We start from the raw sequence: 230,686 nt of genomic DNA, 5'->3' as shown, positions 1-230,686 counted from the left end.
GCGGCTGCCAATCGGGTCGAACCCAGTGAGCTCTTCAGTGCTGGTGTTCCAGTCGCTGGTGCCCTCCGCGCGGATATCCTCCAGCTGGACATAGAACTGATCCGGCAACGTTGTCATGCCTTGCAAGCCGTAAACGTCACGCAGGCCCACCGTCCCTTCGCCATCTATATTTTCGCCGCGCAGGAAGCTGGTGCCATCCCGAAGCTGAAAATCCCCTGCTGAAAAGGCAGATAACGTGTCGAGTTGGTTCCAGTCGCCACGGGAAAGAATGAATGTGCCCACATCGACTGTGCCGGTTGCGGTGATGTCACCCGGGATGACGACAGTGCCCGAGCCTAAGTTGATGACCACCCCCGCGCTGAGCACCAGTGTCCCGTTTCGCCCGTTGATGGCGCCATTCAGGTCAATGTTGTTGTCAGCCAGCAGGGTCAGGCGGTTGGTACTTGTCCAGTCGATTTCTGCATTGATGGTGATATTGCCCGGGTCTTCGCCCGGCGGCACCTCACCTTGCGGGTTCACGATGGGGTCGGGCGGAGGTGTGCCGCCAATCACAGGCGATGTATCCAGCACGACGTTGTTTGTCGTCAGCGCAGCTTCGATGCTGAGTTCATCTGCGCCGGGGTTGATCGTGATATTTGTCGGGTCCAGAAGAAGGGTGCCCGTGGCCCCGTTGGGCGCGCGCGTGTCGGACAATCCGGCAAACTGCAAGGTGCGTGCGCTGGACACTTCGACAAAGCCGCCATCGCCACTGTTTGCGCCACCGCGCGCTGACAGGGTGCTTTCGGTCTCGGTCAGGATATCGGACCACAGGACAATCCGCCCGCCATCGCCGTTCATCAGCGCATCGGCGCTGATCAAGGTGCCGCTATCAGCTTGCAGCGTCTGCGCGCGGGGTACGTCACCCGCCCCGGCAAAATCACCGCCAACGCGGATCAGCCCGCCGCCTTCAGTGCCGCTGGCGTCAAGCGTCGCCCCCTCAAGGCTGATATCGGCCCCGGTAATCAGGATTTCGCCGCCGGTATTGCGGGGGCGCGCCGTGGGGCGAGGGGAGGTATCGACGGCGGTCACGATTTTGGTGCGGGTGGACACTCGGCCAGAGACATTGACCTGCCCACCGGACCCGCCACCCAGCACGATTGCGCCGCCAACCTGACGGACTGACGTTGCCTCTGCAACGCCGGACAGGTTGATGGCGTTTCGCGCTGCATCGCGGGCAGTGGCTGCGCGCATCTCAATAATCCCGCCCTCGGCCGAGACTGTGCCCGCGTTTTCAATCAGTGCTTCGCCCTCGGCGCTGTCCGCGTCGGTCGGGACAGCAACCTGCAAGAAGCCATCCCCGGACAAGTCAAGCGTCGCGCGCTCACCAGAGCCAAAGCCGACACGGCCCATGGGCACTGCGATCACGCCGGAATTCTTGACGTGCCCGCCCAGCAGGGTCGCATAGCCGCCGCGCCCCACTGTAATTGTGCCAGCGTTCTCTACCGTCGCTGACTGGCCATTGCCGCTGTAGCGCAGGTTGCCATTCATGAAATCATCGTTGGTGATATCAAGGGTCGAGGCGACAAAGCCGCCGCCCGCCTGCACAGTGCCACCCGGGCCAATCAGGATGCCGTTGGGGTTGACGATATGCACGCTGCCATTCGCGGTCAGACGCCCATGAATATCGGTCGTTGTGTTGCCCGTGACCCGGTTCAGGACCGCGCTGGATGTTGATGGCTGGTTAAAGCGCAATTCAGCGCCTGCGCCCACATCAAAGCTGTTCCAGTCGATCACCGCCCTGTCGCTGCCTTGATCTACGGTCATCTGGTTGGCGCTGGGCGTGGAAATCTGGGCGTTGCCCGACACGACATTGCCGCCAACAGGCAAGTCCTGCGCAAAAAGTGCCAGCGGTGAGACACAGCAGACCAGCGCCGTCAAAAGCCGCGTTTTGCGTTCAGAAACGGAGGTTGCCCGAGATACTGATCCTGTCTTCGTCGTCGCCATTGTCACGGCTCCCCCTACCAAATTCGATACGCACACTATCTGCCCGGAATGGTGACTCTCCTTGCAGCAAAAAATCTACTCCAACCCCGAAAGACGAGGCATTGGTTGTCTCCTCCTCAACAGCCGTAGGGTTTGCCAGACTGACATACCCCGCACCCGCAAAGGCATAGGGGGCAATCGCCAGCCCGCGCCCTGCGACGTCAGTCCGGGTCACATAGGCCAGTTCAGTCCGCAGGACTGCGCCGCTGTCACCGCGCAAAGCACCCGCGTCGAATGTTGACAAATCACCGGCACCTACTGGTCCGAACTGTTCGGCGGCGACAAGCGTATCGCCAAATGATGCCTGGCCGCGCCCGGCGACTGACAGCGAAAAGCTGTCGCCAAGCGAGCGTTCATGCCGGAACGACGCAGTGAGTTTGCTAAAGGCGGGGCTGGCCCCTTCGCGCGACAAGGGCGTGCCTTCGCCGTCGCTCGCGCCAAAGGCATCAAGCCCGCGCGAGAACATGATGCCGCCCTCGGAGACAGCCGCATCACTGTTGCGATAGCTGCCGTTGGCCGCGATCCGCACCACATTGATTTCGTCTCTGTAGATTGGCGATGTGTCGCCGCCGGCCCGGATATTCTGGCGGTCGATCTGGTGATCAAAGGCAATCTGTCCCGACAGGTTCTTTTGCCGCGACCGGATGAACGGATAGGCGACGCGCAGCGATTCCCGGTCAAAGGATGAATCCGTATCTGCGATATCGCTTTCGGGGTTCGTCACGCTGCGGGTGACTTCAAGATTGACGGTCAACCCTGATGTCCCCACCGGAAACAGGGTGCCCAGCGCGCCCACGCGGTAGCGTGGTTCGTCGGTAAAAGCGTTCTCGGCCGATGTTGAGAAACGACCATAGAATGTCTCGCCCTGATTGAGCAGTGAATTGAGCTCAACCCCGAAATTATAGGTAGGTTTGCCCAGCGCAGCGCTGGCAAAATTGTCGATACCCACAAAGCTTGTCACGGGGCGGAACTGGGCATCCAGCGCGAGGATGGTGCCGCCCTGACGCTGACCGGCCGCCAGCGCAGAGCTAAGCGCGACACCTGATACATCGCCCGCCAACAGCAGCTGACGTTCCAGTTCGGGCAAGGTGATGCCGGGACGGTCCACCAACGGGGTAACGAGCGTATCAAGACGGGCGCGCACCGCTGGCGGCACAGCGGCTGCATCAACCGTTTCAACGAAGCCATTCACAACCTCGACCCGCAGGACACCGCCATCGCGCAGTGTTTGCTGGGGCAGCACAACACGGGTCAGAACAAAGCCTGCATTGGCATAGGCCTCTTCAAGCGCTGCCGTAGCCTCGAACAATTCAGAGACCGGCACGCGGCCACGGGTCAGCCGGGTTTCAAACGCGGTATTTGCCTCCGCAAGGGAGGAAATCGCACCAACGATCATCACACCCGACAAGGTGATCCCGATGGTTTCTGCGCCCTCGGGTGCCTGTGTGCCCGGTGTGCCGTCAAAGACAATCGCCCCGGATAGCGTCTGCAACGCAGGTTGAAAGCTTTCGGGGGTGACTTCGCTTGCGGTCTGGGCTGTGGCGTGGCCCGCGCCCAAAAGGATGAAAGCAATTGCAGCAGTGCGGGGCAGGGAACGGCTGGCAAATGTATTCATCTTTAAAACCTACAAATCGTTAAAGGAAAAAAGTCGCTGATACGGCTCCAAGTCTAGCGGCAAACAATCGCAGGGCAAGTATGGTTGACCTGACCTCAACTCAGCGCCTGAAACTCGACCCGACGGTTTTCATCCGCGCGCGGATTGTCCGCATTGGCAGGAAACCGTTCGCCCATGCCCAGCGTGCTCAACCGGGAGGGAGAGATCGCGCAACTGCTCACCAGATAGCGGCTGACTTCTTCAGCGCGCAGACGTGACAGCCGTTCGTTATAAGCGTCAGAGCCCGCCGCATCGGTATGTCCGACGATCTGGAAAACGGCGATGTCGCTGTTCTTCATCACATTGCACATGCGGTCCAACGTAGGGCGCTGGCTGGCGTCAATGGCGGCGGAATCATAGGCAAACTTGATATCCAGATTGACCTGTAGCGCGGGGTCAAGCCGTGCGAAAACCACCGTTTCTTCGCCCGCCGGGGTGGCGAGTTCCGGGGCAGACTGTGCTGTGACGGTGCTGCCGCTGGCCAAGGGGGTCAGCGGGGCGAGGTCATCATTGGCAACAGGTGTTTCAGGGGTCGGCAGGTCAGCCTGATCCGGTGCCTGCACATTATCAACGGTGACAAGCGTCAGACTGCGGGTCTTCAATGTGCCCTCACTTTCGGCTTCCCGGAACGCGTCGCGCTGCGCTTCGAACAATGAAAGCAATTCGTCATCGTTCAATTCCTGAGCGTGGGACAGTCCCGCGAAGGATGCAAAGGCTATGGCCGCAAGAGCAAAAATCCGCATGTAAATCACCAATTGAAAAAGGTTAGTATAAAGTAAGATTGTAAGCTAACTTGGGCATTATTGCAACGCATAGCACACACGTTGGATTGATATGCAAAGGTTTGATTTGTACCCGCATCATTGCTGCCCGGACCATATGGGCAGCCCGGAATGACCACGCCCAATCTTGAAAATTCACTTCATATTCAGGGCTCCGGCATGACGCATGTCGGCCATGTCCGCGAACGCAACGAAGACGCGATTTTGCTGGACCCGACCGGAGAGTTGTGGGCCGTTGCGGACGGAATGGGCGGTTATGGTCACGGCGATGTGGCGGCGTCTATCGTCATCGACAACCTGACCCTGATTGAGGACGCGGATCAGCCAGAGGCGCGACTGGAGCAACAAATCACAGCCGCAAACGCCGAAATCTATGACCGCGCCCGACGTGCTGGTCAGACCATGGGAACGACCATCGTTGCGTCGATGATCTTGGGCGATGTCGCTCATCTGGCTTGGGTCGGCGACAGTCGGATTTATCTGCTGCGCGATGGCAGGCTGAGCCAGCTTTCCAAGGATCATTCCGTTGTGCAGGAAATGATCGACGGCGGCCTTATTTCCAAGGAAGACGCGCGCCACCACCCAGACCGCAATATCGTTACGCGGGCCTTGGGGGTAGGGCCAACGGTTGATGTATCATTTGCCACTTTGCCGATGCGCGACGGCGACCGCATTTTGCTGTGCAGTGACGGGCTTACCGCCTGTCTGACCGACGCCGACATTGCGCAGATTATGGAAAAGCAGGCCGATCTGGACGAGATCGCGTCTGAACTGGTGCAACGCACGTTGGATCTCGGTGCGCCAGATAATGTGTCTTTGATTATCGTATCGGCGGCAAAGGGATAAGCCATGCGTGGGCCAAATCTTGTCGGGCCGATCATTATCGCAATTGGATTGGTGATCTCGGGGCTGGGGTTTGCAGTTGTTGGCGCGCTTTTGCAGGTCGAGGATGGAGGCGCACTGGTCCGGCTGAACCGCGCCGAAGTGGAACTGCGCGCCGCCCGCGCAGACCAGGCCGAAGCCGAAGCCGCCCTTGCCCAAGCCAAAGCAGAGGTCACGGCGTTGCGTGCGGCCCTTGCCGCCGCCCCGACAGAGCCTGCCAGCACGGTCATTCGCAGCGGCCCGTCAGATGTGGACGAGATTTTCGAACATGATGATACGGTCGCCATGACCGAAGAAATGATCCTGACAACGAGCCGCTTCAACGGCGGGATCACGCAGCCGCGCAACCGCGTGATGCGCGAGGTTCTGGGCCAGCCGCGCGCGCAGTACGGGACCGATTGCCAAAGCGTGACAAACCCCAGCCTCAAGGCGTTGATGGAAACGCGCCAGATCGGCCCGATACGGGTCACGATGATCAAGCCCGCCCTGGACTCGCTTGAACGGATCATGCGCAAGCTGCAAGACCAAGAGCCGGATATCTATGCCTCTATCGGGACCGCTGGCGCGCTCTGCGTGCGTCTGATCCGCGGGTCGCGGTCGTCGATTTCGAACCACAGTTGGGGCACGGCGATTGACCTGAAACTGCAAGGGCGGCTTGACGGGTTTGGTGACGGCAGCACCCAGTTTGGCCTGCTTCTGATTGCCGAATTGTTCAACGAAGAAGGCTGGTTCTGGGGGGCGACCTATTCGCGCGAAGACTCGATGCATTTTGAAGTTGGCGTGGAAACACTGCAAAAATGGGCCAGCGAAGGGCTGCTGTAATGGCTGGTCGGTTTGCACATCATGCAAAGGATTTTGAACGGTTCATCGCCGGCATCACGCAGGCCGAGACCCGAGATCTGCCGCGCCTTGCGGATGAATTGGGGGTGCGGTTGCGGCGCTTTGCCCAAGCCTGCGAAATGCAGGGGGTATCCTCTGTTCAATCGCGCCCCGCGCGTCTGGCGCTGGGCACGCTGGCCGATCATGCGGTGCGCACACAGCGCAGCGTTGATCTGGGGGTCTGGTCGGCGCTTGCACGCCAGGCCCTGTTCGACGGGCGCAATGTGACCGCGCAGGATATCCGCGACTTCCGGCAAATTGCGCATGAACAGGGACCGGACTTTGCCGATCTGGCAGCGTTTCTTGATTATTGTCTTGCGCAATTGTCGGGTGCCAAGCCCGTGAAGGCTGTGCGCAGCAAAAGCGGGCTTGCCCTGATCGGCGCACTCGTGATTGCGGTTTTTGGGCTGGCCGCCTACGCCAGTTATCTTGAAAGCAGGTTCCATCAACAGGTGCTGGGCGCTTACACCGAATTTGAAAGCAAGCTCAGGCTGTCAGGACTGACACAATCGTCGGATATTGTGACCGCGCTGAATGCGCTGGCCGGGGATTTGACGCATGTGAAAGACGCGGCAGCGCAGGCGCCTATGCGAGGCATGATCACCTTGCCCTTTGCCGATGCTGTTGCTGCATCAACCGATCACTATCATGAGGCCGTGGCGCAAACCGCAGCCCCGCTTCTTGCAGAGGCCATCAGCCTGTCGCTGGCCACCGAAGGGCAGGGTTTGGCGTTGTATGACAGCCTGCGCGCCTACGGGATCATCAGCGGCCAGACGGCGTGGGAACCTGAATTTCTGGCCGGTTGGGTTGCCGCCCGCGAGGGCACATTTGATCTGGATGGCTTTGCGGATCATGTTGTTCTGCTGCCGGGTCCGGTCACGGATCTGGCGCCGCTTGATCCGCTGATCCTGGATCAGGCGCGGGGCTTTGCCGCCCAAACCAACGAAGCAGAGCGTGCGTGGCTCGAAATGTTGCGCGCGCCCGACATGGTTGCGCTGCCCTCGTGGGACGCCGGCGAAGCCGTGCCCCTGCTGGATCAGGTTGCCCTGCGCAAATCGGGCGATCCGCTGATGGTGCCGGGGCTATACACGCTGCAAGGATGGCAGCAGGCCAGCGACATCGCCGCAGGCGTGGCGGTGCAGAAAACACGGGCACTGGCGCAGCCGCTGTTTGGCCAGCCGTTGCCGCAACAGAATGACACCCCTGATCTGGTCATGGCGCGGATGCAGAAAGAAACCATTGTCTTCTGGCAGGACTGGCTGGCCGATCTGCGCGTGCGCCCCTTCGACAATCCACAAACCGCCATCATCGTGTCCGGGACATTGGCGCAGGAATGGTCGCCGTTGCCGCAACTGCTGGAACAGACATGGGAACAGGTGGGCGGCAATGACAGGTCGCGGCCACGGCCCTTGCAGACAGAAATCGGGCGGGTTTTCGGCCCCGCCATCCAATATGTCGAACAAGGGCGCATGACCGAGATTGCGGCGCTTTTTGCTACCGCAAATGTGGCGCTGACCACCCGCGATATTGACGCCGCACGGGGCGAAACCGCGATGGCGAGCGTTGCAAACAGGGCGCGGTCGATCCAGTCATTGCGCGCGGCCCCCGCAGTTGTGGCGCGGCTGGTCGAGGATACGCTGGCCCAGATCAGTGCAGGCAGTGGCGCGCAAGACAACCCGCTGACCCGTGGCTGGACCAAAGTGTTTGGACAATGCGTGCGTGGCCTGACCGGGCGCTACCCTTTTGGCGATGGTGGCGACCTGCCTGCGGCGAACCTGCGCCAGTTGTTCGGGCCAACCGGCGCGATCCCGCTTTATTTCAAACAGTTCGCCGCACCCAACCTTGATATGGAAACCAGCCCGTGGCGCTGGAAAACCGAAGCACGCTTTGCCGGGCTGGACCCTGAAACCGCGGCGTTTTTTGAAACTGCGATGCTGGTTGATGCAGGGTTGTTTTCCGGCGACAGCTTGCAGGCGGATATGACCGTGGGCGCGTTGGCAGAACGCGGGCAGGCCACGCTGTCGCTTGGGGGGCAGTCGGTGCCGGTGCGTGCCAATGCAGCCGCCGCGCGCCTTGTGTGGCCCGGACCCGCCCCCGCCGATGGCATTGGTCTGCGATTTCAGGGCGGCGCGGCCAGCGAGATGCTGACGCGCCCCGGCTTCTGGGGGATGCTGCGCCTGCTTGATGATCTGCGGCTGCGCCCCCGCGACGACGGACAACGCTTTTTGATCGACATGCGCGACGACACGGGTCGGCTGTTTGTCGAAATGGACTTCGAGCGCGCCGCAAACCCCGTTTCGGTCCGCCACCTGATGCGAGATTTCGAATGCCCCGAACGGTTGTGATACCCTTACCTGACGCAGCGATTTTTCTGGGCTATAAGGGTCATGATTTTTTGACCCGAGCGCGCTGAGCATATTTTCAAAAGGCGAATTGACCCATGACCACAGGACGCGAAATAACGATCAAGACCCCGCTTGGCGAAGATGTTTTGCTGTTTTCCCAGATGACGGGCCACGACCAGATCAGCAGCTGTTTCGATTTTGATCTTGAAATGGTCAGCGAGGATATCGACATCGCAGCCCCCGACCTTCTTGGGCAGGCGATCGAGATCAAGATCGGGTCAGAAGACGAAGAGCCGGTCTTTCTGCACGGACTTGTCGATGAATTGCGGCTGTCGGAAATCAATGGGCAATGGGTGCGCTATCATGCGCGGCTGCGTCCGTGGCTCTGGTTCTTGTCAAAATCCACGGATAACCGCATTTTCCAGAACATGAGCGTGGTCGAGATCATCGAAGAGATCTTTGGTGAGTATCCTGCCGCGAAATATGAAATACGGTTGCAGGGTTCCTATCAGCCCATTCCCTATTGCGTGCAATACGGGGAAAGCGATCTCGATTTTCTGATGCGCTGGATGGAGCATGAGGGCATCTTTACCTTCTTCGAGTTCGCCGAAGGCATGCACACACTTGTGCTTGTGGATACGCTGAGCGGGCTCGCGACGGTGCCCGGCAATGAAGAGGTGCCCTTTGCCCCTGATTTGCCGCCAACTTTTGACAACCGCGATTTCATCACCCGCTGGGCATGGCAGGCGGCCGTGACCACCGGCGAATTCACGCATACGGATTATGACTTTACCAAACCCGCTGCCGATCTGGTCGCCAAGTCTGCAAACTCCGGCGAACATGATCTGGGCGATCTTGAAAGGTATCATTATCCGGGAAAATATACCGAGCTTGACCGCGGCGATGCGCTTGCGGCTGTGCGCATGGAAGAGCTCAAATCACCGGTGGGGCGCGCGACTGCCCGCGCCACTGTGCGCGGCTTGCACAGTGGTGTGCTTTTCACGCTGACGGAATTCCCGCGCGAAGCAGAGAATGCCGAATACGCCGTATTGCGCACGCAATACCGGATGTGGGATGGCCAGTATACTGCCCAGACCCAAGAGATCGAGGAGGGGTTCGAGGTTGATTTGTACCTCTCGCCCACGACCGAAGAATACCGCCCACCCCGCGTCACCCCGAAACCGGTGATGCGCGGCCCGCAAACTGCCGTGGTTGTCGGCCCCAGCGGAGAAGAGATTTTCACCGATGAATATGCCCGTGTGAAAGTCCAGTTTCATTGGGACAGACAGGGTGCGTCGGATGAGAATTCGTCCTGTTTTGTGCGGGTCAGTTCGGTTTGGGCAGGCTCGGGCTATGGCTTCATCCAGATCCCGCGTATCGGACAAGAGGTGATTGTCGATTTCCTCGAAGGCGACCCCGACCAGCCGATCATTACCGGCCGGGTCTACAACGCGGCCCAAATGCCCCCCTACGGCCTGCCGGGCAATGCCACGCAATCGGGCTGGAAATCTGACAGCTCGCTTGGTGGCGGCGGGTTCAACGAACTGCGGTTTGAAGATAAGGCAGGATCGGAAGAGGTCTATTTTCAAGCCCAAAAGGACCACAACGAGTTGGTCAAGAATGATGAAGGGCGGGTTATCGGGCACGACTTCAAAGAGGAAATCGGCAACGATTCATACCAGTCCGTGGGCAATGATGCAGAACAGCATATCGGCCATGACCGCACCGAGACGGTCGCCAATGACAAGGCGACAGCGATTGGCGCAAACCGGCAGGTCCAGATCGGGGAAAACGATGCCGAGCAGGTGGGCGCAAACCGGTCGCTGCATGTGGGCGGCAACGAAGAGATCACGATCGACGGGGATTCTGACGAAAAGATCTGGAAAGGACACAGCCAATATGTGCTGATTGATCAAAAGGTCACAGTAGGCGGTCTGCGCAGCGACAAGGTCGGCGGTGTGGAAAGCCGCGCCGTAGGCGGCTGGCAGTCTACGACCGTTGCCGGCTACCGCGCAGTCACTGTGGGTGGCTACCAAAAACATGCGGTTTCGGGCAATGACACCACCCAGATCAATGGGTCGCAGACCTTGCAGCTTAAGGGAAATCAGGAAGAAAAGATCGGCGGTGATCAAAGTTTCTGGGTCGAGGGCGAAGGCACCTATATGGTCACGGGCAAGTGTTTCCACAGTGCCGAAGAAGATGCCGCATTCCGGTCAAACAAGAACCTGCTGCTTGAAGCCGCCGACAGTAAAATTACGATCAAATGCGGCAACGCGATGATTGTGCTGCAAAAAGACGGGACGATCGGGATCGAAGGCAAGGACATCAGCCTTGACGCATCAGGCAAGATCAACATCAAGGCCGGTGGGGAGATCTCTCTGAAAGGCAGCAAGATCAACCAGAACTAAGCGTCCGTAGTGCGGCGGCAAGTGGCATCGGTGTTTTGCCTTTTTGCCAGATCAGCGCTTCGGTGAACGGCGCGCCGGGTGGTTCGGTTGGCAGTGGCAGTGCGTCAAAGGTTGCCTGTGCATCCGATCCGTCCGCGATGGCATGCGCCAGCACATGGGCAGCTGCGTCCGCCCAATTGACGTTTGTATCATCGGTCACCGCCATGATCGGGAACACACGCCCGGCCTTGTCCTTGCTGGGCATGATCGCGGCGACCATCGGCGCACCGCCAAGTGCCCAGCGCAGGCGCAAACCGTCAGTGGGCAAGGTCATTTGACCGATATTCTGCGTGAGCCAGCGATCCAACGCCTGCCGTTGCGGTGACGTCAGCCCACGCGCAATGAAATCACCATGCGACGGCAGTTTGCCGAACAGACCCTTTTCCATGGCTCTAGAATCCTTCGGGACAACTGAAGCCCGAAAAGATCGTCAGGTCGAAAGGATTTATCACGCTGCTGGCTTGCAACAGGAAGCTGGCGCTATAGCCACCGGCAGCCAGCCGCAGGTTGAACACTTCCGGTAGTGCTGTGGGCGATAGTTGCCCCGCATCAATCAGGCGCAGAATCGCCCAACTTCCGGTTTGGGTGCTGATCGCCTCTGCCCCGCCATCCAGCGGCACAAACGACAGGTTGATCATATTGGTTCCGTTCGGACCCGGCCATGACATGCGCGTGGCAGCGGCGCTGGCATTAAAATAGCTCAGGCTGTTGCCATCGACGTTCAGGGTCACGCGGGATGCATTGGGGCTCAGGTCCTGGGGCGTCAGGTTGAACCCGATCACAGGGCCAACGCCACCTGCAAACAAAGCATCCCGAATGGCGCGTGCATTTTCAAAGGGGGCCAGCGCGTCGGGTGGCAGTCCGAAATCAGCACGCCACTGCCAAGGCCGCGTGTCGGTGTCCACATAGTCGGCAAGGCTGTCGTTGATGAAAGTATCTACCAGCTTGCCCGGGCCGAACAGCCGGTCAAAATCCAGTGTATTCACATCAATGCGGCTGGATTTATCAAACGGATAACGGCCCTTGGTGGCGGCATTGCAAAATGGCAGCACATCGGCGCGCCAGCGCGCGTTCAATTGCGCCACAATCGCGTCGCGGGTCACAACGTCAGTATCGTCGGCGATGCCCGCGACCCAGTCATCAATCGGGTCTGGCAGCACGCGCGCCTCGTTCGCGACGGCCCCTGTCAATATCGGCAACCCGCCCGAGGCAAGCAGCGCCGCCGCCGGGTTTGGACTGGCGATAATGATCTGCAATTCGTTGGACAGGGCCACAAGGGCTGCATTGGTGTCGGTCAGCAAGGGCGGTTCGCCGTCCACTTCCATCACGGCCGCGCGGAGCGGTTTGAAATGCAGCGCGACAGGTTCACCGATCAGCGCCGCTTCGGCGGCGGCACCGCCCAAGCGCTGGCTTAGTCCGGATTTCTTGCCAATTCGGGTCAGCGTCGCGGCCTTTTTGCGGGCGACCGCCAGAAAACCCAAAGCAGCCGCATCCTGTGCGACCTCTGCATCGGTGGGCCTTGTCAGGTCGGTTTCCTGCACAACCGCCGTTAACAGGCGTTGCAACGATGAATCCGCCGACGACAGGTCTTTGATGTTGTTGCTGGCCTGTTGCAGATCGTTGATCGGGGTGATCCGCAAATCACGCAGCAGGCTGTCCCATTTGTCGATGAAGTCGTCATAGTAGAGCTTGGTGATGTCCGCCTCGATACTGCTTTCGGAGGCATCCGCACTTTCCGCACAGCCACCGGCAAACACCGTGCGATCTACCGCAGCTTGGGCTGCAACAGCGGGCACGCGGGGGGCTACGACTTCGTGGAACCCTTTGTAGGTAAAGGCACCGGGCACGCCGACGCGCAGGGATTTTTCCGACAGGCGCGTGAATGTCTGCGCACCGTTGGGGCCCATGTAGGTTGCTGGCGCCCATTCGGGCAGGTTGGCGACCTCTGGGTCGCTCATCAGTGCACGATAGGCGCGCAGGCTTATCGGTATCGTGCAGACGCTTTCCAGTGCGGCAGTGATCAAGGCCGGATCAGCGGCAAACCGATCTTGCGATGTGGCCATATGGGCGATGGCGGCGGCCTGATGGTCAATCGCGGCCTGATCGGGGAACGGGTCAATCGGGGCATAGGTCGGCAATTGTTCGCCCCACCAATTTTCAACGAACTGCTGATCAAAGGGCGCGTGCCCGGTCATCATCTGATAGGTTTTCAACGCGCCCAGCAGATATTCGGGGTCGCGGATGCGTCGCCACATCGTCGCCTCAAGCAGGGCGACCATGCGTGGGCTCAGTATATGATCAAGGCTGCGATCATAGGCAATCTGACGCGCGCGGAGCCGCTCGGCGCTGGCTGTGGGGCCGATGGCGGCCAGAAAGCCAGCGGGCGCCGCGCCGCCCGCGCGGGCGACTTCGTCAATGGCGTCAAGCGCCAGGGGCAAATCAAGCGGGTCGGTTGGTGCCTGTCGTGATGCGATGTTGGACAAGCGCGCATTGAGGCCGCTCAGGTCGTCCTCGTAAGATGCAAGCGCGCGGGCCTGCTGCACATAGGACCCGATGAACAGGCCGCTGGCGACCAACGCGATCACAGTTGCCGCCACAAGCGACCCGCGCCAGATCCAGCGGCGGCGGTCCTCTGCTTTAGGGTCAAAGGTGCCCAGTCCAGCCTCTGGAAAGATCAGGTCGGTCATCAGGTTGCGCAAAAAGAATGACCGCTTTTCGCCATAGCCGCGCGTTGCTGTGGTCGCACGCGGCAGGCCAAAGTTCGCGGCCATGCTGTTGACCAGCGCATCGACGGGGGACCCTTCCTGCGTGGCAGATGTGAAGTAGAAGCCGCGCATACGCGGCGCATCTTCATAGCGGCTTTCGCCAAAGATCGTTTCGATCAATTGCTTGAGCGGGCCGGTCAGCGCATCCAGTTGCGCCGGAAAGCGGAAGGCGGCTGCGCGGTCCTCAACAGGGATATCATCGGCGACACGGTTGGTTGTGCGCCGTGACAATCCGTGCAGCAAGGCTTTCATCTCGCGGCCAACCATATCGGTATCAACACGCGCACCCACAGGCAGGGTTGCCCCCCAGACCTGTTCACGTTCGCTGTTGGACATATCGTGAAAGAAGGGCTCAAATCCGGCAATCAGGTCGGCCTTGGTGATCAGCAGATAGACGGGCAGGTCAATGCCCAACTCATCGCGCAATTCTTGCAGGCGCTTGCGGATCTGGCGGCCGTGCTCGCGCAGGGTCGCTTCGCCCGCGGTCAACTCCTGCACCGACAGGGTGAGGATAACGCCGTTCAGCGCACGTCTGCCGCGGTGTTTCTTGAGCAGACGCAGAAAGCCGAACCATTCGGTGGAATCCACATCAGGGTCACTTTGCTGTTCGACATAGCGGCCAGCCGTGTCGATCAACACCACATCATCGGTAAAGAACCAGTCGCAATTGCGGGTCCCTCCAACGCCTTTGATGTCGTCGGACAGATCAATCGGGAAGTTCAGACCCGACTGCTTGAGCGCGGTTGTCTTGCCTGTTCCCGGTGGTCCCACAATCACGTACCACGGCATATCGCGCAGGAATTTACGCCCCCCCAGCTTGGATTTCTTCATCTGGTCAAGGATGCCAAGGAATTTATCCTGCACCTCTGCCACGTTTTCCTCGCCCGGCGTCAGGCTTGCCTCGGCAGGGGTGGCCAGTTCGCTGACGAACATCCGGTTGGCGCGCGCGGCCCTGATCTGGCGCATCAGCATCATGACAAGCCAGAACACCAGAATAAGGCCGATACCGATAACCCGCGCAATTTCAGACCCCAGCGGGGTCGCGGTACCGAACTGGAACAGCGGCCCGTAAAACCAGATCAGAACGCAGAGCAGGGTGATTCCTATCAGGGTCCAAAGGAACCGCGAAAACAAAAAGCCGAAGATGGATTTCAAAATCCGCATAGGTCAGACTCTCTTGGCAATGATCAATTCAACCCGGCGATTGCGCGCGCGCCCTTCGCGGGTGCCATTGTCGGCGATTGGCTCAGCGGCGGCCTTGCCCGATGATGTGACGATACCCGTCGGCACACCAGCAGCGACCAGCAAATCAGCAACGGCTTTCGCGCGTGCCTCGCTCAGCCCCTGGTTGGACGCAAATGGGTTGGAGCGTTGCACCGGGATGCTGTCTGTATGGCCGACCACGCTGACGCCACCGATGACGTCGCCATTTTCCAAAATGACCCGTGCCAATGCATTGATCAGGTCCCGATATTCATCATTGATGTCGGCCTTGGCCGACCTGAAAACTTCGGGGTCGGTTGCCTGAATGGCGATGACCACCAGCGATACATCCTCGCGTCCGGTCAGCGCATCCAGCGCATCGGGCGGGGCGGCCTCTGCAAAGAGCGGCAGCAGGTCAAGCGACACGGTTGGTAATTCGATTTCTTCCACTGGGGCGGTATCGCGTACTGGGCGGAAAATCTCGGCCCTTGTGGGGGGCGGCAGCACATCGGCAAGTGCATAAAGCTGTTCGGACTTGCCCGACAAACGCATCGACAGGCCCACATAGACCATCAACATGACGGCCACGGCGATCAGGCCCATGGCCCAGTATGGCACGGCAAAAGCCTGCTTTTCCTGCGGCGCGGCAACACCTTGCCAATTCGGTGACAGGGGCGCGGCGTCGGCTTGCGGATCGCGCAATTGGCGGGCCAATTGGCCACGCAACTGGGCTAGTGCCCCATCGCCAGCGCTGCCAGTGACACGGTGCATACCCCGAAAGCCGAACGACAGGCAGATGAACACCAGTTCCAGCATATCCTTGTCGCGGTCAGGGTAACGCAGCAATTCATCGGTGCGGGCAAAGAACCTCTCTCCCGCGTCAACATCACCATAAAGCGTGGCGACAAGTGGCTGGCGTGGCCATGATGAATGGCCACCCCACGGTGTATTCAACACGATATCATCCAGCAGCGCCGCCACAAACCACGCCGCCTGATCCGCCCGCGACAAGGGAATACCCGACGACACTGCGCTGTCACGCGCGTAATTGAGGTTATCAAGCAAACGTGCGCGCAGGGTTTCGGGATTTTCGACCGCTTGGGCGGATTGCAACTGCGGGGCCAGCCCCAGCAGGATCGAAAACGCAGAGACCAACGGGTTGTCGCTGGTTTGCCCGGCGCGCATTCGCGCGCTTGCGTCCACCGCCACATGGGCCACTTCAGGCGGCGGCTTGGGCCGCGCTTTGGCCGGGCGGATGCGGGTCCGTTCGGGGTCTGTTTCCAGACCGAAGGGGTCGTCCTTTGTCATCGTTTCACCGCGTAGCAGTCAATCAGCGGGGCCTTGTCCAGCTTGCCGGCAACGCCGATCACAAAGCCGGGCGCATCGGCCAGCTTGGCCCAATGTTCGGAATTACGGTCCAGTTCAAGGCACAGCCTTTCGCCATCATAGGGGATTTCGCGGGGCTGCGAATGGAGCGGCTTGAGCGGAATCCCTGTCAGCTTGGATTTCCAGAGCGCATCGAATTCATCCGCGGCCCCCACAGTGGCCTGTTCGACAAAGATCTTGCGCAGCATCGCCTCTGACATCTCGCCACCGATACGCAGCACAATCCGGCTGTTGTTGATAATATCGGTGTTGTCGATGCGGACGGTCCAGACATTTTCGTCATGCCGGGCCACTTTCAGCGGGTGGTTCTTCACTTCGACATGGCGCAGCGACAGGATGAGCGACCGCAGTGTGTCAGTCAGAGCGGCAAAACCTGCCTGCGGGTCATTATGTTCGTAAACCGGCAATTCTGACATGCTGCGCGATGAACTGCCAAAGGTGGCCATGCGACCAGCAAGACCGGCAAGCTCCATGAATAGCTCGGACGGGTGAAACAGGTCTTGCGCCATCATATGCGCGATGCGCGGGCGGGCGGTGTTGGCCAACTCAAGGATCAGCAGATTTTCAACCGATGCCCCTGCGCCCCCCATGACAATCCCGCCATGGGCCTGCGCGATACGGTCCAGCCCAGTCAGCACCTCTTGCAGGAAACCTGCGTACCAAGGGCAAGCGGATGTGACCAACGAAGGGGCAAGGAAGTCAGCGTCAATCGCAACAGAGCCGTCAGCCAGCAGGCCATTGATACGGGCGACAGGCAGAACGGTGTAGCCGTCTGTGGCCTCGCCGGGCAGGAACAGGCGCGGGGCAAGGCGGGCGACTTCGATTTCTGCGGCGTCCGCGCCGCCCTTGATGGTGTCGCGGATCGTGTCGATCTGCCCGTGGTAACGCCCCCCCGCTAGTCCGCCGCTTTGCGGATCAATCGTTGCTGTACCGGGCTTGAGCGCAGGCACTCCAAAGCTGACAAGTCCCGATTTGGTGCCAGCGGTCACTGTGACCGCCTGCAAGCCTGTCGTCATATCGGGCATCGCAAAAGGGGTGCCGTCAGGGAAAATGCCACGGGCATAGGTCATCCCGACCTGCCCCGCCTGAATGGCGGCATCATCAAGTGTCAGGTCACGGAACCCGAAATTCTGATGCGGGGCTGCCTGCATCGCCCCTCGCACGAGGCTTTCGGTGTGGCGATCCTGCTGCTGCATATGCTGCGGACGCAGGAACAGCCCTTCGGACCAGACAACTTTGTTTGCATCACTCATGAATTGCGGACTTTCTTAGGAAACGGCGATGCCAGAAGAGGACACGGTGATTGTCAGGGGCACATCGCCCGTGGCTGGCAAAGGAATTGTGGTGCGAAAGGTCTTGCCGCTTGGGTCACGGAAACCGGCCACGATACCAAGCGCCGCAGCCCCCATTTCAATGGGGAAATCCGTGGCAGCAGCACCGGCAGGCGGCAAAACGATCTGTTCTGTACGGATCAGGTCGCCGCCAAGGGCAGTCTGTGGGTCCTGCAATGACAGCACATCAGCGGCACTGAATGCATCGGTGCCGCGCAGCTGAAACATGCTGACGATCAGTGGCCTGTCAGACCCGTCAGGCGCCGGATTGGCCCCCGCCACCATCGACGCTTGCACGTTCACCCGTCCGGGTCCCGGTTCTCCGCCACAGGCGGCCAGCGTCAGCGCGCTCCCGCCTGTGATTATCATTGTGCGTCGTGTCAGGCTCATCTCTTGTTCTCCTCACTACCTTCATATGCATCGCGGAAATTTTCGCCGACTTCGCCCAGAAAACGGGCTTCGGCCGCGCTGGCGATATCGCGATATCGTTCTTCATAAGCTTGCCACAGTTGGGCGCTTTTGCCGCCTGCCAGCAGCGATTGCAGCATCCCGCTGTCGGCGATTTCGGCCTCGATCGTCTTGGGGTCGAACTGGTCGATCATCCGGCGCAGCGCCGATTGCAGGGCCGACCATGTGCGCATCTGATGGTCCATCAGATCGCGGTAAGCCCCGGTGATGGCTTCGTCTGATGACAGATAACCGGGCCGGTCCTCTCCAATCAGCGTTTCAACGGCGTCATCAGTTGTCGCCATGAATTTGAGCGGGTTCATGTTGGCGCTGGAGACCAGCGTTTGCGCCACCCTGACCTGTTGCTTGGCCGACGCGCGGGCACGCAGCAGGTGCATTACCCCTTCGACCAGCAACCGGTACTGTCTGCCCATGGCTTCCATGTCGGCCAAAGGGTCTGTTGTCGGATGGCGGTCGGGATCAACCCCCAAACCGTTCAGGAACGCCGCCCGCAAAGCCGCATCACTGGCCGCAGGCAGTGGTGTTGGGGGCGTCTCGGTAACAGGTTCGGCAACTGGGTCTGCCTGAGGCTTTTCAAAGATCGGTGCGGCCGTTTCAAAGGCAGGCTTTGGCGGTTCCTTGCGCTCTTCTTTTGGTTCACTGATGGGTGCGTTGATCGGGGTGCCGAAATAGCCACCGCCACCGGATGGTGGCTCTGGCGTGATGTCAACGTCTGGCTTTGCATTGAACGCCTCGAACGGATCATCCATGCCAAAGGGCTTAGGCGATTTGCGCTCCTCTTGCTTAGGCTGATGGGCGGGAGCATCGGTGTCAAACGGGTCAAATGGCTTGGGCAACGTATCGGGGCGCTTGGTCGGCTCGCGCGGGGCGTCGGCAGGGGCCCAGACAAAGCCGCTGTCGCCGATAGCGCCTTCGGTGGCGGGCTTGGTCGATGGCGCAGCGGCCGCTTGGACCATATCGACCCGAAAGACGAAATCGCCCATCTTCAGGCGCATTCCATCTTCCAACGTCACGCTTTCGCCAGTGCCAAGGGCGGTTTCTGACCCGTCAACGAATGTACCTGCCCTGCTGGCGTCGGTCAGGATGACCTGTCCGCCCTGTTCGGCAATGATGCAATGTTTGCGGCTCAGGAACTGGTCGGGGTCATCAAGCTCCCAGTCGGCGGTATCACCGCGCCCGATAACCAATGTGCCGCCTGCAAAGGCGTGTGTCATCCGCCGTTGCGGATAGGGAGAGTGTTCCAGAACAATCGTGGCAAGGGTCATGCGTGCACCTCTTGTCCTGTGAATTGGGTCAGAACGACGTCATCTGCGTCGCGTCCGCGTTTGGGCTGCATCCACGCGGTTGTGCCAAGGCGGCAATCGCCCAGCCGGGCAGGCGTAATGTCTGCCGCAGCCAGGACCAGCCGCACATCAAAGGCGATGTCATGGCCTGCCGCAAACAGGATGGCATGGCGCAGGGCGGCGCGCTTTTCGGGATCGTCCAGAAAGGCAAGGAATTGCCTGAGGCTAAGCGGCCCCAACCGCAGTTCGGCCTTGTTCTGGCGGCTGAAGGTGCGTGGCCCAATAACCGCGCTGCCGCCCAGTGTGGCATAGGCACCGCCAAGGCCGGTCTGCGCTGCGGCAGGAATATCGATCCAGTGGCCGATGAATTCCTCAAGATGGACAGGGGCGTCGATCACGTCGGACAGATAGCTGGTCAAACGCTCGGGGCTGTTGACGCGCTGGGCAAGGGTAGACGCATGGCGCAGCTTGGCAGGGTCATGGGCGGGGTTATCGGTGCCGGGCAGCCCCAAACCAGCCAGCGAGCGCAGGATCGCCATGGTCGGCCCGCCACCGGACTGGCTAACGTGGACTTCGGCCCGCGCGTCGGCCCATGCCCGCCAGTAAAGCGCGATCATCCGGTGCTGCAGCGTATTGGCCAGATCAACAAAAGCTGTGTCAGAAGTGACGCCCCCTGCGTTTCCGGCAAACCAGCGGTTTGACAGGCGGGTCATGACCCAGCGGGTCAGATACAGCGGCATCGGACCTTCGGGGCCAAGCAAGCCAAGCACATTCACATCAACGCGGGTTTTGTCATCGTCAACCGCCATGGATGCCACATCGGATGTGGCAAAGGACAAGCGGATGTGCTGCCCAAGTCGCGCAGGCTCTTTGTCAGGGCCACCGGCGCGGCCAAAGCGCCGCCCGTCCACTTCCTCGATCCGCCGGAGAAGTTGGAAGAAGTCACTGCGTCCGGCCTCGGTCGCCAGTTTGGTCAGATCATCGCGCGATTGCCGAGCGTGAGCGGCCATAACACTTCCTCCTGTGATCCAACGAGACGGGTTTTCGTGCGCACCACAGCGTTGATCGTGGCGTGACGGCGGAACAGTTGCGCAAGCAGGCCTGACAAAAGCAGACGACTGTGCCCTGCCAGCACAGATTCGTCGATATCCAGCGTGATTTGTGTGCCATGCCCAAAACATATCGGGCCAGTGATCGGCAGGCGTTCTGTAACAGGGGCGGCTGTGACGGTTTGCAGGGATTGCGCATGGCGGGCCAACGCCGGGTCGCCCCTGTCTGCATAAAGCGTCAGCATCGCGCGCAGTGGTGTGGCGTCGGCGGCCTCTTCGGCAAGGGACACATGGTTCAGTGCCAATTGGCTGATCCAGCGCCATGCCAGTTCGTCGCGGCGGGCTTCACTTTTGCCGGTCATCGGCAGGACCGCTTGAAGGCTGCCGCGCGGTCGTTTGATCGCCTGCAACAGACTGATGGCACTCACCGGTGCCCCTGAATCCAGTGTCAGCGTTGGCGTATCATCCAGAATGGGCAGGTCGCGGTTGGTACAAAGCGCGCGGATATCCAAGCGGCGCACGGGGGTACGTTTGCCTTTGGCCGCGTCATAGCTGAGCGAGATATAAAGGTCATCGCCGGAATAGCTGGTCCGCATCTGGCTGCGCCTGATTTCATCCTCGCCGGGGCGGCGACTGCGGCGTTCGGTGCTGTAGGACAGCGGGTTCGAATGGCTGCCGTCTGCGGCAAAAATGGCGGGGATGCGGGCCTGTGGGCCATCGGTTTCAACATCTTCAACGCGGATCAGGCGAAAGACCTCGTAATCCAGAGGTCGGGTCCGGTCAGGATGCACCACATGCGATGCGCGGTTACTGTGAAGCTCAACGATATTGCATTCACGCTCGAACAGATTGACGATCGGAGTCACAAACAGGCTGATATCATTACCGGTCACATCTGCGATATCGGGCTGTGCCCTGTCCAGCAGGATCACCACCTCGACCGTGTCACCAGCAGTGGGCACGACCTTGCTTAGCCCTTGCAGGCGGACATAGTGAAACCGTTCCGGCATCAGGAAATATTCGCGCAGCAATCCATAACCCTGAAAGGCGGGGCGGACCTGCGGCAGCAGCGTTTCATTGCGGCCAATCCCCACCATCGACACATCATCAATGGGGACAAAGGGGGCGTCGCCACTGCGCGCCACAACATGCTTGCCATGCCCGTGGATGGCATCAAACAGCAGGCCACCGCGCGTCTTGGGGCCGAGGAAAAGATCAAGCCTGTCAATCGTCAGGGTGTTCAGCGGGGTCGTACTGGCACTTTTCAGCGTCAGGCGAATACCCGCAGCGGGGCGCTGAAATTGGGAGGTATCGACGCCAGCCGAACGCAATGCGCCAATATCCTGCAAATATTCAGCGTCGGAAACCTGAATGGGCCATAAGTGCACGTCCTGGGCCGTGGTATAGGTGCAGCGGGTGGTCATACCATCGCGCAGGCCCGAAATCATGCGGGTGCCGCGTCCCACGTTGTAGCCTGTGACCATCCCTTCGACCTGATCGCCGGGGGTAAGCTGCACCAGTGACATGGCAGGGGCGGGTGCCACCAGATCAGGGTACAGCCCGTCCAGCAGGTTATGCACATGGCGGCTGCTTTCGGCATCAACTTTCAGGCGGGTGCGGGCGGCCAGATAGGCGACGCCTTCGAGCAAGCGCTCAACATAAGGGTCAGGACAGGGGACAGAGTCCAGCGACAGGTTACGCGCCACATTGGGATGCAGCGCGGCAAACTCGGTGGCCATGTCGCGGACATGTTCCAGTTCATCTTCGAAATAATTGAGGAAAGTCCGGTCCATCAATCATCCTCGAACATGGTGGCAGCGACCCCATTGTCCAGATCAATGGTCGTGGACAGTTTCAGACGTTCTGGGGTCGGTGACAGCATCAGAACCGCATCAACCGTGATTTTCATGCCGGTCTTGTCGCTCAGGTCGATCCCCACCTTGATCGTGTTGGGCTTCAGGCGCGGCTCGAACACTGTCAAAACCTGTTTCAGGTCGCGGGCCAGTTCGTTCTTGTCAAAATCAGAGCCGCTGCGACCGGAAAAGGACGGAACACCATAGTTGATGACACTGCGGCGGACGTGCGGAAAATCAGCGAGCAGTTCCTCGGGCGTTTCCGTGGTCGCGGCCTCGTGATCTGTCATCATGGTATCGGCGGCCATTCGTTCAATATTGAAAAGGGTTTCGATGTCGCGGCGGACGGCCTCGCGCAGGACATCGCGCGTGACCATGATGCCGCTTTCCTGCAAGGCATGGTGGCGGCGCAAATTCGTTGTCAGCAGATAAATCTGCCGCTTGGTGTCGTCGGTCAGTGACGGGTCAGCTTCGACCGCGCGGGTGCCGTCAGCGACAAGGCTGTCCAGCTTTTCGTGCGACCCCAGCACCTTGATCAGCTCACGGCGCAGGCTGTCGATTTCGGCCTCGAGACCGGGCATGTCATTTATCAACCGGTCCCAGAGCGAGGGCTGGATCGCCTCACTCCGGGCCTGTCTTACGGTGCCCGGTCCCGAGAATTGACTCATCGCACTGGCCTCTTAGACCCCGGCAGCGATATCGTAGGTGATCTCGTGCTCGTCACCGGCAGAGTGGTCGTCCGCCTGAACAGTGTATTTGTAGGTGACGTTCTCGAACACCAGCCCCAGAACCTCTTCGATCATCTGGCCGCCTTCACCGTCGCCTGTTCCCAGAACCTCGAATTTGGAAATCGTGACATTTTCCATTGTGATGATGAGGTAATCCAGATGCGCATCGCCACTGTCCTTGCGGACTGACAGCACCATGTCGGGGAAGGATTTCCCCTGCATACAGGCCAGCGCAAGATAGGCAGACGCCGCATCGGTAAACTTGCGCAGAAAAATCGCATCGACTTGCGCCCGAGAGCGTGACCGGCCCCTGCCGACCTGGGCTGCGGACCCTTGTTCAATGTTCCACTTGATATCGTGGATGTCGATTTCATCTTCGTGCTCGGCACGTTGGGATTCACCAGCGATATCTCCGATTTTCAAATATCCGGTCAGCATGTCTCTTATCCTTTATTGTCAAAATGTGTTGGCGAGGGCCCCTGTTCAGGAGCCCTTGACCGATGGTAATTCCGAAACCAGACGCAATGATGCGTTGATCCCTTCAAGCTGGTAGTGCGGGCGCAGGAAAAAGCGCGCGTTGTAATAGCCGGGGCGACCTTCGACACTATCGACCTGTACTTCTGCCGCTGCCAAGGGACGTTTGGCTTTGGCTTTGTCATCCGCCATGGCCGTGTTTGCCAGTACATAGCGGTTGATCCATTCCGACAGCCAGACCTGCATGTCGGCCTTTTCCTTGAACGTGCCCACCTTGTCGCGTGCGATCGCCTTGAGGTAATGCGCAAAGCGGCTGACGGGGAACAGATAGGGCAGGTTGGCCGACAGTCGTTCATTCGCCTGCGCGTCGGGGTCCACCAGACGACCGGCGCGGGTTTCGTCGTCTTGCAGGCTGTGCGCGCCGATGAATGCGGCGGTATCTGTGTTCTTGCGGTGCAGGATCGGCATCATGCCCAACTTGGCCAATTCGGCCTCGCGACGGTCATCAATGGCAATCTCTGTCGGGCATTTCATGGCCACCGATCCATCGTCGGTGGGGAATGTATGCACCGGCAGGTTCATGACTGTGCCGCCGGATTCTACGCCACGAATTTGTGTGCCCCAACCATAAAGTTTGTGGCTGCGGTTGATATTCACGCCCATCGCAAAGGCGGCGTTCATCCAGACGTAATTGTCATGCTTTGCGTCGATCTTTTCCTCGAAATCAAATCCCTTTACCGGCACTGTTTCAGCACCGTAAGGCAAGCGGCCCAGAACGCGGGGCATGGTCAGACCGATATAACGGGCATCTTCGCTTTCGCGCAGCGATTGCCAGCTTGCGTAGTCGGGTGACGATACGATCTGTTCAAGGTCTTGCGGGTTGGGCAATTCCTGCCAGCTATCCATACGGAAGAGTTGCGGGGCTGCGGCCGCAATGAATGGTGCATGAGCAGACGCACAAATGCCCGACAGGTTGCGCAGCATCGCCACGTCCTTGGGTTTGTGCGAAAACTCGTAGGCACCAACGATGCAGCCAAAAGGTTCACCGCCAAACATGGAATATTCGTCGCTGTAGACCTTTTTGAACATGTCGGCCTGATCCCACATCTGACCTTCAAAATCCTCCAGGTGGTCGGCCAACTCGTCCTTGGACACGTTGATGACACGGATTTTCAGTTTCTGGTCGGTCTCTGTGTTGTTGATCAGATAATGCAGGCCGCGCCATGTGCCTTCCATTTCGCGGACCTCGGGGGCATGAATGATTTCATTGACCTGTTCGGTCAGGATGGAATCGATGCCCGCAATCAGGGATTTGATCGACTTGACCGCGTTGCCGGAAATCGTGGCAGAGCCGGATTTTTCCTTGGCGGCCACAGCAAGGTTCTGCACCAATGCCTGTAACTTGTCGGTTTCGGCTTCCTTGACGCGGAAGTCCTTTTCAAGAAGCGACGAGAATTCGCCAAGATCAAGCGTTTCGGTTTCTTTACCGGCTTCCTGGGCTTCAGTATCGGCCATTATGCGCCCTCCCCTTCTTCTTTGTTGGCGGCCATTGCGGCCTCGGCGGCCTGTGCCAGCAGTGGTTCGTTCGACAAAAGCTGCGCGATGCGCTTTTCAGCATCGACCTTACCATCCATGTAGCTCAGCAATTCTTCCAGTTGCTGGCGCATCCCCAGCAATTCATTCAGCGCGGGCACCTGTGCGGCGACCTTGTCAGGGGTGAAATCCGACATGGATTTGAAGCTGAGATCGACGAACAGTTCTTCGTCCTTCTCTTCGCCTTCCGCAGACGGCAGGGTGTTGGGCACGCGGGCTTTGACGCGGGGAGAGATGGCTTCCATGAATTTGGGAAAGCGGCCTGCATCGGTTTCGACAAACTTGCGCTCGCCCAGTGGCTTTTGTGCCTCGGCCGTTTCAGATGCGCCCGCAAGGTCCGCCATGACACCCATCACAAAGGGCAATTCGATCGTGGTCGGACTGCCGTAATGTTCCACGTCGTAGGCGATTTGCACCCGCGGGGCGCGATTACGTTCAATAACCTTTTGTTTGCTGTCTGCCATTGTCAGACCTTTCTTGCTTAAAAATTACTTTCGCTTCTCTTCGGCAACGCCAGCGACGTTGCGAAATTCCTTGATGCCACTGGGGGCGATCTCGTTCATCAATTCCATGAAATCCATATGCACCATGCGCTGCATACGGCGGGCCAGATGCGGCAGTGGACTTGATGGTTCAGTGCGTTCGTAAAATGAGATGATCTCCGCCAGATAATGTTCAACGTCATGTCGGGACTGCACCGTTCCGGGGGCGCTGGAGGGCGCTGGCGCAGAAGTTGTCGTAACGTTAGGTTGGTCAGGTGGTGCTTGTGAAGTCAGGTTTTCATCCATTTTCACCATTCCTTGTTCCATCATCGCCGTCGCCCGATCCAGAAACTGGGTAAGTTCGGGAAAGGTGATGCCGGTGCCATTGCCCAACCCGGCCAGCGTGGAAAAAGAGGATTGCAGCTTGTTCAGCGCGGCACTTGCGGCAGCAACATCGGCTTGAAGCGCGGCCGCAGTGTCGGGGTCTTCTGTCGCCATTGCGCGACACGCGGCCGTCACCCTGTTTTGATTGGCCTCGTGCGCGGCACGCATATTGGCCATTTCGGCGTCACTCAGGCCAGAGGGCGCCTCATTCGCGGCCTCAAAATCCGAGCGGGACGCATCGCACAGGTTTTGCCCTGTGATGATACCAAGACCGGGTAAACGCATAATTGCGTTCATCTCCAGATCGCCCAGCAAGCCGTTATCATCATTTTCCAACTGCTTGAGCGCATTGATCCGGCGCAAGGCCGCATCTTTGGGATCGTCACGTTCGCGCAATTCCGGATGCAGGCTATCCCAGAAATCCGTCAGGCTTTGGGTCAGAAAATCCAGCCCCGTAGCCAACCCGGCCAAGCCGTCCTGATTTGTCATCGCGCGCACAACGATCACCAAAAGGCGCAGGTCACGTCCCTTACCGGCAAGTTCGGTGGCAGCTTCAAAAAGCTCGGCCCAATCCACATCGGCGTCAGACGGCGGGCCGCCATCACGGTCGATCCGGACATTGCGCGCCGCAGGTTGTTGCATGCGCTCGATGGCGTGAAATGCGGGCTCATTGCGCAGGTCGCTGCCTGAAGGTGCGGCCGGCTCGATCTCTTGCAGAAAAGGTGAGAGATCCATGCGTAATAATTTCCCCAAAAAATTGATGGTTAAGCGACTGTTACAGATGAAGGTGATTCGGACAAATTTTTCTCATTATGGGCGGGCGTCAATGATGAATGAGGCAACACCCAGTAGCCGCTCTGGATGGTTCGCAAGTGTTTGTTCAAGTGCCTGCGCGGTTGATGCGACGCTTTCCTGTGTTGGCCTCCGCCCATCCCACAGTGGTTCGGTGGACAGGATCGCGATCACTTCGCTTTTCCCGTAATCGCCATTCTTGATCCGTACCGCCAGCAGATCGGGGTTGGCGATAAAGTCGTCAATATCGTGCAAGACCCGAATGCGGTGCAGCCCGTTTTCAGCCGGGGCAAGCTGGTCAATCCGCGTTTGCCCGTTCTTGGCGTTGGGGATTACATGAAAGACCGACCCGTCGGCGCTGACGGCCATGACCCACAGGGCGGCTTGCCCGAACTGTGCGGGGATCATGACATCGACAACGGGGTTTTCATCCGTCGTAAAAACACCTGACAGGCGCCGTTCGCCCGTTTCGCCATCAGCGACAGACAGGCTGACGATATTCGTCGGCGCCTGCACAAGCGCCTGTCTGATCATGCAAAGTTCGGGGTTAAGCAGTTGCGTGTTCAGCGTGATTGGCCGTTCGCCTACGAAAGGCTGCAAGGCGGTGCGGATCACGTCGTTGCTGGCGGCATCTGCAAGGTTGCCCGCAATGGTAATAGGGTCCGACACGGCAAAATTTCCGTCAGTTGCGCCACTGACAGACAGAGGGCCGCACCCCGTTGTTGTGTCCAGCGCCGCAAGTAGCGTTTTCTCTGACAATCGGAGCGGCCCCGCAGCAATATCACTTGTAACCCGCCATCCGGCTTGCGTGGCAAAGGCAGTCAGGTCGGCAATTACGGCGGTTTTGGTCGGCACATCAACGGCGAGGCCGCCCACTTGTGCTGACTGATCGGCGATCGCAACACTGCCGGTTTTCAAGCGGGCGGCAAGGCCAATGAGTGTGGCGACGTTTGTTGGCCATGCGTCGGACGGTTGGCCGGTGGCAAGGGTGATGTCGCCGGTTGGCGGCGCGCCCAATGACGCGGAAACCGCGTCTCGAAACTGGCTGGCGATAACTTCATTGGGGGCGTGTGCGGTCAGGGTGGGCGGCCCATCCTGTGCAAAGCTCAGGTCAAGCTGATAGGGCGCAGCGACGGGCAATGGCGGCGTCATGAAACGGTCAAAAAATCCGCCAAACCATCCTGCGGCTCCGGCCAGAACGACCAACCCAAAAAGTGCAGGAACCAGCCGTCTCTTGGGCTTGGATGCTTTTTCCTGCTTTTCCGAAGGTCGCAGGATTCTGTCCAACTCGCCCGCAAGTGCCTTTGCGTTCGCGGGGCGCACCGCAGCGTCCGGCGCAGTAAGCCTGTCGATGATGTCTTTCAGCGGTGCGGGCACGCCGTCTGTGTCCAGCGGGGACTGTTTGCGCCGAATAATCTCTCCCGGTGTGGCCCCCAGAAACGGCGTTTCGCCGCGCCACGCCGCCAAAAGCGTGGCACCAAGGGCGTAGAGGTCGGACTTTTCGTCGACTTGCCCATCCAACTGTTCGGGGGCGGAATATTCATACTTGCCCGCAAAATCCGACCCGACAATTGTGCGGGCGCCGGTTGCAGTATCCTTGGCGATGCCAAAGTCGATGATTGTCGCCTCGGCAGGGTCGCCATCGCGCAGGATGATGTTGTCAGGGGACAGGTCGCGGTGAATGATGCCTTGGGCGTGTGTGGCGACCAACCCTTCGGCCACGCGATGCGCGATGATCAGCAGTTCGCGCGGATCCATGCGGCGGCGGGCCATCACGTCTGACAGGGGCGGCCCTTCAACGTAGTCCATGACCAGAAACACATGGTCGCCGTCTGACATGGAGCATTCAGTGTAGCGGACCACGGCGGGATGCTGGATCGCGCGCATCTCCTCTTCGCGCTTCATCAGTTCGATGTAGTCGGCGTTGCCAGAAAACTGGCGGTTCAGCGCCTTGACCGCAACCAACCTGCCGGTAATCTTGTTGCGGGCGCGATAAACTTCGCCCGTGCCGCCACGCCCCAGAATCTTGTCAATCTCGTAGGTATTGTTCAACACCTGACCGACTTCGAAAATATCGCCGGGTAACGGGCTAGTCATCGTGTGCGTTCCATCAATCAGCGCAGATCAAAAAAATAGCTTTTCGTTTGAAACGAGGATAGGCTAACTTCCTCAAGGGCACGAGTATTTTTTGCCTGCGCCCAGCTTTTGATATTTTATTTGTTATGGAGGGCGTTGAAATTGGCCCAAAGCGGAACAAGCGAAACCGTCAAGCGCAAAGAACTTGTCGGAAAACTTAACCCATTGTGCTTAAAAGCATTTTCAGCAAGTGCAAGTGCCGCGAAATCACGCGGAAACCCCTATGTCGAGCTGGTCCATTTCGTGCAGGCTCTGGCCGGGACCGAACGATCTGATTTTGATATTCTATTGCAGGCCGCCGACGTTGACCGCGGCAAACTGGACGCCGACATCACCCGCGCATTGGACGCGCTCCCGCGCGGCGCAAGTTCGGTAGAGGAGTTTTCCGATCATCTGTTTCATGCTATCCGCGACGCTTGGAACATGGGTCAGCTGGATTATGGCGACGAAACTGTCCGCTCTGCCTATCTGCTGTTGGCGATGCTCAAAACGGGTGTTTTGGAGTCACTTTTGTATCGGATTTCGCTGGAGTTCGACAAGCTTGACGGCCCCGCCATGGCCGAACAGTTGGACGATCTTCTGGCAGACTCTGTCGAAGGCCAGACGACCGCCCCATCCGAAAAGAAAGCTGCCCCCGGCGGCCAGTCCGCGCTTGAACTTTACGCCACCGATCTGACGGCAGAGGCCAAAGCAGGCAAAATAGACCCGGTGATCGGGCGGGACCCAGAAATTCGCCAGATCGTCGATATCCTGATGCGCCGCCGCCAGAACAATCCCATCCTGACCGGTGAAGCAGGGGTTGGTAAAACCGCCGTTGTCGAAGGGTTCGCCCTGCGTCTGGAACGCGGCGATGTGCCCCCGCAACTTGCGGGCGTTGCCCTGTGGATGCTGGACGTGACCCTGATGCAGGCGGGCGCGTCGATGAAAGGCGAGTTTGAAAAGCGCCTGAAGTCGGTCATTGACGAGGTCCAAAGCTCGCCCACCCCGATAATCCTGTTCGTGGACGAGGCGCACACCCTGATTGGGGCGGGCGGCAGTGCGGGCACCGGCGATGCGGCCAATATCCTCAAACCCGCCCTTGCGCGTGGCGAATTGCGTGTCGTCGCGGCGACGACATGGGATGAATATAAACAACATATCGAAAAAGACCCGGCCCTCACCCGCCGCTTTCAGGTGGTCAAGGTCGAGGAGCCCAGCGTCGAAAGTGCCACCCGCATGTGCCGCGGCATCGCTGGCGTGCTGGAAAAGCACCATCAGGTCGAAATTCTGGACGAGGCAATTGCCGCATCCGTTGAGTTGTCGCATCGCTATATCCCGTCGCGGCAACTGCCCGACAAGGCGATCAGCCTGCTGGATACGGCTTGCGCGCGCGTTGCCATTTCCCAACATGCAACCCCCGGCGCTGTCGAGGATTTGCAGCGCCGCATCACCGCACTTGAGCTTGAGCAGGTGATCGCGGACCGCGAGGCCGGTATCGGCATTGACACGACAGAGCGGATGGAAGGTGTGACGGCTGCTTTGGCGGAAACACGGGCCGAACTGGACAGGGAAAACGCCCGCTGGGATGCAGAAAAGGCGCTTGTCGCGGAAATCATCGACCTGCGCGCGCAATTGCGCGAAACGGGCGCGCCATTGGAAGGTGAGGACGACGCCGAGGAACCCGCCGATCCGGTCAGCAAGGCCGAAACCATGGATGCCCTGCGCGCCAAGATGGCCGAACTGACTGCGGCGCAAGGCGAAAACCCTTTGATCCTGCCGTCGGTTGATATGGCGGCTGTGACATCCGTCATTCAGGATTGGACAGGTATTCCAGCGGGTCGGATGATGGCCAGCCAAGCAGAACGTGCCCTGCAACTGGTCGACACCATCCGCAGCCGCGTGACAGGTCAGGACCACGCCGCCGAAATGATCGCCGCACGCATCCAGACGTCTTATGCGGGCCTATCGGCACCCGAAAAACCCATGGGTGTTTTCATGCTGTGCGGTCCGTCCGGTGTGGGCAAAACCGAAACGGCGCTGGCATTGGCTGATATGCTTTATGGTGGCGAACAGAACCTTATTTCGATCAATATGAGCGAATATCAGGAAGCGCACACCGTCTCGACCCTCAAAGGTGCGCCACCGGGCTATGTCGGTTATGGCAAGGGGGGTGTCCTGACCGAGGCCGTCCGCCGCAGACCCTATTCTGTGGTCCTGCTCGACGAAGTCGAAAAAGCGCACCCCGACGTGCACGAGATATTCTTTCAGGTCTTTGATAAAGGCATGATGGACGACAGCGAAGGGCGGCGGATCGACTTCAAGAACACGCTGATCTTGCTGACGTCGAACGTGGGCTCGGACGAAATCATGCAGATGACCGACGGGGGCAAGCACAAGGCAGACCTTGATGCGTTGAACGAGGCGCTGCGCCCGCCCTTGCTGAACGTCTTTCCGCCCGCGCTGTTGGGGCGTCTGGTCACGATCCCCTATTATCCGCTATCGGACGAAATGATCGAGGTGATCGCGGGCCACAAGCTGAAATCCATCGCCAAGCGGCTGGAAAAACAGCATGACGCCGCGCTGGTGATCGGTGATGGCACGCTTGACTTGATCAAGGCGCGCTGCACCGAGATCGAAAGCGGGGGCCGCATGATCGACGCGATCCTGACCAACACACTTTTGCCCGAACTCAGCAGGCAATTACTGGATCGCACGCTGGATGGCACGGTTTTGACCAAGGTCGAAGTCACCGGCGACAATGATGGCTTTCATTACCACTTCAGCTAGGGGGCACTGTGCAGGTTTTCAATCAAACCCGCTTTGTGCATCAGCACACCACCGGCATGGACATCAAAGGCCATGAATACCTGTCGCTGGTGGTGCGTGGGACCTTTGATTTTCCTGATGACAGCCGGTCTGTTCCGCAGCCCAGCGCTGAACAGTTGCCACTGGTCATGGCGGATGAGGCGACAGGCGAACCCGGCTTTTCTGCAACGATGTGGGAAACCGATTTCGCCTTTCGCAAGCCCCATACCGAAGTCATCGCGCAAGGGGCCGCCTATGCGCCCGGTGGCAAACCGGCAGAGCGGGTGCGCGTGGGCATCAAGGTGGATGATTGGGTTAAACAGTTTGACGTTGTGGGCTACCGTGAGTGGCGCAACGCGGGCCCTGCCATTCTGGCGACCAGACCGGTGCCCTTTACGAAACAGACGTTCAGTTATGACACGGCCTTTGGCGGGCCCGACAGGCTCGACCCCGACGAGCCGAAACCATATGTCTATATGCCCAATCCTGTCGGGCGTGGCTTTGCCACTGTGCGTAATCAGGACCGCATCAACGGGCTGGCCCTGCCCAATACCGAAGAAGTGGGCGCAGAAATTCGGTCGCCCTATGATGACTACAAACCTATGGCGCTGGGCCCTGTTGCGCGCGGCCACCCCGACCGTTTGCCGTTTGGCGGGACCTATGACGACAACTGGGTCGATAATATCTTTCCCTTTTTGCCGCCCGACTTTGATGAGAGGTATTACCAATCCGCCCCGCAGGACCAGTGGATCAAACCACTGCGTTCCGGCGCGCAGGTAATCATCGTTGGCATGACCCCCGCCGGACGCGAGGTCTTTGGTCTGCCGGATGTTGACCTGCCAATCACGATTTTTCGGGGGCGGGACAAATGCCTACAACAGGTGGCCAAGGCCGACACGCTGATTTTTGACACCGAGGCGCGGACCCTGTCACTGGTCTGGCGTGTCGACGTCCGCATCAAAAAGCATATCACCGAGTTCAGCGCAGCATGGGTTGGTGCACCCACAAACGCCATGCAGCGGGCCTATGATGAAAAGCGGGAGTATATCCGTGCCGTTGCGACGGCTGTGCCGGGTGGTGAAGAGCCATGACCAATGATCTGAACCTTGTTGCCGCAGGGATGGTCACGGCTGTGGGTCTTGATTGGCTTTCCACCTGTGCGGCCTTGCGGGGCCGTTTGGACGGATTTGAGGAAACCGTTTTTCTGGGCCCCAAGCAGGTGCCGCTTGTCGGGGCGCCGGTGCATCTGCCCCGGCCATGGCAGGGCGAAAAGCGGTTGATCCATCTTGCGGCGGGGGCCATCCATGATTTGCTGTCGCAGGCCGGGGCACAAAGCGCCGATGCAGAACTTGTCATATGTCTGGCCGAACAAGACCGACCCGGCGCGATCCATGTGGACGTCAACAGGTTGCTGCGCCTGCTACAAGAACACACGGGCTTCCGCCCAGTTTCAGACGCGATTGTCCTGCGCGAAGGGCGCACAGCAGGCGGCATAGCCCTTGGCCATGCGCAAAACATCGTCCAATCGACTGGCCGACCTGTGATCATACTGGGGGTCGATAGCTATCTGAACGCCCGGACCATCACGCACTACACTGCCGAAAACCGGCTCTTGTGTGACAAGGTGTCAGACGGTTTCATCCCCGGCGAAGGGGCCGCCGCCGTGCTGCTGTCCGCTGACGGTCACGGGGTCCGCCTATCGGGGGTCGGACTGGGGCAGGAACCCGCGGCGCTTTTGAATGTGGATGCAGAGGGCTATCCGAACGCGCCGTTCCGGTGTGATGGCATGGCCAGCGCCTATCGCTCAGCGCTTGGTGCGGCTGGCAGTTCACTGGACCAGACCGGACTGAAGATGAGCGATCACATCGGTGAAAGCTATTGGTTCAACCAGTCGGCCCTTGCGATGCAGCGTGTGCAACGCATCCGCAGCCCGGTGCAGCCGATCTGGGGCTTGGGCAGCCTTTTGGGCAATGTCGGGGCAAGTGCAATGCCCGCATTGCTGGGCTGGGCGCTGGCGGCCAAGCAGCGCGGCTACGCGCCACCAAAACCCATCATTATCGAAACATCGCGCGATGACGGCCATTGCGCAGCCGTCGTGTTGGAGGCCGCATGACAGTCTTTGCCAACAATCGCGAGGTTTCCGCCGAAAAGCAGGGCAACAAGTTGATTGCGGCCTTCCCCGACACCTGCTTCACCCCGCCAGAGGCCCCGCCGACCCCCACTGGCGTCCCCGTGCCCTATCCCAATTTCGGGCAAGACAGTGACCTCACGTCCGGCACCGGATCGGTCCTGATCAAAGGTGGTGCGGTCAGTCAGGAAAACAGCAGCAAATATAGCAAATGCACAGGCGACGAAGCGGGTGCTGCGCAGAAAAAAGGGATCATCACCTCAAAGAACACCGGCAAAATCTATGCGCAGGCATGGTCGTCGGATGTGAAGGCAGAGGGCAAGGGCGTTGCGCGTTTTGGCGATGTCGCAACCTCGAACCATGCATCGAACATTGGCGATGTTATCACCGTCCCTTTCATCGGTCAGCCCGGTGTTCCTTCGGTCTATGCTGAATGGGAGTGTCTGGTCGGCAGTTTTAGCGACATTCAATCAAAATGTAATGAAGCGGGCGGGCAAGCGCACCACATCATTCCAGATGAATATATTCGAAAGGGTACAAGGGATAACCCGGGGGAATGGCTTGCAGACGGGGGCGAAGAACAGGCCAAACGCGATCACCTGCCATCCATTGACGATGCTTGCGCAATCTGTGTTGGTGGCGACGGCTACGGCAAGGCCAGCGGCGACAGGAAAAGCGATACAGGCAAAGCCATTGCCGCAAAAGGAACCGCCACCGGGATGACATGGGCCAGAGGTCACGGCCGTATGCACCTGTCTTTTGACCGGACTTTTGGCAACAAGCCCCGCCCCATAAGCGATGCGGTCGAGATCGCAAAACAATCGCTTGCCGACGCCGCGGCCTACGACCAATCTCTTGTCGATAGCGATTGTGCGAAACAGGGAATGGAATGCGTTGAGACGCAATACAAAGACGCCTGTGAACATAAACCGGAAATCAAGGTTGAGTCCAAAACCAATAAATCGGCTGAACGGTTTGCAAATATGGAGGTACGCCTTGGCCTGCCACCCTCTGCAACCTAGGATCAAAAGGATAGATACTTGATATGTTTGCTGTTCCCACAGGTGAGAATTCTGCCGTTGCGGTCGATGATAGTGATCCAGATGCTTGGGTGATTAGCTATATCACCTTTGATCCTCTTTCGGTCGAAAAGCTGTCTGTCGAGAATTTGGGCAACGTGCTGTGCGCAACCGTCAATGTGCAAAGTCAGGCGGTCTGGATATTGGGCGACTATATTCAAGCGGTGTCGCGTGATCTGGGCCAGGGCTTTGGGGTCCCGTTTCCGCAAGAGAATGTTGTGCCGTTCAATCTGCAATTGGTCGGCGACTACTTCTACCTTTGCTGTGGTAAAGCGACCGTCTGGGTGTTCGACAGAACCGTCAATCAATGGATTGAACGGCTCGCCCACGGTCCGGAGCCTGTCATTCCAGAGCGTGGCCCGACCGAAACCGCAGGTGATTATGTCGAACGTACCTATCCGATCATGGACCGATACGCGCGCGAAAATCCCGATGCCTACGCCGCCTTCGCCTGTGGTGATGCACACTATGTTATTGGTGCACTGGGCCGTATCGTTCGCTTTCGAGGGGATGAGGTTAATGAGCTCTGGCTTGATAGTGGCGCCCGTCTGATCCACGGTTTTGAAGAAAACAATCAGGCGGTCATCTGTGCGGACAGACCCAGAGCCGAGATCTACAAAGGGACCTTCGAAGACGGTTTTGAGCTGCTTTATGCAAACGACGAGACCGCCCTGCATCTGACCGCCCAGCACAAAGGCAAGCGATATATCGGGGCGGGCCAGGACGAAAAATACGAGGGCCCGGCGCTGTTTGAATTGAAAGGTGATGAATTGGTAGTGGTGGAAACCGGTTGCGCGCGCGAGCCTGTGAACCTTATCCAGCTTGTCAGCGAAGGCGACGTTTTATGGGCAATCGATTCTGCCGGCTTTTTCCGATTGAAAGATGGTGGGTGGACATTGACGGAACTCAGCGCGCTTTAGGGTCCTGACCCTAAGGTGAGGGCAGCGCGGATTTTGCGGCCAAATAGTGCCGCACCTTTTCCAGATCGAGGCTCGCAATCCTCATCCCTTCGGCGCCCGGCTGCAACATCCGAACGACGAACAACTCGCCAGGTTCGCGGTAGTCTGCCAGCCGCTCTTCGGCAATGCGCAGGCCGTCTGCGCCCGCGATGCGCAGCCCGTCCAGATGCGCCTCAAGCCGTTCGACGGTACGCGCCAGCCGTTCTTCGTCCATTTCGGGGTTGTCTTCGGGGTCCAGCAATGCGCGATCATAGAGCGTCCACAGGAATGCGGCCTGTTCGGCATGCTGACGCACGATATTTTCCAGAACGGGGGCTGCCATGGCCTAGTTCAGGTTGACGGAGCCACCACGAATCCGGTTCGCAGCAGAGGCGTGATTGACCAGATAGGTGCCGCGGATCGTGATGTGTCCGTCTTTCTCCATGATGATTGACGCCTTGCCGACACGCAGTTCAATCCGCTCCTGCGCGTTGATCTTGACGCTTTCACCATCGCGAATGACTGTCGGGGCGTCGTTTGCGGGTGCGGGGTCAATGATGCGCCCGATGATCAATGGCCTGTCCGACTGACCATCCTCAAATAAAAGCGCGACCTCGCAGCCGGCGACAGACGCATCAAGTGTCACAAGCGAGCGGGCAACAATCGCCTCTGGCTGCGGGTTCCCCGCAAAGACAACCAGTGGTTTGCCGTCCTGCATCCCCAGAAAGACCCCGATCACTACGCCGTCTTTTGTATCACTCACAATCATGGCAATCCTCATGTTTCGGGCAACGCAATCCGTCGCAATGATAGTCGGTTTTACGCTGGCTTCAAAGCTTTAGGTGACGTGGTTGGGGCGGTGTATCCGGACTTGACAGATGGATATGCGCGGCCTGCATGTCGGATTTGAAGGATTTCAAGTTGGAAATCCCGGATAAGACGGGCTAAGAAAGCCACCCCGAGGAGGTCACGGGTCACTAACATCCTTGCGGATGACGCACGCTATGACGATCAAACAGACGCTGGCAGTATTTATCGGCCGTTTCCAGCCATTTCACCTTGGACATCTGGACGTGACTGAACGCACGCTTGAGGGCGCCGACCGGATCTTGCTGCTTGTTGACAACTCTTACCGTCGGCGTAGCTGGAAAAATCCTTTTACCTATGCCGAACGCCGCGCCCTTATCCGTGCGGGCACAGGGCATCTGGGCAAGCCGGTCGCCACCCTGCCTTTTGTGGACACGCTTTACAATGATCGCGCGTGGATAACGAATGTGCGCACCACCGTCACGACCCCCATGCGCCGTGAAGGGCTGGACCGTACCAAGCTCGAAAAGGTCAAATCAGGCTGCGATGCCGCTGCCGCCCCCTGGGTGCCGATCACAGAAGTCACACCCGATAGATTGTCCGAGGATCACTTTGACATCATCCACGCAATGGTCTCCGAAGTGCCCTTTGCCTATTCGTCCATCCTGATGGCGCAAGGCTAAGACGCCCAAAACGTGCGTATCGTTGTATTTCTGATCTGCGGGAGGTCCGCAGATCGCAAACCATCCAAATCCGGGTAGGAACAGGACAATGACCTACCAGAACCGCAGCGCAGACGCGCAGTTCCCGAACCCTGTCGCGACCCACAATCTGATCTACGATACAGACAGCTAAAAAATTTCCCACTACAGCCAATACCCCGAAGGCACCCAATATGTGTCGTCCTATATCGAGCCGCGCCGCGCGTGGGACGAGATTGACGAGGTGGTGTTCTTTGGCCTGCAAATCGAACTGGCGAAACTGCAAGGGACGGTCGTGACCCAAGACATGCTGGATGGGGCAGCCCCGTTCTTGAAAGCCCATGGGACAGATACACTTGGTGCTTTGATCTATGCCCGCAATTAATAAGGGCTGATATGGCCGGTTATTCCATCCCCGCGACCGAACACGCCACCATGACTGCGGCAGGTGTGGACCGCGAGTTGCACCAGATGCGTCGATTCCTGAGGGCAAACACCGTGGGGATCATCGCCTGCGTAAGCGACAGTTTTGACCTGATGCGGGCTGTCCGGGATTATTGGGGCGGCGCCCTGCGCGATGCAGTGCTGGCCCGCGACGGTGTGCGGGTCGTCCGCCCCGATAGCGGTGACCCAGTGCAGATCGTGCCCGACGTGATCGAGGCGCTGATGGCGGCGTTCGGCTATAGAACAACCGCCCAAGGATACAGATTGCTGCATGATAAGGTGCAGGTCATCCAGGGCGACGGGGTCGACAAGGACTCGATTCTGCGGATCATGGACGCGATGATGCAAAGGGGTCTTGCCATCGGGAACATCGCCTTTGGGATGGGCGGCAGGCTGTTGCAGAAACCGGACCGTGACAGATTTGGCTATGCGATGAAGGGCTCGGCGATCTACCGCAACGGGGCGTTGCACGATGTTTTCAAGGACCCCAAAACGGCCGGTGGGGCCAAGACATCGCGAAAAGGCAAACAAGGGGTGATGCGCAGCGATAGTGGCCGTTTTGTTGCGCGGCCTGCCGCAAATATCCCTGCCGGGGCAGACGCGCTTAGACCGGTATTTCGCAATGGTGAAATCCTGAACCCGCACAGTTTCGACGCAGTCCGCGGACGGGCGTGGCCGTTGAAAGCTGAAACGTAAGGCTGGTAATGAGATGCGGTACCCGACGGGCGCCGCATCTTCGCAGGAGCTGGACTGTAGTCACGCCACAAAGGATTTACACAAGGACCGCGATCCCGCATAAAACCAGCGTGGTCCCGTGGCTCAACTGGATAGAGCAGCCCCCTCCTAAGGGGCAGGTTGCAGGTTCGAATCCTGCCGGGGTCGCCAAACCTGCCAATAAATACAAATACTTACGGACAATCGCAAAGTACTTTGTGCAAGATTATGCAGGATTTTGCGGCTTTTGCCTGCGAACAGGCAAAGAACATCGCTACAAAACGTCTACAGCCCGATCAGCCGTACAAGAATTTTTGGAGTCCCCATAAACAGAAAAATCCCGGCTCGGCGGCAACCGAAACCGGGATCAAATCTATAGCAAAAGCCTCTAGCTTTCTTAGAGACCTTACTCGAAAGAGCGGTGCAAAATCAACTGACAATCCAGTTGGCAGGACGCTACCGGGTGGTGCGTTATGAGCGTCCGGCTAGTTCATGAAGGCCTTCCTTCAGATATCACACCCTACCGACTGAAACTGCTTCTGCGGCAAGCAAGGATCGCGCTTGGCCTTTCCAAAGGTGCTGTCGAATACCTCGTATTTGCGATTGAGAACTGCCAGCCGTCCGACTTCCAGAACGGCAGAATATGCGCCATCTGGCATTCACTGGAACGGCTCGCAACGCTCTTCAGACTATCGAAGCGCCAGATAAATAGGATCGAGGCTGAACTTGTTGACGCGGGTCTGATTAAGCGCACCTATCCGGAACGGAAGAACCGCTCTGGTGATCGCGTTGACGGTGTGATCAAGAGAGCGGCCGGAATCAACCTCGCCCCTCTCATTGAGAAAGCAGAGTACGTCCGATCCCTTGTGGGTCGTCAAATGCAAGCTGACGAAGATCACAAACAGCTGCGCGAGCACATTCAAGATCTCCTCCGCCAGATCAGAGAGCTAGAGAACGGTGAAGCCAACGACGCGGCGACAAGCATTTTGCCACGTCGTCGGCCTGGAGAACTAAATGACATCAAAGAAATGCGACTGGTTGCCGATGCGCTGGCGGCGGTACTTGCTGATTTTTCTGCGAAGGTCAGTCAGCCAGAGATGACCGACGGGTCAGACGAAAATGACCGACTCATTACGAAGAAAGAAAAGAAAAATAAAACCCGTACGGCACCGCAGACGCGTGGTGGCGAACAGCTTAATACCAGTCCTGCTCACGCACGACTCTTGGCCACTTCAGAGTTGCGTGGGTACATCGACTTGTATGCACTGAACGGACCACCAGACTGGCAATCGATCAATCGAGCGACGCATGATCGCGCTTACAAATTGGGTATCTCACGTCGAATCTGGGAAGAAATGTGCGTCCGCATTGGCGAGAATAAAACAGCACTCTGCTTAATCATCGCTGACCGGAATTCTCAAAGAGATGACGCGTTTGGTGTTGAAAACGCAGCTGCGTCTTTCGCGCAGATGAGCCGAAAAGTGGAGAGAGACCTGGCCGTTCTCAATAGCCTCATGGGTGAACTGACGGACGCCCTGATCCGGTCACGGGGGAATTTATGAACTGCCTTCGATTGTCCCAAGAGGAGGGAGAGCAAGGTTACGCATGTAGCTACGCGACATGCACCTCGGAAGGGAATGGGCGAGCCCTTTCCCCTTCACCCCAAACCCACGCGCAGAGCGCGTCAAGTGGCCGCCATGAGTAAGCGAGAACCCAAACCACGCTTGGTTCGCAAACTGGTTCTACGCGTGCGCTGCTCAGAGGCAGAACACGCCAACTGGATGCACAAAGCCCGCGATCAAGAACGATCGCTTTCCGACTATGCCCGTCATGTTCTTTCCGTTGAGCCGATGCAGCGTCGGGCGAGACCACCGGTGGTCGATCCTGAGTTGCTGGCAGCGGTCGGGCGCGCGGGCAACAATCTCAACCAAATCGCACGAGCCATGCACACAGACCGCAAGGCTGGGCGGCGCATCGATTTGATCGCCCTCTACACATTGTTGATGGCCTTGGACCGCGAACTTGCCGAGATTGTGGCGGTGCATTCCAGATGATGGTTCGCTTCTTTACGCATGGCGACGGCTCTGGCCGGGCGGCGGTCGAGTATCTCCTGGCCAAGGAGGTCGCGGCTTACACCGGGGACCGTAAGCGCATCGCTGGTCAGACCGTGCGACGAGATGTACCCCCTGAAATACTGGCGGGCGATCCCGATCTGACCTGTCACCTTATCGACAGCAATACCCGCAAATGGCGGTACACATCCGGCGTCGTGGCGTTCCATGCAGATGACGATCCCTCAGAGGAACTACAGGCGGCGGTGATAGCAGATTTCGAACGGGCTGCCTTTGCTGGCCTTGAGGCGGACCAAGTGAATACCCTCTGGGTCCGCCATCAGCACATGGGCAACGTTGAGTTGCATTTCCTGATTCCGCGAGTCGAGCTCTATGGCAACCGTTCATTCAACGCTGCACCACCAGGATCGGAACGGTTTTTCAACATCTTTCGCGATTACTGGAACGCCCGCGAAGGCTGGGTCAGCCCCGAAGAGCCGGAAAGAAAACGGATGATCAAACCCGTTTTCGATCTAGACGACCGGAAGAGCATCAAGGAGACCATTCAGACTTTCATGCTCCAGAAGATCGAGGCTGGCGAAGTCCGAAATCACGCAGATATTCGCGCCGTTCTGAGCGAACTGGATGGCCTCGAATTCAAACCTTTGACCGAGAAACAGCTTGAGAAGCGCCGTAGGGCCGATGCCGAAGAAGCGAAAGGCGGCAAGCAGCGCCGCCGCGACACCCGGATCACCATGCGTATTGCCGGAACCTCGGACAGCCAAAACACCTTTCGACTGGAGGATAGAATTTTCCATGAAACCTGGAACGCAGATGAATACTTTGCTGCAAAACCTGCAAGCGAAGGTGGAGACGCAAAGCCACGCCACCGAAGAGCAGACCCAGCAGATGTTGAACGACTTCGAACAGCGTTTGTCACGAGCGTTGAACGCCGCGCTGCGAAAAATCGAGACCGATATGCGCGACCTCGAAAAACTAAGCAGCTCGGTAAACAACCGGACGGCCCATCAGATCGAAGATCAGGCCAGCACCATTCGGGAAGCGACATGTGCGCTGGAAGAGACTCGGAAGGAATGGCGCACGGTGACTTGGAAGACAATGCTGCCAACATATCTAGTCGGGGTCTTTCTGACCTTTTGGGTGCTCTTGATGGCGGTGCAACTGACCTTTCCGGAGAGACCATCAGCGATAGAAGCACAGGGGCTGGCGACATTCGGTCTCGAAGGGACGCGCGTGACTCGTGGCCTTGGCGGCTTGGGCCGGGTGGTGAACCTGCCGCGCGGCGTCGAACTCGCCGATTGTCCCATACCCAATCTGAGCGGCGGCGAAGTCTGCATCGAAACCCCAGCAACGAGGTAAACTATGTCACATCATCAATTGACGCCCTTCGAGACAGCATTGTTGCGCGCTGTCGAAGATCTGAACAAAACCTTCGAGACTGGCTTGAAGAGCGCGGGCGGTTTGCCGAACGAATTGGCGAATTTACAGAGCGAATTCGAACGGTTCGCGACCGTATTGGAGAAGCGTTTGCAAAGCTTGGAAAAGCAACAGAGCGCGCTTCATCAACTCTTGAAAGCTGGCTGAGGAAGCAGTCACAGAAGCTCACTGCTATAGAGGGAAAGAGTGACCAATCAAAGATCGATAGATCGTATTCGGCGGGACCGAAAATTTGATGGCTGTGGTTGCATCGGGCAGTCAAATAGATGACTGCCCAACACGACATTATTTACGTTTGATCGTCTCAACCACATGCGTAGACTTCTTCGTCTGCGCTTTCTTAACGGTAGTGAAGCGACCAGTTCTGGCACTGCGGCCAACTTTGTAGGTTTTCTTAGCCATGATGATATCCTCGTAGGCATGAAGTTATGATTGGCGGGCGGCAAACCGCCCGCCTGTTTCTCAAGTTTGTGTCAGCCTACTCTGGTACCAGAATGGGCCACGCACGCAGCCCGAACGCTTTCGCGTATAGCCGGGTGCCGGATTTCGGACATGTCCGCCAAGGGCGGAAAACATACCGATATCCGGGCGGTGGAGTGAATGAACGTTTCGTCATCTCACCGTCCTTCGTCGGGGCGTATATTGCCTTTTGACCCGAGATCCGCTAAACGCAGCCCTGCTAGGAGACTGATTTGGGCTTTCGGGCGGCTCTGCATCGTCAAGCCCCGGTTAGCACGATACAGAATTCGTTTGGAGGCTCGGGGTGCAACCTGAGCCTTCTTTCGTTAGAGCCTTCCCTTCTTCTTAAGGTAGCGTAGTCGATGGCCCGCCGCCTCGAACGACACACCATGACGTTCTATCAGCGACTGTTCATCGTCGAGGTGGTCACAAAAGCCATCTGGCATCAGCAGCTCTGCGGCAAACTGATTGGCTTGAGGCTCAGCAAGCTGATAGGTCGGCACGCTTTCGCCAAGTGCTTTGCGCGTATGTGGTACGTTGGTATGCATTGCAAAGTGCCCGAGTTCGTGAGCCGCAGTGAAACGACCGCGCCCCTCCCCTCGACATGCAGCCTCGTAAACATCCTCTCGCAACTGGATGAATTCACCTTTCGGGCAAGTTAAACCCTCAGCCCCATCCATTTCAGCGTACGTTCCAACTTCAAATCTTACCATGTTTAGCTTTTGGTCCAAAACAAGCTCGATTAGCTCAATCACTGGAAAATATGCATGATCCGAGAAGCCGAAGCGGTTGCGAATACTCGTCGCAACCCCTCGGATGTTGTCCCAACTTCGGGAGGGGACGATATAGTCTTGGCTTTGACTCATTTGGAACTCTCCTTGCGACCAAGGACAGCCAAGATCTCATGCAGCTCGTCTTCCGACAATGTGTCCATCCTACGGGCCATCAGGCCTGCAGTGTCGCGCTGCAAAGTAGTATTTGCTTCAAGGGTGAATGCCTTACGCGACCGGTCTGCCGCACTACGAAGGATTTCCGCAGCTTCACCCACAAGGCGATAGGTTTGGATAACAAGTTCTTCGAACCCCGATGGGGGCGACTTCTTTCCTGTTTCGACCGCAGAAACAAACGCGGACGACTTCTCAAGACGCTTGGCCATATCCAACAGGCGTTCGTCTTCATCTATTCTGAGTTTTCGTAATGCCTTCCCAATTGCAGTTGTTGTCATGGTCGGTCTCCCATTGTGTTTATAGAGGATTAACACACATGGATTGAAATATCAACCTGGTTGGTTAATTTTCTGACCCTTTAGGGTTTTCGACATGCAGCTTGTTTGGATCGAGCGGCTTTTGTGATGACGGTCTTAGACCTCCATCACAAAAGCCGGGTCAAAACGAACTTCTTCGCCAGGATATCCCCGCTGATTTGTGATGAACCGGATCGGACCGAGGTCGCCTTCTACCGTCAGGTTATTGCCTTCATGACTGTGTCCCCAGACCCAAGTGTGGATGTCGAAGCCTCGGAGTTCGTTCCACAGATCACAGGCAAAACCGTTGTTCATCGCGCGCTTGTCCTCCCCGCCAATTGTACGCCACGGGGCGATCAGTTCGCGCACTGGCAGGTGGTGGGTCATGACAACAGTGGGGCCGTCGTGCGGCTTGCTGAGCGCGCCCAAGATCGCGGCTTTGTCCTGTGCATGGCGCTCCAACATACCGTCGATGGTGAAGCGGGTCTTGGGTGCCGTGCGGATGGAGCGGTAGTCTTGCATGTAGGCAGATACCATTGTTCGTGCCAGATATTCGAATGGCGGATAGAGCGCCAAATCTGTCCAAAGGGTCGCGCCGATGATGCGCACGCCTGCTATCTCTGTCGCTGCGCCATGGAGCACGCGGATATCGAGACCTTGACCGTTGAGCGCCTCAAGTTGGCGGTTTTCGTCGGCCAAGAGTTCGGACCAGATCGAGCCATAGAGTTCATGGTTGCCCCAGATCAAGATGACCGGGCAGCCGTACTTACGCGCTGCCTGCGCCGGGATGTCGAGATGGCGGCCCATCGTGTGTGTGTCGCCAGCGATCAGAACCCCATCCACTTGCGCGGACAGGTCGGGCAGCTCGAAGCCGCCCCAGAATTCGTCGTGCAGGTCACTCCAGACCAGAAAACGGGCCATCAGTTTTACTTTCTCATGATCTCAGGGAAACGACCGGGATCGATCCACTGCTTGCCGTCTTTGGGTGCGCCCCAAGGGTTGCCATACTCTTTTTGTGCAGGCGGCTCCTCACTGGTGAGATCACGCGCGTTTAGAGGCGTTTTGCAACGCTGCGGACCCGCACAATGCTGCGTTGGCTCGCTTCATGTTCGAAACGGCCGCTCGTATCGATCAGGCGATCAGCGTTAGGCCCGTCATCGACGTAAATGCTGCAGAACGAAGGATTCGACTGAAGTCGCAGAAAGGCCACAAGGAGGTTTGGGTAGCCATAACCAAAGAGATGATGGCAGAGATTGAAGCCCTTCCATCAAAGCGAACAAGAAATCCTCGGACTGGCAAGCTGCTAGAGGAACGTCTTTTTGGGTACGGAACCGCGACAGGATATCGGAAACGCTGGATAACAATCTGTAAGAAAGCGGAAATCCCGTATTTGTCAGCGCACGCGGCAGGTCGCCACGGTTTTTTCACCGAGTTGGTGGTTCGCCAAAAGGTTGATCCAGTCACCGCAGCCAAGGCTGGTAGGTGGTCCGACCCGACACTTCCACTTAGCACCTATGCCCATTCTGAGACCGATGAAGAGGAAATTCGACGTCGATTTCGGACAAAACCCAAGCAGAAGCGGAAGTCAAAAGCTTCTAAGAAATTGAAAAAGAAAGGAAAAGACAATGTTAAATAGCCCCCTCCTAAGGGGCAGGTTGCAGGTTCGAATCCTGCCGGGGTCACCATCTCAAAAATTGTAAGACTTTGAACTCATATTATTTAATGGAGAGCAGTGGGTCTTTCACCCCCATTAGGTCGATTTGGATTCTTTCTTTTTAGGCCACAAGCAGTCTTGCTTAACACGTGACCGGCCCATACCAGACTTTCAGTGCCAGTCTCTGATGCTGCGCTGCGGCCCGTCAGAGCAGCCGTTCGCTACGATAGCGAACTCATCCCTAGTCGACCTCTCCTCCTCCTCGGCATAGGCATCATGCAGTGAGGGCGCGACGGCTGCGAGTTTCAGCCGCTGCTTGACCACGCTGGCCGAGACGAAGAAGGCCGCAGCGATCTCCTCCTCGGTCCGGCCCTTCTCGCGTATCGCTCGGAAGGCGCGGAACTGGTCGAGCGGATGCAGCGGCGCGCGCTGGACGTTCTCGGCGAGGCTGTCCTCCTCGGCCAGTTCCTCGATCGACACGCCCGCCTTGACGTGGCGCACGTTCGACTGGCTGAGCATCAGCTTGTTGAAGGGAATGTCGCGCGAGGCGCTGAGGGTGATCTTCTGTTGTTTGGTCATCGGGATATCTCCGCGACAGGCCAGCCGGGAGCCTCTCTCCCGACCTCCAAACCCGTCACGGAAAACCCGGCCCACCTCTTACTCTAAGGATCGATTGCGAGCAGGTTTTCAGTCAACAAGAGCGAAGATCGCCCACCCTCGGCGTGCCTCGCCATTGGAATTGGCGATTGACTCCTCAGGTGTCGAAGTAACATCCTCAAGGAAGCATATACGAAGATGTTACGTTGGGCTTAAAGGGTACTTGGACAAGCATTGGGCGGATATCGCCACTGAGAGCATCTATTAGAGTTTGGGTTCATGAAGAGAATTGGATTGGCCGCATTGGTAGCGACGGCAATGACCACCTGTCAGGTATCTGCCCAAGATGCGAAGGTCGAATTCGAAATTACATTTTTGGCAAATAACTTTTCAGCAATTCGGCTTCCAAAGTTGATGGAGATAAAGGCCGGCGATATCCTTTCCTCGCAAGGTTATAACTTGCTCAATAGCCTTGAGAACTGCATGTCTGACTGGAGTTCGCGATACACGCGCAGTGATGCAGCATTTTCACTCACTTCCAAGAACATTGCGAGGAGTGGCGAGATTGAAGCGGAAGTATCGTCTTTTTTTGAATTGAGCGGTCAAGTGAGCGTCTCTATGAATTCGAAAATTGGAGACGATGGAACTTTGGATGTTGAAGCCGACAACGTCCGAATTGAGCGCTTCTTCGCTGAAGATATCATTGATACCGCTGATACTCGTTGCCAGAGCTATGTAGACCTTTATTCGAATGGATACGCATCTGGTAATTACACCACAGTTGAGAGGGCAATCTTCCTTGGAGGGGACATGACACACTCGTATGTCCTGTCGCTTTCGGGCAGTGGCTCCGGAAGTATCGGATCAGACAAGCTGGCAAGTTTTTTCGAGCGCGTTCCATTGTTGAGCGGTCTGAAAGATATCTTCAGTATGCAGGCCGAGCTGAGCGTTGGTGGGGAATCTGTTGAGTCTGAAACAACGCGATTTGGGTATGGTGACAGCAACTCAATTTTTGCAGTCGGCTTCCTTCCAGTATCGATTCAAGAAACAAGCGCGACGGATCTTATTTCTCGAATCAACGAATTACCTAATGGTAGTGCTTCACTGATCGATGCTTCGCGCGATGCTGAAAGTGCCAACTCGTTCCTGCAAGAGTATCCTGAATTTGATGTGAGCAACGCAGAATCGATTCTGGTAAGGATGTTTTCTGGAGATGGATTGACCTTTTATGATAAATTCAGGGATGGCAATCCTGTTGCGGCTTCGCAGTTCGCAGAGTTATTTTCTCGGATACTTGAGATAAATCGCGCTGCCGGCCGAGAATTTTGAGCTGCTAGCCATTCAGCCTTTCGCATCTCATAGTGGAAGGTCCTTGCATTTGATTTGGAAGAAGGCGGTGAAGCGAGGTGACACCGCCTTATGAGGGCCTATACCGCTCGCTCCAACAAAGCCTTCGCCTTCCCCTCCATCACCAACCGCGCATCCTGCTGCGGCTTGGACCGGGCCACCGCCGTGATCCCCTGCACAAAATCAAACACGCTCCCGGGCGGACGGCTTTCCTCGGCCAGGACCGTCTCGACGATGCGCCCCGTCTCCGCCTTCGAGAACCCGCGCTTGCGCAGGAAGTCCTGGCGGTCCTCGTCCGTCCGTGCGACGATCTTCTCCCGTGCCGCGCGGATGCCGTCGATGAAGGGCGTGGGAGAGGACTCCGCGAAGCGGGCGAGCGCCGGGGCGGCCTCGTGCGCGAAGCGGGAGGCGGCGTATTTGGAATGCCAGATCGTTATCTCCTGGAAATCCTCGACGCCCCAAAGATTACGGTTCTGGCAGACCGCGCGGAGGTAGAAGCTGGCGATGCCGAGCGTCTTGGCCCCGACCTCGGAATTCCAGCAATAGCACCCCCGGAAATAGAGGTCGGGCGAGCCGTCGGGCAGCAGCCCCGCCTCAATCGGGTTGTGGTGCGTGGAATAGCAACCACGACACAACAAACCTCTCCGGTACATTCAAGAACGGCCCAGACCAGCCATTGGCCACCACCCGACCTTGCTACGGTGCGGCCCGTCAGGCCGAACATCCGCCGCGAGAGCAAAAACGGGATGCGGTGGAACCCACAGCTTGCGGACAGAGCACCATTTCATTGCAATTGCGCCCATATATGTAGCCAGCATTTCACACCAATGCCGCGTTTCACTCTGGTTTACGCCGATCCCGCATATTGGCCTTCAGCTCTGCCTCCCACGTCTCCAGGTTATCCTGAATCAATTGAGAATATGCGCTGTTCTCACTGTGCGGATCATCACTTTGGATAAAGGCTTGTGCTGTTTCCAGCATTGTCTTGCGATCGTGTGCTTCGAATACGCTGATAAGCTGCTCGGCATCCTCACGCGGATGGCCAATCGCTTCAAAGGCGGATCGCGCAGCGCGGATCGAACTGTCATAGGTCTCTCGAATAATGTCACGGCACCCGGCGGTCCAAAGGTCGTAGACATGCCAGCGATCAATTGCACGGGCAATGACATGCACCGACGGGTGATGTTCGTGCATATATCGGGCAAGCTGGGTGGCGGCCTCTTTGTTGTCGATGGCAATCACCAGGATTTTTGCTTCGTCGATCCCCGCTGCATGCAGCAGGTCAGGGCGGGTGGCATCGCCGAAATAGGCGATTAGTCCGAACCGTCGCAACATCTCGAGCTGTTCGTTGCTATAATCGATCACTGTCGTCTCGTAGTCAGCGGCCCGCAGGGCGCGGTTCACGATGCCGCCAAAACGACCATGCCCTGCAATAATGATCTTGGCGTCAGAGGTGATCTCATCGGCATCCTGCGCCTGCTGGCGCGAGTAGCGTGGTGCAATGATCTTGTCGTAACAAATGAACAAGGCGGGGGTCAGCAGCATGGAAAGCGCGACGACAAGCAGCAAAAGATCAGCGACCGGCGCGGGCACAACGGCGTTGGCCACTGTAAACGACACCAGCACAAAGCCGAACTCTCCGGCTTGGGCCAGCCCAAGGGAAAACAGCCATTTGTCACCTTTGCTAAGCTTGAAGACATGGCCCAGCACGAACAGCACCGCGGCCTTCAGCACAATCAATCCAAGTGTCAACGCGACGATCAGCGCGAGGTTTTCACCAAGCAGGGCAAAGTCGATGCTGGCGCCGACCGTGATAAAGAATACGCCCAGAAAGATGCCTTTGAAGGGTGCGATATCGCTTTCCAGCTCGTGCCGGTACTCGCTGTTGGCCATCACGACACCCGCCAGAAATGTCCCCAATGCCGGAGACAATCCGACCATGGTCATCAAGAGTGCAATGCCCACTACCATCATCAGCGCGGTGCTGACGAACAGCTCTCGCAGGCGTGCGCCAGCCACATAGCGAAAGACGGGACCAGTCAGATAGCGCCCGGCCATAATCACAAGCCCTACAGCTGCAAGCGTGACCAAGGCGGTTTGCCAGCCGGACAATCCTTCGACAAGGTTCAGGTTCAAACCGGCTTCACCGTGACCAGCCCCGTGATCATCGCCGTGATGCAGAACCTCTGTCAGTTCGGGCAACGCCAATAGCGGGATGAGGGCCAACATGGGGATGACCGCAATGTCCTGGAACAGCAAAACCGAGAAGCTTGCCTGACCACCATCGCTGCGCATCAGCCCCTTTTCATTCAGCGTCTGTGTAACGATTGCCGTTGACGATAGGGCAAAGATCAGCCCAATGGCCAGCGCCACAGTCCACGGTTGGCCAAACATCATTGCCACGGCCATGACGCCAATGCATGTGACCCCGACCTGCAATCCCCCCATCACAAAGATCCGCGCACGCATGTCCCAAAGAACTTTCGGCTGCATTTCCAACCCGATCAGGAACAGCATCATCACCACGCCAAATTCGGTGAAATGCTGCAGCCCCACCACATCAACGCCGGCCCAGTGCAGCACGGGACCAATGGCGATGCCAGCGATCAGGTAGCCAAGAACGGACCCGAGCCCAAAGCGCGACGCCAGCGGAACGGCTATCATTCCGGCAAGAAACAAAGTGAACGTGATAAACAGAAATTCTGCAGTCATCGAATGATCCTTGGAGCAAGAGTGGGCAGCGGTCTATTGGGCATGTGCGAGGTGCTTTTTGGGCGAACACCCGAATTTGCGGGAGTAGTCGCGACTGAAATGCGTGGAGCTTTCGTAGCCAACTTCAAAACCCACCGCCGACACAGAGGGCACGCCGCGTGCCAGCAGCGCCCTGGCTTCAATCATCCGCAGGTCTTTCTGGTATTGGAGAGGGGTAGTGCCCGTCACCGATTTGAAGTGCTCATGGAACGAAGACTGGCTCATCCCGGCCACTTGGGCAAGTTCGCCGACGACCAATGGCTCTCTGAATTTGGCCCTGATCTTCTGAATGGATTTCGCGATGCGGCTCGCGTGGCTGTCGACTGAAAGCAAATTTCGCAACATGCCACCGATCGGTGACATCAGAAGGCGAAAGTGGATTTCCTTGAGGATCATCGGTCCCAGCACCCGAGCATCCAGCGGAGCGTCCATCAGTTCAAGATAGCGCACGATCGGTCCTATCCATGCCGGATCGGGTACGCTGGCTGACAGGGACTGTGCGCGATGATCGTCGGACACAGCTTCGCCAACCTGTTCATAGAGCTGGCGCAGGATGCCCAGATTCAGGGACACGATCAGCGCCCGGTATGGTTCTGCGGGGCTTGCCATGGTGATCCTAGAGGTAACGGGCAAATCATGGCTGACCAGCAAGGCATCGCCCTTTCCAAGGGAAATGAACCGTTCACCGACCTTCATTTCTTTCTTTCCCTGTAGGATCAGGCAGATCACCGGATTATAGATAACGGCCTCAAACGCGCTGACCTCAATGCGTTGGAATATGCGCGCAGATGGCAAGACCCTGCATGAATTTTCAATGTCCAGTGCGGCGAGGCGCGCTGACAAGTGCTGTAATTTTTCGAAAGACATCGTGCGCTCCTTGGCTAATGCCTAACAATACCTGATTCAAAAATCACGCATTATGCTCTGCGTTTGGAGGAATTGGCAGATGTAATGTAGAATTTGGCAAGACGCGATGCGGCACGGCTCCTAACTTCCAGTCAACTACGCTATCGAAGGGAACATTCCATGCCGGAAACATCAAAAACATTCGCCCTGAACACGGACACCACCATTCCGGCGGTCGGTTTTGGCACGTACCTGATCTCGAACGAGGATGCCGAAACTGCAATCAGTTCCGCGATTGCGGCGGGCTACCGCCACATCGACACTGCGTCCGGCTATCGCAACGAAGAAACAGTCGGAGCCGGGATCAGGACTGGGCTGCAAGCAGAAGGGCTTTTCCGCGCGGACCTGTTCGTGACAGCCAAGCTGTGGCCCGGAAATCCGGCTTGGGGAGATGCGCCCAAGACCGGGGCGCAAACCATTGCAGAATGCGACGCAAGCCTTGCGCGGCTGGGATTGGAGTATGTGGACCTCTATCTGATCCACGCCCCTTACGGTGGTGACATGCGCCTTGAACAGTGGCGCGCCCTGTTAGAGCTGCAAGCCAGTGGAAAGGCCCGTGCTGTGGGGGTAAGCAATTTCAACCAAACCCATCTTGGTGAGATCGCGGCCGCTGGCCTGCCGATGCCCGATGCCAACCAGATCGAATTGCATCCATGGTCGCAGAAACCGGACCTGCTTGCGCATATGGTCAGTCATGGCATCGCACCGATTGCCTACAGCAGTCTTGTTCCCCTTTCCACGTGGCGCACAGAGCCAGGACAAGACAGCGCCAAGACCGACGAGATGAAGGCAGACGGAGAAGCGTTCAAGGCGATGGCCGCAAAATATGGCGTATCGGAAGCGCAGCTTCTGCTTCGGTGGGGTGTGCAGAATGGCTATGCCGTGCTGCCCAAAAGCCTGAACCCGGACCGGATGCGCCAGAATATTGATCTGTTCTCCTTTGTGATCGACGACGCCGACATGGCGAAAATGGCGACAATGGATCGCGGCGATGGCGTGGCGTGGGCCTCTGGCGACCCCAGCAAGTAGCGGTAGTGTCGCAAAGTTCCTACGTGCCTAAGAAAGCGCTGCTGCTGGACACACTTATCCAGCGAGAGCCGCGAGCTGCGCGAAGCCAGACTGCTCGGAATGGCCAAACTGACCCTTTCGGATCGTATGTGCGACCTTGATCCAGGCAAGGGTGGATGCTGCTGAATTGAACGATTTGAAGGTCTGCATCGGCTGGGTGAGCTTCCTTAAAAATCGATGATCCTGTTCAATAATGTTGTTGAGATATTTCGTGCGCCGGACAGTGATCAACCAATACCAGCCGTACACGACAAGCAGGCAATTCATGTTGAACAGACCGGCCGTGTTCGATCCGCTTTATTCGATAACGACCTTGTCCGGCCAGCCGTTTCTGCCGATGGCTTTTATGAAAAACGCAGTCGCCGCAGTTTCATCGCGACGCTCAGACAGCACGAACGGCCGGTTGGTGATTTCTGGCGATGTGCGACTTCAGCAATTGCACCTGCGTATTTCTCGACCCACCGATTGACGGTCGCATGATCCAAATCCACCCCGCGTTCCGCCATGATCTCTTCGAGGTTGCGGTATGAAACGGGAAAGCGAACGTAGAAATACACGGCGTAAAGGATCACAGATTTCGGGTATCGCGCGCCTTTGAAACTGATCAACTCTTCAATCCTGATGTTCGCCCCGGGAAGGTGAAGGGTCTGGCTGGACACGTCCGGCAATGCAACAGAAATCCGAAACTTTGCGACACTACCTTCAAGGCCGGTGGAGCAGGAGCCACCACCTCATCCGGTATGGGCCGATGCCGCGGTTGTGACGGACGGTCGCTATAGACTATTGTTAAAAAGCTACGCCCCGCTTGGCCCTTTTCCAACGCGCGGGTGGGCGCGTGTCCCGTCTGACAATCCGATACACAGCAGGATTTCGTCTGTGCGGGGGGCGTCGGGCACACAGATCGTCATCGTGTCGATGTGATCGAAGGACCACGCCTCGTCTTTGTGGCCCAACGGCAGATCAATGCTGGCACCCAAGGCGCCGACTTTGTGGTTAGATGGCATCAGGGATGCTCCACCTCCAACAGCTGCACGCACGGGTTTGCCCAAGGCCGGATGCAGCACGGCTGCGCCATGTTCCATCGCGCCGGAGGCTCCGACAAGGGCTGCCTTCCCATAGCAAAGGGCCCGCCCCTCCAACATGATCACAAGCTCTTGCGTCAGAGATTTGCCAAGCTGCGCGCTGATGTCGAAAAGCGCCGTTAGGTCAGTTTGAGCATTGCCTGCAAAGGGGTTTTTGACGACCGCCATCGCAGCAACCCGCGTGATCGGATCACAGGCTACGCCCATCTCATCTGCGGTGATGATTTCCTTTGTGAAAACCGTTTTTCGAACGTCCATGGCTATGCTTCCTTTGCGATGCCCGCGTGGGGCAGGTTTTTGATGTATTGGAATCCGAAGCCGAGTGGGACTACGGCGGCAAACAGGATGATGGCGAGCCACATGGGTCCCTCGGCATGTCCTGTTGCATCGAGAATGGCGCCCGCTGCGGGTGGGGTGACCAACATGATCGCGTAGTAAATGGTAAAGAAGATACCCATACCGAACGCGCGGACTTGAGGTCGCATCGCCTGGCCCGCCATGGCCATGATCACCCCGGCCGGGGCCATGCCGATCAGACCAAAAAGCACGCTTGCACCAAAGCCAGCACCGGGCACGCTGAGCAACAAGAGCGCGGTAATCGCCCCGCCCATGCAGACCGTCAAAACAACGGTCCGTCCGCCGAAACGGTCGACGACCTGTCCGCAGATAGCACCTGATACGATCATGATCCAACTCCCGATGCTGATGATACCAGCGGCCGCGATTGCGGACTGGCCCAAACCTTCCAGAACCTTTGGCCCGAAGGACAGATAGGTGACGTAGGCCGCGTTGAAGACACCCCAAGCGGTGGCGGCACAGAGCACCAGTTGCCATTCCTGCCGTGTCATGGTCGCTCGCGGTCCGCCTTCAGCATGTGGTAGATCATGTGGCGCCCTGTAGAAGACAAACACCCCAAGGGCTGCAATCAGACAATAGACCGACGCGACCTGAAACGGGACCTGCCAGCCAAACTCTTGGGCGAGCCATGCGTGACCTATCTGGCCCATGGCGATACCGAAAGGCCAACTCATCACAAGGATGCTCATAGCGGTCGCGATTTCGCGGCCATCAAACCAGTCTGCGACCATCTTCGTCAGATAGAGCGTACAGAACAGAAACCCGCCCCCGGCAAGGATGCGACCCAGCCCGAGGCCCCAGCTTTCGCTCGCCAAGGAGGACCAGGCTCCACCCAAAGCCAGAGCGCCCAATCCAAAGACTACCATCATGCGATCAGACACGTAGCGCCCCCAATAGCCTGCGGGCAAGGCCAGAACCAGACCGGGGGCCATGAACAGCCCGATCATCAGACCGATGCCCACATAGTCGAGCCCGAAAGCGACGATGAGATCGTCGCCAACGGAGGCCACTGTCTGAAACTGAAACCCAAGCCCGATGCGGGCCAGAAACAGCAGGGCAAGGATGCGCCAGCGCATTATGCCCACCCGAGCCCGCGCAGGGCGTGGACGTCATTCCAGATCTTGGTCATGTGGCTAATCCTGTCACCGTCGAACTGTATGACATAAGCGTAGTCCGACACCACAGATTTCCCTGTCGGTGGCACCGGTCCGCCTTCGCCCGTCTGCGTGCCGTGAAATTCGGCCGTCGCGACAACGGTGCCGCGCGCCTCGTCGGTCGCAAAGGCGGTCAGCTTGTAACGGCCATCCGGCACTGGCGTGAAAAGCCCCTTCATCCAGTCCGCATAGGCGGCAAGGGTTGTCGTCTCCGCCAGAGCATCCGCCTGACAGGAAAAGGTTGCCCCCTCGTGGCAAAAGGCCTTGCAGGCGTCCCATCCTTGACCCGTTTCGCAAGCTTCGAAAAATGCAGTCGCCGTTTCTTGATGTGTCATCGGTCCAGTCTCCCTGTTGATCCAATGGACCCACCCTAGGCCAGTGTCTGTAACGCCGTGTATCGTGCAGATGCATTAAAATCGGGCGTCTGCGTGCAGTATTCAAACTACAGCATTTGCATGCTTGCTTATTGAACCCGTTCTGAACACACTTCACCCAAGTCTTTATATTCGGAGAATTCTCGGGTGTCAGAGTGGGTCGATCTCAGCCAAAGGGAAGTGCAGATCGCGCAGGCCTATGCAGGTGGTCAGACCTATCAGACGATCGCAAAAACCTTGTGCATCGCGCCCAGCACGGTCCGCACACACCTTGCAACCATCTATCGCAAACTGGGCGTGTCCTCAAAACTGGAACTGGCAACCCGACTGGAGGGCGAAGCACCAGTGCCTCGCAGCCCGTCGGAACTGGCGACGGTTGTGTCTGAATTGGCCCTAAGCCTAGAGGAAGCCATCAGCCGTGAAAAAGCGCTGAGCGAGGTGCTTCGGATCATTAGCACTGCACAGGGTGACTTGAACGCAGTGATGAAGCAGATTTTGGCCTACGCGCTGGACCTTTGCGATGCAGAATTCGGCATCATGTTCGAATGCAGGGACTCTCGTAGATTTCATGCGGCCTTTGCCCTTGGGATTCCACCGATTTTCAAAACCTGGTTCGATGACCAGGGCTGGTTCAAAGCGAGCGCGCAAACAGGTCTTGGCCGCATGGACGCGCAGCGCGAGATCATCAACATCTTCGATGTCAGATCCGAGGACCTAAACCTGAGCGACGACCCTTTGCGCGTCGCAACAGTCGATCTTGGCGGCGCGCGGTCCTTTGTGGCGATCCCGATGCTTGCGGCAGAGACACTGGTGGGGGCCTTTGTGCTCTACCGACAAACCGTGCGGCCCTTTTCCGATGATACCACGCGGCTGGCTCAAATTTTCGCCGCGCAAAGCGTGATCGCGCTGGAGAACGCACGTATGATCAAAGCGATGCAACAGGCCAACCCATGACAGCAGTGCCCCATAGGTGACGCGGCTTGCGGCTTACGAAACCCAAACCGCCCACGATTACGCACGTGGCGAAAGCTATCAGCAGATCGCGGATCGACTGTGTATTACACCGTCCACGTGCGAACTCATCTTGCGGCGATCTACCGGAAACTGGGCATGTCCTCGAAATTTGACTTGCGCGACGCGCTTGGCCCGGCCGGTTCCGCCAAGGCCGATCCGAACGATGCGCTCCCAGTGCGACCAGAGCGACCTTCCATTGCCGTTCTGGCCTTCGAGAACTTGTCGGGCGATCCGGAACAGGAGTATTTCTTGGACGGGATCAGCGATGACAACATCACAGCCCTGTCGCGGTCTCCCTGGCTGTTCATAATCGCGCGCAACACGACCTTTACCTACAAAGGTTCGCGCGTTGATGTCCGGCGCATGGCAAAAGAGCTTCCTTGTTTGATAGTTCGGTTTGCACCTCCATCAAAACGGACAACCATCATCTCCTTCAAGAGATGCACCCTCCCCATTTCAGCTTGCTGAGAAGGGGGCGGTGCCAGATCACATCAAGACTAATTCAGATTAGATGTGTCGCTTCGGTCGTGTGCGATGTGCATCGTCGATAACAAAGGCCAGATTTACCTTGAGCCAGATCTGCCGTGGGCGTCCTAGCCACACAGCGCCGATTTCCGCCGTTATGCTTCCAATTTTCCAAGTGTCGCAACTCTCGGTTCTTATGTCTCGAACCCACCAACCAACATATCTTGCCCACTCCCGGTGATTTCACGTCGTCGCAGGGCAAACTACTGATTTTTCCTGAAATCCACGCTGAAGGCGCAGAATGAATGGGTCCTGACACTAGAAAGCGGAGCATTGCTGGGTCTGCAAAGAAAACCTCTGGACCAAAAAAATGCCACCCGCTTTGTGTTTTGCAGAGATGCTTGCCCAATGTGCCAATTGCTCGCTACCAATCAAATTTTTTGACAATTTATTGGACTGCCAAGCCTTTTTCTGGTGATTTGATCCTTAGTTCTAAAGTCAGGGGGAGCAGGTTTGCGCTACGCACTACAGAATCTCAGTTTTCTATTTTGTCTTATAATGCCGCTTAACCAGGCTTATGCCCAGACAACCATTGATGTCGCGGTTTCATATCGTGAACGCATTGCGCTTCCACCCCTTGCTGAACTTCATTTGGAGTTGCTTGATGTTTCACGCACTGACACAGCTGCAAAGCCGCTGTCATCTCTGCGACGTCGGATTACCGGCGTACCTATGCAAGTTGAACTGCATTATGATGCAGATCTCATTGCGCCGGAAGGCGTCTATGCTCTGGCTGCATCAATCTGGTCTGGCGATTCCCCTATTTTTCGGAGCACCGAAAGATATGATCCTTTCTCGCATTCAGAGGACGCGACATTGGAGATGATGCTGTCTGCTGTTGACGAAGCTGCCACCGTGCCCCCCACGCTACAGCACATCTCAGGGGTAGAATGGGCGATCACCGAAATCTTAGGTGAGCCGTGGTCAAACGACGATCCGGCGACACTGATCATTGATGATGAAAGTAACTTTGAACTCTTCGGTGGCTGTAATCGCTTCATCGGGCAATTGTTGCAGATTGATGGTGAAATTTCATTCCCTGCGAATTTTGCCGGTACTATGATGGCTTGCCCTGATGAGACTGAGAGGCTTGAAAGAAGCGTTCTGGACGCGTTGCCACGTGCGGCCAGTTATGTGCGGTACCGGACAGGTCTTGTGTTGATGGATGCCAGCGGCATTGCGCTTATGCATTTCACGGTTCGGCCTGAATAGCGACAGGTTTTCAGGCATAAGACAGTTGCGAAAGCGGTCACTTACGGCAGCCCTTTTGAACACCCGAACTGAAATCCGATGTTGCAATGCGATCTCAGTCTTGTGGTTTCGCTGTCCGTCCATCCTTCGGGATCTGTCACTTGGATCCATGGACCAATGTAGTCCTGTGCGTAATAGGCGTGCCCGTGCCCTGGCGGTGATCCAAATGACAGGGCCATATCCAGCGCCAGTTGAAAGTGTGACACGACGGGCATGAAGATGAAATGCTCAGACATGTCTTCCGCTGGCGGATCACGCATCCAAGGTGGTGCGCGCCAGACTGAGGCAGGGTCGTAGAAGACAACCGGATCGCTGGAGTACTGGAGAAAGACGATCCGCATATCGCCCCACTCGGCTGCCGCTTCGGAGGCGTCCGCAGTATGCGAAGCATAGCGTATCAGTGATCCGTCGCCGATCTTGGGCAAGACCCAGGGACTGCCAGTGGAACGTTGGTTCTGGACATAGTTCCAGAAGTCAGAGGGAAATGGCGGGCCCGCCCAGAAGGCGCCGTCAATTGGATCGTCCAACAAACGGAAAAGATTCGTCGCATGCATTGAGGACCAAGCGCCCAGGCTGAGGCCATGTACGTAAAGACGGGGTCGTGCATCCTCGGGCAGCGTCTTCCAGTACCCATGCACCACATCCTGCAAGGCTGTGGCCTGTTCGAGGCCTGTATTGGTTTCAAGAACCAGCGCCAAAGGTGATTGAAGATATGAATACTGTGCTGCAACAGTCGCGATGTCGCCATTATGCATGTATTCAACCGGATCGTGCGAGCCAGGGTCCATCCAACCCGTGCCCGTGGGGCTCGTGATAATCAGAACGCTTCTTTCAAAGGCACCTTGCCGCTTGAGTTCTTCAAGCGCTAGTTCTGCCCTTTGAATCGGAGTATCCCCGTTCGCTCGTCCGACATAGACACGGATTGGCTCCAGCGCTTGTCGTCCTGTAAATGCAGAAATTGCAGCTGCATCCGGCCCCGACATGATGAAATCGCGCCCTGGTGTGCCAATACCTGACCAATCGATCAGCGATGCACTGCTACCGGTTTTCCCGGCATCGGTTGGCGGTGGCGGCGCGTCGTCAAACAAGGCTTGTGCTGTCTCATAACTGGTATCAAGTCCTGCAATCACACCATCAAGAATTCCATCCCGCGTGACGACGACCAAAAGGACAGCAACCACCAAGAATCCTACCACATTTGCCCGTCGTGGCGGCATCACCCGATAAAGTCGTGCGCGCACAAGGCGGAAAAACGACGCCACGATCCGCCCGATGGCAAAAGCTAGAGCAAACACCAGCGTCGCAATGACAAGGATCCTGACTAGGTTCAGGGCAGCGGCCGGAGACATGCCCATCTTTTCGCGCAAGTCATTTTGCCATGTCAGGCTCGAGTTCAACACCCACACGAAGAAGACGACAATCAAGGCGGTCGCAATGAAGGTTATGCTCCGGTCTAGACGCCTCGGCAGGCCCGGCATGTCCAGGGCCCGCCAAAAAAGCGCCACCACCTGCCCCAATAGATAGCCAAGAGCAGTGACCAGTCCGCCCAGAATACCTTGTACGTCTGGATCGCGGGGAATGAGTGATGGCGTGAGCGATGCCGCAAAAAACAGGACGCCGATTAGAAAACACGGAATTGAGAAGGGACCGATCATTCTCGCAAAAATACTCATGCTACAGATGTCCCCCTAAGGCTAGTCCGATTTCACCACAATATTGGTCTAGTGTTTTGCAATTGAACACATTTAGCAACTGATTTCGGCGCAATGCGCAATGCTGGCACTACTAAGTCCCCCCGCGTTCGACAAAGCCGAATGGCGCCAAGAGGAACACCGGAACATCAATAGACAGTCCAGCGAAATACCAGCACAATCTAGGTGACAAAATCAGGGACTGAACATGCGCTTTCTATCGATCTACCTAAAGCGTTTCCCGAAAAGCTGTGGATCAGGTTTTTCGCGAAACGCTGTAGCCCAATGTTTTCTTGTTCTCACACTGCTGGTTACATGTGCCGTTATCAGTCCCTCAGTGCTGCGTGCGCAGGAGCAACAACTCGAAAACGCCCAAATACCATTTCTTACGCTTCGCAATCGAACGGGGTCTTCAATCCCCGAGCGCTATTTCGGTGATAGACGCAGTGATCTAAAGGCGGGACAGTGCGAAGTCCGCAGTCTTGATTTGTCAGCACTTGGGTCGCTTGCAGACTCTGCGCCAGGTTTCATCAGGGAAGAATTCCTGCGCGTCGAGCAGGTTACAGAAGTGAGCCAAGACGCTTTACTGGAGGCCTTAGTTCATAACCTTGGGTCACAACAACCTGTGCTCTATGTGCATGGCTTCAATATCAGTTTCGAGAAGGGGTGCCGCCGCGCGCTTTTGCTTCGGGAAAATGCTGATCTGAACGGTCAGCTTTTATGGTTTAGTTGGCCATCCGACGGGGCAGTGACCAACTATACCCGTGATGAGTCCGATCTATACTGGAGCGTGCCGGATCTGGCAGAGGTTATCCTGAGTTTATATGGTCTTTTCGGCACTGACCAAGTCAATGTTGTAGGCCATAGCCTTGGCGCGCGAGGCGTTGTGCTCGCTCTTTACGAGGTGGCAAATAGGTACCCAGATATCCGGCTGGGAGAAATTGTCTTGTTGGCACCCGACATGGATTTTGAGATTTTCGCCAGAATTCTCGCGCGTATCCGACCGATTGCGCGCGGTATTACTGTCTATGTGACCGAAGGCGACCGGGCGCTGGCACTTTCAGAACAACTGCACGGGTATCCAAGGTTGGGCGAAGCAGGCAACGATGTATCCATCCTCAATGGTGTCGAGGTTGTCGACCTCAGCGGCCTTCCAATTTGGGATCTGACCGGCCATCTTTATCACATTTACAGCCCAGCATTGGGAGATGACCTGAACCAGTTGTTGAAGAAAGGTGCAGCTGCCGCGCTGCGTCCTAATCTTGTTTCTGCCGGGGCAAACCTTTGGATGCTTCGGGCACCGGAAGAGGAAAACGCCGAGTAAGCCGCTAAAGCTGGCTTTCGATAGGCAGTAGGCCCGTCACGGTCGCGATAAAGGAAGGCCAAAAGCCCGCCAGAGGTTCCCACGTAAAGACCTCTTGCTGCTGTGTGCCGTCATAGCGCCATGTAGCTGCCCCGTTTGGACTAATCTCATAACGAAAAGCAAAGTCCTTGGCGATTTCATCGACCCGCTCTCGAATGCTCAAGGCCAGATCGGGGCTATCTATAACCATGCCGACTTCGGCGTTTTGACGTATGGATCTGGGATCAAAGTTTGGCGAACCGACAAAAAGATACCGGTCATCTACGATCACCAGCTTTGTGTGCATTGTAAGCGACGCATTGGCAGAACCTGTCAGGATCGCGGCATCCGCACGCGCTTCGATGAATTCAACGCCAGCCGCCGCTAACTGGTCGCGGTACCGCGCATAAGCGCCATGAACATAGGCGTGATTGGTTGAAGCAAGCGAATTTGTCGCAATGCGCACCCTGACTCCCCGATCGACCAGGTGTTCGAAGAATGATGCTCCGTATTCCTCGGGCACGAAGTATGGCGTCATTACAAGAACGTCGTGCTGTGCCAGATTGATCGTTTGCAGAAGGGCGTTGCCGACTGTAAAAGGGCCGACCGCTGGAGGTGTGCGGAGTTTGGCCGGATCATCAACCACGACCCGCGCATAGCCGGCAAACAAAGGCGCGCGCCCTTCCCTAAGGTCAGAGAGATAGCGAGACGCGATTGCGCGTTGGTAAATCTCGGCTTCGTCAGTGTCAGCCCTTTCCCGAAAAGACTGTAGTGCTCGGGCAACGGGCAAATCGTTTGACGATGCGAATGACGAAAGTGGCACCGTCCAAGGATCGTTCCAATACAAATCAAACGCAGAAGATAGTTCGCGCACGGGTTGCCCGGCGACGAAAAGATCGAAATCTGCGAATTCGTGATCTATCCCGATCTGAAAATACTCATCTGCAATGTTCCGACCGCCAATAATTGCCAATGACCCGTCGGTGATGAATGCCTTGTTATGCATCCGTCGGTTCACTCGTCGGAAATCAAGCAAGAAATTGACAGCCGTGATGCTGTTCCGGGACAGGGGATTAAAAACACGGATTTCGACATTGGGGTGGGTATCAAGCGTTGCAATCTGGTCGTCAGTGGCGCTGGTAAACACGTCATCATAAAGCAGCCGCACACGCACACCACGTTCAGCCGCCTCATAGAGTTTGAGCCAAATCAATGTGCCAGCAATGTCTGGTTTGATCAGGAAGGTCTTGATATCTATGGACTGTTCGGCGGATTCAATCATGCCTAGTCGCGCACCAAGCGCGTCGTTTCCATCCGCCAACGGCGCCAGAACGACCTGTCCTTGACCACCACCGGACAGACGCTTGGCTGTTAAAGCAGCTCTGGTGCCTTCGGGCGAGATTGCCACTGTGTCTTCGCGCTGCACGTCAAAGGGCACATAGGTGCATCCAATGAGAGAAATCGCAAATGCCGCATGCAGGATTGCGCGTAATATCCTCAATGGATCAACAGTTTCAAAATAGCGAGCGCCAAGCCTGCTGAGCCTGCAAATAGGCCACCCAGTACCGCTGGCATGATCCGCCCATCGATGACCCAGCCAACCCGTGACCCAAGAATGACAAGCAGCGCAACACAAAGGCTTTGTGAAAGCACTATAGCGCTTTGCGCACTCAACCATCCGAGGGCGGCAGCAAGAAACAAGAGCGTCGGAACATTCGCCACGGCCAGCGTAGGACTGCTATGATGCCAGGCGGCTCGCCACGCCAACCGCGTTACGCGCTCTTTGGTTTGAAGCGCATGCGACATGAGTTCCGCAAATGCTTTTGCCAGAGTGATTGCCAAAACAGATCCAAAAAGCACTGCTGCGGTTTTCATTGGTGCATCTGGATGATCACCCGCAGCCAGCAGGATGCTGAGAACCATGATCGCGCCATATATGATGCCAAATGCCGCCTTATCCAAGCGCTGCAATCCGGAATCGGCCTGCAAAGTTTCGTCAGCCATAAGCGCCACTCACAAAGAAAGACTCTTTCCTTATCACTGTGTATTCTCTCTTGCCCAAAATATCCTCCTTGGAATTTACAGCGGTATCAATTCGTCTGGGGCGTTTTGATGTGCACATCGCGCTGTGGAAACGGGATCGAAATACCTGCTTCGTCGAAAGCTTCCTTCATCTGGTGCGTCAATTCCCAGTAGACGGTCCAATAATCGACAGTTCTGGTCCAAGGACGACAAATCAAGTTCACAGAGCTATTGCCCAGTTCATGAACCTGAATGACGGGTTCAGGATCATCCAGAACCAAGGGATGACCTTGCAACACGGTCTCCATAACTCGTTTGGCCTCGGGAATTGAATCCTGATACGAAATGCCAAAGACCAGATCTACCCGTCGCTTATAACTCGCGGTGACGTTGGTAATCACATTTCCCCAGACATTCTTGTTTGGAATTACAATGAGTTTGTTGTCCGGGGTCGCCACAGTTGTTGCGACGATGCTTACCGATTTTACTGTTCCGCCCACACCACCAACCAAGACGTAGTCATCTTCGTCGAAGGGGCGGTTTATCATGATCATAAGGCCGCTGGCGAGATTCCCCAGCGTGTCTTGAAAAGCAAAGGCCAATATGAATGACGCCCCGCCAATCATTGCAAAAAGCGGCGTCACGTTCAAACCAACTGCAGCCAGAACCAAAAGCAGTCCGATCGCCACGACGATCCAATAGACGACACCAACCAAGAATGCCTCAAGAAGCTTAGACATATTTGGAATGCGTCTGAACCAGCGCCGCGCAAGACCCTGAACAGCACGTGAAACGAACAATAATGCCAGAAACGCAAGAACAACGATGCCGAAGTTCAAGGCGATCGCGATTCCACCATCTGCCTCTGTCAGCCAATTCAGGAGGGCTAAAGCAATAGCCTTCGGATTGGCAAGTATGGTTTCGTTAAACAAAACAGAGTCGCGATACGCCCGGAACTCTGCAATCTGTTCTGGTTGGCCGCCTTTGCTTTCCAGTGCGTTCACGACCATCGTAAATCGTTCAAACAAGCCAGCACGCCGCGCGACCAAATCTCCAATTTCCTGATAGGTTTCATCTGTGGCGGCGTCTGGTTCACGAATAACGGCGACTTGGCGGTCGGCAATTTCGGCAGTCGTAGCACGTACAATGCCAAGCCAAGCAACCGCGAGCGGTTCAAGTTCCACTTTTGTAAGAGGGATTAGCTGATGCGCAAATTCATCCGTAGGAACGTCGGGATTGAGAAGCTCTGGCGCCGGTAGGATGTCCTGCGTGCTTGGTTCGGTTGTTTGTGCACTGGCCGCGCTGCCGAACCAAACGACAATCGCAAAAAGCAGGGCGTACAGGCCGAACTGGCCTGCACGCATTATGGCAACATTCGATAGGCTGCCATTTCTTACGGTTGCCGCTGCCATCACTTCTGCGACATCAAGAACTCCGCAACAGCTTGGTAAGCTGGAAGAGAAGTCGGGTCGATCAGCCCATTCGGAGCCTGCGGGAATGATGACAAACGTACGAGAACCATCTCAGCAGTTGGATCGACATAGATTGTCTGCCCATGCACACCGCGGGCGGCATATGCACCATGATCATTGTGGAAGACCCACCACTGGCTGGTGTAGCTACCGGCGCCAAATGTCGGGAAGCCGGTCCCAAACTTTGACCGATCGCCACCTGCACTGATGTTTTGCGCGACCTCGGCAGGGAACAGGCGTTCGCCATTCAGCTCACCCTCGTTGAGCATCAATTGCCCTAACCGCCCCAGATCCCTCAATCCAGCCGAGATACCGCCACCAGCGAATGGTACGCCATTGCCATCGACCAATTGATAAGCGTCCTGTTCGACACCCATCCGACGCCACAGTCGCTCGGATGCGAGCTCGGTCACCGATTTCCCCGCCACGCGGCTGATGATCCAACCGAGCATGTCAGAATTGATCGTCTTGTAGTGGAACTCGTCCCCGTGATTGCCTTCAGGCTCGACCTGCTGCAGGTATTCCCAGTACCCATTCGGCCCTTCGTAGTCCGCAGGCTTGGGCAGCGGGCTTGCCGCGGCAGAGTAGACCCAGATATCAGCGTTGGGATCAGAGTAGTTCTCGGAGTATTTCACGCCTGTCGTCATATCCATGACCTGACGGACAGTCGCCGAAGCAAAGGCACTGTCGCCGATCTCCGGAATGACTTCGCTGACCAAAGCAGTGTCATCAAGTGCGCCTTCAACAACCATGATTTCGGCAAGAAGACCGGTGAAGGACTTAGTCATCGACATGATGGCGTGCTTGCCGTCTTCCTCCAGGCAGCCAAAGTAGCGTTCATAGACAACCTCACCTTTATGCATGATCAGCATGCCGTCGGTGTAGTTGGCATAAAGGGACTCTTCCCAAGTCATCTCGGTGTCGCTGTTCTGGGGCATGAATGTAAGAGCGTCGATCTGCGCGCGCATCTCGGCAAAGTCAGAAGGCGACGGATAGGTCAGCGGGACTGGCGCACCAATACCGCGACTGATTTCTTCAGAGGGCAGAAGCTCGCGCAGGTGACAAACTGACCAACGCAGCCTTGGAAAGCTGAAGTAGACGCTGTCAGGTTGGGTGATTAACTTGTCGGCTGGTGGCGGAAACCCCTGCATCCAGCCCATCACGTTGGGATCCGATTCCTGTGCGGTGAGCGGAACAGATTGCGAAACTGCACCCGTTGGCGACATTGCTGCCATTATTACCCCCGCTGTCAGGCCGATAAATTTAGTAGTTGAATACGGCATTTACAAATACTCCTGTCTATCTTGGTGCGCAGTTACCGGCAACATTTTTGCTGCCTTCGCCGAGGAAAGAGGCTGAAACCACAACGCGTTAAGGAATTATAACGACTCAAAATGCGGCAATATTCAAGAAAAAATATCGTCCGCCAAATGCGCATCCGTTACACCAACGACGACGCTGCCTGGTGTTGTCAAGTTAACTCGCCGGGTTTGGAAGTTGGCTCGCCGGTGCTTGATCATGCGACATCTGCTGCGGATTTCCACACCTCGAATGCTTCGATCCGATAGTGGCGTGTTGTGAGAGAGGAACGACGGCGGGCTGGTACGGAGTAGCAATTGCGGATTGCGGACTGCATGGAGACGAAGCGCTGCAATCTTCGCAAAGTTGATCCTTGCCATGCTCATCGGAAACCCGAGAATTCAGAAGCGGCGCCCTGACGCGCCGCTTGGCGACGTTTGCCTGCTCAGACCCAGCCCTCTTTGCGGGCCAGCGCCGCGCGGTAGACACCGCCGATGGCCATCAAGGCCCAGACGATCCGCGCCCTGCGTTTCCGCGCTCTTTACGGGCACGAACGGCATCGTCGGTCACGCCGCCGCTTCACAGATCGCTTCGGCATCAGCCATGTCATTCTTCTGGCGTTTGACGAAGGGCTTCACATATGCAGGCGGGATCAGGCGAACCTCATGGCCCAGTTTGCCTATTTCGCGACCCCAGTAATGAGTGCCGCCGCAAGCTTCCATTGCCACAACGCAGAGCAGCAGTTCCTCGAAAAAAGCCGGCACCTGCGCTCGTCGCAGCTTCTTGCGCAAAAAACCCGACCTTGGCACAAAGATGCCGTCGGGGGGCGGTCACATCATCAATGTCGATTGTCGGTGTAGGTGGTCACTGGGCGATGCAGTCGACAACAAGCCAACCGAGATTTTCGCCAACCCAAGAATTGGTCTGCTCACATTCATGAAACATGCAGCATTTGAAAGACTTGATTATCAATTTGCGGCGCCATGATGATATTTTACCCCCGCCGCGGTCAGTCACTCTGCAGACCTATGGCTGGATCAGGATACTGCCCAATACCTGCACGCCATTTACAGTTGGCCGGATAATAAGGACTTCGCCTGAACGCGTGCCCTGCCCTGTAAGTGCCGAGATATTGACCTGATGGGTAACAAGCATCAAACGATCGTCCGTTTCGGCGATGAGTGCGTTGGTCTCTGCCGTTTGCTGATCTTGGGTCGAGAAATCCGCAAAGAAGGAATTGAGAGAGGGCGCTGCCGTTACAGGGCCGATCTCAAGTAGCTCTGCGGTCTCGCGTGTTCGGCACCATTGGCTGGTGAAAACGACATCAAAGCTGATACCCTTTTCACGCAATGCCGCACCGATCGCCGTCGCTTGCGCGCGACCGCGTTCATCCAGATTGCGCTGCGTATCACAATCGTCAATCGTGAATTCAGGCGGATCGCCGATACCCGGAGCGAGCGCATGTCGCATGATGGCAATCGCTCCGGGTTCCGAAAAAGCATCCCAATCGTTGGCCTGTCCGACGTCGGGCATGAGAAGCAGAAGGATTGTTAAAAATCTCATATTTTGGAAGTATGGCAGACGGCGCTCGCGTCAAGCCAAGGCGATCCGCTGGGCGTTTCTTGTGGTCTGGCACCCTGATACTGCGGCGCAGCGCGGCAACCAATTTTGGCGCCGGTTGGGCTAAGACGCAGAAATGATGCAATCAACATCAAAAGTAACCATTTCGCGGTTGGACATTTGCTGCAAGCTGCTATCTCACCCTTATGACTGATCTTTCGACATATCCGCTGGACGACCTCGACCTGAACGAAGCTGCGCGACCCAAGGCGCCGCCTGTGCCGGAGGCAACGGATTTGCACCGCCGGCAGGGTCGGCAATTGGCTGCGATACATCGCCATTATTTGATGGAGATGGGCCAGATTGGTGCAGTTCTGGCCCGGATCGAAGCGGGAGACTCACCCCCCGAGAACCTGAAACGCATCGTGCTTTCGCTCGACATGGCTGAGAACCTGCAGGCGTTCGGCTCGCTTTGCGGGCGCGAATGTCAGGTGCTCAAGTTTCACCACGACATCGAAGGCGCCGACATGTTTCCCAGAGTCGAGGCAGCTGGTGGTGGCAAGTTCCGCGAAATCGTGGCCAAGCTGAAGGCCGAGCATGAGGTTGTGCATGAGTTGATTATCCGCCTTGGCAACGCGGCCGATGCGTTGACCAGCGATCCCTCAGAGGAAAATTTCGCGCAGGCTGCGGCCACCTTCCGCAAGATGGAAGAAATCGTGCGCTCCCATTTCGGCTATGAGGAAACCGAACTAGCCGAAGCCATCGGTTATTATCTTGGTGGGATCTGACGACCGCTTGGGATATGGATACCCGCAAAACTTGGGGGGCAAATCATGACAACCAAAGAAATTATCACAGCCTACTACGATGCGTTCAATCGTGGCGATACAGACGCTATGTGCGCCTTGTTGGCCAGCGATGTGGCACATCATGTCAATGAAGGCAGCGTGCGTCACGGGATTGATGCGTTTCGCGAATTCAGCGCGCATATGACCGCCTGTTACAAGGAAACCCTGACCGACATTGTCATTTTCGTCGAAGGCGACAGGGCGGCTGCGGAATTTACGGTGAACGGGGCCTATCTGGCAGATGATGATGGCCTTCCCCCTGCCAATGGTCAGACATACAAGTTGCCGGGGGGCGCATTCTTTGCGCTCAAAGACGGAAAGATCACCCGCGTCACCACTTATTATAACCTGTCCGACTGGATTGCTCAGGTCGCAGGATGATCCGGGTCGTCGCATTGCAGGGTGCCGCCATTGCCCCGGTTGTACCGGAACTGGCGGCGCTGCGGATCACGGTTTTTCGCGCCTTTCCATATTTGTATGATGGCGATCTGGATTATGAAATGTCCTATTTGCAGTCCTATGTGGACAGTCCCGCTGCGATTGTGGCCGCAGCCTATGATGGTGACCGCCTGATCGGTGCCTCCACTGGCCTGCCGATGACGGATCACGAAGAAGCTTTTGGCCTGCCATTCCGACAGCGCGGCTATGCGCTGGACACAATTTTCTATTGTGCAGAAAGCCTGTTGTTGCCGCAGTATCGCGGGCAGGGGATCGGCCACAAGTTCTTTGATCTACGCGAAGCGCAGGCGCGCGGCCTTGGTGCAAAACACGTCTGTTTTTGTGCGGTAGAGCGGCCAGCTGACCACCCCGCCCGCCCTGCCGAATATCGTCCTTTGGACGGGTTCTGGAAAAAACGCGGCTATGCCCCGCTGGCCGAGGTCAAGGCGACCTTTGACTGGAAGGACGTGGGGGACGATGAAGAGACAGCGCACACATTGCAATTCTGGATGCGAGACCTATGAAAATTGCCGCCGCCACCTATCCGATTGACTGGCATGACAGTTGGCAAAGCTACGTGGATAAATTGTCGCATTGGGTCGAAACGGCCGAGGCAGACCTACTTGTTTTCCCCGAATATGGCGGGATGGAACTGGCGTCCTTCGCCGGGGCAGCGGTTGCAGGTGATTTGCAGGCGTCGATCGCGGCAGTCAGTGAACGAGTGTCAGAGGCGGACGCGCTACATGCCGCTTTGGCATCAACACATGGCTGCCATATTCTGGCGGCATCCGCCCCCGTGGTGACCGCTGACGGCGTGGTGAACCGCGCCCGTCTTTTTGCGCCGGAAGGGGTGATGGGGTATCAGGACAAGCAGATCATGACCCGGTTTGAGCGTGAAATCTGGGATATAAGTTCGGGCGGCGCCTTGCAGCTTTTTGAGACAGCGCTTGGCCGGATTGCCGTGCTCATCTGTTATGACGCCGAATTTCCGCTTTTGGCGCAGGCCGTCATCGCCGCCGGGGCAGAGATTATTCTGGTGCCATCCTGTACTGACAGCGCGCATGGATTTGCGCGTGTCCGCATCGGGGCCATGGCCCGCGCACTTGAGGGGCAGTGCATCACCGTGCAGTCCCCGACAACAGGCAATGTGGACTGGTCGCCTGCGGTGGATGAAAATGTCGGGGCGGCAGGTATCTTTGGCCCGCCGGATCACGGATTTCCGGCAACCGGGATTATGGCTGAAGCGACGCTCGACCGGCCGGGCTGGACCCGCGCTGAAGTGGACCTTGCAGCGATCCATGCCGTGCGGCGCGACGGGCAGGTTCTTAATCTGGCGCATTGGCCAGAACAGTTGACCCGATCACAGGTGCAAACAGTCAAGATCAGTTGAATTTTTCCGCTTCCACCATCGGTGCGAAAATGCCAGTGGCAGGTCGCCATAGTCAGGGTCAAAGCTTACCTGATCCCAATGTTCGCAAAAGGCCGCTCAGATGAATGGGTTCTGACGCTTGAACCCGATGATGCGCCAGTTGTTATGGTGACGAAATTTTGGCGACGGTTCCCACTGGCATTCTCTCGGCTTCAGTTGGTAGACTTGATGAAGAATTTGAAAAGATCACCGCCGCAATCGACATGCTTATCCAAGGTTTTTGACGGATCCGAACTGGCATGATTGTCGCAACATTCCCAAACAGGTGACAAAAGCGGGTTTCTGTTTGGTGCGCGCGCGGATGGGTTTTGTTTGCCAGCGTGGCGTCACATAGAGGGGCCAGTCGAAAAAGCATGGCCCCGGCGCATGCCATTCTGGAATACATCAGTTGTTAAGTTCCGGGTCAAAGCCATCAGAACATGTAATTTCTGACTGGCAGAACAGCATGATTTTTCCAGCATGTTGTCACCCGCGGTTCATATTTCACCACTATGGACATTTCTTATCGTCATCGTCTTAATGCCGATCATCACAACTCTCTGGAACGGAATATTTTTATGGAAACTAGATTAATCCCGACAACAATGCTGATCGCGGCGCTATCAGCAACTTCGGCATCGGCTGATACGCTACGCCTTTTGACATGGGGTGGATATGCGCCCGAAGAAGTTATCGCGATGTTTGAGGCCGAAACCGGCCACACCGTCGAAGTCACAACCTCGAACAACGAAGAAATGATCGCCAAATTGCGTGCGACGAACGGTGGTGGCTTTGATCTGGCCCAGCCCAGCCAGGACAGGATCACCAGCGCGCAGGAAGAATTCGGCATCTACAAGCCGATTGACATGACTCGCATCGACGCTGCGCAATTTATCCCGTCAATGTTGACCGCCACTGCCGCCAACACGACCTTTGACGGCGAAGTTTACGGCCTGCCACACGTCTGGGGCACAAGCGGCCTGGTGGTCAATACCGCCCAAGCAGGTGACGTTACCGATTACACCGACCTTTGCGATGCCTCCGTCGCGGGCAAGGTGTCTTACCGCCTGAAGCGCCCGACGCTGATCGGATTTGGGTATGCGATGGGTCTTGATCCGTTTGCAGCCTACAGCGACACGGATGCATATCAGGCGATCCTCGATCAGGTCGAAGCCAAGTTGACCGAGTGCAAGGCCAACGTCAAAACCTATTGGGATGGTGGCGACGAGATCAAAAGCCTGCTGCGTTCGGGCGAAGTTGTTGCTTCCATGGCGTGGGACACAGGCGGCTGGCAGCTGAATGCTGATGATCCTGATATCACCTTCGTTGCACCCGCATCAGGTGCGCTTGGTTGGATCGACACATTCGTTCTGCCTGCCCGCGGACGTGCGGATGACGCGGCCTACGATTGGATCAACTTTGCTATGCGGCCGGATATCGCGGCGATGATCACCAACACCGCCGGCAACTTCACAGCAGCTGTGGGTGGCGATGCAGGTGTCAGTGCTGATCTGAAAGCCCGCTATCAGGCGAGTTTTGATCAGGCTGCCATCGACAATATCAAATGGTATCCACCCGTGCCCGCAGGTCTGGAAGCACTGGAAGGTGCAACGCTGGACCGGATCAACGCGGCCAACTAAAGTAACTATGACACGAAAGGAGGGCGCAATAAGTGCCCTCCTTTTTATTGATAAAGAGCCAATTGAATGACTGCGACCGCTGATCTTGAATGCAAGATGCTGACCAAAGATTTCAAGAATTTCCGCGCGGTCGATCACGTCAGTTTTGATGTGCCGCAGGGGTCATTCTTTTCGATCCTAGGCCCCTCTGGCTGTGGAAAGACCACGTTGTTGCGGATGATTGCGGGGTTTCAGTTTCCCACCAGCGGCGATCTTCTGATCAAGGGCAAATCGATGATAGGCGTGGGCCCAAACAAGCGCCCAGTGTCAATGGTTTTTCAGCATCTCGCCCTGTTTCCCATGATGAATATCGGTGAGAACGTGGGCTTTGGCCTGCGCCAGCGTGGCGTCCCAAAGTCAGAGATTGCCGCGCGTGTGGCCCGTGTGCTGGCCCGTGTCGGCCTACCCGGTATCGAAGAACGCCGTGTTGATCAACTTTCCGGCGGCCAGAAACAACGCGTTGCCATTGCACGCTGTATGGTGCTTGAGCCGGACGTGCTGTTGTTGGATGAACCGCTTGGCGCACTGGATCTGAAACTGCGCGAGCATATGAAGATCGAGCTCAAAGCGCTTCAGGCGGAATTCAATACAACCTTTGTCTATATCACCCATGACCAGTCCGAAGCATTGGTGATGAGCGACAATATTGCAGTCATGAACAAGGGCCGTTTTGACCAGATTGGCACGGCAAAGGAACTGTATTTCGAACCTGCAAACGCTTTTGTTGCTGGCTTTGTCGGTGACGCAAACCGGTACGAGGGCAAGGTGACAGCTGTAAACGGCTCTGTTGTTTCAGTTGTTACGGATGGCGGTATCAGCCTGCATGCGCGGGCCGCGTCGGAGCGACCCGAAGTAGGCACGCTCACGCAGATCTTTGTCCGCCCGGAAGCAATACAACTTTCTCTGACCAAGCCAGACGTTGCTGATGGCCTCAATACCAGCGAACGTATCGTTGATAGTGTGCTGTTCAACGGTGCCAACAGCCTTGCCATTTTGCGTAATGTGACATCTGGCGAAACGATGAATGTGGCCCTGCCACAGACCGGCGCATTCCTTGGATTGCAAAAGGGTGATACGGTTTTTGCCCATTGGAACCCCGATCAGGCCCGCAGTTTCCCGGTGGAGCCATAAAAATGGCGTCAGACAAATCCAAACTGGGTTTTTACCTGCTTCTGGCACCGCTGTTGCTATGGCTGGTAATGCTCATCATCTTGCCGCATGTCGGTCTGTTTGCTGTGTCGATCAGCGAAAAGGTGGGCATCCGGGAGTATGAAACAGGTTTCGGCAATTACGCGGTGTTCTTTAATGAACCGCTTTACTGGCGGACGTTTGCGCGGACAGCCTTTATGTCGATCCTGACGACGGTTCTGACCTTGCTGCTGGGATTTCCGATTGCCTATTACATCGCGAAATTGACGCGGGGCCGGACGAAAACGACCCTTTTTCTGATGTGTATGATCCCGTTTTGGGTGTCGGAACTGGTGCGCACCTATGGCTGGATGATCTTGCTGCGTGAAACAGGTGTTCTGTCGAACGCGCTCCAATATGCGGGTGTGATCAACGGCCCTGTCGAGTTCTTGTATAACGACGCGGCAATCATGGTGGGCCTTGTCTATACCTCCATCCTGTTCATGATTGTCCCTTTGGTCACAACCCTCGACAGTCTTGACGATAGCATGATTGAAGCGGGTTATGATTTGGGCGGAAACGGCCTGACGATTCTGCGTGAGATTGTAATCCCCCACGCCATGCCCGGCATCGTTTCAGGCTGCATCGTGGTCTTTATGCTGTCGCTGGGCAACTATCTGACCCCGATCCTGTTGGGCGGCAAGGATAGTCTCTGGTTTACGGGCATGATCTACAGCCAGTTTATCACCCGATTTAACTGGGAGCTTGGGTCCGCTTTCGGCTTTCTGCTGCTCGGCCTGTCCTCGGCTGTGGTCTATCTGGGGCTGAAGTTCTCCGGGCAGTCGCTGTCAAGCACGATGGGGCGCTAGGATGATTCCGACAATTCCACAAGCGCGGCTGATAAAATGGTCCTACAGGGCCTATGTGACGCTGTTCTTCGTGTATCTTGCACTGCCGCTGAGCGTGGTTTGCCTGTTTGCCTTTCACAACAGCGTCTTTCCTGCCCTGCCGTGGGAAGGCTTTACCACGGCGTGGTTTTTCGGCACTGATGCCCCTTTCATCGGGGTGTTTCACGAACGATCGATCCTGCGCGCCATTGGCACATCGGCCTTTGTGGCTGCATGGGTTGCGGGACTGTCCGTGGCAGTGGGGACCTGTAATGCGTTCCTGTTCGTGCGGCATGATTTTCGGGGCAAGGGGTTTCTTTATATCCTGATGCTCTTGCCGCTGATCATCCCCGGCGTGATTTTGGGTATATCAATTCTTGTTTTTGCCAGTTCGGTTGCCAACACGCTCGAAGATGCCACCGATCTGTGGTTTGACGGTCTGCGGCCGGGCTTGATCCTTGTGATACTTGGTCAGTTTTCCTTTATCACGACATTCACGACGCTGGTCATATCGGCGCGGTTGCAGAAATTCGATCTGAGCCTTGAGGAAGCGGCATTAAATCTTGGTGCCACGAAATGGGGCGCAGTGCGTCAGATCACCCTGCCCTTCCTGATGCCTGCGATTGTCGGCGCGGGTGTCGTGGCGATACTGATGAGCTTTGAGAATTTCAACACAACCCTAATGCTGGTGGGATCAGATTCGCCTCTGACCATCACGATGTTTGATAAACTCAAACAAGGCTCGACACCGGTGTTGAACGCGGTGTCGCTATTGCTGATCATCATCTCGGCCTTGCTGGGACTGCTTTCGCTGTTGTTTCAACGCTCAAAAGGCTGAAGCCTTACGAAGACATCTGCAAGATATGGACGTAAGAGCCATCGATTCATCCTAAAACCGATCAAATAAATGTCGGGACTGAAGACCAAAGGAATGACCAGAGATATAGCTAGAATTTGGTGATGGCCCCTGAGGGGCGGCATATCATGGCGGTGTTCAAGACGCCGTCAATTCTCATAGAGAAAGGGATATGCCACATGACGAAGGCTATCATCACGACTCTGCCTAAACCACATGGATTTTCACCTGATCCTTTGACAGACATTCTGCGCGCTGGGGCGCGTGAGCTGATCCAGCAAGCGGTTGAAGCAGAACTTTCAGTGTTACTGGAAACACATTCTGGGGACCGAACCGAGGATGGTCGGGCTCGGCTGGTGCGCCACAGTCACCTGCCTGAAGGCGATGTAATCACCGGGATCGGTGCGGTGCCGGTTAAGGTGCCGCGCGTGCGGGATCGGGCTGATAGCGCTGAGAAAATCCGCTTCACGTCAACGATCCTGTCGCCCTATCCGCGCAAAGCCAAATCCATCCAAGAACTGCTGTCCTGGCTGTTTCTCAAAGGTATTCCCACCGGCGACTTTCACGAAGCATTACCGCACTTTTGGGCCCAATGCAGCGTGGCTGTCCTTGACCACGATATCGCGGCTCAAAGCTGATTGGTGGGACGAGTATGACCGCTGGCAGCGCTGTGACCCCAGCACGCGCCGGTTCGTCTACATCTGGGCCAATGGTGTCTACTTCCGCCCCCAAATAGCTGATGAAAAACAATGCGTTATGGTGCTGATAGGTGCTGATGAGTGGGGTCGCAAGGAGATCATAGACCTTTCTGATGGCTATCGCGAAAGTATGTATGCGGTGTGTGGCACCCACCTTTTGATAGCCGAGCGAATTTGAGGTTCACGGCGTGAACAATGGCAAGGAGTGAGTTTCTCAGAGGTCTGGTTGTACGGATATCACGTACGAGTGGACGGCGGTGGCCGGATGAGGTGAAGGAGCGGAGTGTTGCGGAGATTCCGGAGCCGGGCGCGACGGTGAACGGTGTCGCACGCAAGTACGGACTGCTGCCACATCTTGTGCGGCGTGCCGCTCGAGGTGCCGTCGCCCACATCCTCGACTGGTGGCATATCTTGATGCGGGTCGAGCATATCAAGATTGCCGTGCGAGGGATTATGCAAGCGAACGAATTTGCAGGGTTGCAACAACCTTTGGGCGACTAGCGGAAACGCTATGCTGGTACCTTTGGCATGGCAAGGTCATGACAGCGGCGCCAATCCTCAAGGTTCTTGAGATCGACTGCGATCGTTTGCGCCCTGAAACCAGAGGCGTGCGAGAAGCGGTCAGACGGGTCAAAGTGCGTACTCCTGCCTTTCCAACAACTTCGACGCGCTCGTAAACGACGGTCGCCGATGTCGAAACGGACTCGCAGTCGCGTCATCCAGCGCAGAAGGCTGCGTCGACGACATCGGCAACATGCGATGGTCTCCGCAAGTCGCGCATCGTGTCGCTGTCACAAGGGCCGCAGTTCTTGACGGCAGACTTTCCGTCTCGCACCTCGCCGCTTGACTACCAAGCTTGACCCACTCCCGATCAATGAACCAGCAACCTCAGGACCGCTAGAGTGACAACACCCAGCCACGGAAAGGCCGAATTAACCTCATTTAATAAGCAAGTCGGAAGTAATCGATTTCGATATTGTCTTCCATTCCGCCAAGGCAAAGTCCCATGTTCATGTTGGATGTTCCGCTAATCTCACCACCGGCTATGAGTGACGCGCCTTGAACACCGTCTGCGTTGGCGGCAAAATAAATGTCGCCTTTCGCCATAAGCTGGGACCCATAGATTTGAAGGTCGGCAGGAAAGCGCATTCCACCGACTGTGATCAGTTGCGCACCTCCGCCGTCACCACAATTGTCATTCCGACCGACCCTCAGACCGGCAGGGGCGTTGATAGAGTCTGCTGATGTGGACTTAGAAATTACGCGGGAATCCTCAAGAACGCTGCCAGCCGTGAACTTGATCTCGCAAGGTGAGATAACGACCACTTCCCGCAGGGGCTCAGTTGCATCAATTGTGAGGGTGTTTCCGGCCTGGCAGTCGATCTTGTGAACCCGACCACGGCCAGTGTCAGACTCCAAGGCATATATTTCAGCCGTTGTGATCGTACGCACCCGAGATGAGATTACCGTAGGATTGGTGATGTAATCAGGCAATTCCTCGGTATCTGCAGGGTAATCCGTCGCTTCGGGGTTTTCGTAACGGTAGATCATATTGTCAATCCGAGACAAGATCCGGATGTTCATCGTCGCCGCGCGAAGCGCCGCTTCCAAACCTTCGTTTGTTTCAAAACCTGACTTCGGCAGATCCAAAGCGTCCAGATCAGGCATCGAAACGATCGTACCAGCCTCGAACGTGTTATTGCTGTTCAGTGAAACCAGTGTGTTTGAATGGATGCAAAAGCCTTGTGTGAACGAGTTATTTGATTGGATATCGACCATCCCTTGCGCGATGAAACCTTCTCTGAGGCAGCCGGGCCGATAGGTCGTATAGATCGCATCTGTGCTCACATCAAAAGATGAATAGCCAACGAGCTTGAACAGATAGGTGGCGACCGGGTTTTGGTTCTCTGAGAGAAAACTAGTACGCACCCTTACGGCAGTAGTCGAGTCATCGTCGACCGTGAAACTTCCGCTGGCACTGTCGTATGAACCAAATTTTATGTTTTCGATCCGCAGAGCTTTGCCGTATTTCTCGGTTGGCAAAGTCTTGTTCACCAAATCAATCGCAAGTTGCTTGGATGAAACTGGATCCATGTTGCTACGGTTATACAACGCCGCGTGCGCGGCTTGGTCCGCCGCGATTTGCAGATGCGTCCGTGCGGCGTATACACTGCTGACATCCAACCCGATTGCGCCGACTGCGGCAAAACCAACAAACATTACGAGCCCAAATGCGCTCACGCTGCCGCTCTCATCACGGTGAAAACGGCTCAGTGGTGCGCGTATCTTTGCAAGAGTATCAAAACCCATTTTATTGCTCCAAGAAATGCTGTGCGGTAATCACCACGTCAATACTGTTGATACCCGGAATGCTTCCTACCACCATCAGATCGGTTGTGGGCATTGTTGCAGTACTCGTTACGATCCCGTTGGCAGCGGTCGTCGTTACAGTTGCGTTTTCCGAAATTGGCTGGAGTGAAGCACTGATGAAACTACGGGTAGTGTCCTCATCATCCAACTGACCTACAGAAAACGCCCGATTGCCATCCTGAATAACCCTAAGAGCCTGTGCCTTGCCCAAATAAATTGATGACACATCAGCCACCAGGATCAGGATGAACATAAACAACGGAAACCAGAAAAGTGACTCAATTGAAGCTGAGCCGCTTTCTTCGTCTTTAAATTTGTTCACTGACAAAATGTTTTTCTGTATCAAGATCATTTCCGCCATTTAGCTCAGGTTGGCCTCCAGAAGGCTATGAATCTGAGGCAGGAATGTGGCCGATTATGGCTATTAATCAGGTTTCCCTTCAAACTTTCTGGAAAATTCACTCAATGTGAACGGTAGATGAACGGTATCTAAACAGGGCATGAACACGGTGACGCAGCATAGCAATGCAGGGAGCGTGAGAACCAGTGAATCGCAATAGCATGATCGCTGATTCGGCCGGGATTTAAGCTGGCCCACTGTCTGACGTCAGCGCTTATGGGACCAAATAGGTTCATCGGTGTGTCACTTTGACGGGCCTGAGTGTGCTGGTTCCTTGATCCGGGCGTAGGCGGTGTCGATGCAGACACAGAAGATCAGCGACAAACGCCACCGGTTTCCTTTCTCCCCAGATCATCGCTCATGTTGTTTAGGTTTACGTCCGATCTAAACTGAGCTTGCGCGAAGCTGAGGAGTTGATGCTCGAACGTGGCGTGGGCGTTTCGTACGAGTCGATCCGACGCTGCAACGTCAAGTTCGGACCCCTGATCGCCCACATTCTACGGCGAAGGCAGCCGCGCCTCGGCGTTGTCTGGCATCTGGACAAGGTCGTCGTAAAGATCGCGGGCCGGTCATACTGGTTCTGGCGTGCGGTCCGTGCTTTCAAATGATCGGCCACTTCGGCCAGTATGCCTGCCCCACAGATTAAGCGTCGCGTGATCAGCTTTTGGATGGTGCGCGCCTTTGAAACTGGCCAATTTCACGACCATGATAATGCGTTATGGAAGCATGGCACCTGCACCAAGAAACAACCGACCGCAACTGGGCCCAAAGAATTTGCGGCACTACCCGGATTGCAGCGAATGGCCAAGACGGGAGAACTGATAGCCAGACAGACCTTCGTCCAACCCAACCATCGCCTTCATCAGACGCTTTCCTGTACCATGCGCGAATTGCGTCTCATGCTCAGTCAGGAATGCGTATGCCTCTTGCTTACCCTCCTTCTTCTGGATGAACGCCACTTTTTTATGTTTGGCCCCAGCCGGATTTCACAAGATGCGTAGGCGGATTATTAGCCTGACGTAAGCGGTGACTCAGCCGTTGTAGCCCCATGGCCCGCCGCGACCACGACCTTGGGAATTGAACATTCGACCGGCAGCACCCGAGGATGGTCCGCCCCGTGACGCCATTTGGCGCAGTGCGGCCACGCGGTTCTCGGTCGCGGGATGGGTCGCAAAGAGATTATCGCGTTTGTACGCGTGCAGGGGGTTGATAATAAACATATGCGCCGTCGCCGGGTTGCGTTCGGCGGCGTCATTGTCAATCCGGGCAGCACCTACCGCAATCTTTTCCAGTGCCGAAGCCAGCCAAACCGGCTGGCCGCAAATCTCGGCTCCCGCCTTATCGGCGGCATATTCCCGCGTTCGGCTGATCGCCATCTGCACCAAGGCCGCCGCCATCGGCGCAAGAAACATCATCAGGAGTGTGCCGATAAACCCGAGCCGTTCCCGAGAGCCGCCAAAGAAAAGCGCGAAGTTGGCCAGCATTGAAATGGCACCGGCGAAGGTTGCCGTGACGGTCATGATCGCGGTGTCATGGTTTCGGATGTGAGCTAATTCATGGGCGATCACACCGGCCAGTTCCTCGCGCGTCAGGTTGCGCATCAGGCCTGTTGTAACGGCCACCGCCGCGTTCGCCGGGTTGCGGCCAGTGGCAAAGGCATTGGGTTGTGGCGTGTCGATCAGGTAAACTTTGGGCGTGGGCAGATTTGCGTTTCTCGCAAGCTCTGCGGTCAACGCATGAAGGCCCATCCGGTCGCCGCGTATCACCGGCTGTGCGTTGTGCATACGCAGGATCATGCGGTCCGAATTCCACCAGGTAAAGGCGTTCATTGCCGCAGCGACGACAAGCGCAATCACCGCACCGCCGGACCCGCCGATCAGGTACCCTACGCCCATGAAAAGCGCGGTCATCGCTGCCATTAGCATTGCTGTCTTCACATAACCCATATTGCCCATCCAAGCGTCGAACTGAGGTTGAGAGTGAAATATGGGGAGGGTTACAACCTGTGCAAGTGTGGACGCCCAGCGCGTTGCCAAATCAGGCCGCGAAATCGGCGTAACCTCGATGGCTGGAACGGGCCGCAAGCCGCTATTTACCCTGTCGTTTTGAAGAGCGCGGCAATTCCGCCATACATGCCATTATGATGGCGCTTGTGCACAATCAAACCAGCCGTAATCATGGCCGATTCTGTAAATCGCACCTTCTATCAAAACGGGTGTTCCAAGGTTTTCATTGTAATTTTGGGGTGCCACCGGACCAAGCACATAATTTTTGGTCAACCAGCGTGCGTCTGATCCTTGCAACCGTGATTCCATGACCATCTGTTCCCCTCAATTGTTTACGTCGTCTTTACCAAGATCGACCAAGATAGGGCCCGGGGGATACAGGAACATAGCATGCACAAGAATCCCAGACGGAACCAAACACAAAGACTTCGTCAGCTTATCGAAAGCCTGCCGATTTCTTTGACGCGAGATCATTCAGACCCAGACGAAAGAATGATTGGCTGGCAGGTGGATCGCCAAACTGCCATCCGCGAACCCGACAACCATTGCGCGAAACTTCTTGCCGTTATGGGGGAATTGAAACGTGATGGTAAAAATGCTTTTCGTGAGCGGACCGATGGCGCACTTCGTGCGCGGGCCAGATTGAGCACCGCCATAGAAGACCTGTATTACGGTCAAGACGATGCCGAAGGCGCATGGCGCTTTGAACGGCTGAAAACCGGGATTTTGTTGTATTTTGCGCAGACGGACGACCATGCAGATTACATCGCGCAACATCAACCCCCAGAGGAGGCGGCAACAGGGCAAAATGATGCCTTGAAAGAGCTTGATGAACTGGAAAGGCAAGCAGATCAAATCCTGCGGACCTTGGCACTTGGGCAGTTCAGCAATGATTTGCATGATATTTTCTTGCTGTCTGCGGCCGGGGAACTGAACCATGAAACGCCACTTCATCGGCTTGTTGCAGAACAGACCGACTTGCCGCACGTGATACGGATGGCCTTGATGACACCTGCGGAACAACGCGACATCGCGCAACGCGATGCGATTGCGCATGTTGAACAATTGCTCCGCACGGCCCATGAGGAACGGGAAGCTGCGGCGAACGTCATCGCCGCATTGCAGGACGCTTCCCGCACTTTATCGGATGAAATCTCTCGGCTTGGAGGCGCAATACAAACAGCAACAAAAAAAGAACGCGTGCGCCTGGAACGGCACACAAGACAAGCGCGGTTGGCATGGGTCGACACCCAAAAACAGATTGCCAGCCTGACAGAGCGGCTTGCTGATCGGAATAATTGGCACGAAGAAAACCTGCCCGTGTTACGCGAGAAACTGAACGTCCTTTGTGCCGAACGACCTGATCTTGCCGCATCACGCGAATTCGACCGCGTGAACGGTCTTCGGCGCGCCATGTAGGGTCTTTGTTGTGATGCGTTGGTCCGAGCCGAACGCCAGACCTCCGAAAAGGCCCGCAATGCACTCCGACAGGGCGCGCAAATTTAAAAAGGCCTTGTCCGGCGTTTGGGTCACATGGTCCTTTATTTTCATCCCATTTTGACACGCCTTGCGATGACATGAACTGCCGGGCGTTGCCTGCGGGTTTGCCTACAGCGTTTCGCGAAAAACCTGATCCACTGCTTTTCGGCAAACGCCGTGTAACGTTCATATGTTGTGGCCGTTTCGCCTTTATCCGATGCCTCAGGTCAAAGGCGAAACGCTTTACGGCTCCGCCCGTTCGCGCCTGAAAATGTCCGCCGGACATTTTTGTTGTTCCGGCACAAACTCCCGCTGATCCGCTGCCCGACATCCGGTATGAAACATACAGTTGCTAGCTGATGCCTCAGGTCATAGCCGAAATACTGCAACCTGAATTTTTCACAACATAACCTATTTTCGCTCGTAGCTACTCTTGAAAAAGATCAGCCTACACTGCTCTGCAACCCGCGCGATCTGGACCAAATAAAAGACCAGCCAAGCGCCGACCCCCGTAACAAGCGTGGCGTTCCCTGATTTGTAGATTCTCTTCATTGCCTTGAACGATGGAAACAGCCGATCAAGGTGCGGGATGATGATGTTTTTCTTTTCCTGCCGCTTTTGCAGGATACCCGCCCCGGTCATGCGCCGCGCTTTGCGGATCACTTCGCCAAGGTTCTGCCGCGCCGGATGGTTGATGCGCGCATCTTCGGCGTAGACAAGCTTTGCCCCACCGGATGTTGCGCGTTTCGTGAAATCAATGTCGCCGCCCGAAAAGCGGGTTTCATCAAACAGGCCGAATCTGTCGAAAACATCGCGTCGCACGAAAAGATTGGCCGTTGCTGCGCCGCCTTTGCGCGCAAAATTCTGTTGTTGCAGGTTAAATATGCTGTCGTAGGTTTCGACAATGTTCGGCGCAGACCCTTGCCAGATGAACCGGACACCCCCCGCGACAAGGTCAACATCGGGGTTATTGTCAAATTCCTTGACCCCTTCTGAAAGCCAACTGTGATCGGGGATGCAGTCCGCGTCCGTAAAGGCCAGTATGTCCCCTTTCGATACCGCGACCGCAGCATTGCGTGCCGCATATGACCCCGGAGTAGCAACGTGGATCACCACAACATTTGACGGGCAGACCAGACCCGATGGGGTATCGGGCTTCTTGTTGTTGTTGGCAACGATGATTTCAAAATCGCCAACCGGAAAATCCTGTTTTTCCAATGCTGACAGGCAATGGGCGAGCCTGTCCCAATCTGCATAGGTGGGGATAATGACACTGACCCGCAGATGTTGCATTCTTTATCCCCAATCACCCAAAGCACGCGGCAGTCAAACCCGCTTTGTCAAAAACCGCAACGCCGCATATTGCATCAAGAGCCGGCGTCGGATCGGTCGGTTTGAAGCCTTCATGACCGCCTCCCATGCCTGATCATGATTGCCAGACCTGATCGCGTGCTTGACGTAGCGAGAATAGACAAAATGCGCAATCTGGGGATCTTGCCGCAGAACGTCCGCGTTGCGCTTTGCGATGTTTTCAAAAGCGGCCGCACGTTCTGCACTTTTTGTCCGCTTTGTCACACTCGCCAGTTCTCCGCTGCCTTTGCCTTCGCTCTGGTGAATGAACACACCGGGCACTGCCGCATACCAACCGGCATATTGCGATGCATGAAGCCTGATCGCGTAATCCGTGTCAGAGTTTGTTTTCAGGTCTTCGGACATCGGGCCAACGTCTTGATAGGCATCGCGCGTCAGCCAGAACCCCGCGCTGAACGGAAATGTCTTTTCTGAAAACCTCGCAGATGCCCCGATCAACCCGTTATCCAGCTTCCGCTTTTCATCCTTGACGGACCGTTGTCCCGCTGCGTCGGTTATGACGAAAGTCCGCGCACAAAACCCGAAACCTGCGGACGGGAAGCCCTGTTCGAGGATTTGCTTGCAATAATCTGGCTTGATTTCATCATCATCATCGAGAAAAAACAGCACAGCGCCCTGCGCGGTCTTTGCACCCATGTTGCGCGCCGGAGAGCCGCCGCCGCCGGATTGTGTTTCTTTTCGGATGATCCGTACAGGCTCTGCCTTCAGATATGAAAGCACGTCAGACGCGGGCTGTTCGCTGGCATCATCGACAACCACGATTTCGCTGTCGCCCGGCAACGCTTCCAGTGCCGAAGTGACGGCGCGCTTAAGGCCAGCTGGCCTGTTGCTGGTCGGTATAATGATGGAACTGCGCATCATTCCTGATCCTTCTTGCGGCAAGATCTCATGTCATTCACAGGACGAAAGGCAGGTCCGACACGCGACAACGCTGACGCCGTGGATATACCTGAAGGATCTGACAGATCAAGCGGATGCACCTGCGTGCCCTTTGGGAAACTCAATCGTTGAAAGCAGCCAGAGCTGCCGTGATATCCATTGCTGCCGCACCTTTGATGGAAACTCTTGACCTTGTCACCTAGCATGTTCCTTGTTACCGACCCATGTACCATCGGTGCATCTTGATTAGCGAGACGTCATAACTTGGCCAAATCGACGAAACCTAAAAAGCCTGCCGGCCCATCGGGCCAGGAAACCATTGCCATTGCAAGGAAAATTCTAGGCGAGGCGCTGCCTCCGCGATGGAAACTCTATGTGTTTTCACTCTTTTGCATGGTCGGTGTGGCCGTCTTTACAGCTGGACTGGCATATTCGACAAGACTGATCGTCAATGAAGTGTTCGTCGCAAACGATGCGTCGGCGGCCATTGGCGTTGCACTTTTGGTGGTCGGCGTCACACTCGGCAAAAGCACATTCGACTACCTGAACTCGGTCATATCCGTGATGTTCATGCGGTCCGTATCCGCCAACTATCAAAAACGCGTCTTTCGCAGCATCATGGCCAAGGACGTGAGGCACTTCGGGGACCAGCATGCCGCGAACCAAATGGCGCAGGTGCGCTTGTTCGGAGAGGCCTGTGGGACAACCGTGATCGGGATCAGCAACAAACTACTCACCAATATGCTGACCGTCATTGCGCTGGTCATTGTGATGATCATCCAGGACCCGCTGATGACATTGGCCACTGCCTTTCTGTTTCCGCTGATCTTCCTTCTGGTTTCAACGCTGTCACGCCGCATCCGTGAAGCGGCCAACGCCGAAACGGAACTGACCGGTGCCTTCTTTGCAATCGGTGCCGAAGCATTTCAGGGCATCAAGACGGTCAAAAGCTATCAGCTTGAGGAAAAGTCGATCAACCGGTTTGAAGAAGCCGTCGATATGCTGCAAGAGCGCTTGCTTGGATTCGCCCGCATCACGGCGGCCACACTGCCCCTGATGGAGATACTTGGCGGCATCGTGTTGGGCCTTTTTGTTGTCTACGCCGCTTGGCAAACGATCACCCAAGGCCAGACTCCCGGTGAATTCACGGCCTTTATCACAGCTTTCCTGATGGCCTACCAACCGGCTGAACGCGTGTCGAAAAGCTGGGTTGAATTGCAAAAGTCACTGGTCCACGTCGGGCGCATGTATAAGCTATTCGAAGCCCCGATCATTCAACCGTCCAGCGGGACGCAAAGCCTTTCAGCCGTATCGCCCAGCATCCGCTTCGATGACGTAAGTTTCCGCTACGGCGAAGATAGTGCTGCGCTGGCCAATGTGTCATTCGACATTTCAGCTGGCGAGCGTGTGGCCGTCGTCGGTCGTTCCGGCGCCGGCAAAAGTACCCTGATTGATTTAGTACTGGGTTTCTACGCCCCGACAAACGGCCATGTGCTGATCGGTGGTGTGGATCTGAGCGAAGCAACCGAAGAGTCAGTGCGCAGGTCAATTTCGCTTATCAGTCAGGACGTTTTTCTATTCGACGGGACAATTCGCGAAAACATCCGCGATGGTAATCCAGACGCCACCGACGAACAGATCGAAGAGGCCGCGCGCCGGGCCCAGTTGGAAAGCGTGTTCACGGCACTGCCGGATGGCATAGAAACCAAGGTCGGCCCCAATGGCGCCAATCTGTCAGGTGGCCAGAAACAACGCGTCGGCATCGCGCGCGCGCTGGCAAAGAACGCATTGATTTATGTATTTGATGAAGCAACAAGCGCGCTTGATGTGGAAAACGAACGGCTGATCATGCAGACAGTTGTTCAAGAACTCAAGGGTTCCACGGTTCTGTTCGTAACCCACCGGCCATCAACACTGAACTATGTCGACCGGGTGCTTATGCTGGATGGCGGCAGACTCGTCGCTTTTGACGATCATGACACGCTGGAGCGTGAGAACGATCATTATCAGACACTCTTTGATCTGGCGATGAAAGAAGAAGAATAGCCGCCGCGACGCAGGCCAAGTGCGCATAGCACAGATAATCGCAAATCACGTATCCCCATTCGCAGTCCCGTGAGGGGTGCCTTTACAAAATTGGCATGCCTTCGGCATGACGCATTGATCAGATCAAACTGTGTTGCAACTAGCGCGGGCTGCGTTTTGCCAGAATGCGCTGCAGGGTCCGCCGATGCATGGACAAGCGGCGTGCAGTTTCGGAAACATTCCGATCGCACAACTCATAAACGCGCTGAATATGTTCCCAGCGCACGCGGTCCGCGCTCATGGGGTTTTCAGGGGGCGGCGGCAAGCCGTCCGTCCGCGCCAAAAGTGCATTTGTGACATCCAGCGCATCTGCCGGTTTGGCCAGATAATCAGTCGCCCCGATCTTGACGGCAGCAACAGCTGTCGCAATCGCACCGTATCCTGTCAGAACAACGATACGGCTTTCAGGGCGACGCTCGCGCAGCACTTCGACAACATCAAGGCCATTGCCATCCTCAAGCCGCAGATCGACCACGGCATAGGCAGGGGGGCGACCGGTCGCGATGGCCTTACCCGCAGCAACAGAACCGGCCATTTCGACGTTGAAACCCCGTTTTTCCATCGCCTTTGCGAGACGACGCAGAAACGCTTCATCGTCATCGACCAAAAGCAGGCTCTTGTCTTCGCCCAGATCCAATATTTCCATATTCATCGCGCGCCCTTTGGTAGTGCACACGTGAGGTAGCTCTTAGTCCTGAGCCGTCAACTCTGCTATTATCTGCAAAATTGCGCCTTGGTCTTCTTTGGCGTGGCCTTAGGATCAGGACGCATTGATATGACAGGCCGTAATCTCCGCCATTTCCTCGGCGGGCGTGGGTTGCCTGAAGAATTCGACGAACCCTTTGTCCGGAAGCATCAAATAGGTGAACGTGGAATGCTGCATCAAATAATATTCGGGGTCGTCGTCAGCCTTGTTGTAATAGGTCTTGTAGGCCTGTGACGCTGCGGCGATCTGCTCTTCGGACCCGGTGAGCCCGATCATTTTGGGGTGGAAATTGTCGGTATACTCACGCACGACTTCGACGGTATCCCGCACAGGGTCGATTGTAATAAAGACAGGCGTGACACTCATGCCTTGCTCGGCCAATATATCCACCGCCGCCGCATTGCGCGCAGCATCCAGCGGACACACATCAGGGCAAAAGGTATATCCGAAGTAAACCAACGTTGGTTCTGTAATCACGTCCGCGTCAGTGACGGTCACGCCATCCTCATTCACCAGTTCAAACGGACCGCCAATATCGCCGCCCGCAACGGCAGTGGTCCCACAGGGCGATTCAGCCTCGCGCTGCGTTATCCAGACGGTCACGCCAAGAACCGCCAGAGTCGATAAACCTGCTACGATTGCAATTATCTTGGACATGTTGTTCCCTCAAAGGCGCTTAGGTCGCATTGATCCTCTATGCCCCGCGACGTAACGATCGTCCAGCCCGCCGCATCACCAAAGAGATAACATGTCCGTTTCCGAATTCGAGATGTTCCAAGACCAGCAACGCAGCAATTGGGTCAGATTGCGCACGCTGGTCACGTTGCGGTGGTTTGCAGCTGCCGGACAGGCCATCGCCATCTTTGTGGCCACCAGGATTTATGGCCTCCAGCTTGAGGTCGGATATGCCGCGTTAGTTATCGGTGTCTCGGTCATCGCCAATCTGGTGTCCAGCGTGACCTACCCCGAAAACAAGCGTCTGTCCGAACATGAAACATGGCTTTGGCTTGTGTTTGACATCATTCAGCTCAGCCTGCTTCTTTTTCTTGCGGGCGGTTTGAATAACCCATTCGCGATGCTGGTCCTGGCGCCTATCACCATTGCAGCAACTGTGCTGCAACTGCGCAATACCATTCTGCTGGGCCTGATCACCATCGCGCTGATTACGCTGATCAGCCAATATAGTCTGCCCATTACAACCACCAGCGGCACTGTGCTGGCGCTGCCAGTGTTGTTTCAGTTTGGTTTCTGGGTGGCTTTGGTGGTTGGTGTGGTTTTTCTGGCCATCTATGCCCGGCAGGTGACAAATGAAATGCACATGATGGGCGAAGCCCTGCTTGCAACACAGCTTGCATTGGCCCGCGAGCAAAAGCTGACCGACCTTGGCGGCGTTGTTGCGGCTGCGGCCCACGAGCTTGGCACACCATTGGCCACGATCAAGCTGGTTGGCAGTGAACTGATGGAAGAGCTCGAAGAGTGGCCGGAATTGCGGGAAGATGCGATGCTGATCCGTGATCAGGCAAACCGTTGCCGCGATATCCTGCATTCCATGGGACGGGCGGGAAAAGATGACCTGCATCTGCGCCATGCGCCCCTTGAAACGGTGGTGAAAGAAGCAGCCGAGCCACACCTCGACCGCGGCAGAATTGTCGAATTCGACATCAGCCCGGAGCAGGGGGCGGATCCTATCCAGCCCTCAATCGCCCGTCGCCCCGAAATTATTCATGGCCTGCGCAATCTGATCCAGAATGCTGTCGATTTTTCAAGAGAGCGGGTTCAGATCGATATCAACTGGTCGAAAACCGACATCACCGTGCGCATCGCTGACGACGGCCCCGGGTTTCCCCAATCCGTCATCGGTCGCATTGGCGAACCATACGTGCGCCGCCGCCGCACCAGCGAAGACAGATCACAACGCCCCGGCTATGAAGGGATGGGTCTGGGTCTGTTTATCGCAAAAACGCTGATCGAAAGGTCAGGTGCAAAAATCACCTTCGCCAACAGCCGCCGTCATGGTCATGCCAGCTGGACAGGTCAAGCCACAGGGGGCGCAATCGTGACCCTGCGCTGGTCTCAGGTGGCGCTTTCCGGAATCAATCAGACCGAGGCAGGTCCGCTTGGCGAAAATCTCCGGAATCTACCATAACTGCTTGGTTAATGGTCATTTAACCGGACATTAACCTTAGTCACCGATGGTCTGCGCCGAAGGGTTCTGAACAGGCGCGACAATGGGAATGAATTTGTTAGATTTTTTGATGGTTGTGTTGGCAGCCGTTCTTGGCTCCGGTGTATTGATATACGGGCTTCAGTATCTGGAAAGGAGCGACCTGAGAAAACCGCAACGGATACGGCGGCAGGATGGCTGCCCCGTCTTTCTATTTCAGGATCGGCAATTGATTGATGCAACGCCGGAGGCGCTGGCGATGATCACGCCGCATCTGGATCGACATAGCCATTTTGAGGCCACCTTGCATGTCTTGGGGCCACACTTTCCCAAACTTCGCGAGACACTCGCGCGAGACAAAATCGAATATCAGCGCATCAATGATGGCGGTGCAGAAAACTTATGGGTGGATATTCAAAAGTCCGACGGGCTTTTGCGGCTATCCCTTGCAGCACAATCGGAGGACGGCACAAGCGGCGTCACTGATGTGATCGAACGCGACATTCGTATGTCGGAACTCCAGCTTCTGCGCGATTTCACGCAAAATACACCACAGCTGTTCTGGCAGGACGACGAAACAGGCAAATTGATCTGGGCCAATCACGCATACCTGACATTTTGCGACAAGCTTCTTCCTGATCGGCAGGACGAAAATCAGATTTGGCCGAGTGAGCCGCTTTTGCCGGATCTGCATGAATCCGCGATCAGCAAGACACCTTCGATCCGCAGGCTTTCCGTAACGCTGCCCGACCGCAAGGCAGAACAATGGTTCGACGTGACCAGCATGCGGCGGAACGACGGGTTCATCCATTTCGCCAGTGATGCCAATGCCATCGTGCGTGCCGATCAGGAACGTCGCAACTTTGTGCAGACCCTGACCAAGACTTTTGCGCAATTGTCGATCGGCATCGCGATTTTTGACAAACGCCGTCAACTTGCGATGTTTAATCCAGCCCTTTTGGACATGACCGGACTGCCCATTGGCTTGCTAAGCGCGCGCCCCACAGTGGATGCTGTTCTGGACCGGCTCCGCGAGTCCCGCATGCTGCCGGAGCCCAAGGATTATTCATCCTGGCGCGACCAGTTCACGGCGCTGGAGCAAGCCGCCAAAGACGGAAGTTATTCAGAAAACTGGAACCTGCCCGACGGGCAAACCTACCGCGTTACCGGGCGTCCCCACCCGGACGGCGCCATCGCATTTCTGTTTGAAGATATCAGCGCTGAAATCTCGCTCACTCGCAGTTTCCGCAGCGACATCGAAACCGGGCAATCGGTATTGGACTCGCTAGCTGATGCCATTGCGGTATTCTCCAGTCCCGGCACCTTGATGATGTCCAACAAGGCCTACGCCAACCTTTGGGGCCCGGTAAGTGAAGAAAGCGTGCAGCAACATGAAATCCAGCATGCCATGGCCATTTGGCAGGACCGCTGCACACCAACAAAAATGTGGGCGGACCTGCGCCAGTTCATTCAGATCCTTGGGCCACGCACCCCATGGTCTGACACAGCAATCCTTGATGATGGCCGGCAAATCACTTGCGACGCAAGGCCCATCGCAGGGGGCATGACCATGGTGAAATTCACTGTCGGGCTTCAGGCAAATCCAATTCTAAAAAAGCTGACAGAGGCCGACCCGGCAATAAGAGTCGCAAAACGCTGATTTGGGTTGCAGGCGCCGCGCCAGTCCATAGTCTTTGGACATGACGCAAAGCAGCTTTGAAAATGGTCCGCAGGTCCTCGAAAACAATGTGAGGCAGCGGGTTATTGACCAGTTTCTGCGGGATACCGCGTGGGCGGACTGGACAAGGCACCCTTTGGCCGGTGACGCATCCGCGCGGCGCTACCAAAGGCTAGGCACGCGCGACCAATCGGTCATCCTGATGGATGATCCCGTGAATATGGGTGGTGCAACCGAAAGATTTGCAAAGGTGGCCTGGATGCTGACCAGTCAGGGTCTATGCGCCCCCGAAATTCTGGCGCATGCACCGCAAGACGGACTGATGATCATTGGCGATCTTGGTTCAACGGATTTTGCTGAATGGCTTCGGCATCATCCGCAAGATCAAAGCACATTATATCATGCTGCGACCGATGCTCTTATTCAGTTACACCATGGCACCTGTGACTTGAAACTTGCCCACCTGACCCCTGCGGTGGGTGGCGAAATGATCGGGGTGCTTGATCCGTACTACACCCAAACACCGCTTGCAGACCTGACCGAACAATTGATCCTGGCGCTGGAAGAGTACGCACCGACTGCAAAAACCGTGGCACTGCGGGATTTTCACGCCGAAAATCTTATTTGGCGCCCTAACGAGGTGGGCAATCAACGCGTTGGTCTCCTGGATTTTCAAGATGCACTCTATGCGCCAGCGGGCTATGATCTGGCCTCGCTCTTGCGCGATGCACGGCGTGATATTTCCAATGATCTGGCCGAGGAGCTGATCAGCTATTTCATCGCAAACCTTGGGCTTGGCCAGGATTTCCGCGCGCAACTGGCTGTTTTGGGCGTGCAGCGCAACTTGCGCATTTTGGGAATTTTCACGAGGTTGGCGAAACGTGACGGGAAACCGCGGTATCTCGGGCTGCTGCCGCGTGTCTGGTCGCATATTCAAGAAGACCTGAAACACCCTGCACTTCGCACGCTGCAGGAGTGCGTAAATGATACATTGCAGCCACCCACAAAGCCGGTGTCCGCATGAGTTGGCCAATCCTCTTCTTTGCTGCAGGGCTGGGCACGCGAATGGGTGAACTGACCAAAGATAAGCCAAAACCGCTTGTCGAGGTGGCAGGAAGGGCGCTGATCGATCACGCTCTTGGCTTTGCCGAAACGCCCGGCATTGGGCCGCGGGTCGTCAACCTGCATTATAAGGGCGCGATGATCCGTGACCACCTGTCACAAGAGAACGTCCTGTTTTCAGACGAAAGCGAAGCACTTCTGGAAACTGGCGGTGGATTGCGCCACGCGTTGCCGCATCTTGCGCAAAGCCCGGTCATCACCATGAACACAGATGCGGTCTGGAAAGGCCCCAATCCGATTGCACAGGTTATTGCCGCTTGGCGGGATGATATGGAATGTCTGCTCCTGATGGTCCCAAGATCGCAAGTCTCCGGACATTTGGGCGAGGGCGATTTCACAATTGACGACGCTGGAAGGTTGCACCGGGGCAAAGGCGACATCTACTCTGGCGTACAAATAATCCGGACAGAAACGCTGGCTGACATAAAGGAATCGCGCTTTTCAATGAATATTGTCTGGGATCAGGTTGCCGCGCGCGGTGGGCTTTTTGGCGTGCGCTATTCCGGCCAATGGTGCGATGTGGGGCAGCCGTCCAGCATCGCAATTGCACAAAGCATGTTGCATGTTTGATCCCACTGGCAAACCCCGGATTTTTGGCTGCGCGCCCGGCGTGGATTTTGCACAGGCGCTGGTGAACGGCTTGCTGACCCACGGCGCAAACATGTCGCCCGAAGATTGGGCCAGAACCGAAATCTACGTCAACACATCACGGATGCAACGGCGCATCAGGGATGTTTTTGACAAGGGACCCGCCCGCCTGTTGCCCCGGGTGCGTCTGGTTACCGATCTGGCGCTGGACCCTGTGACCATTGATATTCCGCCGCCGGTCTCGCCACTGCGCCGGCGCCTTGAACTGTCACAACTGGTTGCGACGCTGCTGGATCAACAGCCCGACCTTGCCCCGCGATCATCGCTTTATGATCTGTCCGATAGCCTTGCGACCCTGATGGATGAAATGCAGGGCGAAGGCGTCAGCCCCGATCAGGTCGCAGCCATTGATGTATCAAACCATTCCGGCCATTGGGCACGGTCAAAGAACTTCCTGGACATCATCGCGCAGTTTTTTGGCGATACGGCAGAAGCGCCCGACAAGGAGGCACGCCAAAGAGCCGTCATTACTGCCCTCGCAAAACGCTGGGCCAGTCAGCCTCCGGCGCATCCCATTATCGTGGCCGGTTCAACAGGATCGCGCGGGGCGACCGCCTTGTTCATGCAAGCCGTCGCAAAACTGCCGCAAGGGGCGATCATTCTGCCCGGCTATGACTTTGATTTGCCCGGCAACGTCTGGGCTGCAATGGACGACAAGTTGACCGCAGAGGATCACCCGCAATTCCGGTTCAGGCATCTGATGGAACTGATCGGATTTGATCCATCAGATGTCGCCACATGGACGGATGATGCCCCCGCACACCCGGCCCGCAACAAACTGGTTTCATTGTCGTTGCGACCGGCCCCCGTGACCGATCAATGGCTGAAAGAAGGCCCTACGTTGGGCGATCTTGTCACCGCCACCAATAATCTGACCCTGCTTGAAGCCCCGTCACCGCGCGCCGAAGCCGAGACAATTGCACTGCGTCTGCGCCAAGCGGTCGAAGACGGGATCACAGCCGCGCTGATTTCGCCCGACAGGATGCTGACCCGCCAAGTGACCGCCGCTCTGGATCGCTGGGACATCAAACCGGACGACAGCGCAGGCACACCTTTGCAACTGTCACCTCCCGGGCGCATGTTGCGCCATGTGGCTGCGTTGATGGAAACTGTGCTGACCAGTGAAACCTTGCTGACCATACTGAAACATCCGCTATGCCATTCCGAGCGCGAAGACCGGGGTGATCACCTGCGTCACACCCGCGAACTGGAATTGCATTTGCGACGTCATGGGCCCCCTTTCCCGACACGCGACGCGTTGGAAGGTTGGGCCAAGACCGACCCCACCCGACAGGCGTGGGCCAAATGGGTCACGGATACGTTTATTGTGCCGATTGCATCCGAACCAAGGCTGCTTGCACACCACCTTCAAGATCATATCAGCCGCGCTGAAAAAATCTGCGGTGGCCCCGACACCGAGGAGAGCGGAGGCCTTTGGCGCGAGAAGGCGGGCCGCGAGGCTTTGCGCATTTGCAATATGTTGGAACAGGATGCCGACGCCGGTGGCATCTTGGGAAACAGAGACTACTCTGCCCTTTTTGGCGCTGTTTTGTCCCAAGGCGTCGTGCGCGACAGGGATGAAGGTCACCCAAATATCCTGATCTGGGGCACGCTCGAAGCGCGGGTTCACGGTGTTGATCTCACCATTCTTGGCGGCATGAATGATGGTGTCTGGCCAGAAGCACCCCCACCCGACCCATGGTTGAACCGCAAGATGCGGGCAGAGGCGGGATTGCTGCTGCCGGAACGCAGGATCGGGCTTTCTGCGCACGACTACCAACAGGCGGTTGCGGGCAAAGACGTTTGGATCACGCGGTCAAAGCGGTCAGCGGATGCCGAAACCATCCCGTCACGCTGGGTCAATCGTCTGACCAATCTGCTGAACGGATTGCCGGACCAGAACGGACAATTGGCGCTTGGTCAGATGCGCGCGCGCGCAGATCACTGGGCCGCGATGGCCGCCAAACTGTCGTCGCCTGTTCACCAAACGCCACCTGCAAAGCGGCCCTCGCCTTGCCCGCCGATCACGTCGCGTCCGCAAAAGCTGTCCGTCACCCGGATTAAAACGCTCATCCGTGATCCGTTTGCAATTTATGCGCGCAATGTGCTGCGCCTGAATCCACTTGATCCATTGTCGCCCAGCGCCGATGCGCCGTTGCGCGGCATTATCGTGCACAAGATATTGGAGCGGTTTATCAAGGAACAGCGTGACCCGACCGACCCCGCCGCCCTGATGCAGATCGCGCAGGAGGAATTCGACGCGCAATGCCCTTGGCCCACGATCCGTGCCCAATGGATCGCGCGAATGGAGCGGTCTGTTGACAAATTTCTTGCTGATGAACAGGACAGGCAAGCGCAGGCTGTCACATGCAACACCGAAAGTTGGGGTGAAATTGGCGTGAACCAGACCGGAGTCACCCTGACCTGCAAAGCTGACCGGATTGATCTGAGCGCCGAGGGCGAGGCGCTGATCTATGACTACAAGACCGGCACTGTCCCGTCAGCACCGCAACAGGAGAAGTTTGACAAGCAACTGCTGCTGGAAGCCGCGATGGTGACTTTTGGTGCCTTCAAGACCATTGGCCCCAAACCCGTGAAATCGGCCACATTTATTGGCGTCAACACAACGATGAAAAACAGTGCGGCACCACTCAAGAAACAACCGGTTGATCAGGTTTGGGCCGAGTTAGACACACTTTTTGCCAATTGGCAGCGCCTTGACCGGGGGTACACCGCGCGTCTTGCGCTGTTTCTCAAGAATGACATCAGCCCCTATGATCACTTGTCGCGATTTGGCGAATGGGACACCAGTGATGACCCCGCGCCAGTGGTGCTGACATGATCCGCGATGCCGCATCGCAACGGCAGGTAGATGCCGCTGACCCCGTTAGCTCGACTTGGCTTTCGGCCAATGCGGGGTCAGGCAAAACGCGAGTTTTGACCGACAGGGTTGCCCGCTTGCTGTTGCAGGGGGTCGCCCCACAAAACATCCTGTGCCTGACCTATACCAAAGCCGCCGCGACCGAGATGCAGAACCGCCTGTTCAAAACGCTGGGCAAATGGGCGATGCGCAGCAATGATATGTTGCGCGATGATCTGGCCAATCTGGGTTTGGAACGGTCCATCACCGCAGCCGATCTGGGCAATGCACGGACCCTGTTTGCCCGTGCCATCGAAACGCCCGGTGGTCTGAAAATTCAGACGATCCACTCGTTTTGCGCCAGTGTCCTACGGCGTTTCCCATTGGAAGCAGAGGTCAGCCCGCAATTCAGAGAGATGGAAGATCGCGCGGCAGAACTGCTGCGAGCCGAGGTTGTAGACCAGTTGATAGATGGCCCCGATGCGGCTGTCGTGCGTGATCTTCTGGCGCATTTCACCGGCGATGATCTGGCCAGATTGACCGCTGAGGTCGCCCGCAAGCAAGACCAGCTTTCAACGCAGGCAAGCGGCGAAGTGATCAAAACATCGCTTGGGCTGGCCCCCGATGCGACACGCGAAGACGCGCTTGGGCTTGCCTTTCAGGGGGACGAAGCAGAGATCGCCAAGGAGGTGGCAGAAGCCTTTTCGACGCAATCGGCCACCTACAAGAAGTTTGCGCAAACCTTGTCGCAACTTGACTACAAAAATCCCGATTGGGCCGGGTTAGAGACGCTTTTTGGTCTTTTCCTCTATTCCGGGACCTGTAATTCCAAGTCCGTGAATTTTCCGCAAAGCAATCACACAAAAGCGGTTGAAGCACTCGACCCGATTGCCGATGCGGTTCATGACTGGATGGATCGCACCGCTGCTGCGCGCGCGCATCTTTGGGCGATGGATGCGGCGGACAAGACCTTGGCGCTTTATGCGTTTGCTGCCAAATTCATCCCCGCCTATGCCGCCCGCAAACAAGCCATGGGCGCACTGGATTTTGATGATCTGATCCGCAAGACAAAGGCGCTCTTGACCGACCGCAGCGTTGCGGAATGGGTGCTGTTCCGGCTTGATGGCGGCACCGACCATATTCTGGTGGATGAGGCGCAAGACACAAACCCCGACCAGTGGGACGTGATACGCCTGCTGGCCGAGGAATTCCTGTCCGGCGAAGGCGCGCGCGCTGACCGTGATCGCACCTTGTTTGTCGTGGGTGACAAAAAGCAGTCGATCTATTCTTTCCAAGGCGCGGACCCTGCAGCGTTTGACCGGATGCAGGATCATTTCAATGCCGCCCATACCGCTGTCGAAAAGCCATTCAACATTACATCGCTGGATCATTCGTTTCGGTCCTCACAGGCTATTCTGTCTGTGGTTGACGAGACCTTTGTCCGCGAACGTGCCGCTGGCATGGATGACAGCCTGACGCATATTGCCTTCAAGGAAAACATGCCCGGCCGTGTGGATCTTTGGCCCGTCATCGAACCATCCAAAACCGATGATACCGGCAATTGGTACGACCCCGTCGATGCGCCCAGCGCGACGGACCATACCGTTTTGATGGCCAAGCGGGTGGCGGACCAGATCAAACATATGATCGCGCATGAAACGATCCCCGTCGAAGTCGAAAATAGCGGCCACTACAAACGCCGGAAGATCACCGAAGGCGATGTGCTGATCCTTGTGCAACGCCGGTCCGAGCTTTTTTCCGAAATCATCCGCGCGTGCAAGAATGCCGGGCTGCATATCGCTGGGGCCGACCGTTTGCGCGTGGGCGCAGAACTTGCCGTCAAAGATCTGGTTGCCTTGTTGAATTTTCTGGCACTGCCCGAGGATGACCTATCGCTCGCCAGTGCGCTGCGCTCGCCGTTGTTTGGCTGGTCAGAGCAGGACTTGTTCACCCTGTCCCATCAGCGAAAAGGGTACCTTTGGATTGCGCTGCGCGACGCTGACTATCCTCAAACCTTGGCGGTTTTGCGTGATCTTCTGGATAAAGCTGATTTCCTGCGTCCTTTCGACCTGATTGAACGCATCCTGACCCGCCATGACGGCCGCCGCAATTTGTTGGCACGTTTGGGCCAAGAGGCGGAAGACGGGATTGATGCATTGCTAAGTCAGGCGCTGGCTTACGAAAGCAACGGTGTACCCAGCCTGACCGGGTTTCTGACATGGATGGAAACGGACGATCTTGAAGTGAAGCGCCAGATGGACAGCCAAGGCGATCGTATCAGGGTGATGACTGTGCATGGGTCAAAGGGGCTTGAGGCGCCTATTGTCATTCTACCTGACACGGCCAAACGCGAAATTCGGGTGAATGACGAACTTTTTGCCGCAGACGGCACGCTTGTCTGGAAAACGCCCAAGGCACAATCAGCGCCCGCGATGCTGGCCCTTTATGATTCCTTTGTCGCCAGACAGGCGCGCGAACGGCTGCGCCTTTTGTATGTTGCGATGACACGGGCAGAGAAATGGCTCATCGTCGGGGCCGCTGGCGATGTCGGCGAGGGCGACGCAAGCTGGTACAATATCATCGCCGATGGCATGCGCCAAAGGGGCGATTACGATGTGATCTCTGGCGGGCTTGAAACCAAGCGCGTATCATATGGTGACTGGGACGGGCTTGTTGAAACCCACGCCGAAAAAGCGCCTGTCGTTGATGTACCAATGCCCGCATTTGGGCCAACGCCACTTTCTGAAATCTCCAAAACGATATCGCCATCACAAGTGAACGGCGCCAAGACGCTTCCCGGTGAGTTGGCCGACGAAGATGAAGAGGACGCCAAAGAGCGCGGCACAATGATCCACCGGCTGCTGGAGCATTTACCGATGGTCTCGCCGCAGGATCGGGTCTCACTTGGTCACAAACTGGTTGGGGCACACCATGCCGCACTTGTCCCCATGATGATCGATCTGCTGGACAGCCCTTCACTAGCGCATCTTTGGACACCAGGTGCGTTGACCGAAGTGGATATCACCGCTGACATTCCGGGGTTGGGGCGGATTCATGGCGCGATTGACAGGTTGATCATTGAAGATGGCCGGATATTGGCCATTGACTATAAATCAAACCGCATTGTCCCTGATACGCCGGAAAGGACTCCCGCAGGTTTGCTGGGGCAAATGGCGATTTATCAAGCCGCATTGGAACAGATTTATCCTGACAAGGATGTTCAGGCTGTAATTCTTTGGACACAAAGCGCGGAACTGATGCTGTTGCCCGCGTCTTTGCTTCACGATGCACTGAGTGTTGTTACGATCGCTTGACCCCGGACCGGACCAACCTTACTTTCGCATCTCAATCATTTTCGCCAAGGAGTATTACCAATGGCAACCGTAGCTGTAACCGATGCAACCTTTGACGCCGAAGTGCGCCAGTCCGATATCCCTGTTGTTGTGGATTTCTGGGCAGAATGGTGCGGACCCTGCAAACAAATCGGCCCGGCATTGGAAGAGCTTTCCGCCGAATACGAAGGCAAAGTGAAGATCGTCAAAGTAAATGTTGACGAAAACCCGAATTCGCCAGCTCAACTGGGCGTGCGCGGCATTCCGGCACTGTTCATGTTCAAGGACGGCGAAGTCATTTCAAACAAGACCGGCGCAGCGCCCAAGGCGGCGCTTCAGGGCTGGATCGACGAATCCGCCTAAGACCGATCACATCACAATCAAAAGGGCGCCCGTTTCAGCGCCCTTTTTTGTTGCATGAACCCATGATGGACTGATCAATAGGGCGCGGGGTTGTTTGCCCGTGTCACGCCCGCCATATAGGCAGAACACACAGCAGGAGCAGACAATGGCAAACGAAGAATTCCCCGGCTGGCATGGCACAACGATCATTGGCGTGCGCAAAGGTGGTAAAGTCGTTATCGCCGGTGACGGGCAGGTCAGTCTTGGCCAAACTGTGATCAAGGGTACTGCCCGCAAGGTCCGTCGTTTGTCACCGGGCGGTCAGGATGTGATAGCCGGGTTTGCCGGATCAACCGCCGACGCTTTCACGCTGCTGGAACGGCTGGAAAAAAAGCTTGAGGCAACACCGGGCCAGTTGGCCCGCGCTTCGGTTGAACTGGCCAAGGACTGGCGCACTGACAAATATCTCCAAAAGCTCGAGGCGATGCTGATTGTCAGCGACGGCAAGGAATTGTTTGTCATCACAGGGGCAGGCGACGTGCTGGAACCTGAACATGACATTGCAGCGATCGGGTCGGGCGGAAACTATGCACTTGCGGCCGGTCGGGCCATGATGGAAACGGATTTGGGTGCCGAAAAGGTGGCCCGCCGTGCAATGGCAATCGCCGCAGACATTTGTGTTTACACAAACGGGAACCTGACCGTCGAAACAATCGGCTAGGCCAGCCGATTTCAACGGGCCCCTTGGACTTGGCCCCCGCAGCCCATAGGTTCTGCACCATGATTGAACGCGATGATCTGAAAGCAGCGGTAAGCAGCGGCCTCTTGTCAGAAAAACAGGCGGCTGGCCTGATCAGCTTTGCCGACAGCAGGCGTGGCGCGCGCGAAAATCTGGCCATCGGCGACGAACCTTTTGAACTGTTCAAAGGCTTCAACGAAATTTTCATCGTCATCGGCCTGATTATTCTGGCCTCCGGCTGGTACGGGGTGACCGGACTTGCTGTCGGCACCGAGATCATGAACATCCAGCAATATGCCTCCAGCGTAAGCCTTATCAGCGCCGCTGTTATCTGGGCCTTGTCCGAATATTTCATCCGTTACCGGCGTATGGTGGCTCCCGCGATCATGCTGTCGATCATGTTTGCGGGCAATGCCGCCTTTGGGTTTATTGCCTATATGGCCGAACCATTCATGGTCGCGCAGAATGATCTAACCAGCATTCCCCCTGCACTTCTGGCTGCAACGGTGGCACTTGCCGTTTTTTGGTGGCGCTTTCGCGTGCCTTTCGCGATGGCGATGATCGCGATCGGGCTGTTCATTACAGCCACGATGTTTACTGCGGCCCGCGGCGGCAAGATCGAGGACATCCGCGACTTCTTTCTTTTGTCCGCGGGTGGCCCCTTTGCATGGATCACGCTGGCACTGGGTGTTCTGGTTTTCATCGTCGCAATGCTGTTCGACATGAGCGACCCGCACCGCGTTACCCGCCGGTCCGCCAATGGCTTTTGGCTGCATGTGGTCGCGGCACCCGCCCTGATGAATACAATCGCGCTATCGCTGATGGACCGTGATGCAACCGCCTTGTTGCTGGCTATCCTTGGTCTGTTTGCCGTTGTCGCCATCATCATTGACCGCCGGTCGTTCCTGATTACCGCAATTGGCTATGTGGTTGCGCTGACCAACACCGTTTTTGACAACAATAGCACCGCCATGACCGTACTGATCCTTGGCATCGTGCTGCTGTTGCTGGGCGCGTTCTGGGAACGTATTCGCGCTGTTATCCTTCGCCTTTTTGGCGGCTTCCTTCCCCTGGACCGCTTACCCCCTTCGCACGCTTAAGGACTGAAATGACTGACCTGACCCCACGTGAAATCGTATCTGAACTTGATCGCTTTATCATCGGCCAAAAGGACGCCAAACGCGCCGTCGCCGTTGCCCTGCGTAACCGCTGGCGGCGCAAGCAGCTGGGCGATGACCTGCGCGATGAGGTGTATCCCAAAAATATCCTGATGATCGGACCCACCGGTGTGGGCAAAACCGAAATCAGCCGACGTCTGGCGAAACTGGCGCGTGCGCCGTTCCTCAAGGTCGAGGCCACGAAATTCACCGAGGTCGGCTATGTCGGTCGCGACGTAGAGCAGATCATCCGCGATCTGGTCGATACCGCCATTCTGGATACCCGCGAACATATGCGCGAGGATGTCAAAGCCAAAGCCTATGCAGCCGCAGAAGAGCGGGTGATTACCGCCGTCGCCGGCACCGATGCCCGTGAGGGCACACGCGAGATGTTTCGCAAGAAACTGAAAGCGGGCGAGCTGGATAACACCATTATCGAGCTTGAACTGTCCGACACATCCAACCCTATGGGCGGTTTCGAAATCCCCGGCCAACCCGGCAGCATGGGCGGCATGATGAACCTTGGTGATCTGTTCGGCAAAGCCATTGGCGGGCGCACCGTCAAGAAAAAGATGACCGTTGCCGACAGTTATGAGGCCCTGATTGCCGACGAAGCGGACAAACTGCTGGACGATGAAACCGTCACCAAGGCCGCACTTGAAACGGTTGAACAAAACGGCATCGTGTTTCTGGATGAGATCGACAAGGTTTGCGCCCGTGCCGACGCGCGCGGGGCGGATGTATCGCGTGAAGGGGTGCAGCGCGACTTGCTGCCCCTGATCGAAGGGACCACAGTGTCTACCAAGCACGGGCCGATCAAGACCGATCATATCCTGTTCATCGCATCAGGCGCCTTTCATGTGGCGAAACCGTCCGACCTGTTGCCTGAATTGCAGGGGCGCTTGCCAATCCGGGTTGAGTTACGCGCCCTGACCGAAGATGATTTCGTGCGCATCCTGACAGAAACCGACAACGCGCTGACCCTGCAATATTCGGCTCTGATGCAAACAGAGGACGTAGCCGTTACCTTTGCCGAAGACGGCATCAAAGCTCTTGCGAAAATCGCCGCCGAAGTGAATGAAGCCGTTGAAAACATCGGGGCGCGCAGGCTTTACACCGTGATCGAGCGGGTTTTCGAGGATCTTTCCTTCAATGCCCCTGACCGCGCAGGCGATACCATCACCATCGATGGCCCCTTTGTCGAAGAACATCTGGGTGAGCTTTCGCGATCAACCGACCTGAGCCGCTACGTACTTTAGGGCCTTTACATCGCCGCCTTTCGGATCATGAAGGGCGGATGAAATCGTATCTGACATTCGTCCGTGAAAACGCGCCTTTTCTGGGGGCAGGTGCCCTGTTGATGATGCTGTCCAGCTTTGGGCAGACGTCATTCATTTCGATTTTTGGGGGGGATATTCGCACCGAATTTGGGCTCACCAACGGTGAATGGGGTATCATCTATATGATTGGCACAACACTCTCCGCAGCGATCATGCTGGCAGTGGGCGGGGTTGTTGACAGGTTCCGCGTGCGTGTAGTGGGGATTGTCGTTGTCCTTTTGCTTGCTCTGGCGTGCCTGGGCATGGCCTTTAACGTTTATGCTGCGGCGTTGCCGTTCGTCATTCTGTCACTGCGGTTTTTCGGACAAGGGATGAGCTATCACGCATCCGTGGTTGCACTCAGCCGCTGGTTTATCGCGACCCGCGGCCGCGCTTTGGCCACGGCCTCGGTCGGATATATGGCCGCGGAAGCGACTTTGCCGCTCACGTTTGTCTGGCTGAAGGGATATTTCGCGTGGAAAACGCTTTGGATAGGCTGCGCGATTTTCGCTGTCATGATGACCCCCGTTCTTTACCGGCTTTTGCGGCTGGAGCGCACACCACAAGCTGTTTCAGCGGAAAACGATGCATTTGGCATGGATGGCCGACATTGGACGCGGGGCGATGCGCTCCTTCATCCGCTGTTTTGGGCCTTGATCCCCGCTATCACGCTGTCCCCTGCATTCGTGACCGCTTTTTGGTTTCATCAGGTCCATTTTGCCGCCCTCAAGGGATGGGAACATCTGACACTTGTTGCCGTCTTTCCGGTGGGCACAATCACCGTCGTGATCTTTACGTTCGTCTATGGCAACGCGATCGACAAGTTCGGGGCCGGGCGGTTGTTCCCGTTTTTCCTCCTCCCGCTTGTGATCGCGTTCACCCTGCATTGGTACGCACCCAGCGTCGCGTGGTCTGCAGCGGGCGTGATGTTCATGGGGATGGCCGGGGGCGGCATGGCGACGTTGCCTGCTGCAATCTGGGCCACCTATTATGGAACCCGAAACCTTGGATCGATCAAATCCGTTGTCGCCGCGTTGATGGTTCTGGGTTCTGCAATCGGGCCGGGTCTGTCCGGCTGGCTGATTGATGTCGGCATAGATTTCGACGTGCAGATGCTGGCCTATGCGGCATCGTTCCTGTTTGCATCAGTTGTCTGCGTGATCCCGCTCAGACTGGCTGCCGCGCGGCTACCGGCTGCGGCGTAGATAGACGTAGTAGGCCCCGTGCCCGCCGTGCCGTAAATGGGCAGGCGTGACTTGCAGGATCGCCTGATTCATCGGCGGCAACGCCAGCCATTGCGGGACCTGATGGCGCAAGACGCCATGACGGGTTGGGATTGGACCGCCCTCATCACGGTCTTTGCCCTTGCCGGTAATCACCAAAACCAAGCGACGGCCCATGGCGTGCGAGCCCATGATAAAGCGGATCAACTCCGGATGTGCCTCTGACATTGTCATGCCATGAAGGTCGATCCGCGCCTCGGGTTTCAACTTGCCACGCTTCATCTTGCCAAATGATTTGTTGTCCATATTGACCGGCGCGCGCGTCAGCCGGTCTGTGATATTTGGCAATATGTCGTGGGCGCGGCGCAGGTCCGCTTTTTGTCCAACCGAGAAATCGGGAACCGGGTCTTTCGGCTTACTGGCTTTGGCTGGTTTGACAGGGTTTGGTGGTATGTCGGGCCGCTTTGGGTCCATCGGTTTGGTCCGTTCGGCGACACGGTCCCACAGCGCCTTTTCCTCGGCAGAGAGATGACGGGGACGGCGCATTCAGATACCGGCAACAACACGTTGCGCCATGGTCGTTGGCAACAGCACAACCATGCGACCGGGGTCTTTGATCTGGCCCGCCTGTTTGCCCGCATCTATGCCGGTGCCAAAGAATATGTCAGCCCGCTGCGCCCCTTTGATCGCCGACCCGGTATCCTGGGCGATCATCAGGCGGTTCATCGGCACGGCGCCCTGTTTTTCGATCCAGACAGGGGACCCCAAAGTGACAAAAGCCGGATCGACCGCAATCGACCGAAACGGCGTGATTGACCGGTTCATCGCACCCAATGGGCCACGTTCGGCGGGCACTTCACTGACCTCCCGAAAGAACACATAACTTTCGTTTTCCCACAAAAGCTCGCGCCCAGCGCGGCGGTTCTTGCGCACCCAATGGCGAATAACGGGGGCAGAGACCTGATGAATCTCAAATTCACCCCGATCCACCAACGCCATCCCGATCGAGGAATAATCGCGCCCGTTCTTGCCGCCGTATCCCACACGCATCATCGATCCGTCCGGCAGAGAAATGCGGCCAGACCCCTGCACTTGCAAAAAGAACAGATCAACAGGGTCGGTCAGCCATGCCAGCTCCAGCCCCTTGCCCGCAAGCGGCTGATCCTCGTCAATTTCGCGGCGGGTGAAATAGGGCTGGCCAGGTTCAAGATCGTCCGGCACCCCATAGATCGGGAACTGATAGCCGTCACCGCGTACGCGCGATCCGGGCAATTCCGGTTCAAAGTACCCTGTGAACAACATCGGATCGCCGTCTTCGATCAGAACAGGACGAAAGAATTTTTCAAAAAAGTCGCGCGGCTCGGGGCCAGTCTTGGCCAGATTGCAGATCACTTCCCACTGGATATCGCGCAGATCACCGCAGGTATTGACGAAAACGTCCAAGGCGGCCTGATGGTCATCGTCAGGCCAGCCATTCAACTCATCAAAAGACAGTTGGGTATATGTTGGTTCGGCCATAGTCGCGCCTGCCAGCGTCACAGAGAGATAAATACCACCGAACCAACTTGCGATCATTCGCCCGTGGCAACAAGTCGCCAGTTGGGATCTTCGGAATTCATCTGGCGCATGAAGGTCCATGTGTCCTTCATACGTTTGATCTCTTTCTCGCTACCCTCGACGATATCGCCCGCATTGTCGCGCACGACGGATGTGATCTCGGATTTGAACCTGACGGTAATCTCGCCCTCGGTCGTTGCCTCGTCAAATTCGGCGGCAACAAGGGTCATGTCACTGATGCCAATGAACTTTGCCTCGACCGTCAGACCCTTTTGCTGGCGATCGTCCACAACGGATGCAAAAGCCTCGTAAACGTCTTCGGACAGGAAGGGCACGACATCGTCAAGATCGCCGTTTTCAAAGGCCATCAAGATCATTTCATAGGCGCCGCGCGCGCCACCCAGAAAATCACTGACATTAAACGAAGGATCAACGCGCTTCATCGAAGAAAGCGCCTTGGCTGCAACGGAATCTTCGTCAACGTGATCTGTGATATCCAGATCAGGGCCACCTTCGATGACGTCAAATTCAGGTTTGCCCCGGCGTTCTTCCGTGGGCCGGGTCACGGCTGGTTTTTCATACCCTTCACGCGTTCCAAGCACGCCACGCAGGCGCAGGATTAAGAAAACAGCGATGCCTGCAAGCACCAAAAGCTGGATAATCGGAGAGTTCATCAGGACCTCGTTTCAGGGAAAGGCATAGTATTTACCCAATCGTATCTTATGTAGGTCACGGGTAGGGCTGAGTCCACCTTACGCCGGCACAACTTACGAAAGGCTATCATTATGTGGCTACTCATTGCTTTTATCGCAATACCGATGATCGAAATTGCCCTGTTTATTCAGGTCGGCGGCGTGATCGGGCTTGGCTGGACACTTCTTATCGTGCTGATGACGGCAATTGCGGGGTCGTATCTGGTGCGGCATCAAGGTTTGCGAGAGTTAGGCAACCTGCAAAGTTCTTTTTCAGAGATGCGCGACCCGACCGAACCGTTGGCAAACGGTGCCATGATCCTTGTGGCAGGCGCACTTTTGCTCACGCCCGGGTTTTTCACTGATATCGTCGGTCTTTCCTTGCTGGTTCCCGCCGTGCGGCGCGCAGCGTTCAAATGGGTGCGCAGCCGTGTTAAGGTTGCCCGTTTTGAAATGGGCCCCGGCCCTGCGCAAGAACCAGAACCGCAGGATCATGTTATTGACGGCGAATTCGAGGACGTGACCCAAACAAAAAAGCCAACACATAAACCTTCGCAATGGACGCGCCATTGAGGGTTATTGTTAAGGCTGTTAGGTAAGCGCCAACATTATTCAAACGGAGCCCTTAACAATGTCCGATACCCCCGAAAACGGTGCAGCACCTGCGCAGCCACAAGTCGTCAGCCGCGTTCTGGCCCAGTACATCCGCGATATGTCATTTGAAAACATTCTGGCCCAGAAAGGGGTCGCAGGTGACGCGCAGCCCGAAATTCAGGTGCAGGTCAATCTGGATGCACGCAAGCGGACAACCGAACACCAGTACGAAATCATCACAAAGCTGAACATCACCAGCAAGACAAAGGACAAGGGCGAACCGCTTTTCGTTCTGGAGATCGAATATGCAGGCGTGTTCCACGTTGAAGGGGTACCCGAAGAACAGATGCACCCCTATCTTTTGATCGAATGCCCGCGCATCACTTTCCCGTTCCTGCGCCGTATCGTCAGCGACGTGACGCGCGATGGTGGCTTCCCGCCGCTGAACCTTGAAACGATTGATTTCATGGCACTTTACCGCAGCGAATTGGCCCGCCGTGCCGAATCTGAAAAAGCGAAAGCCCCAACAGAGGCCAGCACAAATAACTAAGGCAGATCAAAAGCTGCCTTGGTTCAGCTGAATTTCTTCCAGACAGCGCCGTCGCCCAAGCTTTCGATAAAGGCAGCATGGGCGGCGGCTTCTTCATCTTTGAGCCTTGACGGCAGTGCCTGCGGGCGCGGGACGGGGCGCCATGCGTCGCTTGATCCGCCGGATGTGTTTGTCCGCGTATCGGCTGACAGCGCAAAGTCGGGTTGCCGCCCGCCGATAAGTTCCAGATAGACCTCTGCCAGAATTTCGCTATCAAGCAGCGCGCCGTGCAGCGTGCGCGAGGAATTGTCGATCCCGAAGCGCCGGCAGAGCGCATCAAGCGATGCCGGCGAGCCGGGGAATCTGCGCCGCGCGATCATCAGCGTATCTACCGCCTGATCCATCGGTAACAGCGGGCGATTGACCCAGCCAAGTTCCGCGTTAAGGAATTTCATGTCAAAGGCCGCATTGTGAATAACCAGCTTGGCATCACCGATGAAATCAACAAACGCCTGCGCGATATCCGCAAAGACGGGTTTATCTGCCAGAAATTCATCACCCAGACCATGCACGGCGAACGCCTCTTGCGGCATTGACCGTTTGGGGTTGATATACTGGTGATAGGTCCGACCCGTGGGCACGTGCCCCATCAGCTCAACCGCGCCGATTTCAACGATCCGGTCGCCCTCGAGCGGTTCGAATCCTGTGGTCTCGGTATCCAGCACAATTTCACGCATATTTTTGCCCTACAATGGTGTTGACCAGGTCTTTGACAGCTTTACGCGTATCATCCATCGTCAGTGTTTCAATGACATAATCCGCCCGCGCTCGTTTTTCAGGGTCAGGCATCTGGCGTGACAGGATATCTTTGAAATGGGCTTCATCCATGCCGGGACGAGCCATGACGCGCGCCCTCTGCACGTCGGCAGGGGCGGTGACAACAAGGACACCATGGAGCCAGGTATCTGCCCCGGTTTCGAACAATAGCGGCAGATCAAAGACGACCAACGGATCACGATGGTTTTCGATGAATTCGGCACGATCCTGGGCAACCAGCGGATGTACGATCTCTTCAATCTTGTTCAGCGCGCTTGGGTCCGCGGCTACGATCTGTTTGAGGGCCTGTCGTGAAACTGTCCCATCCTGAATGGCACCGGGAAATTCCATTCCCAGCGGGACCACAGCCTTGCCGCCTTTAGCGTAAAGCCGGTGCACCGTTGCGTCGGCATCCCAAACGGGCACACCTTCCTGGCGGAACATATCGGCTGTCGTGGATTTGCCCATGCCAATGGAGCCGGTCAGCCCAAGTAGGAAGCTCATGCCAGAATCGCCCTGCGGGTGTCTTCATCAACTTGGGGCCGTTGTCCGAACCAACGTTCAAATCCGGGTACACCCTGATGCAGCAACATGCCAAGACCGTCGACAGTTGTGCACCCTTTCGCCTCTGCCGCATTCAGGAATGGAGTGCGTAGCGGATTGTAGACGATATCTGTGACAGTGGCGGATGATTGCAGTCGATCAAGTGGGACCTTGAAGTCAGCTGCACCTTTCATTCCCAGTGATGTCGAATTGATGACTGTTGTTGCGTCCTCCAGGGCGATGTCGGCCTGCACCCAATCAACGACGCGGACCCGCTGGCCAAATTCATTCTTTAGCGCATCTGCCTTTGATCGGGTGCGGTTTGTCAGAATGATCTCGGGGACACCGGCTTCGGCGAGGGCAACGATAATGGCCCGTGCAGCACCACCTGCACCAAAAATCATTGCAGGTCCCGCCTTTGGGTCCCATGCGGGTGCACCTTGTTTCAGGTTCGCCATGAATCCATAAGCATCTGTATTATCAGCCATAATTCGGCCATCGTCAGTGAATGTGATGGTATTGGCCGCACCGATCAGTGTCGCGCGGTCGCTGACGTGATCTGCGATCTGCAAGATATTCACCTTATGCGGGATCGTGACATTGATGCCGGCAAAACCCTGCGCCTGAAGGTCGCGCACGCGCGCCTCTAGCTGGTCCTCAACGACTTGAATCGCGGTATATTCTCCCTCCAGCCGATAGCGGCGCAACCAGTAGCCGTGAAGCTTGGGCGACAGGGAATGGCCAATCGGGTTGCCGATCACGCCGGCGCGGGGTTTCTGTGTCATGATGGCAGTGTCCCGCGAAGTGAGAGGTAAGACAAGAGTTCGAGCAGGGGAAGACCCAGAACATTGAAGTAGTCGCCTTCGATCCGGGTGAACAGCCGCACGCCCTCTTCTTCAAGTTTGTAGGAACCCACGGAATGGCGGATGCTATCCCAATTGCGATCCACATAGTCGGACAGATAACTGTCGGACGCGTCACGCATATGCAAACGGACTGTGCCGACATGGCGCCACAGCGGTTTGCTGCCTTGATAGATCACAGCAGCCGACAACAGTTGATGCTTTTTGCCGCGAAGTGATTTCAGCTGCGCCAAGGCGTCTGATGGGTCCACAGGCTTTGCCAGGATATCCCGACCCGATGCAAGAATCTGATCGCACCCAATCACAAGCGCAGAGGGGTGTTTACCGGCAACTTTTTGCGCTTTCATCTCGGCCAGTGCATCGGCAATATCGCGCGGCGATGCATCCTCTGCGAAGAGCGCGCGCCGAACGGAATCCTCATCAATCCGCGGGACCGCGATATCAAAGGAGACCCCTGCATTTCGGAGCAAGGTCGCCCTTACATCAGAGCCCGACGCGAGAATGATGGGTTCAGTCATGTGGATAAAGCCTTGGAAAACTCATGTGCCTGTCTGCGGTCAAATGGTGGGATATGTCTGTGTGCGTTGAGAGTTGTGGGGAAGTAGGATGCCTTGCAACATCTCTGGCTGATTTTTCCACAGTGGGAAAGAATAAATCTACTCTGTGTAGGAATCGTCTGTTGGTGGCGTGTCAACCCGCACACAGGAAGGGTAACAGATTTTCAGTAACTATTAAGTAACTGAATTAAATATATAAAATTTCGTATTACTTGAATGCAGTGTACATTGTGAGAACTGGGTACAGTGGATAACTCTGCGGATGAAAAAAGAAACCACAGAAAATGGCCAGCCTAACCACAACATCATCTTTTCTTTTCTTAATATATAATGAAGTAAGTCAGACAAAGAGATTGGACGACGATGACAGATCTTCTGAACAGTATTTATCCTTGGATCAAAGCGTTGCACATCATGGCAGTGCTCGCCTGGATGGCAGGGCTGTTTTATCTGCCACGGCTTTACGTTTATCATGCAGAGAGAGCTGTGGTTGGGTCAGAGCTGGATCAGACCTTTCAAGTCATGGAAGAAAAGCTGCTACGGGTCATCATGAACCCTGCAATGATTGTTGCATGGATTGCCGGATTGATCATGATCGGGCTTGGTGCCTTTGACTGGGGGTCGGTCTGGGCTTGGGTGAAGCTTTTGTCTGTCATCGGAATGACAGGGGCGCATGGCTGGATGGCAGCGCGGCGCAAGGAGTTTGCGCAAGGGCAGAATACGCGCACAGGGCGGACTTATCGGTTGTTCAATGAGGTTCCCACCGTGTTGATGGTTTTGATCGTAATCGCGGTGATAGTGCGCCCGTTCTAGGCGCAGATTGACTCGCGCAGCGGTTTTGCCTAAGAAATGCAAAGCAGCCCGTCCGGGTATGTCATTTTCCATTACTGAACTCGAACCAGTCAGTCCATGTGCTGACGCTGGAAACGATTATGTCTGAACACCGCATCAATCTTGCTGACCTGAAAGCGCAAAGCCCCAAGGATCTATTGTCGCAGGCCGAAGAGCTTGAGATCGAAAACGCATCGACCATGCGCAAAGGCGATATGATGTTTGCCATCCTCAAAGAGCGGGCTGATGAGGAGTGGATCATTGGCGGTGACGGTGTGCTGGAAGTGCTGCAGGACGGTTTTGGTTTTCTGCGCTCTCCTGAGGCGAACTATCTGCCAGGGCCGGATGATATCTATGTCTCTCCCGACATGATTCGCCGGTATTCCCTTCGCACGGGCGATACGGTTGAAGGTGTGATCAAAGAGCCGGACGACAGCGAACGGTATTTCGCTTTGACGTCTGTTGAGCAGATCAATTTCGAGGACCCTGAGCGCGCCAAACACAAGGTTGCCTTTGATAACCTGACACCGCTTTATCCTGATGAGCGTTTGAAAATGGAGGTTGAGGATGCCACTATCAAGGATCGGTCAGCGAGGATCATTGATCTTGTAGCGCCAATCGGCAAAGGCCAGCGTTCGTTGATTGTGGCACCGCCGCGAACTGGTAAGACTGTTTTGTTGCAGAATATTGCCAACTCGATCGAAAAGAACCATCCGGAATGTTATCTGATCGTCTTGTTGATTGACGAGCGGCCGGAAGAAGTCACGGATATGCAACGTTCGGTCAAAGGGGAGGTTGTTTCGTCGACCTTTGATGAACCTGCTACGCGCCACGTTGCTGTGTCCGAGATGGTGATCGAAAAGGCGAAGCGTTTGGTCGAACATAAACGCGACGTTGTCATCTTGCTGGATTCGATCACGCGTTTGGGCAGGGCGTTCAACACGACTGTGCCATCGTCCGGTAAGGTGCTGACGGGTGGTGTAGATGCCAATGCGTTGCAGCGCCCGAAAAGGTTCTTTGGTGCGGCACGGAATATCGAAGAAGGTGGATCACTCACGATTATCGCGACGGCGCTGATTGATACCGGATCGCGGATGGACGAAGTGATCTTTGAGGAGTTTAAGGGGACCGGTAACAGCGAGATTGTCCTCGACCGTAAGGTGGCTGATAAACGGGTCTTCCCGGCGATGGATATTCTGAAATCCGGGACGCGGAAGGAAGAGTTGCTGGTGGATAAGGCTGACCTGGCCAAGACCTATGTCTTGCGACGTATCCTGAACCCGATGGGCACAACGGATGCGATCGAGTTTTTGCTTGGTAAGCTGAAGCAGACAAAGACCAACGCGGACTTCTTTGACTCGATGAATACGTAACTTATTGTTTTAAACAATGAGTTAGGCATATGATGACTATTTTTGCACTGGCTACAGCACGGGGTCGGGCTGGCGTTGCAGTGATCCGTATTTCGGGTCCGGATGCTGTTGATGCAGCGTCGCGTATTATGGTGTCTGTTCCGGATGAAAGGGGCGTTCGTCGCTTGTTTGATGGGGATGGTGCAACACTGGACCAAGCGTTGGTTCTTCATTTTTCTGAAGGGAAGAGTTTTACCGGAGAAACTGTGATTGAACTGCATTTGCACGGAAGCGTGGCTGTTGTGAATGCCGTGCTACGCGTGCTGGGCCAGAACGATAAGTTGCGGCATGCCGAGGCAGGTGAGTTTACCCGGCGCGCCTTGGAGAGTGGCCAGCTTGATCTTGCGCAGGTGGAGGGTTTGGCGGACCTGATTGACGCCGAGACGGAGCAGCAACGCAAGCAAGCTGTCCGGGTGTTTTCGGGCGCTCTGGGGAAGATGGTTGAAGATTGGCGGCGTGACCTCATCCGTGCGCTTGCGCTCTTGGAAGCAACGATTGATTTTGCGGATGAAGAGGTGCCAACAGATGTGACGCCTGAAGTCCTGACGCTGGTCGCTTCGGTCAGAGGTGCGCTTGATCGGGAGGTCACAGGTGTGAAAGCGGCTGAACGTTTGCGGGACGGTTTTGAGGTTGCGTTGATTGGTCCGCCCAACGTGGGGAAGTCAACGCTGTTGAACCGTTTGGCCGGGCGGGATGTGGCAATCACGTCGGAAACAGCTGGAACGACGCGGGACGTTATTGAGGTCCGGATGGATATTGACGGTTTGCCTGTGACTCTGTTGGATACGGCGGGGCGGCGTGATGCATCGGATATGGTGGAGCAGATTGGGGTGGCACGTGGCGTGGAACGAGCGCAGAATGCGGATTTACGTGTCCATATGTTAGATAAAGATCCTGAATTTATACCAGATGAGGGACCTGACGATATATATTGTTTGGGCAAAGCTGATATTAGCTATGGTCGTCTGGAAGGTGTATCAGGGAAGACAGGTGCAGGGATTGACTGGCTTATTCAGAAGATTTCCGGACGTTTATCAGAAAAGGCAGCATCCGTGGGTACTGCGATCCGGGAAAGGCATCGCGTTGCAATGGTGATGGCGATTGATGAGCTTGATCAGGTCTTAGGTATGTTGGACGACGGGTTTGAGTTGGCAGAATTGACTGCTGCGCATATGTGGTCTGCTATCAGGGCGGTTGATAGTATTGTTGGCCGTGTTGATGTAGAAGATGTACTGGATGAAATATTCAGTAGCTTTTGTATCGGAAAATAGGAATTGTTTCACGTGAAACACTTGGCGTTTGATGTCATAGTCATTGGTGGTGGTCATGCTGGCGCAGAGGCCGCACATGTAGCGGCGCGATTCGGTGCGGCGACTGCATTAATCACATTGAGTAAGGACTCGATCGGCGTGATGTCCTGTAATCCGGCTATTGGCGGTCTGGGTAAAGGGCATCTGGTGCGTGAAATTGATGCGTTGGATGGAGTGATGGGTCGCATTGCGGACAGCGCAGGAATTCAATTTCGTCTGTTGAACAGAAAGAAAGGTCCAGCTGTGCAGGGTCCTCGGGCACAGGCTGATCGTGCGATTTATCGGAGAAATATGCAGTACGAGCTGCTGAACTGCCCAAACCTGACCGTCATTGAGGGTGAGGCGGTTGATCTGATCATGCAGAAAGACCGGGTGTCGGGCGTGATCATGGCTGATGGGGCCGAGGTCGCATCGTCAACCGTTGTCCTGACGACAGGCACCTTCCTTCGTGGTGTTATCCATATCGGTGATGTATCACGCCCTGGTGGGCGTATGGGTGACAAACCATCAGTCAAAATGGCGGAGCGTTTGGACAGTTTTGCATTGCCATTGGGGCGATTAAAGACAGGAACGCCGCCCCGGCTTGATGGTCGATCCATCAGCTGGGACGATTTGGAGCGGCAACCAAGCGACAAGGACCCCAGCTTCTTCTCTTTTCTGACCAGTCAAACCAGTGCGCCACAAATTGACTGCGGGATTACGCACACCAACGTGCAAACACATGATATTATTCGGGAAAATCTTGAGAGATCCGCCATGTATGGCGGGCACATAGATGGTGTGGGTCCGCGGTATTGCCCGTCAATTGAAGACAAGATCGTTCGTTTTGCGGACAAAGACTCTCATCAGATTTTTCTGGAGCCGGAAGGGATTGATACGCACACTGTCTATCCGAACGGAATTTCCACGTCACTTCCCGAGGATGTTCAAGCCGACTATGTGCATTCGATATTTGGTCTCGAGAATGCCGTCATCGTGCAGCCAGGTTATGCAATAGAATATGATTATGTTGACCCCCGTGCATTGCGACAAACGCTTGAGCTTAAGGATGTGCCAGGCCTATATCTTGCTGGTCAGATCAACGGCACCACAGGATATGAGGAAGCAGCTGCACAAGGGCTCGTTGCTGGATTGAATGCGGCGGCGGCATCCTGCGGTAAGGAAGCGGTGCATTTTAGTCGGCGTGACTCTTATATTGGTGTCATGCTTGATGATTTGATCACGCGGGGCGTCTCTGAACCCTATCGCATGTTTACGTCGCGTGCTGAATTTCGTCTTTCATTGCGCGCAGATAATGCAGACCAGCGGCTTACAGAAAGGGGGAGAGTTGTGGGTATTGTTTCTGATACGAGATGGCGGGCCTTTTCAGAGAAAAACAAGATGCTCGCTTCCGCCAAAGATTACCTCTCAGATCTATCGTTCTCGGCGCGAGAAATCGCGTCAACCGGTGTAAGGCTCAGTCCTGATGGGCCAAAGCGAACCGCCTTGGACGCACTTTCATTGACGGATTTTGATTTTCCTCAACTCGACCTACTGACTCAAACAGATTTGGACGAAGAAATCCGGCAGCAGATCAAACGCGATGCACTTTATGCGCATTATGTTGCGAGACAAGACAAAGACGTTGCAGCGCTGGCGCGAGATGAAGATAAGTTGATCCCGCAAAATTTTGATTTTTCGCAGATTAGCGGGCTTTCGAATGAACTTGTGGCAAAGCTATCTGCGGCAAGACCCGCGTCATTGGCGCATGCTAATAAGGTTGACGGTATGACCCCAGCGGCATTGGTTCTTCTCCTCAGCGCACTAAAGCGGTACAAATCTCCGCAAACAGGGACATAACTATGTCTTGTCAGGTAGGTGGAGTAAATGTTTCACGTGAAACATTTGAGCGGCTCGAAGATTTCAGCGCGCTGGTTTCGAAGTGGACACAAAAGATCAACCTTATCTCCCCTTCGACCTTGCCAGAAATTTGGGAGAGGCATGTCAGTGACTCTGCCCAGTTATATAGGTTTTCACCAGATATTGTAGAGAAATGGGTTGATATAGGTAGTGGTGGTGGGTTCCCTGGAATAGTTGTGGCAATTCTGGCGAAAGAGAAGAGCCCAAGAACTGTCTTTACTCTGATCGAAAGCGATCAGCGCAAAGTGACATTTCTACGTACTGCGGCTCGCGAATTAGGTCTGAATGCCCACGTACTGTCCGATCGTATCGAAAGCGCAACCCGACAACAGGCAAATGTTGTATCAGCGAGAGCCCTCACAGCACTATCTAGTATGATGCCATTGGTTCAAAGACACCTTAAATCGACTGGTACAGCTCTTCTACACAAGGGGAAACGCTATGCGACAGAAGTCGCAGATGCCCGAGACTCATGGCGGTTTGACCTTGAAGAACATCGTAGTTTGACTGATCCTGAAGGTCGAATCCTTGCTATCCGTAACCTTCGCTGTGTTGGACCTTGAATCAATGAATCAGCCCAAAATTATTGCTATTGCGAACCAAAAGGGTGGCGTTGGCAAAACAACGACAACAATCAATCTTGGTGCGGCGCTGGCTGAGGAAAACAAAAAGGTCCTGCTTATCGACCTGGATCCGCAAGGAAACGCATCCACAGGGCTTGGTGTCGAAAGTAACAAACGAGATGTGACAACATATGACGTCCTGTCCGGAGAAGCATCGATCAGCGACGCAATCCAGAAAACGTCCGTTGAAAACCTGATGATTATCCCGGCCACGACTGACCTGAGTTCGGCGGATATTGAGCTAATCAACAACAATCAACGTAGCTTCCTGCTCCGTAATGTCCTGCGGGGAAGTGATGTCGCACTCAGAATTTATGACTACATATTGATAGATTGTCCGCCATCACTCAATATATTGACAGTTAATGCCATGGTTGCGGCGCATTCCATCATCGTCCCTCTTCAAAGCGAATTCTTTGCGCTGGAAGGATTATCCCAACTCATTCTGACGGTCCGCGACGTTCGGCGCAGCGCAAACCCTGATCTGCGGATCGAAGGCATTGCGCTGACAATGTATGACCAGCGCAATAACCTGTCGTTGCAGGTCGAAGATGACGCACGGGAAAATATGGGCGATATGGTCTTTAAAACAGTGATCCCACGCAATGTCCGGCTCAGCGAAGCGCCGTCTTTTGCCCTGCCTGTTCTGGCTTATGATCCTGCATCAAAGGGCAGCATGGCCTACAGGGCCTTGGCCAAAGAAGTGATGAAAAAATCAAAACCAGTGAAAGTGGCTTCCAATGGCGCGTAATACCAAATCCACCCGTGGCCTGGGGCGTGGGCTTTCGGCGTTGATGTCAGATGTCGCACAGGACGAATCGACATCGCAGTCACCCTCAAGGCCCGATTTTTCAGTCCCCATTGAACAGGTGCAGCCAAACCCTGATCAGCCACGCCGGACATTTGACCAGACAGCATTGGATGAACTCACGGCATCAATCGCCGAAAAAGGGATCATACAGCCGCTGATCGTGCGTAAGTCAGACGGAAATGACAGCTATGAGATTGTCGCAGGAGAACGACGCTGGCGTGCCGCTCAAATGGCAAAGCTGCATGAAGTCCCCGTCGTGGTGCGTGATTACAATGATACCGAAGTCCTCGAGATCGCGATTATCGAGAATATTCAGCGATCTGACCTCAATCCCGTAGACGAAGCGGCGGGCTATCGGCAATTGATGGATAGGTTTGGCCATACACAAGAACAAATGGCGTCCGCACTGGGCAAAAGTCGCAGCCATATTGCAAACCTTATGCGTCTGCTATTACTGCCTGATGAAGTTCGGAACTATCTGGTCACGGGCGCGCTGACCGCTGGACACGCGCGGGCCTTGATCGGGCATGATCAAGCTGTCCAACTCGCCCGAGAGATCATCCAACGCAAACTATCTGTACGCGAAACAGAGAAATTGGCCAAGCAGGGCCCGGCGATCAAGAAAAGATCAGTGTCCGGGGCGCCGGTTCCCAAAGATGCCGATACAGTTCAGATTGAAAACGAATTGAGCGCCAGCATTGGCATGAAAGTCACAATTGACCACAGGGCCGGCGAAGACGGCGGTAAACTCAGTATCAATTACAAATCACTTGATCAGCTTGATGATTTGCTGCGGGCCTTGTCTGGTCATTAGGCATCGAGCAGTTCACGCAGAACGGCGTTAAGGACGGGGCGCCCCTTTCGGGTTGTCTTCAAAAGGTCTTCGTTCACCTCCACGAAACCGGAATCTGATAACATATTGATTTTTCGCAATAAATCAGCGTTATTATGCAATCCAAGCCGTGCAAGAGAAACACCTTCGGTTAACCGCAAACCCATCAGCAAAAACTCGGTCTGTTGCGATTCCAGATCCAGAATATCACAGGATCCGTCCCCGTTTGCAGTCGTTCGGACCTGTTTCAGCCATTGACCCGGGGCCAACGGCGCGGCTGTGGCATACCGTTGCCCATTCAATGTCAACCTCCCATGCGCACCGGGTCCGATGCCCGCGTAATCGCCGTAGCGCCAATAAATCTGGTTATGGATGCTCTCTGATCCAGCAGGCGCATGATTGGATATCTCATAGCCCGCAAATCCGGCAGAACCACAAATGTCCTGCGTCATCTCGAACATGTCCGCAGCAAGATCATCATCAGGCAGATCGGCAAGGCGACCGGCGGCATAGCGATCCCCAAAGGCGGTGCCATCCTCAATCGTCAGTTGGTACAATGACAGATGGTCAATCGCCAAAGCCAGCGCCTGCGTTAATTCACTCTTCCACTCTGCAAGGCTCTGCCTCTGTCGGGCATAGATCAGATCAAAACTGACACGATCAAAAGCAGTGCGGGCGATGTCAAAGGCTTTCAAAGCTTCGGTAGTCGAATGAAGTCGGCCCAGCGCCTTCAGATCAGGGTCATTCAACGCCTGAATCCCCATTGAAACGCGGTTGACCCCGGCTTGCCGATATCCGGCAAAGCGCCCGGCCTCGACCGAAGTAGGGTTTGCTTCAAGGGTGATCTCAATGTCATTCGCCATTGGCCATGTTGCGCGCACACGTGTCAGGACCGCATCAACCACATCGGGGTCCATCAGACTGGGCGTTCCGCCGCCAAAAAATACCGACCGCAACACGCGGTCCTGCGTCAGAGCACCGATGCGGTCAATCTCGCTCAGATACGCATCTGCCCAGGCGGTTTGATCGATGGAAGCCACAACATGCGAATTGAAATCGCAATAGGGGCATTTTGCCTGACAAAAAGGCCAATGGATATAGAGCCCAAAGCCCCCATGTTCCCAATCTTCAGCCAAAACAGGCCTTTAACTTGGCAAAAGCAGTGGCACGGTGACTGATTTTATTCTTTTCCCAACGATCCATTTCACCAAATGTCTGGTCAAATCCATGAGGTTGAAAGATCGGGTCATAGCCGTGACCCTGTTCACCACGCATCGGCCAGACTAACTGACCGGCCATCACACCGGCGAACACTTCATCATGTCCGTCAGGCCAAGCCAGCACAAAGGTGCAGTTGAATTGCGCGGTGCGGGGATAGGGTGCGTTCACGGCCTCAAGTTCCCGATGTGTCCGTTCCATCGCCATGACAAAATCACGCCCCGCAGGCGTTTCCGCCCAATCGGCCGTATGCACGCCGGGCGCGCCATCCAAGGCGTCAATACTTATCCCGCTGTCATCGGCCAAGGCGGGCAGGCCGGTGGCCTTTGCTGCCGCATGAGCCTTGATCCGGGCATTGCCTGCAAAGGTTGTCTCTGTTTCGTCGGGCTCGGGCAATCCGTGGTCCCTGTTTGACGACAGACCAATCCCAAAGGGTGCTAGCAAATCAGCAATTTCTTCCAGCTTGCCCTGGTTGTGGGTTGCCACAACCAGCTGATCCCCTGTGAACTTCCGCATTAGTTGACTGCTGCCATTTGCGCCGCTTTCAGTTCCGAAACGCCCTTTTCTGCCAGATTCAGCAAACCATCCATCTGCGCGCGGCTGAACACCGACCCTTCCGCCGACATCTGCACTTCGATCAGCTTTCCGCCGGTCATGACGAAATTTCCATCGACGCCAGCTTCGCTATCTTCCGGGTAGTCCAGATCAAGCACCTCTTGCCCCGCATAGATCCCACAGGAAATAGCGGCAACAGGGTCAACCAGCGGATCAGAGATCACAACACCGGCCTTCATCAGCTTTTGCACCGCCAGTTTCAGAGCAACCCAACCGCCGGTGATCGATGCACAGCGCGTGCCCCCATCGGCCTGAATCACATCGCAATCCACTACAATCTGCCGCTCGCCCAGTGCCACACGGTCCACGCCTGCACGCAAAGACCGACCGATCAGGCGCTGGATTTCCTGTGTCCGGCCGGACTGGCCATTCTTGGCTTCACGCCGCATCCGGGTGTTGGTTGCGCGGGGCAACATGCCGTATTCTGCCGTCACCCAGCCAAGGCCGGAGTTTTTCATGAATGGCGGCAACTTTTCGTCAACTGTGGCTGTGCACAGCACATGCGTGTTACCACATTTGATCAGGCAAGACCCCTCTGCATGCATCGTCACACCTGTTTCGATCGTAACAGGGCGCATTTCATTTGTCTGACGGCCAGATGGGCGCATGGGACCACTCCTTTTGATTTCAGCCACTCGTTACGCTGCCCGGATGCAAAATCCAACCCCGATTGACGCTGCCGCCAACTTGGTTTTAATTGTGCAGCCCCCATATGGATAAGTGATGACAGACCAAACGCCCAATATCAAAGATATGAATGAACGCTCACGCGAAGTGTTCCGCCGCGTGGTCGAAGGATATATCGAATCCGGTCAGCCCGTCGGTTCCCGGACCTTGACCCGCGACTTCTCGGAAAAGGTCAGTGCGGCCACGATCCGCAACGTGATGCAGGACCTCGAATTTCTGGGCCTGCTGAATAGTCCGCATATCAGTGCGGGCCGCATCCCGACCCAATTGGGGCTGCGGATGTTTGTTGATGGGTTGCTTGAGGTCGGCGACCTTGACGGCAAAGACCGTGAAACCATCGACCGGACATTTGGCAGCAACGATCAGGATGTTGCCACCGTGCTGGATAATGTGGGTCAGGCGCTTTCGGGTGTGACACATGGGGCCAGTCTTGTTCTGACACCGAAACACGAAGCCCCGCTCAAACACATCGAATTTGTCTCGCTCGCGCGGGAAAAGGCGCTTGTCGTGCTTGTGTTTGCCGACGGGCACGTCGAAAATCGGATTTTCACACCACCACCCGGGCAAACACCGTCGTCAATGCGTGAGGCCGCGAATTTCCTGAACGCGATCACTGCAGGGCACACATTGTCAGAGCTGGGTGAGGTCATCGCACGTGAAATTGCAGCGCGGCGGCAGGAAATCGACAATCTTGCCGCAGAGCTGGTCGAAAACGGCACTGCCCTTTGGGACAACGAAGACGAAGCAACCGAAAGGCTGATCGTACGCGGGCGCGGCAATCTGCTGTCCGATAGCGAATCCGAGGGCGATCTGGACCGCATCCGCAATCTGTTTGATGACCTTGAACGCAAGCGTGATATTGCCCAATTCCTTGACCTGGCCGAAGAAGGCGATGGCGTGCGCATTTTTATTGGGTCAGAGAATAAATTGTTCTCACTTTCGGGTTCATCTTTGGTCGTTTCCCCTTATATGAACGCCGACCGCAAGATTATTGGCGCCGTCGGCGTCATCGGTCCGACCCGGCTGAACTATGGGCGGATCGTGCCGATCGTAAATTACACCGCACAGTTGGTGGGCAAACTGATTGCCGACCGCTCATGACAGGAATGGATTGATGTCCAACAAAGAAGAAGAACTGCAAAGCCTTGATGAACTCGCCGCCGAGGGCGACGACATGGATATGCGCAGCGAAGAGGCATTTGAAGAGCTTGAGGCATTGCGCGCAGAGCGTGACGATTTCCGCGACAAATTTATGCGTGCGCTGGCCGATGCTGAAAACACCCGCAAGCGCGCTGACCGTGATCGTCGCGAGGCTGAAAATTACGGCGGCTCAAAGCTGGCCCGTGATATGCTGCCCGTCTATGACAATTTGCGCCGTGCATTGCAGTCTGTTGAAGAAAGCGAAAAGGAAGTGAATGCGGGCCTGCTTGAAGGGGTCGAGCTGACGATGCGCGAACTCATCAGCGTCTTCAAAAAGCATGGCATTGACCCCATCGTTCCCGAAGTCGGGGACAAGTTCGATCCGCAGTTGCATCAGGCCATGTTCGAAGCGCCTGTGCCCGGCACAAAGGCAGGCGAAATCATTCAGGTCGCCGCCGAGGGCTTCATGCTTCATGACCGGCTGCTACGCCCTGCGCAGGTTGGTGTCTCTTCCACGCCTGCCTCTTGACGGGGCAGGCCAACCCGCAACACTAGCGCACGACATAGACCGACATCGGCGCGTGCGAAGCGACATACCCTGCATTCGAAGAAATCAAATGATCCTTGAAGCCGGGGATATGGCTGGCCATAATGATCAGATCGCAGTCATTCTCACTGGCCGCTTTGACAAGATCAGAACCGACGTTCAAATGCAGGTCTCCGCGCAATGCAACCTGGTCGTTGGCCTTGATGCCGTATTTCGCGGACTGATTGGCGACAAAGGCTCTTAGTTGGTCTGCGACGCGCTGCCCTTCGGTGCGCGCAGATGTTGTAGGGACAGCATCCACCACATCAACATAGACCACTTCGGCATCGTTTTCCTTGGCGGTCTTTCCGGCAAGATCAAGCGCCTTGGTCAGTTTGTCAGCGTTCTCAAGGTCAACGGGTACTAGAATTCGTGAATACATTCGGTATCCTCCTCATGTCTTCACAGACTAACGATGCCCAGTCCGGGCGCGTTGATCTCTGTCAAAGTCAGTGATCTGGCAGTTTGCCCCGTAACTCGTAGATCAATGCAAGCGCATCTTTTGGGGTCAATTCGTCGGGCATGACCTGTTGCAGGATGGTTTCCACTTCTGATTGTTTGGGCTGCGCCGGGGCCGGCGGGGGTGTCGCGGCAAACAAGGGCAAGTCGTCAATGATCGCTTTGCGCCCGCTGCCACCTTCGCGTTCGCCTTTTTCCAGCGCCTCCAGCACGACCTTCGCGCGCTCGACCACCACGGCTGGTAGACCAGCCAATCGTGCGACCTGTACACCATAGCTGCGGTCAGCGGTCCCGCGTTTGACTTCGTGCAGGAAGATAACGTCGCCGTCCCATTCCTTGACTGTGACCGTGGCGTTTTCAACCCCGTCCAGTTTCGCCGATAGCGTCGACATCTCGTGGTAATGGGTAGCGAACAACGCCCGGCATCTGTTTACGTCGTGCAAATGTTCCAGCGTGGCCCATGCGATGGACAGGCCATCATAAGTGGCAGTTCCGCGTCCTATTTCATCCAGGATCACCAGTGCGCGATCGTCCGCCTGATTGAGGATCGCCGCGGTTTCCACCATTTCCACCATAAATGTGGATCGCCCCCGCGCCAGATCATCTGATGCACCAACGCGGCTGAATATCTGGCTGACAACCCCGATATGGGCCTGTGATGCGGGTACGAAACTGCCCATTTGGCCAAGGATCGCCAGCAAAGCGTTCTGACGCAGAAACGTCGATTTACCAGCCATGTTGGGGCCGGTCAGCAACCAGATCGGTGCATCGGTCAGTCCGCAATCATTGGCAATGAAAGGCGCGCCATCTTTTTGCAGCGCGGCTTCCACGACTGGATGCCGACCGCCTTTGATGTCAAATGCACGGCTGTCGTCGATCTTGGGGCGGACCCAGTTTTCAGTCACTGCTAGATGCGCCAGTGCTGTCGCCAGATCAAACTCAGCCAAGGCACGGCCGAGCGCGCCAAGCGGCCCGGCTTGTGCGACAATTGCCTGTGTCAGGCTGGAATAGAGCCGCTTTTCAATCTCAAGTGCGCGGCTACCGGCATTCAGAATGCGTGTTTCGATCTCGGACAGTTCGACTGTTGTAAAACGTACCTGATTGGCTGTTGTCTGTCGGTGAATGAAAGTTTTATTCAGCGGTGGTGCCATCATTTTTTCCGCGTGGGTCGCCGTTGTTTCGATGAAATAGCCCAGCACGTTGTTGTGCTTGATCTTCAGCGATGCAACGCCGGACAGTTCAACGAAGTCCGCTTGCATCGCTGCAATGACAGACCGCCCTTCGTCGCGCAGTTTGCGTGCCTCGTCTAGCTCGGCGTTATAGCCCGGTGCGATGAACCCGCCGTCGCGGGATAACAACGGCGGCTCTGCCACCAACGCATCGTCAAGCAGCGCCAGCAAATCGTCGTGGCCTTTCAAGTCCTGTGCGGCCTGTTCCAGAATTGGTGGAAAGTCACCTGCGGGCAGCAACGCCGCCTGCGCAATCGTGTTGCGAATGGCGGCCATGTCGCGCGGCCCCCCGCGGTCAAGTGCCAGCCGCGAAAGCGCCCTGTCCAGATCATGGGTCCCGCGCAACTTTTCACGGATATCTTCGACCAGCCGTCCCTGTTCAGTCAGATAGGACACAGCGTCTTGCCGGTCTGTAATCACAGTCAGGGTGCAGGATGGCGAAGACAGGCGCCGTTCAAGCAACCGCGCCCCGCCAGCAGTGACGGTGCGATCAATGCATTGCAGAAGCGAGCCCTGTTTTCCGCCGTTCATGGCGTGGGTCAGTTCCAACGATCTGCGCGTCGCGGCATCAATTTGCATCACGGCAGACTGGCCTTCCTGAACAGGCGGACGCAGCAGCGGCAGATTACCCTTTTGGGTGATATCCAGATATTCGGCCACGGCCGACATTGCCGCAATTTCCGGCCGGGAAAAGCCACCGAACGCATCAAGCGACCCGACCTTGTACAATGCGCAAAGCCGCTTTTCACCAGCGGTACTGTCAAAGGCAGCGGCACCCAAGGTTGTCAGAGTTGCGCCGGAATCAGATACTATTCCAGCCCAATCCGCCTCTGATCCGTCAACGACAATTACTTCGCGGGGGGTCAGACGGGCCAGTTCAGGGCCCAACGCTGCACCCGCGCAGGGCATCACGTGAAACGCGCCCGTTGAAATATCAACCCAGGCAAGCGCACCTGCATCGCGCACTACGGCATAGGCGGCCAGAAAGTTGTGGCGACGCGCGTCAAGCAGAGAATCTTCGGTCAGCGTGCCGGGAGTGACCAACCGCACGACCTCGCGCTTGACAACGGCTTTGTAGCCGCGCTTTTTCGCCTCTGCCGGGCTTTCCATCTGCTCGCAGACAGCCACCCGAAACCCTTTGCGGATCAGGGTCAGGAAATAGCCTTCGGCGGCATGGTGCGGCACCCCGCACATCGGAATGTCGCCGCCATCATGTTTCCCGCGCTTTGTCAGGGCAATGTCCAATGCCTCGGCTGCGGCGACGGCATCATCAAAAAACATCTCGTAGAAATCGCCCATGCGATAGAACAGCAGCGCATCAGGATGCTGTTCCTTGATCTCAAGATATTGGGCCATCATTGGTGTGACGGTGGATTTGGCGGTAGTCATCTGTCCCCCCGGATCATCACGCGCAACACTATCTGCGCCAAGAATCCGGCGAAACCCCGAAATCAACCCGTTGCAGGTTCAATCCAGAACACATTATGGTCGCCGGACTGTAGTCGAGGGGAAATCATGGCAAAGAACAAGCTGACACGCGAGGACGCGTTGCAATTCCACATGCAACCAAGCCCGGGTAAATGGGAAATTCAGGCCACCGTGCCAATGACAACCCAGCGTGATCTGTCACTGGCATATTCCCCCGGCGTGGCGATCCCTTGCGAGGAAATCGCGCGCGACCCTGCGACGGCTTATGATTACACCAACAAGGGCAATCTGGTGGCTGTAATTTCCAACGGCACGGCTGTTCTGGGGCTTGGAAATCTGGGCGCGCTTGGGTCCAAACCGGTGATGGAGGGCAAATCGGTCCTGTTCAAACGCTTTGCCGATGTGAACTCCATCGACATTGAACTGGATACCGAAGACCCGGATGAATTCATCAAGGCTGTGCGTCTGATGGGCCCCACCTTTGGCGGGATCAATCTGGAGGATATCAAGGCCCCTGAATGCTTTATCATCGAACAGACTCTGAAAGAGCAGATGGATATCCCTGTCTTTCACGATGACCAGCACGGGACAGCGGTGATTTGTGCGGCTGGGCTGCTGAATGCCTTGCATCTGTCCGGCAAGAAAATCGAAGACGTGAAAATCGTTTTGAATGGGGCTGGTGCCGCCGGGATTGCTTGTCTGGAACTGCTTAAGGCAATGGGTGCCAAGCATGACAATTGCATCATGTGCGACACCAAGGGTGTGATCTATCAGGGTCGCACCGACGGTATGAACCAGTGGAAATCAGCCCATGCAGCCAATACCAGAGCCCGCAGTCTGGATGATGCCATGAAAGATTGCGATGTTTTCCTTGGGGTGAGTGCCAAGGGTGCGGTCACGCAGGAAATGGTGTCTAATATGGCGAAAAACCCTGTTATTTTTGCAATGGCCAACCCTGATCCCGAAATCACCCCCGAGGATGCCCACGCCGTCCGCGAAGATGCGATTGTTGCTACGGGGCGCAGTGATTACCCCAATCAGGTGAACAACGTACTGGGGTTTCCCTACCTTTTCCGTGGCGCGCTTGATATTCATGCCCGCGCAATCAACGACGAAATGAAGATCGCCTGCGCCGAAGCTCTTGCTGCCCTCGCGCGTGAAGACGTCCCTGATGAGGTGGCGCTGGCATATGGCAAGAAACTCAGCTTTGGCCGCGATTACATCATTCCTACCCCGTTTGACCCCCGCCTGATCCACCGCATCCCGACTGCTGTGGCACAAGCGGGTATGAAAACCGGCGTTGCCCGCCGTCCGATCGTGGATATGGACGCCTACGAACAATCGCTCAAATCCCGAATGGACCCGACGCAATCCATGTTGCGCAGCCTGAACGCGCGCGCCCGCGCTGCACAATCGACAGTCATCTTTGCCGAAGGGGACGACCCCCGCGTTCTGCGCGCTGCCGTGCTTTATCAGCGGTCTGGTATGGGCAAAGCGCTGGTGGTCGGTCGTGAAGATGACGTAAAGGAAAAGCTGACCGCTGAAGGGCTGGGTGAGGCCGTGGGCGAGTTGACCATCGTCAATGCGGCCAACACCGAGTACCTCGAAACTTATAAGAATTTCCTGTATAAACGTCTGCAACGCAAGGGTTTTGACGTGGCAGATGTCCACCGGCTTGCGGCCCGCGACCGGCATGTCTTTGCATCGCTCATGCTGGCGCATGGTCACGCAGACGGCATGGTTACAGGCGCGACCCGCAAATCGGCGCATGTCCTTGAATTGATCAATCACGTCTTTGACGCCCAACCGCACGATGGGGCAGTCGGCGTCACCGCCGTGTTGCACAAAGGGCGTATCGTCCTGATCACCGACACGCTTGTGCATGAATGGCCCGATGAAAACGATCTGGCTGATATTGCGGAGCGGGGCGCATCGGTCGCCCGCGATCTGGGACTTGATCCGCGCGTTGCGTTCCTGTCCTTTTCCACATTCGGTTATCCGGTGTCGGAACGGGCGGAAAAGATGCACCAAGCGCCGAAAGTGCTGGACACGCGCGGCGTCGATTTCGAATATGAAGGCGAAATGACCGTTGATGTGGCACTTAATACGCAGGCGCAGGAACATTATCCCTTCTCGCGGCTGACCGGGCCTGCAAACGTGTTGGTTGTTCCGGCGCGGCATTCGGCGTCAATATCGGTCAAACTGATGCAGGAAATGGCGGGGGCGACTGTCATCGGTCCAATCCTGTCAGGGATTGGCAAACCGGTGCAGATTTGTTCGACCGTTTCAACCGTGAACGATATCCTGAACATGGCCGTGATTGCCGCCTGCGGGGTAGACTGATGGCGATCTGGAATTTGGGCTCAATCAACGCGGATTTCGTCTATTCCGTACCCAAGATACCGGGGCCGGGGGAAACGCTGGCCTCTATCGACCGCAAACTTTTTTTGGGTGGCAAAGGCGCCAATATGTCTGTGGCGGCCGCCCGTGCCGGTGCGCGGGTGAACCACATCGGGGCTGTCGGAGAAGATGGGCGCTGGGCAGTTCAGCGCTTGCTGGAATATGGCGTGGATACCCGCAACATCATCGAGATCAGCACGGAAACGGCCCAAGCAATTATCATGGTTGATCCAGAGGGTGAAAATGCGATCCTGCTGCATCCGGGCGCAAACGTGAACATTCCGCAAAGTACGCTTCAAACAGCAATGGCCGAAGCGGACACCGGCGATTGGCTGGTCATACAGAATGAAACCAACCTGCAACGCACTGCTGCCGATCTGGGCAAGAAGATGGGATTGAAAGTGGCCTATGCTGCCGCGCCCTTTGATGCAGATCGGGTCAAGGCCGTGTTGCCCTACCTTGATTTTCTGATCCTGAACGAGGTTGAGGCTGCGCAGCTGGAACAGGCGACAGGGAAATCACCGGCTGAATTGCCTTTGGCTGACGTGATCGTGACTTTGGGCGGTAAAGGTGCGGATTGGTACGGCCGTGATGAAAAGCAGCATTTCGATGCAATCCCGGTGACGCCCGTGGATACGACCGGGGCGGGCGATACCTTTACCGGCTATGTCCTCGCGGCACTTGATCGGGGTATGCCCATGGCACAGGCGATCGGGCAGGCGACAATTGCCGGTGCGCTCATGGTGATGCGCCATGGCACCGCCGACGTCATCCCTGACTTGTCCGAAGTCCAATCATTTCGGACTTGATCCATTGGTGCTTTCACTCTTGGCCTGCGGGGGCATTTCATGACCAAAGTCACAACTCACCAAGCACAGGAAGATGCGCGCAATGATGACATCCTGATTTATCTGGATGGTCGGATCGTGCCCAAAGCAGAGGCTGTCGTCAGTGTCTATGATAGCGGCTTTATGCTGGGTGATGGTGTTTGGGAAGGGCTGCGCCTTTATGATGGCAAATGGGCGTTCATGGATGAACATATCGACCGACTGTTCGAGGCGGCAAAGGCGATTGATCTGGATATCGGATTGGACAGAAACGGGGTCATTTCCGCCGTGTTAGAGACGCAAAAGGCCAATGGCATGACAACCGACGCCCATGCACGGCTGATGGTCACGCGCGGGGTCAAGCATCGGCCATTTCAACACCCTAGCTTGTCCCGGCAAGGCCCGACATTTGTAATCATCATGGAACATTCCAAGCCCCAAATCCCGCGCCCGATCACGCTTGCCACTGTTCCGCACCAGCGGGGTCTGCCGATGACGCAAGACCCCAAGCTGAACAGCCATTCCAAGCTGAATTGCATCCTTGCCTGCATTGCGGCGGAAAAGGCGGGCGCGGATGAAGCGCTGATGCTGGATGTGCATGGCTTTGTGAATACGACCAACGCTTGCAACTTTTTTGTCGTCAAAAAGGGCGCGGTCTGGACCAGCACGGGCGACTATTGCATGAACGGGATCACCCGCCAAAAGGTGATTGATCTGTGCCGCGCCAATGACATCTCTGTATTCGAGCGGAACTATTCGCTCGTCGATACCTACTCGGCTGACGAGGCGTTCCTGACCGGTACGTTTGGTGCGCAGACGCCTGTCAGCGAAATCGACGGGCGGCAGATTGGAACCGGCACCCTTGGTCCGATGACAGAAAGGATCCGCCAGCTTTACAAAGATTTGGTTGCCGCATCATGAGGATCGCGATGTGGTCCGGCCCGCGCAACCTTTCAACAGCCATGATGTATGCTTTTGGCAACCGGCCCGACTTTGCTGTCTGGGATGAACCTTTCTATGCGCCCTATCTGGCTGCAACGGGGATCATCCATCCGATGCGAGATGACATTCTTGCGGCACACGAGGCCGATCCGCAAAGGGTCGCATCGCGTTGCGTAGATACTATTCCAGCCCAAAAGCCACATTTATATATGAAGCATATGCCGCATCACATGATTGGCGGCTTTCCGTTGGACTGGGCCAAAGCCTGCGTCAACGTCCATCTCATCCGTCATCCTGCCCGCGTGATTGCCAGTTATGGCGCTAAACGAGAAACGGTGACTGCACGTGATCTGGGGTTTGAACAGCAGGTTGCGCTTTATGACCGGTTGGGTGGCATTGTGATTGACAGTGCCGATATACGGGCCAACCCCGAGGGCATGCTGCGCAAACTATGTGCGCAAATCGATCTGCCGTATGACCCTGCCATGCTGCATTGGCCAGCGGGGCGGCGCGACGCAGACGGGGTGTGGGCTGCGCATTGGTACGATGCCGTGCACAAGAGTACTGGTTTCGCTGGAGCAGAAGGGCCCCTGCCTGAATTGTCAGGGCGGGATGCAGATTTGCTGGCGGAAACGTTGCCGTACTACGAACAGATGGCTAAATCAGCGATTTGACCAACTGGGCCTCGCCGTCCGACACGACTCCGGTCCGGACAAATCCGCAACGCTCGTAAAGTGAGATCGCGTCGTGGTTGGTGGTGACCGCCTGAATGAACATCCGCGGGCGGCCCCGGTTGCGCGCCCATTCACAAGCAAGATCAAGGGCCATCGTTCCGTACCCTTGCCCTTGAAATTCATCCGCAATCATCAACCGCCAAACAAAGGCGGATTGAGGGTCATCGTTTTCTTCCAGATATTCATGCTCTGCGAAATCGAGCAGGGCGATCAAACCGGCGCGGGTGTTGCCTGCCCAAATCACAAACACACAAGCCCCCGTTTCATAGGGGGCTTGTGCGAGCGTTTTTTCGTTGGGCGCGACAAAGGTCTGGTCCTCGGGCGCAACTTTCAGGTCGAACAGTGGCCGCACGTCATCACGTGTGACGGGTTCGAGCCGGACGGTCACTTCAGCCGCCGGTTCCGTGTGGCGAGCAGTTTCAGACGCAGCGCGTTCAACTGGATGAACCCTGCGGCATCTTTCTGGTCATAGGCGCCTGCGTCATCTTCAAACGTCACGTGCGCTTCGGAATAAAGCGAATGATCTGACCAGCGGGCGACAGTTTGACACGACCCTTTGTACAGCTTTACGCGGACCGTGCCCGACACATGTTCCTGGCTCTTGTCGATCAGGGCCTGCAGCATCTCCCGTTCGGGTGAGTACCAGAAACCATTATAGATCAGCTCGGCGTAACGCGGCATAATGCTGTCTTTGAGGTGGCCGGCACCGGAATCCAATGTGATCTGTTCGATCCCGCGGTGCGCCTCAAGCAGGACAGTCCCGCCGGGGGTTTCGTAGATGCCGCGCGATTTCATGCCCACAAAGCGGTTTTCGACCAGATCAAGACGGCCAACACCGTGTTTTCCGCCCAGTTCGTTCAATCTGGTCAGGATCGTCGCGGGCGACATTGCTTCGCCATTGATCGCGACCGCATCACCCTTTTCAAAAGTGATTTCGACCATTTCGGGCGTATCGGGCGCATCTTCGGGGTTCACGGTGCGCTGATAGACATAGTCAGGCGCTTCCTCTGCGGGGTCTTCCAGCACTTTGCCTTCCGACGAGGTATGGAGCAAGTTCGCATCGACGCTGAACGGTGCTTCGCCGCGCTTGTCCTTGGCGACCGGAATCTGGTGCTGCTCGGCAAATTCGATCAGCTTTGTCCGGCTCGACAGGTCCCATTCGCGCCATGGGGCGATCACCTTGATGTCGGGGTTCAGCGCATAGGCGGCCAGTTCAAAGCGGACCTGATCGTTGCCTTTGCCGGTGGCACCATGGGCGATGGCGTCTGCGCCTTCTTCTTGTGCAATCTCGACCAGATGCTTTGAAATCAGTGGGCGTGCGATGGATGTGCCAAGCAGGTAAACGCCTTCGTAGACGGCATTGGCGCGGAACATCGGAAAGACGAAGTCGCGTACAAACTCTTCGCGCACATCTTCGATATGGATAGAGGATGCGCCCATCATCTCGGCCTTGGCGCGGGCTGGTTCAAGCTCTTCCCCCTGACCAAGGTCAGCGGTGAAGGTCACAACTTCACAGCCATATTCGGTTTGCAGCCACTTGAGAATGATGGAGGTATCAAGGCCACCGGAGTAGGCCAGAACAACTTTTTTCGGGGCGGTCATGGAATAGCCTTTGCGTCAACAGAAGTTGAACCGCGCGTTATCGGTTTTTTGCGGGAGGGGCAAGGCGGCGCCCATGCGCGCACTGTCGCTTTGACTGGGCACCAGAAATGCTGCAGTGCGGCTTTGCAACGGCTTTTCAGCTAAGGTCAGCCGGAATCCCGCGGTCTAACTTCAACCCTTTCAAGGCGTTACAGTGTCTGTATTGCGTACCCGCAACAATTTAAAGTTGTCATAATCTCGATATTGTGCAATCGCAGCATTTTGGTAGTTGTTAGCGCTATCGGAAAGCACCAATATCAATCATTATGGGGATCAAAATGACCAAAGTTCAGCATACAGATGCGCAGATTCGTGAAGCGGCCTACTTCATTTGGCGCGAAGCTGGTCAGCCAGAAGGACGCGACACCGAGCATTGGCTCAAAGCGATTGACGCGCTCAAGGCAGCAGGCGCGAAAGGCAAGACCGCCAAGAAAACTGCTGCAAAGCCAACGACCGCGAAAAAGGCTGCTGCCAAGACTGCCGCAAAAAAGACGACTGCAAAAGCAAAAGCACCGCGTAAGAAAGCCGGCAAGGCAGACGCGTAAGCGGAACTGCCTGATTGGCATTTGGGCGGTCTTGCACCGACTGCCCCCCGCTCTTTTCTATCCACGCCCCGCAACAGCGACAAAATGTGCGTCGCCATCGTTGTGAAGAAGCGGAATCGCCTCGGCCAGATCCATCCAGACAGGGGTGTGGTCTGGTTCGGGTGCTTCATCCAACCGGCGGACCGGATGTGCAATAAAGATATGACAGACCTTTTCGGCCCATTTGTCGTACTCGGGCATAAAGGTAAAACGCCGGAACACGCCCAGACGTCGGGGACGCGCGATGCTCCAGCCGGTTTCCTCGTAGACTTCGCGGTGTAATGCACGCAATGGGCTTTCGCCGGGGTCGATCCCGCCGCCGGGTAATTGCAGTTCGTTATGTTCGCCGCCCTGCCACGTCAGCAAGACCTGCCCGCTCCGTCGCAAAACACCGTATGCCCCGTGCCGGACTTCGTACTGTTGCCCGGCCAGTGGCGCACTGCCATACCGTCTGATCATAGCTAACCCCCTTGGACCGAAGCTTGCCCAGCCTATATAGGCGCGGTATGCCAGCCCCTGACATGTAAGGAAAGACCATGAGCCTCGGCACCCAGATCGCATGGGACGACACCGTCCTGCCATTTCAACTTGACGCATCCGACATTCGCGGGCGCGTTGCCCGTCTGGATGGGGTGCTGGAACAGGTCTTGTCGCAGCATGACTATCCGCCGATGATCGAAGGGCTGGTGGCAGAGATGTCATTGCTGACTGCATTGATCGGGCAAACGATGAAACTGCGTTGGAAACTGTCGTTGCAGGTGCGCGGCTCTGGTCCGGCGCGTCTGATCGCCACCGATTACTATGGCCCCACTGACGATGGGCAACCCGCCCGCGTTCGCGCTTACGCATCCTATGACGCAGAGACGCTTGACCATACGGCTGACCCGTTTGGCCAGATCGGCAATGGCTACTTTGCCATTCTGATTGATCAGGGCGAGGGGACAGCGCCGTATCAAGGTATTACACCTATCGCCGGTGGGTCGCTTTCAGCCTGTGCAGAGACTTATTTTGCCCAGTCAGAGCAAATTCCGACACGTTTTGCCCTGACCCATGGCCAGTCCCAATTGCCGGGCGAAGACGTACATTGGCGTGCCGGTGGCGTGATGTTGCAGCATATGCCCAAAGCATCCCCATTTGTGGCCAGCGAAGGCGGGTCAGGCGAAGAGGGCGTTTTGCAGGCGCAGGATTTGTTGGATGATGATGAAGGCGAAAACTGGACTCGCGCCAATGCGCTGCTGGATACGGTCGAAGAGATTGAATTGATCGGCCCGACCGTTGCGCCGACCGATCTGCTTGTTCGTCTGTTTCATGAAGAACAGCCGCGTGTCTATGATGCGCAGTCGGTGAAATTCGGCTGTACCTGCTCCGAAGCGGGCGTGCGTCAAAGCCTGTCGATCTACTCGGCCAAGGACATTGCTACGATGACAACCGACCAAGGCACTGTCACAGCTGACTGCCAGTTCTGCGGCGCGCACTATGTTTTTGCGCCCGAAACCCTCGGGTTCGAGGCCAAGGATGGCAGTGCCTGATCTGCGACAACGTCTGATGGATGCGCTGTCCCGCCAAGGCACCGCATCCTCAGATTTTGATCTCAACCGTGATATTCAGGCCCCGGCCATCGCATTGACCCCAGCTGCGGTCCTTATTGCGGTTCGGGCCGAAACAGAGACTGTTATCCTGACCAAACGCTCTGCCCGGCTGAAACATCACCCGGGGCAAATCGCCTTTCCGGGTGGCAAGCAAGACCCTGATGATGCGACGCTGGCTGATGCGGCCTTGCGGGAAGCGCACGAGGAAATTGGATTACCTGGCCAGATCGTGAACGTACTTGGGACCTTGCCAGCCCACCAGACGGTGACCGGTTATAGTGTGACGCCTGTGTTGGCACTGACCCATGGCCATTATGATCCGATCCCCGAGGCGGGCGAAGTCAGTGAGGTCTTCGAGGTCCCCCTTGCCCATTTGACCGACCCGGCGATGTTCCGCGTAGAAGGCCGCCACTGGCAAGGGCGCAAACGCCTGTACTACACCGTGCCCTATGGCCCCTACTATGTGTGGGGGGCGACCGCGCGGATTCTGCGTGCGCTGGCCGAGCGTTTGTCATGACCCGCATCACGGCAGACTGGCTGACCGATCCGGGCGCGCAACAGGTCTGCCGCATCCTGACAGACGCGGGTTATCAGGCATGGTTTGTTGGCGGATGCGTCCGCAATACACTATTGGGCGCTCTTGTCGCCGATCTGGACCTGTCCACCGATGCGCACCCTGATGTTGTCACACAGCTTGCGACAGATGCGGGTTTGAAAGTCATTCTGACCGGAATTGAGCATGGAACAGTCACTATCCTTGCCCAAAATACTCCTTTTGAGGTGACGACCTTTCGTCGTGATGTCGCCACCGATGGCAGGCGCGCGACGGTCGCGTTCTCCGACAATATGACTGATGACGCCCGACGTCGCGATTTCACAATGAATGCGCTTTACGTCTCTGCCGACGGGACCGTTGTTGATCCGTTGGGTGGTTTGCCTGACCTTATTGCGCGCAGGGTTCGTTTTATCGAAGATGCCGAGCAGCGGATCAAGGAAGACTACCTGCGCATTCTGCGGTTCTTTCGGTTTCACGCATGGTACGGGGCGAATGGGCCTGACCCCGACGGGCTTGCGGCGTGCGCTGCAAACGTCGAAGGGCTGGCCAGCCTGTCGGCTGAGCGGATCACGAGCGAATTGCTGAAATTATTGACCGCCCCTGATCCCGCCCCTGCTGTCGCGTCGTTCGCAGCGACGGGCGGATTGGCGCAAGTGGTTCCGGGTGCAACGGTCCAAAGTCTGGCGGTGCTGATCCATTTGGAACAGCAGGCCGGCATCGCGCCTGACCCGATCCGGCGATTGGCGATTCTGGGAGGCGAAGTAAATGCATTGCGCTTGTCCAGACAACAATCCCGGCACCTTGACCACATCAAGTCAGAGTTTCCGTTATTGGAAGTCGCATACCGTATTGGTGCGCAGACAGCAATGGATAAAGCACTGATCGAGGCGGCAAGTGTGGGACAACAAATAGACCCTAACCTTGCCCAAAAGCTGCAAAAAGCGGCTGATCAGATATTCCCGCTCAAGGCGGCGGATTTGATGCCGGACTTGCAGGGCCCCGCCTTGGGTGCTGCAATGAAAGCGGCTGAACAGCGGTGGATTGCCTCGGGCTTCACACTCACCAAGGATGACCTGATTGGCTGAGTTTCTTCCCCTGATGGGGTTTGTTTTCTTTGGGCTCTTTTCGCCGGGGCCAAATGTTATTCTGCTCACCGCGTCCGGTGCCCGCTTTGGTGTTCAGCGCACTATTCCGCATATTCTGGGGGTGGCGATTGGCGTTGGCATCACGTCAGCGTTCACGGGTTTTGGTGTCGGGGTGTTGCTGAATACACACCCCACGTTGAAGTTGGGGTTACAGATTGGCGCCAGCCTTTGGATTTTGTGGATGGCCTACAAGCTGTGGTTCGCCAGCCCGAAACAGCCCAGCGCAAATGATCGCCCATTCACTTTCATCGAGGCCGTGCTGTTCCAGTGGGTCAACCCCAAGGTCTGGGCGGTCGCGCTAAGTGCAATGGCTTATCTGCCTGCAATGTCAGCGATGCAGCAAGCCGGAGTACTGGCGGCAACCTTCAGTGGACTCAACCTTGGCGTTTGCATCTTTTGGACCTGTGCAGGCACTCTTCTTGCATATTTGTTAAAAAACCCGCGCGCGTGGCGGGTCTTTATGCGTATCATGGCGTTTGCTCTGGTTGTTTTTTCGGCCTTGATCTTCATTTGAAATCAGACCAGTCAAATTCTGTGGTGCGCATTTATTGGACGTGAACACAACCGCACTACATAAACGAGAGGGGTGTGATTTTGTCCATCCCCTGCGCAAAGTTGGCGGGCGCGCCGCTATTGCCATCGCTTGGCGGATATCTACCATGCGGGCGGGAATGGACAATACACCCGGTTCTGGGTGCCGCAATCGGGCGGCCTTCGGGGCAACACAAACAGGTAACTGAATGACACCCGAACGTTGGATTGATCCGTTTGAGCGGGCCGAGGGACCGCCCCCCGATACGTTGATGGCGTTTCTCAGATGGTGCCTTGGCGGCAGTCTGAAGGTGACGGGGTGGGCCGGTGTTGTATCAGCTTTGGCCGGCACTCTGGAGGTGTTGACAGCGATTATGCTGGGCTGGGTGATTGATGCGGCCCTGAATTCATCGCCGGACGGGTTCTTTACGGGCAATATTGCCTTGCTGTTGGGTGTTTCTGCATTCTTTGTCATTCTGCGGCCTGCCATCCTTGGCCTGTCAGGGATTATGCAGTCAGTCGTGGTTGGCCCAGCCCTGAACAATCTGATCCTCTCGCGCTTGCATCGGCACACGCTGGGGCAGGCAGTTACGTTTTTTGACAATGATTTCGCAGGCCGGATTTCGCAAAAACAGATGCAGGCGGCACGGGCCGCGTCTGAATTGATGGTCGATATGATCCACACTGTTGCTTTCGCGCTGGCGTCTGTTGTGGGGTCCGTGATTTTGCTGCTGACGATTGATCTGCGTAGTGCCGCCCTGCTGACTGTGTGGGTGGTGGCCTATATCTGGCTGATCCGGTTCTTTATGCCGCTGATCCGGTCACGATCAAAGGCGCGGGCCGCCTCGCGGGCCATGGTGACAGGGCAGGTGGTTGATACGATCACCAACATCAAGACGGTAAAGCTGTTCGCCCATGACGCGTTTGAGGATCGGTCGGCTATTGATGCAATGACCCATTATTGGGGCAAGGCCGTGGACTATGGCTGGCTGTCCGCGTCATTCCGGTTCTGGCTGATGGCACTTGGCGGCTTGCTGCCGATCTTGCTGGTCGGGATTACGTTGTATTTCTGGTCGGTGGGCACAGCCACGCCGGGTGACGTCGTCGCAGCGGGTGCGGTGTCATTGCGGTTGGCGCAGATGACGGGCTGGGTCAGCTTTACCCTGATGGGGATGTATTCCAACGTGGGCGAGCTTGAGGATGCGATGCATACCCTCAGCCCATCCCATGAACTGATCGATGCGCAAGAAGCCGTGGAAATGTCCGCTGAGAAAGGCGAGATTGCGCTGAAGGATGTCAGTTTCAGCTATGGCGGTGGGCCGGGCGGGCTGGATCATGTGACCCTTTCAGTTGGTTCGGGCGAAAAACTTGGGCTTGTCGGTGCCTCTGGCGCAGGGAAATCGACATTGGTTGCCTTGCTGCTCAGGTTATATGACGCCGAAGAGGGGGACGTGCTGATTGACGGGCAGAACGTCCGTGACGTGACACAGGAAAGCCTGCGCCGGAATGTTGCGATGGTCACGCAGGAAACCGCGATGTTCAACAGGTCAGCTTTTGACAATATTCGGTACGGCAAGCCTGACGCAAGCATGGAAGAAGTCGAAGCCGCAGCAAGGCAGGCCGAGGCGCATGAATTCATCGTTACGCTCAAAGACCACAAAGGGCGGGTAGGTTACGATGCGCATCTGGGCGAGCGTGGCGTCAAACTGTCCGGCGGGCAGCGGCAGCGCATTGCTATCGCCCGCGCGATCCTGAAAGACGCGCCGATACTGGTGCTTGACGAAGCGACAAGCGCGCTGGATTCAGAGGTTGAAGCATCGATTCAGGCCGCATTAGAGTCTGTTATGGAGGGCAAAACCGTCATCGCCATTGCCCACCGTCTTTCAACATTGGCAAGAATGGACCGCATTGTTGTCCTTGACGCGGGCCGCGTCGTAGAGGAAGGCACCCATGCGGAACTGTTGGCCAAAGACGGGCTTTATGCCCGCTATTGGAACCGTCAGTCCGGTGGTTTTATCAATGTGAAAGACGCGGCGGAATAAATGCTGACTATCGAAAGTTTGACGCATCTTGGATTGGGGCGGGCGTCTGATGGGCGGTCACTCCTTCCGCGGGTGCTGCCCGGTGAAGAAGTGGACGTCGCGCAAGACGGTACATTGCGCATCGTCACGCCATCAGCTGATCGGGTTGCGGCCCCTTGCCGACATTTCAAATCCTGCGGCGGTTGTGCGATGCAACATGCGACCGATGCGTTCGTGGCTGACTGGAAATTGGGTATCGTGCAAAAGGCGCTGCATGCCCAAGGGATCACGCCCGCGTTTCGTAACGTGATGACATCGCCGGTGCGGTCGCGCAGACGTGCGAAATTCTCGGGTCGTCGTACGAAAAAGGGTGCAATGGTCGGCTTTCATGGCAAAGGCTCAAACACGCTTGTCGCGGTGCCTGACTGCCAGTTGGTGACGCCTGCCTTGACGGCCAGCTTGCCTGCGTTGGAAGAACTCACCGTCATGGCCTGTTCGCGCAAAGGCGAGATTGACCTGACCGTCACCGAAGCAGCGCTGGGCGTTGATGTGCTGGTCGAAACGGACAAGGCAATCACGCCCCAATTGCGTGTCGCACTTGCCGCGTTTGCGCAAAAGAATGGTTTGACCCGCCTTGTCTGGAATGACGAACCGGTTGTCACCATCAACCCGCCAACGCAACATTTTGGTGACACTGGCGTCGTTCCGCCTCCCGGTGCGTTCCTGCAGGCCACAAAAGACGGCGAACTGGCACTACTGGCCGCAGTAGAAGAAATTGTGGGTGGCGCAAAACGGGTCGTTGATCTGTTCGCGGGATGTGGGACTTTCACCTTGCCGCTGGCGAAACGGTCGGAAGTGCACGCGGTCGAAGGCGAAGCAGAAATGCTGGAAGCGCTTGACCGCGGATGGCGCGAAGGGTTTGAACTGCGGCGCGTCACAACCGAAACACGCGACTTGTTCCGGCGTCCGCTCGAAACGGATGAGCTGGGTCATTTTGATGCAGCTGTGATTGATCCGCCTCGCGCCGGGGCCGAAGCGCAGATCGCCACGCTGGCCGCGTCCGATATCAAGACGATCGCCATGGTGTCCTGCAACCCGGTGACTTTTGCCCGTGATGCAAGTCGATTGATTGATGCGGGCTTCACATTGGACTGGGTGCAGGTCGTGGACCAATTCCGTTGGTCGCCACATGTGGAAATCGTGGCACCTTTCAAACGAAAATAAGCGTGAACCGGAACTTTTTCTCTTGTTAACCTCTTTTTTCGTGTATTCGGTCATAAACGGCGCAGACCGGTAGACGAGGCACGGTATTATGATTTCAAGACGTTCAATGATGGTTGGCGCAGCACTTGGTGTGGCTGGTTGCGGGGCCTCTGTTCCCCAATACAATGGACCTGAAGTGACCCGAATCCAGGTCTTTAAAAAGCAACGTTACATGCAGTTGTTGCACAAGACGTCATTGTTGCGGGACTACCGATTTCAGCTTGGGTTTGCGCCCGACGGTCATAAACTTCAGGAAGGTGACGGGCGCACGCCCGAAGGTGCCTATCTGATCAACCGCAAGAACCCCTATAGCCGTTTCCACTTGTCGGTTGGCCTTTCCTACCCGAACGCCAATGACGTAGCGCGCGCGCGGGCGATGGGTGTTTCCCCGGGTGGCGACATCTTTATTCATGGCACCCCCGATGAATTCATGGGCACCCCCGATTGGACGTGGGGCTGTATCGCAGTCACAAATCAGGAGATGGACGAGATTTACCCGATGGTGAACCCCGGCACACAGATTTTCGTCTACGCCTAAAAGGCTGCGGGCTGCACAAAGGCTGAATCGCTGCCCATGTTCAGTGTCCACCAAAGCTTGCCTGCGGGTTCCTGAAACCATGCAAAGCCCATTTGCCGTGCCGCTGGATCCATGATGACGGCCCGCGTGTCCGGTTGGGCCATCCATGCGGCCAGCGTAGGCACTTCGCCCTCGTAGGATTCGGATATGTTTTCACCCAGCAGAATCCCACCGAAACCAACACGGCGGGCACGGTCCAGCGGGCTTGAACCGTCAGACCCGAACAGCCACGGGCGGTTCTGAATCGACATATCGCGCGCGTGTGTCGCGGCGGCGGCAGTCAGTTGGCTGTTCAACTCAACCGGCACAAGGTTTGCGGCGCTGCGGAAGGCATTGACGCTATCCAGCATCCTGAATTGAATTTCTGCTTCTTGTCCGGGCTGGATTCGGTAAAGCGTGGGTAGGGGCATCCCGTCAGGACCAATCGCCCTTTGCGGGGTTCCGCCACAGGCGCTAAGACCCAGTGCCGCCAATCCAAAAATCATTTCACGTCGATACATGTGACCGCCCAACCTATCTGTTCACTCTTCATTACCCAGATTGCTTGCACACTTCAAACCCGTACCGCAGGTCATTCACAATCTGACGTTTCTTTGATTTGCGGTGTCGCAGCAAAGTCAGTATTGAGATTGCTGAAACGAGAAATTCCGTAACGGAGAAGATGATGTCTGACGATATGTTCAACCGGTTGTCGCGCCGCAGTTTTCTGGCGGGGACGGCTGCAGCGTTTGGCACGGGTGCTGTCGCGCAAACGTCAAATTCGACCGAAATCGAAAGCGACATCAGCAGCCGTGTTCAGCGTAATATCGCCAGCTTCCGGTCGCTGAATTGGCAGCCTTACTTTACCAACCTCGACAACGGCGCGATCCTGGTTGATATCCAATCCCGCGCCTTGCATTACTGGTCCGAGGATGAGGCGATCTACAAGCTTTATCCAACCAGCGTGCCGCTTACCGAGGATTTGACCCGCAAAGGTCGGACCGAAGTGACCCGCAAGGTCGAAGGGCCCAGCTGGGCGCCGACCCCATCAATGAAGCAGCGGAATCCGGAATGGCCTGATTTTATCGGGCCGGGTCCTGATAACCCATTGGGAACACATGCTCTTTATCTGTCATGGACCTACTACCGTATCCACGGCACGCATGACACGCGCAAGATCGGCCGTCGGTCATCGAATGGCTGTATCGGGCTTTATAATGAACAGATCGCCGAGCTCTTTGGTTTTGCAAAAGTAGGCACCCAGGTGCTACTCATCTGAGGCGGTTCGCTGCACTTGGTCAGTCGCAAACCATTTATTGAAACAGGGTTTTAGCCGTCAACACTAGCTGGCTTGGGTCACCGCCAACAACCGACAACGCCAGAATCAGTACAAGCCAACTGGCACGGATTTTGGTGATCCGGCTGCGCAGCTTTTCACGAAGTCGGACCGGCATAGGACCCGGATCATTTGCAATGTAGACCGAATCATACTCTTTCGCGCTGACAGCATCATCAGCCTGCAGAAGCAGCGTGCCATTATTGTTCGTGACAGGTTCTTCTGATTCTTCATTGAATTCCCGGACCCAGTCCGGGATCGAAAATGATGGTTCGGCTTTGGGTGCTGGTGGCTTTGGCGGTGCAGGTGCCTCGGCAGACTTGAGCACATATTCGTTTGTCTCCGAAATCAAACGCGTCAACTCTTTATCAAGGTCGTTGAACGGTTTCAGGACAAGCTGTTCTTTTCGGTCCTCGCTGGTATCAATCATCGCAATCCAGTTGGCAGCGGATTGCAGGCGTTCCCTTGGCAGAACGCGCATCGCCTTATCTATCGCGGCCAGGAATTCGCGGGGATAAGCATCAAAACGGCCAGCAAGCGGAACGCAAGGGTCCTGGCTGCCGCTGGCGACTTCGGCCATGCGGGTTTGGCTGTTCGGCGGAACTTCTCCAGAGATCACATGATAGAAAGTCGCGGCAAGCGCATAAAGATCACTAGAGGGCGTTTGTTTTCCGCCCGCAAAATAGAATTCTTGCGGCGAATAGCCGTCTTTGACAATCAAAACGGCTGACATGGCGCGGGTTTCGCGACTGGCTTCTTCGCGGGCTGCACCAAAGTCGATCAGAACCGGGCTGCCCCACTTGTCCAGCAGGATGTTATCCGGTGAAATATCGCGGTGAAGCAGGTCCTGCTTGTGAACAAGGTCCACGGCATCAAGGATCTTGACCAGAATATTCTGGACCTGCGTCGGGGTCAGCGCATTTGGATCGTTTGTGATAATTTCCAGCAGATCACGGCCATCGATCAGATCAAGCGCCATGTATGCCGTGTCGTTGTCTTCGAAAACGCGGTGAACGCCGATGATGTTCGGATGGCGCATTTTCGCAATGCTACGCGCCTCACGCATGAACATATCAACGATGGAGCGATATTTATCGTGGTTCGCGGTGGATCTGACCAGAACCGATTTCCCGGACCGGTGGCAGAAAACTTCGGGGAAGCATTCCTTGATCACGACGTCACGATCAAGATAGTTATCCTTGGCAAGGTAGGTGATGCCGAAACCGCCGTTTCCGATGCGATTGGTAATCGTGAACTGGTCGCCAAGCAGCAACGTCCCATCAGCAAGGGCCTCGTTCCTCTCTTCCTGAGTGTCGTCTTCGAGGTCTAAAAGATGGGCCGCTTCCATGTTACACCAAGGTCTAGCGCCAACGAGGACGCGTTGAAAATTCATCACCTCCTAGATGCTTTGTGAATGTGGTCCATTTGGGGCCAACTTGGGGAATGTTGGCGTTTTTTGAATGCGGAATTGATCAAAATATTCGCAGGTTGGGCAGAGCTTGCCCCCACGAAACATGGACATTTATGTCGAAAAAAGCCGAATTATCGCTTTGCCACATTTGGGCGGATTTCCGCGCAGACCACCGCGAAATAATTATTGAACTGTGCCAATAGCCATCACGATTCTCCAAGTATCTGGTGACCAGAGCCTCCAGAAATCCGCCGTTTCGCCCTAGGACAGCCAACCTTTCAGGTTTCTGTCAATGACCCCGGAAAGCGCATCGATATGCGCCGGATCGTCATTCAGGCAGGGGATATAGGTGAAATGCTCTCCACCCGCCTCTTCGAAGCTTTCCTTGATCTCTTCGTTGATTTCTTCCAACGTTTCGATGCAATCAGCCGAGAATGCAGGCGCGCAGACAGCAATATTCTTGACGCCGTCCTCCTCTGCCAAGCGCGCGACTTCTTCGACGGTATAGGGTTTGAGCCACTCTTCCGGCCCGAAACGGGACTGGAATGTCGTAACGATTTGCGTGTCGTCCCAGCCCAGCCGTTCTTTCAAAAGGCGCGTCGTTTTCTGGCACTGGCAATGGTACGGATCACCCTCGCGCAGGTAGCGTTCCGGCACACCGTGGTAAGAACAAACCAGTTTTTCCGGTTTGGTTTCGGCATCCGCATAGGCCCTTTCGATGGATTGAGCGAGCGCATCAATATAGGCGGGTTCCTGAAAATAGGGTTCGACGATCCGTGCGATCGGTTGCCATTTTTCTTCCATTAATGCCCGAAAGAACTGGTCATTCGCAGTGGCGGATGTCGCACCGGCATAGTGCGGATAAAGCGGGAAGAAGAGGATTTTGGTGCATCCCGCCTCGACCATTTCGCGCACCTTGGATTTGGTCGACGGGTTGCCATAGCGCATACAGAAATCAACGCGCACGTCATCGCCATATTGCTTGATCATCTGTGCCTTGATCGCCGCCGTCTGTTTTTTCGTGATCGTCAGCAGCGGGCTTTCGTTGTCTTCTTCATTCCAGATCGATTTGTAGGCGGCACCTGATGAAAAGGGCCGCTTGGTCAGGATGATCAGCTGCAACAGCGGCTGCCAGATCCATGCCGAATAATCCACGACCCGTTTGTCGGACAGGAATTCGTTCAGATAGCGCCGCATCGACCAATAGTCTGTGGCATCAGGCGTGCCAAGGTTGGCCAAAAGAATACCCACCCGCGCAGGTTTGACCGGTGGGTGGTCCTTGCCCGCATGAACAGGACAAACGGCGGGCCGTTCAGTATTTTCGTTTTGCGCGTCGAACATTGTCATGTCCTTTCATACCGACATTAACGAGAGACTTAAATCGGATAGTATCTTCGTCAATTTTCATCATCCCGTGGCAGTGGATTTTCTGTTGCGTTCAGGGCCTCGGCCAATCGTGTCGTTGCGCTGCCGGGCCGCAAGGGTTGGGGCTGGTCGTCCGAGGGTGCCCAGCCTGTCAATGTGATCATTTCAAACGTTGCATCGACCCGGTTGTCTGCATTTCGGAAGTTTTCCGCATAGATACAGGCTGCTTCCGTCAGGACGTTGCGCCGCGTTGCATGCCTGATCCGGCCGACAAGAGCATTGTTTTCACCCATCTTGCGCAGGTCATGCATCAGGTGAAACGCGTTGACATAGCTGGCGGTCATTGGAGTGCTATCGGCCACCGGCATGGCAAATCCCGCCCGTTGCAGCAGTGCGCCCACATCCCTGATTTCGCCCATGGGTGCAATCCGGGGGGACAAGCCGCCTGTGACCTGTGCTTCAGCTTCGGCCAGTGATGCCCGCAGTTCGTGCAGCGTCTGCCCGCCCAGAAAGACGCAAAGCAACAGCCCGTCTTTTTTCAAACCGTGTCGACATTGCACCAATTGCCCAACGGGGTCATTCGCCCAATGCAGGGCCATCGCATGCAGCACGAGGTCATATGCCCCCGGTTCCAGCGCCAGCACGTCTTCGTCGCTGATGATGGTCGCATCGGGGTAGTGTTGTCGCCAGAAAGCTGGAAAACCTGTCACAATTGCTATGGCGGTAAAGGTTCTATTAACCTCGGTCAGTCTTTCATGAAATTCGTCGGCCACAGCATCATGCAGGAACAATGCATCTGCTTGTGCGCGTTTGCGATTCCGCGCAAGTGCGGTCCGGTCTGTTAGCTGCGGCGTGGTCATGCCGCCCATCTAGGGTGTATTCATGCGATTGCAAAGTGTCATTCGGGCGATCTACCCCGCGCAATGCGTTGCCTGTGATGCGCAAACCGAGGCAGAGTTCGGCCTCTGTGGCCCCTGCTGGCGCGAAACGCAGTTTATTGGCGGCACGATCTGCGACACATGTGGCACGCCTTTGCCCGGTGACGATGATGGCGATATATTGCAGTGCGATGATTGCATGACGATTGCCCGCCCATGGGATCGGGGGCGCGCGGCCCTTATTTATGCGGGCATCGGGCGTACGCTTGTGTTGCGGCTGAAACATTCGGACCGGACCGAACTGGCACGACCCGCCGCATTGTGGATGGCAAAAGTCGCCCGTGATCTCATGCGCAAGGATACGATATTGGTCCCCGTTCCGCTGCATTGGACCCGTCTGGCACGCCGTCGTTATAATCAGGCCGCCTTGCTTGTGCATGCGCTGGGCCGCGAGGTGGGCGCACCGGTCTGTGCGGATGCGTTGTTGCGCACGCGCAAGACAAAGCCCCTTGAAGGACACAGCCGACATGCCCGGTTTGAAGCGCTTGCTGACGCGATCATGCCTAATCCGAAACGACAAAGCGTGATCGCGGGCAAACCTGTTTTGCTGATTGACGATGTCATGACGTCCGGGGCGACTTTGGCTGCGGGCACGACCGCCGCACTGGCTGCTGGTGCCAGCAATGTGTCAATTGTTACTCTGGCGCGCGTGGTCAAAAGTGCCTAAGTGATATCGTGTCGCGCAAAGGACAAGCTTTATGACCCAGATCGAGATTTATACGAAACCCACATGCGGCTTTTGCTTTATGGCAAAGCGGATACTGCAATCAAAAGGTGTCAGCTTTGCAGAGGTGAACATCTCTGCCCAGCCGGAGCGCCGCGCCGAAATGATCCAGCGGGCCAACGGCGGCAGCACGGTTCCGCAGATTTTTATTGGCGGACAACATATCGGTGGCTGCGATGATCTGATGGCCCTTGATCGGGGCGGCAAGCTGGATGCCCTTTTGGCGGCATGAAAACGGCGCTGATCCAACTCAATTCCGGCGATGATCCAATTGCCAATATGCGCACCACCAGCGATCTGATTGATCAGGCCGTGGCGCAGGGGGCAGGATTTGTAGCGACGCCCGAGGTCACGAATTGTCTGTCCGTCAGTCGCAGCCGTCAGCAAGAGGTGCTGACCCTCGAACAGGACGACCCGACCCTTGCGGGCCTGCGCGGGATGGCCGCATCACATGGGATCTGGCTGTCGATCGGATCGCTTGCGCTGAAAACCGATGATCCCGACGGACGGTTCGCCAACCGGTCATTCCTCATTGATCCCAAAGGGCAGATCGTCGGCCGGTATGACAAGATCCATATGTTTGATGTGGATGTGTCAGCAACCGAAAGCTTCCGCGAGTCGGCGGCATACCGTCCGGGTGACAGGGCCGTTACAGCGCAGACGGATTTTGCCAAAATCGGGCTCAGCGTCTGCTATGACCTGCGGTTTGCATACCTCTACCGCGCGTTGGCCCAAGCTGGTGCCGAAGTGCTGTTGGTGCCTGCCGCATTTTCCCCCGTCACCGGAGCCGCCCATTGGGAGCCGCTTTTGCGCGCTCGCGCGATTGAGACGGGCTGTTATGTCCTGGCCGCTGCACAAACGGGTCTTCATCAAACTGGTGAAAAATCACGCAAAACCTATGGGCATAGTATGGCAATTTCGCCTTGGGGTGAGGTTTTGACAGAGTTGGGGACCGATCCGGGCATTGCGTTGGTTGATATTGATCGGGCAGAGGTGTCTAAAAGTCGCAAACGTATTGCGGCCCTTTCCCATGACCGCCCTTTCAAAGGTCCTTGATGTCCGACACATCCAACAACCTTGCTGTATCGCTTTTTAGCGAAATTCTGGTTGTGGATCAGTTGGCGCGGGCGAATGTGGCGCGCGTCCTGCCTAAGGGGATGGAACTTTCGCATTTTTCGGTTCTGAATCATCTGGCCCATGCGGGCACCGAACGGTCGCCTGCGCAACTGGCCAAGACATTTCATCTGACCCGTGGCGCGATGACCAACACCCTGCGCAAGTTGGAATGGGCAGGATGGATACATGTCCGCCCCGATTGGGATGACGCCCGCCGCAAGATGGTGGCCATCAGCCCGGCGGGTCTGGCTGCACGCAATGCTGCGCTGGCGGCAATTGCCCCTGTGATTGCGGATGTTGTGACAAAGGTCGGCGAAGAACAGGTGCGTACCGCCCTGCCTGTCCTGCGCGCGATGCGCCGCAAGCTCAGCGAGGAACCCTAGTCAGCGGCGGGTTTTGTGGCTGCGGTGACGTAGTTCACGGACAGGTCCCTGTCAGAAATCGACCAGGTGAACCGGGCAAAGTTAAACACAAACCCCTTGCGGTCGACGGGCGTCATGCCGGACTTTTCCAAAAGCCCGAAGAGTTCGTCAGGCGTGATGAACTTGGACCATTCATGGGTGCCCTTTGGCAGCCAGCGCATCACCCATTCGGCCCCGACAATCGCCATCGCAAAGCTTTTGGGGTTGCGGTTGATGGTTGAACAGATGTGAACACCACCCGGCTTCATGAGGGCGCAACAGGCGTTCAAATAGCCTTGGGGGTCGTCCACATGTTCGACGACTTCCATATTCAGTACAGCGTCAAATTGTTCTCCAGCCTCTGCCAGCGCCTCTGCCGTGGTGTGGCGATAATCTATGTCGAGACCCGATTGTTCTGCATGCAGGCGCGCGACCGGAATGTTGCGTTCCGCTGCATCAGCGCCAACAACGGTTGCCCCAAGCCGCGCCATCGGTTCGCACAAAAGCCCGCCACCGCAGCCGATGTCGAGGATTCGCAGGCCTTTGAATGGCAAATCATCCTGCAAATTCCGCCCGAATTCAGCGGCGATCTGTCGGGTGATATAGTCCAGCCGCACCGGATTCATCATGTGAAGCGGTTTGAACTTTCCGTTCAAATCCCACCATTCAGCGGCCATGGCTTCGAATTTGGCGATTTCGGCCGGGTTAACGGTATTTGTCGCAGACATTTGTGGCTCCGCATTATGGTCAGCAGTTGTCAGACGCGATATAGGGTGATTATGGACAAAGTCGTAGGACAAAAGCGCCCAGGTGCGCATCTTTATCACCCGATTGATCCCTATGATCAACGTATGCTGAGCGTGGGTGACGCGCACAGTATCTATGTTGAACAGTGCGGCAATCCTGAAGGAATCCCTGTTGTTGTTCTGCATGGTGGACCGGGCGGCGGCTGTAGCCCGGCGATGCGACGCTATTTTGACCCTAATATCTATCGGATCATTCTGTTTGATCAGCGCGGTTGTGGGCGATCCAAACCGCACGCAAGTGTTGAGGAAAACACGACGTGGCATCTTGTCGCTGATATTGAGTTGATCCGTGAGACATTGGGAATTGAGCGCTGGGCGGTCTTTGGCGGGTCGTGGGGTGCGACCTTGGCATTGATTTACGCGCAGGCCCATGCGGACCGCGTGGCGGGCTTGGTTTTGCGCGGGGTGTTCCTGATGACCCAGCCGGAACTGGATTGGTTCTATGGTGGGGGTGCGGGTAAATTCTGGCCCGATCTGTGGCAACGATTTGCGGACCTTATTCCTGCCGACGAACAGGATGATTTTATCGCGGCTTATCATCGGCGGCTATTCTCGGGTGATCTGATGCAGGAAACGCGCTATGCCCGCGCATGGGCTTCGTGGGAAAATGCGCTTGCGTCGATCGACAGTGACGGTGTGACGGGCGAAAGCCCTGCGGATTATGCCCGCGCCTTTTCGCGGCTAGAAAACCACTATTTTTATCATAGTGGTTTTCTGTCCGAGGATCAGCAGATTTTGAACCCGACCCGGATGGCCAAGATTGCTGATATTCCGGGTGTCATCGTGCAAGGGCGCTATGACATGATCTGCCCGCCGACATCGGCTTATCAGCTGTCAAAACAATGGCCAAAATCCCGGCTCACCTTCATCGGGCGGGCGGGTCATGCACTCTCTGAACCGGGTATCAGCGCAGAGCTGGTCAGCACGATGGACAGGATGGGCGCACAACGCGACCTTCTGGGGCTTTAGGGTTTACAGCAGGGGTCCAGTCGTTAAGCTTACAGCCAACTAACGGGGAACATGTAGTATTGGGCAATGTCCTAACGATTATTTTGCAGCGCCTTGCGCTGGGTCTGCTCACATTGCTGATCGTTTCGATCGTGATTTTTGTGGCGGTGAACTTGCTGCCGGGTGATTTCGCGCAGAATATTCTGGGTCAAGGGGCCACCGAAGAGGCAGTTGCATCTATTCGCCGGGACCTAGGGTTGGATCAACCGATGCTCAGCCGCTACTTTGGCTGGCTTGCCGGTGTTTTGCAGGGTGATTTTGGGTCCAGCTTTGCGCAAATGAACTTTGCAAGCTTCAGCGGGACAACATCGGGGGCCACAACTGTCGCCGAGCAGATCGCCCCGCGTTTTGCCAATACCATGTTCCTTGCCATGGTGACTGCCATTATCGCCGTACCTGTTGCCATTACCCTTGGTGTTCTGGCTGCACTTTACCGCAACACGGTATTTGACAGGGTGGCGAACATCACCACCCTGTCGTCGATTTCCAGTCCCGAATTCTTTCTTGCCTATATCCTGATCCTGTTTCTGGCGGTGCTGAACCCCATCCTGCCGTCGCTGTCGAACATCTATGAAGGCATGGCGTTCAGTGAACGTCTGGAAAAGTCGCTGTTGCCTGCGCTGACCCTGACCCTTGTCGTCACGGCACATATGATGCGGATGACGCGTGCTGCGATCATTAACCTTCTGGCCAGTCCCTATATCGAAATGGCCCGGCTCAAAGGTTTGTCGCCGATGCGGGTGATCGTGAAGCATGCGCTGCCCAATGCTCTGGCCCCGATTATCAATGTGATCGCGCTGAACCTCGCTTATTTGATCACCGGCGTCGTCGTGGTCGAAGTGGTGTTTGTCTACCCCGGTATTGGCCAGCTCTTCGTGGATAGCGTGAAAATTCGTGACATCCCGGTTGTGCAAGCCTGCTGCCTGATCTTTGCGGCAGCCTATATTCTGCTCAATCTGACGGCAGATATCATGTCGATCCTGTCGAACCCAAGGTTGAGGCACCCCAAATGATCTGGCTTATCGGTGCTCTTGTTGTCATGGCTGGCCTTGCGTGGGGGTTCCGTTTTGCGGGACAGGCTGCGACGGGTAACGCGCCAAAGTTCCGCGATATGCCTTACGGTGTTGCCTACGGCTATGTTCTGGGGGCTGCGGTTTTGCTATGGCTGATCTGGGCCTATATGCAAGGGCGCAGCGATGATCTGGCGATTGCGAACAAGTTCTTTTTCCTGCGGATCGCGATTGAAGGGTTCATCATCTTTGCCATTGCGGCGTGGCTTTTCCGTATCCTTGGCCGGACGGTTGGCACCGCATGGAGCAAGAAGATGTTCCGCTCGATGCCGCTGACTGCCGCTTTTGGCATTTTGACGATCCTCATTTATGCGATCCTTGCGATCTTTGCAGGTGTCTTTGCCCCCTACGGACAGGAACAGATCATTCCCGGTGTGGCTGCCAACATCGTGCCGGGCGGTGATCCTGCGCTGGGGGGCAATCCCGACTTTCCTCTGGGTACCGACCAAATCGGGCGCGATATCATGAGCCGCCTGATCTATGGTGCGCAAAACACGGTAGGCATCGCCTTTGCAACAACGCTGTTGGCCTTTCTGCTGGGGGGGTCGTTCGGGTTTCTGGCGGCCACGCTGGGTGGCTGGCTCGACCAGCTTTTGTCGCGCATTGTTGACGTGCTGATGGCGATTCCGTCGCTGATTTTCGCCTTGCTGCTGATGACCATTGCCAGCGTCTGGGCACCACAGCTTGGTATCCCCCTGACCGTTTTCATGGTTGTGATTATTGCCGTTATCGACAGCACCCGCGTTTACCGTCTGGCCCGCGCGGTAGGTCAAAACATCGTGGTGATGGACTATATCGAAGCGGCAAAATTGCGCGGCGAAGGGTTGGGCTATCTGGTGTTCAAGGAAATCCTGCCTAACGCGACCGCCCCGTTACTTGCGGAATTCGGGCTGCGCTTTTGCTTTGTTTTCCTGACCATCGCGGCCCTGTCGTTCCTTGGGGTCGGTATCCAGCCGCCGCTGGCTGACTGGGGCACGATGGTGCGTGATCTGGGCGGCTTTGTGAACTATGCGCAGTTTGCGCCCTTGGCAGCGACGGCGCCGCTCTTGGCGGCGGGCGCGATTGCCCTGCTGACTGTTGCCGTGAACTTTGTGGTCGACTGGATGCTGCAAAAATCATCGGGGTTGAAAGAATGAGCGAGTCACCACTGGTCAAAATTCGCGGCATTAAGCTGGAAGGCCGCAGCGATGAAAAATGGAACCCGATCATCAACGGGATTGATCTGACCCTTGCGCGTGGCGAGGTGCTTGGGCTGATCGGTGAATCCGGTGCGGGCAAATCCACCCTTGGCCTTGCCGCAATGGGATATACCCGCGACGGTGTGCGGATCAGTGATGGCACGGTTGAATTCGACGGCATTGACCTGCTCAAGGCATCAGCCGCTGTCAAACGTGGTTTGCTGGGCAAGCGCATCGCCTATGTGGCGCAATCGGCGGCGGCCAGCTTTAACCCGGCCCACAAATTGATGGATCAGCATGTCGAAGGTCCGGTGCAGCATGGTGTCATGAGCCGGAGCGAAAGCGAAGCGGACGCGATCGAGCTTTATCGCAAGCTGCGCTTGCCTAACCCCGAAGAGATCGGCTTTCGCTATCCTCATCAGGTGTCCGGTGGCCAGTTGCAGCGCGCGATGACGGCGATGGCGATGTCCTGCCGCCCTGATCTGATTATCTTTGATGAACCAACGACCGCGCTTGACGTCACTACGCAGATTGAAGTGCTCGCGTCGATCCGAGATATCGTCGAACAGTTCAACACTGCCGCCATTTACATCACCCATGACCTTGCTGTCGTGGCGCAAATGGCGGACCGTATCAAAGTGCTGCTGAAAGGCGACGAAGTCGAAACGGCTGACACCCGCACGATGCTGTCGGCCCCAACGCAGGACTATACCAAATCACTGTGGGCGGTGCGCAGTTTCGAGCGCCCGAACAAACCGGCGGTGCAGACCGGCTCGGTCCCCGTCATCAGCGTGCAGAATGTCGATGCGGCCTATGGGAAGGTGCCGGTGTTGTACGATGTCAGCTTTGACATGCACAGCGGGCGGACCGTGGCTGTAGTGGGCGAAAGCGGATCTGGCAAATCAACGACTGCGCGTTGCATCACAGGACTTTTGCCGCCGACTGCGGGCCAAATCCTGCTGGACGGCGAGGTACTGCCGCCGGACTATCGCAAGCGCAGCAAAGATCAGTTGCGCCAGGTCCAGATGATCTATCAGATGGCTGACACCGCGTTGAACCCGCGCATGTCGATTGGCCAGATCATAGCGCGACCCGTACAGTTCTACCTTGGGCTCACGGGTGCGGAAAAGCGGCGGAAAGTCGATGCCCTGCTTGAGCAGATCGAACTGGAGCCGTCGGAATATTACAATCGCCTGCCCTCCGAATTGTCGGGCGGACAAAAACAGCGGATCGGAATCGCGCGCGCACTTGCTGCCGAGCCAAAATTCATCATCTGCGACGAAGTCACGTCTGCGCTTGATCAGCTTGTCGCGGAAGGCATTCTGCGACTGCTTGCCCGGTTGCAGGATGAACTGTCGCTTTCCTATATGTTCATCACCCATGACCTTGCGACCGTCAAAGCGATCGCAGACGAGGTTGTTGTGATGAAAGATGGCCGCGTGGTCGAACAAGGAGGCAAGGTTGAAATGTTCAAGCCACCGCACCATGCCTATACAGACCTTTTGCTGTCGTCGGTGCCGGAAATGGACCCGGACTGGCTGACCAATCTGTTGGCCCAACGCGGAGTTGATAACATCGGTGATGCAGCAGTTGATAAGATGTGAAACGAATCACCCATCGGGGTGGCAAAACATACGGCTGGGGACAGCCCGACAAAGATAACTAGGGAGACGGACTTATGAACGGAATTAGTAGACGCGGTCTATTGAAATCAGGCGTTGCCGCCGGTGTGCTGGGTGTAACCGGCCTGCCTCTGCGCGCGCAATCGCGCGGCGGCAAGTTTACCGCTGGCCTGAGCGGCGCCAACACAACCGATAGCTGGGACGGCCGGACACATTCCGACGTTTTCATGATTGCGGCAGCGCTGGGCGGCGTGTTCGACGCATTGACAGAGGTCGCAGCCGACGGCTCGCTGCAGGGTGAACTCGCTGAAAGCTGGGAAGCCAGTGCCGATGCAAAGGTCTGGACCTTCAACCTGCGGCAAGGTGTGACCTTCCATAACGGCAAAGCGTTCGGTGCGGACGACGTAATCGAATCCCTGCAACTGCACGTCGCCGAAGGCTCGAAATCAGCCGCGCAGCCGCTGGTTGCCGCGATCAAAGAGATGAAGAAACTGGGTGAGCATCAGGTTGAGTTCACGCTTGAAGCAGGCAATGCTGACTTCCCTTACCTGATGTCCGACTATCACCTGCTGATCTATCCTGCCGGTCAGGTGGAAGAGGCCATTGCACAAGGGATCGGCACAGGTCTTTATCAGGTTGTTTCCTTTGACCCCGGCGTGCGTTTCGTGGGCACGCGTGTGGCCGACCATTACAAAGGCGAAAGTGCCGGCTTCTTTGACGAGGTTGAACTGATCGCGATCAACGACAATACGGCCCGGATGAATGCCCTGATGACCGGTCAGGTTGACGCGATCAACCGCATCGACTTCAAGGTTGAGGCGCTCTTGAAAGCCAACCCGAACGTCAATCTTCAGGAAGTGACAGGCAACCAGCACTATACATTTCCGATGCTGACCGGCAGTGCGCCATTTGACGACGTGAATGTGCGTCGGGCTCTGAAATACGGAATCAACCGGCAGGAAATGGTCGACAAGATCCTGTTGGGTCACGGCAAGGTCGGTAACGATTCACCGATTGGGCCTGCCAACCAATATTACAACGCCGAGATGGAGCAGCTGGCCTATGATCCAGACAAGGCAAAATTCTATCTCAAAGAGGCCGGGCTCGACAGCTTGTCCATTGATCTGTCAGCCTCAAATGCTGCATTCGAAGGTGCCGTTGACGCAGCACAACTTTACCAGGCTGCTGCTGCACCCTGCGGAATCGATATTAACGTGGTGCAGGAACCGGCCGATGGCTATTGGTCAAACGTCTGGTTGAAGAAACCCTTCTGTGCCTCCTATTGGACTGGCCGTGCAACGGAAGACTGGATGTTCTCATCCGCTTACGAGGCGGGTGTTCCTTGGAACGACAGTCAATGGGACAACGCACGATTCCAGGAGCTTCTGTATTCCGCCCGTGCCGAGTTGGATAGCGACAAGCGCCGTGAGCAATATTACGAAATGCAGCAGATTCTGCGCGATGACGGCGGCGTTATTATCCCAATGTTTGCCAACTTTGTTCAGGCGGTTGCCAGCCGGATTGCAACGCCTGATACGATTGGCAACACTGCGCAGATGGACAACAACCGTATGCTGGAACGCTGGTCCGTCGCATAAATCCGCTTTCTTGAGTTCAAGAAAACGCCCTGCCATCTGGCGGGGCGTTTTTGTTGGACTGCCCTGTGAGATCCTTGGTTTTCTGCGCCGGTCATTAAGTGCATATCGCAACTCCCCTGAACGGCCCGCCGCCGCAGGATCGCAGATGACTTCAACCTTTGGGCCACAAGTTGGTGTGCAGTCGCTCGAAACGCATTGGCTTTGCTGGCGATACCCCGAGTATAATCCCGATAGAGACGGATTTTAGAAAATAGGCACTCAAATTTGTCCTGTTCAATGTCAGTTCATTTTGTGTCTGTTATAAAAACGATGCTTCGTTGTTCTTTGCGTTATTAGCGTGTTCGAAGCATCGATCATTTTGCGGACAAGACATTCGAATAGGCCATTTCTGCCAAAGACTATGCACCCACGGGCAGAGCCGAACTCAAGTAATCGCCTATTTGATGAAAGAGTAATACTGGTACGAGTAGGGCGTCGCATTGATCGGATTAACTCGGGGCAAGCCGGTGGGGCGGCTTGCCTCTTGCAGACTCAGAACAGAGAGCGTATATGGCTCTCAATAGCGGCATCTTGGCTTCCACCCCCAAGACACCACCGGGAAACACCAACGGGCCGCGCGCCCGTTTTTTTGTGCCGCAAACAAGGCGGTTTTGAATGATGAATGATCTGATTGCCAAGGCGGCCATTGACCGCCGCATCGCCGAGATTATCACCCCTGTTGTCGAAGACATGGGGTTTGAAGTCGTGCGAGTCCGCATGATGAGCGGGAAAGAGACCATTCTGCAAATTATGGTCCAGCGTCCTGACGGGCAGATCGAGGTTGACGAATGTGCGCAAATCTCAACTGCGATCAGTGCTGTTCTCGATGTCGAAGACCCGATTTTGGATGTTTATAATCTTGAAGTGTCCAGCCCGGGCATCGACCGCCCGCTGACCCGCATGAAGGACTTTGACCAGTGGGCCGGTTTTGAAGCCAAGATCGAGACCGAGCAGCTGATCGACGGTCGCCGCCGCTTCAAAGGGGAATTGGCTGGTACGGAAGGTGACGAAGTGCTGATCAACATCGCCGAGGGGACCGTTGGGCTCAAGTTTGACTGGCTGTCAGATGCCAAACTGGTACTGACAGATGAACTGATCCGCGATGTGCTGCGCGGACGCAAGGACGCGGGCCAGATTGATGAGGCCCAGTTTGACGAGATCGAAACCATCATCGACGCCGACGAATAAGATCGCGCCCTTTCGGGCCTGACAAGATTAAGAATGCGCCCCTTCGGGCCGATAAGACCAAGAATGCGCCCCTTTGGGCCGACGAGGAGAATACCTAATGGCCATTACATCAGCCAACCAGCTTGAGCTGCTACAAACCGCAGAGGCAGTCGCCCGCGAAAAGATGATCGACCCCGGTCTGGTGGTCGAAGCGATGGAAGAATCGCTCGCCCGTGCGGCAAAGTCCAAGTATGGCGCTGAAATGGATATTCGCGTGTCCATCGACCGCAAGACGGGCAAGGCCACATTCACCCGCGTCCGCACCGTGGTCGAGGATGATGAGCTTGAAAACTATCAGGCCGAATTCACAGTTGAGCAGGCCAAGCAATATATGGAAAACCCCGAAGTCGGACAGACTTTGGTAGAGGAAGTTCCCCCGGTTGAACTGGGTCGAATCGCTGCCCAATCCGCCAAGCAGGTGATCTTGCAGAAAGTCCGTGAAGCAGAGCGGGACAAGCAGTACGAAGAATTCAAGGATCGCGCGGGCACCATCATCAACGCGCTGGTCAAGCGTGAAGAGTACGGCAACGTCATCGTTGATGTGGGCGCTGGCGAAGCCGTGTTGCGCCGCAATGAAAAGATCGGCCGCGAGGCGTACCGCCCCAACGACCGAATCCGTTGCTACATCAAGGAAGTGCGCCGCGAACAGCGTGGCCCGCAAATCTTCCTTAGCCGGACCGCGCCGGAATTTATGGCCGAGTTGTTCAAGATGGAGGTGCCGGAAATCTATGAAGGCATCATCGAGATCAAAGCCGTGGCCCGCGACCCGGGCTCACGCGCCAAGATTGCTGTCATCAGCTACGATAACTCGATTGACCCGGTTGGCGCATGCGTCGGTATGCGTGGGTCACGCGTGCAGGCAGTGGTAAACGAATTGCAGGGTGAAAAGATCGACATCATTCCATGGAATGAGGATATGCCGACGTTCCTTGTGAACGCTTTGCAGCCTGCGGAAGTGTCCAAAGTTGTTCTGGACGAAGAAGCCGGCAAGATCGAAGTTGTCGTCCCAGAAGAGCAGCTTTCACTGGCCATCGGTCGCCGCGGTCAGAACGTCCGTCTTGCGTCACAACTGACCGGCCTTGATATCGACATCATGACCGAGGAAGAGGAATCCAAACGCCGTCAGGCCGAATTTGAACTGCGCACCAAGCTGTTCATGGATACTCTTGATCTGGATGAATTCTTTGCACAGCTCTTGGTGTCCGAAGGGTTCACCAGCCTTGAAGAAGTCGCCTATGTCGAGCTGGGCGAATTGTTGGTCATCGAAGGCGTTGACGAGGAAACAGCTGGCGAATTGCAGGCCCGTGCCCGCGATTATCTGGATGCCAAGGCCAAGAAAGCCATGGAAGCCGCCATCGCTGCGGGTGTTGAGCAAAGCCTGATCGACTTCGAAGGGCTGACACCGGCCATGTTGGAAGCGCTGGGCAATGACGGCGTGAAAACGCTGGAAGATTTCGCCACATGCGCAGACTGGGAACTCGCCGGTGGCTGGACCACCGTGGATGGCGAGCGTGTCAAAGACGATGGCGTACTGGAACCCTTTGATGTGTCGCTTGAGGAAGCGCAGAACATGGTCATGACAGCACGCGTCATGCTTGGCTGGGTTGATCCCGCTGATCTTGAAGCTGACGAAGAAGATGCCCAAGTAGAAGAGGAAGCGGAGGCCTGATTTCAGGCCTTCGGGTTCGCAGCAGATGGCACGGGGCGGTCATAACAAAGAACGGGGTGATGCAGAACGCAAATGCATCGTTACGGGCGAAGTGCAGCCAAAGGCTGGGCTGATCCGTTTCGTCGTCGGTCCAGACGACAAAGTTTTTCCCGATGTCTTGGGCAAGTTGCCCGGACGCGGTATGTATGTGTCGGCGACGCGCGCGGCATTGGAATCGGCTCGTAAGGGGCAATTCTCGCGCAGTGCCAAAAAGCCGGTGCAAGTCCCCGATGGTCTGGCAGAAGAGGTGGAACGCCAACTCTTGCGCCATACCGTCGATCTGATCGCACTGACCCGCAAGTCGGGGCGTGCGGTTTGCGGATTTGAAAAGGTAAAGGGCTGGCTTGCCGGTGGTGAGCGGGTCCGGGTTTTGCTTCAGGCCTCTGACGGGTCGGAGCGGGGCAAAGCAAAATTATGGACGCCCGAAGGTGCCCGCTATTTCGGTTGCCTCACAGCTGCTGAATTAGGTTTGGCATTTGGGCGGCAAACTGTGATACATGGCGCGCTTGCCACTGGTGGACTCAGCAATCGTGTTGTAGAGGAAGCCACAAAGCTGCGCGGATTGCGTGAAGTGGACGGGGGCGATGCGGCCTCCGGGAAGGATATAGAAGCTAGATGAGCGATAACGACGGTAAAAAAACACTCGGCCTCGGAGGTTCGCGTCCAAGCAACGTGAAGCAAAGCTTTAGCCATGGGCGGACAAAAAACGTCGTGGTGGAAACCAAGCGCAAGCGCGTTGTGGTGCCCAAGCCGGGTGTGGCCAAGCCAACGGGTGGGACGTCGCCGCGTGTCGGTGATCCGTCCAAGCGGCCTGCGGGCATTTCGGATGTGGAACTTGAACGCCGCATGAAGGCGTTGGCGATGGCCAAGGCCCGCGAGGCAGAAGACAAAGCCAAGCGCGAAGCCGAAGAAAAAGCCAAGCAAGCGGAACGTGAAGCCCGCCGCGCCGAAATCGAAGCGAAAGAAGCCGAAGACCGTGCGCGTGAAGAACGCGCCAAGGCCAAGGCAGAGGAAGAAGAGCGCAAGCGCGCCGAGGAAGCAAAAGCCAAAGCAGCGGCTGCTGCTCCGGCGGCGGCACCTGAAGTTGCCGCAGTGCCCGGCGAAGCGGCTGTTACCCGCCCCACTGCTGCACCACGCAAGACGGACCGTGGTGCAGATGATCGTGACAAGGGCGGCAAGTCCAAGCCCGGTCGCGGTGGTGATGATGGACGACGCGCTGGCAAGCTGACATTGAATGATGCGGTCGCGGGCCGCGAAGGTGGCCGCCAGCGTTCAATGGCTGCGATGAAGCGCAAGCAGGACCGCGCCCGTGCCAAGGCAATGGGCGGCTCGGTCGAGCGCGAAAAGGTATTCCGCGAAGTGGCGTTGCCGGAGGCAATTACTGTTTCTGAACTCGCCAACCGGATGACTGAACGTGTGGCAGATGTGGTCAAGGCCCTGATGACAAACGGCATCATGGCGACCCAGAACCAGACGATTGACGCAGATACGGCTGAATTGATCATTGAGGAATTCGGGCACAAGGTTGTACGCGTGTCCGACGCGGATGTCGAAGATGTGCTTCAGGCTGTCGAAGACAAGCCCGAAGATATGCAACCGCGCCCACCGATCATCACGATCATGGGTCACGTTGACCATGGCAAGACGTCGCTGTTGGACGCGATCCGCAACGCCAAGGTTGTCGCAGGCGAAGCAGGCGGCATTACCCAGCATATCGGTGCCTACCAGGTCACAACCGACAGCGGTGCTGTCCTGACCTTCCTTGATACGCCCGGACACGCGGCATTTACGTCGATGCGGTCGCGCGGCGCGCAGGTTACGGATATCGTGGTGCTTGTGGTCGCAGCTGACGATGCGGTCATGCCGCAGACGATCGAAGCGATTAACCATGCGAAAGCTGCAGGCGTGCCGATGATCGTGGCGATCAACAAGATCGACAAGCCCGCCGCCAACCCTGACAAGGTCCGTACGGATCTACTGCAACATGAAGTGATCGTTGAGAAAATGTCAGGTGACGTGCAGGATGTCGAAGTCTCTGCCATCACTGGTAAGGGTCTTGATGATCTGCTGGAAGCGATTGCCCTGCAGTCCGAAATCCTTGAACTGAAAGCCAATCCGGATCGCGTTGCCGAAGGTGCCGTGATCGAGGCGCAGCTTGACGTGGGTCGCGGCCCTGTGGCTACGGTTCTGGTTCAAAAAGGGACATTGCGCCAAGGCGATATCTTTGTTGTCGGCGAACAGTACGGTAAGGTCCGTGCGCTCATCAACGACAAGGGCGAACGCGTCGAAGAAGCCGGTCCCGCTGTCCCGGTCGAGGTGCTTGGCCTGAACGGCACACCCGAAGCAGGTGACGTTCTGAACGTGGTCGATACTGACGCACGGGCCCGTGAAATCGCCGAATATCGCGAAAAAGCAGCCAAGGAAAAGCGTGCCGCCGCAGGTGCTGCCACGACGTTGGAACAGCTGATGGCAAATGCCAAGGCCGACGAAAACGTCAGCGAGTTGCCCATCGTTGTGAAGGCCGACGTGCAGGGGTCTGCCGAAGCGATCGTGCAAGCGATGGAGAAAATCGGCAACGATGAAGTCCGCGTGCGCGTCCTGCACTCTGGTGTGGGCGCGATCACGGAATCGGATATCGGGCTGGCCGAAGCTTCTGGCGCGCCTGTGTTTGGCTTTAACGTGCGTGCCAATGCAACAGCACGGAACACGGCCAACCAGAAGGGTATCGAGATTCGTTACTATTCTGTCATCTACGATCTTGTTGATGACGTGAAGAAAGCTGCCTCTGGCCTGTTGTCTGCCGAAATCCGCGAGAACTTCATCGGCTACGCGAACATCAAAGAGGTGTTCAAAGTATCAAATGTTGGCAAGGTCGCCGGTTGTCTTGTAACCGAAGGTGTTGCGCGCCGGTCGGCGGGCGTGCGTTTGCTGCGCGACAACGTGGTCATCCACGAAGGTACACTGAAAACGCTCAAGCGTTTCAAAGACGAAGTGCCCGAAGTGCAATCCGGTCAGGAATGCGGGATGGCGTTCGAGAACTACGATGACATCCGCCCCGGTGATGTGATCGAAATCTTCGAGCGCGAAGAGATCGAGCGGAACCTGTAAGTTCACCGCGATAGTATAGCGTTCATGAAAAGGGCGGTCCTCCGGGGCCGCCCTGCGCATTTGTGACGGCAACCAAATGGCCAATGGTCACTTCGAGCCCACCAAGGAAAAGATTTCAATTGTTGCGACCGCTGTTTTACGTATGCTTTGTTAACAGCGGTCGATTTCAGGCCAATCAATCAGCTCACTCGACAGATGTCTCGTGCGGCAAGTAAAGGGCGCGACCGACACTCTGGCAAGCCGTGATGCGTGCCGCGGTACAGCAGGCTGAATGCATTGAGAGAGGGAACCCCATTGGCGCGGCAAGACACGATCAAGCTTCAAGGCATTCATGGCAGTCCCTACACTAGAAAAATGCTGGCGGTCCTGCGGTTTAGGCGTTTGCCATATCGTTTCATTGTCAATTGGCCGCAGAGCCCGGATGCGCCTGGAAATGGGGAGGGTCGCAGCGCCTTGCCGACCCCTAAAGTGCCGCTTCTTCCGACAGTCTATCTGAAAGATGAGGCAGGTGAGCTGCAAGCAGTCACAGATACCACACCGATCATTCGGCGCCTCGAAAGCCAGTTTCGGACGCGTAGCATCGTGCCGGACAATCCGGTGCTGGCCTTCCTGAACTACGTGTTGGAAGACTACGCCGACGAATGGTTAACGCGTTGTATGTTTCACTATCGCTGGCACTTCGCGGCAGACATCGAGAAAGCCGGTCGGGTCTTGCCACTCTACGTTCGGGTCAATCAGTCGCCCGAGATGCTGGACGCAGTGTCCGCCGCCTTCACGAGGCGGCAAGTCGATCGGCTTCATGTGGTGGGATCGAACGAGACGACAGCGCCGGTGATCGAAGCGAGCTATGTCCGTTTTTTGAAGCTTATGGAAAGCCACCTGCAAGCCCATCCATTCCTGTTGGGAGGTCGTCCGGCTTCAGCAGACTTTGCCATGATGGGACAGCTGACTTGTCTCACCCATTTTGACCCCACGCCGATGCGCCTGTGTGAGACACTCGCGCCACGCGTTTACGCCTGGGTCGAGCGGCTTGATGATCTCAGCGGCTATGAAGTGCAAGAACAGGGCTGGCTTGACGCCGGCGATGCGCTGCCCGAAACCCTGCTCGCTCTCCTTGGCGAAGTGGCTCGAACCCACATGCCCCAACTGATCGCCAACGGGCGCGCCGTGATCGGAAAGAATGAGACCTTCTCCACTCAAATTGATGGTTGCGATTGGGTCCAGCCAAGCTTTTCGTATCAATTGAAATGCCTGCGATGGACTCGGGAAGAGTTCCAATCGCTTTCCTCGAAAGACCAAGCCTCAGCTCGTGCGATCTTGGACAAGACAGGTTTGTCACGTTTGATCGATGCGCAACTCGCAACCGATTGAAGGGCCACTTTTTCCCGCGCAGCCGACCTCTGCCGAAAACCATGTGTGCGATACACGCCTACGTCGGCAGCTTCAGTTTGGAATTATCCCTGCATTGCTCGGTGCAAGGCGGCCAGACGCATGCGATTGCACGTGCGATATTTGCTCACCTGCTCCTACGCATTCCACGCCTGATCTTTGTCGCCTTGCCTGACGCGTGTTGGCAGCCCGATGTCATCAAGGATCGTAAAGAACGGTTTGGGGTCCAACTCTTCAACGTTTTTCATTGTCTTGCTGTCCCATGTGCCATCCGCAACCAGCAGTGCGGCGGCCACCGGCGGCACGCCTGCGGTGTATGAAATGCCCTGTGATCCGACCTCTTCATAGGCCTCTTTGTGGTCGGCAACATTGTAGACGAATACCTCGACCGGTTGGCCGTCTTTGGTCCCTTTGACCAGATCACCGATGCAGGTTTTGCCTGTATAATTCGGGGCGAGTGACGACGGGTCGGGCAGGCAGGCTTTGACAACTTTCAGGGGGATGACTTCTTGCCCCTCTGCGGTGGTGACGGGCTGTTCTGACAGCAGGCCAAGGTTTTGCAGCACAGTGAATACGTTGATGTAGTGATCACCGAACCCCATCCAGAACCGCACGTCGGCTTGCGGATAGTTCACGGCCAACGATTGCACTTCGTCGTGGCCGGACATGTAGGCCTTTTGCTTGCCGACGACAGGCAGGTCCCATTCGTGGCCCACTTCGAACATCTTGTTTTCCTGCCATGCTCCATTCTGCCAGGAATAAACCGTGCCGGTGAACTCACGGAAGTTGATCTCCGGGTCGAAGTTGGTCGCGAAATATTTGCCATGTGACCCTGCATTGATGTCCACGATATCAATCGAGGTGACTTCATCCATGAATTCATCAATCGCAAAGCGGGCAAAGGCATTCACAACGCCGGGGTCAAACCCTGCGCCAAGGATCGCGGTGATTCCCTTTTCGGTGCAAAGGTCGCGCTTTTTCCACTCGTAATTGGCGTACCACGGGGGCGTTTCACAAATTTTGTCGGGGACCTCGTGGATCGCGGTATCGATATAGGCCGCACCTGTTTCAATGCAGGCATCCAGCACGGTCATGTTCACGAAAGCAGAGCCGACATTAATGACAATTTCCGCACCGGTGGATTCAATCAACTCGGTAACAGCGGCTGTATCCATTGCATCCACTTGGTGCGCCTGCAAAACACCATCTTGCTTCATCGCAGATTTTGCATGCACAGAGGCGATGATCGCCTCGCATTTTGACAGGGTGCGGCTCGCAATATGAATGTCGCCCAAACGGTCATTATTCTGGGCGCATTTGTGCGCAACCACCTGTGCGACGCCGCCAGCGCCAATGATCAATACGTTCTTTTTCATCAGATTACCTCCGGATAGTCAGGAAAGTGCGGCGACAAAATCCGCATAGTCGAAATCACGCACCAGACGGGTGCTGCCGTCCAGTTCCTTGATGGCGATGGCTGGCATCTTGACGCCGTTGAACCAGTTTTTTTTCACCATCGTATAGCCGGCGGCGTCCTGAATGCTGAGTCGATCACCGGGTTGCAGTGCGGCGGGGAAGCGGAATTCGCCAAAGATATCACCCGCAAGGCAGGATTTGCCGCAGATCATCCATTCTTCTGGCCCGTCGTTGGGCAACAGCTTGGCGCTTTCGCGATAGATGAGCAGGTCAAGCATATGCGCTTCTATGGAACTATCGACGATGGCCAGATTTTTGCCGTTGAACAACGTATCCAGCACAGTCACTTCCAGCGTCGTTGAATTGGTGATTACCGCTTCACCCGGTTCAAGATAGACCTGTACGCTGAACTTGTCGGCAAACTGCCGAAGCCTGTCGGCGAGTTGGTCAAGCGGGTAGTCCGCGCCTGTGAAATGAATACCGCCACCAAGGCTGATCCAGTCCATCTGGTGAATAAACGCGCCAAAGCGGTCCTCGATCCCTGTCAGCATCTCGTCAAACCGGTCAAAGTCATCGTTTTCGCAGTTGTTGTGGAACATGAAGCCGCTGATCTGGTCCAGCACTTTGGCAATCGCATCCATGTCGCTTTCGCCCAAACGGCTGAATGGCCGCGACGGGTCAGCCAGGTCAAAATCCGAAGTGGACACACCGGGGTTGATCCGCAGACCACGCGTGTGGTTGCTGGTTTGCTGCGCAAAACGGTTCAGCTGCCCGACGCTGTTAAAAATGATCTTGTCCGAGTTTGCGATCACATCTGCCATTTCATGGTCAGCCCACGCCACGGAATAGGCGTGGGTTTCGCCGGGAAATTTTTCGCGGCCCAGCTTAACCTCGAACAGTGAACTGGAGGTGGTGCCATCCAGATAGTCACTGATCAGGTCGAACACCGACCATGTGGCAAAGCATTTCAGCGCGAGCAGTGCCTTTGCGCCGGATCGTTCCCGCAGATAAGCCACTTTTTCCAGATTGGGCAGCAGGCGGGACTTGTCGATAAGGTAGTAGGGTGTCTGCATGTATCGTTATAACCAGTCGCGGAGTATTGGTATCAGCGGAACATCTGCCGCAGGCATCGGATAGTCGCGTAGTTGTTGCGGGCGCACCCACTTCAACGCCTGTTGTTCGCGCGATTGCGGCGTTCCTTCCCACTTGCGGCAGGCAAACAGTGGCATCAGCAAGTGAAAATTATCATAAGAATGGCTGGCAAAGGTCAGCGGTGCCAGACAAGAGGCCCATGTATCGATGCCCAGTTCCTCTTGCAGTTCGCGGATCAGCGCTGCCTCGGGTGTTTCGCCTTGTTCCACCTTGCCACCCGGAAACTCCCAGAGGCCCGCCATGGATTTGCCTTCGGGCCGCTGCGCCAGCAGCACCCGCCCGTCAGAATCAATCAGGGCCACGGCAGAGACAAGAATAACTTTCATGAACGGTAATCTGCGTTGATCTCGATGTAGCGGCTGGTCAGGTCGCAGGTCCAAACGGTGCTTTTGCCTTCCCCCAATCCCATTTCAACTGTGATCGCCAATTCAGGCTGTTTCATATAGGCGGCACCGGCTTCTTCGGTATAGCTTTGTGCAATCCAGCCATCTTCTGCCACCAGAATATCACCAAACCGGATGCAAATCTTGTCGCGGTCGGCGATGGCACCTGACTTGCCGATCGCCATGACGACACGGCCCCAATTGGGGTCTTCGCCTGCTATCGCTGTTTTGACCAGTGGCGAATTGGCAATCGCCATTGCCACTTTTCGCGCGTCGTCATTGTCAGCGGCACCCGTGACGTTGACGGTCACAAATTTGGTGGCCCCTTCCCCGTCGCGTACAACCTGATGGGCCAAATCCAGCATGACGTCATGCAGGCCGGTCACGAACGCCGTGCTTTCGCTCACATCAACACCGGATGTCCCCGTCGCCCCCACAAGGAGCGTGTCAGAGGTCGATGTGTCGCTGTCGACGGTTATGCAGTTGAACGTCTCTTGGTTGAGCGCTGACACAATCCCCTGCAATCGTGGTTGCCCGATCAGCGCGTCGGTAAAGATATAGACCAGCATCGTGGCCATATCGGGCGCGATCATGCCGGAGCCTTTTGCGATCCCCGCAATCTTGACCGGTTTGCCATCTACATCGACTGTCACACCGGCACCTTTGGCAAAGGTATCGGTGGTCATGATCGCCTGTGCTGCGTCGGCAATCCCTGTTGGGGACAGGCTGGCGGTCAGTTCGTCCACTTTGGCGGTAATCCGATCATGCGGCAGCCTTTCTCCGATAACACCGGTCGAGGAGGTGAAAACGCGCTTTTGATCCACCCCGAGCGACCGCGATACAGCAGCGCAGATCGCCGCGACGCTGCCGTCACCGTGCTTGCCCGTAAAGGCGTTGGAATTGCCGGAATTCACGATGATCGCGGCGGGGCCGAACGGATCACCGCCCAGCTTTGCCTGACAATCCAGCACATTGGCAGACCGGGTCGCAGAGCGTGTAAACACGCCTGCCACCGCACTGCCGGGTACCAGGTCCACCAGCATGACGTCTTTGCGCCCTGCATAGCGGACGCCAGCCGCCAACGACGAGAAACGCACACCGTCAATCACCGGCAGGTCCGGAAACGCCGGTGGCGCAAGAGGAGATATTGCCATGCGCCTTTATTCCAGCAGTTCGATCATGTCGATCAGGTTGATGTCAAAATCATTGGGTCCGGGTTTGATGACAGTCGCGTTTGCGGCCAGTTCTTCCAGCTTGGCAGTGATTGCGACCTCTTGCAGTTCGGAGGCCAGTTCCTGACCCAGCTCTTCAATGGTGGGGCGCGGTTCTTCACGGACTTCGTTCAGTGTGGCGACGTGCCAGCCGAACTGCGTCTCAAACGGCTCTGAAACGGCGCCAATCTCAAGCGCGGTGATCGTAGTCTCGAACTCGGGTACCATGGCACCCGCGCCGAACCAGCCAAGGTTGCCGCCATTGGGGCCAGTGGGGCCGGTTGATACATCGCGGGCCACGTCAGCGAATGCCTGACCGCCGTCAATGCGGGTCTTGGCGGCGGCAGCTTCTTCCTGTGTGGCGACCAAAAGGTGCGATGCGTTGAACTGGGTGACAGCTTCGACATCTTCGAAACGGGCGTCATAGGCCGCCCGAACCGCCTCTTCGGTCACAGCTTCGGCTGAAAGCGCGTTGATGGTTTCACCGGCCAACAGCGACCGCTGTTCATTTTCGATTGTGAACCTGAGACCAGCCGGGGGGTTATCGGCGGCTTCGGCAAGCAATTGCTGCTGGATCAACTGCTCAACCAGCCCGTCAAAAAGCGCCTCGTTCGGAAACTGGTTGTACTGCGGGGGCAATTGGCTGCGCGCAATAATGATGTGGCCAACTGTGATTTCAGTATCGTTGACAGTGGCGACAACCGTGTCGGCTGTCAGTTCCTGCGCGAATGCGCTTGTCGAAAGCCCAAGGCCCAAGATAGCGGACCCCAAAATTGTAACATGTTTCAGCATTATACGTTCCCTTGATGCCTTGCGCGGGTGCGCGGCGTTGACACTGCATACACGGCCCCTTACATCCCTTGAATGCCTCGAGGGGGCCGAAGTTGCGCTCATATTGGCCCTTTGTATGTGGCCCGCGACTGGCCTACAAGCGACCTCCTCTCAAATAGATGTCAGACAGGCGCCGACGCGCCGCCGGAGAAAACATGCTGGGTTTCGGAACGATCGCCAAAAAGGTGTTTGGCACACCCAATGACCGCAAAGTCAAAGCGGTGCGCCCCCTTGTTGAAAAGATCAACGCGCTTGAACCAGAGTTCGAGTCGCTGACCGATGAACAGATCAAGGAAAAAACACAAAGCCTTGCCGAGCGGGCCATGGGCGGTGAAAGCCTTGATGATCTTTTGCCTGAAGCATTTGCCAACTGCCGTGAAGCGGCCAAGCGGGCATTGGGCCTGCGCGCCTTTGATACCCAGTTGATTGGTGGGATTTTCCTGCATCAGGGCAATATCTCGGAAATGAAGACGGGCGAGGGTAAAACCCTTGTCGCGACCTTCCCCGCCTATCTGAATGCGCTGACGGGCAAGGGCGTGCATATTGTCACCGTCAACGATTATCTGGCCCGTCGCGATGCCGAATGGATGAGCAAAGTCTACGGCGCGTTGGGTTTGACCACCGGCGTTGTGGTGCCCCAGCAGCCTGATGACGAGAAAAAGGCAGCCTATGCTTGCGACGTGACCTATGCCACGAACAACGAACTTGGCTTTGATTATCTGCGCGACAACATGAAATCCGAGCTGAGCCAGATGTACCAGCGCCCCCACTATTTCGCCATTGTGGACGAAGTCGACAGTATCCTGATTGACGAGGCGCGGACGCCGCTCATTATCTCTGGGCCGGCAGAAGACCGGAGCGAAATGTATGCAGGCATCGACAAGATCGCCCCTGAGATCGCTGATGAACATTATACGCTGGACGAAAAGACACGGCAGGCGACGTTCACGGATGAAGGTAACGACTGGCTTGAGGAAAAGCTGACACAGGCCGGTTTGCTCCCCGAAGGGCAGACGCTTTATGATCCGGAAAGCGCCACGCTGGTCCATCACGTCAATCAGGCGCTGCGAGCGCACAAGCTGTTCACAAAGGACAAGGACTATATCGTCAAGGACGATGAGGTCGTCCTGATCGACGAATTCACCGGTCGCATGATGACGGGCCGTCGCTTGTCCGATGGCCTTCACCAAGCCATCGAAGCCAAGGAAGGCGTGTCGATCAAGCCGGAGAACGTCACGCTCGCTTCCGTGACTTTCCAGAACTATTTCCGCCTTTATGAAAAACTGTCTGGCATGACAGGGACCGCTCTGACCGAAGCAGAAGAATTCCGCGAAATCTATGGGCTTGGCGTGGTCGAAGTCCCAACCAATAGACCCATCGCGCGGGTCGATGAAAACGATATGGTCTATCGCACAGCGATTGAGAAATTTCAGGGTGTTGTCGATAAAATCAAGGAAGCCCATGCAAACGGGCAGCCCATCCTTGTGGGCACCACGTCCATCGAAAAGTCGGAACATCTGGCCAATCTGCTGAAGGCTGAAGGGATCAAATTCAACGTCCTGAACGCGCGTCTGCACGAACAGGAAGCCCAGATCATCGCCGATGCAGGCAAGCTTGGAGCGGTGACAATCGCGACCAACATGGCCGGACGCGGGACCGATATTCAGTTGGGCGGCAACGTGGAAATGCGCGTGCTGCATGCCATGGCCGAAAACCCGGAGGCTGACCCCGAAGAGCTTCGTGCCCAGATCGAAGCCGAGGTTGCAGATGAAAAGGCAAAGGTGATCGCAGCAGGCGGGCTTTACGTGCTGGCGACCGAACGGCACGAAAGCCGCCGGATCGACAACCAGTTGCGCGGCCGCTCTGGCCGTCAGGGTGATCCGGGGCGGTCGTCGTTCTTTTTGTCGCTCGAAGATGACCTGATGCGCATTTTCGGATCTGACCGGCTGGACAAGGTCCTGTCCGGACTGGGCATGAAAGAGGGCGAAGCCATTGAACACCCGTGGGTGAACAAGTCGCTGGAACGCGCCCAAGCCAAGGTCGAAGGCCGCAACTTTGACATCCGTAAGCAGTTGCTAAAATTCGATGACGTGATGAACGACCAGCGTAAGGCAATCTTTTTGCAGCGCCGTGAGATCATGGAATCAAAGGATGTATCCGAAATTACACGCGACATGCGCCATCAGGTGATCGACGATCTGGTCGCCGATTACATGCCCCCCAAAAGCTATGCCGAACAGTGGGATACCGAAGGGCTATATGCTGCCGTGATCCGTGACATCGGCGTTGACGCTCCGGTGATGGAATGGGCTGAGGAAGAAGGCGTTGATGATGATGTCATGCGTGAACGGCTTGAAGAAGCATCAGACGCGTTCATGGCGGAAAAGGCAGAGGCCTTTGGCGCTGACACGATGCGTAACATTGAAAAGCAGTTGTTGTTGCAGACGATTGATGCCAAATGGCGCGAACATCTTTTGACGTTGGAACATCTGCGGTCAGTCGTGGGATTCCGTGGGTATGCGCAGCGTGACCCGCTGAATGAATATAAGACTGAAGGGTTCCAATTGTTCGAACGGCTTCTGGAAGGTCTGCGCGTGGATGTGTCGCAAAAGCTGGGCCAGATTCGTCCGATGTCGGAAGAGGAGCAATCCGCCCTGATCCAGCAATTGCGTGCGCAGCAGCAACAGCAAGCCGCCGCTGCGGTGGCCCCGCCAGCACCCGTCGAAAACCCGGATGCCGCACGCGCTGGGTTTGATGAAAATGACCAGCAAACATGGGGCAATCCAGGCCGTAATGACAGTTGCCCTTGTGGGTCGGGCAAGAAGTTCAAACACTGCCACGGAAGACTTGCTTAACCATAGGGTGCAAGTTTGCTTGCTTGCCTCGCCTGAAACATGACATATTTGGGTCACCCTATGACCTAAACGCCGTCTCGCTGTAGACACTGTTCGTTGGCAGATTGGTTGAGACGGGTTTGTTGCGGGAGTTGGGGATGTCCCTTATGCGGAAAAGCGGCTCTGTCGTCGCGGCGATTGGCGTTGTGTTCGGCTTGGTCTTTATTGTGCAGGACTATGGCGTCGGGACGCCGCGCGAGGTTCGCAAAGCGAACCAACCTGCGGCCAGTGCTGTGCGCAGTGTGATGATGTCCAAGTCTTCTGCCGGGGAAGCCGTTTTTGGGATGCCTGCAACCGGGTCGCAGCCTCTCCCCGAAATTTCAACCGACGAGAATATTGCCGCGATTGATTCCGTCTTGGGTGAGGTCAGTTCGCCGCGTGCAGAATTCGTGCAAAGTTCGCCAATGGATGGCTGTGTGACGTCATTACAGGCGCAGGCCAATCCGGCTGCAATGGTGAGCCTGTCGATCACATCGCCCTGCCATCCGAACGACGGGTTCGTTGTGTGGCATGATAGGTTGGCATTTTCACTTGTGACAGACGGGACAGGTGCTGCATCCGTGAACGTCCCTGCGTTACACGAAGAATCGGAGTTCGTCGTGACGCTCGAGAATCTGGAAGAAGCGCGCGTGTCCGTCTTTGTAGAGGATGCGAATGATTATGACCGCGCCATTCTGCAATGGCGGGGTGAACATAACCTTCAGCTTCACGCCCTGGAACGTGGTGCAACGTATGGTGACCCCGGACATATCTGGTCCGCGTCGACACAAAGTGCGGCTTTGGCCGTTGAAGGAGAGCGTGGGTTCATGATGCGGTTGGGGTCATCAAAGGCGTCGCTTCCTTACTGGGCAGAGGTCTATACTTACCCAGCACAATTGACCGGACGGGATGGGCAGGTTGCGTTGCACGTGGGCGCTGTCGTCACACAGGCGAACTGCGGCCGTTCTGTTGATGCGGTTGCCCTGCAAACAAACGCCAGCCAGTTCTTTGTTTCGCGTGATTTGGTGGTTGCCATGCTTGATTGTAGTTCCGTAGGTGAATCCGTGATGTATGGCAATTTGTTCGACCCTCTACGGTTGGCCAAGGGCTAACCAGCACCAAGTTTACAACAAAAGCCCTTGTGCGCGAAAGCTGACCTCGCAAGATTTTCCGATGATCAGGTGGTCATGAACAGTGATCGACAAGGCCCGCGCCCCTTCGATGATCTGGTTGGTCATGTTGATGTCGGCATCAGATGGCGTGGGGTCGCCAGACGGATGATTATGCACAAGGATCAGCGATGCTGCATTCAGTTCCAGCGCGCGTTTGATTACTTCGCGCGGATAGACCGGCACGTGGTCGACAGTGCCCTTGGCCTGCTCTTCATCGGCGATCAGCACGTTCTTGGTATCAAGAAACAGGATTCGAAACTGTTCGATATCCCGATGCGCCATGACGGTATGGCAGTAGGTCAGCAGCGCGGCCCAGCTGGAAATGACTTCCCGCTGCATCACCTTTGAACGTGCCAACCGGTGCGATGCGGCCTCGACCACCTTTATTTCGATCACGACCGATGGCCCAACACCATCGATTTGCAGCAATTGGTCCGATGTTGCAGAGAGGACACCGTTGAAACCGCCAAATGTCTTCATCAACCGATGCGCGAGCGGTTTCACGTCTTGGCGTGGGATCGCCCGAAACAGCACCAGTTCCAGCAGTTCATAATCGGGTAGCGCATTCGCCCCGCCGTGCATAAAGCGTTCGCGCAAGCGCTTGCGATGCTCGCCTATGTAGGACGGCGTGCGCCCTTTTTGCAGCGTCGGCGCAGGGACGGCTTCATCATCAGGAAACAAGGATCGGGTTTCGGCAAAGTGGCTCATCTCGCTACTCTGCCGAAAGCCTGGTTACTACTGGGTTAACTCTTCATCGAGTCCCAGAAATTTTTGACCGTATCGAAGAAGCTTGACCCCTGCGGATTGTTGTCCTCGCTCAACTTGTCAAATTCCTTGAGGATTTCCCGCTGACGACTTGTCAGTTTGACGGGTGTTTCAACGGCCAATTCGATGAACATATCGCCTATGCCGCCGCCGCGCAAAGCAGGCATACCTTTGCCACGCAGGCGCATCTGGCGGCCTGACTGTGAACCTTCGGGGACCTTGACCCGGCTGCGGCCACCGTCAATGGTCGGCACTTCGATTTCACCACCCAACGCTGCCGTGGCAATTGAAACAGGCACGCGACAGAAAAGATTGTTGTTTTCACGCTCAAACAGGGCGTGGCTGTTCACCTCGATAAAGATGTACAAATCGCCGGTCGGACCACCGCGCATCCCTGCCTCGCCCTCACCGGCAAGCCGGATGCGGGTGCCGGTTTCGACCCCGGCGGGGATATTGACGGAAAGGGCCTTTTCCTTTTCGACACGCCCCTGACCGTTGCAGGTGTGGCAGGGATTCTTGATCGTCTGGCCCATGCCTGAACAGGTCGGGCAGGTCCGCTCGACCGTAAAGAAACCTTGTTGTGCCCGCACTTTGCCCATACCTGAACAGGTCGGGCAGGTCTGTGGTTCTGAACCACCTTCGGCACCTGTCCCTTTACAGGAATCACAGGCGACGGTTGACGGGATATTCAGTGTCTTTTGCATGCCGGCATAGGCATCTTCGAGATTGATGCGCAGGTTATAGCGCAGATCGTTGCCGCGCTGGGCGCCGCCACGGCGCTGGCCGCCACGGCCACCGCCCATGAAGTCACCAAACAGATCGTCAAATACGTCGGAAAATGCGCTGCCAAAGTCGCCTTGGCCACCGCGCGGGCCGCCGCCACCGCCGCCCATGCCATTTTCAAACGCTGCGTGGCCGTAGCGGTCATAGGCCGCCTTCTTGTTTTCGTCTTTCAGGACCTCGTAGGCTTCGTTGGCTTCCTTGAACTGTGCCTCGGCCTTGGGGTTGTCAGCATTCCGGTCAGGGTGCAGTTCTTTGGCCTTTTGACGATAGCCCTTCTTGATCGCGGCAGCGTCGGCACCCTTTGGCACGCCAAGCACTTCATAATAGTCACGTTTTGCCATTGTGTTTTCCCTTTGGGAACGGAAACGACCGACCTTTGGAAAGGTCGGTCGTAGTCCTTAGCGGCAGGCCGCTTTAGTTGTCACGCTTTTCGTCATTCAGATCTTCGAAGTCGGCATCAAGAATGTCGTCCTCGGCTTCATCTGCGGGGCGTGCTTCGGGCTCTGCGTCGCCTTCTTCTTCCTGCGACGCTTTGTAGATCGCTTCACCAAGCTTCATCGCCGATTCAGTCACGTTCTGGATGCCAGACTTGATCTTTTCGGCGCTGCCGGGCTCTGCTTCCAGATCGTCCTTCAACGCGGCAATGGCCAGTTCGATCGCTTCGATGGTTGTTGGATCAACCTTGTCGGAATGCTCTTCCATCGACTTTTCGGTCGAGTGGATCAGGCTTTCCGCCTGGTTCTTGGCGTCGACCAACTCGCGGCGTTCCTTATCGGCTTCCGCGTTTTCTTCGGCGTCCTTGACCATGTTCTGGATGTCCTCATCGGACAGACCACCAGAGGCCTGGATCGTGATCTTTTGCTCTTTGTTGGTGCCTTTGTCTTTGGCGCCCACTTCAACGATGCCGTTGGCGTCGATGTCAAAGGTCACTTCGATCTGTGGCATGCCGCGCGGCGCGGGCGGAATGTCCTCAAGGTTGAACTGACCCAACATCTTGTTGTCAGCGGCCATTTCACGTTCACCCTGGAACACGCGCAAGGTTACGGCGTTCTGGTTGTCTTCGGCGGTCGAGAAGACCTGAGACTTCTTGGTCGGGATCGTCGTGTTGCGGTCAATCAGGCGTGTGAACACACCACCAAGGGTTTCAATCCCCAAGGACAGTGGAGTCACGTCCAGAAGAACAACGTCTTTGACGTCACCCTGCAGAACACCGGCCTGAATTGCGGCACCCATGGCAACCACTTCGTCAGGGTTCACGCCCTGGTGGGCTTCCTTGCCAAAGAACTTGGCAACTTCTTCCTTCACCTTTGGCATCCGGGTCATACCACCGACCAATACGACTTCGTCGATGTCAGACGTGGACAGGCCCGCATCCTTGATCGCCTCTTTACAAGGCTTGAGGCTGGATTTGATCAGATCGCCGACCAGTGATTCCAGCTTGGCACGGGTCAGTTTCATGACCATGTGCAACGGCTGGCCATTTGACCCCATCGAGATAAACGGCTGGTTGATTTCAGTGCTGGAGGACGATGATAGCTCGATTTTGGCTTTTTCAGCAGCTTCCTTGAGGCGCTGCAACGCCATCTTGTCCTTGGTCAGGTCAACAGAGTTCTCTTTTTTGAACTCGTCCGCCAGATAGTTCACGATCCGCATGTCGAAGTCTTCACCACCAAGGAATGTATCCCCGTTTGTGGATTTCACTTCGAACAGGCCATCATCGATTTCAAGGATCGTGACGTCGAAGGTACCGCCGCCAAGGTCATAAACGGCGATGGTGCTGGATTCTTTCTTGTCCAGACCATAGGCAAGTGCTGCGGCTGTAGGCTCGTTGATGATCCGCAGCACTTCAAGGCCCGCAATCTTGCCGGCATCTTTTGTGGCCTGACGCTGGGCGTCGTTGAAGTAGGCAGGAACGGTGACAACAGCCTGTGTCACATCTTCGCCAAGGTAGCTTTCGGCGGTTTCTTTCATCTTGCCGAGAATGAATGCAGAGATTTGCGAAGGCGAATATTTCTCACCGCGGCTTTCGACCCATGCATCACCATTGCCGCCATCGATGATGGCAAACGGCATGTTCTTTTTCTCTTTGGCAAGGTCCTTGTCGTCAAAGCGGCGACCAATCAGGCGTTTGACAGCAAAGATGGTGTTTTCCGGGTTTGTTACAGCCTGACGCTTGGCTGGCTGGCCAACAAGGCGCTCGTCTTCGGTGAAAGCAACGATTGATGGTGTCGTGCGTGCACCTTCGGCGTTTTCAATAACGCGTGGTTTGGAGCCATCCATGATGGCGATACAGGAGTTTGTGGTCCCGAGGTCAATTCCGATAACTTTAGCCATGTTCAAATCCCTTACGCTAGGCGGTTTGAGCGGCGCGAACCCGTTTCGGCATCCGCGCCAATAAGATGAGTCAGATCAGAGCTTTGTCTCTGAACAACGATCTTGGCGTATATAGGGACGGGAAATGATGGCTGCAATGGCCGCTGGCCGATGAAATCCGGGAAATTTGCGGAATCTCTGTGCCAGCGAAACGAACCTAGCGCCCTGCGGTCCAGCTGGCCGATACATGCTTGCGCGTGTAGAATTCGCCGAGCAACCCAACCAGCAGAAGAACCAAACCCACGGCCAGCGCATAGGGCCATGACGAGAAATGAGGGTTGTAGTGCAAAAAGATAAACCCGCGCCCTTGGTCAATAATGTGAAAAAGCGGGTTCCACGAAAAAATGGCCAGTTTGGATGCGGGCAGGGCATTTGCAACGAACATCTTGCCAGATGCGAACATGTTCACCCTGATATAAATCGAGGACAGCACGCCGATCAGCCCCGGGGCCCATGGTTTCAGGGCGAGAAATATCATCCCGACAGCCAGACCGGTGAACCACGCCAGCAAGAGCATCCCGAACGCATAGGTAGGATACAGGATGGTCAGTGGCGTGATGATGATGTGGTAAAGTGCCAGCACCACGAACAATGACAGCACTTGGATATAAAGCGACGAAAGCGCGGCCGCACTGATTGCAATGGCTGTGTTCATCGGGGCGTGCTGCATCATCGGTGATGCCGGCCCTTCGGAACCCATGACCGAACTCACTGCCTTGATATGGGTCATATAGACAAAAATGCCTGACATGATGAACAGCAGGAAATCACCACGCAGGCTCATTCCACGCAGGCCCAGTATCTCGAACATGATGTACATGGCCAAAACCAATGTCAGAGTCTGCGCGATGTTGATGAAAAGACCCATGATCGCATTGCGATGCGATTGCCTGATCGAACGCACCACTGCATGATAAATCCGCTCAAGCAGGCTAATCGCGCCCCGGGCCCGTGTGTTTCTTTGTATGGGGGCCTGAAACATCAATCGGGTCCGTGTCTGTGCCGATCAACGGCTTGCTGTTCGCTCAAGGCCCGACCATAAAGGAAAAAATGCTGATTTTCAATGAAGATGAGGCCGCAATGGACTTTGACCACCTGACCAATGTTTTGCGTGATTTGGCGCTGGACGCTGGTGAAAAGATCATGGCGGTTTACCTTGCGTCCGATTTTGATGTTCGGTCCAAGGCTGACGACAGTCCGGTCACGGAAGCGGACGAGGCAGCGGATGCAATCATCAGTGCAGGCCTGCGCGAGGCGTTCCCAGATGTGCCGCTTGTCACCGAAGAACAGGCCGACACGCACAGCCAATCGGTCAGCACATTTCTGATCGTTGACCCGCTGGATGGCACCAAGGAATTCATCAACCGTCGCGGCGATTTCACTGTGAATATCGCTTATGTCGTTGATGGGGTGCCGGTGCGCGGTGTCGTTTATGCCCCTGCCCGCGAACGGTTGTTCTTTACCGATGCAACCGGCCAATCTGTCGAAGAAGACGGCCCGTTTGAAAAGGGCCGCGTTGGTGCCGTGACACCCTTGGCCGTGTCCACGCCTGACAATGATGCGCTGAACGTGGTGGCGTCTAAGTCGCACCGTGATCAGTCGACCGATGAGTACATCAACAAGTATAGACTGGCAGATATGAAAAGCGCGGGGTCATCGTTGAAGTTCTGCCTTGTCGCGACGGGCGAGGCGGACCTGTATCCGCGCCTTGGCCGGACCATGGAATGGGACACGGCGGCTGGTCACGCTGTTCTGTCCGGCGCGGGCGGGCAAGTGGTGCGCTTTGACGATCACACACCGCTGGCCTACGGCAAACCGGGGTTTGAAAACCCATTCTTCATCGCCTTGTCACCCCACGTAGAACTGCAAAAACCCTGATGTCTGTTCTGATCGTTATACCCGCACGCTTTGCATCTACCCGCTATCCGGGCAAACCGCTTGTTGATCTGAAGGGCGCAAATGGTGTCGCCAAAAGCCTGATCCGCAGATCCTGGGAGGCGGGCCAATCTGTGCAGGGTGTTGCGCGGGTGGTGGTCGCTACTGATGACCACAGGATCAAGTCCGCCGCAGAAACCTTTGGGGCCGAGGTCGTGATGACGTCACCCGATTGCCAGAATGGCACAGAGCGGTGCGCAGAAGCATTGGACGCGCTGGGCGGTGATTACGATATTGTGGTGAATTTGCAGGGCGATGCCCCCCTGACGCCTGCGTGGTTTATCGAGGATCTGGTCAAAGGGTTGCGCGACAATCCAGTCACCGACGTGGCCACGCCTGTCTTGCGCGCCGATGGCCGCGCGCTGAATGGATTTCTGGCGGATCGGCGTGCCGGTAGGGTCGGCGGTACAACCGCCGTCTTCGGTGCGCAGCGCAATGCGTTGTATTTTTCCAAGGAAGTTATCCCTTTTACCGACCAGACCTATGAAGAGGATGCACCAACGCCGGTATTTCATCACGTCGGTGTCTATGCCTATCGGCCGGATGCCTTGCGGTCCTATCCGCAGTGGGATGCGGGACCGCTGGAAAAGCTGGAGGGTCTGGAACAACTGCGCTTCCTTGAACGCGGGACGCCGATGCTATGTGTCGAGGTAGAGGCCAGAGGCCGCCAGTTCTGGGAGTTGAACAACCCGCAAGATGTCCCCCGGATTGAAGCGATGATGCGTGAAATGGGGTTGGACTAGCCCGTGCGGAATATCAAGAAATCAGCATCTTTTGGTCATAAAACAGCAATATGACCATGAACAAGGATCAATGGGATTGAATAAAATTGGTTGTTTTGCGCGTGAGGGCGTTTCAACCTGATCATAAGAAGGTTTGAGGATGAAAAGAAAAGTTACCAAAGCAATTTTCCCCGTCGCCGGGCTGGGAACACGGTTCTTGCCCGCGACAAAGTCGGTGCCAAAGGAAATCATGACGCTCGTGGATCGCCCCTTGATCCAATATGCGATTGACGAAGCGCGCGCCGCCGGGATCGAGGATTTCATCTTTGTCACCTCGCGGGGGAAAACCGCGCTTGAGGATTACTTTGACCTTGCACCTGACTTGGAATCAGAGCTTGAGAAATCCGGCAAAACCGAACTGTTGGAAATCCTGCGCGCCACCAACATGGAAAGCGGTGCAATCGCTTATATCCGCCAGCACAAACCGCTTGGTCTGGGGCACGCTGTTTCCTGTGCCAACAAGCTGATCGGAAACGAACCCTATGCGGTGATCCTGCCCGACGATGTGATCGCAGCTGACAAACCCTGTTTGCAGCAAATGGTAGAAGCCTACGAGGAAACCGGCGGGGCAATGGTCGCGGCCATGGAAGTGGCACCGGACAAGACATCTGCCTACGGCGTGCTGAACATCAAAGAAAGCGATGGCCAAGTCGTATCTATCAATGGAATGGTTGAAAAGCCGCCGGCAGGCACGGCACCATCGAACCTTGCGGTCATCGGGCGGTATATTCTGACCCCGCATATCATGCAAAACTTTGCCCATATCGCCAAAGGCGCCGGTGGTGAGGTGCAGTTGACAGATGCGATCGCCGCCGAAATCGCGCAGGGGCGCGATGTCTTTGGCTATCGGTTTGAAGGAGAGCGGTTTGACTGCGGATCAAAGGCGGGCTTCCTGCAGGCGACAGTGTCCTTTGCATTGGCCCGTGATGAATTGCGCGATGATCTGAGTGAATTCCTGCATGCATGGGCTGACGCTGACAAAGCTGCAAAGTAACCAGTGCTGACGCCGGGTCCCCGTCTATCGCGCGGACTGTTCGCGACCTCGAAACTGGCTTATCGCCTGCGCTGGAAACGGCGCAGGCTTTTGTTCAGGTGCCTGCGTAAACGGCATCAGTTGGCGCTGCGGCAAGACCGGACGACCCTGATCAAGCCAGACTCTATTCTGGCCTTTTGCTGTGTGCGCAACGAGGCGCTGCGCCTGCCGTATTTTTTGCAGTATTACCGCGCCCTAGGGGTCGATCACTTTCTGTTTGTCGATAACGGCAGTGATGAAGGAACCGGCACATATCTGGCAGCGCAGGATGATGTGTCCTTGTGGGAAACATCAGAGAGCTACAAGCTTTCGCGGTTTGGCATGGACTGGCTTGGTTGGCTGCAAATGCGTTTTGGCCATGGGCATTGGTGCCTGACGGTCGACGCGGACGAGCTTTTGGCTTATCCGCACCACGCCACCCATGGGCTGCGGGCATTGACGGGGTGGCTTGATCAACAGGGGCGGCCGTCGTTTGGGGCGCTGATGCTGGACCTTTATCCCAAGGGGCCTGTTGAAGACCATAAATACCACGCGGGCGATGATCCGCTATCTGTACTGACCCATTTTGACCCCGGCAACTACCGCGCCCAGTGGCATCCTATCTATGACAATCTGTGGGTGCAGGGTGGCGTGCGTGCGCGCAGGTTTTTTGCGTCAGAGTCCGCCCGCGCACCCACATTGAACAAAGTGCCGCTGGTCAAATGGCATCGGCGATATGCCTATGTAACATCGACACACCAAATGCTGCCCCGGCATTTGCATGATGTGTTGGGAACAGGTGCGATGTCGGGTATTTTGCTGCATACAAAGTTTCTTTATACCATTGGCGCAAAATCGCGCGAAGAGCTGGAGCGAAAGCAACATTTTGAAAACAGTGCGCTTTATGGGACGTATCATGATGATCTGACACAGAACCCGGACCTTTGGTATGCCGGATCAATGCGCTATGAAAGCTGGCAGCAGCTTATGGAGTTGGGGCTCATCGCGAAAGAAGACTGGATATGACGGCGAAACTTGATCAAGACTGGGCCCGCATGTGAACATTGCGCAGTCATATCTTTTACGCCTGCAACGTAAGCGCTGGAAAATCCGTGCGTTTCGCAAGCGTCGTGAATTGCGCAGCGTGCAAGACCGTACAGGGGCGATCAGGCCGGGCAATATCTTGCTGTTTGCGACGTTCCGCAACGAAGATATCAGGCTGCCCTACTTCTTTGACTATTATCGCAAACTTGGCGTCGATCATTTCCTGCTCGTCGATAATGACAGCAGCGACGGTGGCGGGGACTATGCGGCAAACCAGCCTGATGTGTCGCTTTGGTCGACGGATGCGGGTTATGGCAATGCGCGCTTTGGCATAGATTGGCTGACCTATCTGCAATCGCGCTATGCTGACGGACATTGGGCGCTGACTGTCGATGTGGACGAGTTCTTTGTCTATCCGTTTTGCGACACACGGCCACTTGCGGCGCTGGGCGATTGGCTGGATGCGTCAGAGGTTCGGTCGTTCGGGACGATCATGCTGGATATGTACCCCAAAGAGCGGGTCAGCACGGCGGTCTACGAACGCGGGACTGACCCGTTTGCGATGGCGAACTGGTTTGATGCAGGCAATCATATGATTTCGCGTAACAAACGGCTGCGTAACTTGTGGATTCAGGGCGGCCCGCGCGCGCGCGCATTTTTTGCGGATAGACCTGCCAAGGCACCCGCGTTGAACAAGATACCTTTCGTGAAATGGAGCAAACGCTACACCTATGTCAGTTCAACCCACATGATCCTGCCGCGGGGGCTTAACCTTGTGTACGACCAGCAGGGCGGCGAAAAGACATCAGGCGTTCTGTTGCACGCCAAATTCATCAACATCTTCGGGGATCGTGCTGCCCAAGAGGCGGCGCGGGCAGAACATTACCAAAAGGGTAACGAATATCGTCGCTATACCCAAGACGACCCGATCTTGTGGTCGGAGTGGAGCCATCAGTACGTGAATTGGCGGCAACTTGAAGGGCTTGGCCTGATGTCAAAAGGAAACTGGGCATGAGCGTTGGGGTCATCATGCTGGTGCACACAGCGCTTGACCGGGCCGAGCAGGCGATCAGGCATTGGGTTGATGGCGGCTGCCCGGTCGTGGTGCATGTAGATCAAAAGGTAAGGCCTGCTGACTATGCAGCTTTTGTCGGGTCACTGGCCGACTTGCCTGACGTGCGTTTCTGCAAGCGACATGCCTGCGATTGGGGAACGTGGGCGTTGGTTGAAGCAACCCAAAGCGCGGCTGCGCATTTGCTGGAAAGCTTTCCCACTTTGCAGCACATCTATCTGGCGTCCGGGTCATGTCTGCCGTTGCGACCTGTCCCCGATTTACGCGACTACCTTGCCGCCCGGCCAGAGACAGACTTTATCGAAAGCACGACGACAGCGGATGTGCCTTGGACAGTGGGCGGTCTGGACGAAGAAAGGTTCACGCTGCGGTTCCCGTTTTCATGGCGCAGACAGCGCAAGCTGTTTGATTTTTATGTGCGACTACAACAGGCGGTTGGCTACAAACGCCGCATCCCCGAAAATGTTGTCCCCCACATGGGGTCGCAGTGGTGGTGCCTGACCGGGCGCACGGTGGCGGCTATCCTGAATGACCCGAAGCGAACAGTCTACGAACGCTACTTCCGCAAAGTCTGGATTCCAGACGAAAGCTATTTTCAGTCGCTGGTTCGCTTGCACTCGACCAAGGTTGAAAGCCGGTCACTGACGCTGTCCAAGTTCGACTATCAGGGCAAGCCGCATATTTTCTATGACGATCACAAAGCCTTGCTGCGCCGATCTGCATGTTTTGTCGCGCGCAAGATTTGGCCAAGGGCTGATGTGCTGTACGACAGTTTTCCGGTGGCAATGTCCGGGAAAGAGCAGTTTACCGAGCCGAATCCAAGTGCGGCTGATCGCATCTTTGCACAAGCGGTTGAGAGGCGCACGCTGGGGCGCCCGGGATTGTTGATGCAAAGCCGCTTTCCCAGCAGCGACCGCGATAACGCCATGACAGCAGGGCCTTATTCCGTTCTGCAAGGTCTGGGCGATGTGTTTGAAGGGTTCGAAGAATGGTTGGCCAAGACAACGGGTGCCACGGTTCACGGCCACCTGTTTGCACCGGATCGCGCTGAATTCAGCGGGCGTGGCCCGCTGTTTGCGGGCGGTTTGTCGGACAATGCAATGCTACGTGACTACAACCCGACCAACTTTCTGATCAATCTGATCTGGAACACACGCGGCACGCACCAGGCGTTTCAATTCGGGCCACGCGACACGCAAGATATCAACTGGATGGTCGCAAAGGACACCGATGCGCGGATATCCGTCGTGTCCGGCGCATGGATGATCCCGCTTTTCAAAGCCCGGCAAGAGTTTTCGGACCTGCGCAAGGAAGCAGCGCGCTTGCAGCAGATCGAACATGAGCATCTCAAGATTCTGCGGTCGCCCTATACGAATGCACGGGTTCGGGTCCAAAGTCTGGCCGAGTTTGTGCTTGCCCCGATGGACATGCTGCAACTTATCGTTGATGAGATGAGCGAACAAACCCACCCGCGCCTGACCGATGTCCCGCAAATGGCTGACTTGACGGGGCTTGGGGCGTTCCTACAAGACCTGCGGAACCAAGGCATGCATCCTTTCCTGACGGGAGATTTCCCCGCCAATCTTGAACGCGACAGTACGCTGCAAACGCCGCGCAAGCCCTACCTGGTGCGGTGAAGATGAAGCGATTTGACTATTTTGTCGTTTTTGCGGAAATGCGGACGGGGTCAAACCTGCTGGAAGCGAATATCAATCGTTTTGCGGATCTGTCATGCCATGGTGAGGCATTCAATCCCAGCTTTCCCGGCTACCCGCAGTTCGATGACCTGCTTGGGATTGATCTGGCCGCAAGAGAGGCCGACCCTGCCGCCTTGATTGATCGCATCAAAGCACAGGATGGGCTGGCCGGTTTTCGCTTTTTCAACAATCACGATGCGCGCGTGTTGGATATTTGCCTGCCTGATCCGCGCTGCGCCAAGATTATCCTGACCCGCAACCCGATCGACAGCTTTGTCAGCTGGAAGATCGCCAAGGCCACGGGTCAGTGGAAGCTGACAAATGCCACTCACGCGAAGGTGGAGAAAATCAAGTTTGACTTGCTGGAGTTCGAGAGTTTTCTAGGCCGGATTCAGACGTTCCAGACACTTCTTTTGAACCGGCTACAAAAATCCGGGCAGACGGCCTTTTATCTGGCGTACGAAGACCTGCGCGACGTTGACGTGATGAACGGGCTGGCGGCTTTTCTTGGTTGCGATGAACAGCTCTCAGCTTTGGATCGGAAGCTGAAAAAGCAAAATCCGGCGCCGGTGATCGACAAAGTCACCAATCCGGACGAAATGCGGGAGGGGTTGGCGGTGCTTGACCAGTTCAACCTCACACGTACGCCGAATTTCGAACCCAAACGCGGGCCCATGGTGCCTGCCTATGTTGCAGCACCCGATAGCGGGCTGCTGTATCTGCCGCTTCGCGGGGGTTTGGACGGACGGATGAGTGACTGGATGGCGGCGGTGGATGGCAAAGCACCAAAGCACCTGCGCCGCGGGTTTTCGCAAAAGACATTGCGCGCGTGGAAGCAAAACCACCAGACACACCGGAGTTTTGCGGTGCTGCGCCACCCGGTTGTGCGCGCGCATCATGCATTCTGTACCCACATTCTGTTTGACGGCCCCCGGCTGTTTCCCAAGATCCGGGCATCACTGCGCAAGGTGCACAAACTACCAATCCCGGCAGAACCGCTGTCGCAACATAACCTGAAAGGCTACGACATCGTCGCGCACCGGACTGCGTTTCTGGCTTTCGTCCGGTTCCTGCAACAAAATCTGTCAGGCCAGACTGCGATCCGTACCGACCCGGCGTGGGCCAGCCAGTTGGCTGTATTGCAGGGAATGGCGCACATCGGGATGCCTGACCATATTTTGCGCGAAGAAAGCCTACAGTCGCACCTGCCGTTTCTATGTCAGCAGATCGGGATGGATCTTGTGCCGCCATTTGCTGACATCGACGAGGTGGAAATGTCGCTTTTGCTGGAAATCTATGACCCCGAAATCGAACAGGCCGTCCGAGACGCATATGCGCGGGACTACCTCGCCTTCGGATTTGAGAACCTGCGTTAAGCCGCTTGGCTTGATTGCTCTTCAGTCAGAATTGTGTGGAGCGTGGCCGCGTCACTATTGGCCCGGAGTTTGGCGCAAATCGCAGGCTCGCGCAGCGTGCGGGACACCAACGCCAACGCTTTGAGGTGCTCAACGCCAGCATTCTGCGGCGCTAGCAGCGCAAACACCAAATCAACCGGTTGCCGGTCAACGGAAGCAAAGTTCAAGGGCTTCTCAAGACGCAGAAAAATGCCTTTGACACTGTCCACACCGGATAGGCGTGCGTGGGGCAAGGCCACGCCATTGCCAACGCCTGTTGGGCCCAGACCTTCACGTTCGATCAGGGCCTCAACAACTGCATTCGGGGAAAGCGCGTAGCTGGTCTCTGCCATCTCACCCAGATCATGAAAAAGACGTTTTTTGCTTGTGCATGATGCAATCGTTTTGACTGCATTCGAAGAAAGTAGGTCACCAAGTTGCATAAAACATTTCTTTCAAGACTACGCCGTCATCAATCCGATGTGCGCGGATCGATCCAGCCGATATTTCCGTCGTCACGTCTGTAGACGACATTAATGCCACTGTTTTTTTCATTTCGGAACACAAGCACCGGTGCGCTCGCGATTTCCATCTGCATCACTGCTTCACCGACCGAAAGGGATGGAATTTTTGTCTCCATCTCTGCCACGATCATCCCGCTTACAGCGTCATCCCCTGTTTCGTCTGACTCGTCTCTTGATTCGAGGATATATGACCCGGCATCGGAAAGTTCAACGGGTTGAGACCGTTCTTTGTGGTGATCCTTCAGGCGGCGCTTGTAGCGGCGCAGCTGCTTGTCCATTTTTTCGCCACAGCTGTCAAAAGCGGCATAAATTTCGGGCGCCTTGCCTGTGGCCTGCGCAGTCAGACCGGTGGACAGATGGACCACGGCTTCACAGGCATATTCATGGCCAGACTTCGAAAAGACGACATAGGCCTCGGTCGGGCGACCCGCATATTTACTAAGGATATCATCCATCTCGGTTCTGACATGTATTTGTAATGCTTCACCAATATCGATTTGTTTGCCACTGATTTGATATCGCATCGTTTCTCCTGTGTGTTATTTGATGACAGCGAAGCTGGCCAAAATTGTGGGCCGATTGCGTCATGCTATTGGAAAACGATAACACCTGATTTTGTGACACTTTCCCGCGTGTGGCTGCGCCGCAGCACACAAACAAAAGGAGAGTTTTTTCAGGTCTGTCATCCTCTTCATTTGGCGACGAAACACACCTGCTTGTCAATGATGCAAAGGTTAACCGGTTGAGATTTCCCTTTGGTCTATCAAGTGAGACCTCGCAGGAAACCGATCAGTTGACGCGAAAATTTTCGCCCAGATAGACCCGGCGCACGTTTTCATTCCGAACAACTTCCTCGGTTGTGCCGCTCATCAATACCTTGCCGTCATGCAGGATATAGGCGCGATCAACAATCTGTAGTGTCTCTTGCACATTGTGGTCTGTGATCAAAACACCGATTCCCCTGTTCTTGAGGTCGGCGACCAGATGTCTGATCTCGCCTACAGCAATCGGGTCCACACCCGCAAAAGGTTCGTCAAGCAAGACATACTTTGGGCCCGCGGCAAGGCAGCGCGCAATTTCGACGCGCCGTCGTTCGCCACCTGACAGCGCCATGGCGGACGCGCGCCGCAAATGTTCGATCGAAAACTCCGACAAGAGTTCTTCGAGCCGTTCCCTGCGCTTGTGGCGGTCACGCACTGCGATTTCAAGAATGGCAAGGATGTTATCCTCGACCGACATACCCCGAAAGATCGACATCTCCTGCGGCAGATATCCGATTCCCAATTTCGCACGTCGGTACATGGGCAGGGTTGTGACATCCCGGCCATCGATGACGACCTTGCCCCCTTCGGGTGTGACCAAACCGGCAATTGAATAAAAACAGGTCGTTTTGCCGGACCCGTTCGGCCCCAGCAAAGCCACGACTTCCCCGCGACCAAGGTCAAGACTGACATCGCGAATGACTGGCCGTTTGCGATAGGTCTTGCGCAAACCGACAACATGCAGGCCCGCCTGGCCCTCTGTCACCGTCAAGTTGGGACGATCCGCCATCAGTTGCTTTCCTGCTGAAGCACCGTGCGCACGCGGCCTTCCATGACGGCCGTGCCATCATCGGTATTGACGACCATCCTTTCGGCCGCAATGACACTGGGACCTTGCGTCAGCAACACATCACCCGTCATGACAAGCGTTGTTTCCTCCAGCTTGTACACCGCGCTGTCTGATTCCGCTGCTTCGGTGGGCGTGACGAATGTCACACCACCGGTTGCGATCAGTTCGCTGATCTTTCCGGTCGCTTCTGTATAAATCACCTCAACTTCGGCCGCGGCCAGACGCAAATCACCTTGGATTACAATGACATTGCCTGTGAAAATCGCGGTGCCGCTGTCCTGATCAACGGACAGCGTATCCGAGGTCACTTCGACAGCTGCGGATTGGTCAGCCGTGATTCCGCCCAAAGCAATATTTGTCTGCGCATGCGCTGAGCTGGCCGCAAGGATGAGCGCAAAGGCTGCCGTCGTCATACGTTTGAACACGAAAATCGTCCTTTGGTCATCAAGAATGCATCAGCCTTTAGGATCATATATCAGATGCACCCCCTTGGTGAAAAGCATCTGCTGTCCTTGCTCGTCGTCAGTGATCACAAATGTGACTTGGCCAGCTATCAGTGTGCCGAATGGGCCTCTGATTTCCACTTCGCCGTCGGATGTGACAGTGCCACTGTCAAGTTCCGCGATCAGGCCAGCGGATTCCATTTGATAACCGCTTGATGTTTCAATGCGTGCCAGTCCAAGAAAGCGCGCAACTCTGGTGTTGCCATCCACGTTTCCTGTTGATGAGGTGACGTCGAGGCTGCTGCCATCGGGATTGTCCATCCGCATTGCCATCTGGTCAAAATCGATTGAATCCCGTCGGTTCAGATCGGGAACGGCGCTATCAGCTTTGATGGAAAAGGTGGCGTTTTTGGAAGTCACGCCCGAAACGCGCGGCGCTGTTACGCGTTGATCTCGGGCCATCGCCAAAATCTCGGCAAAGGACACTTCAGTAGGCCGCGACGGACTGCGCGCTAAAAGGAACAGACTGGACAACAGGGCCAGCGCTGTGATCGGCAGAATGATCTTGGACCAGCTTACCAGATAGGAATGAAAATTATCTGGTCCGGCCATCGGTCAAATCACCCCGGCGCGCAGACAATCATGAATGTGCAGAATGCCGCGTGCGGTCGCGTCGGTTTCGTGGTCCGTTACAAACAAACATGTGACCTGTCCGCTCATTGCTGCGACCGCTTCCTCGGCCAGCAAGTCGGGACGGATTGTCTTTGGCTCACGTGTCATCACCTGACCAGCGGTCATATCCAGCAAGCCGTCCATATTTCGGCGCAAATCGCCATCTGTGATGACACCAATGAGTTTTTCATCAGCGTCCAGAACACCGACGACGCCAAATCCTTTCTGACTGATCACCAAGAGTGTATCGCCCATGGACGCATCTTCTTGGATCAGCGGCACGGAATCCCCGACATGCATCAGGTCGGCGACCTTTGACAGACGCGCACCGAGTTGGCCGCCAGGGTGAAACTCTCTGAAATTTTCGGGCGAAAAGTCACGATGTTCCATCAGCGCCACAGCCAGTGCATCGCCCATGGCCAGTGTCATCGTCGTAGAGGTTGTGGGTACAATCCCCTTGCCGCATGCCTCACCCAGTTGCGGTAGCAGCAGTGCAATGTCCGCGCGGGTTGCCAGACTACTTGAACCAACACTGGTTATTCCGATCAGGGGGATCGCAAAACGCCGCGTATAGCTGATTAAATTGGCGAGTTCGGGCACTTCTCCCGAGTTTGAAATCGCAATGACGACATCTGCCTGGGTGATCATTCCCAGGTCGCCATGGCTTGCCTCTGCGGGGTGGACGAAATGCGCGGGCGTGCCTGTACTGGCAAAGGTCGCCGCAATCTTGCGGGCAATGTGCCCAGATTTGCCCATTCCAGAGACGATGACCCGCCCTTTGGTATGCAGCAGCAGGTCAATGGCGTTTCCGAAAGAATCGTCGAGCCCGCTGGATAGTGTGGCAAGAGCGGCACTTTCGGTTTCGATAACCCTCTTGCCTGCGGCAAGGAATGTGGGGTGGTGTGCCATCAGTGTGCAAAAATGTCTATTTCTGGCCATCCGGTCAGATCAAGCTTTGCGCGCATCGGCAGAAAGTCAAAGCAAGCCTGTGCCATCTCGGTGCGGCCTTCGCGTGCAAGCAGGATGTCAAAGGCATCGCGAAGCTGGTGCAGATAAAGCACATCCGATGCGGCATAGTCCAATTGTGCATCGGTCAGGTTTTCAGCGCCCCAATCACTTTGCTGTTGGTGCTTTGATATATCGACCCCGACCATATCCTGCAAAAGAGTCTTGAGTCCGTGCCGATCGGTGAAAGTCCGTACCAGTTTTGACGCGATCTTGGTGCAATAGACAGGTGCCGTGACGGTCCCATATGCATTCAGCAGGGCCGCAATATCAAACCGGCCAAAGTGGAATAGTTTCAGAACCTGCGGATCGGATAGCATACTGCAAAGGTTCGGTGCGGGCCGTCGGTCCTTGTGGACTTGCACCAAATGACAGTCACCGTCGCCGCCCGACATCTGGATCAGACAAAGACGGTCCCGATGCGGGTTCAGGCCCATCGTTTCGCAGTCAATGGCAACAACCGGCCCAAGGTTCAGCCCGTCAGGCAAATCATGCTGATATAAATGGTTGGCCATGAGACGTCCTTTGATGACAAATGTTCCTGAGCAAATAGGGACTGATGATCATTTCCTCAAGCCCGCATTTGGGCACCCGAACTGCTACTGGCGAGAGAGATCTTTGTCTTGGCGTTGGAACGAAGACGAGCATCAAAGTCGGGTTTTGACATCGGGCGGGCAAATCCAAAGCCCTGACCCTCGGCACATTGACTGGCTGTCAGATGATCAGCCTGTTCGGTTTCCTCGGGTCAGTCCATCCCGACAAAAGCATCACACCATCAAACCGTGGGATCAAACAGTTACGCCAAAGCATCTGTGTCGTAAGTCCTCGCGGTTTTCCACGATCAAAAAAACCTTCGAGGTTTGCGATTGATAAAGATCAAGCAGTTCGACGGAGAATCAAGGACAACACATCTTGTTTCATGAATGCGATTGTTTCTGTGGTGCTTTGGATGCGCCTTTTGCGGAACGTCGAATTCCAATTGTGTAGCGCAGTTTTCGCGCTGCCAGTCAGGCGCCAAAGGCCGAGAAAATCATAGCCGCGATCACGCGAACTGATTGGGACGCAAAGCCGATCAGCTGTATTGGGGGCAAGAAAAATGGAACCAGTGAAAAACAAAGAGCCTTTTCGGCTGCCGGACGTGGAAGTCGAACTTTCGCTTGATCGGCCGGTCCGGACGAAATCCATCCTGTATCTTCGGCAGTTGGCGTCTGGGCGGTGGATTGTGCACGACGCGACCAATGCCCGGGGTGGATGCTTTCGGGATCGCAGATCGGCGTTGAATTACATCAATGTCGAATTCAGCCCGACCTTTACCATCGTTCTTCAAAACCATTGTTCTGCGCGTGACGCCCCCGGCCAAATATATCGGTACGAGACGAAGGGTGCCGTTCCCACAACGCCAAAAAAGCCCGCGCCGGCTGTCCCGCATGCATGGGATCAAAAAAAAGGAGCTTCACATGTTTGAAATAAACCCGGCTGCATTCAATTCGCGCGAAGATGTCTTTGCACGCCTCGAATCCCGCGTTCAGTCTTATGCGAACGCTTTTCCAGAAACTTTCGGGAAAAGCATCGGCACCGAGATGTTCGGTACCGACGGAACCCGCTATCTGGATTTTCTGGCCGGGGCAGGGTCGCTGAATTACGGCCATAACAACCCGGTGTTCAAAAAAGCGCTGTTGTCGTACATCAAGAAGGATGGGATCACGCATAGTCTTGATCTGCACACGGCGGCAAAGGCCGAGTTTCTGGAAGCGTTCGGTGATATCATTCTTGCGCCACGTCAGCTTGACTATCTGCTGCAATTCACCGGCCCGACGGGGACGAATGCCGTTGAAGCGGCGTTGAAAATCGCCCGAAAGGTCAAGGGGCGGTCAAACGTCATCAGTTTCACCAATGGGTTTCACGGGGTGTCCCTTGGGGCCTTGTCGCTGACCGGGAACAAGTTTCTGCGCAAGGCGGCGGGGGTGACCCTGCAGGGTGTGACGCAGATGCCCTATGATGGCTATCTGGGCGAGGAGGTTGATACGATCGCGGTCATCGATCAAATGCTGTCCGACCCGTCAAGCGGCATTGACCATCCTGCTGCGATGATCGTCGAAGTCGTGCAGGGCGAAGGCGGACTGAACGCGGCGCGGGATGACTGGCTGAGGGGTTTGCGCCGCCTGTGCACGGCACATGACATCCTGCTGATCGTCGATGATATTCAGGCCGGTTGCGGCCGGACCGGGCATTTCTTCAGCTTTGAAGGTGCTGGCATCACGCCCGATATAGTCACCCTGTCGAAATCTCTGTCGGGAAGCGGGTTGCCGTTTTCGGTCGTCCTTTTGAAACCCGAGCTTGATATCTGGGAGCCGGGTGAGCACAACGGCACATTCCGTGGAAACAATCATGCGTTTGTGACCGCAACTGCTGCGCTGAAAACCTACTGGAAAACGCCTGATTTTGCGCGGGAGGTTTGCGCCAAAGGCGCGCATCTGGGGCAACGGCTGCAGGATATTGTCGACCAGTTCGCGCCCGAGCTTGTCAGGGTCAAGGGCCGCGGCATGATGCGCGGGATCGCCTGTGCCGACCCTGAAGTGGCCACGGCGATCAGCGTTGCGGCCTTCAAGCGGGGACTGATCATCGAGCGCGCGGGACCGCTGGGCGAGGTGGTCAAATGCCTGATGCCGCTGACCACTAGCAACGCGCAGCTTGACGAGGGGCTTGATATTCTTTGCAGGTCCGTGGAGGACGCGCTGCGCCGAAAGCAAAGGCCCGTTCCCGTTTCGCGTGCCCCCAAGAGTGTTCCGTCAGGCTGATAGCGTCGGATTTCAAACACCGGCGGTCCGGTGCACGACCCGAGCGCGGGGATCGGGTTGCATCTTAAATTATCGGGCTCACCCACCGGGTGGGGCGGCGCGGTTATGGCTTCGCCGCAGGCCTGGAATGTGCCCAAGCGAGAGTGATCACGAGATGTTGGTATCCAGAGAATTCGATAACGCGGTGCGGTGGATGGAAGGTCAGCGGCTTGACCAGTTGTTTGAGGCCAGATGCGACGCGGTTCATGCGAGTCAAACCACCGCTAACACCACGGCGGTGATCAGCGATACCGGGACGCTCAGCTTCCGCGAACTGGACAATCGGGCGAACCAGCTTGCCCGGTATCTGCTTGTGAATGGTATCGGGTCGGGCGACCGGGTTGGGCTGCTCTTTGACAAATCGGCGGAAACCTACATCGCGCTTTTGGCAGTTTTGAAGGTCAACGCAGCTTATGTGCCATTGGATGCGGGGTTCCCGACGGAACGCATCAGTTTTATCCTTAAAGATGCCGGGGTGAAAGCACTGGTGTCCCAAGAGGTGTTCCGCCCTAAGCTGGACGGCTACAGCATTAAAACGCTTTACACCGACACCGATGCGTCACTCATCGCGCGGCAGTCGACCGCGCGGCTTGACGGGATGGAAAGGGGCGATCCGACCGATCAGCTTTGCTATATCATCTATACCTCGGGAACGACGGGGAACCCCAAGGGCGTTCCCATCGAACATGCGAGCATCTGCAATTTCGTCAGCGTCGCCGCCCAGGTCTATGGCATCGCGCCGGATGACCGGGTTTATCAGGGCATGACGATCGCCTTTGATTTCTCGGTCGAGGAGCTATGGGTTCCGTTGATCGCGGGTGCGGCACTTGTTCCCGGCAAACCCGGGACCAGCCTTGTGGGTGAAGAACTTGCGCAATTCCTGTCAGAGCGGGAGGTAACCGTCTTGTGTTGCGTGCCGACACTGCTGGCCACGATCGAGAGAGACCTGCCCAAGCTGAGGATACTGCTGTTATCGGGTGAGGCCTGTCCGCCCAACCTTGTTCAGCGCTGGTACAAGCCCGGTCGCAATATTCTGAATGCCTATGGCCCGACCGAGGCGACCGTGACCGCGACACTTGCTAAACTTTATCCCGGCAAGCCGGTCACGATCGGGACGCCGCTGCCAACCTATACGGTGGTGATCCTTGATGCGGACGAAGACAAAGCTGTCCCCGAAGGCGAGATGGGCGAGATTTGCATCGCGGGCATCGGGCTTGCGCAGGGCTATCTAAACCGTCCGAACCTGACGCATTCGAAATTCATCCGGGACTTTCTGCAAATGCCGAACAACCCGTCAGGGCGCATCTATCGCACAGGTGATCTGGGCCGCATTACCGAAGATGGCGAGGTTGAATTCCATGGCAGGATCGATACGCAGGTCAAGATACGGGGGTATCGCATCGAACTTGCAGAGATCGAAACAGTCCTGATGAATCTGCCGCATGTCGCGCAGGCCATTGTCGATACGCATGAAATCGAACCGGGACAGATTGAACTGGTTGGATATTACACCCCCAAGAAAGACGTTGAGCTGATGCCCGATGCCGATATCGCCGCATTCCTGCGCAGCTATCTGCCGGCGTATATGATGCCCGCGTTTCTTGAACGGCTTGACGCGATCCCGATGACCCCAAGCAACAAGGCGGATCGCAAGGCGCTGCCAGCGCCGACGGGTCCGCGCCTTGCCGCAGGACGTGGCGCGTTTGTCGCGCCGCAGACTGACATCGAGAAACGCCTGTCGGCGATCCTGAGCGATATTCTGCGGCTTGATCGGGTTTCGGTCGACGACAATTTCTTTCTTGATCTAGGCGGGCATTCGATGCTGATGGCCCGATTTTGTTCCGAGGTCAGAAAAGACCTGCGCCGGTCGGACGTCGCGATGACGGACACCTATCTGCACCCCACCGTGCGGCTGCTGGCAGAGCATCTGGCTGAGCGGGAAGAGACCGAACAGACTCGCGTCGCGACGCCGGCTCTGCGGTATGTGCCATCGCGGTTGCAGTATGTCGGCTGCGGCACATTACAGCTGCTGACCTACCTTGGTTCGGGTCTTTTCGGTCTTTGGTTTTTTTCTGTCACGGTTCCTTGGGTTTATGCGGTCATTGATGATCCGCTGGCATTTTACGGTCGTTTTGTAGGCTTTGGGGTCGCAACCTTTCTGATGTGGTCGGCGATCCCAGTCATTGCGAAATGGATGCTTATCGGCAAATGGCAAAAGACCCGTATTCCGATTTGGAGCCTTGCCTATTTCCGCTTCTGGTTTGTAAGCGGCATGATCAGGAGCGCGCCGCCCGTTCTTTTTGCCGGCACGGAGATCTACAACACCTACCTCCGGCTGCTTGGGGCCAAGATCGGGAAGGGTGCGGTGCTGCTGCCAAAGGTCAAGCCGGTTTGCACCGACCTTTTCCATGTCGGATCGAACAGTATCCTGCGCAACGACGTTGTCCTGTCAGGTTTTGCGGCGCGCAACAATTACATCCACATAGGGCCCATCGACATCGGCGACGATGCTTATGTCGGTAGCGGAAGCGTCATCGATATCGATACGGTGATCGAAGACGGGGCGCAGCTAGGCCATGCATCGTCAATGCAAAGCGGTCAGCGCCTACGAGCGGGCAAAAGCTATCACGGATCCCCCTCGATCGAGGCGAAAACCGCATACAACACGGTCGGACGGCAGCCGTGCTCTTCGCTTAGACGCTGGAGTTATGCGCTATTCCGGCTTGGCATCACGTTTGGCATGTTCCTCCCCGCATTTGCCTTCGTTATTTTTATGGTCTGGGACGCGGCCAGATCGATGGCGGGCGTTTCGTTCATGGAGACGGGTGCGGACATTTCCACCGTGGTGACCGCCGCTTCCGTTTTCGCTTTGATCACGACGTTTGTCGGCCTTGGCCTGCTCGTCGCTCGTCTTGCCTGGGCCTTTGCGGTGCCGCGGTTGCTCAATCCGTTTTTGGAAGAGCGCAAGGTCTATCCGTTGTTCGGTGTTCACTATTTCCTGCATGATCTTATTAGGAGGGCCACGGCGACGCCTTTTTTCACGGTACTGTTTGGTGACAGCGTGATGATTACAACTTTTCAGAAACTGGCCGGTTACAACCTGAACGACGTTATTCAGACCGGGTCGAATTTCGGGCTTGAACACAAACACGACGATCCGCTGTTGTGTGACATCGGATCGGGTACGATGGTTTCTGACGGCTTGGTGATGGTGAACACCGAAATGTCGAGTTCCGGGTTTCGGCGGCGCACGGTCGCAATTGGCCCCAACAACTACCTTGGCAACGCCATCGTCTTTCCACCCGGCGGCAAGGTCGGTGAAAACTGCCTGCTGGCGACCAAGGTCATGATTCCAACGGACGGGCCGCTTCACGCAAATGTTGGTCTTCTAGGCTCTCCCGCGTTCGAGATTCCGCGTGCCGCGAAACGGGACCAGTCACAGTCGCAGGACTTTGCGCCCTCGGAATTGAAGGACAGGTTGCGCCGCAAGACGGCCCATAACATCGGCACTCTGCTGGCCTTTGTCGTGATCAACTGGGCGATAGTTTGCGTGACGATTGGGTCCCTGGGCATGTCCATCCTGTTCTATCCGCAATACGGCCTTGCGGCGCTGGTCGCGGCGTCCCTATTTGCTTCGGTCGCGGGAGTTGCCTACTTTGTGCTGGTTGAATGGTTGAGTCTTGGGTTCAAACGACTGCAGCCGCAGGCGGTGTCGATGTACGAGCCCTATTTCTGGTTCCACGAACGCCACTGGAAGCTGAGCTCAACGCCCCTGACGCGGCTGTTCGCGGGCACCCCTTTCAAGAATATCGTGTCACGCTTGCTGGGCGTCCGGGTCGGCAAGATGGTGTTCGACGGCGGTGCGGCCTTTGTCGAAAAGACAATGATCGAGGTCGGTGATTATACTAACCTCAATACCGGATGTGTTCTGCAGGGGCATTCTCTGGAAGAGGGCTATTTTAAGTCCGATCGTATCCGGATCGGGAAATCCTGCACCTTGGGGCCGTCAGCGTTCGTACACTACGGTGTCAATATGGGGGACGATGTCACGCTTGGTCCGGATTCGTTCCTGATGAAAGGCGAGACGCTCGAGGCCAGGACGACCTGGTGCGGCAACCCAGCCCGCAGGGTCGATCACCGCAAAACGGTGGTTGTTGAACCTATGCCCCGCAAACTGGAACCGATGACGCCCCGCCGTGTGGCGGCGCGCGAGGCGCAGCCGGTCGATGTGCATGCCGCGCTGCGGCGGCACCAAGGGATCTGATCATGCTGGTGCGTCACCAATTCGGTGACGCGAAGGTCTGGATCGCCTCTGTGGAAGAGGCGCTGCTGCTGCCTGCCCGATCCGGCCTGAGCGCGGACGAGCGTGCCCGGGCCGATCGGTTCAGGCGGCCCGAAGATCGGGACCGAAGTCTGGCCGCGCGCGCGTTGCTGCGCCACGTCCTGTCCTGTTGCGTGAGTGGGCGTATTGCCCCGGATGCGTGGCGGTTCGATATTGGCCGCTTTGGCAAGCCCGGGGTCGCGGCGGGCCTACCACCGATTGCATTCAACCTATCGCATGCTGGCCCCTGCATCGCACTGGCCACGAACGACACGCATCCCGTGGGAATCGACCTGGAATGTCTGGACCCTGACCCCCGGTCTGCAATCGTCTGGGACAGTCTGACCGCTGGGGAGGTCATGGCGATTTCAGCATTGCCGGACGACGCCCGATGGCCCGCCTTTCTGCGAGTCTGGACCGCAAAGGAGGCCGCAGCTAAGGCGACGGGTTTGGGTGCGGCGATCGCGTTCGACGATCTGGAGGTCGATGCAGGGCCCCCACCGATTATGACGATCAGGAGCGCGGGCCGCATTCAGTGCTGGCCGCTTGCGCAGATGATTTATCGCACGGTGCGCTGCGCAGGGACCAGATTTGCGATGAGCCTTGCTACATCCCAGATCCAGGATCATGACCAAGCACTATCGGACATGACCGGCCTGACGGGTTTCGTGTGATGAACAGACGTGGTGACCCGACATAAAGGCGGGCTGAAATCTGGCGGCTCGACAGACCCTGCGCAGAAAGACGTAAAACGTCGCTTATCTTGCGCACGGTCTGATTTTGGTCATGACACCCATCGGGGTAGCGCTTCTGCGCCTGCCGGAAGGTGCATCTTTTCGTTGGGACACCCGGGTGGTCAGTCCTGAACGTCGGCTGTGATATCAGTTTCGTTATGTTAACTGGGGAGTGGCAGGGTCTGCCCGCCGCAGAGATCATCAATCTGTCGACTGTGGCGGCAAGTACGCCTGTGGCATGCGCCGCGTAACGTATCCAGGTTCGCGAACCGCCGTGGTGCCTTCCGGTAGGCTGCTTCATGCGTCATAATGGCAAGGATAGCCCGTTCATGCAGTTCGCTTCGGGGCCGCAGAAACCATTTCACCGATGAGGCGAATGCCTTCTGGAATGTTTTCCAACGGGATAGAGGAATACCCGAGCCTGAAGAATTCCTTTGGCTTGTCATGGCCCGTGAAAAACGGTGAGCCAGGTTCGATGACAACACCTACTTTCAGGAGTTCCGCCGCGAGTTCTTCCGTATTGGTCCCGTCTGGCGCTTTAACCCAAAGACAGCTGCCACCAAACCGCGCTGCTCCGGCCATTTCGAGCGGAGTCTTGTCCAGAGCCTCAAGAACAGCGGTTCGACGCTTGGCAAACTCTCTGCGCAGATCGCGGATCAGCAGATCGTAGTGCCCTTGGGCAAGGAAATATGCGGCGGTGCGTTGCAGATGACCCGGCGGATGCCGCAGCATCATCGCGCGTAGTTCTCTTGCCTCAGCGATCACTGGCTCAGGTCCGACGAGATAGCCCAGCCTGAGGCCCGGAAACAATGCTTTGGAAAAGCTCCCCGCGTAGAGGACACGTTGGTCCTTGTCGATGGCCTTCAAGGCTGGACTGGGGGGTTCGATGAAGCTCATCTCGAACTCGTAGTCATCCTCGACAATGACAAAATCACGGGTCTGTGCCTGTTCAAGCAATTTCTCGCGGCGGGCACGCGGCATGGTTGCCCCCGTGGGCGCATGGTGACTAGGTGTAACGAAGACAGCCTGTGTGCCGTCCGGAATAGCGTCAGGCGGCAATCCATGATCGTCGACATTGACGGTTGCAACGTCGGCGCCACACCATCGTAATGCCTGCGGCGTGTCCGGGTAGCAGGGATTTTCGCAGACGGCCTTCAATGGGACGCGGGTCAAAAGCTCGATTGCCAACCAGATGGCATTCTGCGCGCCAACTGTGATCAGCACCTGTTTGCGGTTTGCCGTAATTCCGCGCCGTGGTAGCATCCGCGACAGGATATACTCCACGAGCATGGGGTCATCTGTCGCCTCGTTGCCGGCCATGAGATCGAAGTCACGGGTTCCCATCGCTTGGCGCACACATTCGCGCCAGGCCGAATGCCGGAAGATTGCGCTGTCCATTTCACCGAACACAAACGAATAGGGCATGGATTTCCAGTCCCGCGGTTTGATAATCTTCTGACGCGCTGACAGGTTCTCGGACAGGACGTTTTGCCACAAGGTGCTGTTTTCGACCGATGTCATTCCAGTCTGGGTCGGCAGGCGCGGTACTGCACCCGAATCGGCGACCCAATAGCCGCTGCGGCTTTTTGAAATCAGAAATCCCTGATCGACCAATTCCTCATAGGCGAGGGTGACGGTCATACGGGCCACGCCCAGATGTTCGGCAAGTTTACGTGAGGAGGGCATCGCGGCGCCCGGCAGAGCCTGCTTCGATAGAATAGAAGCGATAACGGCTTCGCGGATTTGCGTTTGGAGCGGTCTCTTTGAACTGCGATCGAGGAAGAAAACATCTGCTGTGATACGGATCTTGGCCATATCTCAAAGTCTCGGTCAAACTGGACTAAGTCAATAAAAATTCTGGCCCTAACGACAGCTTTATAAAATCTCTTAGTCGGGTGTCACGTTGAAGTGCAAAGCTGGAGATTTTCAGCCAGCAAAGCGCTTTGGCATGAGCACACCTTCCGCGGACCTTAGCCAAGAAGGGCTTGGCGACGGCCCCTGATACCACCACTCGTTGTTCCTTATCGGGACAAAGACGCCAACATCTGAAACTTTTCTCAAGCTGGAGACCATGATGACCAAGACACTGACAGCTCAGGACTTGTCCGATACCTTTGATGCCTTCAACCGCCACGACGTTGATGGCGTGATGAGCCATTTTGCCGATGATTGTGTGTTCTACACGGTTGGCGGTGATGAAGTCTATGGCGGTAAAGTGGAGGGCGCCAAGGCCATTGCTGCGGCCTTTTCCGGGGTCTGGGCCGGAATGAAAGACGCGCATTGGGATCATCACAGCCATTTTGTGCAGGGTGATCGTGCGGTTTCCGAATGGACGTTCTCGGGCACTGATGCTGACGGGATGCGTGTCGAAGCCCAAGGCGCTGATCTGTTCACGCTGCGTGATGGCATGATCATCGTGAAACAGGCCCTGCGCAAGTCCCGCCCTCCCTTCAAAGCCTGATTTCCCTCTCGTTGACGGAGAAGTTGCATGCCACATCGACCAAAGCACTGGCCAAAGGCCAGCTACGATCCACGCTATGATCCAATCATCGACGCTGGCCCGGGTCACAACCGGGACCACGCGCCGACGTACTGGATCGGGACTGCTGGAACACCGCCTGAAGATGACGGGCCGGTCACAGGGGACATCGACGTCGATGTCGTCGTCGTGGGCTCCGGGTATACGGGCCTGTCCACAGCCATCCATCTGGCGAAGGAGCACGGTATCAAAGCCCATGTTCTTGAGGCCAACACCGTCGCTTGGGGCTGTTCCACCCGCAACGGTGGGCAGGCGCAGATTTCGTCCGGCCGTCTCAAGCGGTCGGAGTGGATCAAGCGTTGGGGCGTTGATGTCGCCAAGGAGATGCACGCAGAGGTTTGCGAAGCTTTTGAACTCTTCAACGATCTGATCGGCTCGGACGATATCGACTGTGATCCACAGACCGGTGGCCATTTCTATATGGCCCACCGCCAAAAGGTGATGGCAAAACTGGAGAAAGAATGCAGCGTTCTGAATGATGTGTTCGGCTACGGCTCTCGCATGGTATCACGCGATGAACTGCATGAAACCTATGTGCGCGATCAGGAAGCACATGGTGCCTTGTGGGAACCTGATGGAACCTCAATCCATGCAGCAAAGCTGGCTTTCAGCTATGTGCGTCTGGCGCGCAAGCTTGGCGCAAAAATCCACACCGCAAGCCCGGTGATGGGATGGAAGACTGTCAATGGCGTACACCACCTGACCACACCCGGTGGCACTGTGCGCGCGCGTGCAGTGGCACTGGCGACTGCAGGCTATACACCGCCCGGCTTGAACGAAAAGACCAAGCATCGCCTGATGCCGATCTTGTCCAACTCTATCGTGACACGTCCGTTGACCGATGAAGAAAAGACAGAATGCGGGTTTCAGGTGAAATCGCCCCTGACCGACACGCGGACCTTGCGCCACTACTACCGGTATTTGCCAGATGGCCGTGTTCAGATCGGAAGTCGCAGTGCGATCACCGGAACCGATGCCGAAAATCCCAAGCACCTCGCGCTGCTGCAAAAGGGTCTTTATCGCAAGTTTCCGGTGCTGGAGGGGATCGAGCTTGATTATTCGTGGTGGGGATGGGTGGATGTCAGCCATGACATGATGCCCCGCATCTTCCGGCCGGATCCAAAGCAAACGATCTTTTATGCAATGGGCTATGGCGGCAACGGCGTGATGTACTCCGCTCAGGCGGGACGACGCATGGCGCAGATGGTTGCGGGAAAGGGCAAGGAGTTGAAGCTTCCGATCTTCACCTCGCAGCTACCAAGCCACGGTGTTTTGACGCCGTTCCGCAGATTGGGCCAGCGGATGGCCTATCCTTATTACTATGTTCGCGACGAAATTCTCTAACGCCCTGATACAAGGAATACTGACATGAAAATGACCACCGAAGAGGCCTTTGTGAAGGTTCTGCAAATGCACGGGATCGACAACGCCTTTGGCATTATCGGTTCCGCAATGATGCCCATTTCTGATCTGTTTCCGCAGGCGGGCATTAAGTTCTGGGATTGTGCGCATGAAACATCCGGCGGCATGATCGCAGATGGCTACACCCGTGCCTCCGGAAAGATGTCTATGGCGATTGCGCAGAACGGCCCCGGCATCACCAACTTTGTCACACCGATCAAAACCGCATACTGGAACCACACACCTTTGCTGTTGGTAACACCTCAGGCGGCCAACAAGACAATCGGTCAGGGCGGCTTTCAGGAAATCGAGCAGATGAAACTGTTCGAAGACATGGTGTGCTATCAGGAAGAAGTACGTGATCCGTCGCGCATGGCCGAAGTGCTGAACCGCGTGATCGAAAAAGCATGGCGCGGCTCTGCCCCTGCGCAGATTAACATTCCGCGTGATTACTGGACGCAAGTCATCGACATCGACCTGCCCCAGATCATCCGGCTGGAACGTCCGCAGGGCGGTGAGCAGGCGGTCAAGGACGCGGCCAAGCTGCTGTCCGAGGCGGAATTCCCCGTCATCCTGAATGGTGCCAGTGTGGTTTTGTCCGGTGGCATCGACGCCTCTGCCAAGCTCGCCGAAGCGCTGGATGCGCCTGTCGCTTGCAACTACCAGCATAACGACGCGTTCCCCGGTTCGCATCCACTGGGCGTAGGACCTTTGGGTTACAACGGCTCCAAGGCGGCGATGGAAATCATCCAGAAGGCGGATGTTGTTCTGGCATTGGGCAACCGCCTGAACCCGTTCTCCACGTTGCCCGGCTATGGCATAGATTACTGGCCCACAAACGCCAAGATCATCCAGGTTGACATCAACTCCGACCGCATTGGCCTGACCAAAAAGGTGGACGTCGCCATTCAGGGCGACGCCAAGCGTGTGGCCGAACAAATTCTGGACAATCTTGCCGATGGAGCCGGTGACAAGGGCCGCAAAGAACGCAAGGAACTGGTCGCTTTGACCAAGTCCCGTTGGGCGCAGGAACTGTCATCGATGGACCATGAAGATGACGCAGATGAAGGTATCGACTGGAACGAGCGGGCCCGCAAAGCGAAACCAGATCACATGGCACCACGTCAGGCATGGCGTGCGATCATGTCTGCGCTTCCAAAGGACGCAATCATCTCGTCCGACATCGGCAATAACTGTGCCATTGGCAATGCCTATCCGTCCTTTGATCAGGGCCGCAAATACCTCGCTCCCGGTTTGTTTGGGCCTTGCGGTTACGGTCTGCCTGCGATCCTTGGCGCGAAAATCGGTTGCCCTGACGTGCCTGTAGTCGGCTTTGCCGGTGACGGTGCATTCGGTATCTCGATGAACGAGATGACAGCTTGTGGTCGCGGTGACTGGCCTGCCATCACCATGGTGATCTTTCGCAACTACCAATGGGGCGCTGAAAAGCGTAACACCACGCTTTGGTTCAAAGACAACTTTGTCGGCACCGAGCTGAACGAAGGTGTGAACTATGCCGAGATCGCGAAAGGTTGTGGCCTAAAAGGTGTGCAATGCACTGGTATGGAAGAGCTGACGGATGCTCTCAACACTGCTGTGCGTGAGCAAATGAATGATGGTGTTACCACCTTCATCGAAGTTGTTCTGAATCAGGAACTGGGCGAGCCATTCCGTCGCGACGCGATGAAAAAGCCTGTGTCTATTGCGGGCATCAACCGCGATGATATGAAGCAGCAGCAATTCGTCTAGGCGTCGCACTGCAAGGGTAAGGTGTCGGTTCCGGCACCTTGCCCGCCTCATTTGAAATGTAGCGCTGCAACGTACTTCACATTCACCACTTTAATTGACGCGCCGGCCTTTTCATGTGCAGTCAAGGGGATTTGTCTGATGACCACACCTTCAGTAACGTCACCGGCCTTTGCCAGTCGTGTTTCAGGGTTTTTTGCAGCCAACGGGCCAGGTTTTGCGGTGTCCGTGGTTATTGCTGTCGCAGCGCAATTCCTGTCTGAACACTACGGAGCGCCTGCCATGCTGATGGCGCTGCTGTTGGGCATAGCTTTTCACTTTCTTGCCGAAGAAGGCCGCTGTGTGCCGGGGATCGCGCTCACCTCGAAAACCGTCTTGCGCATTGGTGTCGCCTTGCTGGGCGCGCGCATCAGTGTTGAATTGTTGATCGGGCTGGGGCCAAAACTCATCGGGCTGGTGGTCGCGGGTGTGATCCTGACGATCCTGTTCGGCCTTTTGGGGGCGAAGCTGCTGGGGCGGGGCTGGCGCTTTGCGCTGCTCACTGGCGGGTCCGTGGCGATCTGTGGCGCATCCGCGGCGATGGCGATTGCGGCCGTCCTGCCAAAAAACGAACATTCCGAACGCAACCTGATTTTTACGGTCCTCAGCGTCACAATCCTGTCGACCATTGCGATGATCGCCTATCCCATCATCACCGCGTGGCTTGAACTGGACGACCTTGCCGCGGGTGTTTTCCTTGGCGGGACGATTCATGATGTGGCACAGGTCGTCGGCGCGGGGTTTTCGGTAAGTGATGAGACCGGTGAGACCGCAACACTTGTGAAACTCATCCGCGTGACGATGCTGGCCCCTGTTGTGCTCGTGTTTGCGCTGATCATCCGTGCCTACGCTGATGAAGAGCCTGCGGAGGGCAGCAAGCGCCCGCCGCTGATGCCGTTCTTTGTGGTTATGTTTCTGGTGCTGGCGGCGATCAATTCCTTTGGCCTGATCCCGTCGTTTATGCAGGGATTTCTTGCCAATCTGTCGAAATGGGCACTGTTGGTATCGATTGCAGCCGTTGGTATGAAAACGTCTCTCAAGACAATCTTTGATGTGGGCGGTCAGGCCATCATACTGATTGTCGCCCAAACCATCTTTATCGCGGGTTTCATTCTTTATGGCATCACCCACTTCGCCCAATAAAGAAGAAAGGACTCTCACATGCGTGTCGTAGATTTCAAAGAGGAGGTGACGATCACAAAACGTCGCCTCGCCGACCTGCCGGATCGCGTTGTCGAAGGTGATCCGCATCACGAAACGCAGAGGCGTTTCACTAGCCCTGACGGCACACTGATGGCCGGCACATGGACCAGCACGCCGGGAAAATGGATTGCCTTCGCCGACCGTGATGAATTCTGCGTGCTACTGACCGGACATATCAAGCTGATCGGAGAAGACGGTGTCGAACAGGAATTTCTTGCAGGTGACAGTTTCCTGATCCCCAATGGTTTTCGTGGCTACTGGCATGTGCTTGAAACAACGACCAAACACTTCGTCATCCGAAACGTCAGCGTTGAATAAGGCGTAGATCGCCACAGCCCCGGCAGTTTCGATTGGACAATTGACAGAACAAGCGCCGTGCGTCGCGATGCTTTCATTTTCGACCAGAAGGAGTGCGGGTGGCGAAAAGGTGTCCAAGATGGTGCAGGCTTCCCCGTTGGCCCGCAATATGGAGTCGGATCTTATCGTAGATGGCGAACTGCGGTTCGGTGCGGCCTTTGTGCCGAAGGTGGCAGCCCCCAAGGCACCAGACTCCCCGCTTGGCGGAAACGCGAACGTCCTCGTGTTTCCCAATCTGGATGCTGGCAATATCAATCATAAAACTGCCCAGCGTATCGGGGGTGCGTGTGCGATAGGTCCGGGATTGCAAGGGCTGGTCGAGCCCACAAACGATCTATCAAGAGGTTGCAGCGCGCTGATCGGTAGGGCCGCCTCTGCCACACCGGACTATTCCGAATTGATGCGCGGTGTGCGGTAGGCCTCGCTGTCTTGGTTCGGGTCTTGTTGCCACTGTCGCCTGTCTGCCGTCAGCGCTTTCGGAACCATTCAGGCCAAGTTGTCCAATGCGGCCGCTGACCGGGCGTTCTTGAGACACTTCATGTTACCTTCCCAAGATACCCGGCAAGTTCAACCCTTGTTCACGGGCACAATCCAGCGCGTCTTCATAGCCCGCATCGGCGTGACGCATCACACCTGTTGCGGGATCATTCCAAAGTACGTTGGCGATCCGCCGATCCGCCTCCTCGGACCCGTCACAGCAGATGACCATGCCCGAATGCTGCGAAAAGCCCATGCCGACCCCGCCGCCGTGGTGCAATGACACCCATGTGGCCCCGCCTGCGACATTCAGCATCGCGTTCAGCAAAGGCCAGTCGGAGACAGCATCAGAGCCGTCCTTCATTGCTTCCGTTTCGCGGTTGGGCGATGCGACCGACCCACTGTCGAGATGATCGCGTCCGATGACAACTGGTGCGGAAAGCGCGCCGTTGCGGACCATTTCGTTAAAGGCCAGTCCCAGCTTGTGCCGCAGGCCCAGGCCGACCCAGCAAATACGCGCTGGCAAGCCCTGGAATTCAATCCGCTCACGCGCCATATCCAGCCAGTTGTGCAAATGGGGATCGTCGATCAACTCTTTGACCTTGGCATCTGTCTTGTAGATATCCTCTGGATCGCCGGACAGCGCACACCAGCGGAACGGGCCAATCCCACGGCAAAATAACGGGCGAATATAGGCGGGTACGAACCCGGGGAAGGCAAAGGCATTTTCCAGACCTTCCTCTTTCGCGACCTGCCGGATGTTATTGCCGTAATCCAGCGTTGGCACGCCCATGTTCCAGAAATCGACCATTGCGGCAACTTGTGTCTTCATCGATGCACGCGCCGCTTTTTCGACCGCCGCCGGAGCGCTTTCCTGCTTGGCACGCCATTCGGCGACCGTCCAACCCTGGGGCAGATAGCCATGGATTGGATCATGCGCCGACGTCTGGTCGGTGACCATGTCGGGGCGCACGCCGCGCTTGACCAAATCCGGGAAAACGTCTGCTGCATTGCCGATGAGCGCCACTGATTTCGCCTCGCCCGCTTTGGTCCAGCGATCGATCATCGCGAGCGCTTCGTCCAGATCATGCGTCTTTTCATCGACATAACGGGTGCGCAGACGGAAATCGGCGCGGGTTTCATCACATTCAACCGCCAGGCAGCAGGCACCGGCCATGACAGCAGCCAAAGGCTGCGCGCCGCCCATGCCGCCAAGACCACCGGTCAGTATCCAACGACCTTTCAGGTTGCCGTCATAATGCTGGCGGCCTGCCTCCATGAACGTTTCATAGGTGCCCTGCACGATGCCCTGGGTGCCGATGTAAATCCACGATCCTGCGGTCATTTGGCCGTACATAGCGAGGCCTTTTTTATCCAGCTCGTTAAAATGGTCCCAAGTCGCCCAGTGCGGCACAAGGTTGGAGTTTGCGATAAGCACGCGCGGTGCATCCTTGTGGGTTTTGAACACACCAACGGGTTTGCCTGATTGCACCAGCAGCGTTTCGGTATCTTCAAGCGCCTTGAGGGCGGCGACAATCGCGTCGAAATCCTGCCAGGTGCGCGCGGCACGGCCAATGCCGCCATAGACGACCAGTTCATGCGGGTTTTCGGCCACATCCGGGTGCAGGTTGTTCATCAGCATGCGCATCGGAGCTTCGGTCAGCCAGCTTTTGGCGGTGATCTCGGGGCCGGTCGGGGGGAAAATGTCGCGCTGGTTGTGGCGAGGGTCGGTCATGATTTGCCTCCTAGGGTCGGGGCCAGTGCGGCCAGATTTGTCAGGATTTTCGTCAGAAGCGGGCGCAAGACGGCGGCCTTGGTATTATCGTAAGTCCAAGGCGGAGCCTGATTGGTCAGGTAAGTCGACTGGGCGAGTTCCATTTGAATCGCGTGGATGCCCTTATCTGGCTTGCCGTAGTGCCGCGTGGTCCAGCCGCCTCTGAAACGCCCGTTCAAAGTGGTGGAATAGGCGATGGCGGCTTCGCAAATGCCAGTCGTGGCGGTTTCGATCCGTGCGGCACAGGTCGCACCCATGTTTGTACCGATGTTGAAATCCGGCAGGGTGCCGTCAAACAGGTAAGGAATACGCGACCGGATAGAGTGGCAATCATAAAGGATCGCCACGCCATGACGGGCGCGTAACCGGTCAAGTTCGGCCTGCATTGCGGCATGATATGGTGCGTGAAAAGCATGGCGACGTGCGTCAATTTCAGCGGCTGTCGGGGGCGTTTCCCAGATATCCCGCCCGTCAAAGTCGGTCAGAGGCACCAGCGTTGTCGTATTCTGGCCGGGATAAAGGCTTGTCTCTTGAGGATCACGGTTGGCGTCGATGACATAGCGATGGAAGTTGGCGCGCACGATGGTCGCGCCGTCCAAAAGCCCCTCATAAAGCCGGTCGATATGCCAGTCAGTGTCGGCCAGTTTGCGTCCGTTATCGTTCAGGTTGGCGGCGACCGTATCAGGCACGAAGGTACCGGTATGCGGCAGCCCCAGCACAATCGGGCTATCACCCTGATCCACCGTGACCGGGGTCATGGCGCGTCACCTTTCACAAAGCCGGGCAGATCAACTGATGCTGCCAGTGCCCCATTTGCCACCAATGCGCTGGCCGCTTCAATGCAGGGCGCAAGATAGCGATCCTCCCTGAGCGTCGGCACCTTGGCGCGCAGCGTGGCCATTGCGGATTTCAGCGCATCACTTGTCTGCAAAGGCGCGCGGAATTCGATGCCTTGCGCGCCACACATCGCCTCAACCCCTAGTATCACATTGAGGTTCGCGTTCATGCGCGACAATCGCCGTGCAGCATGCGCGGCCATGCTGACGTGGTCTTCCTGATTGGCGGATGTTGGTGTGCTGTCGGTCGTGCAGGGGTTCGCCAGATGCTTGTTCTCGCTCATCAAAGCGGCGGTCGTGACCTCTGCGATCATCAGGCCGGAGTTCAGGCCCGGGTCAGGGGTCAGGAACGGCGGCAGGTCAAACGACAGCGTCGGGTCAACCATCAGTGCCACACGCCGCTGCGCAATCGCGCCGATCTCGGAAATCGCAACGGCGATCTGGTCAGCGGCAAAGCCGACGGGTTCAGCGTGGAAATTCCCGCCGGATACGATCAGATCGTCATCCACCAGCACCAGTGGATTGTCCGTGACGGCATTTGCTTCAATCTCAAGGGTACGGCCCGCAAAGTGCAACACGTCCATTGCGGCCCCGGTCACCTGCGGCTGGCAACGGATGCAGTAGGGGTCTTGCACGCGTAGGTCGCCGTTTACATGACTTGCGCGGATTTCAGAACCTTCCATGAGGGTGCGTTGGGCGCGCGCGACGGCAATCTGCCCCGCATGACCACGCAAGGTGTGGATGGTGTCCTGCAACGGGGCGGTCGATCCCATAATCGCATCGGTCGACAGCGCACCGGTCAATACCGATGTCGCCGCATTGCGCCAGGCACCCCATAGCCCAACCAAGGCACAGGCCGTTGAAAACTGGGTGCCGTTGATCAACGCAAGACCCTCTTTGGGGCCCAGCACGATCGGTGTGATGCCTGCTTTTGCCAAGGCGTCGCCTGCAGCCATGCGTTTGCCCTGATATATCGCTTCTCCTGCGCCGATCATCGCAGCGGCCATATGGGCAAGGGGTGCAAGATCGCCGGACGCGCCGACCGACCCTTGGGCGGGGATCACAGGGGTGACACCACGGGCCAGCATATCCTGTATAATCGCGACCGTCGTCATCGCAACGCCAGAAGCGCCACGTCCCAAAGATAACAGCTTCAGCGCCATCATCAGGCGGGTTGTGGCCGCGTCCAGTGCATCACCCACGCCGCAGCAATGCGACAGGATCAGGTTACGTTGCAGGGTGGCGACATCCTTGGCCGCGATCTTGACGCTGGCGAGTTTGCCAAAGCCGGTGTTGACCCCGTAGACAGCGGCATCACCTGTGGCGGCTTTGGCGACCATTGCATGCGCCGCCTCGATGCCATCGTGAAACGCAGCGTCCAGCGTCACGGCATGATTATGCGCCCAGATGTCATGCAATTGTGCAAGGGTCGCGGCGCCCGGTGTTAGTGTGACGGTCACAGTGATCCTCCGAAAATACGTGTGTGAAGCGGGTTGAACCCGATGCGGTAAGGCAATTCTGCCGGATGTGCGGCATCCCAGACGCAAAGGTCGGCACGCGCGCCCACGACAATTCGGCCCCGATCTCGCAGCCCGAGCGCCTTTGCCGCATGAGCGGTCATGCCCAAAAGCGCTTCAAGCGGGGTCATGCGGAAAAGGGTGCAGGCCATATTCATCGTCAAAAGCGGCGAGGTCAGCGGCGATGAACCCGGGTTGCAGTCGGTCGCCAACGCCATCGGCACGCCGTGATTGCGGAAAGACTGGAGCGGGGGGCTTTGTGTCTCGCGGAGCGTATAGTACGCACCAGGCAAAATCGTGGCGACCGTGCCGGACGCGGCAAGCGCTGCAGCGTCGGCATCCGTCGCATATTCTACATGATCGGCGCTAAGTGCGTCATATGCCGCCGCCAGCTGCGTCCCACCGATGTTGGACAGTTGTTCTGCATGAAGTTTCACAGGCAGACCCAGTTCCTTGGCCAAATCGAACACGCGGGCGATTTGGCGCGTGTCGAACGCAATGCCCTCGCAAAACCCATCGACCGCATCGACCAGACCTTCCGCGTGGGCGGCGCGCAAGGCGGGTATGCAGATGTCATCAATGTAGGCGTCCGGCTTGCCCTCAAATTCGGCTGGTACGGCGTGCGCGCCAAGAAAACTGGTGCGTACCTCGATCGGACGGACTGTCGCAATCCGGCGCGCAACGCGCAGCATTTTCAACTCTGTCTCGTGGTCCAGTCCGTAGCCCGATTTCACTTCGATGCAGGTCACACCTTCGGCAATAATTGCATCGACGCGGGTCAGGGCATCCGCAAGCAAGGCGTCTTCAGTGGCTGCGCGCGTCGCTTTCACCGTTGAAACGATCCCGCCGCCAGCGCGTGCCACCTCTTGGTAGGATGCCCCGTTCAGACGCAGTTCAAATTCGGCTGCGCGGTTGCCTCCAAAGACCACATGCGTATGGCAGTCAATGAGGGCCGGGGTCGCAAGTCGCCCCTCAAGGTCATGTGTCGGGGCGTCGCAGAAAGTGTCGGGAATATCGGCGGCAGGGCCGACCCAAGCGATCTGCGTGCCTTCGGTGACTATGACCCCGTCTGCGATCAGGCCATAGCTGCCGTTGTTTTGCAGGGTGGCAATGTGGGCATTTGTGAAAAGCATGCGGTCGACTCACTTGCAAATTATCGTGCATAATATATTTATGTGCATACATAATAATCTGTCAAGCGGAGTGAATGATGCAAACGATCTGGGCCAAAACAGCATTGCTGCCGACAGGTTGGGCAGAGAATGTGCGCGTTGACATTGATAGTGCCGGGCGGATCAGCGCGGTTGAAACCGATGCGACAGCAACGGGCCAGCCTGTGCCAATGGCACTTCCCGCCCCGGTCAATGCGCACAGCCACGCCTTTCAACGCGCAATGGCAGGGCTCACCGAACAGCGTGGCCCTGATCCGCGCGACAGTTTCTGGACATGGCGGCAATTGATGTTCCGCTTCCTGGACCGGTTGACGCCCGCGCACATCGAAACGATCACCGCCTTTGTGCAAATGGAAATGCTGGAGGCGGGTTACGGGGCTTCGGTCGAATTTCATTATCTGCATCACCAGCCGGGTGGCGCGCATTACGATGATATTGCAGAGACATCACAACGCATTCTTGCCGCAACAGCGCAGTCTGGCATTGGGCTTTGTCTGTTGCCGGTGCATTACCAGTATGGCGGATGCGATGGACGCGGATTGACTGCCGGGCAGATCCGGTTTGGCAATGGAATGGAGGATTTCCTGCGTCTGCATGACGGTGCTGCCTTGGCCATCAAGGCGGCAGGCGCTGACGCAGCGATTGGCGTGGCACCCCATTCGTTGCGCGCCGTTGGCCCAAGTGATCTGAGGGATTATGCGGCCGCATTTCCGCACGGCCCCATTCATATGCATTTGGCCGAACAACGGGCTGAAGTAGATGAGGTCTTGCAGCATTGGGGCGCGCGTCCGGTGACTTGGGCGCTTGATAATATGCAACTCGATGCCCGATGGTGTCTGATCCATTGCACGCAGATGACACCTGACGAAACCATTGCTCTTGCACAGTCCGGTGCCATCGCGGGACTGTGCCCGATCACGGAAAGCAGTCTGGGTGACGGCATTTTTGACGCTGTCCGGTGGCTGGACCACGACGGAGCCATTGCGATCGGATCAGACAGCAACATTCGCATTTCATTGGCTGAGGAGTTGCGCACGCTTGATTATTCACAACGCCTGCGCGACGGGACGCGGGCTGCCTTGGCCACACCCGGGAAATCGACGGGCAGGCGTCTGTTCGACGACATGCTGGCGGGCGGAGCCAAGGCGGCAGGGCGCGATGCGGGGCGGATCGCAGTGGGTGCCTGGGCTGACATTCTGACGCTTGATACGACGTCGGAACACCTTTGGGGCAGGGCGGGCGATGCCACTCTGGATGCTTGGATATTTGCAGGTGATGACAGGCTGGTACGCGACGTTTGGTCAGCGGGCCGCCATATGGTAAGGGACGGCAAACACATCGCTCGCGACGGCATTGTCGCGGCTTACAAGCAGACGATCGACGCCTTGAAAGACGCTTTATGAACGCACCTTCGTTTCGAAACTGGAAAAGCGTACAGGACGAGGTTTTGCGCCGTATTCATGCTCGCGAATGGAAACCCGGCGAGTTGATCCCCAATGAGGCCGATCTGGCCGAGGAATTCGGCTGTGCCCGGTCCACAGTGAACCGCGCGTTGCGATCGTTGGCAGAGAGTGGCCTGCTGGACCGTCGTCGCAAGGCGGGTACGCGTGTCGCGGCGCAACCCGTAGCCAAGGCCACGTTGGATATTGCCGTGATCCGCCACGAGGTTGAAGGGCGCGGCAGCAAGTACGGCTATCAGTTGTTGACGCGCGAGCTAACCGTGCCGCCTGCACGGGTTTGCGGTGCGATGCAAACGCCTGCCAGCGACGCGCTTCTGCATGTCCGCGCATTGCATCTAGCCGATGATGCACCTTACGCAGTCGAGGATCGCTGGATCAACATCGGCGTTGTCCCGCAGGCGCACGATGAGGATTTCGCCACGATCAGCGCCAATGAATGGTTGCTCAAATATGCCCCCTATACCCACGGTGAAATCGCGTTTTCAGCAGTGCAAGTGGCGGAGGATGACGCTGACATCCTTGGCGTTGCCCCGCAAAGTGCTGTTTTCGCTATCGATAGGCTGACATGGGACAAAGACGCCTCAGTCACCAAAGTGCGGCTGCTGTTCACCCCCGGCTATCAGTTGCGGACGTCGCTTTAGGCGAAAGCGTATTCAGAATGGCGTTGAAATCAGGGCTCTCGGCCCGCAGGCTTGACCAGATCAGGGCGATTTCGGTTTTGGCCTCGGGCGTGGCAATCGGTACCGTCACAAGGCGCTTGCCGTCATAGCTGAGATCGCCGGGAGGGCAGGAATAGCTGATGCCCACACCTGCACCGTTTGCCGCAAGCGACCGCATCATCTCCAGTGAGGCGACCTTTTGCCCGATCACAGGCGTCAGCTGTACCCGTGCAAACAGATCGCGCATGAACTCTTCTGACAGGTTTTCGGTGAACAGGATTAGCGTTTCGTTATTCAGATCAGAGAGGTCCAGTGCGACTTTTTGTGCCAGCGGATGATCCGTCGCAACAAATGCCACCGGCGCAATATCTGCCAGCTTCCGCCGCTTGAAATGTCCCGCGAACCCCACGTCATAGGATATCGCAAAATCCATCTGTCCTTCGGCCAGATAGCCTGCCAGATCAGCGAAACGCCCTTCGCGACCAGCAAATGACAGCATCGGGAAACGGTCGCCCAGTTGTTTTAGGGCCGGGGCCAGATACCACGGGGCGATGTCGGAAAAACAGCCCAGCACCCACGTATGCGAAGTGTCGCTGTCCTGTTCGATCTCGGCTCCGAGCGCCAACAAATCGCGCGCCTTGGCAATCAGGCGATGCCCATAAGGCGTGATCTCAATCGCGGCCCCTTTGCCACGGACGAAAATGGCACGTTTGAGGTGGTCCTCTACACGGGTGATCGCAACCGAAAGCGACGGTTGCGAGATGTTCATAAGTGCCGCCGCCTTGGTCAGGCTGCCCGCATCGGCAACGCCGACGATGTACTCATATTGGCGCAGGGTAAGATATAGCATGTGACTATTAATAGTATGACTAAATATTATTAGAAATTAAATATTCCGTTGCGTATGCCTGATTGCAATAGGGAGGATCATTCAATGCACCCACTTATCACGCAAGACCATGTTGACACCTTTCAGCGCGAAGGCGTCGTCCTGATCAAAGGGCTGTTCGCCGATCATGTCGAAAAGTTACGCGCAGGCATCGAGCGTAATATGAATGAACCCGGCCCATATGCGGCAGAGAACCTCAAAGAGGGCGAGGGCGGGCGGTTTTTCGACGATTATTGTAACTGGACCCGTATTCCCGAATTTGAAGATGTGATCCACCATTCAGACGCAGGCGCAGTCGCTGCGGACCTCATGCAATCGAACCGCGTGCAGGTGTTCCACGATCATATATTGGTCAAGGAACCCGGCACATCCAAGCCGACCCCATGGCATCAGGACGGCCCCTACTATTTCGTGGATGGCATGCAGAACGTCAGCTTCTGGTCCCCGATGGATACGGTAACAGGCGCCAGTCTGCGTTGCGTCGCGGGCAGTCACGCATGGGAAAAGCCCGTGCTACCAACGCGGTGGCTTGCGGAAACCAGCTTCTATCCGAACGAGGATGACTACATGCCCGTACCGGACCCCGACGCCGAAGGCATGGAAATTCGCGAATGGGAGATGGAGCCGGGTGACGCGGTGGCCTTCAACTATGGCACGCTGCACGGCGCGCGTGGCAACACGACCGACACGCGCCGTCGTGCTTTTTCGTTGCGCCTTGTGGGTGATGATGCACGCTATGTCGAACGTCCTGGCCCAACCTCACCGCCGTTTCCCGGCCATGACATGACACCGGGGCAGGTATTGCGCGAAGACTGGTTTCCGGTGATTTATCAGCGCAGTTGACGATGACTGAAAGACCCATGTGCATGAGGCAGCCAGATCATTAATCATCTTTGCTGGCGATTGTGACGATCCTGCTTTGCGCGGGCCTTTTGTTTGCGGGCAATGGCTTATTTCAGACCTTGTTGCCTATTCGTGCAGGGCAGGAAGGCTATACTGCCGCGATGATCGGCATCATGGGCACCGCCTATTTCGGTGGCTTCACTGCTGGCGGTTTTGTCGGACACCGCTGGACCAACGCTGTTCCTTGTCGTTGCGGTCCTGATCTGTCTGGCCATTGTGCCGATTAGCCTGACACCGACACCTGCGGCGCCTTTGGACCTACGCAGACTGTATCCGATCTTGCCAATGGGGATTGTGGGTTGCTTTGCATCAGGTATGGCCGAAGGTGCGTTTTGGGCGCCGGGGCCAGTCTTCGCACAAGGACGCGATATGATAACCAGTGAAATCGCGCTGTTGATGGCGGCTTTTGTATTTTGTGGCATGCTGTCGCAATGGCCGTTGGGGTGGTTGTCGGACAAGATCGACCGCTGTCTCGTCATCGGCACCGTATCATGCGGGACGGTGATATCGGGGCTCGCCATCTGGTTTCACATGGCCCCGCCAGGATTACCCACATTGATGTTGGCTGCGCTGCACGGGGCACTGATGATCCCGATTTATGCCTTGTGCATTTCACATGCCAACGATGGGTTGCCCAACGCGCAGATGGTGGAAACCAGCGGCGGTTTGATCCTCGGGTTTTCGATCGGGGCTACGATTGGCCCGGCAGCGGCGTCCTTGTTCACGAGGGGCGACCGCGAAGGCTGGTTTCAGGGCCGGTGCGACAATCGCGCTTTCTGCGACCATCATGAGCGTTGGCGCAGTAACCGCCGACAATTTCAAGATCGCTGTCGGTGATAGCGGCGGCGAACACTCTGGAACACTGTTCTTGAACGGCAAGTTTGGGTCAGAGCAGGACACAGTGAACGAAGCAGCCATCGGCACGGTGGACATGTCGATCCTTGCCATCAACAACGTCACACCATTTTCGACAACTGTTGGCGTGTTATCGCTACCATATGTGATCCTGAGCCTCGAAGATGCTGAAAAGCTGACCCAAGGCCCGATTGGCCAAGAGCTGACAGAAAACACAGTCAACGACTTCGGTGTGCGCATTATCGCATGGACCTATACAGGTTTCCGTCGTCTCACCAATTCCAAGAAGCCAGTGACGTCGGTGGCTGATCTGGATGGTCAGGACAATCCCTACACCACCAACCTGCGTTACATCTTTTCCATCGAACCACTGATCGTTTCCGAGCAGGTTTTCCAAGGCTTGCCAGAGAAAGATCAGGCCATCGTGCTTGAAGCCGGTCAACGGGCTACACAGGCTTCTGCACAGTTCCTGCGCGACAAGGAAGCCGAGATCAAGGAAATCCTGATCGCCGAAGGCATGGAAATCATGGACCCCGAGAACAATGAGAAAGAGTTCATCCAGTTGGCGACCGAAGCCGTTTGGCCAGACTTTTACGATAGCATCGGTGGCGTTGAAAAGCTGAATGCTGTGCTTGCTGAAATCGGCAGCGAGCCCGTCTCCGAATAACTTGTGACAAGCGAAGGGTCAGCGCCTTGGGGCGCTGACCAAAACTGATCGAGAGGGCACTATGACTAAATTCTGGTGTATCGTTGACCATATCGAAAGCGATATCTGTCGCAATCTTCTCGCGGCTTTCGTCTGCCTGCTGTTTCTGCAGGTCGCCGTGCGCACATGGTTCGGTTTTTGGTTTTCGTGGGTCGAGGAATTGTCGATGCAAATTTTTGTCTGGTTTGTGTTCTTTGGCGTCAGCCATGCAGCCAAGATGTGCGCATATAACCGCGTCACCTTCCAGTTCAAGTTTCTGCCCAACAAAGCGATCAAGCACATTAAAGCCTGCGCCGATTTGTTCTGAATCTTCATTAACGTCTATTTCGTCTATCTGGCGATCGACTTCATCTTCAACAAGATGAACCGTTTTCAGTCATCACAGACCATGGGCTTTCACCTGAGCTGGGTCTCTAAAATGGTTTGAATCCCAAAGAGAGCAGGCAAGTTGGGCGTCAAAGCGTAGGTATTTGTCGCAAAGCAGGCTTCTGATCTTTAATATCCAGGCTAAAATTCCGAGAGGGACGCATCCCGCCTGCTATTGAGAACGTAAGGACAATTGCATGAAACGACTAGCCCTTGACGCTGCAGACATTCGCATTCTGAGTGCATTGCAACAGCATGGCCAGTTGAGCAAAACCAGGCTGGCAGAGGTTTGTAGCCTTTCTGCGACACCCTGCTGGGCGCGGCTGACCCGATTGAAGGCTGCCGGATATGTTCGTGGCTATCACGCTGATATCGCATTAGGTCAACTGGCTGATTTCGCCCAAGTGATTGTGACAGTATCCCTCGGTCGTCATCGTAAAGCCGACTTCGACCGCTTTGAGGCTTACATCAGCGGCCGGGACGAGATCATTGATTGCATCGCCACGGGCGGCGGGGTCGACTACATCATGAAAGTCATTAGCCCCAGCCTGACTGCGTTTCAGGACTTCGTGGAAGACCTCCATGCCGAAGATCTCGGTATCGACCGCTACATGACTCACTTCGCGACCCGACAAGTGAAATCAGCTTTGCCCAACATAGCAAAGCTGGCAGGCGCGCGCGCGAAATAGCGAGTCCAGCCAAAACGGTCCTCTTTAAGTTAACATAACGGCCCAGTTGGTCCGCAAATGCGGAATCTTCAGTCCGCTTTCGTCGTCCTTCTCAGATTACATCTCGGGCAGAATGCAACAGCTTGTGGTCGTGAGGATCACAAACAAACGGGAGGACGTTTCAATGCAAGCAGATGATTTTGGTTTCGGCACACAGATCCGTAAGTCGCCTTATTTTGACGCCACAGTGCGTTGGGGCGCTCAAGGGTTTTCCGTCTACAATCACATGTATATCCCACGTGATTTCGGCGACCCCGAGCAGAACTTCTGGAACCTTGTGAACGAAGCGATCCTTTGTGATGTGGGGGTTGAGCGTCAGGTTGAAATCACCGGCCCGGATGCCGCCAAATTCACGCAGATGCTGACCTGCCGTGATCTATCCAAGATGGCCGTAGGCCAGTGCAAATACATCCTGATTACCAACGCAGATGGCGGTATTCTGAACGATCCGATCCTGCTCCGCCTTGCGGAAAACCATTTCTGGATTTCACTGGCTGATAGCGACATCCTGCTATGGGCGCAGGGGGTTGCTATCAACTCAGGCCTTGACGTGACGATTGGCGAGCCTGACGTGTCACCACTGCAATTGCAGGGCCCGATGTCTGGCGAGATCATGAAGGCGCTGTTTGGCGACGAAATCATGGACCTGCGCTATTACTGGCTGCGCGAAGTTGAGCTGGATGGCATTCCGCTGATCGTCTCCCGCACAGGTTGGTCCAGTGAATTGGGCTATGAAATCTACCTGCGCGACGGATCAAAGGGTGACCTGTTGTGGGAAACCATTATGGCAGCTGGTCTGGAATTCGGCCTTAAGCCCGGGCACACCTCGTCCATCCGTCGTATCGAAGGTGGGATGCTGTCTTATCACGCCGATGCAGACATGAGCACCAACCCGTTCGAACTGGGCTTTGATCGGCTGGTCAATCTCGACATGGAAGCGGATTTCATCGGCAAGGCCGCCCTGCGCCGCATCAAGGATGCGGGTATCAGCCGCAAGCAGATTGGCCTGATCATCGATGGTGAGCCGCTCACTGCTCCCAATACGACGTTCTGGGAAATCAATTTGGGTGGCGACACCATCGGCAAGGTCACATCTGCCGTTTATTCCCCACGCCTCAAGCGGAACATCGCGTTGGCCATAGTGTCAGCAGAACACGCCAATATCGGCGCACAGGTCGAGGTCGTTACCAAGTCCGGCCCTAGCACCGCAACGATCTGCGAGCGACCGTTCTACGACCCCAAAAAACAGATCGCAGCCGCGTAACGCCTCACTGGAAAGGCCACCTTGATGTCAGACCTTGCGATCGCGTTGCACTGGCACCGCGCCTCACCCGTATTGCAAACCGGTGCCTACTCGAACGAGCATACGGTGCAATACAACAGCCGCTATGACCTTGTTGTGGACTCCGCCCCCGATTGGGGCGGAAATCCGGACAGCACAAACCCCGAACAGGCCCTCGCCTCGGCGCTCTCCAGTTGCCACATGATGACCTTTCTGGCGCTGGCGGCCAAAGCGGGCTGGCCCGTGGCAAGCTATCATGACTATTCAGAGGCACATTTGGGCAAGAACCCCAAGGGCCAGATGTCTGTCACGCGGATCGATCTGCATCCTGTGGTGCGTTTTGATACAGGCTTCTCGGTCGGCATCGAAGAGCTCGCGCAGATGCACGGCCGCGCGCACCGCTACTGCTTCATCGCCAATACCTTGGCCGACAGTGTCGAAATCAACATTCTTTAGAGCCGAAAGAGGACGCCCATCGTGACCACACCAGATATTCTCCTCCGGGAACTGGACGCCCGGGGCATTCTACGCCTGACTTTGAACGATGTGGCGCGGCGGAATGCCTTGTCCGAAGCGATGCTGGCCACATTACGCGTGGCCTTTGAAGAAGCCGGATCAGATCCAGCGGTCCGCGTGATCGTGCTTGCTGCCAACGGACCTGCGTTTTGTGCTGGCCATGACCTCAAGGAAATGACGGCCGGCCGTGCGGGCGGTGATGGTGGTAAAACCTATTTTGCGCATGTCATGTTCCTGTGTGCAAGCGTCATGCAAGGTATCGTAAACTGCCCAAAACCTGTCATTGCCGAAGTGACGGGTGTGGCTACCGCCGCAGGCTGCCAACTGGTCGCAAGCTGCGATCTGGCAATTGCAGCAGACACCGCAAAATTCAGCACGCCGGGCGTACATATCGGGCTGTTCTGTTCCACACCCATGGTCGCCTTGTCGCGCAATGTCGCAGACAAACACGCGATGGAGATGTTGTTGACCGGCGATATGACGTCGGCGGTCCGCGCCGCTGAAATTGGGCTGGTGAACCGTGCTGTGGCACCCGAGGCGTTGCAAGACACAGTGATTGAGATGGCCTGCAAAATAGCGTCGAAGTCCAGCATGACGCTCGCCACCGGTAAACGCGCCTATTATGCGCAGCGCGAAATGACCCTGCCCGAGGCCTATGAATACGCTTCTGGTGTGATGGTCGACAATATGCTGGCACAAGACGCGCGCGAAGGTATCGGTGCGTTCATCGAAAAGCGTGCGCCCGAATGGCAGGACGCCTGAGCGATGAGCACAAACCCCTACAATACCGATCTGGATCGCAACCCTGCAAACCACCAGCCGCTTACGCCGCTGACATTTCTTGAACGCGCCGCATCCGTTTTTCCGGATCACACGGCGATCGTGCATGGCGCGTTGCGCCGCAACTACGCGGAATTTTACGAAAGGTCACGCCAGCTTGCGTCCGCCTTGGCGCAGCATGATATTGGGCGGGGTGACACAGTTTCTGCCGTGCTGGCCAACACGCCTGCGATGCTTGAATGCCATTATGGCGTGCCCATGAGCGGCGGTGTTCTACATTCCGTCAACACCCGCCTCGATGCGTCAGTGATTGCGTTCCAGCTGGACCATGCAATGTCCAAGGTCGTAATCGTGGACCGTGAATTCATGCCATTGATCCAAGACGCGCTGGCCTTGGCGACTGTGTCACCCATGGTCATCCAATACAACGATGATGCGCTCTCTGGACCCGCAACAGAGACAGATGCCGAGGAATACGAGGCCTTCTTGTCCTCGGGTGATCCCGCGTTTGATTGGCTCATGCCACTAGATGAATGGGACGCGATTTCTATCAACTATACATCCGGCACAACCGGTGATCCGAAGGGTGTGGTCTCGCATCACCGCGGGGCCTATCTTTTGGCACAAGGCAACGCGCTGACCACGTCGATGGCGAAACACGCGGTATATCTGTGGACACTGCCAATGTTTCACTGCAACGGGTGGTGCTTTCCGTGGACCCTGTCGGCCATCATCGGCACCCACGTGTGCCTGCGCCAAGTGCGCGCAGAGCCGATCTGGACCGCACTCGCAGAAGAAGGCGTGACACACCTGTGCGGCGCACCCATCGTCATGTCGCTGATGATATCTGCACCCGAGTCCGAGAAGCGCAAACTCGACCATACGGTGCAGTTCTTCACCGCCGCAGCGCCTCCGCCAGAAAAGTTGTTGGCTGATATGAAACTTGCGGGATTTGATGTGACGCATCTATATGGGCTGACCGAAACCTATGGCCCGGCCGTCGTGAACGACTGGCATCAGGACTGGTCCGACCTGCCACCCGCGGAACAGGCTGCGCTCAAATCACGCCAGGGTGTGCGCTATCTGCCGCTTGAGGGCCTTGATGTACTGGACCCTGACACCATGATGCCGGTCCCGCGCGACGGCAAAACCATGGGCGAGGTCATGTTTCGCGGCAACGTTGTGATGAAGGGCTATTTCCGCAATCCAAAAGCCACGCAAGAGGCCTTTGCGGGTGGCTGGTTTCATTCAGGTGACCTGGGTGTGCGGTACCCGGATGGCTATATCCAGCTAAAAGACCGCTCTAAAGATATCATCATCTCGGGGGGCGAGAATATCTCGTCGATTGAAGTAGAGGAAGCGCTTTACCGCCACCCCGCGGTTGAGATTGCCGCCGTCGTTGCCATGCCACATGACAAGTGGGGCGAAACCCCCTGTGCTTTTGTCGAGCTGGCCGCTGGCGAAACTGTTGACGCCGCGGCGCTAAACTTGTGGTGCAAGGGGCAACTTGCGCCCTACAAAGTTCCAGGACAATTCGTCTTCATGTCAATTCCGCGGACGTCCACTGGCAAGATCCAGAAATTCATCTTGCGCGACCAAGCCAAGGAAATAGCGAAAACAGTGATAACAGGGTAGGTGGTCCAAGGTTAATGCATAGGGGCTTTTGCTCTCTGATCAGGCTGGCAATACTGAGATGAGTCGAGCGCCGCAGGTCCGCTCCCGCAGTTTCCCTTTGCAAACGCAGCGAGGGTCTCCTATCCTCTTATCCCGTTGAAAAACAACGTGTTACTGGCGCAGACAGTGACCCTGCAAATAGAGTGTAAGCGCCCTCCCTATCAGGTCTTTCGCGGTTTCTGCGGTGCAGGAAAGATCTTCGCCAATTTCCTGAGATTCCGGGCGGTGGCGGTGAGCAGGAATTCGTCGTTTGCACCGCATGGGCCGCGTACGGCAGCCGCGCTCCAGCTTTTTGCAACGGTGGAAACGCTGCAATGGGGGACAGAGTTCTTCGGCCCGCTACTGCTGACCGAGGACATTCTCGCAAACCCGATCGCCTACAGTTACTTCTGCATGGAAATTCCGCGCAGTCCCGGCATCGGCGTGACGCTTGACCCGGAGAAGTTCGCCGCCCTCAAGGAGGGACTCGAAAAGCACTGCCCGGGAATGATCATCCAGTTTTCGACCGGTGGACGGTCAGGCGCAGGTCAAACGCGCGGCGAGATGCTGCCGCTGCGACCAGACATGGCCTCGTTGTCGGTTGGATCGAACAACGTCCCGAGCCGCGTCTATGAAAACCCACAGGATCTAGTTGACTGGCTGACAAGCGAGATGCTGGCCTACGACGTCAAACCGGAAATCGAAGCCTTCGACCTGAGCCATATCCTCAAAGCCAAGGACATGGCCGACAAGGGCCGGCTGGCGGACACGCCATATATCCAGTTCGTCATAGGTGTGAAGAACGCAAGGCCGGTCGATCGGGATGTGTTCGATTATGACATCCACACCGTGCACCGCCTTGCCGCATTTTGTGCAGAGCGCAGCATTTTAATCGGCGAGATATCAGTCTTGCTCCGAGGCAAGACTGGACGATCGTGCGTCCTTATCGCATCTGGTAAGTCGCAGAATTATTCTAGGGCCGAGAAAAAAGCGGTGGCCTCGGGAGGTGAGGACACCGCTAATTCGAATGGTTCGCCGAGGGAGGAGGTGCAGCGAACTTTTTCAGTTTGCAACGTGCTCTCGGGAGGAGATGAAAGCGTGTTGCGAATGTATGTCAGCGACTCTGGGAGGAGAAAGTCTGACACAAAGATATGTATGTGACGGTAAAAGGAATTGCTGCGCTGCGGTAATGGGAAATGCTGCAATGCAGCTATTTTTGATGGAGATGCGTAAGTCACGCGCGTTTGCGGCACTGGAAGCTTAAAAAATACGCTCAATGCAAATGAAGAGTCATCTGTCCGCGCCTCGGCATTTATCCACTATAGTGCCAGTATAGCTTTTCGCCTTCGGCGCCTGGCCAATTTGTGCCAACCTGAGGGATAGCCCGTGCATTTGGCTCACCGGCCAACTCCAGAGCTTCCCCCATACTTCCAGCAAGCGCATATACTTGACGGTTCTCAACTTCGTCCGATGCGCTTTCCAATATAATTTTCCATACGTATTTCATGCGCGCCATATTGTTTCTGGATCCCAGATGAAAAATAGACCGAGCTTGAACCCTATTGTGTTCCGGGCGCTTTGAATTTGACACAGGTCAATGCGCTTTGAATGATTTTTGATTGGTCATGACGTCCTTTGGGGGAAGCGTGACAATGATAAGTGGCGGTAAACCACGCAGCCTGAGACCGACACAATCTGCCCTGCCCTGCCCTGCCGTTCACCCACCTCTGATGGTGCCGCAACAGTTGGTCGATCAAGCACCCAATACTTGCACCCCCGATCTGACCGAGACACATATTGGGACAACAATCTAAAACTGAGACCTGCTCATGGCCCTCAAACCTGCCTTATCCATTGACAAGTTGAATGATCTCGGCCCCGAAAAGCTCGCATAGCTGGTGCTGGATGAGGCTGAGCGAAATGCGGGGTTCCGGCGACAGGTCAAGGCGGCGTTGGCCGAAAATCCGGCCCTGAGGCCATTACCAAGCTGATCGACCGGCGGCTTTCAGGGCTGACGCAGGCAAGGAGTTTCATCGAATGTGACAAGGCCCGCGCCTTTGCCGATGATCCCCACGATGGGATCTTGACCAAGCCCAGAGTACAATTGCCAGAACCGAAGCGGCTTTGATGCATCACTTGGTGCTGTCAACGACACGATGTCAGGCATCCGATGGGCTTCGGTCGGCAACAAACCCTTTGCCACCGCCACCTGGGTGAAATCCTGCTGGATCTTTTCGGCCATATCCCCGGATCATGTCGGGAACTTGGGAAGGTCATCATGTACCATGATGTTCTTTCGTGGGAGTTCTGGGCCTTTTTTGATGTTGGATTGAAATACCCCAGCACTACAATTGGTGCCAGGGCGATGACCTATGAAGGGTGCCCCAAGTGTTCAACCCGAATAACATCTGATAGATCGGTGCTACAAACGAGAGACTTTTTCGCAAGGAAGACATTTTGACCCCGGTGGTACTCCATGCCTATGGCTGAAACTCCAGATGATATCCCCCGACTTTTCCAAGACGCCTGGAACCGCAAGGATGCCCACGCGCTTGCGGGTCTCTTTTCAAACGATGCGGATTTCGTGAATGTGGTGGGCCTTTGGTGGCACAACCGCGCCAATATCGAACGAGCCCATCATTATAGGCTTACGACGTTTTTTCGTAACAGTACGATCTCTGCGCGGCGCATCAAACTCCGCCAGATCAGCGAGGATGTCGCCATTGTTCACACCCGCTGGAAACTGAGCGGACAACTCGACAAGGCTGGCGAAGCGTTGGAAGATCGCCTTGCCATCATGATGTTCGTGGCAGAACGCTCGACCACCGGCTGGATCGTGTGCGCCGCACAGAACACCGACATCATCCCCGGCATGGAAACCAATGTCATCCGCAACGGGGAAATTACAGCCGTCGATTATCGGGGAAAGGAATAGTGTTTCCAACAACTCAGGCCGAATTGGCACGACGCTGAGCTCGTTTTGACCAACGTGAACGGCCCAGAGCCGACCTTGACCGCGGTCTTCAAGTACTGCGGTCGCAGCCCGCATTGCCAACATTCGCCGCGTATGCAAAGTCTGGAAATGATCGAACTCACGGTCTGTAGGACGAAGCTGCCATTACGCGCAATTCAGCGAAGGTTCGGTCCAAGCGCGTTGCAGTCCCTCAGGTAAGGAAGGCGCTTCTGCGCGGCAGACACTTTTTCCAATTGTAACCTCGCATATAACTGCTGGGGTTTTGTTCCGGCACGGGTCGTTTCCTGACCGTCTGGTGATGCTATGACGCTTTGGCCCAGAAATTCCATGCCGTTCTCGGCCCCGGCGCTGTTAGCATAGGCAAGGTAGACCCCGTTTTCATAGGCGCGGGTGGGGATCATACGTTGTGCTACCCAACCCCACTGCGCGCCAAGGGCCGTCGGTACGAGAATCAGCTCTGCACCCTGCGATGCCACATGGCGCGCGGTTTCGGGGAACTCTGCATCATAGCAGATCAGAGTGGCGATCCGCACGTCGCGATAGGTGAACAGGGTGCACCCTTGACCGGCGGTGAAGTGATCGCGCTCAAAACCCGGCGGGATGGCCAGTTTGCGATGCCTGCCCAAGCGGCTTCCATCCGGGCCAAAGCACTGCGCTGCGTTGTAAAGGGCCTCTCCGTCTGCTTCGGCATAGCCATAGTGGATGGCAACGCCATGCGCCTTGGCAAGCGCCGCGATGGCCTGCGCGGTCGGGCCATCTGCGGGCTCTGCCCGGTCGGCTACGTCCGCGCCGATGTTGTAGCCACAGGCGAACAGTTCCGGTAGCAAAAGAAGGTCCGCCCCCTGAGCCGCGACGGCTGGCAGCGTGCCGGACAGCCAATCCTGTCGGGCCTGCGGCGTGGGCAGATCCGCAGGGGATTGCCCGACAGCAAGGCAAAAAGCGCGGACCATGCTTAGTTGTCCGTGACCAGCAGTGTGCGGGGATAGTCGGTGATGTAGTCAAACCCCGTTTCCGTCACCACAACCGAGTCACCGATGCGCCCGGCCGTCACCCCGTCGATGGAGATGCCGCCATCCACTGCAAAGGTCATGCCCGGTTGCAGGATGGTTGTGTCGTCGGCCTTGAGCTCTGGCGCCTCAAGATAGGCGACACCGATCGACCGCCCGGTGCGGTAGCCGGTTTCATACCCGCGCGACGCATAGACCTCGTTTGCGGCGGCGGCCACGTCTTGCGCCTCGATACCGGGGCGGATCGCGGAGATGGCGGCTTGCTGCGCGTCAATCGCCGCTTGCTGCACACGGGCGGCGTCATCCGACACCGCGCCAACGTGGAACATCCGGTCAAAGCCCAGCTTGTATTGCTTGAACTGCGCCATGTTGCAAAAGCAGAAATAGACTGGGTCGAACCGTTCATACGCCTTCACTGATGCCCGGCGATGCACCATGGAAGTGTCCTTGCCGCTTTGCAGGATTTGCAGGTTGTGGATCATCGGCGAGACGAACCGTTCCCAGCCTTTGTCGGTCAGAAAGCTGGCCGCCTTACGCGTGCCGGCGTCAATGACCGCCAGGGCGCTTTCGTATTCCTGTGCGCCGTCCCGTAGGCTTGCATGGGCGGCGGCCATCATCGCCCCGGCAATCTGGCCCGCTTCCTTCATCACCTGAATCTCGAACGGAGACTTGATCATCCGCATCGCACCCAGAATGGGAGAGATGTCCTTGATCGGCACATCTGGATAGGTCTCGTCCAGATGGTTGCGCACGATTGCGGGGATGGTTGCGCGTTCAACCCAGATATCTGACGGTTTGTCGCCCAAGGCACCCGCCAGCGCGCGGCCCCATGTGTTTTGGCCCGCATCCTCCCAAACGCGCACGTCTTCGACCCATGTCATTGCGCCAACCATTTCGGATTCCATCAAGGGGGTGATCACGATGGGCGCGTCATCGGCATTGACGACGAGCATGGACGGGCGGCCAAATTCGATGCCCAGATAACCCCAGAACCCCGCCAGATAGGCGATGGAGCTTTCGTCCGTGAAAACGGCGCGGCGAATGCCTTCATCCCGCATGCGGGCTCGCAAGGCATTGGTGCGGCTTTTCGCTTCTTCCAGCATGATGGTCCCCTTGGCTCAGAAACGTGGGCAGTCGCAATTTGCTAAGCTGCATACAGCTATTATGTCAATTGCGATTATTGCGCCGCAGATTGCCTGTATTTTTCCAATGATGTATGCACCATTGATGGAAAAGCATATGATCACTCCCCGGCAAGACGACAGCCCCGAGCCCAAAAGCTTGGTGGACACAATCCAGCAAGAGATCTTGCAGCGCATCTGTTTTCTGGACTATCGAGCCGGCGACCAGTTGAAAGAAGCCGAGTTAGCCGCCGAATTCGGCGTGAGCCGTACCCCTGTGCGCGATGCGATCAGCCGGATCAGCCATCTGGGCCTGGTCGAGACTCGAAACGGCGTGGGCACAGTGGTTGTGTCGCTCTCTGCCGCGCAGATCCGCCATGTCTATGAAATGCGTCTGGAGCTGGCTTCGCTGATCGGCATCTTGTCACCGCGCACAGTCACGCAGGCGGACCGCGATGCGGGCGCGCGCTTGTTGGCCGATGCCCAGACGCTGTGGGGCGATTTCGATGCGCGCCGGTATGTGGAGGTCAACCACCAGCTCCATGGTCTGATCGCCAGCCTGATCGGCAACAACGCGCTGCAATCCTTCTGGTGGCAAACCTACTATCAAGCGGCCAGCACGTGGTACAAGGTCGCCAAGCAGTTGGGCCCGGATGTGGCGCAGGCGCTGGTTGCCGAGCTTGAGGATATCACCACCGCGCTGGACCTAGGCGACGTGGCTGCTATCGGGTTTATCCAGCGCACCCATATCGGATATGGCTACCGACGGATAGAAACCCAACTGCTATCGCCTGAGCAGGGCTGACAGTAGTGTCGCAGACTCTGTTTTGAAGCGGGGCGTAAGCTTCGACTAGGCACAATTATTCTACGAGCGCGACGAACTGCTTGAAGCCGGAGAGTCCTGTTTGGCCGAATTGTCCTTTGCAAATCCTGCGCAACTTCTTTGATAATCCTGCGCCAGAGTGATTAATGCTGAGTTTCAGCAGGATAAGAATTGTGCTTTCCCTGCCATGTTTCGTGATTGATGATTTCAAAGCGTTTTGTGCGGCGAATCAATCATGCTATCCAAATGGGTAAATACCCATAAGGAGTGACAGAATGTTTCATACCGGCAGAGTTCTTGCGGCCTCGGCTGCGGCGTGCATCGGCACAGCGTCCCTGGTGCAAGCCCAGGACTTCACGCAAGACTGGGAGGGGTTCTATGCGGGTGTGCACTTGGATGGAACGACGTTCAGCAACACGATCTCGGATCTGAACAACCAGTTCAACAGTAACTCCCCCCAGATTTCCGTGCTGGACTACCAAGGGGGCGTCACGGGCGGTTATAATTACATGCTTGAGAACAACCTGCTGGTTGGTGCAGAGCTGGACTATACCTCTTCGATTGCCATCGATGAATTCTTCTCGTCCAACGAGGCAGAGACAACAGGCACGCAATATGAACATGACCTTGAAAGCATCCTGAGCTTGCGCGGTCGTGCGGGTATCGTGAATGGCAATGCGCTGTCCTTCATGACCATCGGGGTTGCACAGGGCACGACGAATTTCGAAACCTACGAAGTTGATACGGGAAGTGCCAACGACGCATGTGACACGTCAAACTGCGCCAGTTCGACGGATGATCTTTTGGGGCTGACTGTCGGGTTCGGGATGGAATGGGCATTCCGCGAGGATGTAACTGCCCGGTTTGATGTGCAGCATTATGCATTCGAAAGCGTGCAGGCGCCTGTTGTGAACGCTGCCGGTGATCCGGCTTGTTCAGAAGGTGAAACGGACCTTTGTACCGTGGGCTATGCGCCTGATACGACATCAATTCGTGTGGGCATTTCCTACCACTTTTGACAGGTCGCATCGTACCAAAGAAAAGGGCCGCCTGATCGCTCAGGCGGCCCATTGCGTTTGATACTGGCCGCGCTTAAGCAGCGTCGCTTTCGGACCGTGCGGCAAGGCGCTGCGTCATTGGCGTCAGGTTGTTGAGCGATTGCAGGTGCAGGTAGCACAACTCAAGCTCGTCCGTTTTTGCCATTTCAGCCAGCGTTTCGGCAGGCAGATTGCGCAGCTTGTCGCGGTTGATGGTTTTGAAACCTGACAGTTGGGTGCGCTCACCGCCAGCCAGATTGAACTGCGCTTGCGCGGGTTCCAGCAGATCAAGGTCCAGCAGACGCTTGGCAAAAGCCTGCGTGCGGGTGAACTGCCCCTGATATTCCGTCGAAAAGGCCAACACGTTTTCCAGATACTGGGTGCGGTTGCCGTCGGCGTCAAACAGACGTTCGCCCTGACCTTTCTTGTTCAGGCCCTCATATTCTTCGTCGATGCAAAGGGTAAAGGTAGATTGATCGTCCGATGCCGCAAAGACAAACGGATAGCGGCGGAAGAAGGCGGGGACATAGCGCCCGTCCCATGTGTTGTCACTCTTGACGTGGGCGTTTTGCCCTTCCTTCATGCCAAGGATGACCGATGGGAACACCACATCGCCGTCGCCCGCAAAGATGATCGTGTATTCCATGGCCGCCGGGGCGAATTCTGCGGCCAGCACGGGCACGGAATTCACATCGCGCGCGAAGCCATAGGTGTTGTCTGATTTGACTGACCAGTCCTTGTGCGCTTCGATCGAGATTGGCACAGCACGTTCATAGATCATCAGTTGTTTTGCCATTCGGGCAGGTCCTCTTTCATTGTTCCGTTAGGATATGTGTTGCGTATTTTCGTTCAGTATGAAGATTTAGTTTCCGGCAAAGACGCCGAAGACTTCGCCATCGTCACCCTTGATCAGGAATGCGCCACCTGCCTCTGCCGGGCCATTGGAGTCGCCTCCATAAAAGGCACCTTCCGCGTCAAGCCGGGCATTTTCCCCCACAATATCGCCTGATCCGATATCATAGCTTGACCCGCCATTGCTGGCAAAGGTCGCATTTGAATCATTCGAAATTTGCATGTCGCTGATTTCGATGCTGCCGAACGGCATCGTGTCACCCGAGAAGTCTTCGACCAACAGGTCAACCGTCTCATTGCGGAATGAAGCCGTGATCGTGGCGTCACCGCTGGCCTTCGCATACGATGCGCCGCCCGTACCGCCTAGGAGTGTTGAAACAGATGCGGGGCCGCGAAATGTTGCGCTGCCGCTACTGGGAAGGTCCTGTGTCCGAGAGACGACGCCAACAATGTAGGTGCCAGCCACGTCGCCGTCTGTGGTCACATTTACGGGTACAAGGAATGCAAAGTTACTACTGGCAAAGGCCCCATCTTCGACGGGGGTCACGGTTTGCGACCCGCTGCGCCATGCGTTTTCGCCGATCTGTTCGCCATTCTCGATCAACTCGCGCAGGTCAAGCTCTTGCGTGGGGCGATCAAGACTACCCAAAACGACCTGAACATTTGCCGCGCGTCCAGAAAATGGATCCTGCACCACACCCGCTGCTGCAATCGTGCTTTCGCCGGGGACCCGGCTATCGAGCGGTTGGTTGGTGAAAACTGTCCGTGGGCCATCATCGCCGCCGCCACCGCCGCCACATGCAGCAAGAAGGGTGCAGCCCGCGAGGGTCAGAAGTGTTTTTGTAAAAGATGTCACCTGTCGGGACTCCCGTTTATTGGGCCATTAGCCGAAGTCAAAATTGCTGGCGGAAAGGTCGCTGGCGGAAACGTCCCAGAAGGTCAGGCTGTCACTACCCACGGTCAGAACCGCGTTGCCAGCAACATTTGTGATGTTGCTCATCACGTTGCCTGCGGTGATCCCTCCCAAACCACTTACATCGACCGTATCAAGGTAGACATTGAAATCGCGGGACAACCCGACTGCCGAGAATGGATCGTCACCACCGCCCTCGACATCGGCAAAGCTTGCGATGATGTCATTGCCGCTGCCGGTTGAGAAGATGAACGTGTCGGTCCCCAGACCGCCGCGCATGACGTCATCACCAGTGCCACCATCAAGTATGTCAGCGCTGCCAATGATGTTAGATGCAGCGTCACCATCAATCACGTCATTCCCGCTGCCGCCCGTGATCGTGTCGCGGCCAACGCCACCTTTGAAGTAGTTGCTGTCGGTGGACAGACCGCCATCGGTGATTGTGTTGCGGCCGCTTAGCAGCGTGACCTCGTCATTGCCTTCGCCGCCGATGACGTCGTCATTGCCAAAGGCGTCAGAGATCGTGTCATTGCCCGCACCGCCATCAACAACATCGTCGCCTGCACCGGTGTCGATTGTGTCGTTGCCAGCCGTGCCGACCACGCCTTCGTCGCCAGCCCCGAACGAAACGGACACACCATCACCAACCAAAGTGTAGAGTGATCCTGTGGCATCGTTTGCCGTGTCCTCGTCACGGCCTTCGATCGTAAATGAGAAATCAATCGCAATCCCGTCGACGGTTTCCGAAAAGGTCTCGGTCAGCGTTTCACCAAAGTCCAGTTCGGGCAGGTCTTCGGTGACAACGTAGGTGAACCCGTTGCCTGTCTCGTCAAAGGAAATCTCGCCGTACTCGCCTTCAAAGGTCAGGCCCGCCAGATCGGGATTGTCGTTCTGATCGGGGTCATCAACGGTGAAGGTCCCACGAACGGATGCAAAATCTTCTGTCAGGACAGTTCCGGCAGGAAGCGCAGGGGCAAGGACGTCCAAAGGCGCTACCGTTACGACCGCCTCATCATCTTCGCCCGTGATCGTGATATTGATTGCGCGCTGGCTGCCGTTGCTGGCGGTCAGCAGGATGCGGTCCTGAATCGTCTCGCCATCGCCGATCCTCACGAGTTCGTCTAATCCGGCCGCATTCAGCGTATATGTCCAACGGTCGGTTTCTTCAAAGCCGTCACCATCGTCGGCAACAACTATGTCGCCGAACAGACCGGCAGAGACGGTTCCGCCATCTGAAGTGTCGAAGGTGGCAGATGCGTCTTCTGTATCTGAAATTTCGACGATACCTGTCGCTGTTGTTTCATCGGCGCGCAGATCAATCTCGCCGGTGTTGTCGCCGCCAATCGTGACGCTCAGGTCAGTTGGCACAAAATCTGCCTCGGGCAGATCAACGCTGTTGAACGCGCTCACATCGATGGTTCCGGCACTGCCGCCGCCGACAGTGGCAAGTGCCGCAAGGTTTTCGGAACCGCCAAGAAAGCCAATCGTCTGGCCATCGCCAATGTCTGCGCTGGAGACGCCGAAACCAAGGTCATTGATACCGTCGTTGTTGACATCGCCCAGGCTGTTTGCAGCCAGCGTGGCAAATACGCCCGTGTCAATGCCGGTGAAAGTATATCCGTTGGTGCCATCAAGACTGGTCAGGTCAAAGTCTGTAACCAGCGCGCCGCCATAGACAAGGTAAGCCGTGCCGTTCCCAAATTCATCAACTTCGGTGAACAGAAGATCATCAAGCCCGTCGCCGCTGACATCGCCGACACCGATGCCGACAAGGCCGTTTGACGCACCACTGATTGTGATCCCTGCGTTGCCAAGGTCGCCCAAGTCAATGGCTGCGTCAGCCGGGGTAAACCCACCGGCCGATCCAAAGATCACATAGGCCTCGTCTGCGCCGGGGGCGGTGACCAGCAAGTCAGAAACCCCATCGTCATTCATGTCGCCAGCGTTTGAGATCACGTAGCCAGCTTCGTTCGCTTGCCCGCCGCCCGTCAGGACAAGCCCGGTTGTTGGGATTGTCGTCGGGAAAGTGCTTCCGGCCAGAGTGTCCAGATCGGCGCTTTCAAGCGGATTGCTGTTGCCCGTGCCGAACACAACATAGGTTGCCCCATTTGCAGAGTCTGCCGCATCAACGCCCGGCGCGCCCAAGGCGATGTCGTCAATCCCATCGCCGTTGATATCACCAACATTGGCGACCGACGTGCCAAGCGCGTCGCCACCCGCCAGACCGACAACATCGAAATCTGTGACAGTGAAGCTGGCCGTACCGCCAAGGTCCGCAATTGAAACGGCGACCACGCCGCCCTGATCCGCATCGCTGCCGCTGCCGGCAGTGGGTGCGCCGATGATCAACTCGTCGCCAGGCACACCATCAAGGTCGGCCGCCGTCAGGCTTGCACCAAAATTGCTGCCGCTAATACCGTTGATAATCACACCATTGGTGCCGTTCAGGTCCGCCAGCGTCAAATCAGCATCTAAAAGATCTTCACGACCGTAGATCACATAAACCGCGCCATCGCCGCCATTGGCGTTTGGCGCGCTGACGGCCACATCATCAATGCCGTCCCCGTTGAAGTCGAAACCACCCAGAACGGCTGTGCCGCCACCATCGCCGACGGTTGTGGTGAAGGATATGGAAGGCAGTGAACCATCGGCGGGAATGCCCGGATCAGTTTCTGAACTGGCGCCGGTGTAAATGTATGCTGCGGTGCCGTCATCGCTATCTGCGCCGACGATGAACTCTGAGAAAGGCGAGCTGCCTGTGACCAGATTGCCCCCCGTTGAAAGGCTGCTCCCTAGACCAGAGCCGAGGGGGCCTTCCAAAACAAAATAGGCAGAGCCAGCCATGTCAAATCCTTTACTTCAAAAGTCACGGTGGAAAGCCCAGCTGTGTGGTTGGCCCATCGCCCGCACCAAGAAGATAAACATAAATGTAAGCTCAGCCGCAATTGCCTTTACGAAATACT

At 56.4% G+C, this 230,686-nt stretch carries 202 protein-coding genes, 2 tRNA genes and 10 pseudogenes (1 of these 214 only partly in view); 121 read left to right on the top strand and 93 right to left on the bottom strand.

All coding sequences use genetic code 11. The features are described 5' to 3' along the window. The 3 genes from C8N45_RS06590 to C8N45_RS06580 all read right to left on the bottom strand — a co-directional run. Nucleotides 1–1,983, bottom strand: the start of a protein-coding gene (locus C8N45_RS06590; RefSeq protein ID WP_108385433.1) for a two-partner secretion domain-containing protein. It extends 2,382 nt beyond the left edge of the window; only the first 1,983 of its 4,365 coding nucleotides appear in the window; the start codon lies at nt 1,981–1,983; its stop codon lies off the left edge, out of view. Further along, nucleotides 1,934–3,637, bottom strand: coding sequence for a ShlB/FhaC/HecB family hemolysin secretion/activation protein (locus C8N45_RS06585; protein WP_108385432.1), 1,704 nt, complete (start codon nt 3,635–3,637; stop codon nt 1,934–1,936). Before C8N45_RS06585 ends, C8N45_RS06590 begins: the two co-directional genes overlap by 50 nt. A gap of 95 nt (nt 3,638–3,732) precedes the next feature. Beyond that, nucleotides 3,733–4,419: an OmpA family protein gene (locus C8N45_RS06580; protein WP_108385431.1), complete on the bottom strand. Its 687-nt coding sequence runs from the start codon at nt 4,417–4,419 to the stop codon at nt 3,733–3,735. A gap of 150 nt (nt 4,420–4,569) precedes the next feature. Here C8N45_RS06580 and C8N45_RS06575 point away from each other — a divergent pair, with 150 nt between their 5' ends. The 4 genes from C8N45_RS06575 to C8N45_RS06560 all read left to right on the top strand — a co-directional run bounded on the left by C8N45_RS06575 (nt 4,570) and on the right by C8N45_RS06560 (nt 10,972). Further along, a complete protein-coding gene (locus C8N45_RS06575) occupies nt 4,570–5,304 on the top strand; it encodes a Stp1/IreP family PP2C-type Ser/Thr phosphatase (RefSeq protein WP_108385430.1) in 735 nt (244 codons plus the stop codon). Nucleotides 5,305–5,307: 3 nt separating this feature from the next. Further along, nucleotides 5,308–6,162: a M15 family metallopeptidase gene (locus C8N45_RS06570; RefSeq protein ID WP_108385429.1), complete on the top strand. Its 855-nt coding sequence runs from the start codon at nt 5,308–5,310 to the stop codon at nt 6,160–6,162. Further along, entirely contained in the window at nt 6,162–8,564 is a 2,403-nt protein-coding gene (locus tag C8N45_RS06565) for an ImcF-related family protein (protein ID WP_168769415.1), read from the top strand. Before C8N45_RS06570 ends, C8N45_RS06565 begins: the two co-directional genes overlap by 1 nt. Before the next feature lie 95 nt (nt 8,565–8,659). Beyond that, nucleotides 8,660–10,972, top strand: coding sequence for a type VI secretion system Vgr family protein (locus C8N45_RS06560; RefSeq protein ID WP_108385427.1), 2,313 nt, complete (start codon nt 8,660–8,662; stop codon nt 10,970–10,972). Here C8N45_RS06560 and tagF read toward each other — a convergent pair. The 14 genes from tagF to C8N45_RS06490 form a co-directional block, all read right to left on the bottom strand. Then, on the bottom strand, nt 10,959–11,399 hold the full coding sequence (tagF, locus tag C8N45_RS06555; protein WP_108385426.1) for a type VI secretion system-associated protein TagF: 441 nt from the start codon (nt 11,397–11,399) through the stop codon (nt 10,959–10,961). The genes C8N45_RS06560 and tagF overlap by 14 nt on opposite strands. A gap of 4 nt (nt 11,400–11,403) precedes the next feature. Then, nucleotides 11,404–14,940, bottom strand: a complete 3,537-nt coding sequence (gene tssM, locus C8N45_RS06550; protein ID WP_108385425.1) for a type VI secretion system membrane subunit TssM — start codon at nt 14,938–14,940, stop codon at nt 11,404–11,406. A 3-nt stretch (nt 14,941–14,943) separates the two neighbouring features. Beyond that, a complete protein-coding gene (icmH, locus tag C8N45_RS06545) occupies nt 14,944–16,287 on the bottom strand; it encodes a type IVB secretion system protein IcmH/DotU (protein ID WP_108385424.1) in 1,344 nt (447 codons plus the stop codon). Continuing rightward, the gene (tssK, locus tag C8N45_RS06540; RefSeq protein ID WP_108385423.1) at nt 16,284–17,618 is read right to left on the bottom strand and encodes a type VI secretion system baseplate subunit TssK; all 1,335 of its coding nucleotides are present in this window, start codon (nt 17,616–17,618) and stop codon (nt 16,284–16,286) included. Before tssK ends, icmH begins: the two co-directional genes overlap by 4 nt. Nucleotides 17,619–17,633: 15 nt before the next feature. Further along, nucleotides 17,634–18,086, bottom strand: coding sequence for a type VI secretion system lipoprotein TssJ (gene tssJ, locus C8N45_RS06535; protein WP_108385422.1), 453 nt, complete (start codon nt 18,084–18,086; stop codon nt 17,634–17,636). Continuing rightward, nucleotides 18,083–19,429 (bottom strand): type VI secretion system-associated FHA domain protein TagH, encoded by a 1,347-nt coding sequence (tagH, locus tag C8N45_RS06530; RefSeq protein ID WP_108385421.1) that lies wholly within the window; start codon nt 19,427–19,429, stop codon nt 18,083–18,085. The genes tssJ and tagH overlap by 4 nt, the downstream gene beginning before the upstream one ends. Beyond that, nucleotides 19,426–20,457, bottom strand: coding sequence for a type VI secretion system baseplate subunit TssG (tssG, locus tag C8N45_RS06525; RefSeq protein WP_108385755.1), 1,032 nt, complete (start codon nt 20,455–20,457; stop codon nt 19,426–19,428). Before tssG ends, tagH begins: the two co-directional genes overlap by 4 nt. Further along, nucleotides 20,421–22,289, bottom strand: coding sequence for a type VI secretion system baseplate subunit TssF (tssF, locus tag C8N45_RS06520; protein WP_108385420.1), 1,869 nt, complete (start codon nt 22,287–22,289; stop codon nt 20,421–20,423). Before tssF ends, tssG begins: the two co-directional genes overlap by 37 nt. Then, a complete protein-coding gene (tssE, locus tag C8N45_RS06515; protein ID WP_108385419.1) occupies nt 22,289–23,017 on the bottom strand; it encodes a type VI secretion system baseplate subunit TssE in 729 nt (242 codons plus the stop codon). Before tssE ends, tssF begins: the two co-directional genes overlap by 1 nt. Nucleotides 23,018–23,029: 12 nt before the next feature. Further along, nucleotides 23,030–23,515 (bottom strand): Hcp family type VI secretion system effector, encoded by a 486-nt coding sequence (locus C8N45_RS06510; RefSeq protein ID WP_108385418.1) that lies wholly within the window; start codon nt 23,513–23,515, stop codon nt 23,030–23,032. A gap of 45 nt (nt 23,516–23,560) precedes the next feature. After that, entirely contained in the window at nt 23,561–25,066 is a 1,506-nt protein-coding gene (gene tssC / locus C8N45_RS06505) for a type VI secretion system contractile sheath large subunit (protein ID WP_108385417.1), read from the bottom strand. Further along, nucleotides 25,066–25,608: a type VI secretion system contractile sheath small subunit gene (tssB, locus tag C8N45_RS06500; RefSeq protein ID WP_108385416.1), complete on the bottom strand. Its 543-nt coding sequence runs from the start codon at nt 25,606–25,608 to the stop codon at nt 25,066–25,068. Before tssB ends, tssC begins: the two co-directional genes overlap by 1 nt. 24 nt (nt 25,609–25,632) lie before the next feature. Next, entirely contained in the window at nt 25,633–26,745 is a 1,113-nt protein-coding gene (gene tssA / locus C8N45_RS06495; protein WP_108385415.1) for a type VI secretion system protein TssA, read from the bottom strand. Nucleotides 26,746–26,820: 75 nt separating this feature from the next. Further along, nucleotides 26,821–28,899, bottom strand: coding sequence for a serine/threonine protein kinase (locus C8N45_RS06490; RefSeq protein ID WP_108385414.1), 2,079 nt, complete (start codon nt 28,897–28,899; stop codon nt 26,821–26,823). Between the two features lie 135 nt (nt 28,900–29,034). Between C8N45_RS06490 and tssH the strand changes: the two genes are divergently transcribed. Genes tssH through C8N45_RS06465 form a run of 5 tightly spaced genes read left to right on the top strand, consistent with a single transcriptional unit; the run spans nt 29,035 to nt 35,849 of the window. Further along, a complete protein-coding gene (gene tssH, locus C8N45_RS06485; RefSeq protein ID WP_446001686.1) occupies nt 29,035–31,704 on the top strand; it encodes a type VI secretion system ATPase TssH in 2,670 nt (889 codons plus the stop codon). Nucleotides 31,705–31,712: 8 nt separating this feature from the next. Beyond that, nucleotides 31,713–32,813 (top strand): DUF2169 family type VI secretion system accessory protein, encoded by a 1,101-nt coding sequence (locus tag C8N45_RS06480; RefSeq protein WP_108385413.1) that lies wholly within the window; start codon nt 31,713–31,715, stop codon nt 32,811–32,813. Next, on the top strand, nt 32,810–33,835 hold the full coding sequence (locus tag C8N45_RS06475) for a 3-oxoacyl-ACP synthase (RefSeq protein ID WP_108385412.1): 1,026 nt from the start codon (nt 32,810–32,812) through the stop codon (nt 33,833–33,835). Before C8N45_RS06480 ends, C8N45_RS06475 begins: the two co-directional genes overlap by 4 nt. Next, nucleotides 33,832–34,872 (top strand): PAAR-like domain-containing protein, encoded by a 1,041-nt coding sequence (locus C8N45_RS06470; protein WP_108385411.1) that lies wholly within the window; start codon nt 33,832–33,834, stop codon nt 34,870–34,872. Before C8N45_RS06475 ends, C8N45_RS06470 begins: the two co-directional genes overlap by 4 nt. 23 nt (nt 34,873–34,895) lie before the next feature. Next, nucleotides 34,896–35,849, top strand: coding sequence for a hypothetical protein (locus tag C8N45_RS06465; RefSeq protein ID WP_108385410.1), 954 nt, complete (start codon nt 34,896–34,898; stop codon nt 35,847–35,849). 10 nt (nt 35,850–35,859) lie between these two features. On the opposite strand, the gene C8N45_RS06460 is transcribed toward C8N45_RS06465, so the two are convergent. Beyond that, nucleotides 35,860–36,210 carry a hypothetical protein gene (locus C8N45_RS06460; RefSeq protein WP_108385409.1) on the bottom strand — a complete coding sequence of 117 codons (351 nt, stop codon included), beginning with the start codon at nt 36,208–36,210 and terminating at the stop codon, nt 35,860–35,862. A gap of 3 nt (nt 36,211–36,213) precedes the next feature. After that, nucleotides 36,214–36,636 (bottom strand): DUF6484 domain-containing protein, encoded by a 423-nt coding sequence (locus C8N45_RS06455; protein WP_108385753.1) that lies wholly within the window; start codon nt 36,634–36,636, stop codon nt 36,214–36,216. Nucleotides 36,637–36,871: 235 nt separating this feature from the next. Between C8N45_RS06455 and C8N45_RS06450 the strand changes: the two genes are divergently transcribed. The 7 genes from C8N45_RS06450 to C8N45_RS06425 all read left to right on the top strand — a co-directional run bounded on the left by C8N45_RS06450 (nt 36,872) and on the right by C8N45_RS06425 (nt 42,278). Continuing rightward, the gene (locus C8N45_RS06450) at nt 36,872–37,357 is read left to right on the top strand and encodes an adenylyltransferase/cytidyltransferase family protein (RefSeq protein ID WP_168769414.1); all 486 of its coding nucleotides are present in this window, start codon (nt 36,872–36,874) and stop codon (nt 37,355–37,357) included. 214 nt (nt 37,358–37,571) lie between these two features. After that, nucleotides 37,572–37,760, top strand: coding sequence for a nicotinamide phosphoribosyltransferase domain-containing protein (locus C8N45_RS23540; protein WP_245882577.1), 189 nt, complete (start codon nt 37,572–37,574; stop codon nt 37,758–37,760). 11 nt (nt 37,761–37,771) lie between these two features. Beyond that, nucleotides 37,772–38,515 carry a hypothetical protein gene (locus C8N45_RS06445; RefSeq protein ID WP_245882576.1) on the top strand — a complete coding sequence of 248 codons (744 nt, stop codon included), beginning with the start codon at nt 37,772–37,774 and terminating at the stop codon, nt 38,513–38,515. Between the two features lie 112 nt (nt 38,516–38,627). Further along, a tRNA-Arg gene (locus C8N45_RS06440) sits at nt 38,628–38,704 on the top strand. A 302-nt stretch (nt 38,705–39,006) separates the two neighbouring features. Further along, nucleotides 39,007–40,095 (top strand): helix-turn-helix domain-containing protein, encoded by a 1,089-nt coding sequence (locus tag C8N45_RS06435; protein ID WP_108385407.1) that lies wholly within the window; start codon nt 39,007–39,009, stop codon nt 40,093–40,095. A 135-nt stretch (nt 40,096–40,230) separates the two neighbouring features. Then, complete coding sequence (locus tag C8N45_RS06430; RefSeq protein WP_168769413.1) at nt 40,231–40,587, top strand: plasmid mobilization protein; 357 nt, start codon at nt 40,231–40,233, stop codon at nt 40,585–40,587. After that, nucleotides 40,584–42,278: a relaxase family protein gene (locus C8N45_RS06425; protein WP_108385405.1), complete on the top strand. Its 1,695-nt coding sequence runs from the start codon at nt 40,584–40,586 to the stop codon at nt 42,276–42,278. Before C8N45_RS06430 ends, C8N45_RS06425 begins: the two co-directional genes overlap by 4 nt. 549 nt (nt 42,279–42,827) lie before the next feature. Here the strand turns inward: C8N45_RS06425 and C8N45_RS06420 are convergent. The 3 genes from C8N45_RS06420 to C8N45_RS06410 all read right to left on the bottom strand — a co-directional run bounded on the left by C8N45_RS06420 (nt 42,828) and on the right by C8N45_RS06410 (nt 44,665). After that, a complete protein-coding gene (locus C8N45_RS06420) occupies nt 42,828–43,367 on the bottom strand; it encodes an ImmA/IrrE family metallo-endopeptidase (protein WP_108385404.1) in 540 nt (179 codons plus the stop codon). Continuing rightward, nucleotides 43,364–43,726 (bottom strand): helix-turn-helix domain-containing protein, encoded by a 363-nt coding sequence (locus tag C8N45_RS06415; RefSeq protein WP_108385403.1) that lies wholly within the window; start codon nt 43,724–43,726, stop codon nt 43,364–43,366. The genes C8N45_RS06420 and C8N45_RS06415 overlap by 4 nt, the downstream gene beginning before the upstream one ends. Nucleotides 43,727–43,861: 135 nt before the next feature. Continuing rightward, entirely contained in the window at nt 43,862–44,665 is an 804-nt protein-coding gene (locus C8N45_RS06410) for a metallophosphoesterase (protein WP_108385402.1), read from the bottom strand. Nucleotides 44,666–44,810: 145 nt separating this feature from the next. Here C8N45_RS06410 and C8N45_RS06405 point away from each other — a divergent pair. Next, nucleotides 44,811–45,380: pseudogene (locus C8N45_RS06405) on the top strand (tyrosine-type recombinase/integrase); the annotation flags it as partial. After that, nucleotides 45,366–45,429: transfer RNA gene (locus tag C8N45_RS06400), tRNA-Arg, on the top strand. The pseudogene C8N45_RS06405 and the gene C8N45_RS06400, both read left to right, overlap by 15 nt. Nucleotides 45,430–45,656: 227 nt before the next feature. On the opposite strand, the pseudogene C8N45_RS06395 reads toward C8N45_RS06400, so the two are convergent. Continuing rightward, nucleotides 45,657–45,977 (bottom strand): annotated as a pseudogene (locus C8N45_RS06395) (ParB/RepB/Spo0J family partition protein); the annotation flags it as partial. 297 nt (nt 45,978–46,274) lie between these two features. Here C8N45_RS06395 and C8N45_RS06390 point away from each other — a divergent pair. After that, complete coding sequence (locus tag C8N45_RS06390; protein WP_108385400.1) at nt 46,275–47,324, top strand: hypothetical protein; 1,050 nt, start codon at nt 46,275–46,277, stop codon at nt 47,322–47,324. Between the two features lie 98 nt (nt 47,325–47,422). Here the strand turns inward: C8N45_RS06390 and C8N45_RS06385 are convergent. The 3 genes and pseudogenes from C8N45_RS06385 to C8N45_RS06375 form a co-directional block, all read right to left on the bottom strand. Continuing rightward, nucleotides 47,423–47,947 (bottom strand): annotated as a pseudogene (locus tag C8N45_RS06385) (DUF932 domain-containing protein); the annotation flags it as partial. A 232-nt stretch (nt 47,948–48,179) separates the two neighbouring features. Further along, the gene (locus tag C8N45_RS06380) at nt 48,180–50,054 is read right to left on the bottom strand and encodes a cation:proton antiporter domain-containing protein (protein ID WP_108385399.1); all 1,875 of its coding nucleotides are present in this window, start codon (nt 50,052–50,054) and stop codon (nt 48,180–48,182) included. Between the two features lie 33 nt (nt 50,055–50,087). Next, complete coding sequence (locus tag C8N45_RS06375; RefSeq protein ID WP_108385398.1) at nt 50,088–50,960, bottom strand: AraC family transcriptional regulator; 873 nt, start codon at nt 50,958–50,960, stop codon at nt 50,088–50,090. A gap of 159 nt (nt 50,961–51,119) precedes the next feature. Here C8N45_RS06375 and C8N45_RS06370 point away from each other — a divergent pair, with 159 nt between their 5' ends. Further along, on the top strand, nt 51,120–52,028 hold the full coding sequence (locus tag C8N45_RS06370) for an aldo/keto reductase (protein ID WP_108385397.1): 909 nt from the start codon (nt 51,120–51,122) through the stop codon (nt 52,026–52,028). Nucleotides 52,029–52,082: 54 nt separating this feature from the next. On the opposite strand, the pseudogene C8N45_RS06365 reads toward C8N45_RS06370, so the two are convergent. The 4 genes and pseudogenes from C8N45_RS06365 to C8N45_RS06350 form a co-directional block, all read right to left on the bottom strand. After that, nucleotides 52,083–52,675 (bottom strand): annotated as a pseudogene (locus tag C8N45_RS06365) (IS6 family transposase). 186 nt (nt 52,676–52,861) lie between these two features. Continuing rightward, nucleotides 52,862–53,407 carry an amino acid synthesis family protein gene (locus tag C8N45_RS06360; protein ID WP_181868905.1) on the bottom strand — a complete coding sequence of 182 codons (546 nt, stop codon included), beginning with the start codon at nt 53,405–53,407 and terminating at the stop codon, nt 52,862–52,864. Nucleotides 53,408–53,409: 2 nt separating this feature from the next. Beyond that, nucleotides 53,410–54,582, bottom strand: a complete 1,173-nt coding sequence (locus C8N45_RS06355) for an MFS transporter (protein ID WP_108385396.1) — start codon at nt 54,580–54,582, stop codon at nt 53,410–53,412. Then, nucleotides 54,582–54,995: an ester cyclase gene (locus C8N45_RS06350; RefSeq protein ID WP_108385395.1), complete on the bottom strand. Its 414-nt coding sequence runs from the start codon at nt 54,993–54,995 to the stop codon at nt 54,582–54,584. The genes C8N45_RS06355 and C8N45_RS06350 overlap by 1 nt, the downstream gene beginning before the upstream one ends. A gap of 186 nt (nt 54,996–55,181) precedes the next feature. Between C8N45_RS06350 and C8N45_RS06345 the strand changes: the two genes are divergently transcribed. From C8N45_RS06345 to C8N45_RS06335, 3 genes are all read left to right on the top strand, one after another. Beyond that, nucleotides 55,182–55,988, top strand: a complete 807-nt coding sequence (locus C8N45_RS06345) for a LuxR C-terminal-related transcriptional regulator (protein WP_108385394.1) — start codon at nt 55,182–55,184, stop codon at nt 55,986–55,988. A 99-nt stretch (nt 55,989–56,087) separates the two neighbouring features. Beyond that, a complete protein-coding gene (locus C8N45_RS06340) occupies nt 56,088–56,516 on the top strand; it encodes a hypothetical protein (protein WP_245882573.1) in 429 nt (142 codons plus the stop codon). Nucleotides 56,517–57,026: 510 nt separating this feature from the next. Beyond that, nucleotides 57,027–57,785, top strand: coding sequence for a YbaY family lipoprotein (locus C8N45_RS06335; RefSeq protein WP_133175949.1), 759 nt, complete (start codon nt 57,027–57,029; stop codon nt 57,783–57,785). A gap of 41 nt (nt 57,786–57,826) precedes the next feature. Here the strand turns inward: C8N45_RS06335 and C8N45_RS06330 are convergent, their stop codons facing one another. Beyond that, nucleotides 57,827–59,497 (bottom strand): alpha/beta hydrolase, encoded by a 1,671-nt coding sequence (locus C8N45_RS06330; RefSeq protein ID WP_108385392.1) that lies wholly within the window; start codon nt 59,495–59,497, stop codon nt 57,827–57,829. Between the two features lie 226 nt (nt 59,498–59,723). On the opposite strand from C8N45_RS06330, the gene C8N45_RS06325 reads away from it, so the two are divergent. After that, entirely contained in the window at nt 59,724–60,839 is a 1,116-nt protein-coding gene (locus C8N45_RS06325) for an alpha/beta hydrolase (RefSeq protein WP_108385391.1), read from the top strand. Nucleotides 60,840–60,843: 4 nt separating this feature from the next. On the opposite strand, the gene C8N45_RS06320 is transcribed toward C8N45_RS06325, so the two are convergent. The 7 genes and pseudogenes from C8N45_RS06320 to C8N45_RS06290 form a co-directional block, all read right to left on the bottom strand. Beyond that, the gene (locus C8N45_RS06320) at nt 60,844–62,358 is read right to left on the bottom strand and encodes a phospholipase D family protein (RefSeq protein ID WP_108385390.1); all 1,515 of its coding nucleotides are present in this window, start codon (nt 62,356–62,358) and stop codon (nt 60,844–60,846) included. Further along, entirely contained in the window at nt 62,355–62,861 is a 507-nt protein-coding gene (locus C8N45_RS06315; RefSeq protein ID WP_108385389.1) for a hypothetical protein, read from the bottom strand. The genes C8N45_RS06320 and C8N45_RS06315 overlap by 4 nt, the downstream gene beginning before the upstream one ends. Before the next feature lie 86 nt (nt 62,862–62,947). Further along, nucleotides 62,948–64,291, bottom strand: a complete 1,344-nt coding sequence (locus C8N45_RS06310) for a mechanosensitive ion channel family protein (protein ID WP_245882571.1) — start codon at nt 64,289–64,291, stop codon at nt 62,948–62,950. Then, complete coding sequence (locus tag C8N45_RS06305; protein ID WP_108385387.1) at nt 64,291–65,586, bottom strand: serine hydrolase domain-containing protein; 1,296 nt, start codon at nt 65,584–65,586, stop codon at nt 64,291–64,293. The genes C8N45_RS06310 and C8N45_RS06305 overlap by 1 nt, the downstream gene beginning before the upstream one ends. A 281-nt stretch (nt 65,587–65,867) precedes the next feature. Further along, nucleotides 65,868–66,005: pseudogene (locus tag C8N45_RS24205) on the bottom strand (IS6 family transposase); the annotation flags it as partial. A 214-nt stretch (nt 66,006–66,219) separates the two neighbouring features. Continuing rightward, nucleotides 66,220–66,465: pseudogene (locus C8N45_RS06295) on the bottom strand (IS110 family transposase); the annotation flags it as partial. A gap of 211 nt (nt 66,466–66,676) precedes the next feature. After that, nucleotides 66,677–67,213 (bottom strand): SixA phosphatase family protein, encoded by a 537-nt coding sequence (locus C8N45_RS06290; RefSeq protein ID WP_108385386.1) that lies wholly within the window; start codon nt 67,211–67,213, stop codon nt 66,677–66,679. Nucleotides 67,214–67,416: 203 nt separating this feature from the next. Here C8N45_RS06290 and C8N45_RS06285 point away from each other — a divergent pair, with 203 nt between their 5' ends. The 11 genes and pseudogenes from C8N45_RS06285 to C8N45_RS23535 form a co-directional block, all read left to right on the top strand. Beyond that, nucleotides 67,417–67,998, top strand: a complete 582-nt coding sequence (locus C8N45_RS06285) for a hemerythrin domain-containing protein (protein ID WP_108385385.1) — start codon at nt 67,417–67,419, stop codon at nt 67,996–67,998. A 45-nt stretch (nt 67,999–68,043) separates the two neighbouring features. Next, a complete protein-coding gene (locus C8N45_RS06280) occupies nt 68,044–68,439 on the top strand; it encodes a ketosteroid isomerase-related protein (RefSeq protein ID WP_108385384.1) in 396 nt (131 codons plus the stop codon). After that, nucleotides 68,436–69,020: a GNAT family N-acetyltransferase gene (locus C8N45_RS06275; protein ID WP_108385383.1), complete on the top strand. Its 585-nt coding sequence runs from the start codon at nt 68,436–68,438 to the stop codon at nt 69,018–69,020. Before C8N45_RS06280 ends, C8N45_RS06275 begins: the two co-directional genes overlap by 4 nt. Then, on the top strand, nt 69,017–69,886 hold the full coding sequence (locus C8N45_RS06270) for a carbon-nitrogen hydrolase family protein (protein WP_108385382.1): 870 nt from the start codon (nt 69,017–69,019) through the stop codon (nt 69,884–69,886). The genes C8N45_RS06275 and C8N45_RS06270 overlap by 4 nt, the downstream gene beginning before the upstream one ends. 596 nt (nt 69,887–70,482) lie before the next feature. Further along, the gene (locus C8N45_RS06260) at nt 70,483–71,544 is read left to right on the top strand and encodes an extracellular solute-binding protein (RefSeq protein ID WP_108385380.1); all 1,062 of its coding nucleotides are present in this window, start codon (nt 70,483–70,485) and stop codon (nt 71,542–71,544) included. A gap of 66 nt (nt 71,545–71,610) precedes the next feature. Next, nucleotides 71,611–72,714 (top strand): ABC transporter ATP-binding protein, encoded by a 1,104-nt coding sequence (locus C8N45_RS06255; RefSeq protein WP_108385379.1) that lies wholly within the window; start codon nt 71,611–71,613, stop codon nt 72,712–72,714. Between the two features lie 2 nt (nt 72,715–72,716). After that, nucleotides 72,717–73,580, top strand: a complete 864-nt coding sequence (locus C8N45_RS06250) for an ABC transporter permease (protein ID WP_108385378.1) — start codon at nt 72,717–72,719, stop codon at nt 73,578–73,580. Nucleotide 73,581: 1 nt separating this feature from the next. Further along, nucleotides 73,582–74,436, top strand: coding sequence for an ABC transporter permease (locus C8N45_RS06245; protein WP_108385377.1), 855 nt, complete (start codon nt 73,582–73,584; stop codon nt 74,434–74,436). A 197-nt stretch (nt 74,437–74,633) separates the two neighbouring features. Next, nucleotides 74,634–75,282 (top strand): annotated as a pseudogene (locus C8N45_RS06240) (transposase); the annotation flags it as partial. A gap of 65 nt (nt 75,283–75,347) precedes the next feature. Next, nucleotides 75,348–75,464, top strand: a pseudogene (locus C8N45_RS24075) (hypothetical protein); the annotation flags it as partial. Between the two features lie 33 nt (nt 75,465–75,497). Beyond that, nucleotides 75,498–75,999: pseudogene (locus C8N45_RS23535) on the top strand (ISKra4 family transposase); the annotation flags it as partial. 95 nt (nt 76,000–76,094) lie between these two features. Here the strand turns inward: C8N45_RS23535 and C8N45_RS06220 are convergent. Together C8N45_RS06220 and C8N45_RS06215 are read right to left on the bottom strand one after the other, a co-directional pair. After that, entirely contained in the window at nt 76,095–77,462 is a 1,368-nt protein-coding gene (locus C8N45_RS06220; RefSeq protein ID WP_108385374.1) for a TadE/TadG family type IV pilus assembly protein, read from the bottom strand. Nucleotide 77,463: 1 nt separating this feature from the next. Then, complete coding sequence (locus tag C8N45_RS06215; RefSeq protein ID WP_108385373.1) at nt 77,464–77,883, bottom strand: TadE/TadG family type IV pilus assembly protein; 420 nt, start codon at nt 77,881–77,883, stop codon at nt 77,464–77,466. A gap of 337 nt (nt 77,884–78,220) precedes the next feature. Between C8N45_RS06215 and C8N45_RS24200 the strand changes: the two are divergent. Together C8N45_RS24200 and C8N45_RS06205 are read left to right on the top strand one after the other, a co-directional pair. Next, a pseudogene (locus C8N45_RS24200) lies at nt 78,221–78,515 on the top strand (transposase family protein); the annotation flags it as partial. A 60-nt stretch (nt 78,516–78,575) separates the two neighbouring features. Then, a complete protein-coding gene (locus C8N45_RS06205) occupies nt 78,576–78,923 on the top strand; it encodes a hypothetical protein (RefSeq protein ID WP_133175948.1) in 348 nt (115 codons plus the stop codon). A 30-nt stretch (nt 78,924–78,953) separates the two neighbouring features. Here C8N45_RS06205 and htpX read toward each other — a convergent pair whose 3' ends face one another. Further along, nucleotides 78,954–79,868: a zinc metalloprotease HtpX gene (gene htpX, locus C8N45_RS06200; RefSeq protein ID WP_108385751.1), complete on the bottom strand. Its 915-nt coding sequence runs from the start codon at nt 79,866–79,868 to the stop codon at nt 78,954–78,956. Nucleotides 79,869–80,420: 552 nt separating this feature from the next. Between htpX and C8N45_RS06190 the strand changes: the two genes are divergently transcribed. Further along, entirely contained in the window at nt 80,421–81,347 is a 927-nt protein-coding gene (locus tag C8N45_RS06190; protein ID WP_108385370.1) for a hypothetical protein, read from the top strand. A gap of 471 nt (nt 81,348–81,818) precedes the next feature. Here C8N45_RS06190 and C8N45_RS06185 read toward each other — a convergent pair whose 3' ends face one another. Then, nucleotides 81,819–82,700, bottom strand: coding sequence for a glycosyltransferase family 2 protein (locus C8N45_RS06185; RefSeq protein ID WP_108385369.1), 882 nt, complete (start codon nt 82,698–82,700; stop codon nt 81,819–81,821). A 33-nt stretch (nt 82,701–82,733) separates the two neighbouring features. Then, nucleotides 82,734–83,639, bottom strand: coding sequence for a glycosyltransferase family 2 protein (locus C8N45_RS06180; RefSeq protein ID WP_108385368.1), 906 nt, complete (start codon nt 83,637–83,639; stop codon nt 82,734–82,736). 393 nt (nt 83,640–84,032) lie between these two features. Here C8N45_RS06180 and C8N45_RS06175 point away from each other — a divergent pair, with 393 nt between their 5' ends. Continuing rightward, nucleotides 84,033–85,703 (top strand): ABC transporter ATP-binding protein, encoded by a 1,671-nt coding sequence (locus C8N45_RS06175; protein ID WP_133175947.1) that lies wholly within the window; start codon nt 84,033–84,035, stop codon nt 85,701–85,703. Between the two features lie 139 nt (nt 85,704–85,842). Here the strand turns inward: C8N45_RS06175 and C8N45_RS06170 are convergent, their stop codons facing one another. Together C8N45_RS06170 and C8N45_RS06165 are read right to left on the bottom strand one after the other, a co-directional pair. Next, the gene (locus C8N45_RS06170) at nt 85,843–86,394 is read right to left on the bottom strand and encodes an ActR/PrrA/RegA family redox response regulator transcription factor (protein ID WP_108385366.1); all 552 of its coding nucleotides are present in this window, start codon (nt 86,392–86,394) and stop codon (nt 85,843–85,845) included. Nucleotides 86,395–86,502: 108 nt separating this feature from the next. After that, entirely contained in the window at nt 86,503–87,105 is a 603-nt protein-coding gene (locus tag C8N45_RS06165; protein ID WP_108385365.1) for an SCO family protein, read from the bottom strand. A 91-nt stretch (nt 87,106–87,196) separates the two neighbouring features. Here C8N45_RS06165 and regB point away from each other — a divergent pair, with 91 nt between their 5' ends. From regB to C8N45_RS06110, 11 genes are all read left to right on the top strand, one after another. Then, nucleotides 87,197–88,594, top strand: a complete 1,398-nt coding sequence (regB, locus tag C8N45_RS06160; RefSeq protein WP_108385364.1) for a sensor histidine kinase RegB — start codon at nt 87,197–87,199, stop codon at nt 88,592–88,594. Nucleotides 88,595–88,682: 88 nt separating this feature from the next. Beyond that, a complete protein-coding gene (locus tag C8N45_RS06155) occupies nt 88,683–90,272 on the top strand; it encodes a PAS-domain containing protein (RefSeq protein ID WP_245882570.1) in 1,590 nt (529 codons plus the stop codon). A gap of 40 nt (nt 90,273–90,312) precedes the next feature. Further along, a complete protein-coding gene (locus C8N45_RS06150) occupies nt 90,313–91,314 on the top strand; it encodes an aminoglycoside phosphotransferase family protein (RefSeq protein ID WP_108385362.1) in 1,002 nt (333 codons plus the stop codon). Then, nucleotides 91,311–91,982, top strand: a complete 672-nt coding sequence (locus tag C8N45_RS06145; protein WP_108385361.1) for a nucleotidyltransferase family protein — start codon at nt 91,311–91,313, stop codon at nt 91,980–91,982. Before C8N45_RS06150 ends, C8N45_RS06145 begins: the two co-directional genes overlap by 4 nt. Further along, a complete protein-coding gene (addB, locus tag C8N45_RS06140; RefSeq protein WP_108385360.1) occupies nt 91,975–94,902 on the top strand; it encodes a double-strand break repair protein AddB in 2,928 nt (975 codons plus the stop codon). The genes C8N45_RS06145 and addB overlap by 8 nt, the downstream gene beginning before the upstream one ends. After that, complete coding sequence (gene addA, locus C8N45_RS06135) at nt 94,899–98,234, top strand: double-strand break repair helicase AddA (protein ID WP_108385359.1); 3,336 nt, start codon at nt 94,899–94,901, stop codon at nt 98,232–98,234. Before addB ends, addA begins: the two co-directional genes overlap by 4 nt. A gap of 60 nt (nt 98,235–98,294) precedes the next feature. After that, on the top strand, nt 98,295–98,615 hold the full coding sequence (gene trxA / locus C8N45_RS06130) for a thioredoxin (protein WP_108385358.1): 321 nt from the start codon (nt 98,295–98,297) through the stop codon (nt 98,613–98,615). A gap of 145 nt (nt 98,616–98,760) precedes the next feature. Beyond that, on the top strand, nt 98,761–99,315 hold the full coding sequence (hslV, locus tag C8N45_RS06125) for an ATP-dependent protease subunit HslV (protein ID WP_108385750.1): 555 nt from the start codon (nt 98,761–98,763) through the stop codon (nt 99,313–99,315). Between the two features lie 59 nt (nt 99,316–99,374). After that, nucleotides 99,375–100,433, top strand: a complete 1,059-nt coding sequence (locus C8N45_RS06120) for a hypothetical protein (RefSeq protein WP_108385357.1) — start codon at nt 99,375–99,377, stop codon at nt 100,431–100,433. Nucleotides 100,434–100,441: 8 nt separating this feature from the next. Then, nucleotides 100,442–101,749, top strand: coding sequence for an ATP-dependent protease ATPase subunit HslU (hslU, locus tag C8N45_RS06115; RefSeq protein ID WP_108385356.1), 1,308 nt, complete (start codon nt 100,442–100,444; stop codon nt 101,747–101,749). Nucleotides 101,750–101,787: 38 nt separating this feature from the next. After that, the gene (locus C8N45_RS06110; RefSeq protein WP_108385355.1) at nt 101,788–103,014 is read left to right on the top strand and encodes an MFS transporter; all 1,227 of its coding nucleotides are present in this window, start codon (nt 101,788–101,790) and stop codon (nt 103,012–103,014) included. On the opposite strand, the gene C8N45_RS06105 is transcribed toward C8N45_RS06110, so the two are convergent. The 3 genes from C8N45_RS06105 to C8N45_RS06095 are packed head-to-tail and all read right to left on the bottom strand — an operon-like array spanning nt 102,997 to nt 105,263. Further along, a complete protein-coding gene (locus C8N45_RS06105; protein ID WP_108385354.1) occupies nt 102,997–103,578 on the bottom strand; it encodes a Smr/MutS family protein in 582 nt (193 codons plus the stop codon). The genes C8N45_RS06110 and C8N45_RS06105 overlap by 18 nt on opposite strands. Next, the gene (gene mltA, locus C8N45_RS06100; protein ID WP_108385749.1) at nt 103,579–104,550 is read right to left on the bottom strand and encodes a murein transglycosylase A; all 972 of its coding nucleotides are present in this window, start codon (nt 104,548–104,550) and stop codon (nt 103,579–103,581) included. 53 nt (nt 104,551–104,603) lie between these two features. Beyond that, nucleotides 104,604–105,263, bottom strand: a complete 660-nt coding sequence (locus tag C8N45_RS06095; protein WP_108385353.1) for a Tim44/TimA family putative adaptor protein — start codon at nt 105,261–105,263, stop codon at nt 104,604–104,606. Between the two features lie 111 nt (nt 105,264–105,374). Here C8N45_RS06095 and C8N45_RS06090 point away from each other — a divergent pair, with 111 nt between their 5' ends. Then, nucleotides 105,375–105,854, top strand: a complete 480-nt coding sequence (locus C8N45_RS06090; RefSeq protein WP_108385352.1) for an FxsA family protein — start codon at nt 105,375–105,377, stop codon at nt 105,852–105,854. Between the two features lie 58 nt (nt 105,855–105,912). Further along, entirely contained in the window at nt 105,913–106,425 is a 513-nt protein-coding gene (gene secB / locus C8N45_RS06085; protein WP_108385351.1) for a protein-export chaperone SecB, read from the top strand. Nucleotides 106,426–106,448: 23 nt separating this feature from the next. Here secB and dnaQ read toward each other — a convergent pair whose 3' ends face one another. The 4 genes from dnaQ to C8N45_RS06065 are packed head-to-tail and all read right to left on the bottom strand — an operon-like array spanning nt 106,449 to nt 109,144. Beyond that, nucleotides 106,449–107,141: a DNA polymerase III subunit epsilon gene (gene dnaQ, locus C8N45_RS06080; RefSeq protein ID WP_108385350.1), complete on the bottom strand. Its 693-nt coding sequence runs from the start codon at nt 107,139–107,141 to the stop codon at nt 106,449–106,451. Then, a complete protein-coding gene (gene coaE, locus C8N45_RS06075) occupies nt 107,134–107,724 on the bottom strand; it encodes a dephospho-CoA kinase (RefSeq protein ID WP_108385349.1) in 591 nt (196 codons plus the stop codon). Before coaE ends, dnaQ begins: the two co-directional genes overlap by 8 nt. Then, nucleotides 107,721–108,548: a shikimate dehydrogenase gene (locus C8N45_RS06070; protein ID WP_108385348.1), complete on the bottom strand. Its 828-nt coding sequence runs from the start codon at nt 108,546–108,548 to the stop codon at nt 107,721–107,723. The genes coaE and C8N45_RS06070 overlap by 4 nt, the downstream gene beginning before the upstream one ends. Beyond that, nucleotides 108,545–109,144 (bottom strand): Maf family protein, encoded by a 600-nt coding sequence (locus C8N45_RS06065; RefSeq protein ID WP_108385347.1) that lies wholly within the window; start codon nt 109,142–109,144, stop codon nt 108,545–108,547. Before C8N45_RS06065 ends, C8N45_RS06070 begins: the two co-directional genes overlap by 4 nt. A 402-nt stretch (nt 109,145–109,546) precedes the next feature. Here C8N45_RS06065 and hemJ point away from each other — a divergent pair, with 402 nt between their 5' ends. From hemJ to C8N45_RS06030, 7 genes are all read left to right on the top strand, one after another. Continuing rightward, a complete protein-coding gene (hemJ, locus tag C8N45_RS06060; RefSeq protein ID WP_108385346.1) occupies nt 109,547–109,996 on the top strand; it encodes a protoporphyrinogen oxidase HemJ in 450 nt (149 codons plus the stop codon). A 119-nt stretch (nt 109,997–110,115) separates the two neighbouring features. Then, nucleotides 110,116–111,387 carry a transcription termination factor Rho gene (rho, locus tag C8N45_RS06055; RefSeq protein ID WP_108385748.1) on the top strand — a complete coding sequence of 424 codons (1,272 nt, stop codon included), beginning with the start codon at nt 110,116–110,118 and terminating at the stop codon, nt 111,385–111,387. A gap of 29 nt (nt 111,388–111,416) precedes the next feature. After that, nucleotides 111,417–112,697, top strand: a complete 1,281-nt coding sequence (gene mnmE, locus C8N45_RS06050; RefSeq protein ID WP_108385345.1) for a tRNA uridine-5-carboxymethylaminomethyl(34) synthesis GTPase MnmE — start codon at nt 111,417–111,419, stop codon at nt 112,695–112,697. Between the two features lie 12 nt (nt 112,698–112,709). Next, nucleotides 112,710–114,575, top strand: coding sequence for a tRNA uridine-5-carboxymethylaminomethyl(34) synthesis enzyme MnmG (gene mnmG / locus C8N45_RS06045; RefSeq protein ID WP_108385344.1), 1,866 nt, complete (start codon nt 112,710–112,712; stop codon nt 114,573–114,575). Between the two features lie 2 nt (nt 114,576–114,577). Beyond that, nucleotides 114,578–115,198 (top strand): 16S rRNA (guanine(527)-N(7))-methyltransferase RsmG, encoded by a 621-nt coding sequence (gene rsmG, locus C8N45_RS06040; RefSeq protein ID WP_108385343.1) that lies wholly within the window; start codon nt 114,578–114,580, stop codon nt 115,196–115,198. A gap of 4 nt (nt 115,199–115,202) precedes the next feature. Further along, nucleotides 115,203–116,009 carry a ParA family protein gene (locus tag C8N45_RS06035; protein ID WP_108385342.1) on the top strand — a complete coding sequence of 269 codons (807 nt, stop codon included), beginning with the start codon at nt 115,203–115,205 and terminating at the stop codon, nt 116,007–116,009. Further along, nucleotides 115,999–116,883 (top strand): ParB/RepB/Spo0J family partition protein, encoded by an 885-nt coding sequence (locus C8N45_RS06030; RefSeq protein ID WP_108385341.1) that lies wholly within the window; start codon nt 115,999–116,001, stop codon nt 116,881–116,883. Before C8N45_RS06035 ends, C8N45_RS06030 begins: the two co-directional genes overlap by 11 nt. On the opposite strand, the gene hemW is transcribed toward C8N45_RS06030, so the two are convergent. From hemW to rph, 3 genes are read right to left on the bottom strand one after another with little or no spacing between them, the layout of a single operon-like run. After that, on the bottom strand, nt 116,880–118,037 hold the full coding sequence (hemW, locus tag C8N45_RS06025; protein WP_108385340.1) for a radical SAM family heme chaperone HemW: 1,158 nt from the start codon (nt 118,035–118,037) through the stop codon (nt 116,880–116,882). The genes C8N45_RS06030 and hemW overlap by 4 nt on opposite strands. Beyond that, a complete protein-coding gene (gene rdgB, locus C8N45_RS06020) occupies nt 118,030–118,635 on the bottom strand; it encodes an RdgB/HAM1 family non-canonical purine NTP pyrophosphatase (RefSeq protein ID WP_108385339.1) in 606 nt (201 codons plus the stop codon). Before rdgB ends, hemW begins: the two co-directional genes overlap by 8 nt. Beyond that, on the bottom strand, nt 118,635–119,342 hold the full coding sequence (gene rph, locus C8N45_RS06015; RefSeq protein ID WP_108385338.1) for a ribonuclease PH: 708 nt from the start codon (nt 119,340–119,342) through the stop codon (nt 118,635–118,637). Before rph ends, rdgB begins: the two co-directional genes overlap by 1 nt. A gap of 115 nt (nt 119,343–119,457) precedes the next feature. Between rph and hrcA the strand changes: the two genes are divergently transcribed. Both hrcA and C8N45_RS06005 read left to right on the top strand, forming a co-directional pair. Next, entirely contained in the window at nt 119,458–120,522 is a 1,065-nt protein-coding gene (gene hrcA / locus C8N45_RS06010; protein ID WP_108385337.1) for a heat-inducible transcriptional repressor HrcA, read from the top strand. Between the two features lie 13 nt (nt 120,523–120,535). Beyond that, the gene (locus tag C8N45_RS06005; protein WP_108385336.1) at nt 120,536–121,090 is read left to right on the top strand and encodes a nucleotide exchange factor GrpE; all 555 of its coding nucleotides are present in this window, start codon (nt 120,536–120,538) and stop codon (nt 121,088–121,090) included. A 22-nt stretch (nt 121,091–121,112) separates the two neighbouring features. On the opposite strand, the gene C8N45_RS06000 is transcribed toward C8N45_RS06005, so the two are convergent. Continuing rightward, nucleotides 121,113–121,529 carry a universal stress protein gene (locus tag C8N45_RS06000; protein WP_108385335.1) on the bottom strand — a complete coding sequence of 139 codons (417 nt, stop codon included), beginning with the start codon at nt 121,527–121,529 and terminating at the stop codon, nt 121,113–121,115. A 67-nt stretch (nt 121,530–121,596) separates the two neighbouring features. Beyond that, entirely contained in the window at nt 121,597–124,224 is a 2,628-nt protein-coding gene (gene mutS, locus C8N45_RS05995; protein ID WP_108385747.1) for a DNA mismatch repair protein MutS, read from the bottom strand. A 126-nt stretch (nt 124,225–124,350) separates the two neighbouring features. Here mutS and C8N45_RS05990 point away from each other — a divergent pair, with 126 nt between their 5' ends. Genes C8N45_RS05990 through C8N45_RS05975 form a run of 4 tightly spaced genes read left to right on the top strand, consistent with a single transcriptional unit; the run spans nt 124,351 to nt 129,106 of the window. After that, nucleotides 124,351–126,606 carry an NADP-dependent malic enzyme gene (locus C8N45_RS05990; RefSeq protein WP_108385334.1) on the top strand — a complete coding sequence of 752 codons (2,256 nt, stop codon included), beginning with the start codon at nt 124,351–124,353 and terminating at the stop codon, nt 126,604–126,606. Further along, entirely contained in the window at nt 126,606–127,472 is an 867-nt protein-coding gene (locus tag C8N45_RS05985) for a ribokinase (RefSeq protein ID WP_108385333.1), read from the top strand. The genes C8N45_RS05990 and C8N45_RS05985 overlap by 1 nt, the downstream gene beginning before the upstream one ends. Before the next feature lie 39 nt (nt 127,473–127,511). After that, nucleotides 127,512–128,411 (top strand): D-amino acid aminotransferase, encoded by a 900-nt coding sequence (locus C8N45_RS05980; protein ID WP_108385332.1) that lies wholly within the window; start codon nt 127,512–127,514, stop codon nt 128,409–128,411. Next, complete coding sequence (locus tag C8N45_RS05975) at nt 128,408–129,106, top strand: sulfotransferase-like domain-containing protein (protein ID WP_108385331.1); 699 nt, start codon at nt 128,408–128,410, stop codon at nt 129,104–129,106. Before C8N45_RS05980 ends, C8N45_RS05975 begins: the two co-directional genes overlap by 4 nt. Here the strand turns inward: C8N45_RS05975 and C8N45_RS05970 are convergent. Together C8N45_RS05970 and C8N45_RS05965 are read right to left on the bottom strand one after the other, a co-directional pair. After that, a complete protein-coding gene (locus C8N45_RS05970) occupies nt 129,090–129,554 on the bottom strand; it encodes a GNAT family N-acetyltransferase (protein ID WP_108385330.1) in 465 nt (154 codons plus the stop codon). The genes C8N45_RS05975 and C8N45_RS05970 overlap by 17 nt on opposite strands. Further along, nucleotides 129,551–130,768 carry an argininosuccinate synthase gene (locus tag C8N45_RS05965; RefSeq protein ID WP_108385329.1) on the bottom strand — a complete coding sequence of 406 codons (1,218 nt, stop codon included), beginning with the start codon at nt 130,766–130,768 and terminating at the stop codon, nt 129,551–129,553. The genes C8N45_RS05970 and C8N45_RS05965 overlap by 4 nt, the downstream gene beginning before the upstream one ends. A gap of 317 nt (nt 130,769–131,085) precedes the next feature. Between C8N45_RS05965 and C8N45_RS05960 the strand changes: the two genes are divergently transcribed. Then, a complete protein-coding gene (locus tag C8N45_RS05960; protein ID WP_108385746.1) occupies nt 131,086–131,352 on the top strand; it encodes a DUF2934 domain-containing protein in 267 nt (88 codons plus the stop codon). 57 nt (nt 131,353–131,409) lie between these two features. Here the strand turns inward: C8N45_RS05960 and C8N45_RS05955 are convergent, their stop codons facing one another. Further along, entirely contained in the window at nt 131,410–131,850 is a 441-nt protein-coding gene (locus C8N45_RS05955; protein WP_108385328.1) for an NUDIX domain-containing protein, read from the bottom strand. Nucleotides 131,851–131,927: 77 nt separating this feature from the next. Here C8N45_RS05955 and hslO point away from each other — a divergent pair, with 77 nt between their 5' ends. From hslO to C8N45_RS05920, 7 genes are all read left to right on the top strand, one after another. Beyond that, nucleotides 131,928–132,920 carry an Hsp33 family molecular chaperone HslO gene (gene hslO, locus C8N45_RS05950; protein ID WP_108385327.1) on the top strand — a complete coding sequence of 331 codons (993 nt, stop codon included), beginning with the start codon at nt 131,928–131,930 and terminating at the stop codon, nt 132,918–132,920. Continuing rightward, entirely contained in the window at nt 132,913–133,497 is a 585-nt protein-coding gene (locus tag C8N45_RS05945) for a CoA pyrophosphatase (RefSeq protein WP_108385744.1), read from the top strand. Before hslO ends, C8N45_RS05945 begins: the two co-directional genes overlap by 8 nt. Further along, a complete protein-coding gene (locus C8N45_RS05940) occupies nt 133,494–134,621 on the top strand; it encodes a CCA tRNA nucleotidyltransferase (RefSeq protein WP_108385326.1) in 1,128 nt (375 codons plus the stop codon). Before C8N45_RS05945 ends, C8N45_RS05940 begins: the two co-directional genes overlap by 4 nt. After that, the gene (locus tag C8N45_RS05935) at nt 134,614–135,195 is read left to right on the top strand and encodes a LysE family translocator (RefSeq protein WP_245882569.1); all 582 of its coding nucleotides are present in this window, start codon (nt 134,614–134,616) and stop codon (nt 135,193–135,195) included. Before C8N45_RS05940 ends, C8N45_RS05935 begins: the two co-directional genes overlap by 8 nt. Nucleotides 135,196–135,421: 226 nt before the next feature. Further along, nucleotides 135,422–137,254: an ABC transporter ATP-binding protein gene (locus C8N45_RS05930; RefSeq protein ID WP_108385325.1), complete on the top strand. Its 1,833-nt coding sequence runs from the start codon at nt 135,422–135,424 to the stop codon at nt 137,252–137,254. Further along, on the top strand, nt 137,255–138,457 hold the full coding sequence (locus tag C8N45_RS05925) for a class I SAM-dependent RNA methyltransferase (RefSeq protein ID WP_108385324.1): 1,203 nt from the start codon (nt 137,255–137,257) through the stop codon (nt 138,455–138,457). A gap of 88 nt (nt 138,458–138,545) precedes the next feature. Then, on the top strand, nt 138,546–139,034 hold the full coding sequence (locus C8N45_RS05920) for a L,D-transpeptidase family protein (protein ID WP_309498599.1): 489 nt from the start codon (nt 138,546–138,548) through the stop codon (nt 139,032–139,034). On the opposite strand, the gene dalA is transcribed toward C8N45_RS05920, so the two are convergent. Next, the gene (gene dalA, locus C8N45_RS05915) at nt 139,031–139,573 is read right to left on the bottom strand and encodes a divisome-associated lipoprotein DalA (RefSeq protein ID WP_108385322.1); all 543 of its coding nucleotides are present in this window, start codon (nt 139,571–139,573) and stop codon (nt 139,031–139,033) included. The genes C8N45_RS05920 and dalA overlap by 4 nt on opposite strands. Nucleotides 139,574–139,737: 164 nt before the next feature. Between dalA and C8N45_RS05910 the strand changes: the two genes are divergently transcribed. Continuing rightward, nucleotides 139,738–140,331, top strand: a complete 594-nt coding sequence (locus C8N45_RS05910) for a L,D-transpeptidase (protein WP_108385743.1) — start codon at nt 139,738–139,740, stop codon at nt 140,329–140,331. A gap of 34 nt (nt 140,332–140,365) precedes the next feature. Here C8N45_RS05910 and C8N45_RS05905 read toward each other — a convergent pair whose 3' ends face one another. From C8N45_RS05905 to C8N45_RS05890, 3 genes are all read right to left on the bottom strand, one after another. Next, nucleotides 140,366–141,781 carry a serine/threonine protein kinase gene (locus C8N45_RS05905; RefSeq protein ID WP_245882568.1) on the bottom strand — a complete coding sequence of 472 codons (1,416 nt, stop codon included), beginning with the start codon at nt 141,779–141,781 and terminating at the stop codon, nt 140,366–140,368. Between the two features lie 279 nt (nt 141,782–142,060). Continuing rightward, nucleotides 142,061–143,146: a ferrochelatase gene (gene hemH, locus C8N45_RS05895; RefSeq protein WP_108385319.1), complete on the bottom strand. Its 1,086-nt coding sequence runs from the start codon at nt 143,144–143,146 to the stop codon at nt 142,061–142,063. 50 nt (nt 143,147–143,196) lie between these two features. Then, entirely contained in the window at nt 143,197–144,024 is an 828-nt protein-coding gene (locus C8N45_RS05890) for a methyltransferase domain-containing protein (protein WP_108385742.1), read from the bottom strand. A gap of 22 nt (nt 144,025–144,046) precedes the next feature. Between C8N45_RS05890 and C8N45_RS05885 the strand changes: the two genes are divergently transcribed. Genes C8N45_RS05885 through C8N45_RS05870 form a run of 4 tightly spaced genes read left to right on the top strand, consistent with a single transcriptional unit; the run spans nt 144,047 to nt 146,325 of the window. Next, entirely contained in the window at nt 144,047–144,769 is a 723-nt protein-coding gene (locus C8N45_RS05885) for a double zinc ribbon domain-containing protein (protein WP_108385318.1), read from the top strand. A 31-nt stretch (nt 144,770–144,800) separates the two neighbouring features. After that, nucleotides 144,801–145,058 (top strand): glutaredoxin 3, encoded by a 258-nt coding sequence (gene grxC, locus C8N45_RS05880; RefSeq protein ID WP_108385317.1) that lies wholly within the window; start codon nt 144,801–144,803, stop codon nt 145,056–145,058. After that, nucleotides 145,055–145,882: a carbon-nitrogen hydrolase family protein gene (locus tag C8N45_RS05875; protein ID WP_108385316.1), complete on the top strand. Its 828-nt coding sequence runs from the start codon at nt 145,055–145,057 to the stop codon at nt 145,880–145,882. Before grxC ends, C8N45_RS05875 begins: the two co-directional genes overlap by 4 nt. Continuing rightward, nucleotides 145,882–146,325: a MarR family winged helix-turn-helix transcriptional regulator gene (locus C8N45_RS05870; RefSeq protein WP_108385315.1), complete on the top strand. Its 444-nt coding sequence runs from the start codon at nt 145,882–145,884 to the stop codon at nt 146,323–146,325. Before C8N45_RS05875 ends, C8N45_RS05870 begins: the two co-directional genes overlap by 1 nt. Here C8N45_RS05870 and ubiG read toward each other — a convergent pair. Continuing rightward, on the bottom strand, nt 146,322–147,071 hold the full coding sequence (gene ubiG / locus C8N45_RS05865; protein ID WP_108385314.1) for a bifunctional 2-polyprenyl-6-hydroxyphenol methylase/3-demethylubiquinol 3-O-methyltransferase UbiG: 750 nt from the start codon (nt 147,069–147,071) through the stop codon (nt 146,322–146,324). The genes C8N45_RS05870 and ubiG overlap by 4 nt on opposite strands. A gap of 51 nt (nt 147,072–147,122) precedes the next feature. Here ubiG and pip point away from each other — a divergent pair, with 51 nt between their 5' ends. The 10 genes from pip to C8N45_RS05815 all read left to right on the top strand — a co-directional run bounded on the left by pip (nt 147,123) and on the right by C8N45_RS05815 (nt 161,078). Then, on the top strand, nt 147,123–148,118 hold the full coding sequence (pip, locus tag C8N45_RS05860) for a prolyl aminopeptidase (protein ID WP_108385313.1): 996 nt from the start codon (nt 147,123–147,125) through the stop codon (nt 148,116–148,118). A 59-nt stretch (nt 148,119–148,177) separates the two neighbouring features. Then, the gene (locus C8N45_RS05855; RefSeq protein ID WP_108385312.1) at nt 148,178–149,170 is read left to right on the top strand and encodes an ABC transporter permease; all 993 of its coding nucleotides are present in this window, start codon (nt 148,178–148,180) and stop codon (nt 149,168–149,170) included. Next, nucleotides 149,167–150,363, top strand: a complete 1,197-nt coding sequence (locus C8N45_RS05850; protein ID WP_108385311.1) for an ABC transporter permease — start codon at nt 149,167–149,169, stop codon at nt 150,361–150,363. The genes C8N45_RS05855 and C8N45_RS05850 overlap by 4 nt, the downstream gene beginning before the upstream one ends. Then, a complete protein-coding gene (locus tag C8N45_RS05845; protein ID WP_108385310.1) occupies nt 150,360–152,009 on the top strand; it encodes an ABC transporter ATP-binding protein in 1,650 nt (549 codons plus the stop codon). The genes C8N45_RS05850 and C8N45_RS05845 overlap by 4 nt, the downstream gene beginning before the upstream one ends. Before the next feature lie 74 nt (nt 152,010–152,083). Continuing rightward, on the top strand, nt 152,084–153,625 hold the full coding sequence (locus C8N45_RS05840; RefSeq protein ID WP_108385309.1) for an ABC transporter substrate-binding protein: 1,542 nt from the start codon (nt 152,084–152,086) through the stop codon (nt 153,623–153,625). A gap of 657 nt (nt 153,626–154,282) precedes the next feature. Next, entirely contained in the window at nt 154,283–154,852 is a 570-nt protein-coding gene (rimP, locus tag C8N45_RS05835) for a ribosome maturation factor RimP (protein ID WP_108385741.1), read from the top strand. A 97-nt stretch (nt 154,853–154,949) separates the two neighbouring features. Beyond that, nucleotides 154,950–156,560 (top strand): transcription termination factor NusA, encoded by a 1,611-nt coding sequence (gene nusA / locus C8N45_RS05830; RefSeq protein ID WP_108385308.1) that lies wholly within the window; start codon nt 154,950–154,952, stop codon nt 156,558–156,560. A gap of 25 nt (nt 156,561–156,585) precedes the next feature. Continuing rightward, a complete protein-coding gene (locus tag C8N45_RS05825) occupies nt 156,586–157,218 on the top strand; it encodes an RNA-binding protein (RefSeq protein WP_108385307.1) in 633 nt (210 codons plus the stop codon). Beyond that, a complete protein-coding gene (gene infB / locus C8N45_RS05820) occupies nt 157,215–159,707 on the top strand; it encodes a translation initiation factor IF-2 (protein WP_108385306.1) in 2,493 nt (830 codons plus the stop codon). Before C8N45_RS05825 ends, infB begins: the two co-directional genes overlap by 4 nt. Nucleotides 159,708–160,001: 294 nt before the next feature. Beyond that, on the top strand, nt 160,002–161,078 hold the full coding sequence (locus C8N45_RS05815; protein WP_108385305.1) for a glutathione S-transferase family protein: 1,077 nt from the start codon (nt 160,002–160,004) through the stop codon (nt 161,076–161,078). A 155-nt stretch (nt 161,079–161,233) separates the two neighbouring features. On the opposite strand, the gene C8N45_RS05810 is transcribed toward C8N45_RS05815, so the two are convergent. From C8N45_RS05810 to C8N45_RS05790, 5 genes are read right to left on the bottom strand one after another with little or no spacing between them, the layout of a single operon-like run. Then, nucleotides 161,234–162,472 carry a saccharopine dehydrogenase family protein gene (locus C8N45_RS05810; RefSeq protein WP_108385304.1) on the bottom strand — a complete coding sequence of 413 codons (1,239 nt, stop codon included), beginning with the start codon at nt 162,470–162,472 and terminating at the stop codon, nt 161,234–161,236. Nucleotides 162,473–162,490: 18 nt separating this feature from the next. Further along, a complete protein-coding gene (locus tag C8N45_RS05805; RefSeq protein ID WP_108385303.1) occupies nt 162,491–163,585 on the bottom strand; it encodes a carboxynorspermidine decarboxylase in 1,095 nt (364 codons plus the stop codon). Nucleotides 163,586–163,591: 6 nt separating this feature from the next. Then, nucleotides 163,592–163,990 carry an 8-oxo-dGTP diphosphatase MutT gene (mutT, locus tag C8N45_RS05800; protein ID WP_108385302.1) on the bottom strand — a complete coding sequence of 133 codons (399 nt, stop codon included), beginning with the start codon at nt 163,988–163,990 and terminating at the stop codon, nt 163,592–163,594. After that, entirely contained in the window at nt 163,987–165,201 is a 1,215-nt protein-coding gene (gene argJ, locus C8N45_RS05795; RefSeq protein WP_108385301.1) for a bifunctional glutamate N-acetyltransferase/amino-acid acetyltransferase ArgJ, read from the bottom strand. Before argJ ends, mutT begins: the two co-directional genes overlap by 4 nt. Nucleotides 165,202–165,207: 6 nt before the next feature. Continuing rightward, nucleotides 165,208–166,050 (bottom strand): peptidylprolyl isomerase, encoded by an 843-nt coding sequence (locus C8N45_RS05790; protein ID WP_108385300.1) that lies wholly within the window; start codon nt 166,048–166,050, stop codon nt 165,208–165,210. 194 nt (nt 166,051–166,244) lie between these two features. Here C8N45_RS05790 and secA point away from each other — a divergent pair, with 194 nt between their 5' ends. Together secA and C8N45_RS05780 are read left to right on the top strand one after the other, a co-directional pair. Further along, nucleotides 166,245–168,944, top strand: coding sequence for a preprotein translocase subunit SecA (gene secA / locus C8N45_RS05785; protein WP_108385299.1), 2,700 nt, complete (start codon nt 166,245–166,247; stop codon nt 168,942–168,944). A 137-nt stretch (nt 168,945–169,081) separates the two neighbouring features. Further along, nucleotides 169,082–170,074, top strand: coding sequence for a hypothetical protein (locus tag C8N45_RS05780; RefSeq protein WP_133175946.1), 993 nt, complete (start codon nt 169,082–169,084; stop codon nt 170,072–170,074). Nucleotides 170,075–170,086: 12 nt separating this feature from the next. Here the strand turns inward: C8N45_RS05780 and radC are convergent, their stop codons facing one another. The 4 genes from radC to C8N45_RS05760 form a co-directional block, all read right to left on the bottom strand. Next, the gene (gene radC / locus C8N45_RS05775) at nt 170,087–170,842 is read right to left on the bottom strand and encodes a RadC family protein (protein ID WP_108385297.1); all 756 of its coding nucleotides are present in this window, start codon (nt 170,840–170,842) and stop codon (nt 170,087–170,089) included. 35 nt (nt 170,843–170,877) lie between these two features. After that, nucleotides 170,878–172,023 (bottom strand): molecular chaperone DnaJ, encoded by a 1,146-nt coding sequence (dnaJ, locus tag C8N45_RS05770; RefSeq protein WP_108385296.1) that lies wholly within the window; start codon nt 172,021–172,023, stop codon nt 170,878–170,880. Between the two features lie 73 nt (nt 172,024–172,096). After that, nucleotides 172,097–174,016: a molecular chaperone DnaK gene (gene dnaK, locus C8N45_RS05765; protein ID WP_108385295.1), complete on the bottom strand. Its 1,920-nt coding sequence runs from the start codon at nt 174,014–174,016 to the stop codon at nt 172,097–172,099. Nucleotides 174,017–174,212: 196 nt separating this feature from the next. Next, the gene (locus C8N45_RS05760; RefSeq protein WP_108385294.1) at nt 174,213–175,037 is read right to left on the bottom strand and encodes an ABC transporter permease; all 825 of its coding nucleotides are present in this window, start codon (nt 175,035–175,037) and stop codon (nt 174,213–174,215) included. A 98-nt stretch (nt 175,038–175,135) separates the two neighbouring features. On the opposite strand from C8N45_RS05760, the gene cysQ reads away from it, so the two are divergent. The 7 genes from cysQ to C8N45_RS05725 all read left to right on the top strand — a co-directional run bounded on the left by cysQ (nt 175,136) and on the right by C8N45_RS05725 (nt 182,973). Beyond that, nucleotides 175,136–175,933 carry a 3'(2'),5'-bisphosphate nucleotidase CysQ gene (cysQ, locus tag C8N45_RS05755; RefSeq protein WP_108385740.1) on the top strand — a complete coding sequence of 266 codons (798 nt, stop codon included), beginning with the start codon at nt 175,136–175,138 and terminating at the stop codon, nt 175,931–175,933. Beyond that, a complete protein-coding gene (gene kdsB, locus C8N45_RS05750; RefSeq protein ID WP_108385293.1) occupies nt 175,933–176,733 on the top strand; it encodes a 3-deoxy-manno-octulosonate cytidylyltransferase in 801 nt (266 codons plus the stop codon). Before cysQ ends, kdsB begins: the two co-directional genes overlap by 1 nt. Before the next feature lie 139 nt (nt 176,734–176,872). Beyond that, nucleotides 176,873–177,766: a UTP--glucose-1-phosphate uridylyltransferase GalU gene (galU, locus tag C8N45_RS05745; RefSeq protein ID WP_108385292.1), complete on the top strand. Its 894-nt coding sequence runs from the start codon at nt 176,873–176,875 to the stop codon at nt 177,764–177,766. A gap of 6 nt (nt 177,767–177,772) precedes the next feature. Then, nucleotides 177,773–178,810 (top strand): glycosyltransferase family 2 protein, encoded by a 1,038-nt coding sequence (locus C8N45_RS05740; protein WP_375342462.1) that lies wholly within the window; start codon nt 177,773–177,775, stop codon nt 178,808–178,810. A gap of 31 nt (nt 178,811–178,841) precedes the next feature. Next, on the top strand, nt 178,842–179,843 hold the full coding sequence (locus C8N45_RS05735) for a glycosyltransferase family 2 protein (protein ID WP_108385291.1): 1,002 nt from the start codon (nt 178,842–178,844) through the stop codon (nt 179,841–179,843). Next, nucleotides 179,840–181,537: a DUF5927 domain-containing protein gene (locus C8N45_RS05730; protein ID WP_108385290.1), complete on the top strand. Its 1,698-nt coding sequence runs from the start codon at nt 179,840–179,842 to the stop codon at nt 181,535–181,537. The genes C8N45_RS05735 and C8N45_RS05730 overlap by 4 nt, the downstream gene beginning before the upstream one ends. Nucleotides 181,538–181,539: 2 nt before the next feature. After that, nucleotides 181,540–182,973 (top strand): sulfotransferase family 2 domain-containing protein, encoded by a 1,434-nt coding sequence (locus tag C8N45_RS05725; protein WP_108385289.1) that lies wholly within the window; start codon nt 181,540–181,542, stop codon nt 182,971–182,973. Here the strand turns inward: C8N45_RS05725 and C8N45_RS05720 are convergent. From C8N45_RS05720 to C8N45_RS05690, 7 genes are all read right to left on the bottom strand, one after another. After that, nucleotides 182,970–183,434: a PTS sugar transporter subunit IIA gene (locus tag C8N45_RS05720; protein WP_108385288.1), complete on the bottom strand. Its 465-nt coding sequence runs from the start codon at nt 183,432–183,434 to the stop codon at nt 182,970–182,972. The genes C8N45_RS05725 and C8N45_RS05720 overlap by 4 nt on opposite strands. Before the next feature lie 29 nt (nt 183,435–183,463). Next, complete coding sequence (gene hpf, locus C8N45_RS05715) at nt 183,464–184,039, bottom strand: ribosome hibernation-promoting factor, HPF/YfiA family (RefSeq protein ID WP_108385287.1); 576 nt, start codon at nt 184,037–184,039, stop codon at nt 183,464–183,466. A gap of 265 nt (nt 184,040–184,304) precedes the next feature. Next, the gene (gene lptB / locus C8N45_RS05710) at nt 184,305–185,066 is read right to left on the bottom strand and encodes an LPS export ABC transporter ATP-binding protein (protein ID WP_108385286.1); all 762 of its coding nucleotides are present in this window, start codon (nt 185,064–185,066) and stop codon (nt 184,305–184,307) included. Further along, nucleotides 185,066–185,551, bottom strand: a complete 486-nt coding sequence (locus C8N45_RS05705; protein ID WP_309498590.1) for an LptA/OstA family protein — start codon at nt 185,549–185,551, stop codon at nt 185,066–185,068. Before C8N45_RS05705 ends, lptB begins: the two co-directional genes overlap by 1 nt. 30 nt (nt 185,552–185,581) lie before the next feature. After that, the gene (locus tag C8N45_RS05700) at nt 185,582–186,181 is read right to left on the bottom strand and encodes an LPS export ABC transporter periplasmic protein LptC (RefSeq protein ID WP_108385284.1); all 600 of its coding nucleotides are present in this window, start codon (nt 186,179–186,181) and stop codon (nt 185,582–185,584) included. A gap of 3 nt (nt 186,182–186,184) precedes the next feature. Next, on the bottom strand, nt 186,185–187,150 hold the full coding sequence (locus tag C8N45_RS05695) for a KpsF/GutQ family sugar-phosphate isomerase (RefSeq protein WP_108385283.1): 966 nt from the start codon (nt 187,148–187,150) through the stop codon (nt 186,185–186,187). Next, a complete protein-coding gene (locus C8N45_RS05690; RefSeq protein ID WP_108385282.1) occupies nt 187,150–187,761 on the bottom strand; it encodes a ribonuclease D in 612 nt (203 codons plus the stop codon). Before C8N45_RS05690 ends, C8N45_RS05695 begins: the two co-directional genes overlap by 1 nt. A 942-nt stretch (nt 187,762–188,703) precedes the next feature. Here C8N45_RS05690 and ectB point away from each other — a divergent pair. From ectB to C8N45_RS05670, 3 genes are all read left to right on the top strand, one after another. Next, nucleotides 188,704–190,044, top strand: a complete 1,341-nt coding sequence (gene ectB, locus C8N45_RS05680; RefSeq protein WP_108385280.1) for a diaminobutyrate--2-oxoglutarate transaminase — start codon at nt 188,704–188,706, stop codon at nt 190,042–190,044. Nucleotides 190,045–190,198: 154 nt separating this feature from the next. After that, nucleotides 190,199–194,347, top strand: a complete 4,149-nt coding sequence (locus C8N45_RS05675) for a Pls/PosA family non-ribosomal peptide synthetase (protein ID WP_168769410.1) — start codon at nt 190,199–190,201, stop codon at nt 194,345–194,347. 2 nt (nt 194,348–194,349) lie between these two features. Continuing rightward, nucleotides 194,350–195,078 carry a 4'-phosphopantetheinyl transferase family protein gene (locus C8N45_RS05670; protein ID WP_108385278.1) on the top strand — a complete coding sequence of 243 codons (729 nt, stop codon included), beginning with the start codon at nt 194,350–194,352 and terminating at the stop codon, nt 195,076–195,078. 387 nt (nt 195,079–195,465) lie between these two features. On the opposite strand, the gene pdxR is transcribed toward C8N45_RS05670, so the two are convergent. Next, nucleotides 195,466–196,953, bottom strand: a complete 1,488-nt coding sequence (gene pdxR / locus C8N45_RS05665; protein WP_108385277.1) for a MocR-like pyridoxine biosynthesis transcription factor PdxR — start codon at nt 196,951–196,953, stop codon at nt 195,466–195,468. A gap of 259 nt (nt 196,954–197,212) precedes the next feature. On the opposite strand from pdxR, the gene C8N45_RS05660 reads away from it, so the two are divergent. From C8N45_RS05660 to C8N45_RS05635, 6 genes are all read left to right on the top strand, one after another. Beyond that, complete coding sequence (locus tag C8N45_RS05660) at nt 197,213–197,599, top strand: nuclear transport factor 2 family protein (protein ID WP_108385738.1); 387 nt, start codon at nt 197,213–197,215, stop codon at nt 197,597–197,599. 27 nt (nt 197,600–197,626) lie between these two features. Continuing rightward, nucleotides 197,627–199,021 (top strand): NAD(P)/FAD-dependent oxidoreductase, encoded by a 1,395-nt coding sequence (locus C8N45_RS05655; protein WP_108385276.1) that lies wholly within the window; start codon nt 197,627–197,629, stop codon nt 199,019–199,021. 24 nt (nt 199,022–199,045) lie between these two features. After that, on the top strand, nt 199,046–200,827 hold the full coding sequence (xsc, locus tag C8N45_RS05650) for a sulfoacetaldehyde acetyltransferase (RefSeq protein WP_108385275.1): 1,782 nt from the start codon (nt 199,046–199,048) through the stop codon (nt 200,825–200,827). A gap of 138 nt (nt 200,828–200,965) precedes the next feature. Further along, a complete protein-coding gene (locus C8N45_RS05645; RefSeq protein ID WP_108385274.1) occupies nt 200,966–202,006 on the top strand; it encodes a YeiH family protein in 1,041 nt (346 codons plus the stop codon). Between the two features lie 18 nt (nt 202,007–202,024). Then, a complete protein-coding gene (locus tag C8N45_RS05640) occupies nt 202,025–202,384 on the top strand; it encodes a cupin domain-containing protein (RefSeq protein ID WP_108385273.1) in 360 nt (119 codons plus the stop codon). A gap of 7 nt (nt 202,385–202,391) precedes the next feature. After that, entirely contained in the window at nt 202,392–202,841 is a 450-nt protein-coding gene (locus C8N45_RS05635) for a phosphate acyltransferase (protein ID WP_309498703.1), read from the top strand. A gap of 123 nt (nt 202,842–202,964) precedes the next feature. Here C8N45_RS05635 and hutU read toward each other — a convergent pair whose 3' ends face one another. From hutU to hutI, 4 genes are read right to left on the bottom strand one after another with little or no spacing between them, the layout of a single operon-like run. After that, nucleotides 202,965–204,635, bottom strand: a complete 1,671-nt coding sequence (hutU, locus tag C8N45_RS05630; RefSeq protein ID WP_108385271.1) for a urocanate hydratase — start codon at nt 204,633–204,635, stop codon at nt 202,965–202,967. Next, the gene (hutG, locus tag C8N45_RS05625; protein WP_108385270.1) at nt 204,632–205,432 is read right to left on the bottom strand and encodes an N-formylglutamate deformylase; all 801 of its coding nucleotides are present in this window, start codon (nt 205,430–205,432) and stop codon (nt 204,632–204,634) included. Before hutG ends, hutU begins: the two co-directional genes overlap by 4 nt. Then, a complete protein-coding gene (gene hutH / locus C8N45_RS05620) occupies nt 205,429–206,970 on the bottom strand; it encodes a histidine ammonia-lyase (RefSeq protein WP_108385269.1) in 1,542 nt (513 codons plus the stop codon). Before hutH ends, hutG begins: the two co-directional genes overlap by 4 nt. After that, complete coding sequence (gene hutI, locus C8N45_RS05615; RefSeq protein ID WP_108385268.1) at nt 206,967–208,160, bottom strand: imidazolonepropionase; 1,194 nt, start codon at nt 208,158–208,160, stop codon at nt 206,967–206,969. The genes hutH and hutI overlap by 4 nt, the downstream gene beginning before the upstream one ends. Nucleotides 208,161–208,237: 77 nt before the next feature. Here hutI and C8N45_RS05610 point away from each other — a divergent pair, with 77 nt between their 5' ends. Further along, complete coding sequence (locus C8N45_RS05610; RefSeq protein WP_108385737.1) at nt 208,238–209,602, top strand: formimidoylglutamate deiminase; 1,365 nt, start codon at nt 208,238–208,240, stop codon at nt 209,600–209,602. Next, a complete protein-coding gene (gene hutC, locus C8N45_RS05605; RefSeq protein ID WP_108385267.1) occupies nt 209,599–210,300 on the top strand; it encodes a histidine utilization transcriptional repressor HutC in 702 nt (233 codons plus the stop codon). Before C8N45_RS05610 ends, hutC begins: the two co-directional genes overlap by 4 nt. Here hutC and C8N45_RS05600 read toward each other — a convergent pair. Beyond that, nucleotides 210,266–211,168, bottom strand: coding sequence for a LysR family transcriptional regulator (locus tag C8N45_RS05600; RefSeq protein WP_108385266.1), 903 nt, complete (start codon nt 211,166–211,168; stop codon nt 210,266–210,268). The two genes, hutC and C8N45_RS05600, sit on opposite strands and share 35 nt — an antisense overlap. A gap of 84 nt (nt 211,169–211,252) precedes the next feature. Here C8N45_RS05600 and C8N45_RS05595 point away from each other — a divergent pair, with 84 nt between their 5' ends. From C8N45_RS05595 to C8N45_RS23410, 10 genes are all read left to right on the top strand, one after another. Then, nucleotides 211,253–212,050 (top strand): phytanoyl-CoA dioxygenase family protein, encoded by a 798-nt coding sequence (locus C8N45_RS05595; protein ID WP_108385265.1) that lies wholly within the window; start codon nt 211,253–211,255, stop codon nt 212,048–212,050. Nucleotides 212,051–212,242: 192 nt separating this feature from the next. Then, a complete protein-coding gene (locus C8N45_RS05585) occupies nt 212,243–212,947 on the top strand; it encodes an MFS transporter (RefSeq protein ID WP_133175945.1) in 705 nt (234 codons plus the stop codon). Continuing rightward, nucleotides 212,898–213,632 carry a TRAP transporter substrate-binding protein gene (locus C8N45_RS05580; RefSeq protein ID WP_108385262.1) on the top strand — a complete coding sequence of 245 codons (735 nt, stop codon included), beginning with the start codon at nt 212,898–212,900 and terminating at the stop codon, nt 213,630–213,632. The genes C8N45_RS05585 and C8N45_RS05580 overlap by 50 nt, the downstream gene beginning before the upstream one ends. 61 nt (nt 213,633–213,693) lie before the next feature. After that, nucleotides 213,694–213,978: a TRAP transporter small permease gene (locus tag C8N45_RS05575; RefSeq protein WP_245882566.1), complete on the top strand. Its 285-nt coding sequence runs from the start codon at nt 213,694–213,696 to the stop codon at nt 213,976–213,978. Between the two features lie 256 nt (nt 213,979–214,234). Next, entirely contained in the window at nt 214,235–214,726 is a 492-nt protein-coding gene (locus C8N45_RS05570) for an Lrp/AsnC family transcriptional regulator (RefSeq protein ID WP_108385261.1), read from the top strand. 163 nt (nt 214,727–214,889) lie between these two features. Further along, the gene (locus C8N45_RS05565) at nt 214,890–216,029 is read left to right on the top strand and encodes a glycine cleavage T C-terminal barrel domain-containing protein (RefSeq protein WP_108385736.1); all 1,140 of its coding nucleotides are present in this window, start codon (nt 214,890–214,892) and stop codon (nt 216,027–216,029) included. Nucleotides 216,030–216,053: 24 nt separating this feature from the next. After that, the gene (locus C8N45_RS05560; protein WP_108385260.1) at nt 216,054–216,503 is read left to right on the top strand and encodes an OsmC family protein; all 450 of its coding nucleotides are present in this window, start codon (nt 216,054–216,056) and stop codon (nt 216,501–216,503) included. Between the two features lie 21 nt (nt 216,504–216,524). Beyond that, on the top strand, nt 216,525–217,325 hold the full coding sequence (locus tag C8N45_RS05555) for an enoyl-CoA hydratase (RefSeq protein ID WP_108385259.1): 801 nt from the start codon (nt 216,525–216,527) through the stop codon (nt 217,323–217,325). Nucleotides 217,326–217,328: 3 nt separating this feature from the next. Beyond that, a complete protein-coding gene (locus tag C8N45_RS05550) occupies nt 217,329–218,978 on the top strand; it encodes an acyl-CoA synthetase (protein WP_108385258.1) in 1,650 nt (549 codons plus the stop codon). Between the two features lie 264 nt (nt 218,979–219,242). Then, the gene (locus tag C8N45_RS23410) at nt 219,243–220,157 is read left to right on the top strand and encodes a 3-keto-5-aminohexanoate cleavage protein (protein ID WP_309498583.1); all 915 of its coding nucleotides are present in this window, start codon (nt 219,243–219,245) and stop codon (nt 220,155–220,157) included. Nucleotides 220,158–221,001: 844 nt separating this feature from the next. Here C8N45_RS23410 and C8N45_RS05535 read toward each other — a convergent pair. After that, a complete protein-coding gene (locus tag C8N45_RS05535; protein ID WP_108385256.1) occupies nt 221,002–221,238 on the bottom strand; it encodes a hypothetical protein in 237 nt (78 codons plus the stop codon). A gap of 240 nt (nt 221,239–221,478) precedes the next feature. On the opposite strand from C8N45_RS05535, the gene C8N45_RS05530 reads away from it, so the two are divergent. After that, nucleotides 221,479–221,931: an SgcJ/EcaC family oxidoreductase gene (locus tag C8N45_RS05530; protein ID WP_168769409.1), complete on the top strand. Its 453-nt coding sequence runs from the start codon at nt 221,479–221,481 to the stop codon at nt 221,929–221,931. Nucleotides 221,932–222,125: 194 nt separating this feature from the next. Here the strand turns inward: C8N45_RS05530 and C8N45_RS05525 are convergent, their stop codons facing one another. Continuing rightward, nucleotides 222,126–222,920: a carbon-nitrogen hydrolase family protein gene (locus tag C8N45_RS05525; protein ID WP_108385254.1), complete on the bottom strand. Its 795-nt coding sequence runs from the start codon at nt 222,918–222,920 to the stop codon at nt 222,126–222,128. A 2-nt stretch (nt 222,921–222,922) separates the two neighbouring features. Continuing rightward, the gene (locus C8N45_RS05520) at nt 222,923–224,080 is read right to left on the bottom strand and encodes a M24 family metallopeptidase (protein WP_108385253.1); all 1,158 of its coding nucleotides are present in this window, start codon (nt 224,078–224,080) and stop codon (nt 222,923–222,925) included. 136 nt (nt 224,081–224,216) lie between these two features. Here C8N45_RS05520 and C8N45_RS05515 point away from each other — a divergent pair, with 136 nt between their 5' ends. Further along, nucleotides 224,217–224,903 (top strand): GntR family transcriptional regulator, encoded by a 687-nt coding sequence (locus C8N45_RS05515; protein WP_245882564.1) that lies wholly within the window; start codon nt 224,217–224,219, stop codon nt 224,901–224,903. Nucleotides 224,904–225,196: 293 nt separating this feature from the next. Beyond that, entirely contained in the window at nt 225,197–225,940 is a 744-nt protein-coding gene (locus C8N45_RS05510) for an outer membrane protein (protein ID WP_108385252.1), read from the top strand. A gap of 73 nt (nt 225,941–226,013) precedes the next feature. On the opposite strand, the gene C8N45_RS05505 is transcribed toward C8N45_RS05510, so the two are convergent. The 3 genes from C8N45_RS05505 to C8N45_RS05495 all read right to left on the bottom strand — a co-directional run bounded on the left by C8N45_RS05505 (nt 226,014) and on the right by C8N45_RS05495 (nt 230,567). Beyond that, a complete protein-coding gene (locus tag C8N45_RS05505; RefSeq protein WP_108385251.1) occupies nt 226,014–226,754 on the bottom strand; it encodes a SapC family protein in 741 nt (246 codons plus the stop codon). A gap of 66 nt (nt 226,755–226,820) precedes the next feature. Further along, on the bottom strand, nt 226,821–227,666 hold the full coding sequence (locus tag C8N45_RS05500) for a HupA family protein (RefSeq protein ID WP_108385250.1): 846 nt from the start codon (nt 227,664–227,666) through the stop codon (nt 226,821–226,823). 27 nt (nt 227,667–227,693) lie between these two features. After that, nucleotides 227,694–230,567: a beta strand repeat-containing protein gene (locus C8N45_RS05495; protein ID WP_108385249.1), complete on the bottom strand. Its 2,874-nt coding sequence runs from the start codon at nt 230,565–230,567 to the stop codon at nt 227,694–227,696. Nucleotides 230,568–230,686 lie beyond the last annotated feature (119 nt).

The organism is Yoonia sediminilitoris, assembly GCF_003058085.1.
Classification (GTDB): Bacteria; Pseudomonadota; Alphaproteobacteria; order Rhodobacterales; family Rhodobacteraceae; genus Yoonia; species Yoonia sediminilitoris.
Note: the sequence above shows the minus strand (reverse complement) of the source record. Positions and strands in the feature narration are given on the sequence as shown.

Excerpts from the sequence above, each read along its gene's own strand:
- C8N45_RS06585 (WP_108385432.1), bottom strand. The coding sequence starts at position 3,637 with ATGAATACATTTGCCAGCCGTTCCCTGCCCCGCACTGCTGCAATTGCT.
- C8N45_RS06580 (WP_108385431.1), bottom strand. The coding sequence starts at position 4,419 with ATGCGGATTTTTGCTCTTGCGGCCATAGCCTTTGCATCCTTCGCGGGA.
- C8N45_RS06575 (WP_108385430.1), top strand. The coding sequence starts at position 4,570 with ATGACCACGCCCAATCTTGAAAATTCACTTCATATTCAGGGCTCCGGC.
- C8N45_RS06570 (WP_108385429.1), top strand. The coding sequence starts at position 5,308 with ATGCGTGGGCCAAATCTTGTCGGGCCGATCATTATCGCAATTGGATTG.
- C8N45_RS06565 (WP_168769415.1), top strand. The coding sequence starts at position 6,162 with ATGGCTGGTCGGTTTGCACATCATGCAAAGGATTTTGAACGGTTCATC.
- C8N45_RS06560 (WP_108385427.1), top strand. The coding sequence starts at position 8,660 with ATGACCACAGGACGCGAAATAACGATCAAGACCCCGCTTGGCGAAGAT.
- tagF (WP_108385426.1), bottom strand. The coding sequence starts at position 11,399 with ATGGAAAAGGGTCTGTTCGGCAAACTGCCGTCGCATGGTGATTTCATT.
- tssM (WP_108385425.1), bottom strand. The coding sequence starts at position 14,940 with ATGCGGATTTTGAAATCCATCTTCGGCTTTTTGTTTTCGCGGTTCCTT.
- icmH (WP_108385424.1), bottom strand. The coding sequence starts at position 16,287 with ATGACAAAGGACGACCCCTTCGGTCTGGAAACAGACCCCGAACGGACC.
- tssK (WP_108385423.1), bottom strand. The coding sequence starts at position 17,618 with ATGAGTGATGCAAACAAAGTTGTCTGGTCCGAAGGGCTGTTCCTGCGT.
- tssJ (WP_108385422.1), bottom strand. The coding sequence starts at position 18,086 with ATGAGCCTGACACGACGCACAATGATAATCACAGGCGGGAGCGCGCTG.
- tagH (WP_108385421.1), bottom strand. The coding sequence starts at position 19,429 with ATGACCCTTGCCACGATTGTTCTGGAACACTCTCCCTATCCGCAACGG.
- tssG (WP_108385755.1), bottom strand. The coding sequence starts at position 20,457 with ATGGCCGCTCACGCTCGGCAATCGCGCGATGATCTGACCAAACTGGCG.
- tssF (WP_108385420.1), bottom strand. The coding sequence starts at position 22,289 with ATGGACCGGACTTTCCTCAATTATTTCGAAGATGAACTGGAACATGTC.
- tssE (WP_108385419.1), bottom strand. The coding sequence starts at position 23,017 with ATGAGTCAATTCTCGGGACCGGGCACCGTAAGACAGGCCCGGAGTGAG.
- C8N45_RS06510 (WP_108385418.1), bottom strand. The coding sequence starts at position 23,515 with ATGCTGACCGGATATTTGAAAATCGGAGATATCGCTGGTGAATCCCAA.
- tssC (WP_108385417.1), bottom strand. The coding sequence starts at position 25,066 with ATGGCCGATACTGAAGCCCAGGAAGCCGGTAAAGAAACCGAAACGCTT.
- tssB (WP_108385416.1), bottom strand. The coding sequence starts at position 25,608 with ATGGCAGACAGCAAACAAAAGGTTATTGAACGTAATCGCGCCCCGCGG.
- tssA (WP_108385415.1), bottom strand. The coding sequence starts at position 26,745 with ATGGATCTCTCACCTTTTCTGCAAGAGATCGAGCCGGCCGCACCTTCA.
- C8N45_RS06490 (WP_108385414.1), bottom strand. The coding sequence starts at position 28,899 with ATGACTAGCCCGTTACCCGGCGATATTTTCGAAGTCGGTCAGGTGTTG.
- C8N45_RS06475 (WP_108385412.1), top strand. The coding sequence starts at position 32,810 with ATGACCAATGATCTGAACCTTGTTGCCGCAGGGATGGTCACGGCTGTG.
- C8N45_RS06470 (WP_108385411.1), top strand. The coding sequence starts at position 33,832 with ATGACAGTCTTTGCCAACAATCGCGAGGTTTCCGCCGAAAAGCAGGGC.
- C8N45_RS06465 (WP_108385410.1), top strand. The coding sequence starts at position 34,896 with ATGTTTGCTGTTCCCACAGGTGAGAATTCTGCCGTTGCGGTCGATGAT.
- C8N45_RS06460 (WP_108385409.1), bottom strand. The coding sequence starts at position 36,210 with ATGGCAGCCCCCGTTCTGGAAAATATCGTGCGTCAGCATGCCGAACAG.
- C8N45_RS06455 (WP_108385753.1), bottom strand. The coding sequence starts at position 36,636 with ATGATTGTGAGTGATACAAAAGACGGCGTAGTGATCGGGGTCTTTCTG.
- C8N45_RS06450 (WP_168769414.1), top strand. The coding sequence starts at position 36,872 with ATGACGATCAAACAGACGCTGGCAGTATTTATCGGCCGTTTCCAGCCA.
- C8N45_RS06445 (WP_245882576.1), top strand. The coding sequence starts at position 37,772 with ATGGCCGGTTATTCCATCCCCGCGACCGAACACGCCACCATGACTGCG.
- C8N45_RS06435 (WP_108385407.1), top strand. The coding sequence starts at position 39,007 with ATGAGCGTCCGGCTAGTTCATGAAGGCCTTCCTTCAGATATCACACCC.
- C8N45_RS06430 (WP_168769413.1), top strand. The coding sequence starts at position 40,231 with ATGAGTAAGCGAGAACCCAAACCACGCTTGGTTCGCAAACTGGTTCTA.
- C8N45_RS06425 (WP_108385405.1), top strand. The coding sequence starts at position 40,584 with ATGATGGTTCGCTTCTTTACGCATGGCGACGGCTCTGGCCGGGCGGCG.
- C8N45_RS06420 (WP_108385404.1), bottom strand. The coding sequence starts at position 43,367 with ATGAGTCAAAGCCAAGACTATATCGTCCCCTCCCGAAGTTGGGACAAC.
- C8N45_RS06415 (WP_108385403.1), bottom strand. The coding sequence starts at position 43,726 with ATGACAACAACTGCAATTGGGAAGGCATTACGAAAACTCAGAATAGAT.
- C8N45_RS06410 (WP_108385402.1), bottom strand. The coding sequence starts at position 44,665 with ATGGCCCGTTTTCTGGTCTGGAGTGACCTGCACGACGAATTCTGGGGC.
- C8N45_RS06390 (WP_108385400.1), top strand. The coding sequence starts at position 46,275 with ATGAAGAGAATTGGATTGGCCGCATTGGTAGCGACGGCAATGACCACC.
- C8N45_RS06380 (WP_108385399.1), bottom strand. The coding sequence starts at position 50,054 with ATGACTGCAGAATTTCTGTTTATCACGTTCACTTTGTTTCTTGCCGGA.
- C8N45_RS06375 (WP_108385398.1), bottom strand. The coding sequence starts at position 50,960 with ATGTCTTTCGAAAAATTACAGCACTTGTCAGCGCGCCTCGCCGCACTG.
- C8N45_RS06370 (WP_108385397.1), top strand. The coding sequence starts at position 51,120 with ATGCCGGAAACATCAAAAACATTCGCCCTGAACACGGACACCACCATT.
- C8N45_RS06360 (WP_181868905.1), bottom strand. The coding sequence starts at position 53,407 with ATGGACGTTCGAAAAACGGTTTTCACAAAGGAAATCATCACCGCAGAT.
- C8N45_RS06355 (WP_108385396.1), bottom strand. The coding sequence starts at position 54,582 with ATGCGCTGGCGCATCCTTGCCCTGCTGTTTCTGGCCCGCATCGGGCTT.
- C8N45_RS06350 (WP_108385395.1), bottom strand. The coding sequence starts at position 54,995 with ATGACACATCAAGAAACGGCGACTGCATTTTTCGAAGCTTGCGAAACG.
- C8N45_RS06330 (WP_108385392.1), bottom strand. The coding sequence starts at position 59,497 with ATGAGTATTTTTGCGAGAATGATCGGTCCCTTCTCAATTCCGTGTTTT.
- C8N45_RS06325 (WP_108385391.1), top strand. The coding sequence starts at position 59,724 with ATGCGCTTTCTATCGATCTACCTAAAGCGTTTCCCGAAAAGCTGTGGA.
- C8N45_RS06315 (WP_108385389.1), bottom strand. The coding sequence starts at position 62,861 with ATGGCTGACGAAACTTTGCAGGCCGATTCCGGATTGCAGCGCTTGGAT.
- C8N45_RS06310 (WP_245882571.1), bottom strand. The coding sequence starts at position 64,291 with ATGGCAGCGGCAACCGTAAGAAATGGCAGCCTATCGAATGTTGCCATA.
- C8N45_RS06305 (WP_108385387.1), bottom strand. The coding sequence starts at position 65,586 with ATGGCAGCAATGTCGCCAACGGGTGCAGTTTCGCAATCTGTTCCGCTC.
- C8N45_RS06290 (WP_108385386.1), bottom strand. The coding sequence starts at position 67,213 with ATGAGATTTTTAACAATCCTTCTGCTTCTCATGCCCGACGTCGGACAG.
- C8N45_RS06285 (WP_108385385.1), top strand. The coding sequence starts at position 67,417 with ATGACTGATCTTTCGACATATCCGCTGGACGACCTCGACCTGAACGAA.
- C8N45_RS06280 (WP_108385384.1), top strand. The coding sequence starts at position 68,044 with ATGACAACCAAAGAAATTATCACAGCCTACTACGATGCGTTCAATCGT.
- C8N45_RS06275 (WP_108385383.1), top strand. The coding sequence starts at position 68,436 with ATGATCCGGGTCGTCGCATTGCAGGGTGCCGCCATTGCCCCGGTTGTA.
- C8N45_RS06270 (WP_108385382.1), top strand. The coding sequence starts at position 69,017 with ATGAAAATTGCCGCCGCCACCTATCCGATTGACTGGCATGACAGTTGG.
- C8N45_RS06260 (WP_108385380.1), top strand. The coding sequence starts at position 70,483 with ATGGAAACTAGATTAATCCCGACAACAATGCTGATCGCGGCGCTATCA.
- C8N45_RS06255 (WP_108385379.1), top strand. The coding sequence starts at position 71,611 with ATGACTGCGACCGCTGATCTTGAATGCAAGATGCTGACCAAAGATTTC.
- C8N45_RS06250 (WP_108385378.1), top strand. The coding sequence starts at position 72,717 with ATGGCGTCAGACAAATCCAAACTGGGTTTTTACCTGCTTCTGGCACCG.
- C8N45_RS06245 (WP_108385377.1), top strand. The coding sequence starts at position 73,582 with ATGATTCCGACAATTCCACAAGCGCGGCTGATAAAATGGTCCTACAGG.
- C8N45_RS06220 (WP_108385374.1), bottom strand. The coding sequence starts at position 77,462 with ATGGGTTTTGATACTCTTGCAAAGATACGCGCACCACTGAGCCGTTTT.
- C8N45_RS06215 (WP_108385373.1), bottom strand. The coding sequence starts at position 77,883 with ATGGCGGAAATGATCTTGATACAGAAAAACATTTTGTCAGTGAACAAA.
- htpX (WP_108385751.1), bottom strand. The coding sequence starts at position 79,868 with ATGGGTTATGTGAAGACAGCAATGCTAATGGCAGCGATGACCGCGCTT.
- C8N45_RS06190 (WP_108385370.1), top strand. The coding sequence starts at position 80,421 with ATGATTGGCTGGCAGGTGGATCGCCAAACTGCCATCCGCGAACCCGAC.
- C8N45_RS06185 (WP_108385369.1), bottom strand. The coding sequence starts at position 82,700 with ATGCAACATCTGCGGGTCAGTGTCATTATCCCCACCTATGCAGATTGG.
- C8N45_RS06180 (WP_108385368.1), bottom strand. The coding sequence starts at position 83,639 with ATGATGCGCAGTTCCATCATTATACCGACCAGCAACAGGCCAGCTGGC.
- C8N45_RS06170 (WP_108385366.1), bottom strand. The coding sequence starts at position 86,394 with ATGAATATGGAAATATTGGATCTGGGCGAAGACAAGAGCCTGCTTTTG.
- C8N45_RS06165 (WP_108385365.1), bottom strand. The coding sequence starts at position 87,105 with ATGTCCAAGATAATTGCAATCGTAGCAGGTTTATCGACTCTGGCGGTT.
- regB (WP_108385364.1), top strand. The coding sequence starts at position 87,197 with ATGTCCGTTTCCGAATTCGAGATGTTCCAAGACCAGCAACGCAGCAAT.
- C8N45_RS06155 (WP_245882570.1), top strand. The coding sequence starts at position 88,683 with ATGAATTTGTTAGATTTTTTGATGGTTGTGTTGGCAGCCGTTCTTGGC.
- C8N45_RS06150 (WP_108385362.1), top strand. The coding sequence starts at position 90,313 with ATGACGCAAAGCAGCTTTGAAAATGGTCCGCAGGTCCTCGAAAACAAT.
- C8N45_RS06145 (WP_108385361.1), top strand. The coding sequence starts at position 91,311 with ATGAGTTGGCCAATCCTCTTCTTTGCTGCAGGGCTGGGCACGCGAATG.
- addB (WP_108385360.1), top strand. The coding sequence starts at position 91,975 with ATGTTTGATCCCACTGGCAAACCCCGGATTTTTGGCTGCGCGCCCGGC.
- addA (WP_108385359.1), top strand. The coding sequence starts at position 94,899 with ATGATCCGCGATGCCGCATCGCAACGGCAGGTAGATGCCGCTGACCCC.
- trxA (WP_108385358.1), top strand. The coding sequence starts at position 98,295 with ATGGCAACCGTAGCTGTAACCGATGCAACCTTTGACGCCGAAGTGCGC.
- hslV (WP_108385750.1), top strand. The coding sequence starts at position 98,761 with ATGGCAAACGAAGAATTCCCCGGCTGGCATGGCACAACGATCATTGGC.
- C8N45_RS06120 (WP_108385357.1), top strand. The coding sequence starts at position 99,375 with ATGATTGAACGCGATGATCTGAAAGCAGCGGTAAGCAGCGGCCTCTTG.
- hslU (WP_108385356.1), top strand. The coding sequence starts at position 100,442 with ATGACTGACCTGACCCCACGTGAAATCGTATCTGAACTTGATCGCTTT.
- C8N45_RS06110 (WP_108385355.1), top strand. The coding sequence starts at position 101,788 with ATGAAATCGTATCTGACATTCGTCCGTGAAAACGCGCCTTTTCTGGGG.
- C8N45_RS06105 (WP_108385354.1), bottom strand. The coding sequence starts at position 103,578 with ATGCGCCGTCCCCGTCATCTCTCTGCCGAGGAAAAGGCGCTGTGGGAC.
- mltA (WP_108385749.1), bottom strand. The coding sequence starts at position 104,550 with ATGGCCGAACCAACATATACCCAACTGTCTTTTGATGAGTTGAATGGC.
- C8N45_RS06095 (WP_108385353.1), bottom strand. The coding sequence starts at position 105,263 with ATGAACTCTCCGATTATCCAGCTTTTGGTGCTTGCAGGCATCGCTGTT.
- C8N45_RS06090 (WP_108385352.1), top strand. The coding sequence starts at position 105,375 with ATGTGGCTACTCATTGCTTTTATCGCAATACCGATGATCGAAATTGCC.
- secB (WP_108385351.1), top strand. The coding sequence starts at position 105,913 with ATGTCCGATACCCCCGAAAACGGTGCAGCACCTGCGCAGCCACAAGTC.
- dnaQ (WP_108385350.1), bottom strand. The coding sequence starts at position 107,141 with ATGCGTGAAATTGTGCTGGATACCGAGACCACAGGATTCGAACCGCTC.
- coaE (WP_108385349.1), bottom strand. The coding sequence starts at position 107,724 with ATGAGCTTCCTACTTGGGCTGACCGGCTCCATTGGCATGGGCAAATCC.
- C8N45_RS06070 (WP_108385348.1), bottom strand. The coding sequence starts at position 108,548 with ATGACACAGAAACCCCGCGCCGGCGTGATCGGCAACCCGATTGGCCAT.
- C8N45_RS06065 (WP_108385347.1), bottom strand. The coding sequence starts at position 109,144 with ATGACTGAACCCATCATTCTCGCGTCGGGCTCTGATGTAAGGGCGACC.
- hemJ (WP_108385346.1), top strand. The coding sequence starts at position 109,547 with ATGACAGATCTTCTGAACAGTATTTATCCTTGGATCAAAGCGTTGCAC.
- rho (WP_108385748.1), top strand. The coding sequence starts at position 110,116 with ATGTCTGAACACCGCATCAATCTTGCTGACCTGAAAGCGCAAAGCCCC.
- mnmE (WP_108385345.1), top strand. The coding sequence starts at position 111,417 with ATGATGACTATTTTTGCACTGGCTACAGCACGGGGTCGGGCTGGCGTT.
- rsmG (WP_108385343.1), top strand. The coding sequence starts at position 114,578 with ATGTCTTGTCAGGTAGGTGGAGTAAATGTTTCACGTGAAACATTTGAG.
- C8N45_RS06035 (WP_108385342.1), top strand. The coding sequence starts at position 115,203 with ATGAATCAGCCCAAAATTATTGCTATTGCGAACCAAAAGGGTGGCGTT.
- C8N45_RS06030 (WP_108385341.1), top strand. The coding sequence starts at position 115,999 with ATGGCGCGTAATACCAAATCCACCCGTGGCCTGGGGCGTGGGCTTTCG.
- rdgB (WP_108385339.1), bottom strand. The coding sequence starts at position 118,635 with ATGCGGAAGTTCACAGGGGATCAGCTGGTTGTGGCAACCCACAACCAG.
- rph (WP_108385338.1), bottom strand. The coding sequence starts at position 119,342 with ATGCGCCCATCTGGCCGTCAGACAAATGAAATGCGCCCTGTTACGATC.
- hrcA (WP_108385337.1), top strand. The coding sequence starts at position 119,458 with ATGACAGACCAAACGCCCAATATCAAAGATATGAATGAACGCTCACGC.
- C8N45_RS06005 (WP_108385336.1), top strand. The coding sequence starts at position 120,536 with ATGTCCAACAAAGAAGAAGAACTGCAAAGCCTTGATGAACTCGCCGCC.
- C8N45_RS06000 (WP_108385335.1), bottom strand. The coding sequence starts at position 121,529 with ATGTATTCACGAATTCTAGTACCCGTTGACCTTGAGAACGCTGACAAA.
- mutS (WP_108385747.1), bottom strand. The coding sequence starts at position 124,224 with ATGACTACCGCCAAATCCACCGTCACACCAATGATGGCCCAATATCTT.
- C8N45_RS05990 (WP_108385334.1), top strand. The coding sequence starts at position 124,351 with ATGGCAAAGAACAAGCTGACACGCGAGGACGCGTTGCAATTCCACATG.
- C8N45_RS05985 (WP_108385333.1), top strand. The coding sequence starts at position 126,606 with ATGGCGATCTGGAATTTGGGCTCAATCAACGCGGATTTCGTCTATTCC.
- C8N45_RS05980 (WP_108385332.1), top strand. The coding sequence starts at position 127,512 with ATGACCAAAGTCACAACTCACCAAGCACAGGAAGATGCGCGCAATGAT.
- C8N45_RS05975 (WP_108385331.1), top strand. The coding sequence starts at position 128,408 with ATGAGGATCGCGATGTGGTCCGGCCCGCGCAACCTTTCAACAGCCATG.
- C8N45_RS05965 (WP_108385329.1), bottom strand. The coding sequence starts at position 130,768 with ATGACCGCCCCGAAAAAAGTTGTTCTGGCCTACTCCGGTGGCCTTGAT.
- C8N45_RS05960 (WP_108385746.1), top strand. The coding sequence starts at position 131,086 with ATGACCAAAGTTCAGCATACAGATGCGCAGATTCGTGAAGCGGCCTAC.
- C8N45_RS05955 (WP_108385328.1), bottom strand. The coding sequence starts at position 131,850 with ATGATCAGACGGTATGGCAGTGCGCCACTGGCCGGGCAACAGTACGAA.
- hslO (WP_108385327.1), top strand. The coding sequence starts at position 131,928 with ATGAGCCTCGGCACCCAGATCGCATGGGACGACACCGTCCTGCCATTT.
- C8N45_RS05940 (WP_108385326.1), top strand. The coding sequence starts at position 133,494 with ATGACCCGCATCACGGCAGACTGGCTGACCGATCCGGGCGCGCAACAG.
- C8N45_RS05930 (WP_108385325.1), top strand. The coding sequence starts at position 135,422 with ATGACACCCGAACGTTGGATTGATCCGTTTGAGCGGGCCGAGGGACCG.
- C8N45_RS05925 (WP_108385324.1), top strand. The coding sequence starts at position 137,255 with ATGCTGACTATCGAAAGTTTGACGCATCTTGGATTGGGGCGGGCGTCT.
- C8N45_RS05920 (WP_309498599.1), top strand. The coding sequence starts at position 138,546 with ATGATTTCAAGACGTTCAATGATGGTTGGCGCAGCACTTGGTGTGGCT.
- dalA (WP_108385322.1), bottom strand. The coding sequence starts at position 139,573 with ATGTATCGACGTGAAATGATTTTTGGATTGGCGGCACTGGGTCTTAGC.
- C8N45_RS05910 (WP_108385743.1), top strand. The coding sequence starts at position 139,738 with ATGTCTGACGATATGTTCAACCGGTTGTCGCGCCGCAGTTTTCTGGCG.
- C8N45_RS05905 (WP_245882568.1), bottom strand. The coding sequence starts at position 141,781 with ATGAATTTTCAACGCGTCCTCGTTGGCGCTAGACCTTGGTGTAACATG.
- hemH (WP_108385319.1), bottom strand. The coding sequence starts at position 143,146 with ATGACAATGTTCGACGCGCAAAACGAAAATACTGAACGGCCCGCCGTT.
- C8N45_RS05890 (WP_108385742.1), bottom strand. The coding sequence starts at position 144,024 with ATGACCACGCCGCAGCTAACAGACCGGACCGCACTTGCGCGGAATCGC.
- C8N45_RS05885 (WP_108385318.1), top strand. The coding sequence starts at position 144,047 with ATGCGATTGCAAAGTGTCATTCGGGCGATCTACCCCGCGCAATGCGTT.
- grxC (WP_108385317.1), top strand. The coding sequence starts at position 144,801 with ATGACCCAGATCGAGATTTATACGAAACCCACATGCGGCTTTTGCTTT.
- C8N45_RS05875 (WP_108385316.1), top strand. The coding sequence starts at position 145,055 with ATGAAAACGGCGCTGATCCAACTCAATTCCGGCGATGATCCAATTGCC.
- C8N45_RS05870 (WP_108385315.1), top strand. The coding sequence starts at position 145,882 with ATGTCCGACACATCCAACAACCTTGCTGTATCGCTTTTTAGCGAAATT.
- ubiG (WP_108385314.1), bottom strand. The coding sequence starts at position 147,071 with ATGTCTGCGACAAATACCGTTAACCCGGCCGAAATCGCCAAATTCGAA.
- pip (WP_108385313.1), top strand. The coding sequence starts at position 147,123 with ATGGACAAAGTCGTAGGACAAAAGCGCCCAGGTGCGCATCTTTATCAC.
- C8N45_RS05850 (WP_108385311.1), top strand. The coding sequence starts at position 149,167 with ATGATCTGGCTTATCGGTGCTCTTGTTGTCATGGCTGGCCTTGCGTGG.
- C8N45_RS05845 (WP_108385310.1), top strand. The coding sequence starts at position 150,360 with ATGAGCGAGTCACCACTGGTCAAAATTCGCGGCATTAAGCTGGAAGGC.
- C8N45_RS05840 (WP_108385309.1), top strand. The coding sequence starts at position 152,084 with ATGAACGGAATTAGTAGACGCGGTCTATTGAAATCAGGCGTTGCCGCC.
- rimP (WP_108385741.1), top strand. The coding sequence starts at position 154,283 with ATGAATGATCTGATTGCCAAGGCGGCCATTGACCGCCGCATCGCCGAG.
- nusA (WP_108385308.1), top strand. The coding sequence starts at position 154,950 with ATGGCCATTACATCAGCCAACCAGCTTGAGCTGCTACAAACCGCAGAG.
- C8N45_RS05825 (WP_108385307.1), top strand. The coding sequence starts at position 156,586 with ATGGCACGGGGCGGTCATAACAAAGAACGGGGTGATGCAGAACGCAAA.
- infB (WP_108385306.1), top strand. The coding sequence starts at position 157,215 with ATGAGCGATAACGACGGTAAAAAAACACTCGGCCTCGGAGGTTCGCGT.
- C8N45_RS05810 (WP_108385304.1), bottom strand. The coding sequence starts at position 162,472 with ATGAAAAAGAACGTATTGATCATTGGCGCTGGCGGCGTCGCACAGGTG.
- C8N45_RS05805 (WP_108385303.1), bottom strand. The coding sequence starts at position 163,585 with ATGCAGACACCCTACTACCTTATCGACAAGTCCCGCCTGCTGCCCAAT.
- mutT (WP_108385302.1), bottom strand. The coding sequence starts at position 163,990 with ATGAAAGTTATTCTTGTCTCTGCCGTGGCCCTGATTGATTCTGACGGG.
- argJ (WP_108385301.1), bottom strand. The coding sequence starts at position 165,201 with ATGGCAATATCTCCTCTTGCGCCACCGGCGTTTCCGGACCTGCCGGTG.
- C8N45_RS05790 (WP_108385300.1), bottom strand. The coding sequence starts at position 166,050 with ATGCTGAAACATGTTACAATTTTGGGGTCCGCTATCTTGGGCCTTGGG.
- secA (WP_108385299.1), top strand. The coding sequence starts at position 166,245 with ATGCTGGGTTTCGGAACGATCGCCAAAAAGGTGTTTGGCACACCCAAT.
- C8N45_RS05780 (WP_133175946.1), top strand. The coding sequence starts at position 169,082 with ATGTCCCTTATGCGGAAAAGCGGCTCTGTCGTCGCGGCGATTGGCGTT.
- radC (WP_108385297.1), bottom strand. The coding sequence starts at position 170,842 with ATGAGCCACTTTGCCGAAACCCGATCCTTGTTTCCTGATGATGAAGCC.
- dnaJ (WP_108385296.1), bottom strand. The coding sequence starts at position 172,023 with ATGGCAAAACGTGACTATTATGAAGTGCTTGGCGTGCCAAAGGGTGCC.
- dnaK (WP_108385295.1), bottom strand. The coding sequence starts at position 174,016 with ATGGCTAAAGTTATCGGAATTGACCTCGGGACCACAAACTCCTGTATC.
- C8N45_RS05760 (WP_108385294.1), bottom strand. The coding sequence starts at position 175,037 with ATGTTTCAGGCCCCCATACAAAGAAACACACGGGCCCGGGGCGCGATT.
- cysQ (WP_108385740.1), top strand. The coding sequence starts at position 175,136 with ATGGACTTTGACCACCTGACCAATGTTTTGCGTGATTTGGCGCTGGAC.
- kdsB (WP_108385293.1), top strand. The coding sequence starts at position 175,933 with ATGTCTGTTCTGATCGTTATACCCGCACGCTTTGCATCTACCCGCTAT.
- galU (WP_108385292.1), top strand. The coding sequence starts at position 176,873 with ATGAAAAGAAAAGTTACCAAAGCAATTTTCCCCGTCGCCGGGCTGGGA.
- C8N45_RS05730 (WP_108385290.1), top strand. The coding sequence starts at position 179,840 with ATGAGCGTTGGGGTCATCATGCTGGTGCACACAGCGCTTGACCGGGCC.
- C8N45_RS05725 (WP_108385289.1), top strand. The coding sequence starts at position 181,540 with ATGAAGCGATTTGACTATTTTGTCGTTTTTGCGGAAATGCGGACGGGG.
- C8N45_RS05720 (WP_108385288.1), bottom strand. The coding sequence starts at position 183,434 with ATGCAACTTGGTGACCTACTTTCTTCGAATGCAGTCAAAACGATTGCA.
- hpf (WP_108385287.1), bottom strand. The coding sequence starts at position 184,039 with ATGCGATATCAAATCAGTGGCAAACAAATCGATATTGGTGAAGCATTA.
- lptB (WP_108385286.1), bottom strand. The coding sequence starts at position 185,066 with ATGGCGGATCGTCCCAACTTGACGGTGACAGAGGGCCAGGCGGGCCTG.
- C8N45_RS05700 (WP_108385284.1), bottom strand. The coding sequence starts at position 186,181 with ATGGCCGGACCAGATAATTTTCATTCCTATCTGGTAAGCTGGTCCAAG.
- C8N45_RS05695 (WP_108385283.1), bottom strand. The coding sequence starts at position 187,150 with ATGGCACACCACCCCACATTCCTTGCCGCAGGCAAGAGGGTTATCGAA.
- C8N45_RS05690 (WP_108385282.1), bottom strand. The coding sequence starts at position 187,761 with ATGGCCAACCATTTATATCAGCATGATTTGCCTGACGGGCTGAACCTT.
- ectB (WP_108385280.1), top strand. The coding sequence starts at position 188,704 with ATGTTTGAAATAAACCCGGCTGCATTCAATTCGCGCGAAGATGTCTTT.
- C8N45_RS05675 (WP_168769410.1), top strand. The coding sequence starts at position 190,199 with ATGTTGGTATCCAGAGAATTCGATAACGCGGTGCGGTGGATGGAAGGT.
- C8N45_RS05670 (WP_108385278.1), top strand. The coding sequence starts at position 194,350 with ATGCTGGTGCGTCACCAATTCGGTGACGCGAAGGTCTGGATCGCCTCT.
- pdxR (WP_108385277.1), bottom strand. The coding sequence starts at position 196,953 with ATGGCCAAGATCCGTATCACAGCAGATGTTTTCTTCCTCGATCGCAGT.
- C8N45_RS05660 (WP_108385738.1), top strand. The coding sequence starts at position 197,213 with ATGACCAAGACACTGACAGCTCAGGACTTGTCCGATACCTTTGATGCC.
- C8N45_RS05655 (WP_108385276.1), top strand. The coding sequence starts at position 197,627 with ATGCCACATCGACCAAAGCACTGGCCAAAGGCCAGCTACGATCCACGC.
- xsc (WP_108385275.1), top strand. The coding sequence starts at position 199,046 with ATGAAAATGACCACCGAAGAGGCCTTTGTGAAGGTTCTGCAAATGCAC.
- C8N45_RS05645 (WP_108385274.1), top strand. The coding sequence starts at position 200,966 with ATGACCACACCTTCAGTAACGTCACCGGCCTTTGCCAGTCGTGTTTCA.
- C8N45_RS05640 (WP_108385273.1), top strand. The coding sequence starts at position 202,025 with ATGCGTGTCGTAGATTTCAAAGAGGAGGTGACGATCACAAAACGTCGC.
- hutU (WP_108385271.1), bottom strand. The coding sequence starts at position 204,635 with ATGACCGACCCTCGCCACAACCAGCGCGACATTTTCCCCCCGACCGGC.
- hutG (WP_108385270.1), bottom strand. The coding sequence starts at position 205,432 with ATGACCCCGGTCACGGTGGATCAGGGTGATAGCCCGATTGTGCTGGGG.
- hutI (WP_108385268.1), bottom strand. The coding sequence starts at position 208,160 with ATGCTTTTCACAAATGCCCACATTGCCACCCTGCAAAACAACGGCAGC.
- C8N45_RS05610 (WP_108385737.1), top strand. The coding sequence starts at position 208,238 with ATGCAAACGATCTGGGCCAAAACAGCATTGCTGCCGACAGGTTGGGCA.
- hutC (WP_108385267.1), top strand. The coding sequence starts at position 209,599 with ATGAACGCACCTTCGTTTCGAAACTGGAAAAGCGTACAGGACGAGGTT.
- C8N45_RS05600 (WP_108385266.1), bottom strand. The coding sequence starts at position 211,168 with ATGCTATATCTTACCCTGCGCCAATATGAGTACATCGTCGGCGTTGCC.
- C8N45_RS05595 (WP_108385265.1), top strand. The coding sequence starts at position 211,253 with ATGCACCCACTTATCACGCAAGACCATGTTGACACCTTTCAGCGCGAA.
- C8N45_RS05580 (WP_108385262.1), top strand. The coding sequence starts at position 212,898 with ATGAGCGTTGGCGCAGTAACCGCCGACAATTTCAAGATCGCTGTCGGT.
- C8N45_RS05575 (WP_245882566.1), top strand. The coding sequence starts at position 213,694 with ATGACTAAATTCTGGTGTATCGTTGACCATATCGAAAGCGATATCTGT.
- C8N45_RS05570 (WP_108385261.1), top strand. The coding sequence starts at position 214,235 with ATGAAACGACTAGCCCTTGACGCTGCAGACATTCGCATTCTGAGTGCA.
- C8N45_RS05565 (WP_108385736.1), top strand. The coding sequence starts at position 214,890 with ATGCAAGCAGATGATTTTGGTTTCGGCACACAGATCCGTAAGTCGCCT.
- C8N45_RS05560 (WP_108385260.1), top strand. The coding sequence starts at position 216,054 with ATGTCAGACCTTGCGATCGCGTTGCACTGGCACCGCGCCTCACCCGTA.
- C8N45_RS05550 (WP_108385258.1), top strand. The coding sequence starts at position 217,329 with ATGAGCACAAACCCCTACAATACCGATCTGGATCGCAACCCTGCAAAC.
- C8N45_RS05535 (WP_108385256.1), bottom strand. The coding sequence starts at position 221,238 with ATGGCCGAAAAGATCCAGCAGGATTTCACCCAGGTGGCGGTGGCAAAG.
- C8N45_RS05530 (WP_168769409.1), top strand. The coding sequence starts at position 221,479 with ATGGCTGAAACTCCAGATGATATCCCCCGACTTTTCCAAGACGCCTGG.
- C8N45_RS05525 (WP_108385254.1), bottom strand. The coding sequence starts at position 222,920 with ATGGTCCGCGCTTTTTGCCTTGCTGTCGGGCAATCCCCTGCGGATCTG.
- C8N45_RS05520 (WP_108385253.1), bottom strand. The coding sequence starts at position 224,080 with ATGCTGGAAGAAGCGAAAAGCCGCACCAATGCCTTGCGAGCCCGCATG.
- C8N45_RS05515 (WP_245882564.1), top strand. The coding sequence starts at position 224,217 with ATGATCACTCCCCGGCAAGACGACAGCCCCGAGCCCAAAAGCTTGGTG.
- C8N45_RS05510 (WP_108385252.1), top strand. The coding sequence starts at position 225,197 with ATGTTTCATACCGGCAGAGTTCTTGCGGCCTCGGCTGCGGCGTGCATC.
- C8N45_RS05505 (WP_108385251.1), bottom strand. The coding sequence starts at position 226,754 with ATGGCAAAACAACTGATGATCTATGAACGTGCTGTGCCAATCTCGATC.
- C8N45_RS05495 (WP_108385249.1), bottom strand. The coding sequence starts at position 230,567 with ATGGCTGGCTCTGCCTATTTTGTTTTGGAAGGCCCCCTCGGCTCTGGT.